The sequence below is a fragment of the Nonomuraea jabiensis genome, from assembly GCF_014204795.1.
GTDB lineage: Bacteria > Actinomycetota > Actinomycetes > Streptosporangiales > Streptosporangiaceae > Nonomuraea > Nonomuraea jabiensis.
Genome location: NZ_JACHMB010000001.1, coordinates 853,128 through 1,083,813 on the forward strand (window position 1 = coordinate 853,128; position 230,686 = coordinate 1,083,813).

A 230,686-nucleotide genomic window follows, 5' to 3' on the forward strand; every position below is an offset into this window, starting at 1 on the left:
TCTATCGCTGGCAGTTCGACCACGGAGGCGGGGTTGAAATCCAGGAGCCGGTCTTGTCGGATCGCCATGTTCAGGGCGTGCCGGAGGGTAGCGCGGATGCGATGCATGCTCGTAGGGCCGACCGGTCGCCGGTAGCGGACCGCCAGGACGCGGGCGGGGTCGCCGCTGGCGCGTTCGGCGGCGATGGTGTCGTTGAACTCCTCGATCGCATCGAACATGCCCGCAATGTCGGAGACCCGTAGCTGGTCCAGCCGGATGCTCCCGAGGTAGGGGGTGAGGTAGAGCCGGACATGCGATTCATAGGAGCGCCTGGTGGTCGGCTCGATGGCGCGCTTGCGCTTGAGGAACTCCGCCAACCACTCCTCGACCGTGACATGGCGGTTGAGGTCTTGGCGAGTGCGGACCTTGCGCCGCACCTCCTCGACATCGGGCAAGCCCTTGGTGTCCTTGAGCACCGACAGCATCAGCGCGGTGATCTGCCGCCGCACCGCCAGGTCGGGGTCGAGAGCGAGCAGGCCGCGGGCGTGCTCCAGCTCGGCCTCGGCAGCCTCCAGTGTGGCGAAGCCACGGTGGCGCAGGGGGTTTTGCCGCTTGCCGTCAGCGTGAGCGGGAAGTTCCAGCTGATATCCCCACGTGCCGTGGGCGGTGCTCCACCGTTGGCCGCCGTCGCTGTGCGTGATGCGCAGTCCGGGGCAGGACTTGCCCAGCCGCTTGCCCGTGACCGGGTCCTTGCACGCACACGATTTGAACGTGGTGCCTTTGGCGACCGCGCGGGTCTCTCTTGCGGTGGTGCCGGGGTTGTTGCTTGTCATCGTGAGTTATCCCTTCTCGCTTGCCGGACGGCCACTGCGGTCCGGATTGGTGGGGTCGAGTGGCGCCCACAGTCCGCGTATCGGCGTCGCGCATCTGCCGCCGATGCGCAGCACCCGGCGTGGGAACGCGTCCGCGTTGGCCAGCCGGTATGCCTTGGTGCAGCCCATCCCGAGCAGCCGCCTGGCCGCCAGCAGGCCCACCACCTCAGGCACGCCGACGGCATCGGCTCCCGAGTCCCTGGCAGGGGTAGTGCTGGTCATCCATCGCCTCCGAATACGTTGAGGAACAGGGCCGGTTCAGGCCGCGCGGGGTGCGTGATCCGCTCGGGCGTGGCGGGCTGTGACGGCCGCTACGCCACCGCCCCGGCCGCGTCCGCCCCTTGCTGGGTGTAGCCGTCGCGTTCACGACAGGCTGGACAAAGCCCCGGCATGCGGGGGGCCGGTACGCGGCCGGGATTGGTGGCGGCGGTATCGACGCCCACCTCTATGGCCCGCGTCAAGCGAAATCCACAGGTCAGTGCCCGCACCCCAGTTCCCGGCCCGATTCGGTGCCAAGGACGTGGGGACGGAACCGAGCTACTCCAGCGCGCGGCCGTCTGGCAGGCCGGGCCCAGGCGCGAACGGCCCCTACGCCGAGTGCAACTTCGGTCGTGTGAACAGCAGCAGGTCCGCATGCGCCCCTGCGCTCGCCGGCAGCCTGGCGAACTCCGGCAAGCGGCCGCTTCGGCGTCCGCTGCGGCCAGCCACACGATCTGCGACAGATGCCCCCGCTCAGGGGCCCACACCTCCCGCCTCACGCCGCTTCCGGCGGAGAGGTTTGCGGGTGACGGGAAGGTGATGGACGACGTTTCGGTGGCGGAGTTGAGAACGGCGGTCGAGGTAGTGGCGAGTTCGGTCATATGGGTGTGGCCCGAGCACCGGGTCACTGATCCCTGTCACTAATCCAAATACCTGTCCCAAGGCCCGAGTTAGGACAACCTATCAAGCAAAAGTTCGACAATACCCACTAATGCCAAGCGCCTTCAGGTACTTCCCGCTCCTGTCCGATCAGGTCTCCCATACGGTCGTCCACAGCAGCTATGCAGGACGCCCTGCATCTCGACCCGGGGCGCGGCGCCCGACACCACCCCTCCTGGCAACCCGAACGCGATCAACCGCCAGGCGCCCCGTGCGATGCTTCCCGGACATCGGGGCCGACAGCGGCCTTGTCGGCCCCGCACCGCGGCGAATGCTCGGCACCGTCATAGGACGTGAAGGCAGGCGGCCAGTCCGACGCAGATGCTCATCAGCCAAAGGCCACCGCGCCAGGCTTCCTGCCAGAGCCAACCCAGCCCCTGGAGGCCCACTCGGCGAACCGGCTGGAAAATAGGTCACCGTCCACCGTCCCGAGCTGACGAGCGGGTCCTTCCCTGTCACCTGACTCAACACCAGCTCGAAAAGGCCGAGTTGAGACAGCGCGGCAGTTCAGTCTTCAGCAAAATCGACATCGGAATCCACACTGGACACCCCGAGCAACCAACCGCCAAGCGAGAGTGACGAATACATGACATTCATAAACAAATCGCCACTATTGTTTTGTCGTAGAATGCCCGGATAGAACGCACTCGCAGCGACACTTCCCAACCCTGCGCAACCGCCTGCGACATACTCCGACATGCAGCGACGGACCTCGGGACTTTTAATCCGTAGGTTCCGGGTTCGAGCCCCGGGCGCCCTACCACTCCACACCCCATCTGACCTGCACTTGCTCGATCCTCGATCGTCTTCTGCGAGGCGAAGACGGCCGAGTTCATGCTCGTCACATGCTCTTCGGCACGCGTCCGGCACATCGGCGGGTCGATCACGAGAGCGAACTGTCCCGGTTTGCGCTATCGACGATCGGCCGCCTCGGGTCGCACCGTAAAGCCAGACCCAAACGACACCCAACAGAAGGACCCCAGTGGAAGGGGCGGCGGGCGGGACGCCCCCGAAATGATCGCAGACCCGTCCAAGCACTGGTCAAGCCGCCCTCGGCAGGACTCGCACGACTTCACAGCGGCTGCCGTTCTGGCCTCCTCTGCAGTGCGGAACTGCTCGTTCACTCTTCTGCGAAGCATCATCTTCGTCCTGCCCGCAGCCCCCGCGGTTGCTGCTTCGTTCTCAGGGCGGGGCCCCAGGAGAGCTTGGTGCGGAGCGTCCGGGGCTCGGCTGATAGGCCGCTCCGGTCAAGTGGTTCAGGCTGGGAGGAGGGCCTCGGCATCCGACCGACCCCCCCTCTTCCCTAGCGTCGGTAGGGGGTCAGAAGTCGAACTCGCCCTTTTTCGCACCGTCAATGAATGCGGCCCATACCTCGGGCCGAACGACGAAGGGAGCCTGGTCAGGCGCTTCGGTGTCACGAATGCCGACACGGCCGCCGGACAGCGGTGCGACTTCGATACAGTTTCCGCCGTTTCCGGTCGAGCATGTCGCCTTGCGCCAGGCCGCTGTCTCCAGCTCGGCCGTCAGGTCCATTTCTCCACCATCTTCCTGATGAATTCGACCGACGCCCTCTGGGGGAGAGCATCCGCCCTGATGGCGTCCAGCTTCATGGTAACCAGCTCAACCACCTCGGCGTAGCTCGTCACGACGGGCTCGGCAGCGGTCTCCAGATAGACCGTGTGACGGACACCGTTGGGCGCTTGCGCGATGACGATACCTCCGCTCAAGCCGGGATTGGCGCCCAGCGGACAGATCTGCACGGTGATGTGCGGGACTCGCGCCGCTTCCAGCAATCGCTCCAGCTGTTCCCGCATGACTCCGGGGCCGCCGATGGGCCGGCTGAGCACCCCTTCATCCAGCACCACCAGGTAGCGAGGAGGGTGGGTGCGGGTCAAGATCTTCTGCCTGGCCAGGCGAGTGGCGACGAGGGCATCGATGCGTTCGCTGTCGTAGCCGGACTCGCTTTCCAGCAAGGCACGAGCGTAGTCGGCCGTCTGCAGCAGCCCCGGGACCACCAGAGGCTCCCAGGTGCGCAAGGACTGGGCCTGTTCTTCCTCCTGAAGCCAGGGGGCGAACCAGGTGGGAGCCGTGTCGCGATGGTGTGACAGCGATGCCCACACTTCACGCAGTCCGGAACCGAGTGCCTTCTCGCACTCGCTGAGGAACTGTTCGGTGGGCGAGCGCTTGCCGACCTCGACCGCTCCTATCTGACTAGATGAGTATCCGGCGCGGCGGCCGAGCTCTGCTTGGGTGAGCCGCGCCTCTTCACGCATGCGCCGCAGTTCGGCGCCGAAGGCCGCCGTCCTGCTCGCGTTCGGATCAAGTTTGCGTGCCGCGGGCATGCTCCACCTCCCCATGACTGTTGCCACACCAACCGCGCATCCGACACCCCCGAATGCGACAACCTGTCGGATGAATGGCGGTGAAAACTGTCCCACAAATTACTGCCGAGACGCAAAGCTATGGAGATATCACAGGGAGTCAAGAGGCGCGGAATCCTCTATCCCACAGATGATCTCAGAGACGGCGTGGCATACAAGAGCCACAAAGTGAACAAAAGCGGCAGGGTGGCGGCTTACGTGAATTCGCATTCATGTCCGGCAGGTATGGAGTCCGGTGAATGGCCGGGCAATGGCCTGGCCCTATGTCGGGCCGGTCAGGTCGCCGCCGTTCGGACCGATACGAACCACGACGACGTCATCGGCCTGCCGCGAGGGATCGTCCACGAGCTGATCGCCCATGCTTACGACCACGCCGCCGCCGATGCTGGGGCCACGAACCGCCTCTGGTGGTATCGAGCTCGCGATAAGTCCAGAGTCCAGACGCGTTGCGGCTCGCGGCAGTCGATCTGGAACCGCCCGCACAGCTTTGGTGAGCACCACGTGTCAAGCGCCGACTCTCTGCCTGGAGCGTGGGCGGAGGCCGACGATAACGATGCTCACATTCGTTGTCTGAAGGACGCAGTTGGAGATCGAGAAGTAGCGAGGCCAATCCGGTGATCTACATACCCGTAATGACCGAATGTCAGGAACTCGGCGTTATCCAACTGGCGCGCGATGAGCAGGCGCCGTATCTGGCACGGAAGGCGGTCACTGTCTGGGCAGGCGCCGAGCATCCAGCCCGGGAGATCTTGGTCTTGGTGGCATCCGAGTTGGTTACCAACGCCGTCAAGCATGCTGCTCTCGAAATCGGCCCCGGCAGCGACCTCGGCGGGATCGAGGTCAAACTGTCCCAGGGGCGGGAATTCCTGCGGTTGGTAGTGACCGATCCTGGGTCGACCTGTTCGACACCCTCGTCCATCCCGATGCAAGCGTCGAACCTGTATGCGATGCAGGGGCGGGGGCTGGCGATCGTGGACCGCCTGTCGCGCGGGCGGTGGGGAAGCCACCAGCTTCCCGCAAGCGGGCACCGCGTCGTGTGGTGCCACCTCGACCTCAGCCCCACCCCGGCAGAGCTCGAAGAACTCTTCCGCGCCTCCGTCTAACCGGCTACTCCGCGGCCCATCACCGTCCCCTCCCGCCCTGGATGCTTGCCATCACCGAAGAACCGGAGCACTGCTGTCCAGCGTCACCACCTGGCCTTGCTTGTCCCGGTGCCTTCTCCGCAGGTTTCGTCGGCCGGGTCACCGCCGATCCCGACGCCTGACCGAGCGCAGTGATCTGGTCGTCGCGAGCCGCGACCTCGGGCCGAATGCCATGCGGCCGCTCTGCACTGACCCGCCGACATCTACGGCCGACCGCTCATCCCGCTCGCGGTTCGACCACGACCTTCCTCAAGCCCAGCAGCCGCCCCACAGTTCCTTCATCAATGGAGTCCCTTGTCATGTCTCGCCAGAAGACGATCATTGTGTTGGCTGTGTTGCTGACCGCCGGCGACATCGTCTTCGCTCTGCTGGCCCCTGCCAGCATGACCAAGCCGGTCTCTCTGGTCCTGGTCATTGCCCTGCTGATCGGCTACCTCTCTGCCGCTCTGCGGTCGATCTACCGCGCCCGGCGAGTCTCCAGCCGCAACGAGGTCCAGCCGGAACACCCCCAGCCGCCGCACCCGCCCGCCCCGTGAACAGCAGGCCATCCCTCTACCCGCCACCTGTCCATCCTTTGGAGCCAGCCATGCCCGAGCCTGTTACCCCCGCCATAGCCGCGCAAGCCGTCACTCACCTCACCAACCTGCAGGAACTCCTGCACGCCCTCGGCCTGCACGCCCGCCTGCTCACCCCGGACGAACGGCTACCGTGCCTACGGGTGATCAACCCCCAAGCCACCGCCCTGACGGAGATCATCTCCGCCGCCCCCATGGACAACCAATGGCTGTTCTGGTGGTCATGGCCCGAACCCATCATCGACGTCACCGACCCCGCCACAGCCGCCAAACGCATCTGCCACGTCCTTGCCACCACACCGGCGGGCGCCGCATAACCACGGTCAGCGTGACACAACCGACGCTCACACCGACGCCCGATGCCGACCAGTTGAGCAAATCGCCAGCTTCTCGGCGGTCAGCAACAGAAGCGCAGGTAGGCCTGGAGGTCGCCGAGGATGCCGGCGACGCTGTCGCGGTCGCCGCGATACAGCACCTCCTTGCCGTCACGGCGGGAGGTGACGATGCCGCCGCGCCGGAGCAGGCCAGGGCGTCCAAGCTACTGCTGAAGTCCTGATCGACGGTCGGTGGACACTGGTGGATGCCGCCCATGATCCACTCCTCGGCCGCCGGGCCGGCTGTAGTCAAATGGAGCAGCGTCGCTGGCACCGCCCCGGCTTACGATCCGCGCGGGCCGTCATGGCAGTCGGGGAACGAGGACCGAGCCTGTTCCCAATGCCGGCCTTGACGGGATGATCGACGACTCCACACTGGAGCGCTGCCGGCGAGCATACAGCCACGATGTGCCTGACCTCGGGCCTCGGCCGATCGGCCGAGGCCCGAGGTCAAGATTGCTCTGGGGTCACGAGTTGGCAGGGCGATCGGAGAGGGTTCTACTTCTTGCGGTCCGGGTCGTTGAAGGTTGGGATTGGCTGGTTGTTCGTGGCATCGAGCATCGTGACGCACTCTGGTCTGATGAAACCCCAGCCGTAATCCCCGTCCAGGACGACCAACGCTTTGCCGTCCAGCGTCTGGAAGCGGTAATTGACCTGGCCTGATCTTTTGCCTATTTGGTCGGAGGGGTGCGCTGGGTCCCGGAAGGCGCCGCGGGTGAAGTTCGTTCCGGAGAAGTAATTTTAGTAAAGCCTGCAGTCTTTGCCCTGGCCGGTCGCCACCTTGGTCGGTACTCCGCTATGTCCTTTGGTCCCTGCCGGCTTGCTGAACTTCGTGCCGATGTTCGTCCGTTGCCACATGGTGTTGGCTGTGGACGTGGAGCAGTTGTTCGGGCGAGTTCCGGTGCGGGCACCACGAGCGCTCAGGTGGATCCATCCGCACATATTGACCCTGCAGCCCCGGAGTCGGCCGTAGGCATGGTTCAACTGGCTGGGGCCGACTTGAATGAAAGTGGATTGAGGCATTATCCGGCACGCACGTGGACGCCCTGGCACCGGCACGTCACCATCGCCATGCTCGCGCTGGCGTTCCTGGCCGTCACACGCGCCATCCTGCCGACTGACGCTGATGAGGCCACCCTTGACCAGGGAAAAGACCGTCCGCTCCTGGAGGTGGCACCGGACTGAGACTCCTGCGACTCTCCCTTGCCGAGATCCGCCGCGTTCTGGCCCGGCTGTTCATCCCCGCAGCCACCGCCATTGACCACGTCTTGGCTTGGTCGGACTTCCGGCGGCTTCACCAGACGCGTGCCCTGATCAGCCACTATCGACGACGCGGCTATCCACTCCCACCGAATCTACGAATGTAGTCCCTGCTGGTGGCAAAGGGCGTTAGCTTCTCGCCATCAGACACTCTTTGCCGCCACGACGTACAGGCTATAATTTTCAGATTCGTCGTCGAAATCGCTAGCTTTTCACCTTCCGAATTTCTCCCGGATGTCGACACGGCCACCATTCTATCTCTCTTCGCCACCCCTTCTCCCCGTGACGTCATTTCTGATCGTACTTGCAGGCAGCCTGCCAATTTTATAGAGGATGTAGGGTGAGAATCTATAAACAGGGTTTTTCCTATTTAAATGTTCATTGTACGCCCTAAAGGTAGTTACTTCTGCGTGTACATTATTTTGGTGATCGTAGAAGTCGATGGTGCCACTACCTGTATACGAGAAGCGCTTTGGATAGGCCTCCTCAAGAACGGCGTACGTTCCTTTATGTATCATCGTCCCGGCGTATGCGCGGGCTAGATCCCACTTCCCCTCACTTACGGCTTTCTCATATGCCGCCCGTTCGGTTTTGCTTAGTTGAGATACCAGGAATTCATCGCCCTTCGCGACGGCTTCCTGTAATGCGTTTCTGATTTTAACGGCCGTATCCAAAGCTTCCATGTCATACGGGTCATGGTTACCGATTGCCACGACAATTCCCATTGTCATTATGGCCATATAGGCAAAGCCTCTACCGCAGCTTGACCCCAGGTTCTTGCAGTATTGTGCGTCGATTTTATCGAGGATGACATCGCGAACAATATAGAACTGGTCCGATAGAGCGGCATTGACCCGGTCCCTGCCGATCTGGTCAGCTACCTGCTCTACTGCCTTCATGTAGGCTGCGCGCCATTTGCGTTGTTCCTCGACATGTTTCACGCAATAGCTGGCGGAATGAGTCTTCGCGCAGGTCTTGTACTCTTGGCTGGGGCCGTTGTCGGGGCCTCTTCTGGCAGCAGCGGCGGCCTTGAGTCCCACGGACGCTTTGCCGCCAAACTGCTTGAATATTTCCCAGAAATATTGCAGTTGTCCGTCGGAAAGGCCGGCGTAAGCCAAGTTTACGAATCTACGAATTGTTTTCTTTGGGGCATCCCAGAATCCGTCCCACGGTATCGTTCCATTCGGAAGGACGTTTTGCCGCTTCATCTCTTCGACAGTCATCACACTGACGACGTCCCACTTGATCTCCCCTGCGGTAATACAGGCCAGACACATCTCGACCGCGCCGCCGCCGTAGCAACTGCCGATGCACGTGCCTCCGCCGCCGCTGCTGCCGCCCCCCATCATGATGCCGTGCTGGGCGTAGATATCGGCGGCGGTCTGGTAGTCGACGCCTGGCGTGTAGGCCGAGGGACCGGCGACGGAGCCGCCGCCGATGACGGTGGCGTGGCCAGTGGGGTCGGTGCCGGTCAGGGGTGAGGCGTTGGCGTAGGTGTAGCGGTTGGCCTGCACCGATGGGCTGGGGTTGAGGGTGGCGGTGTCGCGGCTGGTGAAGGTGCCGGTGCCGGGCTGGTACCAGCGGGCATGCATATTCACCTTGCCGGTGTCCGGGTCGGTGTACTCGCCCTGGAAACCGAGCCGGTTCTTGGTGCCGGTCTGGGCGGTGACGGTGCCGAACGGGTCGTAGGCGGTGGAGGACTGCACGGCGGTGGTGAAGGTGGCCACCAGGTCGCCGTGCAGGTCGCTCAGTGCGGCCACCGCTGCGCCGGCGCCCTCCTTCAGACCGAGCAGGCCGCCGCCGAGGTCCCGGGCGTACTTAGCCTGGACGGTGCCGCCGCTGTCGGTGATGGCAGCCAGGCCGTTACCGAGCCCGCTGTAGGCAAAGGTGTGCTTGGCGGTGCCGCGGATGCGGCTGGTCATCCGGTCGAGGGCGTCGTAGCTGTAGAGGCTGTCGCCGTCGGCGATGAGCCGGTCAAAGGCGTCGAAGGTGTATTGGGTGGTGGCGCCTGCCTTGGTGCTGGTGGCCAGGGTGCCGCGCGGGGTGTAGGTGTAGTCGGTGCCATCGCCGTTAGTCAGGCGATTGCGTTCGTCGTAGGTGAAGGTCGCGTTGCCAGCCTTGGTGCGGTTGCCAGCGGCGTCCCACTCGTAGGTGGTCACCGCGCCACCGGGGGCGGTCCAGGAGGTGAGCCGGCCAGCGTGGTCGTAGCCGTAGGTGTTGGTACCCGCCCCGGCGGTACCCGCGGTGGTCTTGGTGGTGAGATTGTCGTCCTTGTCCCAGCCGTAGGTGATCTTCGCGAGCTGGGTGCCGGAAGCGTTCTTCAACGTCTGGCTCTTGACCCGGTCCATTTCGTCGTAGTCGATGGTCTGGGTACTGGCCGTGCCACTGGTGGCCGTGATGGTCCCTAGTCGGCTGGCCGCGTCATAGCCGTAGGTGAGGGTACGGCTGGTGACCGGGTCGGTGGCGGTCTTCAGCCGGTTAGCAGTGTCATAGGTGAAGGTGGCGGTGCCAGCCGCGTCGATGCGCTGGATAGGGCTGCCCACCCCGTCATAGGCGTAGGCGGTTTCCTGGACGGTGCCGCGCGAGACCTTCAGGGGCAGGCCACGGTCGTTGTAGTCGACCGTCAGATCACCGGCGGTGGTGCCGCGGCCGGCCAGGTCGTAGCCGAACGTGTGCTCCGCCGTCGCCGCGCCGCCGCCCGCGCCGCTCTCCTTGGTGAGGCGGCCCAAGCGGTCGAAGGTCCGATCGATGCGTACCCCGCCCGGCTGGATGGTGGCCTTCGGGTTTCCGGCCTCGTCGTAGACGTGGGTCCAGGTGCGGTCGGCCGCGTTCGGGTGCGCCGTTGTGGAGGGCTCGGTCACCGTTTCCACCAGGCCGAGGCTGTTGTAGCTGGTCCAGGTGGCATTGCCGCGCCCATCGGTGATCCGGGTGCGGGCGCCGTTGGCATCGTAACCGTAACTGGTGGTGATCGACTGGCTGGCCGAGACCGGCTCGATAAGCGAGGTCAGGCGATTCAGCGCGTCGAAGGTCTGCCTGGTGACGTGGCCCTCGGGAGAGGTGGCGCTGATCTGGTTGCCCGCCAGGTCGTAGCCATATCCGTAGGTACGCAGCGGCGTCTCGTCGCCGGTATCGGTCACGTGCAGGTCCTTGACCGTGACCTTGCGGCCAGCCAGGTCATACTCGGCGACGCTGGCGTTGTCGTTCGCATCAACCGCCTTGACTGGGCGCCCGGCCAGGTCGTACTCGGTGGTCACGTTGCCTGCCGGGTCGGTGACGGTCTCGACCTCGCCAGCCGCGTTGCGGGTGAAACTGGTGGACTTGGTGCCCGTCCCGGAGCCGGGCACGGTCTGCTTGATCAGCCGGCCGACGTCGTCGTACTCCATCTTGGTGGTGTAGGCGGCGCTGGCGGGCTTGCGCTCGATCTGGGTGGCGGTGATCTGCCGGCCCAGGTCGTCGTAAGTGGCCTGGCTGCGGGCGCCGGTCGGGTCCACGGTGGCCAGCTTCTCGCCCGCCATGTCGTACTCGGTCACCCACGTGCCGGCGGTCTGCCCTTCGTCGGGCGCGGGGTCGGTGACGCGGACCTGACGGCCGAGTTGGTCGTACTCGTAGGAGGTGACGTAGCCGCGCGGATCGGTGGTGGACTTCAACTGTCCCGCCGTGTCGTAGGCGTGCCGGACGGTTGAGGTGATCGCGCTGCCGCCGGGCGGAGTGTAGGCCGGTGCGGTGGAGCTGGTCAGCCGGTTGACCTTGTCGAAGGTGGAGACCAACGTACGGCCTTCGGCATCGGTCTGATGGGTTTGGTTGCCCACGGTGTCGTAGCCGACCCGAGCTGCTGGGCGCGTGGAGGTGGTGGTGCCGTTCTTGTTCACCTGCACCTGCGGGGCCGTGGTCTCCACCAGCCGATCCAGGATGTCGTAGCGCAGAGTGGTGGTGTAGTCGGCGGCGTTCGCGCCGTCGGCATTGCCTCGTGGGTCGGTGGTGGCGACGGGCAGGCCCCGGTCGTCGTAGGTCGTGGTGGAGATGATGTCCTGGGTGCCGTTTTCGATGGTCTGCTTGGTGGGCTGGTTGAGCTTGTTGTAGGCGTAGCTGGTCATCTCGGTGCGGGTAGTGCCGGCCGCCGTCAGCGTGGTCTTGGTGGCGTTGTCGTTGGCGTCGTAGGCGAGGTCGGTGGTGCGGGCCAGCTTGTCTGGGTCGAGCACCTGGCGGGTGAGTCTGCTGGCGGCGTCGTACTTGAAGGTTGTGATGGTGGTGGCGTTGCCGGTCGTCGGATTGATACCGGTCACCTGTTCGGTGAGGTTGCCGGCCGGGTCGTACTCCTCCGCCTTGACTATGACGTCGCGGGGAGTGGCATTGGGGTCGTTCAGCCGGGCGTCGTCGGCGATTTGCTCCTTGAGCCGGTTGTCCATCCAGTACACGTTGGTGGTCTTGCGTCCCATCACATCCTTGATGGATGTCAGACGGCCACCCGCGTCGTAGCCGCGTGACTCCAGCACCACGTCCTTGGCCGCCTGCGGGTTGACCGGGCTGTCAGTCCAGCCCTTCAACGTCTGCGTGTATGGTTCGCCGCGTTCGGTGTAGCTCTGCTCGATGACCGTGCCGCGGGGGTCGGTGGTTCGGACCGGCCAGCCGCGATGGTTCCACACCTGCCGCGTGATGCCGCCTTCGGGGTTGGTGACGGAGTCTTGGCGGCCGTGCGTATCGTAGGTGTTGGTGGTGGTGCGCTCCGGTTCGCCGCCGGTCAGGTCGGCGATCGTTTCAGTGAGCACGTTGCCGTCAGGATCGTAGGTGTTGCGGGCCTGCGCGGTGTGCGTGACATTACTGATCTCGTTCTTCACCGGCGGGGCGGTGCTGGTGAGCAGGCGGCCGCAGCCGTCGTAGGCGAAGGTGGTCTTCGCGCCATTCGGGACGGCCTGAGAGATGCGGGTACTGGCGATCAAGCGGCCCAGCGGGTCGTAGTCCAGCTTGGAAACCAGACCTTCGGGTTCGGTCTGCTCGGCCAAGTCGCCAGCGGCGGTGTAGCGATAGCTCCACTGGCTGCCACGGGCGTCGCTCTTGGTCTTCACCAGCCCGGCGGGCGTGGCGCCGCCGCCGACCGCCGCCTCGCTGCCGTCGGTGTAGGCGATGCTGACGGACCGGCCCTGCGGGAAGTCCGCTGTGGCGGGGGTGGTCTGCTTGGTGTGTTCCCCGTAGCTGTTGTACTCGGTCGTGGTGGCGTAGGTGTTGTCTGTGTCATTGGCCGAGCGGCCATTCCGGTAGGTCGTCACCCGGTCGTTGCGCGGATCGAACGGGTCGTTCGCGTTGAGGTAGTAGGACCAGTATTCGATCGCGCACTCGCTCGGCGTCCGGCAGTACTGTCTGCCGAGGGTGTTACCGCGCTTGTCTTGGTAGATCTCGTTGGCGATGTCGTTACGGTCGATGATCTTCTTCAGGAAGCCCGCCTGGTCGTACTCGTACCAGGTGGCGAACTTCCGCTGGTCGGGCTCGCGACGGATGCGGTAGCCGCGCCAGGCATCGTAGAGATAGTCGAGCGTGATGTTGTCCGGGTCGGTCACCGTCACCTGCGCTTCGCCGGACTGCTGCTCAATGTCGATGTTGCCGATCTTCCAGGTGCCGCCGTCGCTGTCGGTGTGGGTGGCGATGCGGTCAGTCTTGTCGTCGTAGGTGTTGACGGCCCACAGACGCCCGGACGGCAGCGTGACCTTGGTGAGTTTGTGCGGCGCGCCGGTGCGGGCAGCGTAGTGGCTGGCCACCTCGGCCGCGGTCAGCGGCTTCCCGTAGAGAGCGACCTCATCCAGTTGCCCTTGGAACGGGAACGCCTGGGCAGTGGCAGGCACGGCCGGGGACTTGGCCGGGTCGGTGACACCGTTGCCGATCGTGGCGTACGTGCGCCAGCCGGTCGCAGTCCCGGTCATGGTGCCGACCTGCTGGCCATCCAGGTACAGCGTCTGGTTCTGCCCGGCCACGGTCAGCGCGACGTGATGCCATTGGTCGTTGTTCACCGCGGCGGCGGAGGTGATCGGGGAGGTGGCGGCGTCCAGGGAGCCGCGCAGCTTGCCGTCGGTGCCCACATACAGCATCGCGCCCTTGGCCAGGCTACTGCTTTCTTCGGTGCCCGCCGCCATGATCACCCCAGACTGGGCGGTCTTGAACCACGCCTCTACCGACACCTGATCGCCCAGATGCGGGATCGTGTTGGAGGGCAGCTTCACCACCGAACCCGTCTTGAACGTGGCCGAAGTGTCGGTAGTGCCGGCCAGCGCGCCCGGCTGTGCCAACGTGATGCCCTGATAGGTGGTCAGGTCTCCTGCGCCGCTGCCCAGATCCTCCCCGCTGCTGGCGCCCAATGCTTCGCCGAGCCGCCAGTAGCCGAACGGGTCGGAGTTGAGCACACTGCTGCGATACAGCGACCCGCCGCCGTACTCATATGTTGTGCAGTTCGGCGCCGCCACCGGCGCGCACACCTGCGTCAACCGGCCCGCATCGTAACTGTAGTTCCAGGTCAGGGCCTGACCGTCGACCGGGTCACTGGAGATCGTCGCGACCTGGATGCCCTGCCAGGTGAACGTCACCGACCGGCCCCCCACACCGGTGACCTTGGCCAGCTTCCCGCCTGCGTCATAGGTCAGGGTCTGGCCACGCCCGCGCTGGTCGGTGATTGAGGTCAACCGGCCTGCGGTGTCGAAGCGGTAGCTGGTGGAGGTCTTGTCCATCAACCGCCACCCGCCGCTCTGCTCGGCCAGCGTCGCGTACATGGCGGGCGGCGGTTGGAAGGTCCCGTCCCCGTTGGCGCGGAACCGCACCTGCCGCCCATCCGGGTAGGTCACCAGCGCCGACGTCGAAGCGCCGCGCACCTCCTTGACCACCTTCATGTCCCAGCGGGTCGACCAGCCGGCGCCGAACATCCCGTCCGTGCGCGGGTCCAGGCTGTTGTAGGTGCGCACCACCGACAGCGGCGGTCCTACCGTCGCGACCGTCAGATCCGTCAATGTGGTGGTGTAGTTCCCCGTCTGCTGGTTGAACTCCTGCCCCACCACGCCAGAACTGGCCAGCTGCGAGGTCACCACCGGCGGCCGTACCCCGGTCGTGAACGTCAGCACCGACGAGGTCGTCGTCGACGAATCGAAGGAATCCTTGATCGTGACCGTCCACCAGTACTGCTTGCCCCAGGCCAGCTTCGCGGCCGGGACGGTCCAACTGTTGCCGTTACCCGCCACATAGCCGGACGTTGTGCACCCGGCGCCGGACATCGACTCAATGTCACACAGCTTGAACGAATACGACACCGTGGAATTGCTGCCGTTGTTGCTCTTCCCCCACGCACGCAACGACGGCGTCAATGAGTCAACCAGATACCCTGGCTTGGGATACACATCTACTAGGTTCGGCACGGCCAGCACTGACCGATCCGCCGCCTCCGCCCTGGCCACCCCGGGCGGCAAACCGTCTGTCTCCGGCGCAGCGGGCGCCGAATCGGTGGTTCGATCCTCAGCCGGTACCGCCCCCATGGGCGCGGTGACCTCCGACCGCCACCCATCCGACGGCGCTAACGCCGCCGGAACCCGCATGGCCGACAACAAGGACGGCAACCCCGTAGCGGATCCCACCATCTGCTGCGGCACCGCGACGGACGACGCACTGCTGCCCTCAAGCGCCGCGACTGTGGAGAACGCCACGGCAGGCTGCGCGGGTATCACCAGCAGACCAGGCGCCAGACCAGCCAGCGCAACTATCGTTCCAACCGAACGGGGCCAAGACAAGAACCGGCGCATGCGCCACCACACTCCGAACCACAACGAAGAACACCGACAAGGGCGCCTAACGTCGCTCTCCGCCGCGCCGACAGGTACCCTCGCGAGCGGCTCGGAGCTGATCTCTAGCCGACGATCAACGTAAGAAATCCTGACCTATCCGACAAGGCGTGCAATCGTCACAAATCGGAAAACAGCCCTATCTGGTACGCAACGCTCCGTTATCAGTCAGTGTGTGATGTCGGCGACCGAGGACAAGTCCGGTCAAGTCCGTGTTGTGGCCCTCCGGCGCTGGGCTCGACATGGTCCCATTCTCGACCGCGCCGGGTGTCAGGACCGTAAGATGCTGAGGCGGAAGCTTGATCACCCGTCGCCATCGCCCCAGGGCAAGCCAAGCGGACCAAGGGGCTGGGGCGAGGGTCGTTCCTCCGGTGGGGAGTGCCACCTTCACCCCAGGCCCTTGGCCCGCTACCCTGGCGGGTGGAATGACGGCGACGGGATGCTCAGGCAGGACAGTCGCTGACAATGCCAGGCGTCTTTTGCGCGCACGTACGATCCCCTAATCTGTCGCGAGCATAGAAGCCGTGCGATCAAGACTGGAGGGTCCAGATGGGGGTCTTCTACGACTACTACCGGGCAGCGGACAGGCAGGCCGCCGCCGAGAAGCCCGACAGCCCCCGAGCTGTAGAGGAGCCCATGGCTGGCGTACCGTCTTTTGACGCGGTGGACGCCAAGGGGATTGATCCCAACGTGATCCTCGGGCAGCTCATAGCCGTCGTCAAGGAAATTCCGTACAGCTTGGATTTGATACAGACGATCACTGTCTATCCGCCGCCCGAGGCCGCTCCGGCGACAATTGAGGAGTGGGAGGCTCTTCCGGATGACTCTCCCTACAAGGAGGGGCCGGGAATCGAAGAGCTCTCAGTAGACGTGCGCGACACCCTCGCTGGCATCCCGGACAGCAGGTTGGGCGAGCTCACTGAGCGCTGGGAACAGATCGAAGAGTTCGCCGACTTTCCGCCCGCCCGAGGGTTCCTTCTGCAGGTCCTCACGGAGCTGCGCGATATAGCTCAGCGGGCACAAAAGGAAGATCAGATGATCTACTGCTGGATCGGTGTCTAGGGTCTTTCCAAAGGTCCAGTTCGAGCCCTTGCACTTCCCCTCTTAGCGTGGAGACCGAACCGGGAGAGGTTTGGTCGTGGCAGCAGTCACGAGGCGACGCTTTGATCCGGAGTTCCGGGCCGGGGCGCTGCGTATCGTCAAGGAGACCGGCAAGCCCGTGGCCCAGGTGGCGCGGGATCTGGGGATCAGCCCGTACACGCTGCACAATTGGGTGCAGATGGATCGGCTCGCCAAGCAGTACCACGGCGACAGCGACGGGAGCGGAACGCTGGAGGAGTCCGAGCAGGAAGAATTGGCCCGGCTGCGGCGGGAGAAGGCCGCGCTGGTCAAGCAGCACGCCGAAAAGAAAGCGGCGTGGGACAAGGAACGCGCCGAGCTGGAAGACGAGCGTGACGACGCCCCTATGCTTGTCAAGCCGCAGCGGACGAGGTATCCGCAGGTGAGAGTGCTTCGATGATGATCGGGAAGACTTCGCGAGCGACGTAGCGCTTGAGGCAGCGGATGATCTCTTTCTTGGATTTGCCCTCCGTGGTGCGGCGTTCGGCGTAGACGCGGGTGCGCGCGTCGCGGCCAAGGCGGGTCACGACGATCGTGTAGAGGGCGCTGTTGCTGCGCCGGTCGCCACCGCGGTTGAGCCGGTGCCGGACGGTCTTGCCGGAGGACGCCTCGATCGGGTTGACGCCACACAGGGCGGCGAAGGCCGCTTCGCTCCCGAGCCGGTCGGGGTTGTCGCCAGCGGTGATGAGCAGCGCGGCGGCGGTGTCCGGCCCGATCCCGTGCCGCTGCAACAGTCGCGGCGCGCGTTCGGTGATGATCGCGACCAGTGCGCGTTCGTGAGCGCGAGCTTCTTCGGTCAGGGTCAGGATCCGGCGGGCGAGCATGCGCAGCACGGTGCGGGCCGCGTCGTCGATGGTGCGATGCTCATCCTCGGGCAGGTCTGCGCAGGTGCGGATGAGCGTGGTCGGCCCAAGACCAGCGAGCGCATCGCGCAGCGTCGGGTCGGCGCGCATGAGGATGGCCCGCAGCTGGTTGATGGCTTGCGTGCGAGCCTTGACCGCCGAACCCTTGGCGACTTTGAGCATGCGGATCATCTCGACGGCGCCGTCACCGGTCTTGGCGATGGCAGTAGCCTCCTGCGACAGCACGGCTCGTGCGGCGTTCTCGGCGTCGATGGCGTCGCTCTTACCGCGCCGCCGCCGACGGGCTCGATCGGGTCGGTTGATCTCCAGGATCTGCATGTCGTGGCGGCGCAGGAAGCGGTTGAGCGCGGTGCCGTGCGAGCTGGTGCCTTCAACTCCAGCTCGTCGCAGCTGGCCGTGTCCGCGCGCCCAGTCCAGTAGCGCGGCATATCCGTCGGCGGTGGCCGGGAACGCCTGGGTGCCGATGAGCACGCCCATGACGGTGATCACTGCTGCGACGTGCACGTCGTTGTGGGTGTCCACGCCGAGGACGATCTCCTCATCAACGTCGGCGTCGGCAGGGACGGTGTGGTCGTCGGCGGGGCGGATCACGGATCTCCTCACAGGCTCGGAAGGTGATGGTCACCGGCCGGGCGAGGAGGTCAGGACTGTGATGATGCACATGGCGAGGCCCCTATGGGGACACATCCACGCCTGGTCCGGCGGCACCGCCCGGGCCAGGGCGACAGGTCATCACCAAGGCACGGTGGCCAGTCTCAAGCTGGGTCAGACCCTGGCTTGTCGGGCGGTGCCTCTTCAGTCTCACAGTGCTCAAGCGCTCCGTGGTCTTGTGGGTCAAAGAGGCGATGGGCCGATAAGCGTGGCGGCCTTCATCAGCTCCCAGAAGACCGAGCACGGCATCGACCACGTCACCTCCTGCCGGGCATTAGGTGTGTCGCAGTCCTGGTACTACAAGTGGAAGAACCGCATCGGCCAGGACATGCCGACCGCTCGGGAACGCCGGCGGGCCGACCTGGACACGGAGATCGCCCGCCTGTTCGAGGCGTCGGGTGGAACCTACGGCTCACCTCGGATCACGCGTGACCTGCACGAGGCGGGCTGGCGGGTATCAGAGAACACCGTCGCGGCGCGAATGGCTGAGCTCGGCCTGGTCGCCCGGCGACGGCGCAAGCCGCGCTCGCTCACCCGGCAAGGCAAGCGGTCGGCCGCCCCGGATCTGGTCCACCGCAAGTTCGCCGCGCCCGCGCCGGACGTGCTGTGGTGCGGCGATGTGACGCAGATTGATACCGACGAGGGCAAGCTGTATCTGGCCACCGTCGAGGACCTGTTCTCTCGCCGGCTGCTCGGCTACGCCATGTCCGAACACCATGATGCGGCGCTGACCTGCGCCTCACTGCAGATGGCGGTGGCCACCCGCGGCGGCGACGTGGACGGGGTGATCTTCCATTCGGACCGCGGCTCGGAGTACAGCGCAGCCCGCTACCAGGAGCTATGCCGGCGTCTGGGCGTGGTTCAGTCGATGGGCCGCGTGGGCTGCGCGCTCGACAACGCGGCCGCCGAGGCGTTCAACAGCACGCTCAAGGTCGAGTACGTGCACCGCCAACGGTTCCGTACCCGGGCAGAGGCCAGGCTGAAGATCGCCACCTGGATCGCCGACTTCTACAACACCACTCGGCGGCACAGCGCCAACGACGGCTTGCCGGAGGTTGTCACTTCAGGTGTGTAAAGATCGTTTCTGATGGCCTGAGGTCGGTCTTTACCTGATGCGGCCTGGATAGGCGATGTCGAGTTCGATCAGCGCTTCGCGCCAGCCGATGGTGCGTTGTCCTTCGATCAGGCGGGCGGTGCTGGGCGAGTTCTTGATCTTTCCGGTCTCCTCCTTGGTGATGGCGCGTTCGCGGGCGCGTTTGTCCTCGATATTGATGATGGCCAGCCACAGCAGTTTGACCACGGCGTCGTCGCCGGGGAAGTGGCCGCGGGCCTTGGTGACCTTGCGCAGCTGGTAGTTCAGCGACTCGATGCTGTTGGTGGTGTAGAGCAGCTTGCGGACCGCCGGGGAGAAGGCGAAGAACGGGGTGAAGCGGTCCCAGGCGGTCTCGAACACACGGGCCGCCTGCGGATACCTCTGGCCCCAGGTGGAGGCGGTGAAGTCGGCCAGGGCGTCGAAGGCGGCTTCCGCACTGGGCGCCGTATAGATCTTCTTGAGCTCGGCGGCCAGCGTGGCGCGGTCACGACGGGCGACCGGCCGCAGCGCGTTGCGGATCAGGTGCACGACGCAGGCCTGCACGATGGTGTGCGGGAAGGCATGGTGGATGGCGTCTTCGAAGCCGTTCAGTCCGTCGGTGCAGGCGATGAGGATGTCGCGCACTCCCCGGTTGCGCAGGTCGGTCATCACAGAGGTCCAAAAACGGGCCGACTCGCCGGCGGTGGCGGCATCGAGCGGGGTCTTGGCCAGCCAGATCCCCAGCACGTGCTTGTCGCCGTCGGCGTCGATACCGATCGCGAGGTAGGCGGGTTTGGCCTGGACGCTGTGGTTGTCGCGGACCTTGACCACGATGGCGTCCAGGAACACCACCGGGTAGACGGCATCCAACGGCCGTGCCTGCCAGGCGCGGACCTCTTCGAGTACGGCGTCGGTGATGTTGGAGATGGCCTCGTGCGACAGTTCGGTGTCGTAGATCTGACGCAGGTGGTGCTGGATGTCGCGCACGCTCATGCCGTGCGCGTACAGGCTGATGATCATGTCGTCCAGGCCGCCGGAGACGCGGCCGGCCCGTTTGGGCACCAGCATCGGCTCGAAGGTGCCGGCCCGGTCGCGGGGCACGGACAGCCGCACCGGCCCCACCCCCGTCTGCACGGTCTTGCCGATCCTGCCGTTGCGGGAGTTGCCGCTGCCATGGCCGGCCACCTCGTGCTTGCCGTAGCCCAGATGCGCCGACAGCTCGCCCTCCAGCGCGCGTTCCAGCACCGCCTTGACCAACTCGCCGAGCATCGAGCCCTGCCCGGTCAGCCGCAGCCCGCCCGCGCTGTCGCGTGAGCGTTCCAGCAGCAGGTCCAGCACGTGATCGCCGAGCAGGTCCCGCAACGGCGTCTCGCCGTCACGCTGGGGGGATTTTTCCCCGCCATGATGAGCAGCCGCCCCCAGCAGCGCCGATGTGTCATCGTGCTGGTCTTGCCCCACCGCGGCCAGCGCGGTTCTTCCCCGTGTCGTGGACATGATCGTGTTCTCCCCCGAGATGGTCAATGATCTTTGCAGATTTCCGTCTACGTTTGGTGATCATTTCCACACCTGGAGTGATACCCCCGCTTGCCGCCCGTCACATTCGAGCGTCACGTGATCGAGAAGAGGAAAGCCTCATCGGCCCTGCTGAGGACCGCTGTGGCATAGGACCGTCTCCACGTTTTCAGGGGATTGACACCCTCAAGGCTGCCGTGCAGTGAGTGCTTTTCATCCGGCTTCGCGCAGCTGTAGCACGAGGATGGCTTTCACAAGTTGACCTGCCAGAAGAGGGCAGCAGCGGAGTTTGCGCAGGATGCGCCAGGTCTTCAGCTGAGCGTGGGCGCGTTCGCCCGGTGCGCGGAGCTTGGCGTGGGCGGCATTGGCGGCCTTTTGAGAGACGGGCTTGTTGCGGCCCTTGACCCTGCTGGCTAACTCGGGTTCAGACCGCGAGGGTCTGGTCGAGGCGGGCGAGGTGGCTAGTACGAGTGCGGTCGAGTGGGTGGCCGTTCCACCAGGCATCGAGTCGGGTGAGATTGAGGGCAGTAGCTGAGATGACGTGTTCGAGGTGGACCTTGCGGAGTCCGCGATAGCGGGCTCGGCGGATGCCAGTGACGGCGACGGCTTGCCGGATAGTGCCTTCTACTCCGGCGCGGATCTTGTACTTGTGCTGCCAGTCTTGGCTGCTCTGCTGGGTGCGGGCGGCGTCGAGGGCTTGTTGCTGGGCTTGGGTGTGGCGCAGGGTGATCTGGCGTCGGCCGCTGGTGCTGCGGGTGCATGCGGTCCTGGCAGGGCAGGGCATGCAGGTCTTCGCGGAGAATCTGACCACGATGGTGTCCAGGCCGCGCTGGATGGTCGGAGTCCAGGAGATGCTGGTCTGTCCTTGGGGACAGGTGGCCTGTTTGGCGGTCCAATCGATGGTGAACGCGGCCCGGCCGTATCCGGTGGCGGCGCGGGCCTGGGGCGAGGAGTCGAACCGCACCGGTGCGACCAAGGCCAGCCCGTAAAGATCACGGGCTGAGACGATCAGCTCGGCCGTAGCGTATCCGGAATCGACATAGTGCTCGGCCGGAAGCAAATCCCGCCGCTGGAGTCCTTGATGGATCGAGGCCGTCATGGCCATGTCCGCGACGGTCGCGTCGGTCGTCGCCACGTTCGTGATCAGGTTCGGCGGCGAGCTCGCGTCGCCGTCCTCGCCGCTCCTGCTGGTGGCGCAGGTTTCGCTGATGTGGACCTTGTAGCCGTTCCAGAACACGTCGGCTTTGGCCGACCAGCGGGTGTCTGGATCGTAGGGCGAGGCCAGCCGGTGTCTGCCGGGCGGCAGTCCCGCTCCACCCTCGCGCAGGGACCGCCGCCGTTCGACCACCTCCCGCCCGCGAGCATCGACGGTCCGGACGAAGTTCTGGATCAACATCACGCGCAACGCCTGCACCGCGGGCAGTTCTCGTAGCCAGGCGGGGGAGAACGGCGCGTAGAGGGCCGCGCAGAACGCGTACCCGTCAGCGCCGTAGGCCCGCGCGAGCTGCTCCTGCTTGGCCTTGGAGGCCGGCAGCCGCCAGGAGTCGACTCGCGCCCGATACCGATCCGCCCAGTCCGGCACCTCCAGCACCTGTTCCACCCAGCCGGGCGCGGCTGCGGCGAGGGCTTCCAAGGCGGCCCGCACGCATTCGCCGGCCAGCTCGACCCGGTTCAGGTCCCGCACCGCCGAGATCACATGTGTGGCATCGGTGCGCTGTTTCCCGCCCGCTTTCACCAATCCTCTGGCCTGCAGCGTCTCCAACAGCAGGTCCAGGACCCGCTCCTCCAGCCCATGGGCGATCACCCTCGACCGGAACTCACTCAGCACACTCGCGTCGAACCCCGGATCGTCCAGCTCCAGTCCCAGCGCGTACTTCCACGACAGATCCGTCCGGACCGCTTCAGCGGCCCGTCGATCGGTCAGGTTCTCCACCCGCTGCAGCACCGTGATCAACGCCAGGCGGCCCGGAGACCATCCCGGCCGCCCCTCCGTCCCGAACGCGGCCACGAACTGCTCATCGGCGAACAACTCACCCAGCTCATCCCGCACCCGAACCGGTAACGGCATCTCCCGCCGCCCCCGATACATCACCCGGATCGCCTCCGCCACCAACGGCGACGGCTCCGGCCACGGACACGGCTGCACAGACACCGAAACACCCCAAACACAGCCGGGATAAGGGAACGACGGCCGCCCTTCATGATCCACCTGACCCAGCAGATCACGAACCACACCACGCACGCCGCGAGTTAGCCAGCAGGGTCGCCCTTGTACGGCACGCGCACGTGCTCGCCCGCGCCGACGTAGCCCTTGTCGGCCAGGACAATCAGGTCGCTGGCGTTCAGGCGGCGCAGGATGCCCCAGATCCGGGCGGCTTTGAGGTCGTGTACCGAGCCGGGAAGTGAGCCGGAGGTCCACAGCGGTGTGCCATCAGGAGCAGCCAGGACCTGGATGTTCATGCCGTGTTTCTTGTGCTTGCCTGAGTAGTAGGGGCGGTCGGCTGCCACCCGGTCGATGGGGATGAGCGTGCCGTCCAGCACCAGGTAGGGATAGCCGGCACGGCGGGCCGCGCGTAAGACCGTGTCCAAGCGGGGCGCGCGAGCGGCGAGCAGGGCGATGGCCTCGCGGATGTAGCGCCAGGCGGTGGCCACTCCGACGCCGAAGCCAGCCGCAACTTCGGTGAGCGTTTCGTCCTTGCGCAGGTGCACGAGCACGAGGAGGGCCTGCTGGCCTGCGTTGAGGCGCCGCCATGGCGAGCGGATCTTCTTGCGGTGTCGGCGGATCAGGTCGGACAGATAGGACAGCGTCCGAGATGACAATGACAGCGCAGCACGGTAGAACAGCAACTCGGAGCCTCTGGTGGACAGGTTGATCTTGGTCGACAACCCTTTTACCAGGGGCTTCTTTACTTGTCGATCAACCTGTCGCCTCCAGCAAGTCCTCGACCGTCTACCAGCGGAGACGCGGTGAGAGGTTTTTCTCATTGATCGCCCGTGAAACCCCGTGTTCCCCCTGAGTGCCCCCAGTTCAGAGGCACGTATGAGGCACGCGATCAAGAGAGAACGCCCCGTCAGGACCTTCACGTCTTCCCTCGACCGATCTTCCCGGTGGGCGTTGGGGTTGGCCAGGCGGGTGACGGACAGGAAGGTACCCGCGGCCGCGGCGAGGTCGCCTCCGTCGCTGCGGAGCGGGGCGACCTTCCGGGAGGTGGTGCTCATCCCGCGCTCGGTCCAGTGACGGCTGCGGCTATGTATCAGAAATGAACGTCGTCCTCGACGGCGCTCGGTTTGTAGGGTGCGAGGTCCACGAGGGCGAGATCTTGCGCAGTGAAACTTAAGGGAGCAGCCGCGGCGCTGCGGTTCGATCTGTGCTGGAGGGGCCGCCTGTGAGCTGGGGTTATACGACCATCCGAGACTCGTCGAGCCGGCGACCAGTCGACAACGCTACACAATTCCGGGCAGCTTTCAAACGTCCGTCCGTCGCACTATAGCCATTAGCATTCTATCCGGATTTCCAGCTTTCGCCATGGCGTCACGTGCCGCCTTTTCTACATCCAGGTCGAGGAAATCCTTCCCTTTGTCGATAAGTTCGACAGTAAGTAGCGTGTCAGCCCAACGGTCGGTCTGCCACTGAGTGGCATATCCAGGGCGCGCGACAACACTCCAACCCTTTTCGCGCAAAGAATCTGAGACAGAGTTAAGCGCGCCAGGTCCACTGGAGTCCCCGACATTAAGAAATACATAGTCAGTGACCACAATAGAATCGGATTCAGTGAATCCCGTACTCACCTCGCCAACCACTTGGCCGAGTCCTCGTATTTCGCGAATAACGCCTGGATCAACTTCTAGAGCTACGCCGCCCCAACTCCTCAACACAAGGAGGATCGAAATGGACCCGACGGCCACCACCCCGCAGGCTATCACGAGTCCGATCATGAGGCGTTTACTACCTCTACGAATCTCCATTCTTAATCTTCCTTGTTGCGTGCGGCCTAGGCCCATCCACTACTCGGGCGAGCATGGTTCGAAACGACGGCCCCCAGCATCTGCTACACATTCCCAGAATTCTGTCGCCGCCTTTCCTACCCTGCCCCCCATTATAAGATTCCAGCGCTTTTGTGCCTCAGCCGATGGAGCCTTACCGCCAGCCCTCCAGTTGACAAAATCGGTAGGGTTTACGGCATAGGCAACTGCGGCCTCCATGTCGGTCATCCTGCGTGTTCCATATTCCCCTCCACCCTTGTAGTAGCGCATTGGTGTAGTCTCGATCAAGTGCCGCATGTAAGCAGCCGATAGCCGAATGGCCATATTAGTGTCATGATTGAGCATACGCCCAATTCCTTCATTTGTGACCTTCTCCCCACCCATCTGCTCGTACTTGTCGGGATAATACTTTTTAAGCATTTGCCTGGCGGTCGCTATTTGCATCTGGCCTATACCAAGAGATGTCCAATCCGTCCACCCCTTGGCCGAACCGATACGATCACCAGCCCAGCCCCCCTTCGGCTCGAACGTGATCGTCTCGTAGATGAGCATGGCCGCAAATGCCCTTTTATCCAAATGATGTTCTTGCGCCGCAGCTGCAATGGCCTTTTGGTGCTTCACCAAAATTTTATATTGGCTGTAGTATTTATAGAGAGAGTCCGGGCTTCCATCTTTCGCATCCTTGAGCAGAGCGTAAGAACCCGATCCTAGCTTGCCGCGGACCTGCTGCATCTTTCTCCACTCGCCCAGCCTTGCATCATTTGGATTTTTCTCGGCTGCCCTCTCCATTTTGGCGAAGCTTTCCAGCCCGCCAGCCGACACCCAGCTGAACGCCAGCTGCGCATCGGTCATTGTCGGCGACCAGTTTTCCATGTATTCGTTCTGTACCTTTTCGCTGGCGAACCAGAAGTTGGGCTGGTCGACGGGCCGGCCGTTGGGCATGACCTTCATGCCCAGCCTCTTGATCTCGTCGTCGCCGAGCCAGAATTTCTTTTCTTTCTCCAGCTCGATCATCCGGGCCCACTCCGGGTCCACGATTACGCTGCCGCAGCCCCAGGTCATGCAGGCGATGGCTCCGCCACCCTCTTCTCGGCCGCAGCTGCCGATGCACTGTCCGCCCCCTGACGATCCGGAGCTGTTGTAGCTGCCGGCGGGGATGGTGGTGTAGCCGCTCGATCCGGAGTCGCCGTATCCGGTCCCACCGAGCGATCCGTTGTCGATGGTGTAGTGGCCGGTGGGGTCGGTGCCGGTGAGGGGTGAGGCGTTGGCGTAGGTGTAGCGGTTGGCCTGCACCGATGGGCTGGGGTTGAGGGTGGCGGTGTCGCGGCTGGTGAAGGTGCCGGTGCCGGGCTGGTACCAGCGGGCGTGCATATTCACCTTGCCGGTGTCCGGGTCGGTGTACTCGCCCTGGAAACCGAGCCGGTTCTTGGTGCCGGTCTGGGCGGTGACGGTGCCGAAGGGGTCGTAGGCGGTGGAGGTCTGCAGGGTGGTGGTGTAGGTGGCTACCAGGTCGCCGTGCAGGTCGCTCAGTGCGGCCACCGCTGCGCCGGCGCCCTCCTTCAGACCGAGCAGGCCGCCGCCGAGGTCCCGGGCGTACTTAGCCTGGACGGTGCCGCCGCTGTCGGTGATGGCAGCCAGGCCGTTACCGAGCCCGCTGTAGGCAAAGGTGTGCTTGGCGGTGCCGCGGATGCGGCTGGTCATCCGGTCGAGGGCGTCGTAGCTGTAGAGGCTGTCGCCGTCGGCGATGAGCCGGTCAAAGGCGTCGAAGGTGTATTGGGTGGTGGCGCCTGCCTTGGTGCTGGTGGCCAGGGTGCCGCGCGGGGTGTAGGTGTAGTCGGTGCCATCGCCGTTAGTCAGGCGATTGCGTTCGTCGTAGGTGAAGGTCGCGTTGCCAGCCTTGGTGCGGTTGCCAGCGGCGTCCCACTCGTAGGTGGTCACCGCGCCGCCCGGGGCGGTCCAGGAGGTAAGCCGGCCAGCATGGTCGTAAGTGTAGGTGTTGGCGCCTGCTCCTGCGGTGCCCATGGTGGTCTTGGTGGTGAGATTGTCGTCCTTGTCCCACCCGTAGGCGATCTTGGCGAGTTGGGTGCCGGAGCCATTTGTCAGCGTCTGACTCTCCACTCGGTCCAGGTCGTCATAGCCGATTCTCTGGGTGCTGACCGTGCCGCTGGTGGCGGTGATGGTCTGCAGGCGGCTGGCCGCGTCGTAGCCGTAGGTGAGAGTGCGGCTGGTGACCGGGTCGGTGGCCGTCTTGAGCCGGTTGGCGCTGTCGTAGGTGAAGGTGGCGGTACCGGCTGCGTCGATGCGCTGCGTGGGGGTGGAGAGCCCACCGTAGGTGTAGACGGTCTCCTGAACGGTACCGCGCGAGACCTTCAGCGGCAGGCCGCGGTCGTTGTAGTCCACCGTCAGGTCACCGGCGGCAGTCATGCGGCTGGCCAGGTCGTAGCCGTAGGTGCGCTCGGCGGTGGTGGCGCCGCCTCCCGCGCCGCTCTCCTTGGTGAGCCGGCCCAGATCGTCGTAGGTGCGGTCGATGCGTACCCCGCCCGGCTGAACGGTGGCCTTCGGATTTCCTGCCGCGTCGTAGACGTGGGTCCAGGTGCGGTCGGCCGCGTCCGGATGCGCCGTGGTGGACGGCTCGGTCACCGTCTCGGCCAGGCCGAGACTGTTGTAGCTGGTCCAGGTGGCGTTGCCGCGGCCATCGGTGAGGCGGGTACGGGCGCCGGTGGCGTCGTAGCCGAAGCTGGTGGTGATCGACTCGCCGGCCGAGACTGGCTCGATGAGCGAGCTGAGCCGGTTCAGCGCGTCGAAGGTCTGCCGGGTGACATGGCCCTCGGGGGAGGTGGCGCTGGTCTGGTTGCCCGCGGCGTCGTAGCCCATGCTCTGCGTGCGCTGCACCGTGACGACATTCTGTTTGGTCTCGTCCCGGCCCAGGTTCGTGACCTTGGTCTTCCGGCCTGCCAGGTCATATTCGGCTTCGCTGGCGTTGCCGTTCGCATCGGTGGTCTTGACCAGGCGCCCGGCCAGGTCGTACTCCATGGTGGTCGTGCCGCCCGGGTCGGCCATTTCGGTGATTTCACCGGCTGCATTGACCTTGAAAGTGGTGGTCTTGGTGCTCGTGCCCTGGCCGGGAACGACCTGCTTGATCAGCCGGCCGGCGTCGTCGTACTCCATTGTGGTGGTGTAGGTGGCGCTGGCGGGCTTGCGCTCGATCTGGGTAACGGTGATCTGCCGGCCCAGGTCGTCGTAGCCGGCGGTGGTACGCGCGCCGGTCGGATCGGCCGTGGCGAGTTTCGCGCCGGCCATGTCGTACTCGGTCACCCATGTGCCGGGGGTCTGGCCGTCGGCGGGGGCGGGGTCGGTGACGCGGACCTGCCGGCCGAGCTGGTCGTAGTCGTAGGTGGTGACGTTGCCGAGCGGGTCGGTGCTGCTAATCAGCTGTCCGGCCTTGTCATAGGCGTGCTCGACGGTCGAGGTGATCGCGCTGCCGCCGGGCGGTGTGTAGGCGGGGGCGGTGGTGCTGGTCAGCCGGTCGGCCTTGTCGAAGGCCGCGGTGACCGTGCGGCCTTCGGCATCGCGCCGGTGGGTCTGGTTGCCCACGGTGTCGTAGCCAATCAGCGCCGTGGGGCGGGCCGGGGCGGCGCTCCCGTTCTTGTCCACCTGCACCTGCGGCGCCTTGCTCTCCACCAGCCGGTCCAGGATGTCGTAGCGGATCGTGGTGGTGAAGTCGGCGGCGTTGGCACCGTCTGCGTTGCCGCGCGGGTCGGTGGTGGCGACGGGCAGGCCGCGATCGTCGTACTCGGTGGTGGAGACGATGTCCTGGGCACCGTTTTCGATGGTCTGCCGGGTCTGCTGGTTCAGCTTGTTGTAGGCGTAGCTGGTCGTCTCGACGCGGTCGCTCTCGGCGGCCCTGCGGGTGGCCTTGGTGACGTTGCCGTTGGCGTCATAGCCGAACTCAGTCACGCGCTCGAGCCCCTTCGGGTTCTGGGCCGAGCGGGGGTCCAGCACCTGCGTCACCAATCGGCTGGCTTGGTCGTATACGAAGGTCGTGACGATGTCCTGGCCGTTCGCCTGCTTACCGCCCACCTGGGTGATCAGGTTGCCGGCCGCGTCGTACTCCTCTGCCTTAACCTGCACATCCCGCGGCGTGGCGGCGGGGTCGTTCAGCCTGGCCTTGACGGCGATCTGTTCCTTGAGCCGGTTATCCATCCAATAGGTGTTCTTGGACGTGCGACCCATCACATCCTTGATGGTGTCCAGCCGCCCGCCCGCGTCGTAAGCGCGGGTCTCCAGCAGTACGTCCGTGGCCGGCTGCGGGTTGACCGGGCTACCGGTCCAGCTCTTCAGCGTGCTGGTGTACAGCTCACCCCGCACGGTGTAGGCTTGCTCAATGACCGTGCCGCGCGCGTCGGTGGTGCGGACGACCTGGCCGCGGTGGTTCCACTCCTGCCGGGCGATCCCACCCTCCGGGCCGGTGACCGAGTCCTGACGACCGTGCGAATCATAGGTGTAGGTCGTCACGCGGTCCGGCTCGCCGCCGGTCAGGTCGGCGATCGTCTGAGTCAGCGGGTTACCGTCAGGATCGTAAGTGGTGCGGGTCTGCCCCGTGTGGGTGACGTTAGAGATCTCGTTCTTCACGCCCGGAGCGGTGCTGGTGGTCAGGCGGTTCCAGCCGTCGTAGGCGAAGGTGGTCTTCGCCCCGCTCGGCACCGCCTGCGAAATTCGCGTGCTGGCGATCATCCGGCCCAGCACATCGTAGTCCAGCTTCGTGACCAGGCCTTCGGGGCCGGTCTGCTCGGCCAGGTCACCGGCCGCGGTGTAGCGGTACTGCCAGGTGTTGCCGCGGGCGTCGGTCTTGCTCTTCGTCAGACCGGCCGGGGTGGTGCCCCCGCCCTCCGCCGGTTCGCTGCCGTCGGTGTAGGCGATGCTCTCCGAGCGGCCCTGCGGGAAATCGTCCGTCGCCGGAGTGGTCACCTTGGTCTGCTCACCGAAGCTGTTGTACTCCGTCGTGGTCGCGTGGGTGGGGTCAGTGTCGCTGGCCGACCGGCCGTCCCGGTAGGCGATCACCTGGTCGTTGCGCGGGTCGAACGGGTCGTTCTGGTTGAGGTAGTAGGTCCAGTATTCGATCGCGCACTCGTTTGGTGCCCGGCAGTACTTCCGGCCCAGGGTGTTGCCCCGCTTGTCCTGGTAGATGTCATTGGCGATGTCGTTGCGGTCGATCACCTTGGTCAGGAAGCCCGCCTGGTCGTATTCGTACCAGGTGGTGAAGTTACGCTGGTCGGTCTCGCCGCGGATGCGGTACCCGCGCCAGGCGTCATACAGATAGACCAGCGGTTTGTTGTCCGGGTCGGTCACCGTCACCTGCGCTTCGCCGGACTGCTGCTCGATCCCGACCGTGCCGATCTTCCAGGTGCCGCCGTCAGCGTCGGTGTGGGTGGCGATGCGGTCGGTCTTGTCGTCGTAGGTGTTGACCGCGTGCACCCGGCCGGACGGCAGCGTCACCTTGGTCAGCTTGTGCGAGGCGCCGGTACGGGCGGCGTAGTGCCGCTGCACCTCGAGCGCGGTCAGTGGACGGTCGTAGACGGCCACCTCGTCCACCAGGCCGGCCAGGCCGCCGATCGTGGTGACGTACCGGTTCTCGGTGCCGGTGATGGTCTGGGTGAGTGTGCCGACGACCGTGCCGTCCACGTAGAGGGTTTGCAGGTTGTCGGCGACGGTGAGCACTGCGTGGTGCCAGTTGCCGTCGTTGACCGGTGCCGCGGACGTGATCGGGCTGGCGGTCGGCTGGTAGGAACTGCGCAGCTTGCCGTCGGCTCCGACCCCGAACACCTCTTCCTTGGTGGCGCCAGGGGCGGTGCGCAGCGACATGACAGTGCCGGCGGAGCTGGAGCTGGTCTTGAACCAGGCTTCCATGGTCGCATATTTGCCGATCTTGGGCACGATCCCGTCCTTGGGCCGCACCCCGGTGCTGGTGGTCAGCTCGACCGCGCCGTCCGTCGTGCCGCCAAGCGCGCCCGGCTGGGCGCGCTTGGCGGTGCTGTCGTAGGTGGCATCTCCCGCGCCCCAGCCCAGGTCGATCGCGTTGCCGGTGGCCTCGCCGAGCCGCCAGTAGCCGAACGGATCCGAATCCAGCACACTGCTGCGATACAGCGACCCGCCCCCGTACTCGTACGTGGTGCAGTTCGGTGCCGCCACCGGCGCGCACACCTGCGTCAACCGGCCCTGATCGTAGCCGTAGGTCCAGGTCAGCGCCTTGCCATCGACCGGGTCGCTGGACACCGTCGCGACCTGGTTGCCCTGCCAGGTGAACGTCACCGACCGGCCCCCGACCCCGGTCACCTTCGACAGCTTCCCGCCCGTGTCGTAGGTCAGCTCACTGCTGCGTCCCCGCTGGTCGGTCATCTTCGTCAGCCGCCCGGCGGCATCAAACAGGAAGATGGCGTTGGTCTTGTCCCTCAGCCGCCAAGCGCCGCCGCTCTCCTGGACCAGCGTCGCGTACATGCCGGGCGGTGGCTGGAACGTCCCGTCCCCGTTCGACGCGAACCGCACCTGCCGCCCATCCGGATAGGTGACCAGCGCCGAGGTGGAGGCGCCGCGCACCTCCTTGACGACCTTCATGTCCCAGCGCGTGGACCAGCCCGCCCCGAACATGCCGTCCGTGCGCGGGTCCATGCTGTTGTAGGTGCGCACCATGGACAGCGGCGGGCCTACCGTCGCCACCTGCAGATCCGTTGAGGTGGTGGTGTAGTTACCGGTCTGCTGGTTGAACTCCCGCCCCTCCACCCCGGAGGAGGACAACTGCGAGGTCACCGTCGGCTGGCGTACCCCGGTGAGGAACGTCAGCTTCGGCGAGGTGGTGGTGGAGTTGTCGTAGGAGTCCCTGATCGTGACCGTCCACCAGTACTGCTTGCCCCAGGCCAGCTTCCCGGCCGCCGGAACGCTCCAACTGTTGGCGTTACCCGCCACATACGTGCCAGAGCCCGTGCAGCCGGTCGTCATGGCCTCGTTGTCGCACAGCTTGAACAAATACGACAGCTTCGAGGTGCTGGAGTTGTTACTCAGCCCCCACGCGCGCAAGGCGGGCGTGAGCGAATCAACCAGGTGCCCCTGCGCCGGATACCAATTCGTCAGGGTCGGCACGGCCATGATCGCCTGATCGGCTGCCTCGGCCCGCAACGTCCCTGCCGGCAACCCGGAATCCTCAGATGAGGTGTCCGCCGCATCCACCGTCCGGTCTTCCAGCGGCACCGCTCCCTTGGGCCGCGTCACTTCCGAGCGCCACCCATTCGACGGGTTTGCCGCGGCCGGAACCTCGGTCGCGGGCACCAACGGCGGCAGTGTCGTTGCCGACCCCATCATCTGCTGCGGCACCGCGGGCAAGGCACCAAAGTCAGCCACCGCGCCCACCGTGGGGACAGCCGCGGCCGGCGACGCCTGCAGCACAAGCAGACCCGGTGTTAACCCGGCAAGCGTAAGGATCATCCCTGCCGAACGACGCCATGACGAAACCCGGCGCATGCGCTATCACACTCCGAACCACAACGAAGGACACCAAAAAGGCACCAACCGTCGCTCTCCGCCACGGCCCTTCGGGTCGCGCGGCTCGGAGCTGATCGCGTTCCGACGATCAACGTAAGAAAATCAGACCAATCCGACAAGACGTGCGATCATCACAAAACGGATAACAGCCCTAACTGGTGCGTGACACTCCGTAAGGTGCGTCCTTGCACTATCCGGGAGTGCCGCCAAGCTCCGCGACATCCTTGGACGCCTGGCTACGACCCAGCAACACCAGCCAGCCGAACACTCGAATCAAGGTCAGATACAGCAGACGAACCAGCACAGGCAGGGATCTTGCTCACACGACGTCTGGAGGTCAAAGCCGCAGATCAGGCAGCACGCGATGAGTTATGAAGCGGTACAGGGTATCGACCCCGTCAAACCACAGGTCAGAGCCGTCGTGGTTGCATTTTTGACGCGGTACAAGGTCCTGGAAAAGGTGGGCGCGCTGGCCCGGCTGTGGCAACCCCTCCTGCTGGAAGCCGACACCACCTTCGCGCCGGTGCTGGCCGACCGCCAATCCCACCGCGTCGCCTTCAAAGTTCCCGCGGCCAGCAGGTTGAGCACGCGTGCTGCTGGTGAATGACCTGTTCCGTGTCCGGCACTCACGTGCAAAGCGCCGCATCTGCACTATTCGAGAACGGAGCGGCGACAGTGGTGGCACTCGTGATCGCCCGGCTCATCACCCCGCAGCCACCGATCCCTACAGCGCCAGCATCTGGAAGGTGAACCGCTCCGGGATCGGTGGAGACTCTATGGGTTGACTCCAGCCGCCGGTTGGGGCTGGTGTTGAGCGTAGTAGACGGCTTCGTGTTCGGCGGGTGGGACGTTGCCGATCGCGGTGTGGAGTCGCTGGTGGTTGAACCAGTCGACCCATTCGGCGGTGGCCAGTTCGACGTCGGCCAGGCCTTTCCAAGACCGTCGGGGTTTGATCAGTTCGGTCTTGAACAGGCCGATCTGCGATTCCATCAAGGCGTTATCCAGGGCGTCGCCGACGCTGCCGACCGAGGCGTCGATCCCGGCCTGGAGCAGATGGGCGGTGAAGGCGAAACAGGTGTATTGACTGCCCGCATCCGAGTGATGAATCAGGCCGGGCCCGGGCGGGGTGCAGGTCCGCTCGCGTTGCCATAGCGCCATGTCGAGGGCATCCAGGACGAGTTTGGCCCGTTTGGTGGTGGCCGCCGACCAGCCGACAATCGCGCGGGAGTACACATCCACCACGAACGCGACGTAGACCACGCCGGCCCAGGTCATCACGTAGGTGAAGTCAGCCACCCACCGCTGGTTGGGGCGGGATGCCGTGAAGTCGCGGTTCAGCAGGTCACCGGCGCGTTCGTGGCCATCATCGCGCATGGTGGTTCGCACCTTCTTGCCGCGCCTGGCACCTTCCAGCCCCAGCTCGCCCATCAGCCGGGCGACCGTACACCGCGCCACGACGACTCCTTCGCGCCCCAGTTGCCGCCAGACCTTGCGCACTCCATAGACGCCGTAGTTGTCCGTGTGCACCCTGCTGATGTGCCGCTTGAGCTCGGCGTCCCGTACGGCGCGCCGGCTGGGCGCACGGTGCTTGGCCGCGTAGTATGTGCTCGTTGCGATCTTCAACCCGTGTGCGCTCAGCACACGGCAGATCGGCTCGACCCCGAGCACTTGCCGATGCGCGTCGATGAACGCTACAAGCGCTTGTGCGGCCGGTCGAGCTCGGCCGCGAAGAAAACCGACGCTGCCTTGAGGATCTCATTGGCCCGCCGCAGCTCGGCGTTCTCGGCCCGTAGCCGCTTGATCTCCTCCGCCTCGGCCGTCGTGGTCCCGGGTCGCTGCCCTGCGTCGATCTCCGCCCTGCGCACCCAGCTGCGCACCGTCTCCGCCGTTCCTATGCCCAGCTTCGCTGCGACCGCCTTCATCGCGGCCCACTCGGTCGGGTAGTTCGGCCGGATCTCCGCGACCATACGGACCGCACGCTCACGAAGCTCGGGAGGGTAAGGGGACGGACGTGCCATGACTCGATCCTCTCAAGGAATCGAGCCTCCATCAGACCCGGAGCGGTTCAAGGTGCTCATCGCAGCACCATGGAGGGCAGGGGGTGCGCCGGGTACCGAGGATGGTGTTGATCGCCTCGCGTAACGCCTGGACCAACGAAGTCAACCATGCTCCGTTTCCTGAGCTCAGAGACCTCGGCAGCGCCGAAAAGACCGGCAGGCCCAGTACCACCGACATGCCTGATTGGGTGCAGTCCCACTCGGCACGCTCCAGAACATCGACCAGCAACGCAGCGGCTTTGAGTGTGAGACGCGTGGGTTCACGACCTGAATGGACGCTGATGTAGATGGTCGGTTCGAGGCAGAGATCGCGTCCTGCACGTTCATGCTGAACGACAGCGATTTGGATGGAAGAGACACCGGCGATGAGGTTGGCGATGAGTCTGGTATGAGAGACGCCTCCCGCAGGAGACTCGGCATGGCTCAGGCACCACGGTGGGCATGAACTATCGCCTAACTGGACATCACGGCATTCCGTTTCGTTCCGATATCTGGCTTGCGCGGTTGCCGGCACTACAGCGATCGTCATCGCCGCCCTCCTCCTCGATTACGTTGAGTGAATTTAATAGCACAGTGAGTTGATCCATAGGGGGGATTCGCCACACACGCCGCAAGCAATCTCGAGCATGGATCTTTGACTTGAAGATGGCACGGTGGCGGCTATGAGAGCGGTTCTGATCCATTCGCTGCAACGCCGGCCATCTAGCATCACCAGTACTAGGGTGATTTCGGCGCAGGTAGCGACAAGAGTCGCGATTCATCGCGCTCGACCAGGCCTCGATGTACCCCGAAAGGCTCGAATCCCTGACCATCGTCCTGTACGACTTCGAGGTCACGCATGCCGATGTGGTGGACTCCATCTTAGAGAGCGACCCTGCAGGAGCGGCCATGGCTGCCTAATCAGCTGACCTCGACGCTGCCCCGTCTCATGGCGGCGAGCGGCTATGGGCGTCGACGACCCCGGTAGCGGCTGACTCTTAAGCGCATATTCGGGCATCGCCTGCTCGGCCCGTACTCCCGATCACGTGTTCGCGCGTCCTACGGTATAGCGGCGACGCAAGATACCGAAAGGAGATCGCAATAATGGAGAACCCGAAGGACACGAATGATGCTCTCGTTACTGAAGCAGTCCAACGTGCCGGGCAAATGTTCGACAAGCTGAACAGCGAAGAACGGCGATCACTCTTCCTCAATCTGTACGAGGCGATTGCTCGATATTCCAGCACAGGCGACATTGACCACCTGAGGAAACTCGCTGAGAGTGTTGAGGTGACGGTTCACCTCCGCTCCCAGCCCGAGATCCAGCAGGCGCTACGGAACGCGCCAACCGCGCCGGTCAAGCACGGGGAGGAGGTGGACGTCGACGACGTGCTCAAGATGCTGCGGGAGTAACAATGGCGAGGTTGTCGCTCACGCCCCAAAGTGCACAAAGGGTCGCGGAATGGAAGGCCAAGGCTAAACCGGAGGATATCGAACTGGTCGCACGAGTCCTCGAATGGGCCAGCGAGGGGCTAAATGGCATCAAGTTCTACTGCACCAAGGACGATGTGGATAAGTCCATCACATTCGTCCAGCCGCGAGACCATCTCTACGTCCTCATCCGCATGTGGCCCCTTGATCTGCCCGACTATCCGAACCAGTTCGAGGTCCTCAACATCTTCGAGGACCCCAGCAAGCCAGATTATGCCCCGGACTGACTCGCTCAATGGAATACATCGAAGGGCGATGGATTTGGGTGTCGCTACCGCAGGCGACGTTCGCAGTTGTGACCCGCGACGGCCTGGTTGTAGATGCGGCACCTATCGCTCAATGGCTGGTCGGTAAGCGAGAGCGCGAGGTTGCCGCCTATCTGCGCAACAAGGGCGCTGTGTTCAAGCCACTGGACCCGCCGACGGCTTAGCTTGTAACGATGCGCCTGTCTTCTCCACGTGTGACGCTTGTTAGCGGCGCTGAGCAAGCTGGCGAGGCGAAGGCCCGGAACGCTCCAGCCATGCCCTTGCGCGTTCCGCACCGGCTTACCATCATCGGTATGGGCGCCGAGGAGGAAGCGCTTCGCGAGCGGGCCCGCTCCCTCGGCATCCAGGACCGGGTGGCGTTTGTGCCGTTCCTGCCCCGTCAGGAACTGTGGCAGCGCCTACCCAAGCTCGATGCCCTTGTTTTCACGACCTCGGGCTCGGAGGCGTTGGGCCTGGTGGCCGTCGAGGCGCAGGCCCACGGCCTCCCCCTCGTCTACTCCAACGTTGCGGGGATGGCGGAGACCCTGGGCCAAGCCGGTATCCCGTTCACGGCAGGTGACCCAGCGAGCCTGGCATCCGCGCTCGATCAGCTGACCCGCGACGTACACCGACGCAAGTACCTGATCCGCGCTGGGCTGGTCAACTCCCTCTTGTACGACATGACCCACACCGCCAGGCAGGTGGCCAACCTGACCACCAAGATCGTCTCCGCTGCCCCCGCCTAATCCACCTATGGCATCGAAAGACTCATCCACCAGATCAAGACCAGCGGCCGCCGCACCGACGTGGACGCCTGCTTCGGATATCAACGAGGCTGGCCTCGCGATGGCGGCCTTCCTCGCATCCGCTCAATTCGGCCGATGCCCCATCGGCAATTTCAAATGCAACAAGAGCCGCGATTTCATCGCGCTCGACGCAGCCTCCATGTACCTCGAACTGCCCGAATCCCGACCATTGTCTTGTGTGACTTCGAGGTCAAGCATGCCGACGAACACCGGGCATCGAGATACACCGTTAACCGGACACAGCCTACGGTCGTGATGGCTCAATCCAATCGCGGCCTGAAGTCCGAGGAGTTCGCCCGCCAGATGGCGGTGATCAAACCGTTGATGAACTGGGATCCAGCCAGGCGTCCTAGCATGCTCGGCTGCGCGTCTCTCAGGCGAGCTCGTCAGCAACCTCATAAAAAACCCTGCCGGACGCCGCACGCGTGTATGGCACCGCCGCCACAGTACAGGTCGTGCCGACGGAAGCGGCGGAGCAAGGCCAGCGCCCCAGCCAGGTCCTGCGGTCACCTCGTCGTTAATCGATGGGGCATTTGGCCTCTGATCATGCCGCTGCGCGCGACCGCTAGATGGCGTTTCGATCAGGGCGGGTCCCCGGAAGGGTCCAGCAGCCAGTCCACACAACAAATGATCACCCTAAGTCAATTTATTGTCACTCTAGGCGTCTACTCTTCCCGGGTATGAGCCTGACGCAGGGGTTGGCCTCACCCCGCACGCCGCTACGCCGGTTCCTTGACCGAGAGCTGTCGGCGGGCGTTCGCCGGCTTCGCGCGAGCTATCTGGCGCAGCTGCCGACCATGCCCTTGATCTTGCCGGGCCCGGGCGTCGGCTATGAGGCGGGCACCGTGGGGACCGCGATCGATCAGCGTCTGCGCTTCGCGTTCACGCAAGTCGCGGGCATCGATGCCGCCACCGTCATGGGTGTGGACAACCTGCGTGCCACCACACTGGCCGTCAGCGAGCATGCGGCGTGGGAGATGATGGAGAGGGTTGGCCATCAACTGCTGGAGCGGTTGCATGCGACGATCTTCGAACTGCAGCTCGACGACCGCGGACGTCCGCTGGCACGGACGGACGAGGAGGAGGAACACCTGGCCCGTCTGCTGCTCGGCGCCGCCTGGTACACCCTCAACTTCCGTAACCCCGCGGCCTTTCCGCTGACCCCCTTGTGTAAGGCGGCCTTTGCCGACCCCGGCGCCTTCACCTTGACCACGCTTCTGGCCCTCCCTCACCACGACCTCGTGAGCGACACCGTCGCGCAGGTTCGGGCCGCAGGAAGAGGGCCGCTCGGTCAGCTTCGCCACGGGACCGTACCGGAGATGTGCCTGCCGGGGCCCACCTTCGATGGCAGCGCCTACGTCGCCGCCGACGCCGACCTCATCGTGGACGGCCTACTGATCGACTTCAAGAGCACCCGTCGCACCGAACGCTTCCCCCTCCCGATGATTCTTCAGCTCCTCGGTTACACCTTGATGGACTTCACCGACCGGTATCGCATCGACCGGGTCGGTGTGTGCCTGACGCGGGCGGGAGCCCTCATCCACTGGCCGATCGAGGACTACCTCGCCCTGCTCGGCGCCCGCCGACGCGACCTCACCGAGCTGCGAGCCGCCTTTCATCAGCTGCTGACCTACACCGGTTGCCGGGCCGATGACGATCCGCTGCCTGAGGAACCGCCAGGCGTTGAGCAGTTGCTGGCCGACCTCTCTCCCCCCATCGGCCCTAGACGAGTAAGTCCTAAGTAGCTGCGGTACGGAGTGCGTACATAACGAAGGGTGTTGACGATCGGTTTGTGACAACAGACCTCAACACCCTTCTCACCGCACTGTACGTCAGCATCGACGACTGGCTCGGACATCAGCCACGACTGGGACGCAAGCCGAAACTCACCGACGCCGAACTGCTCACCCTGGCCGTCGCCCAGGTCCTGCTCGGCATCCACTCCGAGGCGCGCTGGCTGCGCTACGTCCCCAAGCACCTGCCCGGCGCCTTCCCCTACCTGCCCGGCCAGTCCGGCTACAACAAACGCCTGCACAAGGCCCTGCCGCTGCTCAAACGGGCCATCCGGGCGCTGGCATCCGACACCGACCTGTGGAGCGATGCGGTGTGGGTGGCCGACTCCACTCCGATCGAATGCGGCCGCTCCCGCCCCACCACCCAACGCTCGAACCTGGCCGGCTGGGCCGGCTACGGCTACTGCCGCTCCCACTCCCGCTACTTCTGGGGCCTGCGCCTGCACCTCATCTGCACCCCCGCCGGACTACCCATCACCTGGGCCCTGGCCACCCCCAACATCGACGAACGCCAGGTGTTGATGGCCATCTGCGAGCACGACCCGCACCTGCTCGCCGACCGGCCCGGCCTGCTCATCGTCGCTGACAAGGGCTACATCTCCGCCGAACTGGACACCTTCCTGGCCGAGCGCGGCGTGCGGCTGCTGCGCCCGTCCTACCGCAACCGCACCCCTCGCCCCGGCGAAGAGCTGCTCAAGCCGATCCGCCAGCTGATTGAGTCCGTCAACGACACGCTCAAGGGCCAGCTCGACCTGGAACTGCACGGCGGACGCACCGTCACCGGGGTCGGCGCCCGCATCGCCCAGCGCATCCTGGCCCTGACCGCCGCCATCTGGCACAACCGAGCCACCGGCCAGCCCATCACCCGATCCCTGATCGCCTACGACCACTGACCCGACTTAGGACTTACTCGTCTAGGTGTTGCCGGGTGTGTGCGCAACCGATGGCCCAGCCCATGCTCGGGCTGGGCCGGGCCCGCCTGTACTGCTCGGCCTTCTGCCGGGGACGCGCCCCGAGCCTGCGCTACCACGGCTGGCTCCCGTAACAAGTCACGTGGTGCCGGCGGCGTGAATGCCGGAGAGCGCTGCGTCGGGTGATCGAAGAAGATCAGCGGGCCCACGGTGAGGGCCACCCTTCCCTTGAGGGCAGCAACTACTGTGTTCGAATGACTTCGCCTCGCCCCGGCCTGGTGCCGGTGCATGTCGGCCATCACCGCCCCGGCGATGGACAAGACATCAGCCGGTCGTCCCGTCCTCGTTCTGCGTTGACCGAACCCGATGTCGATTGGGATAAGCACGGCCTGAGCCCCTGCTGGAACGGGATGGAGACCAACGCCTGTGCTGCCGCGTTGGAGCCCAGCCTCGTTCACGGCTCGAAGGAGGAGTTGGACCGCTTTCTCCGAGGCGCCCGTAACCGTAGTGAGATCGCTCTCGCCATCGTGACCTTGGGTAATGCCGACAAGGATGACCCCCGCTCGGTGATGCGGCCGAACACCACGTTCTTCCTGCCGGGCCTGGACAACATGATCGTTGCCCGCCCTCTGCCGAGCGGCAGCCGTCCGACTCTTGCCCCTGGCCTGGCTTCAACCGAAAAGGACCTTGGACTGCGGTTGTGCAATCGTCCTGATGACGCGCCGTGGTGGGCACTGAGCCTAGCCAAACCCGAGCCTGGCGTCGGTGGCCCCCGGCTCCAACGCGAGCCACAAGGCGAGCTCGTCCCGATCTTGCTGGATGGGCTCGGCGCCCCTGTCGCCGCTGTGTGGATTCCGGCCACGGGAGATCAGCGCTGGTACGTCATTCCCGACGCCACGGACTGGAATCAGGTGCTCGGGTGGCTGATGCACAGCGCCCTGCCGACGTACGTACCCGACGCGCTGCGCCGGGCCCGTTCTTCGCACTTTGCCGACCCCGCACTGCAGACGGCCGCCGAGAGCACGGCTCTCGCGGCCCTGTCTGCAGAGGTCCGGCGGCACGAAGACGAAATGGCTCGTCTGCAAGACACTCTGGATCAAGCCACAGAGGAGGCGAACGCCGTCCGCGAAGGACTACTGTACGGGACCGGCGAGGTGCTGGCGAAGGACGTCGATGCGGTGCTGAGGGCTGCCAGCTTCAAGACGATGGACCTCGATGCCGAGCTGGGCACCGTGTCGGCCGACCTGCTGGCGACGTTCGGGGAACACCGTGTACTCGTGGAGATCAAGTCCACTAGCGGCAGCGCCGGCGAGAACCTCGCCATGGCCCTCCAGCGGCACCTGAGCACCTGGCCCCAGCTCCGGCCGGACGAGCCAGTGTCGGACGGCGTGTTGATCGTCAACCACCAGCATCGCCTACACCCGTCTCTACGACCACCGCACGTCTACAGCCGACCGGAGTTCGTCGAATCCCTGAGCACACCGGTGATCAGTACCAGCGTTCTGTTCGACTGGTGGCGGGCATCCGACTGGGCCGCCATCCGGGACGCCATATTGGGCAGCGCGCCGCCTGTTGCCTTCCTCGATCCGGCCCAGCCGCCTCTGACCTCCTCACGGCCCAAGCGCCGACGTTGGCGCTTGTGGTCTCGCGATCGTGCCCCCAGTCCCGGCAAAACTACCGGCCAGTAGTCGAGGGCACGGTCGACCAGCGCGGCGATCTCCTCGTTTGAGGCGACTGGCAGGATCTGCCTTTCAAAAACGCGGAAAGCCGATGTCACAGTCCCTTGATGACGGCCCTTGAGTCGCGTGTTGCGGCATGAAGAAGCGGTCTCGTTCGGTAGCTGTGAGGTTCATGATGAACTTGCGTCCTGCCAACCAGCGGATCGTAGGGCCTGAGGGCGAGCAGCGGCGAAAAGCTCGATACTGGCTGCGCTGCTCCGGGGTGATGGACCCGACACCGGAGCTGGTGACGGCTGTGATCGAGCACGCTGGCAGTTGTCCCGGCGGCTCGTTCAAGTCCTTGGCCGTCGAATGCCTGGCGCGCAGAGGGATCACACCCACCTCAGAGACCATCGGCGAGAAGCTGGCCGCTTGGAAGGTGTGCCTGACTGAATACGCGCGACGCGCGGGAGAAGCTCGCCCTGAGAAGTGGGCCGCCGATGTCATGCAGGTCGAACCGAGCCACGGCAGCCGCATGATCAAGCTGCCGCGACCAGCCGTAGCCATGGCCTGGCTGGACATTCTGGGACAGCCAGTGACCCTGCTCCAGATCGACCGGCTGGCACCATTGGTTCTGCGAATCGACCATGTCACCCGGAGGGAAGTGCTGGCCTGGCAGGCAGTGGTCAGCCGTGGCGAGTTGCCCACTCCAGAGGCCATCCAGCAGGAGGTCAGGGCTCAGGACGCCAAGATCCCCAATGATCTCGCAGAGCGGGAGAGTGACGTGGTCGCGTTCGTCGGAACGTTCGTCACCCGGCGTAAGACCGGCCCCACCTGGGCAGAAGTCGGCGCAACCTTCGGGTGGACCAGATTCGAGACCAACGCGGCCATTCACCATCTGGCCGAGCGTGGCTTGTTGCGATTCACCACGAAGGCGAGATCATTGCGCCCCGGGCCATGCGACCTCGTGACAGCCTCCTAGCCATCGACGGCATTCGTTGCTGAGGCCGTCATGCTCGCCATGTGGTTCCTCGCCGCTGGACCTCCGCCGCGTAGCCTGCCCAGGCGGTGCCGGTTCGAGAGCTACAGCGTTCGGCGGTCTTCGCGCTGAGGCCGAGCATCCGCTGCAGGACGCACGCGGGGATCTGGGTGGTGAAGTCAAGCAGGGCAGCCTGTCGGCCGGGGACCAAGTAGATGCCCAAGTCGCGTAGGAGCTTGCCGAGTTGTTGGGACTGATCGGCCGGGAGCTATGGGCGCCCGGGAAGAGCCAGGGCGAGGTGTCGTGCCGCCCGACCACCACGTGACTCCCGACCACCACGTGACTGCGGCGTGCGCTTAGATGCCAGCGGACGAGGTCGGCGAGCGGGCCGGGCAACAGGAGCGGAGCCTTCCCGAAGCGGAGGTAGATCTCGTGCTCGTGGATGATGAGATGGTCGGTGGTCAGGCGCGTGATCGCGGTCAGCGGCTGGGCATAGAGCAGGACGAACAGCCCAGCGATGCGCTCCCGGACCGGGTTGGTCTCGGGTCACGTCCACGGGCGTGACCCCGAGCAGCCGTGCTCGACATGCCAGTAGACCAGCACACCGCGACCGGAAGCGCGGGTTTACGGATTCCCGGACCGAAGGTCGGCAGACCTTGCTCGTTACCGGAGCGTAACGGCAACACGGCTTGCGGCATCTCGCCGCGCTGCCAGTCTGAGTTAGTTTCCCGCCACCCGGCCGAAGATCCAATCCGCATTCAAAGGGGGTTTGGGATCGATAGTCCGGAAATTGTCACACCCTCCGGGTAGAAAATGAAGGGTGACTTCCAGTAGCGGCAACCCCACCGAGGACGAAACCTGCAAGCGGTTCGTCCTGCCCGCTCTCGTCCAGACCGGTTGGAATGTAGAAGAGCAGGTCAAGAGCCAGTACCGGATCAACCGCGGCCGGATCCAGCCGACCGCCCGTCGCCACCATCAGCAACGCCCACTGGTCGCCGATTACGTGCTGGAGTACTCCGACGGCCTACCGCTCGCCGTCGTCGAGGCCAAACGCTCCCGCATTGATCCCGCTGAGGGTTTCGAGCAGGCCAAACGCTACGCCGAGCTACTGGACGCCCCATTCGCCTACTCGACGAACGGCACCCGCACCATCGAGATCGACTACCGGACTGGCCTGATCTCGGAGATCTCAGAGTTCCCCACACCGGAGCAGCTCTGGGCCCGGTACCGCGATGACCGATCCCTCGCCGACGACGCTCATGCCGACTTGGCGTCCGCGCCGTTCATACTGACCCGCAACTGGGACGGCACTCCGAAGGACCCCCGCTACTACCAGCGCAACGCGATCAACCGAGCCGTCCAGGCCATCGCCAAGGGGCAACGACGGTTGCTCCTCGTGCTGGCCACCGGCACGGGCAAGACCCTGGTCTCGGCGCAGATCGTCGCGAAACTGTGGAACGCAAACTGGCCAGAGAAGGGGCGGCGGCCCCGTGTCCTGTATCTCGCCGACCGGAACATCCTTATCGACCAGCCCAAGGACGACTACTTCACCGAGATGTTCGGCGAGGCCGTCCACCGGCTCGGCCAGGGCAGAGTGCAGAAGAGCCGCAACATTTACTTCGCGCTGTACCAGTCGCTGTCTCAGCCCGGCGGGGCGCAGGACTTCTACACGAGGTTCGACCGGCACTTCTTCGACCTCATCATCGTCGACGAGTGCCATCGGGGCAGCGCCGCGGAGGGTTCGCAGTGGCGCGAGATCCTGGAGTACTTCGAGCCCGCCGTCCAGCTGGGACTGACGGCCACGCCGATCAGCCGTAAGGACGTCGACACCTACCACTACTTCGGCGACGCGATCTACGAGTACTCCCTCGCCCAGGGCATTCGCGACGGATTCCTCGCTCCTTACCGGGTTCGCAACGTCCGGATCGACATCGACTTGTACGGCTGGCGGCCGGACGCAGGTCAGCTCGACATGTACGGCAGGGAGATCCCCGACGAGCTGTACGGGCCGAAGGACTTCGAGCGGGTCGTGGCGATCCTCGACCGCACCGACGAGGTAGCCCGCTACCTGACGGAGTATTTGCACAAGACCGGCCGCATGCACAAGACCATCGTGTTCTGCCAGACGAACGACCACGCGATGCGCATGGTCGAGGCGCTGACCCGTGCCAACGCCGACCTGTCGCAGCGGTACGGCCACAAGTGGGTCTGCCGGATCACCGGAGACGACCACGAGGCCGGCCGAGAGCGTCTGGACGAATTCCGCGACGACGCCTCCGAGGTCCCGGTCATTGCGGTGACGTCGCGGATGCTGTCGACAGGCGTCGACATCCCGACCGTCCGCAACATCGTGTTGTTCCGAGTGATCCGCTCGATGCCGGAGTTCAAGCAGACGATCGGCCGCGGCACCCGCCTGTCGCCCGAGACCGGCAAGTTCGCGTTCGACATCATCGACTTTGTGGACGCGACCCGCTTGTTCTACGACCCCAAGTTTGATGGCCCGCCGCTCCGGCGGCTCCGCGACGAGGCAGACCCGGACGGCAGCTTCATCACCTTCCCCGAGGACCTCGACGTCGAGCCCGACCCGGACCCCGACGAGGCGGCCGAACCCGAGGCTGGGTATGAAAGTCACGACGGCGGTGACCTTCCGCCGATGATCACCGACGGTGAGGAGATCGACGACATCCGCGCCGAGGGCCGCACCCTCTACATAGACGACGTAGAGGTGAACATCCTCGGTTCGGCCGTCTACATCACCGAGACCGACGGGACGGGCCTGCGGCTGCGCCTTGTGCGGCTGGAGCAGTTCATCAAGGACAAACTGCACGAGCTCGACCTATCCCCGAACCAGCTGCTCGCCCAGTGGGCGCATAGCTGGAGCCGCAAGGAGCTGCGGGAACGCCTGGAGGCCATCGGGATCAGCACCGCCGACCTCGGTGAGCTGACGGGCCGTCCCGACGCCGATGCCATCGACCTGCTGATCTATCTCGGCTGGGGCCTCCCCGTGCTGTCGCGCTCCGAACGCGCTCTCCGCTTCAAGCTCCAGCACCGTGACTTCCTGGAGTCGTTCGCCCCCGAGGCCCGCGCGATCCTCGACCGCGTGCTGGCGCAGTACTCCGCGCACGACGAGAGCGAACTGGAGGTCCAGGCCATGGACTCCCCCGCCTACCAGGAGTTCGGCACGGTCGTCGAGATCGCGGAGCTCTTCGGTGACCGTTCCGGCGCCGGGCTGCGCACCGCCGTTGACCACCTGCGCGCCCAGCTGTACGAGGCCTCCTGAGTTCTTTGGGAGCAAACAGGACGAGAGCCCCTATCGTGCACAAAACTAAAAGTGACTATAAGTTTGACCTGAGCTAACCTGGTGACCGTGAGACAGCGGGACGAGGAGCCCCGGGCACGGCTCTGGCGCCGGGCCGCCCGTCAGCGCGGCTTCTTCACTGCGGCCCAGGCGCTGCTCGACGGCTACTCCTACCAGTCGCAGTACTTCCACGTCCGCCGGGGCAACTGGACTCGCATCGACCGGGGCCTGTACCGCTTCCGCGAGTACGCCGACCTCCCGTCGAGCGACCTGGACCATCTGGTCCGCTGGTCCCTGTGGAGCCTGGACCGCGCGGTCTTCTCCCACGAGACAGCCCTAAGCGTCCACGGCCTCGCGCCGGTCGACCCGGCCGTCGTGCACATGACAGTTCCGCCCGGATTCCGCCAGCGGGACCCCGCCGTGCTCACCCACCGCGCCGACCTGTCCCCCGCCGACGTCGAACACCGCGACGGCTTTCGCGTGACAACCCTCGCCCGCACCCTCATCGATCTGAACATCCAGCCAACGAACAAGGATCTCTGACGACCATGGCCCCACCCGCAAAGAAGCAGGACACGACCTCTCGCGCCCGTCTGTCGGCCGTCATCAAGTCGGCCCGCGACATCATGCGCAAGGACGCGGGCCTCAACGGCGACCTGGACCGCCTACCCCTACTGTCCTGGCTGCTGTTCCTGCGCTCCTTCGACGCGCTGGAGGCCGAACGCGAGGTGTTCGGCGAAGACCCGATCATCAAACCGGAGTACCAGTGGCGGGCCTGGGCCGACGACGAGACGTTCACCGGCGCGGAACTGCTGGCGTTCGTCAATGGCAAGCTTCTGCCCGAACTCGCGAGCATGCGCAGCGACGTGCCTGGCGACCCGCGCAACGTCCTCGGCCAGGTATTCGCCGGCGTCCAGAACCGAATGCTGTCGGGCTACCTGTTCCGCGACCTGGTCAACCAGATCCGCAGCATCGACTTCAACAGCAGCGACGACATCCACACGATGGCGTTCCTGTACGAGGACCTGCTGAAGCAGATGCGCGACGCTGCGGGCGACTCCGGCGAGTTTTACACCCCGCGCCCCGTCATCCGCTTCATGGTCGAGCAGACCTTCCTCAAACTCGGCGAGTCGATCATGGACCCGGCGTGCGGAACCGGCGGCTTCCTCGTCGAGGCATACACCGAACTGTTCCCGCAAGCCACCAGCAAGGTCCTCCAACAGCAGCTGTTCAACAACATCCGCGGCATCGAGAAGAAGCCCCTGCCGTTCCTGCTCTGCATGATGAACCTGACCCTGCACGGCATCCCCTCCCCGAAGGTCCTCCACGCCAACTCCCTCCGCGTGATGATCGACGAGAAGGGTCCCGGCTCCCAGGTTGACGTCATCCTCACCAACCCGCCCTTCGGCGGCGAAGAGGAGGACTCGATCGCCAAAAGCTTCCCCTCCGGCTACCAGACCCGCGAAACGGCCTGGCTCTTCCTCCACGCCGTCATCAAGAAACTGAAGCAGGGCGGCCGCTGCGCCATCGTCCTTCCCAACGGCGCCCTCTTTGGCGAGGGCATCGGCGCCAAGATCCGCAAACAGCTCCTCGAGGATTGCGACCTCCACACCGTCGTCCGCCTCCCCCAAGGCGTCTTCGCGCCTTACACCCAGATCCCCGCCAACCTCCTCTTCTTCGACAAGACCGTCCCCACCAAGGAAACCTGGTTCTACGAGATCACCCCACCCGAGGGCAGCCGCGGCTACGCCAAGACCAGGCCCATGCGCTACGAGGAATTCGAGTCCTGCGCCGCATGGTGGGGCGGCCCGGACCGCGCCGACCGCATCGAGAACGACCGCGCCTGGCGCGTTCCGATCGCCGATCTCCTCGCCTCCGGCTTCAACCTCGACCTCACCAACCCGAACACCACCGACGACCTGTCGCACCGGTCGCCAACCGACCTCCTTGCCGAGCTGATCGAAACCGAGCAGGAGGTCCTCAGCCTTCTCACCTCTCTCCAGAAAGACGTGGAGGACCGCTGATGGCGCTTCCGGAACGCCCCCTCGGTGAGGCCATCACGCTCGCGCGTTGCTCGGTCTCTGTGAATGCCGACCACGAATACCGCATCGCGGGCATCTACAGTTTCGGCAGAGGCCTGATCAAACGCCCGACCATCACTGGCAACGAAACCGCCTACAAGGCGCTCAGCCGTCTCAACACCGGTCAACTCGTGATGAGCAAACTCAATGCCTGGGAAGGCGCACTGACCGTCGTCCCAGAAGAGTTCTCCGGAGCGCATGTCTCCCCGGAATACCCGGTCTTCGACATCATCGAGGCGGAAGCCGACGTCCGCTACATCTCCCACCTCGTCAGCTGGCCCACGCTATGGGACCGTCTCACCCCGCGCGGCTCCATGGTGCGCCGCAAACGCACCACCCCCACCACCCTCATGTCCACCCCAGTCCCCCTGCCAGACCTGGACGAGCAGCGCCGCATCGCCGCCCGCCTCGACGCCGCCACAGCGAATCTCTCGCGGGTTGAGCAGCTCCAGGAGCAGCGCTCCAAGCTGCAGGCGGCATTCAAAGAATCACTGATCGCGGACTCACTCGCCAATGACCCGGACGAGTGGGCTGTGGGTGAGGTCATCAGGCTGACGCGCCGTCAGGTTGATGTGGCTGAGAATGACACGTACCGGGAGATCGGTATCAGGTCGTTCGGGCGAGGGGTCTTCCACAAAGAACCCGTGACCGGTGCCGAGCTGGGCGGAAAACGCGTCTTCGCGATCGAGCCCGGGGATCTCTTGTTCAGCAACGTCTTCGCGTGGGAAGGCGCCGTCGCCCTCGCAGGTGATGCCGAGCGAGGCTACATCGGGAGCCATCGGTTCATGACCTACCTTGTCGACACCGAGCGGGCCGACGCCTCGTATCTACGCCACTACTTCACTTCGTCGGCTGGCCTGGAAGTGATCCGCCGGTCGTCACCTGGTTCGGCAGGCCGTAATAAGACGCTTGGAATCAAGAATTTCGAGGCTCAACACATCCTGCTGCCATCGCTACCCGAGCAGCAGCGCATCGGTCGGCACCTCGATGCGCTGGCGGTCGGCTTGAGCATGAGCAAGGGTCCCGAGTTCGTGAAGGCTCTGCGACCGTCGCTTTTGAATGCGGCGTTCAGCGGGCAGTTGTGATCGTGGGCGGGCCAGCCCGGCTCCGCCCGGCGTTCGTCAGGGTCGGTAGGGGTCACTCGCCGGGGTTCTTGGAGTCACGGATCAGGATGTGGTGCCAGAGGGAGGCGAGTTCGACGCATTCGCCGCCGGGATCGGTGCTGTAGCTACTCTTCCGCCACTCCAGGTCGGTGACCTCGCGAGTCACTCGTACTTCTTCCGTTTGGGCTTTATCAAAGTGACGGACTTGAGCTGCGGGAGGAGCTCGCCGAACGGGAGTGCGAGGGAGTCCGTCGACGGAGCTTCGTCGATGGGCTCCCGGCGTGTGGGCTTGGTGCGGGCGTGCGACGGGCACCTGGTGGGTCTGTCTGCCGGGGCCGCCCGACCGGCTCGTCGAGGCCAGCGACCGGATTGGCTCGTGCGAGCCGCCCTCACCGGTTGGACCGGGACCAGTGCGATGGTCATGGGATCCTGGCCCACGAAGTCTCGGTGACGATGACGTGGTCGAGCAGACGGAGCCCGACTGTGGTCGCGGCGTCGCGGAGGCGGGCAGTTACCCGGACGTCTGCCTCGCTCGGTTCCGTCCGGCCGCTCGGATGGTTGTGGGCCACCGCGAAACGGGCGCCGCCCAGCGCGAGGACCAGGCTCAGGACGTCACGAACCGGGATCGGGGTGCGATCCGCCGCGCCATCGGTGAGCGTGGCCGTCTTCAGGATCCGGCCGCCGGCGTCGCAGACGACCACGACCGCCCTCTCGTGCCGGAGACCACGCAGCAGCGGTGCGGCGGCGACCGCTATGTCCTCGGTGGCCGTGATCCGGTCCGGGCGCGGCGGCGTGGCCGCGCGTCGCGCGAGCTCGAACACCGCCGTCAGCCGGGCCGCCCTGGCCGGGCCTATCCCCGCCGACCGCTGGAGCGCGCCCGGATCGGCCGCCGCCACCGCGGCCAGCCCGCCATGGTCGGCGAGCAGCTGGGACGCCAGCTCGATGACGTCCATGCCGGGACGGCCCTCACCCAGCACCAGCGCCAGCAGCTCCCGGTCGGCAAGCACACGCGGGCCGTGCTCGAGCAGCCGTTCCCTGGGCCGGTCGGCCTCGGGCAGATCAGTGACGCGCATCGGACTCACCTCCCGCCACCAGGAGACCATCCGGCACCGACAGAACGTGGCCGTCCCGAACACCGCCGCCCGGACCTCAGTCGTCGGTGTCCTCGTCCACGACCTCGACCTCGTTCGCGAGCCGCAGGCTCTCCTCGTCGAGCTCCGCGGGCGCGGCCTCCGTCGCCAGGCCGCGTTGGATGAGGTCCCTCGCCCAATCCAGCAGGGTCTCTGACCGGGCGGCGAGGAACGCCTTGTAGTCGCCGCGCATGGCCGCGTCGAAAGCGGGCGCGGAGACGAGGCAGGTGTCGAGCCGCTCGCGGATCGTCCGTTCGTCACTGAAGTCGATCTCGGCCTTCAGGTAGGCGGACGGCGGCAGGTCGGAGAACTTCTGGTTGCTGATCGCGGTCAGCATGATGATGTTCGCGAGGACGTTGGCCTGCTCGAACCTGAGGCCGTCGCGTAGGAGGGCCGCTTTGGGAAAGAAGTGGTGGAACTGCATGTAGTTGTCCCCGGCCAGGGTCTTTCCCACGTCGATTGCCGCCCCGGTGATCAGGTCGACGGGGCCCCGTGCCGCGAGCATGAGCGCAAATGCCTTCTGCGGCGCGGTGCCCCGATCGTACCTACCCGCCCACAGCCGCGTGCTGGGCGGCGGGACGTCCACCTCGATGCCTTTGGTCTCGCCCTTCGCGAACGCCGTCACCGCTGCGAGGTCCGCCGCCATCTTTCGTGGATTCCAGCCCTCGTAGTAGCCGCCGAGGACAGTCCGCCAGAACCAGCTGCGGAGCTGGGCGAACTGCTTGCCGTTCGGCCTCGGGATCTGCCGGAAGATCTCGATGACGACGGCGAGCTGGTTGGCGTGGGGAAGCGCGGCGGCCGTCGGAGTGCCTATCTCGGTGGTGAGGAAGTCCACGGCCTTCTTTGCGGCCTCCTCGGTCTCCTCGATGGCCGCCAGGAGACGCTCATGGCCAATGGACGGCAGCTGCTCCATGTCGGACTTGGCGAACCCGAGCCCCGCCGCCGCCGAGATCGCGCGGAGTAGCAGCATCTGGTCGATCAAGCCGTAGTTCTTGGCTGCGAGCACGTCGCGGACGCCGTCGATGGCGTCGAGGAGATCGAAGTCGCTGCGCCAGGTCACCGCGCGGATGACCTGGACCGCCGTCAGCGGTGTGCCGCGAGTGTTGACCCGTTCGAAAATCCGGCCGACCTCAGTGATCGAGGCCGTCTTCAGCGTCACGACCGAGGTCTCGTAGTTCGCGAAGTTGTCGAACAGCTGTCCCGCCGCCTCCTCGAACTCATCAGGAAGCCGTTTCGAAGCCCACTTGGCGTACTGGTAGGGCTGGGCGAGCAGCCTCAGCGGAATCTGGTGCGCGGGCGGCTCGTCGAAGTCCTTCCGGTGAGCGAAACGCTCCTCCTCGAAGTCGTAGACCAGGTTCCAGAGACTCTTCGGATCGCCCTTCGGCTCCCAGTACAGTGCCCCGCAGATGGTCGACAGACGCTGGCAGCCGTCGAGCAGGTAGGCAGTACGTTCACGGTTCGGCGCCTGGTCGATCTCGATGCCCGCGATGTCGTGGTCGCTCGCCAGCCGCAACTCGCTGTCCCACAGCAACAGGCTGCCGATCGGGTAGTTCCGTGAGATCGAGTCGAGGAGATCGAGGACCTGGTGGCCCTTCCACACGAACTGCCGCTGAAACTTCGGAAGTCTGATCTCCCCCGTTCTGACCCGCGACGCGAGCTCGGTGATCTTCTCTAACTGGGGGCGGTAAGCGCGCTCATGGGGGATCGGCGACATACCCCAAGATTTTCACGAACGCCCCGCCGTTGTCAGCCGAAGCACCGGCGGGGTGACCTGTCCGGCTTTGTCGGAACCGTCGGGCTAATCACGATCATCTGGCGTGAGGACTACTGGCGCGACGGCAGCCCGCCGACCGCTCTCGACCGCTTGCGGCGCTGACAAGGGTCATAGCCCCTCACGACGTCGTCATCCGAAGGGCACAAGCTATTTTAGGATGTATCTGCTCGGCCCCGTGAGGGGCGGCAGCAGGTCACGGGCGCGTGAGTTCAGGGGATTGAGCCTGCCCGTCGCGGGGTTGAGGCCGTACACAAATGCTTTGGCCTTGTCCGCGAACTCCGCTGCTGGTCCGCTGATTCTTCCATTGGTGATCACAATCAGCCTTTTCGGCAGGCCTTCGCCAGCCGCTGCGGCCAGGCCGTTCAGCCGCTGGATCTCGGACGTCGACAGGTCCTTGGTCCGGCCGCTCCAATCGACGTGATAAGTGTCGGAGTGAATCAGGCCATCCGGTCCGCCTTCGCGGATGTCTCCGAAGCCGAAGGTCGTGAGCTGCTCCAGAACGGCGTCCAGGTGTTCCCTTGCGCCTGCCGGCCGTAGGGCCGGCTCGCTGAGGAACAGCGATTCCTCTACGTCGGACCATGTCCCGATGGATACTCGCGACGGCTTGGACGTCTCCCAGAAAACGCCGCTCTCGACCCACGCCTTCGGCCCGTCGCAGATTAGGTCGGCGATCCGACTCACAGGGACGTGGGCGCGCGGCATGCCCGGCGTCGGGAGTTTCCCGCGCCCTAAGGAACCGCCGAGATCGACACGCGTCCAGGCTTCACGCTCCGGGCCGTATATGTCGACCAGCCAGCCGACGCTGGCCTTGATGGAGACCCGGACGAAGATGTCGGAGAGCCTGGCCTCGACGTAGGCTCCTTCGTGCCCGTTTGCGATGTGGAGCTTGGGCTCGTAGCGCGGTCCATAGGCGAAGTATCGGTTCCCGGCCGCCACCCGTTGGACGTTTACTCCTCGTTCGGACAGGAGGTCGGCGAGCTCGGTCATGTCCGACGGTTCGCTCTCGTGCCAGCGCCAAGGCGACGCTACCGGCACTCCGGCGAGGCGGGCAGTAGCGTGGGCGTGAATGGCGTCGACGAGTACCTCGCTGGATGTGTCCAGCGGCCAGATGGAGGGCTCACTCCCCAACACCGGATCGACGATCAGCCATACCAATGCGTGGCCGAGCCTTGACTGGCTCAGCACGACTCCTCGGTCTCCTGGCAGTTTGACCATCAGGTACAGCTGGGATCCGGTGGAGTTGAGGTGGACTCGGTCGCCCAGCTCGAGGTGGCGTTCATGCAGCAACCGCTCCAGTCTCTGGAAGTGCAGGTGCGTGCCGACGGCGGCGACCATGTCACCGGAAGGGAAAGACAAGGAAAGAACGCTCCTCCGAAGTGGCCATGCGATCCGCGATGCAATCATCTGCGAAAAGTGTAGAGCGGGCTGACTTTTGTGATCAACGCCCTTTGAATCCGTAGGTTCCGGGTTCGAGCCCCGGGCGCCCTACCACTCCAACCTGCAGGTTCACCCACCAACTTGATCAAGGAGTCAAGAGGTGGGTCATAACTGGGTCACTTCTGGGACAAACGGACACCACCAGGCCTTCCGGCAAAGCAGTCAGCGTAGCGGCCGGCTCATGGGACGACGCCGAAGCTGGATCGTTGGCTTTTGCAGCCTATGAACTGTTTTTCGCACTGTAGTGAGGATCAGGCGTGCCGTGGCCCCAGCCGTCTCGCGATGGAGTTCGGGCAGGACCGAGGTGTAGGTGTCAGAGGTCAGCACGATGCTGCCTGCTGCACCTGCTGCCAATCGATACAGCTCCGCCCGTCGTGTACAGGAATCACCGGTCGCAGCAGAGCGGCCGACCGCATATCGCGCAAAGTGACCGCGCGGTAACACCATCGGAGTTATTGTCAGGCATGGAGGTTGGAGAAGAGTGGGCTTATCGCGAGCGGCCGAAGGCGCTGGGCGATCCCGTGCACCGCGTCACGATCGTGAAGATTCGGGATAGCGACGATTCGATCAGGATCCGTCGGCTGGACGGCGACGACGCTGGGCTACAGGAGTGGGTCTCCTACACCTGTCTGCTCGACCGCTGGACCGATATCGAACCGCGGCTCAACGACGAGCGGCGCCTTTTGGCCGTCAGAGAGGTCTCGTCTGCTGCTGGCGACACGGTGGAGTACGAAGCCGCGTTACTCATAGTGAAGGACTGCGGGCTTGGCCGACGAATGGTTCTCGGACGAAGCAGGGCCGAGACGGGGGTCCTGCGGATCGACAAGCCCGCGGGGGTAGCTGATCGCCTCGGACTCACCGTCGAAGAACTAGCCGACGACCCTCTCGCCTTCCGTGATCGCCATGGGACGCTGATTAGCCCTTGGCGAGCAGCAAGGCGACTGATGCCAACGATCGCTACCACCTTCTCCGAAGGAATCATAGAAGCGATCCACCGGGAAGAAGCAGAACTGCGTTCGGAGAACCTCTACAACTATCCTTACCAGCAATCCTGGGAGGGCGCCCGCGAGGAACGCAAAGTACGGCTGCGCGAGCGCGAACCTGTGCACGCCTTGGTGCGGCAGTGGTGCGGGCAGGAAGCTGTTGAGCGGTTCGATGAGCTGATCGCCTTGCGCAACGAAGTTGTGCGGCTTGGCAAGCTCCTGGACCGGGCGGTCGAGGCACTACGCAAGCGCGGGGCTACGGCTACCGCCGCCACCATTGAAAGCGACCTGGGCGTCCCCACCGCCATGCTGATGGATAGAGATCGTCATATCTGACGCCGGCGAGTTCTTCCGGTCGTGATTCTCGTTCACCTCGGCTTTCCTCCCGTAGGTAGCGGTGCAGGGCCTCCGGCGTCGGTTCGATGTCGAAGTTCGCCTCGGTCAGCACGCTCGGCGTGTGCAGGGGATCCATGTGATCTGCTTGTGCTCGCGCCCATGTCACCCACTGCGTAATCGTTGCCTCCTGCGCAGGCAGCGTCGCCGCAAGTGCTTCCAGCCCCAGACAGAACTCGCGGATCGCCGCGGCACAGGCCCATCCCTCCAGCGCCTGGCTGAAGACTCGCCGCCTGTGCTCCTCCCTTGCCTGGTTGGCGGCCCGCGCACGTTCCTTTTCGCGTTCTGCTTGCCGCTCCGCCTCCCGCCGCCGCTGTTCCTCCTCCTGACGTCGCCACTTCTCAGCACGTTCCCGCTCAGCTTTCTCTCGCTGCAGGCGCGCTTGCTCGTCAGCCTCAGCGCGCCGCTCAATCTCCTTGACGGCCGCTCGTATCTTGTCCTCCAGACGTGAACGCTTGTCATCCGCCCAGCACTGCAGACCACGCCCTTCCCCCAGCTCGAGCCTGAGCCGGCCCGAAGGGACCTCGTCGTACTCGGGCGTGACCCGTTGCCAGGTGTAGAGTTTTCGGCTCCGGAGTTCCTCTTCGGTGTATACGTGCGGGACGTGGTCGAGTTCCTCCTTGACGTTCAGCGCGTACTGGTGCCCACGCGCGTGCGCGTGGAGGCCGCGTGGTTTTGCCCCGCCTGGAGATGCCGATGCAATGGCCCCGTTTCAACAGGTCCGCTGCTAAGGCGCGTACCACTTCCAGGGCGCGGCCGATCGTCGCGTCGGTGACGTCGATGGAACGACGATCTTCCCGGAGCCAGTCCGCAAGCTCGTGAGGGTCAGTGATCAGGTCACGGGCGCTCAATCGGATGCGGTTCCAGTCCGTCTCGTCGGGATGCGCGGCATCCTCCAGCCGAAGGATGAGATCCCCGCGGTCGCGACCGGTATGCAGGAGGCGGAAGCCTTCAGGGATCATTCCTTGGCGCTTGGCCGCGTCCAAGGCCCGTCGATGAAGCGCCCTGGTGGCCTCGTCCGGGTCACGGACATGCAGCGTCCCACCTTCGTCCTGCAAGCGCTTAATCAGTTCAGCCGCCAAAACGTGAGGTGATGGCGGCCTCGGGTCGGCAGGTCGTCTTCCCCCCTTGGAAGTCACGGTGGGAGATGTCAGAGCCGCAGCGCCCTGGTAGTAGCCATGCTCGAGATAGAAGCGTCCTGCTTCGGTTACCTCGGCGATCCAGACCCCGTCTCTCCGCGGGGTCGAAACCAATCCCCTGTCCCGGAGCGCATACACGGTACGAGCCAGATCACTGTCCTTGGCGGTGACCGATTCACCCTCCACGATGCGGCGCAGGGTCGCCATCTGGCGCTCGTTCAGCTTCGCCCACCCACGCATATCACTACCTGACACCAGATTGCCACCGTACGCAACCAGATTGCATACAAGGGACTCAAGTCAAGAGCGCCACGATCAACCACACTGTTGCTGGGGCCTGCGATGTGCGCCGCAGAGGATCTGAGACCGGACGGTGCCCCGGTGGACGATGGCCCACAGAGTTGAGGTTTCTGCCGTGTGAGCGTTGCCGATAGAGCTAGCGCTATCGCCCCTCGAACGGTGGCCGCGCTGGTTGACCTCATCTCCGATGCACGACTACGAGCCGACAACAGTGCCGAACTGACCGACCGGGAAACCGCTGATGCAGCGGATAACAACACCGTCCTGGTCACCAATGCCCGACTCGGTGGCGTCCTCAGAGGCAAGAGCGCCGTGTAGTTACTGGCTATAGCAGACACAAACGATGGCGCATTCGAGCAAAACCGAGCTCGCAGTTCAAGCCATGTTCCAAGCGGGACAGGGACCGCGCCACTGATATCGCCTTCTCAAGCGATACCCACAAAATCGGGAAAAGACTCGCGCTTCAGATAACACGCAGTGCGACTAGTTGGGAATGAGAAAGGCTGGCTCGTAACCGTCAACTGCGAGATCTTCGTAAGTTTGGGTGCTGGGAACACGATCCCAGATGCCACCTAGAAGTACTGCAAATCCTGAAGGTGTGGCGAGGAAGAGGTGGAGCACTGGGGGTTTGATGGTGCGCGCGATCTCCCGGGCAAGATCACGAATGGCGAGTGCGACTCCAAAGGCGTGCTCCAGGCCCGTGATACTCGAATTGGATGTCCCTGTGGATGGCCGGACTGTCAGGAGTGGAATATCGCTGCCAGTTGAGGAAAGATATTGGCGGACGTCTACGGTCAAGTCTGCGGCGATTGCAACAGCGAGAGCGACATCTTGCCCGACCGGCAGGTCGCTGAGCGGACAAGAAAGAGAGATCGGTGCGGGCTCTACGTGGCCGGTCGGCCGGGCCCAAAGTTCCCCGTCTTTGATTTTCGCGACGGTGAACCCTGCGGTCTCCTGGAAGATCACCCCTGCAGTGAACCAGGTGGGAAGTCGCATGGTGCCCGTGACGAGTATGCGACGAGCACGGAGGCTTCGCAATTGCCGCTGCGCTTCGATGAGTTGTAGCCGAAGGATGCTGTCCCACTCTTGCGGATTCTTCAAGCCTCGGCGGTTGCGGGCTTCGCTACCGCGAAACCGGTCCATCCAGGTTAGAGTGATCGCAGCGTCAGAGTTCGCTGCATACTCGTCGAGACAGTTTATTGCAAGAATGATGAACGGTTCAGTAGCGTGGAGGCCAAGTCGGTCGACTGCGTCACGAACATCGCTGGCTCTTCTTTCGACGCGGTTGGTCTTAACCCATTCCCGGACTTCGGCGATACCGAGCCGGTAGGCAGTTTCGTCGGCGCGGACTCCGGCGGCGTAGCTGATTTCGGCGATATGGTCTTTCCAGACAGCTTCGGAGGCGTCGGTGCGCAGTCGGAGGTTGGCGAGGAAAGCGAAGAGTTCGTCGTCGGAGCAGCCCAAATGCTCCATGAGGCGGCCGCGGCCCGCCAAGGCGTTGGCTGTCGTTGTGTATCTGAGTCGCTCGCCGAGTCGATCATGACGATCTCGCAGGGTCAGAACCGGATCATCGGGATCGATGGAGCGAGTGGTGACCAGGGTCAACTGGGGGTGCCTCTCGTTCCGAGAGAGGTCGCTCCAGGCATGGTGAAATCGTTGCAGGATGCTCGCTCCTCCAGACCGGGTCGGCTCGCACAGCCAGTCGAGGGTCGCGGCTCGTTCTGCGGATACCGTCGCTTTGACCTGGAGGTAGTCGTTGGGGCCAGGCTCTTTGGCGACTACGACGTCATCGACATTGCCGACTTGAGCAGCCTCCACAGTGACGGCTTGGACTCCGGTGTGCGGAACCAGTGTACGTAGGGCGGCGTGCCATGCTACGGCGTGTTGCACGTCGTCGCCGGTCAAGCGAGCGCCGCTCGAACTCGGGCGGTTCACGCTGGGCAGGGGCTTCATGGCTGTGCCGTGAACGGAGGCGTCGGAGGGCAAATGCGAATCTGCTCGGCGATGAGTTCAGCGGTGATGGGATCGCTGGGGTATGCGGCCAGGCAAGTCGCCGAGAGGACTCGGTCGACCAGGTCAGAGTAAGTGTGGCCGTATCCGCCGTCTCCTGGACCTGTCAGTTCGACCAACTGCCTCAAGTCCGACGAGCTAAGAGGGACTCCCTCGAAGAGGTCCGTAATGATGGCAGCACGCTGAGTGTCGTTGGGTCGACTGAAATCGAATTCGGCCGCGGCCCTGCGACGGATCGCAGGGTCGAGGGCACCAATCCGGTTGGTGCACATGATCACCAGCACTCCGGATACCTCGGTTGCGACCTGGCTGATGCCGCGGATCAGCGCGTTCACTCCAGCCCGGTCTTCATGGTGCATCTGGCTGGCTTCGCGAGATTGGGCTAGGGCATCGGCCTCGTCGATGATCAGGATAGTGGGTCTTGTTGAGCCGGCGGTGCGGGCCTCGTCGAGCACGATGTCGAACGCTGTCCCGATCAGCCGGGTCATCTCACCGACGGCGCCGGTCCCACGGGCGCGCAGACTCAGCCGTTTGACGCGCACATCAATGCGGTGTCGGCGGGCGACAGCATCGGCGAAGGTCTCTGCCAGCGTGGTCTTTCCGGTGCCCACGTCGCCGGCGAAGATGATCAATGGAGGGCGGTGGGCTAGACGGTCGACTGCGGGCAGCACCGTCTTGTGGGTGCGGAGGCTCCACTCCTGCAGCAGGTGTGGCTGAAGAATCAGTTCGGCTTCTTTCGCCAAACGGGCCTTGATGGGGTCGAGCCCGATCAAGCGGGCGTAGCGCTGCTGGGCTGAGGGGTCGGGGAGATCGAGGTCGTCCTCGAAGAGTTCGCGACTGGTGGTCATAGCGGTCTGTACGTGCTCCTGTTGAATCCCGTCCCGTGGGCCGAGTAGGTGCGGTCGGAGGTGTGGTAGCCCCCGGTGTAACCCGGAGCGGGGGCACTGGTGCGAGCGAAGGGCAGAAGCTCGACGAAATCGTCTCGATCGGCGCCGACTAGTTGTGACCATTTCCAGCTGTAGTACAGGTAGCTGGTGAAAATGGCCCCGTCGGTGTTGGCGTGGCGGTAGATACCGCCAGCACGATCGTCGGCGACGAGGGTCCCGTCAGCACTGGTGTACTCCAAGGAAAGTATCCAATTCCCGCTGCGCTGGAACCCATATATGATCTTGTCCACGTAGCGGCCGTACGAGAGCAGCGCTGCTTCCAAGGCATAATCCTCGATGTCGTCATCGGAGGGCGAACCATAGTAGCGCTGCACCTGTCGCAGATCGGTGGCGATCTTTGAGGCGACGTACTTGGCCGAAGCCAGGCTGTAACTCTGCGACTCCGCGCGGGTGTAGGACGTGGTCATTCCTTACCCCGGAACTTGCTGCCGAGCACGGCCTGCCAGCACTTCACGGCCTGATCGTTCGTCGTGGCGAAGCTGGCCTCAGTGATCGCGTCCAAGGCGACCTCGGCCGCGTCCACGATTCGGACGCGATCGCTATCCTCGTAGAGGCGAGCGGTGTTGTTCGTCGGGTTGACTGGATCGAAGATCTCAATTTCCCCGACCCTCTCTTTCGGCAGTTCCGATGCGGAGTAGTACGTGTCGAACGCGATCCGCTCCCGCAGTTCGGTCCTCACGATGTAGTCGAAGAACCCCTCCAGCGCGCCGACGTAGTCGGTGAAGTCGACGCGTCCAGTGTCCAGCAGGTGTGCGCAGACCAGCTCGATCATGAAGGACTTGAACCGGAACTTGTCTCCCTGGCTACTCATGTTCTGCTCGCGCACCCACCACTTCACCAGACGCACCACTTGCGCCCAGTCCTCAGGACAGGCGTTCTTGCGGGCTTGGACAAAGGCCAGGTGCAGGCGGACGCTGGTGAGCAACCAATCCGTCCGGTCGACCGCCTCCTTGGCGATCAAGTAGCCGCGGTCATCGGGGTCGCCTTCGTAGAGCACCGGCACGACATCGACGTTGGTGCCGCTGGACTTGAAGTAGACGTTGACGCAGTGCGTGCCTGGCGTGATCTGTGAGGGGTCGAGCAACCCCTTGTAGGCCTCACGGAGACGTTCGGCGATCCACTCCACGATCTCGGCCTCCTCGACGGGGGCATCGTCACGCTGTACGTAGATCGCCACGTCGAAGTCGTTGAAGGTTCGAAGCGCAGTCCCCTTGGCAACCGACCCCCCATGGAGCATCTTCACCAGCGAAAACCCAGGATTAGCCGCGATGTGCGACTTCAGTCGATCGCGCAACGTGTTCACTTGCTTACGCTTGTCAATTGCCATGTCGCGCGGCAGATTAACCACGCGCGCCGCGAAAGCCTTCACGTAGGCATGTGTCACCTTCAGCGCCACATCCGCACCCCCTGTAGCCCTCGTCGGTACGCCCGCCCTTCGGGCTTCGACCCCGTCCCCGCCGCGACGTACCTCAGTTTTGAACATCATCTTCTCGAACATCGGTAGCGTACACGACTCCGTACCTCCCCAAGTAAAGAAGGATCCTTCCACTCAGGCTGTATCGACCACCTAACTTGACTGACTAGTAACGAAGGCGAGCCTAAGATGTGAGCGGATCAAACAAGTAGACCGTCCGCCTGCCAGCGGACCGGACCTTGGTTCGGAGACGAGACGTGAGCGACCCTCAGCTTGACCCCCGCGACATCGCGGCCCTTTTCGACCGCACAAGGCTGCGATTGGCGCGCGAGCTTCGGGGGTTTACCCAAGTGCAGCTTGCCCGGGAGGTCGGTTCTGTCACCGCAGCCTCGATCAGCCAATTCGAGAACGGACATGCCAGGCCCGCTTCATCAACCCTGCACAGGCTTTCGGTGGTCCTACGTGTGCCGCTGCCCTTCTTCGCAGCTCCAGCTCGCCCACCCGTCCAAGAGGAAGTCGGCGGGTTCTTCCGAAGCCTCCGATCCACCTCTCCCCGCGATCGTCAACAAGCGCTGGCCTTTGTCCACCTCGCACGTGAACTCGCTCTCGAACTTGAGAAGTACGTTGCACTTCCGAGCCTCAATCTGCCGCGCATTCCCGTCGACGAAGACGTTTCGATTCAATCTAGTGACGTCGAACAGGCTGCAGCTCAGGTGCGACACCAGTGGAACGTGCCTGCTGGTCCCATTTACGATGTGGTGAGGCTCCTAGAGAGGAATGGAATCGTTGTAGTCCGATTTCGCGTCAGCATCGAGAAAGTCGATGCATTCTGTGTAGACTTTTCGGACAGGCCTGTTGTCGCATTGGGAGCAGACAAAGGATTGCGCGACCGCTCGCGCTTCGACGCTGCGCATGAGCTAGGCCATCTTGTTCTACACGGTGTCAACGGCAAGATCGGCGACAAGCTGACCGAGAATCAAGCTAACGAGTTTGCCGCCGCGTTCCTCATGCCAGCTGAAGAAATTAGAAATGAGCTCCCAGATCGACTCGACTGGCCCGCATTCCTCCACCTGAAGGCGAAATGGCATGTCTCTCTGGCCGCTCTCCTGGTCAGAGCAAAGACGCTCGGTGTCATGAGTGAGCACACCTACGCGCAGGCATGGAAGGCTTTGTCTGTACGAGGATGGCGAAAAGTGGAGCCTGGCGCTCTAGGAAATCCAGAAGTTCCAGTTCTCCTACACCGTGCGCTGGCTCTGATGGAAACGACAGGAATCTCGTTTCGTGAATTTATCAACCGGTCGGGACTTCCCGAACTGGATATCCATACTTTGCTAGACAGCGACATTATCGAGCGGCCTCGTGTAGAGCTTTGATTCGCCTTAGGGCGCAGCCCGAGCTTGCCCAAAGCGGCGTGGAGCTGGTCCTTACGGCTAATGCGTTGCTGCACGAGCTTGGGATGCAAGCGTTGATACTGAGCTCGCAGTTGGGAACCTCCGACGCGAGGGCGGTGACGCAGGCCCGGCGGCAGTTGGGCGCCGAACCGGTCAAAGAAGTGTTCGAACGTGTGGTCCGCCCAGCCTGTGGGCGCAGAAACTTGGCCACTCTATGCGACCTGCGCATACTGGTGATCAGTTCGAGACAATCGTGGCGGTGAACTTCGCATCCCGGTCCCGGCTGAGGAACCGGAGGCCTCCGTCCCGGCCTCCTAGCTCGATTATGGGGTTCCGAACTCGCTGAACGGCCCAGTCCCTGGTGTGACGCTCGGTGAAGGTCGGCCCCGTGCGTCGGCGGCGCCGGGTCGATGCAGGCCTTCTTCAGGATGAGCCATATGGTGGAGGCAGCGACCCGGTACCCCAGGCCGGTGAGTTCCCCGGCGATCCGGCGATATCCCCACAGCGGGTTCTCCTCGAGCCATCCGAAGGACCAATGATCGCAGCTAGGGATGGGTGGCAGGTCGCCCTCTCTGTGGCGCTTGAACGTCCAACACCGCCGCCCCGGATCAGCGTCCCAGCACAGCCAGCGGACGCTCATGCACCAAACCGCAGGTCATCTTGCTGGCCGAGTTTCCGGCACCCACAGGTTCATGACCAGTCAAGGCCGCGCCTATGGACGTCTGGACGGCTCTGGTGAATCGTGGACGATACGCGGATCTGCTGGAGGTGGGCTTGGTGGACAGCATCCTCGACAGTCTCCCGTTCGACTACTCCGCTCCCGAGGCCCGCGCACTGCGAGACCTGCTGGCTGAGATCTACCACCGCGACAACGACATCAGGGCAATCGCCGCGGCTGCGAAGTTTCCGGCCGGGGAGATTCCCTACGGGGACAATGCACGCATGACCTGGCATGCGCTCCTGGCCGCTGCCCGCAACCGCGACCTGCTTACGGAGCTCATCCACCGCATCCTGGACGACCCGCCTGCGTCCGCCTACCGGACGAGAATCACCGAGCTCATCTCCGCAGTGCCGGCCGTACCTCCTCCGGAGGAGCTTCTGCTGGGCGGGCAGGCTCTGTTGGACGCCATTCCCCGCGTCGATCTGGAATACGCCGAGCGGCAGACTGGCAGCAGTCCCACGTTGAAGGACATGTCTTTCCTGCACAGCGCTCTTCGCGTTGCTCCAGGGGTGGTGCGGCTGCGGACCGGCTTCAGCAACGGCAATTTTACCGCCAGCGGTTTTCTCATCTCCCGTGACGTCGTGCTGACCAACTTCCATGTGCTGTTCGACAAAGAGCACCACGACGAGCGTGCGGACGTAACCGAAGTGTGGTTCGACTACGAGACCGGCCCCGATGGCAGAAGCAAGAAGGAGGTAATTTTCCACGCTGACCCCGCTACCGCCGTCGGGGACAAGCACCTCGACTGGGCGGCGATCAAGCTGCCCTGTCCCGCGCCCGCACACAACCTCCCCCTTCTTCTGGCTCCTCGCCGCGTGATGGTGGGTGAGGAGGTGTGCATCATCCAACATCCCAACGGGAAACCGAAGCAGATCGCGATGGAGCACAACACCGTCGTCTACGTAGGCAATGACCACTTGCAGTACCTCACCGACACCGAAGGCGGTTCTTCCGGAAGCCCCGTATTCGACGACAAGTGGCGCGTGATCGGTCTGCACAGTTCCTCCGACGAGGTCATCCTCAAGGGCGAACGGCGTGTGGTGAACGTCGGAACCACGATCCGGGCGGTGGCCGAGGGACTGCGCGAGGCCGGGATCATGTTCGACAGTGAGTAAGGCGATCCCGATGCTGGACACGCCACCACTGCCCTGGTCCTACCAGCCGATCCGCGACCTGTGCCGCCATCTGGCCGGCGCCTATCAGGATGGAAATCAGGCGCGTGTGCTCGCTGCCTCCGTGGAAGGTTTCCCGGTGCTTGAGAGCGGGATCGACTGGCGTCACAGCTCCGGCGAACCGCTGTGGGAGCAAATTATGAGTGTGGCCGCCCGCGCTGGAAAGCTTCGTACCCTGGTCGACGCCGTCCTGGCAGACACTTCCGTGGCGGGCTACCACGACCGTATTCGCTCCGCGCTCCACACGATCGAGGTCGACACGTCGGCTGACGTTTCCACCACCAGTGATAGTCCGGCGGCCACGGTGAGCTACCTACCCATAAATGATCCCCAGTGGGCTCTGAACGAGGTGATAGCCGTCGCCCGCCGCACCCGCGGCGAACTGCCCGCAGGAGATCCAGTCACCCTTCACCGCTTGCTGCGCTCCCTCAGCACCAGTCTGAAGGACATTTCGGCGATTGCACCCCTGCTATCCGCTCCGCGCGTCAACACCATGACCCGGGCGAAGGAACAGACGTCGGAGCTGCTCACCGCCCTCCGTACCGCCAATGCGATCGACGCTCCGAAAGCTGAACGCGCGAGAGCACGACGTACCGTTCCATCATTGATCGAGAACCTACGCGGCACCCTGCAAAAGCTTGTCGCCGAGTCCGACGCCACGACGCCGCATGAACGATAGCCGCGTGAACCATGGGGGAGGCGCGAGCGGGCAGGGAGCGCCACCTTCATACGGCCGAGACCGGCAACGGAGATCAGCATGAGCTATGCCGTTACCTACGCACGATCTTGCCCCAGTGGCAGGAGGTGCTTGAACTCGACACTCTGACTCCCGAGCATGCCAGATTGTGGCTACAAGAAGAAGGCGAACCTGTTCCCGAGGACGGAACCAGGGATCTTCGTCAGAAGATTATAAAAATGGCTGGATCTTCCTCTGATCCAGACTGGACGAACGCTCGCGCCGCTGCCACTGCTGCCCACCAGGCGTTGCTGGATTTTGCCGAGTTCGCCCGTCATGAGCCGCACGGTCTTACAGACTTGGAGAATTTCATTCGCGCTCGTCGCCGCTTTCAAAATGACGTTTTGAATGCGGTGCGCCAGCTCATGAACACCCTGGGCAAGGTGGTGGACTGCCCGCCATAACCCTGCGCCTGCCGATAATGACATCGGCATAGGTAGTCCGGCTTGTGATCAGCTTGCATGGTCACCGGCGATGTTTGGCCAATTGCGTGCCGAGCCAGCAGTAGTCGCGTGGCCTTCGAGGCGTGGGGCGGCGACTGACCGTCACGCATTCGCTGCCGGAGGCGATCACGAGTGGCGGAGGCGCCCTGGCTCTCCGGGCTGCGGCAGCCTGACTGTCCGCCATAAATCACCTGTAAATGGGAACGGTCAAGGAATGCCATCCGCCCCATGGTTGCTCGTTGGATGCTCATCGGCATTTGATACGGCATAACCCTGGCTAGCATTCTTGGACATTTTGACAGCGGACAATGTGTGGCACCACGACACTTTGCGGCACGATCCGATAGTGGACGGTGTTTAGAACTGCGACTTTTAATCCGTAGGTTCCGGGTTCGAGAACAGGGCGCCCTACCACTCCACACCCCATCTGACCTGCACTTGCTCGATTCTCGGCCGTCTTGCGTGAGGCGGAGATGGCCGAGTTCATGCTCGTCAGATGCTCTTCGGCACGCGTCCGGCACATTGGCGGGCCGACAGCGTGATCGAAATGAGCCGGCTCGCACTGCCGGGTGTCGGTTGCCTGGGGCCAAATCGTCAAGGTAGCTGCGAGCGACACCCAGCCGAAGGGCATGGTGGAAGGGTTGTCGGGCGGGACACGCCCGACTTGGGCGCAGACTCGTCCAAGAGGTGATCAAGCCGCCTTCGGTCGAGTTCACGCGCGGTCGACGCGGTCGCCGTCCGTTCTGCATGGTTTGAAGCCACAACCTATGCGCCGACTGGCAGCCATCGGCTTTGGAGAACTGCCCGGTAACACCCTTAGCGGGGCAGGCGGCAGCGAACCTAGTCGAGCAATGTCGAGGATGATTGGGCGGGGCAGTAGGAGTCAGAGGGCCGGAGTCAGGATGACGGTGAAGCCGAGCAGCTTTACGTGAGAACACCGCGCAACCCCGGTCGCAGTGGGGCAAGAGTTGCCCGGCAGGCCGTGATGATGCAGCCTGGAACGACCTACAGCAGCTTGATACACAGAATGACCGTTATGTTCTTTTCGTTGGAAGTGCTCGATTCCGGGCTCCTGCGCTGACAACGCCGCAGCTCAGCGAGAGTGCTCCCCACGCACGCGGGGATGGTCCGGCAGGGGCGTCCTCGTGGTCGATGCCGCGGACGTGCTCCCCACGCACGCGGGGATGGTCCCCGAGGCCAAGCGCGCCGCCCGTAACTGGCCGGGTGCTCCCCGCGCACGCAGGGATGGTCCCGACAACATCCTCACCGGCAACCCGGTCCTGTCGTGCTCCCGGCGCACGCGGGGATGGTCCCATGCGCGAGATCTCCTCGTGGCGTCCGTCCTGGTGCTCCCCGCGCACGCGGGATGAACCCGGCTCGGGGTCGAAGTCCTCCAGCCGTACAGCTTGATCAACTCTTTGTCGGAACGAAAGCCCTTCCCGGCCCGACATGCCCGCTACGCCTTCCGGTTTGGCGTTACTTGATCGTCTGACGGGTCTGACCTGACGAATGGGTTCACGGAACACCCCGCCACACGCCGGAACCGTGCCGAAGAGCATCCAGCGAGCAACCACGGGGGCACATCGGCGCGGCCGGAGTCGCTTAGAAAGCGAGAAACCCCAGCTCAGGATCCTGAACTGGGGTTTCCGTGCGGTGCGCCGCCAGGGACTCGAACCCCGGACCCGCTGATTAAGAGTCAGCTGCTCTGACCAACTGAGCTAGCGGCGCTTGCAGAGAGGAATATACCGGCGATCCGCATCCTGGTCGAATCGGTAGCAGGCGGGCCTGTCGGACGGCCAAGGCTAGAATAAAGTTCGGCCCCCGGCTCCGGCAGACAGGATCACCGATGTTCGACTCTCCCGCCGAGGTGGCGGAGCGGCTCGCCGCCGTGGACTACCTCTCCGACGACGCCATCTCCACCTCGGTGTTCCTGGCCGCGGCGCTGGGCAAGCCGCTGCTGGTCGAAGGCCCCGCGGGCGTGGGGAAGACGCAGCTGGCCAAGGCGGTGGCACTGGCGACCGGGGCCGAGCTGATCAGGCTGCAGTGCTACGAGGGGCTCGACGAGGCCAGGGCGCTGTACGAGTGGAACTACAAGAAGCAGCTGCTCAGGATCCAGGCCACCAGCGCGGACGACGACATCTTCTCCGAGGAGTTCCTGCTGGAGCGGCCGCTGCTGAAGGCGATCAGGGCCGCCGGCCCGACCGTGCTGCTCATCGACGAGACCGACAAGGCCGACGTCGAGGTCGAAGGGCTGCTGCTGGAGCTGCTGTCCGACTTCCAGATCACGATCCCTGAGCTGGGCACGATCGCCGCCACCCGCAGGCCGTACGTGGTGCTGACCTCCAACGCCACCCGCGAGCTGTCGGAGGCGCTCAAGCGGCGCTGCCTCTACCTGCACCTCGAATACCCCACGCCCGAGCGGGAGCGGGACATCGTGCTCAGCCAGGTGCCGGGCATCCGGGCCGATCTGGCCGAGCGGCTGGCCAGGACGGTGGCCACGCTGCGGGCGCTGGAGCTGAAGAAGGCGCCGTCGGTGGCCGAGACCGTCGACTGGGCCAACACGCTGCTGGCGCTCGGGCGGGACGACCTCGACGAGGCCACCGTGGCCGGGACGCTGGGCGTGGTGCTCAAGCACGCCTCCGACCAGGCGCGGGCGGTCAAGGAGCTGGGGCTGCCGGATGTCGCTGATCGATAGGCATGTCGGGTTCGTACGCGCGCTGCGCGAGGCCGGGATCCCGGTGTCGGTGGCCGAGGGGCTGGACGCCGCGCACGCGCTGCGGGTGATCGAGCTGAGCGAGCGGGAGTCGCTGCGGGCCGCCTACGCGGCCACGCTGGTCAAGAAGCCCGCGTATCGGCCGGGGTTCGACGTGCTGTTCGACCTGTGGTTCCCGGCCTCGACGTCCGGCATGTACGCCGAGCGCGCCGAGCGGCCGATCGACCTGGAGACGGCCCCCGTCGACGAGCTGCGCGACCACCTCGCCCGGCTCCTGACCGGCGGCAGCGACCAGGAGCTGCGCGAGTTCGCCCAGGCCGTGGTCGGGCGCTTCGGCCACCAGCCGGCCGCGACCCCCGGGCGGCAGAACTGGTTCTCCTACAGCGTCATGCGCGCCCTGTCCCCCGAGACGCTGATGGCCCGCATCCTCCAGAACGTCCTGCAGGGCCAGGAGCGCGGCGGCCTGGCCGAGAAGAACGTCCGCAGGACGGTCTACGACAACACCCGGCGCTTCGAGGAGGCCGTGGCCACCGACGTGCGCCGCCGCATCGCCGAGGACTCGGGGATCGAGCGCATCGCCCGCTCAGCCGTCCGCCCTCCGCTCGACCAGATCGACTTCCTCCGCGTCACCAAGGCCGACCTGGCCAGGCTGCGCCGCGAGGTCCATCCGCTGGCCAGACGCCTGGCCACGCGCCTGACGATCAGGCAGCGGAAGGGCAGGCGCGGCCGCCTCGACTTCCGCAGGACCGTGCGGGCCTCGCTGCAGAGCGGCGGCGTGCCGCTGACCACGCACTTCAGGCCGCCGCGGCCGCACAAGCCCGAGCTGGTCATCCTCTGCGACACCAGCGACTCGGTCTCGTCGTTCGCCCACTTCACGCTGCTGCTCACGTACGCGCTGAGGGAGCAGTTCACCAAGGTGCGGGCGTTCGGGTTCGTGGACACGGTGGACGAGATCACCCGGTTCTTCGTCCCCGGCGCCGACGTGGTCGAGGCCATGACCAGGCTGACGAACGAGGCCGACATGGTGCGCTTCGGGCGTACCAACTACGGGCACTCGCTGGAGCGCTTCGCCGAGCGGTACGGCGACGCCATCGGCCCCAGGACGTCGCTGCTGATCCTGGGCGATGCCCGCTCCAACTACCAGCCGCCCGCCCTGGACGTGCTCAGGTCGCTCGTGGGCCGGTCGCGGCACGCGTACTGGCTCAACCCCGAGCCCGTGGCGCAGTGGGACACGGGAGACTCGGTCGCGAGCGAGTACGGCGCGGTCGTCCCCATGCACGAGTGCCGCAACGTCGCCCAGCTCACGGCCTTCATCGAGACGCTGGCCTGACGCCTGAGACGCTGGCCTGAACGCCTGAGACGCTGGCCTGACGCCTGAGACGCTGGATCGAAGCCTCAGGCGCGGTGCAGCTCCCTGGCCGCGGTGCGGGTCAGCAGCTCGATCTGCTCGGCGTTGAGCGCGACGTGGTCGGCCGACTTGATCACCTTGGCCGCCAGCCGGGGCTTGAGCAGCGTCAGGCCCTCGGCGACCACGATGCCGCCCTTGGGCAGCAGCCCGCAGTGGACGGCGAGCAGGGGCGTGATCGTCACCGGGATGCGCGTCTCGCGGCTCAGCAGCTCGGCGAACGCCTCGGACGTCTCCACCAGGGACTTGGCTGTCTTGGTGCCGTACTTCTCGCCGAAGAACAGCCGGCCGGCGTAGCAGGCGATCTCGGTGTCGGGGCTCCACGACTCGTTGTCGATGATCCACAAGCCGCCCGGGCCGATCACCAGGTGGTCGATCGACGCCTGGCCGCGGATGGCGCGGCCGTCGAGCACCGTGTAGCCAAGGCGGCCGAGGGACCGGCGCAGCAGCTTCGCGGTGATCACCTCGCCCTTCCGCGCGCCGCGCCACACCGCCGTCGCGCGGAAGGAACGCCAGTCGAGGAGCCAGTCGCCCGCCGCCACGAGCCCGGCCAGGAGCACGCCGAACAGCGGAGCGACCCCGGACATGCCGAACCTCAGCGCGAGCGCGACCCCGATCACGAAGCCCACGGCGGCCTTCACATACCGGGACTTGCGCCGGTTGGGCGCGTCCTCGCGCCAGAACTTCTCGTACCACCACTGCGGAGAAGACCCCGTGTACTTCTCGTCTGGTTGCACATAGATAGAGCCACCGGGCACGGCAAACCCCCAATGTAGATGTGATGCAGGATCTGCCACGCCGAAGATCCCTCGCCAGTCAAGGGATACCCGCCCCTCAACCAAGGCGAGCCTAAGGTGACGTAATTAGTACCCGCAAGACCAGCAAATGACCTCGACCGACCAGTCGGTATGCTAAAGCAGGTGACAAAGGGGGACATGTGAAAGAGGAACCGGTCAGACAGCGACTGCTCGCCGAGGCGACCCGTCTGTTCGCCGAGCGCGGCTTCGAGAGCACCTCCGTCCAGGAGATCGTCGTGGCTGCCGGCGTCACCAAGGGCGCCATGTATCACTACTTCGACTCCAAGGACGACCTGCTCCACGAGATCTACGGCCGGGTCCTGCGCATGCAGATGGAGCGGCTGACGCGGATCGCCGACGGTCCCGGCGACGTGCGGCAGCGCCTGTACCGGGCCGCGGCCGACGTCGTGGAGACCACGGTCGCGAACCTCGACGACTCCAAGATCTTCTTCAGGTCGATGCACCTGCTCGCGCCCGAGACGCAGAAGAGCGTGCGCGCCGAGCGCCGCCGCTACCACGAGCGCTTCCGCGGCCTCGTGGCCGAGGGCCAGCGCGAGGGCGTCTTCAGCGACCGGGTCCCGGCGGAGCTGGTCGTCGACTACTTCTTCGGCTCGGTGCACCACCTGGGCTCGTGGTTCCACGTGGCCGGGCCGCTGACCGGCGCCCAGGTGGGCAGGCACTTCGCCGACCTGCTGCTCACCTCACTCGGGGCCGGGCACGTCGACGAGTGAGGCCAGCGCCGCGCGGTGGTCGCCGGGCGTGCCCAGCGCGATCTCCGCGGCCTTCGCGCGCTTGAGGTAGAGATGCACGGGGTGCTCCCACGTCATCCCGATCCCTCCGTGGAGCTGCAGGGCCTCTTCGGCGGCGTGTACGGCCACGCCCGCGTTCCACGACTGGGCCACGGCCACGGAGAGCGCCGAGCCGTCCGTCGCGGCGCTCCGGGCGGCGGCCCTGGCCCGTACGACGTCCAGCCACAGATCCGCCAGCCGGTGCTTGATCGCCTGGAAGGAGCCGATCGGCCGGGCGAACTGGTGGCGTTCCCTGACGTGGGCGAGCGTCGTGTCGAGGCACCATTCGGCCACCCCGAGCTGCTCGGACGCCAGCAACCCGGCCCCGAACCTGAGCACCTCCGCCAGGTCGCACGCCCCCACGTCCCTGGCCTCGGTCCCGTCGAAGGTGACGGTCGCGACAGGCCTGGTCTGGTCGAGCGACGGCACGACCCGGACGAGCGCGCCCTCCTCCACGGCATGCAGCCTGCCGCCGACGGGCACCAGCAGCACGTCGGCCACGTCGGCCCCGGCCACCCCGGCGACGGTCCCGGTCAGCCGCCCGCCCGCGAGCCGCACGGCCGTCCCCGGCCGGTACGGGGAGGCCGCGAACGGCACCGCGAGGGCGGCGGTCTTCCTGCCCTCGGCCAGCTCCTCCAACAACGCGTCGCGGGTCGGCAGCAGCGCGCGGGTGGCCAGCACCGAGCTGGTGAGGAACGGCACCGGCGCCACTCCCCTGCCCAGCTCCTCCAGCACGACGGCCGCCTCGCTGGCCGACGCCCCGGCGCCGCCGTACTGCTCGGGGATGAGCAGCCCGGCCACGCCGATCTCGCCCGCCAGCGTCTTCCACAGGTCGAGGTCGTAGGGCTCGGACTCGATCCGCTTGAGCACGGCGGCGGGCGGGCAGCGGTCGGCGAGCAGCCCGCGCACCGCGGCCCGCAGCTCCTCCTCGACCTCGGAGTACAGCAGGGTGGTCGTCATCGCGGGAGGTCCTTCCAGGGCACGTCCTTGTCGACGCGGGGCTCTGAGGGCAGGCCGAGCACCCGCTCGGCGATGATGTTGCGCAGGATCTCGGACGTGCCGCCCTCGATCGAGTTGCCCTTGGCCCGCAGGTAGCGGTAGCCGGGGCCGCGGCCGTAGAAGTCGACGTCCTCGGAGCGGCGGAACGTCCAGTCGTCGTAGCCCAGGTCGCGCCCGAACTCCACCTCGAAGCCGGACAGCGCCTGGTTGAGCCTGGCGAACGACAGCTTCATGCCGGACCCCTCGGGCCCCGGCTGGCCGGCGGCGAGCTGCTCGCGCAGGCGCACCCCGGACAGGCGGGTGACCTCCGACTCCACCCAGAGCGACAGCAGCCGCTGGTGCAGGTCGTGGGTGCGCAGCTCGGGGTGGGCGCGCCAGGAGTCGACCACGACGCCGACCATGCCGCCGCCGCGCCGCACGGGGGCACCGCCGATGGCGACGCGCTCGTTCATCAGCGTGGTCTGCGCGACCCGCCAGCCGTCGCCGACCTCGCCGAGCCGCAGGTCGTCGGGGAGCCGCACGCCGGTCAGGAACACCTCGTTGAACTCGGCCTCACCGGTGATCTGCCGCAGCGGCCGCACCTCGACGCCCGGCGCGTGCATGTCGCAGATGAAGTACGTCATGCCGCGGTGTTTCGGCACGTCCGGGTCGGTACGGGTGACGAGGATCGCCCACCTGGAGTGATGGGCGCCGGACGTCCACACCTTCTGGCCATCGACGACCCATTCGTCCCCGTCCTTGACGGCGCGGGTCGCGAGCGTGGCCAGATCGGATCCCGCGCCGGGCTCGCTGAAGAGCTGGCACCAGATCTCCTCGCCGGTCCACAGCGGCCGGAGGAAGCGGCGTTTCTGCTCCTCCGTCCCGAACGCCAGGATCGTCGGGGCCGCCATCCCGAGCCCGATGCCCTGGACGCCGGCGTTGAGCTGCGGCGTGCCGGCCAGTTCCCGCTCCACGACCAGCTGCAGCTCCCTCGAGACGCCCAGCCCGCCGAGCCCTTCGGGGAACCACACCCACGCCAGCCCCGCGTCGAACCTCGCCCGCAGGAACTCCAGCCGGTCCCCGGCCGGGTCGTGCTCCGCGAGGAACGCCGCGACCCGCTCCTTGATCTCCGCCTCGTTCACATGTACCTCTTCAGCTCGCGATAGGCCAGGGACCGCTTGTGCACCTCGTCGGGGCCGTCCGCCAGGCGCAGCGAGCGGGCGCCCGCCCAGAGCGCCGCCAGCGGGAAGTCCTGCGAGACGCCGCCCGCGCCGTGCACCTGCACGGCCTTGTCCAGGATCCACTCCACGGCGATCGGAGTGGAGATCTTGATGGCCTGGATCTCGGTGTGCGCGCCCTGGTTGCCCACCGTGTCCATGAGCCAGGCGGTCTTGAGCACGAGCAGGCGCAGCTGCTCGATCCTGATCCGGGACTCGGCGATCCAGTCCTGGATCACGCCCTGCTGGGCGACGGGCTTGCCGAACGTCGTCCTGGCCAGGGCCCGCCGGCACATCAGCTCCACGGCCCGCTCGGCCATGCCGATCAGGCGCATGCAGTGGTGGATGCGGCCGGGGCCGAGCCGGGCCTGGGCGATGGCGAAGCCGCCGCCCTCCTCGCCGATCAGGTTCTCCACGGGTACGCGGACGTCCTCGAACACGATCTCCGCGTGGCCGCCGTGGTCGGCGTCGGTGTAGCCGAAGACGTGCATGCCGCGCTTGATGTGCAGCCCGGGTGTGTCGCGGGGCACCAGGATCATGCTCTGCTGGCGGTGCGTGGGGGCGTCCGGGTTCGTCTTGCCCATGACGATGAAGATCTTGCAGTTGGGGTTCATGGCGCCGGAGATGAACCACTTGCGGCCGTTGATGACGTACTCGCCGCCGTCCCGGACGATGGAGGTGGCGATGTTCGTGGCGTCCGAGGAGGCCACGTCGGGCTCCGTCATGGCGAACGCGGAGCGGATCTCCCCGTCGAGCAGCGGCCGCAGCCACTCCTTGCGCTGCCACTCGCTGCCGAACATGGACAGGACCTCCATGTTCCCGGTGTCGGGCGCGGCGCAGTTGGTGGCCGTCGGGGCGATGACGGGACTCCGGCCCATGATCTCCGCCAGCGGCGCGTACTGGAGGTTCGTCAGGCCGGCGCCGTGCTCGCCCGGGAGGAACAGGTTCCACAGGCCGCGCTTCCTGGCCTCGTCCTTGAGGTCCTCCAGGAGGGGCGGCGGGCTCCAGCCGCCGGCCGCCGCCTGCTCCTCGAAGGGGGCCTCGGCGGGGTAGACGCATTCCTCCATGAATCGCAGCAGTCGTTCGCGCAGGTCCTCGGTGACGCTGTCAAAGGCGAAGTCCATGCCTGCGAGCGTACCGACCGGCCGGTATGAGTGTCGACAGGTGGTTCCCCATAAAAAGGTGCAGGTGGCCATAATCAGGACTTCCCGGGCGCCCCTAGAGTTGCCTGCCATGACCGCGAAGCTGCCTGCCCCTGTGGTGCTCGAGAACGGCGTCGTCCGCCTGGAGCCGCTCACCCTCGACCACGTTCCCGACCTGTTCGCCGCCTCCGGCGCCGACGAGGAGGTCTGGCGCTGGCTGCCCGCGCCCGCGCCGCGTTCCGAGGAGGAGCTGGGCAAGCTCGCCCTCGGGCTGATGACCGACGACAAGCACGTCCCCTTCGCGGTGGTGCTCAAGGAGGGCGGGCGGGCCGTGGGCTGGACCACGTACGGCGACGTGCCGGGCTTCGACGCCAGCATCGAGATCGGCTGGACGTGGTACGGCCGGCAGGTGTGGCGTACGGCCGTCAACACCAGCTGCAAGATCCTGCTCATCGACCACGCCTTCGCATTCGGCTACAACCGCGTCCTGCTCAAGACCGACCACCTCAACCTCCGCTCGCAGAACGCCATCAAGCGCATCGGCGGGGTGCACGAGGGGACGCTGCGGCGGCATCGCAAGCGGCCCGACGGCACCTGGCGCGACACGGTCTGTTTCGGCATCCTCGAAGAGGAATGGCCGCAGCACCGGGCCCGCTTGGATCGTTAAGGGGTGTATGACTGATCGGCTGGGAGGCTACTGGCTCGGCGCCCGGCTCGACGGCGGCGGGCACGTCATCGTCCGCGAGGCCTACGACGAGTCGGGCACGCGGCATGCGCTGGGAGTTCCCTGCCTGCCGGACGCCGAGGCCCGCGCCAGGCTCGCCACCGCCGCCTCGGCGGCCGGGCGCGTGCGGTCGCTGTCGGTCGCCAGGCTGACGGAGACCTGCCTGGACGGCGAGCCGCCCTACCTGGTCAGCGAGTACATCCCCGGCCCCACCCTGCGGCAGGTCGTCGACCGGTACGGCCCGTACACGGGCGACGCCCTCTACCGCCTGGCCACCGCCGTGGCCACCGCGCTGGCCGCGGCCCACGAGGCGGGCGCGGTGCACGGGTCCCTCACCCCCGGCAAGGTCGTCCTGGGCACCGAGGGACCGCGCCTGGTCGGCCTGGGCTGGTGTCTCCCCGGGGAGCCGGACGCCGATGGACGGCCGGAGGCGGAGCCCTGGGGACCGGCCACGGACGTGCGCGACTGGGGACGGCTGCTGCTCTTCGCCGCCTACGGCTCGGACGAGCGATCGGGCCACGGCGAGCGGCTGGACCGCCCCTTACGCGGGCTGGTGGCCGCCGCCCTGCACCGCGATCCCGAACGCCGCCCGAGCGCCCACCAGCTCCTGCTCTCCCTCCTCGACGCCCCGCAATCCCAGCAGGGCCGCCTGCTACCCCCCGAGCCCGTCTCCGACCCGCCGCTGGGCGTCCGCGCCGAGACCGTGTACGCGCAACTCAGCCCGGCCGAGCAGGACCTGGTGCCCGACGTCTTCCTCCGCCTGGTGGACCTGGACTCCGACGGCTCCGACACCGTCGTCGCCGCCTCCCGAGCCGACCTGGTCGCCGGCCGCGCCACCGACGAGGTCGCCTCCATCGACGGGGTGCTGGAGGCGTACGGCAAGGCGGGTCTCCTCAGCTACGACCCCGGGACGGACGGCCCTCTGGCGATCACGTACGCGGCGCTCCTGCGTGCCTGGCCGCGCCTGCACGAGTGGCTGGACGGCGAGCGCGACGGGCTGGCCGTGCACAGGGAGCTGGCGCGGGCGGCCCGGCGGTGGGAAGCGGGCGGGCGGCGGGAGGCGGCGCTGTTCCGGGGGGAGCCGCTGGACAGGGCCCTGGCGTGGGCGGCCAGCGGCCGCCGGCGGGTGACGCTGAGCGCCGGCGAGCAGACGTTCCTCGACGCGGGGCTCGCCAGGGTGCGCAGGAGGTCGCGCCGGCGGTGGACGGTCATGGCGGGGCTGCTGTCGGTGGTGGTGCTGCTCGCCCTGTGGCAGCGGGGTGCCGCCGACGGACGCCTGGACCAGGCGATGGCGAAGGTGGCGGCGTCCCGGGCGGAGGCGCTGCGGCTGGCGGACCCGGTGACGGCACGCAAGCTCAGCCTCGCCGCCTGGCGCCTGGCCCCGATCCCCGAGGCGCGCCGGGCGTTGACGTCGGCGGATCCGGCGGTGGACGTGTTCGCCGACCCGTACGCGGGCCCCCGCTCCCTGCACGCCATCAGCGACGACGGCTCTCGCCTGGCCGCACTCGACGAGGGAACCCTGCGGGTGTACGACATCCCCTCCCGCCGCCAGGTCGCCGGCACGGCGGGCCCGGCCCAGACCGTACGCGCCATGGCCTGGTCCCCCGACGGCCACACGCTGGCCCTCGTCGGCGTCGACCGCTCCTACCTCTGGGACACCACCTCCGGCGGCGGCGTCGGCCCGCCCTTCGGCCGCGGCCTCGGCGCGCCCGGGGAGCAGTCCGCGTGGTTCAGCCCGGGCGGTGGCCTGCTGTTCGCGGCGGCCCGGCTGTCGGGCGAGCGCTGGGCGTGGGACCTGAGGGCGCGGCGGGCCGCGTACGTGGGCGAGTACGCGGTGGTGGGCCCCGGGGACCGGGTGGCGCTGGTCTTCGCGGGCAGACGTTCGGAGCTCCGCGGCCTGTCCGGGCCGTCTCGCGCCCCCTGGTTGGACCGGATGCCGTGGGAGTACACGACGTTCGCCCCGGACGGCGGGCGCGTGGCGATCGCCGAGGAGAGCGGGATCCAGATCTACGACCTCGACGGAGTGCCCACCCGGTCCACCCGGCTGCGGCCCTCGCCGGGCCACCTGCGGTTCAGCCCGGACGGGCGGCTGCTCATCAGCACGGACAGCGATCGGGTGCGGGTCTGGCGGCTCGATGACGCCACCGGCACGCCGGTAGCCGACAGGGCGGTGCCCACGGCCGGGGTCGACCGGGCGGCCCAGGCCACGATCACCGGGGACGGGCGGCGGCTGCGGGTCCTGGCCGGGCACGGGATCGTCCTGACCATCGAGCTGGCACCCGGGACCGCGCCCCGGGATCACGCCGCGTACATCTGCTCCCGGTACGGGGCCCTCTCCCCGCAGGAGTGGTCCCGGCACCTACCCGAACTACCGCACCGCGACACCTGCTGACCAGTGGCGAAGGGTCAGTTGGCCTGGGAGGTCGCGGACACCGGCTCGGGGGCCGGTTGAGACTGCGCCCGGGTGGGGCGGGAATGATCGGGGGCGAGGCGGCCCAGGATGATCGTGCCGCCGATGGTGAGCGCGCTGGCCAGGACGGCGGGGATGGCGGTGGAGGGGTTGGTCGGCAGGGGCTCGCCGAGGAGGATCACGCCGGCGAGGACCGAGGTGATGGGGTCGATGACCTGTACGCCGGCGTACGCGATACCGAAGTAGCCGACCGCGTACGAGCGCTGCAACAGCACCACCGCGCAGACCAGCAGCACGGGCACGGCGAGCGTGAACCAGTGCACCAGCCGGCCCCAGTCCCCCTCCATGCCGCCCCCGACGACCCGGACGAACGTGGACACGCTCGCCGTCACCACGCCCGCGCCCACGGACAGCAGTAACGCCCTGTTCGGCCCGTGCACCCGGGCCGCGAGCAGCTGCGTCACCAGGACGATCACGCCGATCACGGCCAGGAACACGAGCGCGGCGCCGTCACCCAGCTTCGGCGTCACGTTGTGGTGCGGCACCAGGAGCATGAGCCAGAGCAGGCCCACGGCCACCGCGATCGAGCCGAAGATCTCCGCACGGTACGGCTTGCGCCCGTACATGAACGCGGCCAGCGGCACGGCGAACACCAGCGTGGCGACGCTGATCGGCTGGACCGCCACCAGCGGGGCGAAACTCAGCGCCACGGCGTGCAGGCAGGCGCCGGTCAGGCCGATGGCGCCGCCGATCAACCAGCGGGGGCGCCTGGCCAGCTTGAGCGAGGCGCCCGCGGCCACGGCCTCGTACTGCTGCAGGGCCGCGCCGAGTGCGTATCCAAGCGCTCCCACCAGGGCGATGATCACGCCGACCCAGGTCATCGGCGCCCGCGCAGGGGCATGGATCCTTCCAAGAGCATTGCTCTAGCTTACGAGGGAAGCCGAGCTGGCGAATCATACTTTTGGTGGATCGTTCGGGCGGAGACGGTCCCGACCAGGACACATGTGTGACCTGGGGTCGCGCGATTGTGACCCAGGACAGGGTGCCCGATGAGGGTCAGGAGCGCTCGGGGCAGACGCAGAACAGGTGCCCGGCGGGGTCCTGGAGGACGATCCAGCCGACGCCGTCCTCCGTGACCCCCGGCTGGAACTCCGGCTTCGTGGCCCCCAGCGCGACGTACTCCTCCGCCGCCTTCTCCACGTCCGGCACCCGGAAGTCCAGGTGGAACTGCTTGTCCGGGCTCGGCCAGGTCACCGGCTTGCGGTCGGGGATCCGGCCGAAGTAGATGCTGGTGGTCCCGTTTCCCACGGCGGCGTACTCGTCCTCCGCGTACTGGATCTCCCACCCCGTGATCTCGTGGTAGAACTCGGCCAGCTTCTTGGGCTCCGCGCAGTCGAGGGTGACGGCCAGGAGCTTCGCTTTCGTTGTCATGAGTCCAGGGTTCCAGCCGTACCTGTCATCTTCTGTCAGGTACGGCTAGCCGCGCCGGGTGGCGGCCGTCACACGCTTGAGGATGCGGTCCCACTCCGTGCCGAACGGGTTGTCCTGCACCAGGTACGTCCACGTCGCCGTCGGCCGCTTCAGATCGGGCTCGGGCGCCTCGAAGGACTCCAGCGAGCGCCGCTCCACCTCGGCCAGCAGCGACTTGTACTCGGCCACCGCCTCCCGGTGGAACTCGTCGACCGGGCTCATCCGGCCCAGCGCGCGCAGGTGGATGCCCTCGCGCAGGTCCGTCAGGAACGCCAGGTGCTCGGTCCAGCAGCGGTCGATGGCGTGCAGGACGATCTGGCGGGCGGTCTCGTCCCTGGTGTCCTCCGGCAGGGACGCCCAGCGTTCGGGATCGGCCGCGGACAGGGCCTTGGAGGCGGCGTCGCCGTGCAGGACCTTGTCGCGCCACTCCAGGATGAGCTCGCGCTGGTGCTCCAGGAGGCGGGTGTAACGCCACGTGTTGCGGTGGATCTCCAGGTTGACGCCCTCGGCGACGCGCTGGGCGTGGCCGACGAGGTAGGCGCCGCGCCGGTGGCGGACGATGCCGTCGGGGTCGGCGGCGGGCGGGCGCTCGTCGGGGACGAACTGGGTGATCAGGTCGTCCTGCGTGCTGACGAAGAAGACCGAGCCGCCCGGGTCGCCCTGGCGGCCGGCGCGCCCGCGGAGCTGGTCGTCGAGGCGGCTGCTGGCGTGGCGGCCTGAGCCGATCACGTACAGGCCGCCCAGCTCGGCGACGCCGTCCCCGAGGCGGATGTCGGTGCCGCGCCCGGCCATCTGGGTGGAGACGGTGATGGCGTCGCGCTCCCCCGCCTTGGCGATGATCGCGGCCTCTTCGGCGTCGTTCTTGGCGTTGAGGACGACCGGCTCCATGCCGCGGCGCTGGAGGAGCTTGGCGAGGTTCTCCGACTCGGCGACGTCCAGCGTGCCGATGAGGATCGGCCGGCCGGTGGCGTGGACCTCCTGGATCTCCTCGACCAGGGCGGCGTCCTTGTCGGGGACGGTCGGGTAGATGCGGTCAGGTTCGTCCTCGCGCACGCAGGGCCGGTTGGATGGGATGACCGCGACCTTGAGGCCGTAGAACTCGCCGAGCTGCTCGCTGACCGCCACCGCCGTGCCCGTCATGCCGCAGATCTCCGGGTAGCGGCGGATCAGGCCCTGAACGGTGATCGAGTCGAGGATCTCGCCCTTCTCGCTCGGCGGCAGCGCCTCCTTGGCCTCCACGGCCGCCTGCAGGCCGTCGGGCCAGCGCTGCAGCAGCGCCACCCGGCCGCGCGAGGGGTTGATCAGCTGGACCTTGCCGTCGCGGACGATGTAGTCGACGTCGCGGGCGAGCAGCGCGTGGGCGTGCAGGGCCAGGTTGAGCTCGATGAGCGTGCCGGGCTCGTGCTCGTCGTAGAGCTCGACGCCGAGGAGGTTCTCGACGCTGTCGGCGCCCTTGGGGGTGAGGTAGACGTTGCGGGACTGCTCGTCGATCTCGTAGTGGTAGCCGCGTACGAGCTGCCTGACCAGCGCCGCCATCTCCGGCACCGCGCTGCCGGGGTCGGTGGACCCGGCCATCACGAGCGGCACGCGGGCCTCGTCGACCAGCACGGAGTCGGCCTCGTCGATCAGGGCGACCTCGGGCGCGGGCACGATGATCTCGTCTGCCTTCGTGCGGAGCCGGTCGCGCAGCACGTCGAACCCGATCTCGCTGACGGGCCCGTACGTGACGTCCTTCGCGTACGCCTCGCGCCGCTCCTCCGGCGTGGAGTTCTGGCCGATCCAGCCCACGCTGACGCCGAGCGCCTCGTAGAACGGCCCCATCCACTCGGCGTCACGCCTGGCCAGATAGTCGTTCACCGAGATCACGTGGACATGCTTGCCCTGCAACGCGTAGCCCGCCGCGGCCATGGCGCCGGAGAGCGTCTTGCCCTCGCCGGTGGCCATCTCGGCGACCTTCCCGTCGAGGAGGGCCAACGTGCCGAGCAACTGCACGTCGTACGGCCGCAGGCCCAGCGTCCTGTCGGCGGCCTCGCGTGCGATGGCGCAGAACTCGGCCAGATCGTCCATCTTCGGCTCGGGCAGCTCGTCGAGCTTGCGCAACCCGTCGGCGCGGCCTTCCGCCGCCTTGACGATCTTCTGGTAAGGGGTCAGAGGCACCCCACCTGGACGATCCAGGAGGTTCCTGATAATTCCCTTTATTGAGGCCACAGTTCCTCCAACGCACGCTTCGCCGACACCGTTCCCTCTTACAAGGGAGGGGAGCGGAGCGACGTTACTGCAAGCGCCGCCGTACCGGACATTAGCTCATCCGGAACGCTGCGCCGCCACATCGCTCATGTCCGAGTCACCCGGATTCAGCCCGTACGGCGAGAACTGTCACGGCGGCCAGCAGCAGCACGCACCCCGACCAGGCAAGAGGGGTGAGCCGCTCCCCGAACAGCCCCACGCCGAGCACCGCCGCCCCCACGGCCTCGCCGAGCGAGATGATCGACACCGTGGTGGCGCGCAGGGCGGTCAGCGCGCGGAAGAACAGGCCGTACGCGAGCGCCGTCGGCACCGCGCCCAGGTAGAGCAGCAGCGCCACGGACGGCAGGCTCACAGTTGGCACGACCCCTTCCACCAGCGCGAACGGCGCCAGGCACGCCGCCCCGACCACGAGCCCGCCGATCGCCACGCCCTGCGGGTCGCCGTCCCCGTGCCGCCGGGACAGGATCGTGACCCCGGCGTACCCGGCGGCGGAGAGCAGGGCGAGGCCGATGCCCGCGATGGAGGACGGGCGTGACTGCAGGGCGGTCTCCCCGGTGAGCAGGACGAGCCCGATCAGGGCGGTGGCGAGGGCGGTGAGCGCGACGCGGCCGAGCGGCTCGCGGAGGAGGAACCGGCTGCCCAGGGCGGTGAGGACGGGGGTGGCGCCCATCGTCACCACGGTCGCGATCGCCACGCCGGAGTGGGCGATCGCGGCGAAGTACGCGGTCTGGTAGACGGCCATTCCGGCGCCGATCAGCAGGATCCGGCCGTTGACCACGACGGGGCGGCGGGTGAGGAGGAGAAGGAAGGCGGCGCCGAGGAGGTAGCGCCAGAGGGAGACGCCGACGGCGCCGAGGCCGCCGGACTCGAAGAGCAGCGAACCGGCGGCGCCGCCCGTGCCCCAGGCGGTCGCGGCCACGGACACGTAAAGGGCGCCCCGCCGGGCGGAGACATGGGTCATGACAGGAGTGCTCCGGATGGAGTGGTTGGAATGGGCCCGGTGTGCGGGCAGCAACCACCCCCGGATCGGTCAGACCCGGAATCTCAGGGAATGCCGCCCGCTAGCGGGCGGGCGGCGGGGAGCAGATCAGACGTCGGTGCACCCGCTCACCTTAGCGCGGCGGCCGGGGCGGCTAGGGTTTGCGGGCGACGCCGCCCAGGAGGAGGTGCTCCCAGGTGGCCAGCGGGCCGGGCAGGCGCTCGTCCGGATGCCACTCGGGAAAGTGCACCACTCCGGGCTCCACCAGCACCATCCCGTCGAAGTACGCGGCGATGGAGTCGCGGTCGCGGAAGTAGCCGGTGCCCATGGTGACGTGGAGCATGGCCTCCAGCGCCTGGGCCTTGGGGTTGTCCGAGGCCAGCATGTTGGAGGCGGCGAGGTAGCTGCCCTTCGGCAGCGCGGACATGTACCGCCGGACCAGCCCGTGCGGGTCCTCGTGGTCCGGCAGCAGGTGCAGCACGCCGATGATCAGGATCGCCGTGGGCTGGGCCAGGTCGATCAGGCGGCGCAGCGAGGGGTGGCCGAGCACGGCGTCCACGTCGCGGACGTCGGCGGTGATGGCGTCGGCGTACGGGTTGCCGTTCAGGATGGCGCGGGCGTGCGGCTCGACCATGGGGTCGCTGTCGACGTACACCACCCTGGCCCTGGGATCGGCGAACTGGGCCACCTCATGCGTGTTCTCCACCGTGGGCAGCCCGGCGCCCAGGTCGATGATCTGCCTGATCCCGGCCTCGCGGATGAGGAAGTCCACGACTCTGCCGATGAAGGCGCGGTTGCACCAGACGAGGTCCACCACCTCGGGCACCGTGTCCTTCAGCTTGCGGGCCACCGAGCGGTCGGCGGCGAAGTTCTCCATGCCGCCGAGCAGGGCGTCGTGCACGCGGGCCACGCTGGGCCGCGTCGGGTCGACCCCGGGAGGAGCCCACTCGTACTCTCCGCTGAGACTCAACCCCGCCCCCTTTGCGTGCTTTGACCGGGATCGTAGTCGCACTCGGCGGCTTGACGGGGAGAACGCTCCAGATTGCCGGGCGACGCGTACCGGTGCTTTGCGAGACGTTTACGCGGCCGTGACCGGGTAGCAGAAGGCGTGCCCGAGAAAGACGGAAGAAAGAGAGGGAGAGAGCCCACATGGAGCTCTGGAACTATCGAGCTGACGTCTACGACCGCGGCCAGTCCCTGGACCTCGCTGGTTACCACGTCCAGGCGACCGATGGAAAGATCGGGTCCGTCGACGAGGCGACGTACGAGGTCGGCGAGAGTTACCTCATCGTCGACACCGGTCCTTGGATCTTCGGTAAGAAGGTCATGCTCCCGGCACAGGTCATCACGAGCATCGACCCTCAGGAGCGCAACGTCTACGTGGCGCGCACCAAGGCCGAGATCAAGGACGCGCCCGAGTTCGACGAGGGCACGTTCAAGGAACCCGAGTACCGGACGCGGCTAGGCGACTACTACGGCCGGTTCGTGTAACTTCCGTGCCGCAACAGAAGGGCCGCACCCCTGCGGGGGTGCGGCCCTTCGCGGCGTATGAGGGCCGCTTCGGGCCAGGGGGCCGGCCCTTCGCGGTTTATCAGGGCCACTTCGGGTCGCCCTTCGGCTCGATCGGGCCCTTCAGCACGTCCAGCCGCTCCAGGAGCGTGATGAACGTCATCGCGTACGGCGAGTCCTGGAGCACGGCGGCCACCCGCGGCCAGTCGACCTGCTCGCGCAGCGCGCGCACCTGGGCCAGCAGCGCCCCGTAGTCGCAGGCGTGCTCCGAGAGCGGCAGCAGCCACGAGATGACCAGGTCGGTGGCCTCCAGCACGGGCACGATCACGGCGGACGCCTTCAGCGGCTCGGCCCGGTCCAGCAGCTCGTCGGTGATCGGCTGGTCGGACACCCGGAAGATCAGGTCCACCAGCCGCCCCTCGTCGTACGCCTTGACCAGCCAGTCCTCCGGCGGTTTGGCCGTCTGGAAGCCGATCCCGCGCAGCGCCTCCAGCGCGGTCGGCACGTCGTGCTCGGTCAGCATGAAGTCGACGTCGTGCAGTGAGGGTGCGGCGCCTCTCGCGTACGCCGCGCATCCGCCGGCCAGCGCGAATTTCACCCCGGCGTCCTTAAGCCCTGTGCTGGCACGCTTGAGGGTGTCGAGAATGGCATCGGTGACAGCGTGGCCGTGGCTCGTCATGTTTTCGGGCTACCCAAACGATCGTCAACTAGGCGTTGGACGCCGGGGTCTCTTGCTCATTGATTAAGGAAAAAACATGTTACGCGAACCCCCCTTAGGGCAGAGGCAGAGCCATGGCTACTTTGCTCTGGATCATCGCGGTAATACTCGTCATCTCCGGGATCTACGTGATCCTGGCCAGGCGCGACCTCCTCTGGGGGATCGTGCTCATCGTCCTCGGATTCCTGGTCGGACCTGGTGGAGTCAGTATCTTCAACGTGTAGGTTCCGCGCTCCCGGGGGCATGGGGAGCGTGTGAACAGATATCCGCCGTTCACCCGCTTCGAAACCGGCGCGGCGTCGGCGCGAGTACGTGAACAACTGGCGCGGCTGCGGCACCACAGGCGCTCCGAAGCCATACTCGACGAGGCCACGGCCCGGCTGGCGACCGAGCTCAACATCCGCCCGGGGGAGGCCGCCGAGCAGCTCGCCAGAATGGCGCATCACAGCGGGCTCGACGTGATCGAGGTCGCCAAGGGAATCGAGCGCCCGCCGGAGGAACCGGCGCAGGCGCTCGAAGTACCCGCCTGGGTACGCGGGATGCTGGAGGCCGTCCACGCCTCGGCCCTCTACCTCACCCCCATCAAAGACTCACTGGGCCGCGTGGTCGACTTCCGCATCCTGGCGGCCAACCGCCACGCCAGGACCGTGTCCGGGCGTCCCGCCGGCGAGCTGGCCGGGTGCCGGCTCCTGGCGGTCACCCCGGGCGTGGCCAGCTCGGGGCTGCTCGACGACTACATCGCCGTGTACGAGACCGGCGTGTCGGTCCACCGCGAACCCCTCGAATACGTCGAGGTGCTGGACTACCTGCTCTGGCCGGCCACGCTGAGCGTGCGCGCCTCGCGCGTGAACCACGGGCTGCTGGTGAGCTGGCGCACGCTCGACGACGAGGAGCTGCTGGTCTCCGGCTGGGACCGCGCCCAGCGCCTGGCCGAGCTGGGCTGGGGCGAGTGGAACCTGGCCACCGAGCGAACGCTCTGGACCCCCGCGATGTACGAGATGTTCGGCCGCGACCGCGACGACGGTCCGATGCCCCTCGACGAGCTGCCCGGCATCGTCGTGCCCGAGGACCTGCCGATCGTCGAGGACATGATGCACTCCCTGCTGGAGTTCAGGGAGGCGGTGGAGACCGAGTTCAGGATCCAGCACCGGCACGGGGTGCGGCATCTCAGCGTGTTCAGCGAGCCGATCCTCGACACCGACGGCCTGCCGGTCAAGGTGCGCTGCCTGGCCCAGGACGTGACCAAGAACCGTCGCAGGGAGCGGGCCCTGGCGGTGGCGCACGAGCAGGCGCACTGGCAGCGCCAGCGGGCCGAGGAGGAACACCGGATCACCGTCCAGCTCCAGAACACGATCATGCCGATGCGCCGCGGCCTCGTCCACCTGCCCGGGCTGACCGTCGGCGTACGCTACCTGCCCGGCGAGGAACTCGCCCGGCTCGGCGGCGACTGGTTCAAGGCCCGCCTCATCCCCGACGGCCGGGTGCTGCTCGCGATCGGCGACGCCATGGGCCACGGGCTGACCGCCGCCAGCATCATGCTGCAGATGCGCTCGGGCCTGGCCGGCCTGGCCTACACGGGAGCGGACGCGGGCCGGCTCACCACCTGGCTGAACGACCTCATCGTGCACTCCAACGAGGCCGTCACGGTGACGGGCACGACGATCGTCGGCCACTTCGACCCGAAGGAGCGCACCTACGCCTGGACGAACGCCGGGCACCCCGCCCCCGTGCTGATCAGGGGCGGCAGCGCCGCGCTGGTCGAGGGGGCGTCGGGGATGATGCTGGGGGCGTTCGACGCGACCGAGTACGGCCTGACCACCACGCGGCTGGAGCCCGGCGACGTCCTGCTGCTCTACACCGACGGGATCGTCGAGCGGCGCGGGCAGGACCTGGAAACCGGCATGGAGGCGCTGGTCCAGGCCGCGCACATGTGCGCGGGGGACGACCCGGAGGAGCTGATCGGCTGCCTGCTCAAGCGGCTGGGCGGGGAGAACGCCGAGGACGACATCTGCCTCCTGGCCGCGAAGGTCCTCTAGAACCCGGTCTCGCAGTCGAGGCAGTAGACGGCGTAGGCCCGGCCCAGCACCGGCAGCGCCACGTTACGGACCCTGATGCCGCCCGGCGTCATGCCCTTCTCGCTGCCCTTGTGCGCGTGGCCGTGCAGGATCAGGTCGGCGCCCGCCGTGTCGACCGCCTCCGCCAGCAGGTAGCTGCCGAGGAACGGGTAGATCTCGTGCGGCTCCCCCTCCAGCGTCTCCTTGATCGGGGAGTAGTGAGACAGCACCACGCGCTTCTCGGCCACGATCTCCTTCAGCGCGACCTTCCAGGACTCGGCGATGTAGCGGGTGTGGGCGACGAAGTTCTTGATCTCCCGCTCGCCGAACTCGCTGGCGCACTTGCCCGCGAACCCGCCGCCGAACCCCTTGCCGCCGACCACGCCCAGCTTCCTGTCGCCGCACTGGACGACGGCGCCGTCGTCGTCGAGCACCACGACGCCGGCGTCGCGCAGCTCGCCGGCGATCTCGTACTGCAGGTCGGAGTGGTAGTCGTGGTTGCCGAGCACCGCGACGACGGGGATCGGCAGGCCGCGCAGCTCGTCGGCCACGACCCGCCCCTCCTCCAGGGTGCCGTGCCTGGTCAGGTCACCGGCCAGCATCAGCACGTCCGCGCGTTCCTCGATGCCCACCAGTCTTTTGCGGTACTGGCCTCTGTCGTCCTCCCCCAGGTGGATGTCTCCGACGGCTGCGATACGCAGGTCAGTCAAGACGCTCATCCTCCCCCGGCTCACTGGCCTCCACGACCTTGATCTCGTTGTGCAGGTGGAGCTCGGGTGCGGCCTCGTGCGCCACCTGGCCGAGCCGCTCGCGCTGCCCTGTCCCGCTGACCTCACCGCGCAGGAACAGCTGGTCGCCTCGTATGTCGACGCGGATTCCGAGCTCGTGCGTGCGTCCGTCCTCGGCCATCGCCTGCTGGACGCGGGCCGCGACGTACTGCGGAGCTTCCATCGCTCGCCTCCTTCTTTGTCGCCGCATGCCCCCGGATTAACACCTCAAACGGCACGAATAAGGTCAATAACCGCCTGCTCGACCGGGCCCGCCGTGGCCAGCTGCCCGAAGTCGGCCTCCGCCCCCAGCTCGGTCAGCGCGGCCGCGATGGTCCTGTCCTGGTCGTACGCCTCGACCACCCGGGGATCCACGTACGACGCCCTGGCCACCGTGGGCGTGTTGCCCAGATATTCGGAGACCTCCCTCATGACCCGGGCCACCGCGCGTTTCTTCTGGCCGGCCGGCTTGGAGACCGCCAGGCCCACGGCGGCCAGGACGGTGGCGTGCCAGGTGCGGAAGTCCTTGGCGGTGACCTCGTAGCCGATGGTCTCGCGCAGGTAGTCGTTGATGTCATCGCTCCTGATGTAGCCCCAGCCGCCCTCGCGCCGCCGGTAGCGCAGCAGCTCGCCCTCCACGCCGAGCGCCTTGAGCGACCTGAGCACCTTGCAGGCCCCGGGATCGGCCACCTCCACCTCGCGGGAGATGTCGCCCTTGGCCTGGTAGGAGCAGGTGATCAGGCCGTTGGAGCAGGTGAGGTGGTCCATCCTGAGCGTGGCCAGCCCGTACGTGTCGTAGCTCTCGCCGCCGATGCGGAAGAAGCCGATGTCGAGCAGGCGGGCCGCGGCGGCCAGCACCCGCTTCCTGGTCAGGCCGCGGCCCGCGAGCTGGCCGTCCACGGCCTTCCTGAACTCGGGCAGCCGCTCGGCCACCTCCAGCACGCGGTCGAACTTGGCCTGGTCCTGCTGCTGGCGCCACAGATCGTGGTAGCGGTACTGCCGTCGCCCGGCCGCGTCCGTGCCCACGGCCTGCAGGTGGCCGTGAGGGGACGCGCAGATCCACACGTCGGTCCAGGCCGGGGGGATGGCCAGCGCCTTGATGCGGGCCAGCGTGGCCTGGTCGCGTATCGCACGCCCGTCAGGCCCCTCGTAGCCGAACCCGCGCCCGCGGCGCCTCCGTACGATCCCCGGCTCACTCTGATCACTGGGACGCAGCTTGGGCACGAGCAGCGGCTACCCCGGAAGTTAGGGGGCAAACAGAACGGGCAGGTGGGCGGCATGTCTGATAACAGGGGCATGCCGGATAACGGAAAGTGGCACGAGGAACGGGACACCAAGGGCCATCCCATGGTGCCCGCCACGCCACGCGACGTGGCGCACATCAGGATCGGGTCGTTCCTGCTGGTGTTCCTGTTCGCGTTCGCGGTGCTCGGGATCATCGTCGGGGCGCCCGTCATGACGGGGATCGCACTCGTCGTGGGCCTGATCACGGTGGTCGACATCGCACTGGCCGTGCGACGCCAGAAGCTGCGACAGGACGGAGAGGCGGGCTGATTGCGACATGGCACCACTTGAAGGACGCGTGGTGGTGGTGACGGGTGCCAGCGGCGGGGTCGGGCGGGCGGTCGTCCGGCAGCTCGGGCACCAGGGGGCGAAGGTGGCGCTCATCGCCCGGGGCACGGCCGGGCTGGGCGCCGCCGCCGTGGACGTGGGCGTGGAAGGAGGCATCGGCAAGGTCTTCGAGGCCGACATCGCCGACTACGACCAGGTACGGGCGGCGGCCGAGCGCATAGAGGCGGAGATGGGGCCCATTTCCGTCTGGATCAACACCGCCTTCTCCTCCGTCTTCGCCAGATTCACCGATATCTCCCCCGACGAGTTCTCCCGCACCACCGCGGTGACGTACCTGGGCTACGTCTGGGGCACGAAGGTGGCCCTGGACCTCATGCGCCCGCGCAACGCGGGTGCGATCGTCCAGACCGGCTCGGCGCTGTCGCAGCGCGGCATCCCGCTGCAGTCGGCGTACTGCGGCGCCAAGCACGCGATCAAGGGGTTCACGGAGTCGGTCCGCACGGAGTTGCTGGCCGACCGCAGCGGCATCGACATCACGCTGGTGCAACTGCCCGCGGTCAACACCCCCCAGTTCGACTGGGTGCTGTCCAAGCTGCGGCGCCACCCGCAGCCGGTCCCCCCGATCTACCAGCCGGAGGTGGCCGCCAGGGCCATCGTGTACGCGGCCGAGCACCCGGAACGCAAGGAGTACTGGGTCGGGGCCAGCACGGCCGCCACCCTCCTGGCCCAGCGCGTGGCACCGGCACTGGTGGACCGCTACCTGGCCAGGACCGGCGCGCGCTCCCAGCAGACGGACGAGAAGCCGCCGGAAGGCGTCGCCAACCTGTGGGAGCCGGCGGACGGGGACGTGGACTACGGCGCCCACGGCTCGTTCGACGCGCGCTCCCATGCCCACAGCCCCCAGCTCTGGCTCTCCCAGCACCGCGGACCGGTCCTCCTCGCGCTGGCCGGAGGCGCGGCCGCCGCGTGGGCCGCCCGGCGCCTGCGCGGGCGATGAGCCGAGCCCCGTCCCTCCCCCACCGGCCCGAGTTAAGCGGGCCTGGAGGGGTAGGCGGCGGGAAACCGCTTCCGAGGAGGCCATGATGCCTGAGCGCGATCTTCAGTACCTGACCGAGCTCGCCGCGCAACTGCGGGTCGATTCCGTGCGGGCGGCCGCGGAGGCCGGGTCCGGCCATCCGACCTCGTCGATGTCGGCGGCCGATCTGATGGCCGTGCTCTTCGCGTGTCACCTGCACTACGACTTCGAGAACCCGGACAACCCCGCCAACGACCACTTGATCTTCTCGAAGGGGCACGCGTCCCCGCTGCTCTATGCGCTCTTCAAGGCGGCCGGGGCCATCGACGACAAGGAGCTCCTGACGTTCCGCCGGCGGGGCAGCCGGCTGGAGGGGCATCCGACGCCGCGGCTGCCGTGGGTGGACGTGGCCACCGGGTCCCTCGGGCAGGGCTTGCCGGTCGGGGTCGGGCTGGCCATGGCCGGGCGGCTGGAGCGGATGCCGTACCGGGTGTGGGTGCTCTGCGGGGACAGCGAGCTCGCCGAGGGATCCATCTGGGAGGCGGCCGAGCACGCGGGCTGCGAGGGACTGGCCAACCTGACCGCGATCGTGGACGTGAACCGCCTCGGCCAGCGCGGGCCCACCCGCCACGGTTGGGACACCGGAGCCTACGCGCGCAGGTTCGGGGCGTTCGGGTGGCACACGATCGAGATCGACGGGCACGACCCCGGGCAGATCGACTACGCGCTCAGCGACGCCTGCAACACGCGCAGGCGGCCGACGGTGATCCTGGCCAAGACGCGCAAGGGCGAGGGGGCGCTGGAGGTCGAGAACCGCGAAGGGGCCCACGGCAAACCGCTCAAGGAGCCGGACAAGGCCGTCGGGGAGCTGGGCGGCCGGCGGGACCTGCGGGTCGAGGTGCACAAGCCCGAGGCCCCGGCGGCGCCGTACCGGTTCGAGAGCAGGCCGACGAGCCTGCCCGCGTACGAGGTGGGCGACAAGGCGGCCACGCGGACGGCGTTCGGGGAGGCGCTGGCGGCGCTCGGCGCGGCGCGCGGGGACATCGTGGCGCTGGACGGCGAGGTGGCCGACTCGACCAAGGCGGAGGCGTTCGGGAAGGAGTTCCCCGAGCGCTTCTTCGAGATGTACATCGCCGAGCAGCAGCTCGTGGCCGCCGCCGTCGGCCTGCAGGTGCGCGGGTGGAAGCCGTACGCGGCCACGTTCGCGGCGTTCCTGACCCGGGCGTACGACTTCATCAGGATGGCCGGTGTGAGCAGGGCGTCGATCCGGCTCGTGGGGTCGCACGCGGGGGTGGCGATCGGCGAGGACGGGCCCTCCCAGATGGGCCTGGAGGACCTGGCGATGCTGCGAGCGGTCCACGGCAGCACCGTGCTCTACCCGTGCGACGCCAACCAGGCGGCGGCGCTGACCGCCGAGCTGGCGGACATAGAAGGCGTCTCCTACCTGCGCACCACGCGGGGAGAGACGCCGGTCATCTACCCGCCGGACGAGCGGTTCCCCGTGGGCGGCTCGCGGGTGCTGCGGCACTCGCCCAACGACCGGGCCACCATCGTGGCCGCGGGCGTGACCGTGCACGAGGCGCTGGCGGCGGCCGACGAGCTGCGGGAGGCCGGGATCCCGGTGGGGGTGATCGACCTGTACTCGATCAAGCCGGTCGACACGGCCGCGCTGGTCGAGGCGGCCACCACCACGGGCAACCTGATCACGGTGGAGGACCACCGGCTGGAGGGCGGGCTCGGCGACGCGGTGATGGACGCGGTCAGCGAGCTGGGGCCGCGGGTGGTGAAGCTGGCCGTGACGGGCCTGCCCGGGTCCGCGACGCCCGAGGAGCAGCTGGCCGACGCCGGCATCGACCGCCACGCGATCGCGGAGGCGGTCAAGCGGCTCCTGTGACAGATATGCCGGACATGAGTGAGGGCCGATGGGCGACATGCCCCCGGCCCTCCCTTTTGGCGCGGACCCCTGAGCAGGACGGCTCCCGTCAGCGGGTCCGGGCCTTCGCGGTCAGTTTCCTGTTCGCCTTCTTGATGGCGTTCACCAGCTCCTGCTTGGTCATCCTGGACCGGCCGCGCACGTCCAGCCTGGCGGCCAGCTCCTGCAGGTGCTCCTTGGTCGCGTTGGCGTTGACGCCCTCGGCCGTCTTGGCGGCCGTCTTGCCGGCCGTCTTGGCGGTCCGCGACATCGCGGCCTTGGCGGTCCGGGTCACCGCGGCCTTCCCGGCCCGGGCCATCTCGGTGGCCTTCCCGGGCCGGGTCATCGCCGCTCTCTCGTCCGAAGGGCCCTTCTTCTCCTTCGGCTCCCAGTGGTCGCCCACCTTCTCGAAAGAGTGCTTCAGCGCGGCGAACGCGGTCATGTGGGCGCGCCGACCCTCGCCGTACTCCTTCACGGCGTTGTCGTGCGCCTTGATCCACGTGTTCTGTGCCTTCTTCGGCGAACGTTTGATGGTCGACGGCAGCTCTTCAACAGCTGGCATGTCGATTCACCTCCTACAGCGGTGGTTCGTCGTAGCGACGGCGCTCCTCGTACACGGTGGTCCGGCGGGTGGCTTCGGGCTCCTCGTAGACTTCGTGACGGTGAACCGGCTCGTCGACGGGTGCGACCGCCCTACGGGTGACGCTGATCCTGTAGATGCCGAACAGCAGGCCGACGAGGCCGCCGAGCATGAGGATCACCCCCACTACGTTGATGTCGAGACCGGCGAGGTCGAACTCGACGGCCCAGGTGAGGATTGCGCCGAGCATGATGAGGATGATGCTTCCGGCGATGGTCATCAGATTTACCTCCTTGACACGAAGGAACCTCTATCCCCATGTCGAAAAACAAACCAGTCGTACTGGTCGGGCTTATGGGCTCGGGCAAGTCGAGTGCCGGCCGGTTGATCGCGCAGGCGCTCGGGCTGCCGTTCAGCGACAGCGATCCGTTCCTCCAGGAGCGGTACGGCGGCACCGCCGCGCAGATCGCCGAGCGCGAGGGCGCGGACGCCCTGCACCGTTACGAGGCCGACCACGTGCTGCACCAGTTGGCCGGCGAGCCGGAGGTCATCGCGGCGGCGGCCAGCACGGTCGAGTTCCCCGAGGTGCGCGCGGCGCTGGCCAAGGCGTTCGTGGTCTGGGTGGACGCCTCCGACGAGGTGCTGGCTCAGCGGATGAAGTCGAGCAGCCACCGCCCCGGCTTCGGCCCCGCCGCCATGCGGGCCCGCCGCGAGCCGTTCTTCCGGGAGGTCGCGGACCTGAGGTGCGACGTCGGCGAGCTGACCCCCGAACAGGTGCGGGACGCGACGCTGCGGGAAATGGGTTTGCCCGAGGGCGATCGGCACTGATAGCCAAAGGGGATGTTCGCCGAGAAGCCCACCCTGACGGGTGACCGCGTGACCCTGTGCCCGGTCGGCCCCGAGCATGTCGACGGCCTCTTCGAGCTGGTCTCCGACCCCGAGGTGGGCCGGCTGACGGGCTCGCACGGCGAGATCGACCGCGAGGCCGCCCGCCAGTGGTACGCCACCAGGAAGGACCACGCCGACCGGCTCGACCTGGCCATCATGGCCGCCGGCGAATACGTCGGCGAGATCGTGCTCAACGAGCTCGACCAGCACAACCTCGCCTGCAACCTCCGCATAGCGCTCATCGGCGAGCGCGCCTTCGGCAAGGGCTACGGCACCGAGGCCATCGAGCTGGTCCTCGACCACGCCTTCGCCACGACGCCGCTGCACCGCATCAGGCTGGGCGTCTACGCCTTCAACGAGCGGGCGCGGCACGTCTACAAGAAGGTCGGCTTCGTCGAGGAGGGCGTCGAGCGCGACGCCCTGCTGTGGGACGGCGAGTGGCACGACGCGGTGCTCATGTCGGTGCTCCGGCACGAATGGCCGGCAAGATCCGGAAGCCTGGCATAATGATCATGACGCATGGGTCCCCCGAGGCGCGCGGGGGACCTGTGGCGTCTTTGGGACAACCATTGGGCAGTGGCGTGCATCTAAGCATCAGTGACGATGCGCTTGGTGCCCGGTGACCCCGAGAGGCTCGGCGGCTTTTGGCTGGCGGCCAGACTCGGCGCGGGCGGGCGCGGCGTGGTTTACGACGCCTACGACGACGAGGGGCGCCGCTTCGCGGTGACGGTGCCGCGTGGCCAGGTCGGTCGCCGGTTCGAGCGGGTCACCTGCCCCCATCTGGCGGAGGTGGTCGCCGTCGGCGACGACGAGGGCGTGCCGTACGTGGTGAGCGCATACGTGGACGGACCCGACCTGCGGCGCGCGGTCGAGCTGCACGGGCCCTACGCGGGCGACGAGCTGGTCGCGCTGGCCGGGGCGCTGGCGTCGGCGCTCCGCGCGCTGCACGAGGCGGGCCTGACGCACCGGGGGCTCAATCCGGAGAGCGTGCTGCTGGCCGCCGACGGGCCCAAGGTGATCGAGCTGGGCGTGCCGGCCGGCGGCACGTACACGTACACGGCCCCCGAGGTCCTGACCGGGCGCGACTCGGGGGCGGCGGCCGACGTGTTCGCGTGGGGCGCGGTGGTGCTGTTCGCGGCCACCGGGGACGATCCGTTCAGCGGGACGAGCCTGGGCGGGGTCCTGCACCGGCTGCTGACCGTCGACCCCGACCTCGGCGCGCTGCCGGAGCCGCTGCGCGAGCTGGTCGGGCGCGCCCTGGCCAAGGATCCCGCCGACCGGCCCACCGCGCTGGAGCTGCGGATCGACAGCCCGGCCGACGTGCGGCCGCCCGAGGGGCACGCGGGGCAGCGCTCGCTGGGCGAGGTGGCCGAGGAGGTCTACCTCGCGCTCACGCCGCGGCAGCAGGCGGAGGTGCCGGGGCTGCTGCTGCGCCTGCTCGACGGCGACAGCCCGCACGACGAGGGCGACGTGCTCGGCCCCCTCATGGAGGCGGGTCTCCTGGTACGGCGCAGCGTGCGCGTGGCGCCGACCGAGACGCCCGTCGGCAAGCTCGTCGCGGTCAGCGACCAGCGGGTGGCCCCGGCCAGCGCGGCCCTCTACCATGCCTGGCCCCGGCTGCGCGCCTGGGTCGAGGACGAGCGCGAGAGCATGCACGTGCACCGGGAGATCCGCGACGCCGCCAGGAACTGGTCGGAGCACCGGCGCGGCAGGAGCCACCTCTTCCGTGGCCAGGCGCTCGACACGGCGCTCGCCTGGGCCGCGACCAAGCGCCGCCATCTGCGCCTCAACCAGCTCGAACGCGACTTCGTCAACGACAGCGTGGCCCTGTCCAAGCAGCGCAGGAGGCTGGTCACGCCCGCGCTGGCGGCGCTGGCCGCCGTGCTGGCCATCGCCGTGACGCTGTCCGTGGTGTCCGTGCACGGGCAGAACCAGCTGCGCGGCCGGCTCGTCGAGGCCAACGCGCGGGCCGTGGCCGCCAGGGCGGAGGCGCTGCGGTCGTCCGATCCGCGCACGGCGATGCGGCTGAGCGTGGCGGCCTGGAAGCTGTCGCCGGTGTTCGAGGCGCGGGCGGCGCTGCAGGCCTCGCTCGTGCAGCCGGAGCTGGGGGTGTTCACCGACCCGGCCGCCGACCTGCGGGCGCGTTACCTGCTGCGCGGCGACCAGCTGGTCAAATGGGGCACGGGTACGGTCGCCGTCTGGGACCTGGCGGGCGGGCAGCGGGTCGCCTCGTACGGGCTGCCGGCGGGGAGCGTGCTGAGCGACGACGGGAGGTTCGCGGAGGCGGCCGACGGCCGGCCGTTCGAGGTGGCCACGGGACGCGCGCCCTTAGAGCCGGTCACCTACGCGGTCGGCCAGGGCAACAGGACCAGGGTCTACCGGGGCGGGCGGCTGCTGTTCGACGTCGCCGACCGCCAGGTGGCGCTCTCGGCGGACGGGACCAAGGCCGCCTTCTCCAGCCTGACCGGGCGGGTCGAGCTGTGGGAGCTGGCGGGCCGGACCAGGACCGGCACCATCTCGGTCAAGCCGCCCATCGGCGCGGACGCGGCGGCGCCCGCCCTGGCGTTCAGCCCCGACGGGACCACGCTGGCGGTGGCCGGGCGCGACGGGATCACGCTCGTGGCGGCCAGGCCCCCGAGCCCCGTCGCCCCCAAGCGGGCGACCACGCCGAACCCCGCGGCGTCCGGAACGCCCGAGATGTTCCGGGCGGACGGGCGCGCCGCCCGGGAGTCGGTGCGCGCCGTCGAGGTGGTGGGAGGCGACTCCCTGGGGCACACCTCGGCCGGCCCGCCCGCCTTCAGCCCCGACGGCCGCCTGCTCGCCCTGCCGGGCGACGGCGAGGTCCGGGTCTGGAACGTCGCCGAACGCCGCCTCGCCGGCGCCTACCCCCTCCGGAACCCTGAGCGCGGCCTGGCCTTCTCCGCCGACGGCCGCTCGCTGCGCTACCTGAGCGGCACCGGCTCCGTCGTCTCGCTCGACGTCTCGGGGCTGCCCGTGCCGTCCGAGGACGCGCCCTCCGCCGCCTTCTCCGGCAACGGCCGGGTCGCCGCCAAGGAGGTCGGCGACTCCATCGAGCTCACCGACACCGTGGAGCGCAAGCCGCTCGGCCGCATCGCCGCCGCCGGCGACCTGGCCTTCGACGCCGACGGCCGGCTGCTCGCCGTGGCGGGCGACCCCGTGACCGTGTGGGAGGTGACCAGCAGCCGCCGGGTCGCCGCCATCGACGCGGGCGGCGACGTGCTCGCCGTGGCCCTCTCCCCCGCCGGCGACACGCTGGCCACCGCGCGGGGCAGGACCCTGGAGACCTGGGACGTGCGCAAGGGGCGGCGCATCAAGGCGTACGAGGGCGCGGGCGACCTGGCGATGGCCTTCAGCCCCGACGGCTCGACGCTGGCCGCCGGCGCCAAGCTCCTCGACCTGCGCACCGGTGCGATCACCCCGCTGGACCTCGACCGGTCCGCCGAGGCCGGCGAGGACCCGCCCGCGCCGACCGCGCTCGCCTTCTCCCCCGACGGGCGCACGCTGGCGTTCGGGCTGGAGGGCGGGCACGTGCTCCTCTGGGACCTGCGCAAGGGGAAGGCGCGGGGCACCATCCAGACGGGGACGGCCCCGGTGGACGAGCTCCGCTTCTCCCCCGGCGGCGACCTGCTGGCCATCGACGCCGCCCGTACCTCGCTCTGGGACGCCGGCACGATGCGGGAGGTCGGCCAGGCGGGCTCGTGGGCCGCCGGACCGGCCTTCACCCAGGACGGCAAGCGGCTGCGCGGCGTCGGGCTGGACGGCACCGTACGCGAGAGCCCGGTCGATCCCGCGCTGGCGGCCCAGGAGGTGTGCGCCAGGGCGGGCGGGTCGCTGAGCAAGGCGGAGTGGACCCGGCTGATCCCGGAGAGCGGATACCAGAAGATCTGCTAGTCGCTCGCGTAGACCTTGACCACCTTGCCCTGGAGGTTGGCGACCAGGTAGCCAGAGCGGTAGTCGTCGGACGCGTAGACGAGCAGCACCTGCCGCGGGTTGGCGAACGCGTAGTCGGGGTCCACGATCAGGTACCGCGAGGTCGGCTTGGGGACGCCGAGGTCCTTGTTCGCCTTCCGGAACAGGGCGGGGAGGGCGTTCCAGTTGTACTTCTCCAGGTCCACGACAGGGGTGCGCACCCTGCCGCCGGCGCTCGATCGGGTGATCTCGCCGTCGCGGTAGAAGTAGGTGTCATAGAGCTCTTTGTCGCGCTTGAGCGGCGCCTCGATCGACGCGTACGTGGGGAACACCGTCATCCTGACGACCCTGGTGTCGCCGAGCTGGGCCTTGATCTTGGCGATCAGGGCCCGCATTCCCGCGGGGGTGTGCAGGTTGCCGGGCGTGGCGGGCGTGCCGGCGTCCGGGGACTCGCGATCGGTGACCTCCTCCGAGGTGGACCGCGCCGACGGGTCCTTCTTCGTGATGCCCCTCGATGCGGAGGGGAGCAGCTGCCACACCAGCACGCCCGCCACCGTGACCGCGACGGCCGACGTCACGATGCCCACGGTGCGGCCGGCGCCGCGGCGGCGGGAGTGCACGGTGGTCGCCTTCGGGATCGGCGCCGCGCCCCACGGGGGCTGCTGCGGCGCGTGCCCGTACCCGGGCGGCATGGTCTGCCCGGCCCTGGGCGGCCCCGGGTGACCTCCCATGGGCGGCACCGTGTGGGCGGAGTGCGGCCCGGGGCCTGTCGCGTGACCCATCCCGGGGCCCATCCCGGGGCCTGTCGCGGACGGGGCGGGGGCGGGGGGCATCGGGGGCGGCGGCGCGCCGGGGTCGGCCGCCGCGGCCAGCATGCGGTCGAGGGTCTCGGCGTCGGGGCGGGCCGCCGGGTCGCGTCGGAGCAGCGCGTTCAGCACGGGGGTGAGCGCCCCGGCGCGCTCCGGCTGCGGCACCTCCTGGTTGAGCACGGCGGCCAGGGTCGCCAGCGTGGTGCTCCTGCGCAGCGGGTGCCGCCCCTCCACCGCCACGTACAGCATCATGCCGAGCGACCAGAAGTCGGAGGCCGGGTCGCCCTCGACGCCGTTGATGCGCTCGGGCGCCATGTACTCGGGCGAGCCGATGAACGACCCGGTGGCCGTCAGGCTCGTGGACTCGCGTACCGCCGCGATGCCGAAGTCGGTGAGCACCGACCGGCCGTCCTCGCGTAACAGGACGTTGGCGGGCTTGACGTCGCGGTGCTGGATGCCGACGGCGTGCGCGGCCCGCAGCGCGGACAGCACCTCCCGGCCCAGGCGCGCCACCTCCTGGGGCGACATGGGCCCGCGCTGGATGCGGTCCTGGAGGGAGCCCCCCGTGACCAGCTCCATGACGATCCACGGGTAGCCCTGCTCGCCGGGGTCGACGATGTGGTGGATGGTGGCGACGTGCGGGTGGTTCAGCCGGGCCAGGGCGCGGGCCTCGCGCAGCACCCTGGCCCGCAGCTCGCGGGCGCCCGCCGGGTCGTGCTCGTCCATGGAGGGGTCGGGTGGGCGTACTTCCTTCAGCGCGACCTCGCGGTGCAGGGCCACGTCCCAGGCCCGCCACACCAGGCCCATGCCCCCGCCACCGAGCCGCTCCGTGAGCTCGAAGCGGCCGTCGATCACCCGTTTGCGCATGCAGAGCAGCGTAGGGCCGACCCGCTGCCCGCGCCATCGGCCCCCGGTAGGACGGGCATCACGCGCTTGTCGCCAGCGACTCCGCTTCGACGCCGTACCGGAAGGGCAGGCCCTGGGCGTACCTGGACAGCTCGTCGAGCGCCTGGTGGGCCAGCCGGGACAGTTCGCCGCCCAGCGACCCGGCGATGTGCGGGGTGAGCAGGACGTTCGGGAGGTCGAAGAGGGGCGAGTCGGCGGGCAGCGGGTCGGGCTCGGTCACGTCGATGACCGCGTACAGCCGCCCGCCGGCCAGTTCGGCGACGAGCGCGTCCTGGTCGACGAGCGCGCCCCTGGCCGTGTTGATCAGCGTGGCGCCGTCGCGCATGCGGGCGAGCCGGGCGGCGTCGATGAGGTGCCTGGTCTCCGGGAGCGAGGGCGCGTGCAGGCTGACCACGTCGCACCGCTCGACCAGCTCGTCCAGCTCGACGTGCGGCACGCCCAGGTCCTCCGTCAGGTACGGGTCCGCCACGAGCACGTCGAGCTCGAACGGCCGCAGCAGCTCGATCACCCGGCGGCCGATCCTGGAGGCCCCGACGATGCCGACCGTGCGCCGGTAGTTGCCGAACCCGGGGAAGAGGCCGTCCGCGTCGATCCGCGCCCGCCGCTCGCGGTAGAGCGCGGCGATGTCGAGCACGCGCTTGTTGGCGAACAGGATCGAGGCCAGCGTGAACTCGGCGACCGGCTCGGCGTTGGCCGCCGCGGCGGACGACACGACGATGCCGCGCTCCCAGCACGCCTCGGTGACGTGGTGCTTCACGGTGCCGGCGGCGTGCACGATCGCGCGCAGCCTGGGCGCCCTGGCCAGCACGTCCCCGGTGACGGGCGGGCACCACCAGCTCGTGTAGAGCACCTCGGCGCCGGCCAGCGCCTCGGCCACGGCCGGATCGGCGAAGTCCTCGGCCACCAGGCCGGGGTCCACGTCGGCGATGCCGACCAGGCGGTCGCGCACCTCGCCGGTGAGGAGCCGGGCCGCCACCGGTCGCCCCATGGCCAGCAGCGTCTTCGGCCGTGATTCGCTCATATCGCTCTCCCCGCAATCAATACGATCGAACCGATCATAACGAAGGGGCTGCGGACGACTCCCGGGGCCTCAGCTCGGGCAGCAGCGCCACGTGGCGGCCGACCGGGGCGGCGCCCGCGGTGAGGCGGGCGATCAGCAGGTCCACCGCGCAGCGCCCGACCTCCTCCTTGGGCGGCGCCACGGCGGTGAGCGAGGGCGAGCAGAACGCGGCCACCTCGTCGTCGTAGGCGACCAGCGACACCTCGCCCGGGATGTCCACGCCGGCCGCGACCAGGTGCCTGACCAGCGTGAGCGCGTCCTCGTCGTTGTGCACGAGCAGGCCCGTCACACCCCGGGCGCGCACCAGGCCGAGCACGCCCGCCACGACCTCGTCGATGCGGTCACGGTCGATGACGATCTCCGCGGGGGCGTCCAGGCCCAGCGCCGAGGCGCCCGCCAGCAGGCCCGCCCTGATCCCGGGCGTGGTCGGGCTGGGGTAGGCGACGAGCGCGAGCCCGCGGTGACCCAGCTCGGCCAGGTGGCGCGCGGCGAGGTAGGCGCCGTGGGCGTGGTCGGAGGCGACCGCGTCGAGCGTGGCGGCCGGACCGGCCGGCTCGGCCCGGCGCTCCACGAGCACGGCTGGGACGCTCAGCCCGGCCAGCCACTCCACGTGGGAGCCGTCGGGCTGCCTGCTCGGGGTGAGCAGCAGGCCGTCGGCGCCGTCCTTGACGAGCTGGCGCACCTGGGCGCGGTCCTCGGCGTCCTCGTACCGGGAGATGCCGAGCACGAGCCGCGCCCCCGCCCTGGCCGCCTGCTCCTGAGCGCCCTTGATCACGGCCGGGTAGTAGTAGTGCGCGGTCGGGACCAGCATGCCGACGGTCAGCGCGCCGGCCCGCGGGGTCGGGGCCTCGGCGGGCAGCGTGACGCCGCCGTGGACCCTGGTGAGCAGGCCCTGGGCGGCCAGGTGCTCGACGTCCCTGCGCAGGGTGACGGCGGAGACGCCCAGCGCCTCGGCCAGGTCGGCCACCCGGGCCGAGCCGCGGTCGCGGACCTGGCGGAGGATGAGCCGGTGGCGCTGCTCGACGGACATGCGTCGATCCTATGCCTTTCGAATTGATCGTTTTGATTTCATGCGAACAATCGCGATTGAGGACTGGAATCGACCTCATCAGCCCCTACCTTTGACCCATGGATCCCCTCATCAGCCGCAGGGCGCTCAACCGGGCCACGCTCGACCGCCAGCACCTGCTGCGCCGTACCGACAACTCCGTGATCGAGGTCGTGGAGCGCCTCGGCGGGCTCCAGGCGCAGACCCCGCACACCTGGTACACCGGCCTGTGGAACCGCGTGGAGGGCTTCAAACCCGCCGAGGCCGCCGACCTGCTGCTCTCGCGCGAGCTCGTACGCATCGCGCTGCAGCGCGGCACGATCCACCTCGTCTCCGCCCGCGACTGCCTGGCCATCCGGCCGCTGCTGCAGCCGGCCATCGGGCGCATGACCAGGTCGACGTTCGGCAAGAAGCTGGAGGGGGTCGACCTGGACGAGCTGGCGGCGGTCGGGCGGGCGCTGCTGGAGGAGCGGCCCATGACGTTCGCCGAGCTGGGCCGGAGGCTGGCCGAGCGGTGGCCGTCGAACGATCCGCACGCGCTCGGCCAGGGCGTGCGGTGGCTGGTGCCGCTCGTGCAGGTGCCGCCCCGGGGCGTATGGGGCAAGAGCGGGCCTATCGCCCACACGAGCGCCGAGTCCTGGCTGGGCTTCGAGGTGCCGCCGATGACGCCGGCCGAGCTGGTGCGGCGCTACCTCGCGGCGTTCGGGCCGGCGTCGGTGATGGACGTGCAGACGTGGTCGGGGCTGACGCGGCTGGGCGAGGTGGTGGACTCGCTCGACCTGGTCCGCTTCAGGGACGAGGCGGGCCGGACCCTGTACGACCTGCCGGACGCCGTGCGGCCCGGCGAGGACACCCCGGCGCCGGTGCGGCTGATGTACGACTTCGACAACCTCTTCCTGTCGTACGCCGACCGCTCCCGGGCCATCACCGACACGGGAGCGACCGCCCTCCAGGGCTTCATGGGCACGAACGTGGTGCCGCGCGTCATCCTGGTGGACGGCTTCACCGCCGGCGACTGGACGGTCACCCGCGCCAAGGGCACCTCCACGCTCACCATCCACCGGTGGACGCCGATCCCGGTCATGGACGAGGTCGAGGCGGAGGCGCGGAGGCTGCTGGAGTTCCTGGCCCCGGGCGACAAACACGAAATCACGGTCACCGACGGCCCCTCCAAGCCCTGACCCGGGGGAAACGCACGGTCTTCACCGGACAGCGCTTCGCGCACAGGAGCTCAGGCTGTGACATTGGGGGACGCGGCCCCAATGCCGCTTCGCCGATTCGTCAGGCGATCAAGCCTGGGCGAGTCGTCAGCCCACACGCCAGGAGTGCGCCCTTAGAGGCGGATCGTCCCGACGCGTGGCCACCGCCCGCCCAGAAAGCCGCGGTCTAGGGAGCGTAGGGGTCGACCAGGGGTGACGGGGTCCGGGCCACCTCCAGCACCTCCTCGGGGAAGGCCGGCCCGGTGGTGTAGAAGCGAGTACGGGTCTTACCGACTGGGGTGAGCAGTTGGGCGGTGACCAGGTCGCGTAGGTCGCGTTGGGCTTGTTGAACGCTGAGGCCTTCGGCGCTCTCGTAGCGAGTGCGGCGGACGCGTCCGGATATCGCAGCATCGTGCAGAGCGGTTACCACGCGTTCGTCGAGCCGCCGTTGCCGGGCGAACTCATCCAGCAGCACCCATACCCGATTAGAGCGCTCAAGACGGGCTTTTACCGTTTGTCCCTGCTGGTGGTAGGCAGTGAGGTTGAAACGGATCCAGTCGGAAACATCCTGGTCCGGATGATAGGTCGCGCCGCGCCGGGCGAGCACGGCATAGTACTCCCAGGTGTTGCCCGGCCTGCCCAGCCATGCCTCGATGGAGGAGAACTCCGGCGCGAGCACCCCGTCCCTGGCGATGATCAGGGTCTGCAGTGAGCGTGACATCCGTCCGTTGCCGTCGGCCCAGGGATGGATCGAGACCAGGTGCAGGTGTGCCATGGCTGCTCTGATGAGCGGGTGATCGCCATTGTCGGTGTTGAGCCAGTCGCAGAGTTCGCGCATCAGGCTGGGTACGTCCAGCGCCTCAGGAGCCGTGTAGGCGGCGATGCTCGGATCACGGGCGTCGGTGACGTAGACGGGACCCTTGCGCCACTGCCCGGCGGGTTTGCGCATGGTGTGGCGGTGGCCCTGGAGCATCCAGTGGAGCGCGTTGAGGAAGCCCGCGCTGTAGCGGAAGTCCTCGACGTCGTGGAGAGTCTGGATGTAGGTCATCATCCGCTGGTAGGCGAGGGTCTCTTCGCGGTTCTCTTCCGAGACATCCACATCCCTCTCGCCCTCCATCAGGTCTTCCACGTCGATCGTGGGGACCTTGAAGCCTTCGATGGAGTTGGAGGCGGCGACCGCGTCGGCGGTCAGAAACTTCCGCAGCCCTGCCGTCCACTTGGCGGGTGTGGCGCGAACCTGATGATGCAACGCACGTCGGGCCGCCTCGATCTCCTCGAGAACCCGGCCGTCTTCCGCGGCGAGGGATGGCGTGGCATACAACATGTCGCCATAATAGATTGACGCAATCATTGCGTCAATCTATTATGGCGGCATCTCGAGCTCGGGCCGCGTGGAAACCAGCACGCCCGGCAGGCCCGTCGCCGGGGCGGCGTCAGGGCCATTCCGAGGGCCTGACCTTTACCTTTGGGCTCGTAAGAGAGACCCTCGAAGGTAGGGAGGTGTTCCTCCATGGAGTACAAACAGTGGAACATACAGATCTGGATCAGTGAGGACGACGAGGACGCCGTGACCACGGCCACGGCGGTGCTCTTCACCGCGGACGGTAAACGTCACGAGAGCGTGGCGCACGCCCGACGCAATCCCACCGACCGGCCGGTGCCCGGGATCGGGGACGAGCTGGCCGCTGGGCGGGCCCTGTCCAATCTGGCCTCGAAGCTGATCGAGGACGGCGCGGACGACGTGGCCCAGCTGGCCGGCACGGCATAGTTCAGAGCAGCCCGGCGGCAGCCAGGAGCTTGCCGATCCGGCCGACCTCGTCGTCATTGAGTGGAATCTGCGGGAGCGCGGTGATCGGGCAGTCGATGACACCGCGTAGGTGAAGCGCGGCTTTGAAGGCCCCGAGGCCCGAGGAGCTGCCGCCCATGCGTGAGCCGCCTACACGGACTATCTCGAACAGCCTGACCAGGCGCTCCTGCTCCGCTCTTGCCGCCTGCCAGTCGCCCCGCGAGGCGCACCGGTAGAGCTCGACGTATCCCTGCGGGTCCACGTTGCCCAACCCCGGCACCACGCCGTCCGCGCCCATCCACAGCGCCGAGTCCACGGTCACCTCGGACCCCGTGAGCACGCTGAAGGGCGCCTCGCGGCCCAGGATGACCTGGCGCAGCCCGCCGTCGTCGCCGCTGGAGTCCTTCACCCCGGCCAGCGCCCCCTCGGCGGCCAGCCCGAGCAGGAGCTCGGCGCTCAGCTTGGTGTGTACGGAAACCGGCAGGTCGTACGCGTAGACCGGCAGCCCGCCCCGCGCGGCGATGGTCCGGAAGTGGGTGCGGATCTCGTCCGGATGGGTCCGCGTGTAGAACGGCGCGGTCGCCACCAGCCCCGACACCCCCGCCTCGGCCGCGACCCGTACGTGTTCGAGCACGCGTGGCGTCGTCATGTCGATCACCCCGGCCAGCACCGGCACCTGCCCGCCCACGTGGCCGACCACGGTGTCCAGCACCACCCGGCGCTGCGCGTCCGTCAGGTACGCCACCTCCGACGACGACCCCAGCACGAACAGCGCGTCCACGCCCCCCGCCAGCAGGTGGTCGACCAGCCGGACCAGCGAGGCGGCGTCCACCTCGTAGTCAGGGGTCAACGGGGTGCAAACCGGGGGAATGACACCGGTCAAAGTCATGCGCGCTCCTGGATCAGCTCAACATCAGTGGCTCCCGCCGCCACCGGGTGGTGGCAGTGGAAGAGGTGGTCGCCCTCGGTCTGCGCCGCGGGCCAGTCCTCGGCACAGAGGTGGTCTGCCCGCCAGCAGCGGGTCCGGAACGGGCAGCCGCTCGGCGGTCTGGTGGCGGAGGGCACCACGCCCACGAGCGGGATCGGGTTGATGGGCGAGATCAGGCCCGGGGTGGCGGAGAACAGGGCCCGCGTGTACGGGTGGCGGGCGCCCAAAGGCACGGCCCGCGCGGGCGCCTGCTCGACGATCCGGCCGAGGTACATGGTGACCACGCGGTCGCTCATCCTGCGTACCGTCTGGATGTCGTGCGAGACGAACACCAGCGCGAGCCCGAGCCGTTCCTTCAGGTCGAGCAGCAGGTTGAGGATCTGGGCGCGGACCGACACGTCGAGCGCGCTGGTGGGCTCGTCGGCCACGACCAGGTCGGGTTCGAGCGCGAGCGCCCTGGCCACGGCCACGCGCTGGCGCTGCCCGCCGGAGAGCTGGCTGGGCAGCGCGTCGGCGGCGCCGGCGGGCAGGCCCACCAGGTCGAGCAGTTCGCGGACGCGGGCGTCGCGCTGGGCGGGGGTGCCGCGGCGGTGCACGTTGAGCGGGTCGCGCAGCACCTGCCTGACCGGCAGGCGCCGGTTGAGCGCCGTGGACGGGTCCTGGAAGATCATCCCGACGCTGGAGCCGATCAGCGCGCGCCGCTCGCCCTCCTTCAGCGCCCACAGGTCCTTGCCGCGGAAGGTCACGCTGCCCTGGGTGGGCCGTTGCAGGCCGACCAGCACCCTGGCCAGCGTCGACTTGCCGCAGCCCGACTCCCCCACGACCCCGACCGTCTCGCCGGGGCTCACCGTGAGGTCCGCCGCGGTCAGCGCGTGGACGCGGTCCCGCGAGAACAGGCCGCCCGAGCGGGCCTTGTGCACGACGTGCACGTCCTTCAGCTCAAGCATGCTGCTCACTTCCTACGAGCGCCGGATGATGGCAGGCCACCGCGTGCGTGGTGTCCCCCGTCAGCACCGGAGCCTCGGTACGGCACACGTCCGTGGCCATGGGGCACCGGTCGGCGAAGCGGCAGCCGGCGGGGAAGTCCGCCGGGGCGGGCACCACGCCGGGGATCTGCGTGAGCCGCTCGGCGCCAGACTCCAGCGACAGCACCGAGCCCAGCAGGCCGCGGGCGTAGTGGTGGGCGGGCGCGCCGACCAGGGTCGCCGTGGCGCCGGTCTCGACGATCTGGCCGCCGTACATGACGACCACGCGGTCGGTGACGTCGGCGACCAGCGCGAGGTCGTGCGAGACGAGGATCAGCGCGAACCCCAGCTCCTCGCGCAGCTTCAGCAGCAGCTCGATGACCTGCGCCTGGACGGTCACGTCGAGCGCGGTGGTGGGCTCGTCGGCGACGATCAGCTTCGGCTCGCGCGACAGCGCCATCGCGATCAGCACCCGCTGCCGCTGCCCGCCCGACAGCTCGTGCGGGTAGGCGGACAGGGTGCGGCGGGCGTCGAGTCCGACGAGTTCGAGCAGTTCGGCGGGGGTGCGCCGGCCGCCGCGGCGGGTGAGCTGCTTGAGCTGGGCCTTGATGGTCATGGCGGGGTTCAGGGACGAGAGGGCGTCCTGGTAGATCATCGCCATCTCGTGGCCGAGCAGGCGGCGGCGGGCGCGGCGCGACTCGGAGAGCAGCTCGCGCTGGTCGAAGCGGACGTGGCCGCTGACGCGGGCGGTGCGCGGCTGCAGGCCCATGATGGTCAGCGCGGTCAGCGACTTGCCGCAGCCCGACTCGCCGACCAGGCCGAGCACCTCGCCCGGGTGCACCTCGAAGCCGATGCCGTCCACGATGTCCACACCGTCCGCGAACCCGATCCGCAGCCGTTCCACCGAGAGGATCGGCGGCCCCTGCGGGAGCGGGCGGGCGCGTTCGGCCAGCCTGCGGGCGGCCTCGGCCAGCCCGGGCAGCTCGACGACCTCGCCGGAGCCGGGCCTGGCCCGCTCGAACGCGTCGTCCTTCTTCACGAGCTGATCTATTGGGGCCCTGCGGGCGGCGGGCGCGGCCCAGGCGTCGGAGATGCCCTCCGAGAGGATGTTGAGCGCGAGCACGGTCAGCAGGATCAGCAGGCCGGGGAAGACCGTGGCCCACCAGCCGCCGAGCAGCACCATGTTCTTGCCGTCGGCGATGACGCTGCCCCAGGAGGGGTTCGGCGGGCGCACGCCGGCGCCGATGAACGACAGCGACGCCTCGAACACGATCGCGTCGGCCACCATCACCGTGCAGAACACCAGCACGGGCGCGGCGCAGTTGATCGCGACGTGCTTGACGACGATGTACGGCGTGCGCGCCCCGATGATCCGCTCGGCCGCCACGTAGTCCTCGCCGTACTGGGCGATCACGTTGGCCCGCACGACCCGGGCCACGGACGGCATGTAGAGGAAGGCCATGGCCATGACGAGCACCGGGATGCTGCCGCCGAACACCGCCACCAGCACGGCCGCCAGCGCGATGCCGGGGAAGGCCATGACGACGTCGAGCAGGCGCATGATGGTCTCGTCCACGGCCCGGCGCGAGGTGGCCGCGATCGCGCCGATGACCGCCCCGGCCACCAGGGCGAGCCCGGTCGCGCCGAGGCCGATGATCAGCGACCAGCGGGCCCCGTACAGGAGCCTGGACAGGATGTCGCGGTTGGCGCTGTCGAGGCCCATCCAGTGCGCGGCCGACGGGCCGCCGCCGGTGGCCTCCTGGAAGTACGGCGAGTGCGGCGCGATCCACGGCGCCAGCAGCGCGCCCAGCACCACCACGGCCACGATGCCGACCGCCACCCACGACAGGGGCTTGAGACGGCGCAGGGCCACGCCCGGCCGGGAAAGCCGTTCCGTCAGACCACGTCTCATGCGGCGCTCCTGAGGCGGGGGTTGACCAGCAGGTAGAGGACGTCCACGGCCAGGTTGACGACCATGAAGCCGACCGCGATGGTCAGCACCACGCCCTGGACCACGGCCGGGTCGCCGTCGCGCACGGCGTTGATCATGAGCTGGCCCATGCCGGGCAGGCCGTAGATGGTCTCGATGACGACGGTGCCGCCGATCAGGTAGCCAATGCGCAGCCCGAGCACGGTGAGCGGGGTGATCAGGGCGTTGCGCAGCACGTTCCTGCCGACGACCACGATCGGCGGCAGGCCGCTGCCGATCGCGGTGCGCACGTAGTCGCGGTCCAGCTCCTCCACCATCGACGTGCGGATGATGCGGATGAGCTGGGCGGCGATCGGCAGCGACAGCGACAGGGCGGGCAACGTCATCGACTGCAGCCAGCCCGCCGTGGAGTCGGCCGGGTTGATGTAGCCGCCGGTCGGGAAGAGGCCCTGGCCGACGGCCAGGTACTGGATCATCAGCAGCGCCAGCCAGAACGACGGCGCCGCCACGCCGACCAGCGACACCACGCGGATCACCTGGTCCGGCCAGCGGTCGCGGTACAGCGCCGCGGTGACGCCGAACACCAGCGACAGCACCACCGCGACGGCCAGGCCCAGGAACGTGAGCTGCAGGGTCAGCGGCAGCGCGGTCGTGATGGACTCCAGCACCGGCTTCTTGGTGAGCACGCTGGTGCCCATGTCGCCCCGGGCCAGGTCCGCGACGAAGCGGACGTAGCGCAAGGGCAGCGGGTCCAGCAGGCCGTTCTCGAGCTGGAACTGGTGGATCTGCTCGGGGGTCGGGTTCGCGCCCTGGAAGTACGCGTACTCCGGCTTGCTGTTGGAGAAGCGCATCACGATGAAGACGAACGCGACCACGCCGAGCAGCAGCGGGATCAGCATGAGGAGCCGCCGCAGCAGCATCCTGGCGACGAGCGTCATGTCCTCTTGGCCTGCAGCAGGTTGATGCCGGGGTAGGGCTGGGCGCGGATGCCGGAGAGCTTCTTCGGGTCCCAGGCGGTCATCAGCTCGTTGTGGACGACGGGGTAGAGGATCGCCTGCTCAGCCACAAAGTCCAGATATTTGTGGATAAGGTCGGTCCGCTTGGCCTTGTCCGTCTCCTTGCTGGCCTCGTCCATCATCGCGAACAGCTTCTTGGCGTCCGCGGTGCCGTCCCAGTGGCTGTACTTCATCCACAGGCCGCCGGGCACGTAGTTGTAGTGCAGGATGAGGTCGGCGTCCATGCCGAACTGGTTGGGGTTCGAGGCGGCGGCGACCACCTGGTAGTCCTGGAACTGGTCCATCTTGGCGAACAGCGCGGCCGTGTCCTGCGGCTCCAGCGTGGTCTTGATGCCGATGGCCTCCCAGGAGGCGGCGATGGTGGGCAGGCAGTCGGCGATCCAGCTCACGTTCACGGCCATGAGGTTGATCGTGAGGTTCTTGACCCCGGCCTCGGCCAGCAGCGCCTTGGCCTTGTCGGGGTCGTAGTCGTAGACGACCGAGGCCCGCTTGTAGGTGGGGTTGTCCTCGTTGAGGAAGGAGCTGGAGGCCGTGCCGTGGCCCTTGAGCGCCACGTCGATCATCTTCTGCTTGTCGATCGCGTAGTGCAGGGCCTGGCGCACCCGTACGTCGTCGAAGGGCTTGGCGCCCGTGTTGAACATCAGGAACATATGGTTCATGCCCTTGCCGCCCTCGACCGTCAGGCCCTGCTGCTTGAGCTGGTCGACGTTGGCGTACGGGATGTTGTCGGCGATCTGCGCCTCGGCCGAGCCGCCGGAGATCTTGGCCACGCGGGCGGCGGCGTCCACGATCGTCAGCCAGTTCATCTTCTTGACCGTGGCCGGGCGCGGGCCGTTGTAGCCGTCGAACGCCTCGAAAGTGGTGTTGGACTTGGGGTTGTGCGCGGTCTGCTTGTACGGCCCCGAGCCCATCGTCATGCCGCTCTTGGCCTTGTCCCACGCGCCCGCCTGGCTGAAGACGTGCTTGGGCATGATCTTGGCGATGGTCAGCCTGGGCGCGGCGTCGGGGAAGGGGAACTTGAAGACCAGCTCGACGTTCTTGTCATCGACCTTCTTCACCTCCTGCAGCCAGGACTTGAAGAAGTTGCCGGCCAGGACGTTGTCGGGGCCCAGGATCCGCTCGAAGGTGAAGACCACGTCGTCGGCGGTGACCGGCCGGCCGTCGTGCCACTTGGCGCCGTCCCTGAGCGTGAACTTCCAGGAGGTCGCGTTCAGGTCGGTGGGCAGGGCGGTGGCCAGGGCCGGGTACGGCTCGCGGGTGATCGGGTCGGTGTCGAGCAGCCCCTCGTAGATGTGGTTGATCCCCGCCATCGCGAACGCCGACGCGGTCTGCGTCGGATCCCAGCTCTGGTCGTTGCCGTAGCCGATGACGGCGGTGATCAGGTCCTTGTTGGATCCGGCGCCGACCGACCCGGTCGAGGCCGGACCGCCGGAACACGCGGACAGCGTCGTCGCGATGAACGCCGCCGCACCCGTCGCCCCGCTGTAACGCAGGAAGTCGCGGCGGCTGAACTCAGAGCTCACGGATGCCTCCTTGAGGGGTAGTGCAAGATCCGCTACTGCATCGGGCGCCTAGGACGGCGCCTGATGTAGAACGTGGGACATCCCATGTCCTATCTTTACCGTAACGTGGACGCTAGATGCTGCCCCGGCTTGAGGTCAACCGAAGATTTCCGGAATGTTACATACGGCGAAAGGAATTTTCATGACCACAGTTCCGCGCGCGGCGCGGCAGAGCCGTGCCGTGGAGGCCCAGGAGGGCGTCAAGGACCTGATCGTCCGGCGTGGGCTGGTGGCCGGCGACCCGCTGCCGACCGAGTCGGAGCTCATGGAGGAGCTGCGGGTCAGCCGCAACTCGATCAGGGAGGCGCTCAAGGCCCTGCAGGCGGTCGGCATCGTGGACATCCGCCACGGCTTCGGCATGTTCGTGGGCCGGATGTCGCTGGCGGGGCTGGTGGACGAGCTGACCTTCCACAGCCGCATCACACTGCAGAACGGCAAGAACCACCTGGCCAACCTGATCGAGATCCGCGAGATCCTGGAGAGCGGCCTCGTCGAGCGCCTCATCGAGCTGGGCCCCGAGGCCGACCTGACGCCGGTCGCCGACGTCATCGCCAGGATGGAGGCCGAGGCGCCCACCGGGCCGGTCTCCCCCGAGACCGACCGCCTCTTCCACGACCTCCTCTACCGCCCGCTCGGCAACCCGCTGGTGAGCCAGCTCCTGGGGGCGTTCTGGGACGTCTACTACCAGCTGCGCGACGAGCTGGGCGCGCCCGACGAGCCGCCGGGCGACGTGGTCAGGCGCCATCGCGACATCTACACGGCCGTGCTGGCCGGCGACCGGGGAGCGGCCGTGGCCGCCGTACACGCCCATTTCGAGGGCGTGCGCAACCGCGTCGCCCGGATCGGGGGCTAGATCTGGGGCTAGTACGCGCTGAGCCGCTCCACGCGGGGATGCCAGCGCGTGCGCCACTCCGCGAACCACCTGGCGAACCAGGGGTGGGCGCCGGCCAGCGGCATGATGTAGGCCACGGTCTCCAGGTAGTAGCGCCGCTGGAACCGCCACGGCATCCGCTGCAGCTCCTGCACGTTGCTCACCCGGTCGGCCAGCTTCACGAACACCGCGTGCAGCGGCGCCCGCACGAGGGAGCTCAGGTAGTCGACCTTCGCGACGCCGCGCGGCCTGGTCACCCACCGCACGAGCCCGGCCACGTCGGCGCCGAACCCGCGCGCGATGTCCGCCTCGGTGCACGGCGTGTCCTCCAGCACGTCGTGCAGCACGATCGCCACGAGCACGTCCCGGTCGGTCAGCTCGGCGCCGACCACGGCCACCTCCAGCGCCTCCAGCAGATGCTCCACGTACGGGCGCCCGGTCGGCCGCTGCTGCACCCCGTGCCGCGCGCGGGCGAACGCCACCGCCTCGCGCAGGGACTCCGTGGTCCCCGGCGGGAGCGCCTCGCCCAGCGGGCCTTCCGCCTGCGCCCAGGACGACCAGCTCGTGAAGATCTCCATCCCGCTCCTCTCGCCCCGCGTGTCCTAGGCTGAGAATATGGCCGAGATCGCCGTCGCCGACGGCTCGTGGACCTTCAACGGCGAGTTCCTGCGCATTGTCCCCGGAAGCGACAAGGGCGTGCACGAGCTGCGCAGGACGCTGGGCGAAGTCGTGGTGCCGCTGGAGGCGATCGCGAGCATGGCGTTCGAGCCGTCGCGCAAGGGCGGCCACGTGCGGATGCGGCTGCGCAAGGGGGCCGACCCGCTCTCCGACGCGGTGGCGGGGCTGCTCGGCCCGCCTGCCGACCCGTACCGGCTGAGCGTCCCCAAGAGCCGCGCGGGCGCGGCCGAATACTTCGCCGACGAGGTCCGCGACACCCTGCTCGTCTACCAGACGCCCACCGCCGCCTGCGACGACTACCTCCTGGCCGGCCCCTCCGTGCCGATCTCGGCCACGGCGGGCGACGGCACCGCGCTCTTCGACGGGGAGCGGGTGCGGCTGGAGTGGACGGGGTTCGCGAGCACGGAGAAGGAGAAGGCCGGGCCGCAGGAGTTCCCGCTGTCGGACGTGGCCGGCGTGGAGTGGAAGCCGCAGTCCGGCATGGGCTACGGCACGCTGCGGTTCCGCGTCAAGGGCGAGGGGCCCGCGCAGCCGCCGCAGAAGGACCTCCACTGCGTGTCGTGGGGCATCCAGCGCTTCGGCGGGACCACCGCCCTGGTCGCCGCGGCCGTGCTGGCCCGGCTCCCGAGGGAGGCCGAGCTGCCGCCGCCGCCCCCGCCCGTCTCCGACGACGTGCACGACGCGGTCCTGCGCCGCCTGGGTGAGCTCGGGGAGCTGCACCGGTCCGGGGTGCTGACCGACGAGGAGTTCGCGGCGGCCAAGCAGGCCATGATCCGCCGCCTCCAGGAGACGTGACCCCACCCGTCCCGGGCGTCCGCGGCCGGTGGAGAATGTGGCCAGATGCCCAGGATCGAGAGGACCGAGCGTGACCCGCGACGAAGAGAGACTCCTGCGCCGCGCCATCGAGCTGGCCGCGGAGGCCCGTGCCGGCGGCAACCCGCCGTTCGGCTCGCTGCTGGCCGGCCCGGACGGCTCCATCCTGGTCGAGGAGCGCAACAGCTCGCTCACCGACCGCGACATCACCGCGCACCCGGAGCTGAAGCTGGCCCGCTGGGCCGCCCGCGAGCTCGACCCCGCGGCCGCGGCCACGACCACGATGTACACCAGCTGCCAGCCGTGCGGCATGTGCGCGGGGGCCATCGCCCGTTCGGGCCTGGGCCGCGTCGTCTACGCGCTGTCCGGCGAGCAGCTCAACGGCCTCAAGCCGCCGGGCAGCGCCTTCGTGGACCCGCCCGCCGAAGGCCCGGCCCTGTACGACGAGGCTCGCGTACCCGTTGAGGGCTACTACGTCTGACCCCTCGCGGCTCGCGCGGCCGCTCCGCCTCCGGGCCGGAGGCGGAGAGGCGGGCGCCCCGGCCGGGGTGCGCGTCAGAGGCCGCGCAGGCGGGCCACGCCGTCGCGGCGGGCCTGGTCGGCCACCGCCGCGGCGACCGCCGGCACCACCCGGGGGTCGAACGGCTCCGGGATGATCCGCTCCGCCGACAGCTCTTCCTCGATCACGCTGGACAGCGCGTGCGCCGCGGCCATCTTCATGTTCTCGGTGATCTCCACGGCCCGCGCCGACAGGGCGCCCCTGAACACGCCGGGGAAGGCGAGCACGTTGTTGATCTGGTTGGGGAAGTCGCTGCGCCCGGTGGCCACCACGGCGGCGTGCTCCATCGCGATCCCCGGGTGGATCTCCGGCTCGGGATTCGACAGGGCGAACACGATGGAGCCCGGCGCCATCGACGCGATGGCCCGCTCGCTGACCGTCGAGCCCGACAGGCCGATGAAGACGTCCGCCCCGGCCATGGCCTCCTCGGTCGTGCCGGTGTGGCCCGAGTGGTTCGTGCAGGTCGCGATCAGCGCCTTGTACGTGTTGAGGTCGTCACGGCCCTGGTGGACCACGCCCTTGCTGTCGGACACGATGACCTCGGCGATGCCGGCCTTGAGCAGCATGCTGGTGACCGCCAGCCCGGAGGCGCCCGCGCCGGCCACGACGGCCCGCAGGTCCCACAGCCGCCGCCCGGTCAGCCGCGCCGCGTTGCGCAGCGCGGCCAGCACCACGATCGCCGTGCCGTGCTGGTCGTCGTGGAAGACCGGGATGTCCAGCCGCTCCTTGAGCCGGCGCTCCACCTCGAAGCAGCGCGGGGCGCTGATGTCCTCGAGATTGATGCCGCCGAAGGACGGGGCCATGCGAGCGATCGTCTCCACCAGCTCGTCCACGTCCGTGCAGTCCAGGCAGATGGGCACCGAGTCCACGCCCCCGAACTGCTTGAACAGCAGCGACTTGCCCTCCATGACCGGCATGGCCGCGGTGGGGCCGATGTCGCCCAGGCCGAGCACGGCGGTGCCGTCGGTGACCACGGCGACCACGTTGGACCGCCAGGTGTAGTCGTCGGCCAGCTCGGGCCGCTCGGCGATGGCCGTGCACACGCGGGCCACCCCCGGCGTGTACGCGAGAGACAGGTCATTGGCATCGCGCACCGGCACCGCCGGGCGCGTCTCCAATTTGCCGCCCTCGTGCAGGCGGAAGGCCGGGTCCTGGGCGAGAAGCGTGGCGAGGCTGATGGCCGGCGCGGTGATTTCGGTCGTCATCCGGAGCTCCTAGAACCGCAGCAGCCGACCGGACGGGGTGCGCATGTCAGGCACCTCATTTCGCACCGTGGTACGCGCGGGGCGTGCCTTTTTGAGCTGTGCACGTTTCATGACGTCCATCCCTTTCCGCGACGGCCGCTGTGATTAACAACACATCCCGAGTGTCACACGCGCGGCCATTCCCGGTTACCCCACGTCCCCCCTATATCGGCGCCCTCCCCTGGTAAGAGGTACGAGGCAGTAGGGGTTGTCCGGGATAGGGGTCGGTCGGGAAATTCGAAGCACAGATACCTGCGAAAGGACAACGATGACGGTCCTGACCGCTTTTCCCACGGAAGCACCACCCGATCCGCGGACGCCATCGGCACGCCTCTCGCGGCTCCTGGATCCCGGCTCCATCGTGCCGATGCCCGGCGACGACGAGAGCGGCGTGCAGGCCGTACACGGTCTGATCGACGGCTCGCCGGTCATCGCCTACTGCACGGACGCGACACGCATGGGCGGCGCGCTGGGCTGGGCAGGCGCGAATCGCATCGTCGAGGCCATCCAGCTGGCCGTCCGCCGGCGCTGCCCGGTGATCGGCCTGTGGCATTCCGGCGGCGCCCGGCTGGCGGACGGCGTGGAGTCGATGGACGGCGTCGGCCGCATGTTCGCCGCCATGACCGCGGCCTCGGGCCTGATCCCGCAGATCTCGGTCGTCCTCGGACCGGCCGCGGGCGCGGCCGCCTACGGGCCCGCGCTGACCGACGTGATCATCATGTCGGACGTCGCGCGGGTCTTCATCACCGGGCCCGACGTCGTCCGCAGCGTCACCGGAGAGGAGATCGACATGGCGGGCCTGGGCGGCCCGGAGGCGCACGGCCCCAAATCGGGGGTCGCGCACATCACGGTCGACTCCGAGCAGGCGGCCTACGACCGGGCCCGCCTGCTGACGGGGTTCTTCACCCATCCCGGCCGGTTCGACTTCGCCGCGCTGAGCGAGCCGCGCGACCTGCGGGCCCTCCTCCCCGAGCAGCCGCGCCGCGCCTACGACGTGCGGCCGGTCCTGCGCGAGCTCCTGGACCCGGAGTTCCTGGAGTTCCAGCCCCGCTGGGCCCCCAACATGGTGGTCGGGCTCGGCCGGCTGGGCGGCCGGGCGGTGGGCGTGATCGCCAACAACCCGCTGCGCAAGGGCGGCTGCCTCGACTCGCTCTCGGCGGAGAAGGCCTCGCGTTTCGTGCGGATGTGCGACTCGCTCGGCGTCCCGCTCGTGGTCGTGGTCGACGTGCCCGGCTACCTGCCGGGCGTCCAGCAGGAGTGGGGCGGCGTGGTCAGGCGGGGCGCCAAGCTCCTGCACGCCTTCGCCGAGTCGGTCGTCCCGCGCGTCACGCTCATCACCCGCAAGTCGTACGGCGGCGCCTACATCGCCATGAACTCCAGGTCGCTGGGCGCGACCGCGGTGTACGCCTGGCCCGACGCGGAGGTGGCGGTCATGGGGGCCGAGGCGGCGGTCGGCATCCTGCACCGCAAGCGGCTGGCCGCGGTCCCCGAGTCCGAGCAGGCGGACCTGCACGCGCGGCTGGTGGAAGAGCATCGGCGGACGGCCGGCGGGGTCGAGCGGGCGATGTCGCTCGGCGTGGTCGACGCGGTCGTCTCGCCTCTCGAGACCCGGCTCCGGCTGGCGGAAGCACTGGCATCGGCACCGCAGGACCGCGGCTGCCACTCCAATATCCCGCTCTGAATCGAGGAGACCATGTCGAACATCAAGGTAATGCTCGTCGGCGGACCGAACCACCTGCCGGCCGATCAGCGGATCGTGACCCTCGCGAAGTTCTGCGAGAAGATCAAACTGCCTTTCGGCAGCGGGTACGAGCATTTTCTGCACAAAGGCGAGCGCACGCACGTGGACGGGCAGGAGATGCCCGCCTACCACTGGATCATGCGGACGGCCATTGCCGAGTGAGCGGTGACCTGCTAAGGGTTCGCTAGGGGTGGGAAAACAGCCGGGCCGGCGATTCAATATGAGTAGTCGGGTTTGACGGATGTTTATCCCGCCGGAGAGGTGAGGCATTGAACTAGACGGCATCCCCCTTTTTGCGAAGCCCCAGCAGAACGAGAGCCACCACCCGGAAAAATGGGCGGTGGCTCTCGTCGTTTCCTTTTCAGAAAAGGCTCCGGAAAACGCCGCGGCGGCCGCCTTTCGGCGGCCGCCGGCGTGTCGTCCGGCATCAGCTGGCGTTCGCGAGCGTGACCCCCGTCCGCCCGCTCCGCCTGGCGGCCGAGCCGACCGCGGCCAGGGTCGCGTCGACCACGTTGGTGTCGACGCCCACGCCCCAGACCGTCGTGCCGTCCACCTTGCATTCGGCGTAGACCGTCGTCTTCATGCTCGTGACGCGCTCGGTGCCGTCGGCCCGGTGCACCGCCCGTACGTCGACGCCCCAGGGCGCCATCGTGACGCCGATGGCCCGCACGGTCTGCTCCTGCTGGCCGTCCATGTGGAGCGTCGCGGTGATCCGGTCGCCCTGCCGCAGCGTGTCGGTCCGGGCCTGGCCGGCGAGATACTCCTGCTCGAACAGCGCCCAGATCTCCTCGGGCGACAGCTCGCTGCCCCGCGCCTCCGTCCGGGCCTGGACCAGCCCGGCGAACTCCCGCTGCAGTTCGCGGGGCAGCCGCATCCCGTGCCAGGCGCTCATGACGTACGCGATGCCGCCCTTGCCGGACTGGCTGTTGATCCGCACGATCGCCTCGTACGTGCGCCCGACGTCCTTGGGGTCCACCGGCAGGTAGGGCATGTTCCACGGCATCTCGTCGACGTCGGCGCCGCTCTCGCCGGCGGCCCGCTCCAGGTCGTCGAAGCCCTTCTTGATCGCGTCCTGGTGCGAGCCGGAGAAGGCGGTGTACACGAGCTCGCCGCCGTAAGGGTGCCGGGGGTGCACGGGAATCTCGTTGCAGAGCTCGACGGTGTCGCGGATCCGGTCGATGTCGGAGAAGTCGATCCCCGGGTCCACCCCGTGGGTGAACATGTTCATGCCGAGCGTCACCAGGCAGACGTTGCCTGCCCGCTCGCCGTTGCCGAACAGGCACCCCTCGATGCGCTCGGCCCCGGCCAGCAGCGCCAGCTCGGACGCGGCCACCCCCGTGCCGCGGTCGTTGTGCGGGTGGATGGACAGGCAGACGTGCTCCCTGCGGGAGAGGTTGCGGTCCAGCCACTCGATCTGGTCGGCGAACACCGAGGGCAGGGAGCGCTCCACGGTGGTGGGGAAGTTCAGGATGATCGGGCGGCCGGGGCCGGTCTCCCACACGTCCATGACCGCCTCGCAGACCTCCAGGGCGAAGTCCGCCTCGGTCTCGTTGAACAGCTCGGGCGAGTACTGGTAGCGCAGGTCGCAGTCCGCCAGGTCCCGCTCGGCGTACTTCATCATCAGCCGGGTGCCCTGCACGGCCAGGTCCTTGCACTGGGCGCGGTCCATGTTGAACACCACCCGCCGGAACAGCGGCGCGGTCGCGTTGTAGAGGTGGAACGTGGCGCGCGGGGCGCCGGCCAGCGCGCTGGCCGAGCGCTCGATCAGCTCGTCCCTCGCGGGTACGAGCACCGAGATCCACACGTCGTCCGGGATGCGGTCCTGCTCGATGAGCATCCGGACGAAGTCGTAGTCGTCCTGGCTGGCCACCGGGAATCCGACTTCGATCTCCTTGTAGCCGAGGTCGACGAGCAGCTCGAACATGCGCAGCTTGCGCGCCGGCGACATCGGGTTGGCCAGCGACTGGTTTCCGTCGCGGAGGTCCGTCGACAGCCAGCGGGGCGCCGCCACGATCCTCTTGTCCGGCCAGGTCCGGTCGGCCAGGGCCAGCGGGGTGAAGTTCGAATAGCGCTCGACAGGACGGGTCGGGGCCATCGTGAATCTCCTTCGCAGGTCTCATGGGGTGGCTCTAGGAGATCTCCGGCTTCAACGTACAAGCGGCGACGGGCCCGCGAACAGGTCGAGGATCATGAGAATGCCGGTCCTGACCAAGGGATTGCGCAGGAGTATCGAGAGTGCGCGCCCCCGGTATCTTTCGACGCACCCCCCTTCTCGGGCCCCTGCCCGCCGTTCACACTCCGATCATGGCGACTATCGAACCGGCGCTCCGGCGAGGCGGCCTGTGCTTCGCGGAGGCGAGGCCCACAGTGCAGTTCATCTTCCTGCTGCGCTTCCTCACCGGCACGGCGCTGTGCGCCTCGGTCGCCGGTGACGACGGCCACCTGGGCAGGACGGTCTGGGGCGCCGCGGCATGGGTGATGATGATCTTCGCCGTCTACCTCTTCAACGGCGTCATGGACGTGCCGGAGGACCGGCTCAACGGCTCGCGCCGGCCCATCGTCCGCGGCGACCTGCCGCCGGGCTTCGCCAGCGCGGTCGCGATCGGCGCGGCCCTGCTGTCGCTCGCGGCCGGCTTCGCGCTCGCCCCGCTGATGGGCGGCATGCTCGCCGTCGTGCTGACGCTCGGCTACCTCTACTCGGGCCCGCCGTTCCCGCTCAAGCGCAGCTCCGGCGGCACGGTCCTGACGGGGGGCGTGGCCACCCTGCTCACCTACTACGGGGGCGCCTTCTCCTACGCGAGCGAGATCAGGAGCTCGCTGATGCTGATCGTCTTCGTGCTCGCCGCGTCGCTGTGGACCGCTCTCGTGGGCTCGACGACCAAGGACCTGCCCGACATCGAGGGCGACGCCCGCGCCGGGCGGATGACGTTCGCGGTCATGCACGGCGAGCGCGTGCTGCGGCTGACGATCTGCTGCACGGCTATCGGGCTGGCGCTGGCCTTCACCGCGGCCGTCCTGCTGCTGGGACTCCCGCTGTGGCCGTCCGCGCTCGCCATGATCGGCGGGGCGCTGGTCATCACGGTCCTGTGCTTCAAGGGCCGCCGCCGCGAGCCGTACGGCGCCTTCATGGCCACCCAGTACGCCCTGCACGGCCTGGCGATCCTGCCGCTCTTCCTCATCTGACGGCGGACCGGCCGATCAGGTCGAGCAGTCCGCGCCGGTCGAGCCGGGTGGGAAGGACTCCTCCAGCCGACGGCACACCGGCTCGGTCAGCATGAGCCTGACCGAGCCCACGTTCATCTCCAGGTGGACCGGGTCGCGGGTGCTGGGCACCGGGACCACGTCGGGCCCCCGCGACAGCAGCCAGGCCAGGGCCAGGCGGCCGGTGCTGACGTCCATGTTCGCCGCCTCGGTCTGCACCCGCCGCAGCATCGCGCTGTTGCGCGGGAGGTTGTGCGGCGAGAACCGGGGATCCTCCCGGCGCGGGTCTCCCGGGCCGAGCCGCGAGGGCGCCAGGCTGCGCCCGGTCAGGAAGCCGCGGCCCAGCGGCCGGCCGGCCATCACGCCGATCCCGAGCTCGCGCGCCACAGGGAGCTGGTCGAGCTCGACCGTACGGTGCCAGAGGGAGTACTCCGTCGCCAGGGCGGCCATCGGATGGACCGCGTGGGCCCGGCGGAGCTCGTCGCCCGTCACCCCCAACAGGCCGACGTGGCGGGCCTTGCCCGCGGTCACCAGGTCCGCCAGCTGGCGGGCGGTCTCCTCGACCGGCACGGACGGCTCCTCGTGGCCGGCTATGTAGAGGTCGACGTAGTCGACGCCCAGGCGCTTCAGTGAGGCGTCGCACGCCTGCGCCAGCTCGTCGCAGCCGGTGCCGCGCTGGACGGTCCGCGTCGCCAGCAGCACGTCGTCGCGCCAGGGCCGGACGGCCTCGCCGACCAGCCGCTCCACCTCGCCGTCGGCGTGGTCGTCGGACATGTCGAGCAGCGTCACGCCCACGTCGAGCACGTAGTGGATCAACGCCAGGGACTCCGAGCGATCCACGTGGCCGTACACGCCTGAGAGGGCCAGACACCCGAAGCCCAGACACGAGGTGATCAGCCCCGCATGGCCCAGCCTCCTGCTGTCCACGACACTCTCCTTCATTTGGCCGTCACGTTATACATACGATCTGCGGGCCGTGATTCTGCCACAACCCCTATCCCCCCTATGGGCAGATGAATAAGGGGAGAATCTTTCCCGTTTATCCCGTCTGACACAGAACGCAACGATCAGTTATACACCCGGTTAATGAAGCTGCCCACCACGCGGACTCCGCGTGGTGGGCAGGATCTGGGAGGGTTAGCGGACGGCCGGGCTCAGCTCCAGATCGGTGGGGAGATCCGATCGCTGGGTGATTCCGAGCTTGCGATAGATGCGCGTCAGGTGCTGTTCCACCGTGCTCACCGTGATGAACAGCTTGGCCGCTATCTCGCGGTTGGTGTAGCCGACGGAGGCCAGGCCGGCGACCCGGCGCTCGGCGTCGCTGAGGATCGCCACGACCTTGCTGATCTCCGCGTTCTGCCCGTCGCCGGCGGAGGCGCCGTCACCGGCCAGCGCCTGGCTCAGCGGCTGGGCGCCGCACTCCTGCGCGAGGATGCGCGTACGGCTGGCGATGATGCCCGCCCTGCGGAACTCCCCGACGCTGTGGAACGCCTCGGTGAGGTCGAACAGCGACCGGGCCAGCTCGTAGCGGTCGCCGCAGGCCTGCAGGCGGTCCGTGGACTGCCGCAGCAGCATGGGCCGGTGCCTGAGCTCGCTCGTGGCGGCCAGCAGGCGCAGCGCGATGCCCTGCGTACGGGAGGCCATGGGGCCGCAGCGCGACAGCTGCTCCTCGACCAGGGCGCGGGCCTCGTCGTGCTCGCCCATCCGGATGAGCGCCTCGGCCGCGTCGGCACGCCAGGCGATGAAGCCCGGCGTGTCCATCTCCCACTCGCCCATGAGCTCGCCGCAGAAGCGGAAGTCGCGCAGCGCCGCCGCCGGATGGTCCACGGCCAGGTGGTAGCGCCCGCGGGCGTGCAGGTAGTGCAGCCCGAAGCGGGTGCTCAGCATGGCCTCCGGTACCGCGGTGTTGACCTGGGCGAGCGCCTGGTCGTACTGCCCCATGGCGGTGCCGGCCAGCATCAGGTTGGCCAGCGGCGAGCCCACGGTCACGCCCCAGCTGGCCGGCGGGATGAGCTCCAGCGCCAGGCGGGCCGACGAGGCCGCGGTCTCCAGATCGCCGCGCCGCATGGCGATCTCGGCGCGGATCGCGGTGAGCCGGGCCCGGCGGGCCGGCGCGCTGCGGGACTGCGCCTCCTCGATGAAGGCGTCGCACCACGGTGCCGCCTTGTCCGGCCAGCCGCCGTAGGTGAGCGCGAGCAGCGAGCTCTCCACCGTGTCCATGGACATCTCGTCCAGGCGGGAGCTGTGCAGGATCCGCTCCACCGTGGCCAGGGTGCGCTCGCGTGGACCGCGGGTGAGCACCGAGGTCAGGGCGTTGATCGCCTCCAGCCGCCGGCTCACCCGCACCGGTAACACGGCCTCCTTGTTGTGCTCGGTGGTCGCCCGGTTGACGTGGGCCAGCAACGGCGGCGCCGAGGCGCGCAGCCACAACCGGGTGCCGACGAGCTCGGCCACGGTCTGCGGCTCGGTGTCGCCGCTCTCCTTCAGGTGTTCGAGCACCTGGCAGGCGTCGTCCACCTTGCCGTGCCAGAGCAGCGCCCTGGCCAGGACGACCGCGTCGCTGCCGCGCAGCGTGCCGTTGTGCAGGGCGTCGGTCAGCTCGGCGATGTGCTCGGCCGGGGTGCTGGGGTTGATGCGCCACTCCGCGCGCATCAGGAGCGTGGCGATGGTGGTACGCCGCCGCTCGTCGGTGCAGCAGCGCCAGGCGAGCTTGAGACAGTCGACGGCCTCGTCCACGAACCCGTCGTCCAGCCGGTGCAGCGCCGCGGCCTCCAGCACGGGGACGGCCCACGGCAGGTCGGTGGCGTCGGCGCCGACCAGGTGCTCGGCTATCGTGACGTCGTCCGCGCCCTCCAGGTGCAGCAGCTCGGCGGCCCTGCGGTGCACGCTGCGCCGCATCTCGTCGCCCAGCTCGGCCAGCACCGTCTGCCTGGCGATCTCGGCCCTGTAGTGGCCGGACTCCAGCAGGCCGGCGGTCTCCAGCCAGCGGGTGGCCTGGGCCACCGTCGTGCCGTCCGCGTCGACCAGGCGTTGCAGGAGCGCCGGGTCGTCCAGCACCGCGAGCCAGCCGGCGACCTGCAGGAGCGCGGGGTCGGCCCGGTGCAGGCAGGACAGCACGGCCTCGCCGTAACGCTCGGCGGGGGCGCCGCCGCTCGTCCCGAAGTCCTCGATCAGGCCCCTGAGCAGGAGCGGGTTGCCGCCGCTCAGCGCGTACCAGTCCGGTGCCACGGCCTCGGCCGCCGCTTCCCCCAGGTGCTCGGCCGCCATGCTCACCACCGCGTCGTACGACAGCGGCGCCAGCCTCACGGCCGTGCAGTGCGGCTGGCGCAGCATCTCGGTGGCGAAGAAGCCGTGGGTGTGCGGCCGGTGGTCGGTCTGGCCGAACACCGCCATGAGCGGGGAGTATCTGGCCCTGCGGACCAGGTAGGACAGGCAGAGCAGCGAGGCCCTGTCGGCGAGGTGGACGTCGTCGACGATGATCACCAGCGGGTGGCGCTCGGCGAGCGAGAGCAGCACCGCGCACAACGAGTGGACGATCTGGGCGTCCACCTGTTCGAAGCTCTCCCCCTTGGCGGGGGAGACCAGCTGCGCGCCCTCTCGCAGCAGGTCCGCCGCGAGCGCGCGGACGTCCTCCTGCAGCGGCGCGTTCTGGAAGAGCTGGCCGAGCACGCCCAGCGGCAGGTCGCTCTCCGCGCGGGTGGCGGAGGCCACCAGCGGCAGCGCGCCGTGCTCCAGAGCCTGCTCGGCGAAGGCGTGCAGGAGCTCGCTCTTGCCCGTCGCAACGACTCCCGTCACCATTGCGACCCGGCCCTTGCCGCCCACGGCCTCGGTGAGGAGACCTTGCATGGAGGCCATGGCGGTGTCTCTTTCGTACAGCCCCATGATGGACACCCCTTTTAGAAAGGCAATTTCCGGCCGGAAGGGGTTCTGAGGTCCAAGGAGCCATTCAGCTCTTTTTTCGGCTTCGATTTCACGATCCGTCGGACTTGCCGCATGACCCTCAACCTCTTCCGTACCCGGTTATGGGTTGACGGTCCTCACGTTAGGTGTCAGTTCGGGGTGCCCACAATATGACTTATCCTTAATAACGCCCGCCGCTCCACACGGACCAACCGGTCTCCAACTTTCGGACCAAGGCGCGGTCCGAGTCATCTCAGCCGCCGCGCCGCATGGGTCCCGCCGGGCGGTCACCTCGGGCGGCACCAGGCCCCGGGCCACCGTCCGCGGCCCCGCGACCCAGGGCGGGCGAGGGGCCCGGCCGGCCCGGCGAACCGATTGAATCATTTATTACCGGTGGGTCACATTAGCGCGAGCAGCGCTAATGCGAGCCATGCTCATGTCGATCTCGGCCTTACCGACCGTGGCAGCTTCACATCTCACAAACAACCCCTATTAGACGGTGAGCACAAGATCGGCCCCGTCTCCCGGCCCCTGGAGCCCCCGCAGAGCCATCTCAACATAGGGCACCCTAAGTCACGAAATATTGACATTCCTACGTCGCAGGCGTTCCCACTGGTCACAGGGCTCGCGGGCCCGGACCGCAGGCCGCGACACATCGGGGCCTATGTTCATACAGTTGCCTACTCATCAGTGTTGACCCAAGATGTAAGCATTCGTGCATTTCCAAGGGGACATGGTGGGAGAAATTGCGCAAAGGGGCGAGCAAGATGCCACGGGGACGGCGAATCTTATCGAGGAGTGTCGAGCAGACATACTGAGCCGGTACGAGCAGGGACTGGCCTCGATCGGCAGCGTGCTGATCAGGGATCAGCACACGAAAGCCCAGGTCATGGCGAACGCGGGCGAGATCCTGACGGAGATGGCCGGCACGCTGCGGGCAGGCCGCCTGCTCGACGACGAGACGTCCCGTTTCCTGTCCTGGGACATCGGCGTGGCCAGAGCGTCCGCCGGTATCCACCCGAGAGAGTCCCTCCTGGCCGCGTCGGTCTTCTTCCGCGCCGCATTCACTACTCTTAGTCACCGACTTCAGGACGACACCCAGGCCGCCCGTCTGCTCAGGCTTGTGGTGACGGCTCTGGAACAGAGCATCTCCCTGCGCATCAGAGAGGCTTCGAGCAGCTACACCGGGTTCCTGCTGAACCAGGTGACCGAGGCCCAGATGGCCGAGCGCCGCCGGATCGCCAGGGAGTTACACGACCGCATCGGCCACAGCCTCAGCGTCGCCCAGCGCCAGCTGGAGCTGTCGAACCTCTACCGGCCGGCCGAGCCGGCCAAGGCGCTGGCCAAGCTGGAAATGGCGCAGCAGGCCATCCAGGAGACGATGTGCAGCCTGCGCCAGGTGACCTCCGACCTCCACCCCCCCGAGGGGAGGACCCTGGAGAAGGGACTGCTCGGCTACCTGGACGTGATCGGGACCGACGACGTACAGGTCGAGCTCGTCGTCAACGGCGACGAGAGCTGGGCGCCCCCGATCGTCAGCGAGGAGTGCCTGCTCATCCTGCGCGAAGCGGCCCGCAACGCGCTCACCCACGGAGACCCTTCGACCATCTTCATCAGGATCGACGTCGCGCCGCACGAGCTGATCGCCTCCGTGATCGACGACGGCTGCGGCTTCGACCCGAGCCGGCAGGCGCCCAAGGGCAGCCTCGGACTGTCCTCCATCCGGGAACGCACCCACCTGCTCGGCGGCACGGTCACCATCGCGAGCGAACCAGGCAAGGGGGCGAGGGTCGACCTCGCCGTGCCCATCCAGAGGCGACCCTATGATCAGGAGTGAGCAACCGACCACCGTGGCCATCGTGGACGACCACGCGCTCTTCCGCGAGGGCCTCAGAGAGATCCTCGAATCCCAGGAGGGGCTGGTCGTGGTGGGCGAGGCTGGCACCTCCAGCGGCGCGCTCAGCATGGTGGCCGACAAGAAGCCGGACATCCTCCTGCTCGACGTGGAGATCCCCGGCGACTCCGCCACCGACACCGTGACCCGCCTGCGCAGCCAGTCACCGAACACGCAGATCATCATCCTGAGCATGTACGACGGACCGCAGCTGCTGCACCGGCTCCTGGCCGCCGGCATCCGCGGATACCTGCTGAAGAGCGTCCACTGGCACGAGCTGGTGTCGGCCATCCGGAGCGTGCACGACGAGCCGGAACGGGTCGTGCTCGCCGTCTCCCGCGAGAGCCTCGCCCAGATGGAGAGCTCACCGTCCGAGGTGCTGACGAGCAAGGAGCGGGAGGTCCTCGAGCTGGCCGCGCAGGCGCTCAGCAACCGGCAGATCGCCGCCCGCATCAACACCACGGAAGCCACGGTGAAGCGCCACCTGCGCAACATCTTCGTCAAGCTCGGGGCCGCCTCGCGCATCGACGCCGTCAACCGGGCGATCGACGCCTCACTGATCACACCATCACGGACACGATCCGACAATTAGCCATATACATGAATAAATCGGACCCCCTTCCCGGGGTAGGTTCACCCCGCAACCGTCTCCGGAGAGCCCGAGAACAAGCGCCCGAACATTTTCTTCCGCGAAGGCCCTGCCTAGCGTGGAATTGTGAACACCAATGCATTCATCGGGAGCATCCTCCCGCCGTGGGTGGTGGCGGTCGACACGTTCGACGACCACGACGCGGTGCTCTTCCCTGGGGAAGAAGAGGTGATCAGCCGATCGGTGGAGAGCCGGCGCAAGGAGTTCGCCACGGCACGCATGTGCGCCAGGACCGCGATGGGGCTGCTCGGCCTGCCCGAGCAGCCCCTCCTGCCGGGCGTGCGCGGTGAGCCTCAGTGGCCGAAGGGCTTCGTGGGCAGCATCACCCACTGCGCCGGTTACCGCGGCGCCGTCGTCAGCCCCGGCGCCGACACCATCACCATCGGCATCGACGCCGAGCCCAACCAGCCGCTGTCGTACGGCGTCCTGGAGGCGGTCTCCCTGGCGGAGGAGCGCAAGTCGCTGAGCGCACTGGCCGCCGACTACCCGGACGTCGCATGGGACCGCCTGCTGTTCTCGGCGAAGGAGTCGGTCTACAAGGCCTGGTTCCCGCTGGCGAAGCGGTGGCTCGACTTCGAGGACGCGATCCTCACCTTCAACCCGGTGCAGGGCACGTTCTCCGCCCGGCTCCTGGTGACCGGGCCGCACGTGGAGGGCCGGCAGCTGACGGGCTTCTCCGGCACGTGGAAGGCCCAGGACGGGCTCATCGTCACCGCCATCGTCAAGGCCACCGGCTCCGCCACCCGCCGCCGCCCGGCACTCAGGCGCCCCGCCGCCCAGCCCGCCAAGGTCTGACCCGGCCGGACGGCGCGGCCCCCACCGGCCGCGTCCGACTCCGCGTCTCCGGCCGCGTCTCCGTCCGGGCACGGCGACGGCGCGCCACACGCGCCCCCTCCCGGCGCGCCGCGCCACACGCACCCGCTCCTCCTTGCGCCCGCCGGCATGCGGCCGCCCCTCCCCGCGAACCGCAAGGCGGTGAACGGCTCCCGCTCCCAGTGACGACGCGCGAGGGCCCGCCGACGCGAAAGCCCGGCACAGCGGCCGGGCATGCGACTGACGGTGGCGTTCGGACGACCCGCCACCGTCACGAGGTTCGAAGTCAGCTGTCCCTGGCCGTCCAGCGGAACGTCTTCAGGCACAGCAGCAGCGCGCCGACGCACCAGGCGGCGAGCACGATGGCGGTCAGCGGGTGCTGCCACGAGCCGGAGGGCTCCAGGGCCGCCGCGTGTTCGGGCAGGAAGACCGAGCGCATGCCCTGGGTGATCCACTTGAGCGGGAACAGCGACGCGAAGAACTGGAGAATGCCCGGCACGTCGGAGAAGGGCATGAAGACGCCGGAGCAGAACTGCACGATGAGGAAGGGCAGCGTGATCACCGCGTTGGCCCCGCGCGTCGACTTCGGCAGGCTGCCGGCCGCGATGCCCAGGAGCGCGCAGGCCGTACCGCCGAGAAGGAGCACCCAGGTGAATGTCAGCCACCGGTCGAGAGAGGTGGGTACCTGGATGCCGAACAGCAGTGCTCCCACCGTGACCAATATGGCGACCTCGGCGATCATGCACACCAGGACCTGGATGACCTTCCCGCCGAAATACGCCATCCGCGGCAGCGGCATGCCGTAGAGCCTCTTCAGCGTTCCGTCATGGCGTTCCAGCGCGATGTTGATGCCCAGGTTCTGGAAGGACGTGCCCATCACGCCGGCGCCGATCATGCCCGCCGTGAGGATCTGGGCGCCTGTGATCCCGGCGATGGCCGGCTTGTTGATCTGCATCGCGCCCAGCAGCATCAGCATGATCGCCGGGAGCGAGAAGATGACGATGAACTGGCTCTTGGTGCGGAAGAAGCTCCTGAGCTCCAGCCCGCCGCGCTTGAGCGCCAGGCTCCAGGCGCTGGGCAGGCTCACCGAGCTCGCGGCGGGGATGCGGGTCGTCGGTCTCGACATCGTGGTGGTCACGGCTGGTCTCCGATCAGGCCGAGGTAGATGTCTTCGAGGGTCGGCCGGGTCACGGCCAGCTCCGGGATCTCCCCCTCGAACTGGCGGCCCAGCTCGGCGACCACCTGCGTGGGCGTCGCCGTCTTCACGCTGCGCTCCCCGTCCGGGCCGGTCCAGCTGACGGTGGCCATCGCCTGCGCGCGGCCGGCCAGCGTGGACGGCTCCCCCAGCGCGACGACCTTGCCCCCCACGATCACTCCCACCCGGTCGGCCAGCGCCTCGGCCTCGTCCAGGTAGTGGGTGGTCAGCAGGATGGTGGTGCCCTCGTCGGCCAGCTGCGAGATCAGGTCCCAGAACTGGCGGCGGGCCACGGGGTCGAACCCCGTGGTGGGCTCGTCCAGGAAGACCAGCTCGGGATTGCCCACGACGCCGAGCGCCACGTCGACCCTGCGCCGCTGGCCGCCGGACAGGTGGCGGGTGCGGACGTCGGCCTTGCCGGTGAGCCCTACAAGCTCGATCACGTGGTCGGGGTCGCGCGGGCTCGGGTAGTAGGTCGCGTAGTGGTGCACCATCTCCCGGACGGTCATCTCCGCGGCGTCGGTGGCCGACTGCAGCACGATGCCGAGTCTGGCGCGCCAGGACCTGCCCGCCTGGCCGGGGTCCTCGCCGAGCACGTCGACGTCGCCGGCGTCGCGGCGGCGGTGCCCTTCGAGGATCTCCACAGTGGTCGTCTTGCCTGCGCCGTTGGGGCCGAGGAGCGCGAACACCTCACCCCTGGCGATGTCCAGGTCGACGCCGTCTATGGCGACCACGTCGCCATATCGCTTGCGCAGCTCACGTACGCGCACCGCTGTATCGCTCATACCCATCAGGGTTGGGGATCGGCTCCGCCGCCGACACCCCTATTTAGGGTTTCACCTGGTCATACGTCTAAGCCGCAGGTCGGACCCCAAATCAAGGAGCTGACCCCCTATCAACCGTTCGGAGGATGTCGGAAGTCTCGGCCACCGATGATTCTGTAAACATGACAGTCATCGAAATCGAGGGTATGAGTAAGAGCTACCGAGGCAAGCAGGTTCTCGAGAGCGTATCCCTGAAGGTGGAAAAGGGCGAGATCTTCGGGATCGCCGGCCCCAACGGAGCGGGCAAGACCACGACCGTGGAGTGCATGGCGGGCCTGCGGCAGCGCGACGGCGGTGTGCTGCGCGTGCTGGGCCTCGACCCGCAGACCGACCGGCGCCGGCTCCTTCCGCGCATCGGCGTTCAGCTGCAGGAGGCGGCCCTGCCGGACGCGCTCAAGGTGGGCGAGGCGCTGAAGATGTATGCCTCTTTCTACGACAAGCCCGCCGACTGGAGGGCCCTCATGGACGAGTGGGGGCTGACCGAGCGGCAGCGCTCCAGCTTCCGGAGCCTGTCGGGCGGCTGGAAGCAGCGCCTGTTCATCGCGCTGGCCCTGGTCGGCAACCCGGAGGTCGTCTTCCTCGACGAGCTCACCACCGGCCTGGACCCCTCCGCGCGCCGCATGACGTGGGGCCTGGTCCGCGAGATCCGCGACCGCGGGGTGACCGTCGTGCTGGTCACCCACTTCATGGACGAGGCCCAGGCGCTGTGCGACCGCATGGCCATCATCGACCAGGGCCGCGTCATCACCCACGGCACCCCGGGCGAGCTGAAGGCCCAGGGCCGTACCGAATCGCTCGAGGACGCGTACTTCGCTCTGACGGGAGGGCAGGCGGCATGAGAGGCATCACTCAGGTCATCGCGGTCGAGCTCAAGCTGATCGCACGGGACCCGATGTCGGCGTTCTTCGCGCTGGCCTTCCCCGCGATCATGCTCTGGGTCAAGCTGCGCAACGGCGGCTCCCTGCCCAGCGGGCTGTCGCTGGCGGACGCCAACGTGCCGATGCTGACCACCTTCGTCATCGGCATGGCCGCGCTGGTCATCCTGCCGGCCACGGTCGCCCAGTACCGGGAGCGCCTGGTGCTGAAGCGGCTGCGGGCCACGCCGGCCTCGCCCGGCATGCTGTTCGGCGCCCAGTGGGTCGCTCACATGCTGCTGGCCGTGTTCGGCACGGCGCTGCTGGTGGCCATCGGCTTCTTCGTCTACGGCGCCTCGGCCCCCGCCAACGTGGGCGGCGTGGTCGTGGCGTGGCTCCTCGCCGCGCTCAGCCTCAGCGCCATCGGCTTCCTGCTCGGCGCCGTGGTGCCCTCCGGCCGCGGCGCGACCGTGATCGGGCTGAGCCTGTTCTTCCCGATGGTCTTCATCTCCGGCGCCATCATCCCCCGCGAGAGCATGGGCGGCTCGATGCGGGCGATCGGTGACCTGACCCCGATGGCACCCGCCGTCCAGGCCATCCGCGCCGGCTGGGAGGGCAGCGCGATGTCCCCGATCTCGCTGGCCGTCATGCTCGCGATCTGCCTCGTCGCCGGCGGTGTCGCCATCAAGGCCTTCCGGTGGTGAGCAGAGTCGACCGTGAAGGGCCGGGGCCGGTGGTCACCTCCACCGGCCCCGGCCCTTCACGATGGGACCGGGTCTGGCCCTACCTGCCTTACCTGTTCATCCTGCTCCCGGCCGGTTTCTCCCTGCTGCAGAGCTGGCGGGCGGACACGCTGGTCCTGGCGCTGTTCGCGATGGCCTGGCACTGGTTCATGGTCGGCGCGCACCCGGAGTGGATCAGGCATCACCTCGTCGCGCTCGTCTACTTCGCCGTCCTGCTCGCCGCCATCGGGGCGCTGGTCAGCATCGACTCGGTGTTCACGGTGGCCGGTCCGGCGGTGTTCATCCAGTCCTTCGCGCTGCTGCCCCGCTGGTGGGCCTACGCCGGGGTGGCCGCGACCGCGGGGGTGCTGGTCTCGATGCGGCCGGAGGCCGGGCGGAGCCCGGGCCAGATGCTCTTCTCGTTCCTGGTGGCCGCGCTGGTCGCCTCCGCGGTCGGCCTGGTCGTCCAGACCATCTCCGACCAGAACGAGAGCCGCAGGGTGATGATCGCACAGCTCCAGGAGACCGGCGCGAGGCTGGCCGCCCTCGCCGCGGAGAACGCGAACCTGCAGTCCCAGCTGCTGACCAGGGCCCGCGAGGCCGGGGTGCTCGGGGAGCGGCAGCGGCTGGCCAGGGAGATCCACGACACGATCGCGCAGGGCCTGACCGCCATCGTCACCCAGGTGGAGGCCGCCGAGGAGGCGCTCGACGACGTCAAGGCGGCTCGTGCCCGCCTTGACACGGTTCGCACGCTGGCCAGGGACAGCCTGAAGGAGGCCCGCAGGTCGGTGCAGGCCCTGCGTCCCGCGCCGCTGGCCGAGTCGCAGCTGCCGGCCGCGCTCCAGGACGTCTCCGGCAAGTGGTCGCAGGCCAGCGGGGTGCTCTCGTCCCTGGAGGTCACGGGCGACGCCCGGCCGCTGCACGCGGAGGTGGAGATCACCCTGCTGCGGGTGGCGCAGGAGGCGCTGGCGAATGTCGCCAAGCACGCTTCCGCCGGACGAGTTGCCCTCACTCTGTCGTACATGGAAGATGTCGTGGTGCTGGACGTACGCGACGACGGAGCCGGTTTCGTCCCCGAGCCACCGGGCCTGCCGGCCGCGCCCGCCTCCGAGACGGGCGGTTTCGGCCTCCTGTCCATGCGCCAGCGCGTGACCAGGCTGGCGGGCGACTTCCAGATCGAGTCGGCCCCCGGCGAGGGCACCGGCATCTCCGCCACCGTCCCCGCCATCCCCGCCGAGCCGGGCCTCGAGCCATCCGACCGATCCAGAAACGCCGGGTGAGACATGCCGATTCGGCTGATCATCGTGGACGATCACCCGGTCGTCCGCGACGGGCTGCGCGGGATCTTCACCGACGACGAGTTCGAGGTGGTCGGTGAGGCGGGGGACGGGTTCGAGGCGCTGGCCGTGGTGGAGCGCACCAATCCCGACGTCGTCCTCACCGACCTGCGCATGCCGCGGATGAAGGGCGCGGAGCTCATCCGCCGGCTGCGCGAGCAGGCGCCCGACGTCCGCGTGCTCGTGCTGACCACGTTCGACGACGACGTGGACGTGCTGCCGGCCATCGAGGAGGGGGCGACCGGCTACCTGCTCAAGGACACCCCGCGCGCCGAGCTGCGCCGCGCCGTGCAGGCGGCGGCGCGCGGCGAGACCGTGCTGTCCCCCTCCGTGGCCGGCGTGCTGACGCAGAAGCTGCGCGCGCCGCGCCAGCAGCCTCTCAGCCGCCGCGAGCTGGAGGTCCTGTCGCTCATCTCCCGGGGCGCCACCAACCGCGACGTGGCCAAGCGGCTGTTCATCACCGAGGCCACCGTGAAGACGCACCTGCTGCACATCTTCGCCAAGCTCGAGGTCAACGACCGTGCGGCCGCCGTCGCCGCCGCCTACGAGACGGGCCTGCTCAGGCCGGGCGCCGACAGCTGATTAAGGGCGCCTAGGGGTGTGCCGCCCCCGCGGGGGCTTCGTACCGTGGAACAGGCGGCCGTTCCATCTCTACCGAGGGCACCTTTCCCGCCCCGAGCGCGACGAGTCAAGCGGTGTGTCAAATATGGCCACCGCATTTCCTTTTTCCCCTGCTGAATTCTTTCCGCGTGCCGCCGAATCGGTTCCTGGAGATCGTCCGGAAGGATTTGGAGATGAGCTCATGAACACGCTTGCCCTGGCCGACCCGAGGGCCGAGCTGGAGATCGTCGGCGGCAAGGGGGAATCCCTGGCGCGCCTGGCCAGGGCCCGGCTGCCGGTGCCGGCGGGTTTCCACGTCACCACCGGCGCCTACCGCGACTTCGTTTCCCGCCACGGTCTGAGCGAGGCGATCCTGTCCGGGGACGCCGGGGAGATCCAGGCGCTGTTCGCCGGGCGCGAGATCCCGCCGGAGATCGCCGAGGACATCCTGGCCGCGTACGCCACGCTGGGCGAGGACGCCGCGGTGGCCGTCCGGTCGTCGGCGACCGCGGAGGACCTGCCGGGGATGTCGTTCGCCGGGCAGCAGGACAGCTATCTCAACATCCGCGGCGCCGCACAGGTCCTGGACGCGGTCAAGCGCTGCTGGGCCTCGCTCTGGACCGACCGGGCGATCGCCTACCGCGACCGCCACGACATCCCGCGGGACCAGGTGGCCATCGCTGTCGTCGTCCAGGAGCTGGTGCCCGCCGACGCGGCGGGCGTGCTGTTCACCGAGGACCGGGTCTCCCCCCACGACCGGCTGACCATCAACGCCGCCTGGGGTCTGGGCGAGGCGGTCGTCGGCGGCCTCGTCACGCCCGACACGATCACCATCGACCGCGCCGGCCTCACGGTCGTCGAGGAGCGCATCGCGTCCAAGGCCGTCATGACCGTACGCACCCAGGACGGCACCCGGGAGGAGCCCGTCCCGCCCGCCAGGCGCGACGAGCCGGTCCTGACCTCGGCGCAGGCGACGCGGCTGGCCGAGCTGGGCCTGGCCATCGAGGAGCTGTACGGCCGCGCGATGGACATCGAGTGGGCCCTGCACGACGGGCGCCCGCACATCCTGCAGGCCAGGCCGATCACCGGCCAGCGCGAGGTGTGGAACGACTCGCTCAAGGGCGACTACCTGTGGACCAACGGCAACCTGGGCGAGGCCATCCCCAGCGTCATGACGCCGTGCACCTGGTCGCTCGTGCAGGCGTTCATCTCCGAGATCATGATCGTCGGCGACCTCGGCGGCCACCCCATCTGCGGGAACATCGGCGGCCGCGTCTACATGAACATGAGCCTGACCGCCTCCCTCGGCAGGGCGCTCGGCATGACCAAGAAGATCAAGGACGCGCAGGAGCCGGTCTACGGCAGGCTGCCCGAGGGCGTGCAGACGCCGCTGCTGCCGATGTCGCGCTGGCAGACCCTCAGGGCGGCCCGGCCGATGCTGGGCGGCCGCCGCGAGATCCAGAAGCTCGTGGAGCGGATCCCCGAGTACATAGCGGACGCCCCCCGCCGCACGGAGGAGCTCCGCGCCATGATCGCCGAGAGCGACGACCTGGTGGCGCTCTGGCAGAGCGAGATCGAGCCCAGGTTCGACGAGTGCAACCGCATGCTGGCCGCCGCCGCCCGCCAGGACGCCGGCTCGCTGGTCTACCTCGGCGCCCGGCTGACGAAGCTGGTCGGAGAGGCGGACGCCACCGTGCTGATGTCCGGCATCCAGGCCCGGGACGGCCGGCTGGAGAGCCTCGGCCCGCTGCTCGGGCTGGCCCGGCTCAAGCGCGGCGAGATCTCCCGCGAGGAGTACGTCCGCAGGTACGGGCACCGCTGCCCCGACGAGTTCGAGGTCTCGGCCGCCCGGCCGGTGGAGGACCCGGCGTGGATCGACGAGCAGCTCGCCGGCCTCACGGTCGACCCCACCGCGCTGCTCGAACGCCAGGAGGCGGCGAGCGCGGCGGCCTGGCGGCGCTTCCGCGAGCGTCACCCGAGGCAGGCCGAGAAGTTCCGCCGCCAGATCGACCGCTGGGAGGCGATCGTCCGCTCCCGCGAGGAGACGCGGTCGGAGATGATGCGCGGGTTCTGGATGGTGCGCGACTTCGTCCTGCGTGCCGGCGAGGTGAGCGGTCAGGGCGACGATCTGTTCTTCCTGACGATCGAGGAGATCCTGGGCGTGCTGCGCGGCTGGAACCGGCCGCTGTCGTACGTCGCCAGGAGGCGGGCCACGTACGAGCTGTACCAGGCGCTGCCGCCGTACCCGGGCGTCATCCGCGGCCGGTTCGACCCCGAGCGGTGGGCCGCGGACCCGCACCGGCGCGGCGACGTGTTCGACGCCGAGGCCACGGCGGCGCCCCCGTCGCAGACCATCAGCGGCTTCCCCGGCGCGGCCGGCGTGGTCGAGGGGACCGCCCGGGTGCTGGCGTCGGTGGCGGAGGGCGACCGGCTGGGCGAGGGCGAGATCCTCGTGACGACGGTGACGAACGTGGGCTGGACGCTGCTCTTCCCGCGTGCGGCGGCCGTCGTCACCGACGTCGGCGCTCCCCTGTCGCACGCCGCGATCGTCGCCCGCGAGCTGGGGATCCCCGCCGTGGTCGGGACCAGGAACGCCACGATGCTGGTGCGGGACGGTGACCGGATCCGCGTCGACGGCAGCAAGGGCAGCGTCGAGGTGATCGGCGAGTCGGCGCGGGCGCTCGTGCTGAGCTGAGGTCATGTAAAAGGCGCCGGGCTCTCCACGAGCCCGGCGCCTTCCGTTCTTCAGCGGGTGGCGGTGAGCAGCCGCATCCCGAGCGGCAGGTCGAGCAGCCTGCCCGGGGTCAGGTCGGCCTCCGTCAGGAGCGCGCGGTACTCCGCCTCGGTGCGCTCCCGTCCCCCGGTCATCACCATCATGTGCAGGTCGAACGCCAGCGGCAGGTACGAGTCCTGCCCGACGACGCGTTCGACGATCAGCAGCTCGGCCCCCGGCTCCATCGCCTTGGCGCAGTTGGCCAGCAGGACGGCGCAGCGCTCGTCGTCCCAGTCGTGCAGGACGCGCGAGAGCACGTAGACGTCGCCGCCCTCCGGCACGGAGTCGAACAGGTCGCCGCCGACCAGCTCGCACCTGTCCAGCACCCCCATCCGCGACAGGTGCGCGGGCGCGGCCTCGACCACCTCCGGCACGTCGAACAGCACGCCGCGCGCCGCGGGGCTGCTCCGCAGAACCGTGGCCAGGAGGGCGCCGGTGCCGCCGGCCAGGTCGACCACCCGGCGGGCGCCGGAGAAGTCGTAGGCGTCGGGGACACCGCGGAAGAACGAGGCGCCCGCCGCCATCCCGGCGTTGAAGACGGCCGCCTTGCCCGGGTCGCCGGCCAGGTGCGCGAAGACGGGCTCGCCGTGGACGTGCTCGAACGCCGGCTCCCCGGTGCGGACCGCGTGTGCCAGGCCGTCCCAGGCGGAGGCGAAATAGTCCTCGCCGTAGAGGGTGGCCAGCGGGCCCAGCGCGTCGCCGCGCAGCTGCGCCCCCATCGGGGTCAGCCCGTACCTGTCGTCGCCGTCGGCGTCGGCCAGGCCCACGCCCGCGAGCAGCCGTAACAGGCGGTGCAGCGCGCCGGGGTGCGCGCCGACCTCCTCGGCGATCTCCTCGGGGGCCAGGCGCCGCCCGTCCAGCACGTCCGGGACGCCCAGGCGCACCGCGGCGAAGGTCGCCTGCGCCACCCATCCTCCGGTGAGGATGCGCATCAGATCCTGCTCCATCGAATCCTTCCTCAGGGTGTGGACGGCCACGCGGTGGCGACGGCGCGGGACACCTCGGCGATCACGTCGCCCTGCCGCGGCACCAGGTAGAAGTGGTCGCCCTCCATCACGCGGAGGGCGAATCGGTCGTTCGTGAGCTCGCCCCATCGCGCCGCCTGCCCGGCGGTCACCTCGGGGTCGTCGCTCCCGAGCAGCGCGGTGACGGGGCAGGCGAGCACGCCGCCCGGCCGGTGCCGGTAGGTCTCGTCGAGCCGGTAGTCGTTGCGTACGGCGGGCAGGGCCAGCTCGCGGATGTCCGGATCGTCCATGAGCTCCCGTTCCACGCCGCCGAGCCGGACCAGCTCGTCCACAAGCTCGTCGTCGGAGCGGGCGTGCGTGTCGCCGGGGCGGTGCTCGTGGGGGGCGTGCCGGCCGGAGGCGAACAGGTGCGTCACGCCCCTGCCCCTGGCCTCCAGCGCGCGGGCCACCTCGTACGCGATCAGCGCCCCCATGCTGTGCCCGAACAGCGCGACCGGCCGGTCGAGCAGCGGCGCCATGGCGTCGGTGACGAGCTTGGCGAGGTGGACGGCGTCGTCCACGAGCGGGGCGGCGCGGTGATCGCCGTGTCCGGGATACTGCACGGCGCGTACCTCGATGGAGTGCGGCGCGTCCCCGTGCCAGCTCCGGTAGAAGCTCGCGGAGCCGCCCGCGTGCGGGAAGCAGAACAGCCGCAGCCCGGCGTACGGCTTGGGCCGGTAACAGTGGAACCAGTTCATGTGAGCTCCGCGGCGGACAGGGGGCGTGGTGCCGTCTGGACCAGCAGCTCGGGCCGGCCGATCGCGGCGGTGGCGTCGAGCCAGAGGCGGCTGAGCGTCAGGTGGTACTGGCCCTGGCGCAGCGGGTCCCGCCCTTCCTCGGCGTCCTGGCGCAGCTCCGACAGCGCCCGCCGGACGCCGTCGGGCCACACGGACGTGACGATGTCGTGGAAGGTGGGCGCGTGCGCCGGGCCGATGGTGCTGGCGCTGGGCAGGCGCAGGTGGTCCGCGCCGGTGTCGAAGCGGTCGTCGGCGTCGCGGCCGACGTACATGCGGGGGCTCCACACGAGCGGGCCGTGCGTGTTGACGAGGGTGAGGCTGCCGCCCTCCGTCCCCACCGTGACGCGGTGGAGCAGGTGCAGGTGGGCGTCGGGGTCGTTGGGCGCGATCTGGTTCTGCACCCGGAGGGTCAGCGGCACGCCGCCGACGGTTCCGGTGAGGCAGGTGAAGGGCGTGCCGGGGGCCGGGGCGGTGAACGTCCACGGGCGTAACGCGCCCAGGGCGCGGCCGAGGATGTCGAACAGGGCGTAGGCGACGTGGACGCTGCACGCGGCGTCCACGTAGAGGGGCCGCTGGAGCTCGAACAGGCGGCGGGCGGTCTCGATGAACCGGCGTACCGGGTCGAGGTGGACGTACAGGGTGTTCACGTGGTGCACGGCGGAGGCGGCCCGGGCGGTGCGCAGGCAGCGGGCCAGCTCGTCGGCGTGCAGCGGATGCTCCTGCAGCACGTGCACGCCGCGGGCCAGCAGGGCGCCGGCCAGCTCGCTGCCCTCTCCCCCGACGACTCCCGACCGTACGACCACGCAGGCCAGGTCGGCGAGCTCGGGCACCTGGTCGGGGTCCGTGAGCAGCGGGACCCCGTACTCCTGGGCGTACGCGGCCGATCGGGCACTGCCGCGGGCGAGGACGCCGGTCAGCTCGAAGGGGCCGTCCCGCAGCGCGGAGAGGTAGACCTGGCCGAACTTCGTCCCGCACACCACCACCCGCTTCACAGCGCGCCCTCCTCGAACACCGGCGCGACCAGGTCGATCGGCGCCACCGCCTCGGTGATCTCGATCTTCGCCACGGGCTCCAGGTCGGCCAGCACCCGGGCCGGGTCGAGCACGGCGTCGGCGTGATGGAGCCCCGCTGGGACCTCGCCGCGCAGCACCGCCCTGGCCGCGTGGGCGGCGACCGCGGCGGTGAGCGCGTAGGAGTCGCGGGTGCGCAGCGCCAGGGTGCGGGTGCCGTGCGGGCCGCTGAGCTGGAAGAGCAGGACGTAGTACGGGGTGCGCCCGGCCAGTTCGAGCTCGGCGGCGCGGGTCAGGTCGGCGGCCTGGCCGGCGGTGCTCGCGGCGGCGAGGACACCGTCGCCGGTGATGACGTTGTACCAGCGGGCCTCGGCCAGGCCGAGCTCCCTGGCCACCCGCTCGGCCTCGGCGCTCAGGTAGGGGTAGGCGGTGACCGGTCCGGGGAAGTAGGGGAGCTGGACGTCGTGGACGGGGGTCAGGGCACGGGCGACCCTGGCGCCGTCCCGCCACGCGGCCAGCGCGGCGCCCTGCTCCTCCTGGCCGGCCAGCAGGAAGTCACCGGCGGCGGCGGGGGTGAGCCGGTCCAGCCCGCCGGTGTAGACGTCCAGCCGGAGCCCGACGTTCGGGGAGGCGAGGGCGGCGGCCAGGTGGCGGGGCACGAGGCCGGTGAGGCCGGGGAGCATTCCCGCCGACAGCACCGCCGTACGTCCCTGCATGCCCGTGCCTGTGCCCGTGCCCGTGGCGGTCGGTCCGTCGAAGGCGGTGGCGTCACCGGCGGCGTCCACGTAGTCGGCCCCGGCGGCGAACGCGGCCCGCGCCACCCGGTCCCGCAGGAGGTAGGAGGGGCCCGCGCAGTTCACGACGAGCCGGCAGCCCGCGCAGAACCGGGCGAGCTCGGCCGCGTCGAGCGCGTCCACCTGCCACGCCTCACCGTGCCCGTCCAGCTCCGCGTCGACGAAGCGCCGGGCCGCCGCCCCGTCCCGCCCGCCCACGCGCAGCCCCGGGTGGCCGGCGAGCAGGCGGGCCGCGGTGCCGCCGACCGCGCCGTACCCGCCGAGTACGCCGATCACGCGGTCACCCCGGTCACCTCGGTCACCAGTTTCGCCACGCCGGCCGCGTACGGTCCGCTGAGGCAGCTGAAGTGGTCGCCCTCGATGTCGAGCGCGGTGAGCCGGCCCAGGCAGAGGTTCTGCCAGAAGTCCGTCATGTCGTCCTGCAGGGTCGGCACGAGGTTGGTGACGCCGCGCTGGCGGAGGAACGTGATGTCGCCCGCGTACGGCTCCGGGTCGTAGTGGGTGACGGCCGTGAAGCTCTGCCGGAAGACCCGGTAGGCCAGGTCCACCCGCTCCTGCGGATGGCCGAGGGCGCGGGCGACGGCGGCCAGCCGGTCCGGGGGCGAGGTGGCGGCCAGTTCGGCGAAGTGGCGGCCGATCCGCGCGAGGCCGGGATCCGCGCTGCCGGCGAGCGCGGCCAGGCTGCCCTCGCGCACGTGTCCGGGCGACGACTCCAGCACGACGCGCAGGGCCCGGGCGAGGTCTCCGCCGGGGTAGCCGAGCCGCGCCGGGTCCAGGCCGCAGGCCTGGGCGAAGCCGTACTCCAGCATGAGCTCGTCGCTGATCCGGTAGGGGAAGCGGGAGCTGCTGATGACGGTGAGCCCGTCGACGACCGCGCCGCCCTCGGTGAGGCGGCGGGCGACCTCGGTGGCGATGAGGCCGCCCATGCAGTAGCCCACGATGTGGTAGCCGGGCGCGCCCTCCTCCAGCAGGAGCCGCGCGTACGATCCGGCCAGCGATTCGACCGCTTGCGCGGGGTCCAGCTCCAGGTAGCGCTCCGCGTCGTTGATCACCAGGCCGAGCAGCGGCGCCCCGGAGAGCTCGGGGACGAGCGCCCGGTACGGGGTCAGGGTGCCGGTGCCGTCGTGAAGCAGCACCCGCACCGGACCGTCGCCCCCATCACCTGACAGGCGTACCAGCGGGCTGGCGGGCGTTCTCGGCAGCCCCTGCTCGCGGTCGTCGCGGGCCTGGCGGAGGTGGGCGGCCAGCGCGGCGACGGTCGGCTGGTTGACGAGCTGGCGTACCAGGCTGTCCCAGTAGAAGCCGCTCGCCTCCGCCAGCTCCTCGCGCACCCGCCCGGCCAGGCGGGTGACCAGCAGGGAGTCGCCGCCCAGGGCGAAGAAGTCCTGGTCCCGGTAGACGCGCGGGAGCCCGAGCAGCTCGGCCCAGAGGGCGGCCAGCCGCCGTTCGAGGTCGTCGCGCGGCTCCTCGCCGCCGGTCGCGCTCTCTCCGGCCGTGCTCGGCAGGAGGGCACGCAGCCGCGCCCGGTCGATCTTGCCGTTGTCCGTCAGCGGCAGCTCGTCGACCACCTGGACGTGGGCCGGGAGCATGTAGTCGGGCAGCCGCTCGGCGAGGAACGCCCGCAGCTCCGCCAGGTCGATCCGCTCCCGGTCGTCGGGGAAGCGGGCCGCGAACACGCACTGCCCGAGGGACGCCAGCGGGTCGCCCGGCCCGGGCAGGCAGGCGAGCGTACGGGCGCCTGCCCCGCGCAGCAGGTCGAGCCACTCGTCGCGGGTGACGAACGTCCGGTCGCGGCCCTGCCGCACGTCGGCGTAGTCGTGCGGGTTCATCAGGAACTCCATCGAACTCATGATCTGGACGTGCTCGCGGGTGGTCTCGATGAACACCAGCCACCCGCCGGGCACCAGCAGCTCGCGGAACCTGGCCAGCACGGCGGCGGCGTCGTGGGAGTTGTGCAGGACGTTGGCGCAGAGGATGACCTCGAAGGAGTTCGGCTCGTAGCCCTGGGCGCGGTAGTCGGCGTTGATGTCGAACAGGCCGTAGCGCACCCACGGGTGGTCGGCGAACCGTTCGGCGGCCTGGGTGAGGAAGAACCGCGACAGGTCGGTGAAGACGTACTCGACCTGGTGTCCGGCCAGCTCCGGGATCAGCTCGGCGCTGGTGCCGCCCACGCCCGCGCCCGCTTCCAGGACGCGCAGCGGCCCGCCGGTGTGGTGCTCGGCCACGCGGCCGACCACCGCGCGCACGATGCGGTTGACGTACCTGCTGAGCACGTTGTCCTTGTACGCGCCCTCGGCCGTCCCCATGTCGCCCTCGGGGAACAGCAGCTCGCGGGCGTCGAGCTCGCCGCGCATCAGCTCGGGCAGGTGCGTGGTGCTGACCCGCAGGAACCCGATCAGCTCGGCCCCGTAGTCGAGCCCCTCGGTCAGGCTTTCGACCTGGCGCCACAGCGGCTCCACGCCGGTGTCGCCGCGCAGGTTCCGGTACCGCCCGTCGGGGTCGCGGTCGAGCCGTCCGCGCTCGTGCAGCGCGGCGAGCCAGCGGCGGACGAGCCGGTGGTGGTCCGGCGCGACCCGCGCGGCGGTCAGGATCTCCTCGAGGCCGTGGCCGTCCTCGGTGGTGAACAGGCCGCCCGTACGGAGCGCCGCCGCCATGGAAGCGAGCGCGATCTCGTCGAGCGTCTCGGCCACCGCCACGACGCGCGCCAGATCGACACCCTCCAGCGCCGCGCCCGCCGCCATTTCGGCCGCACCCGCGACATCCGGCGTGTCGCCTGCTCCGGTCTGCTCGGCCGGCGCGCCGTCGTCCTCGCGTGCGGCGGGCTGGGCGAAGGCGATGTCGTCCTCGCGTGCGGCGGGCTGGGCGAAGGCGATCAGGCGGCGTTCCAGCGCGCGGTCGCCGTCCACGATCACGGTCCCGGCCGCGACCGCGGGGTGTGCCTGCAGCGCGGTCTCCACCTCGGCCAGCTCGATCCGATGGCCACGGATCTTGACCTGGGAGTCCTCCCTGCCGAGGAACTCGATGTTGCCGTCGGGCCGGTAGCGGCCGAGGTCGCCGGTCCGGTAGAGGCGCTCGCCGCCGTGCCGTACGAAGCGCTCGGCGGTCCTGCCCTCATCGCCGAGGTAGCCGATCGCCACGCCGGCGCCGCCGATGTACAGCTCACCCGGCACCCAGTCGGGGCAGGGTCGCATGGCGGCGTCGAGCACGTGGAAGGTCTGGTTGGCCAGCGGCTTGCCGTACGGGACGCTCGCCCAGCCGGGCAGCGGGTCACCGACGGAGTGGTAGATGGACCAGATCGCGGCCTCCGTGGCCCCGCCCAGGCTGATCACGTCCAGTCCCGGCACGCGGCGGCGGATCTGGCCGGGCAGTGCCACCGGGATCCAGTCGCCCGACAGCATCGCCAGCCTCAGCGTGGGCAGCTCCGCCGCGGGCTCCGCGTCCAGGTAGTGCTGGAGCATCTGGAGCTGCGCGGGCACCGAGTTCCACACGGTGACCCGGTGCCCGGCGACGAGCTCCGCCCAGTGGGCCGGGTCGCCCCGGCGGGACGGGTCCGGCAGCACGAGGGCCGCTCCGACGGCGAGCGGCCCGAAGATGTCGTAAACCGACAGGTCGAACCCCAGGTTGGCCAGCCCGAGCACCCGGTCGTCCGGGCCGACGCCGAAGCGGGCGCTGATGTCGTCGATGGTGTTGCGGGCGGCCCGATGGCTGATCATCACGCCCTTGGGCACGCCGGTCGAGCCCGAGGTGTAGATGACGTAGGCCAGGTCGTCAGGACGCCGCCGGCCACCACCGTCCTCGACGCGGGTTGGCGGGAGGGCGTCCTCGGCGTGGGCCGGTGGGAGGGTGTCGACGGGGATCCAGTCGTGCTCGGCGTGCCAGGACTGCGTGAGCACCAGCCGGGCCGAGCCGTCGGCGAGGATGCGGTCGCGCCGCGCCGGCGGCTGCCCCGTGTCGACCGGCAGGTACGCGCCGCCGGCCAGCAGCGTGCCGAGCACCGCCACGACCTGCTCGACCCCCTTGTCCATGACCACGGCGACGATCTCGCCGGGCTGGTGCCCCGCCTCGCGCAGCGCCCGCGCCACCCCGGCGGCCCGGTCCAGCAGCTCGCCGTACGTGATCGAGCCGGCGCCCGTGACGACGGCGGTTCGTTCCGGCGTGCGGCGTGCCTGGGCCACGACCTCCTCGTGCAGCAGCCCGTCCGGGAGCGGCGCGGCGGTGGCGTTGACGAGGGCGCGGCGGCGCGCCTGCGCTCCGGGCAGCTCGACGGGGGACGCGGACGACCAGGTCCCGTCCGAGGACAGGCCGTGCAGGAGCGCGGTGAAGGCGGCGAACATGTCGTCCACGAGCCCTTCGGGGAACACCCCCGCGCGCACGTCCCAGTTGACCAGCAGCGCGCCCTGGTGCTCCTTGACCTGGCAGTCGATCCACACCTGGGGCGTCTGGCTGATGCCGTACTCCGGCGTGCCGTGCTCGGCGTCGTCACGGCCGAGCCCGATGGCGCTGGTGAACACCACCGGCATCAGCGCGGCGTCCCGGCCGCGCCGGCGGGCCAGCTCGCGCATGACCTCGATGCCGCCGCAACGGCGGTGCTCCATGTCGGCGAAGAGCTGCCGGCCGATGGCGTGGGCGCGCTCGGCGAAGGACCGTCCGGGCGTGGTGTCGACGGCGAGCAGGTTGAGCGTGGTGAAGTCGCCGACGACCCGGTCGATGTACGGATGCAGCGGCGGGCGGTCGAGCAGCGTCAGGTTGAGCGTGAACCTGGGCCGGCGGCTCCACCTCCCGATGACCTCGGCGTAGGCGGCCAGCACGGCCTGCGACGGCGTGATCCCGGCCGCGGCGGCCCTGGTGCGTAACCGCGCCCATTCCGCCGGCTCCACCCTGCTCTCCCAGCGCCGGAACCGGGCGTCCGCGGCGGCCTGGTCGAGTGCGGGCAGTTCGGGCGCCGGCGGCAGGTCGTCCATCCGTCCCCACCAGTAGGCGCGGTCCCGGTCGTATCGGGCGCTCTCGCGCTGCGCGCGCAGGGCCAGCAGGCAGTCGCGGAAGCTGACCGGGACGGGCCGCAGGTCGGCGTCCGGGTTCTCGTGCAGCAGGTGCAGCTCGCCGAGCAGCAGCTGGATGCTGACGTAGTCGGCGATGAGCAGGTCGATCGAGGCGTGCAGCAGGGCTCCGCGATCGGTGAGCGAGATCCGCAGCTCGAACAGGGGCCAGCTGCCCGCCGGATAGACCGTGTTCGCCATCTCCTCGCGGATGGCGGCGAGCCGCTCCTCCGGGTCTGTGCCGCGCAGGTCCGTCACGCGGACCTCGTACGCGGGGACCTCGGCCAGCACCTGCTGGTGTCCGTCGGGGTGGATCACGGCGCGGAGCATGTCGTGGCGGGCGATCAGGGCACGCCACGCGGCCTGCACCCGTTCGGGGTCGAGCCGGGGGAAGGAGACCTCGACGTAGCCGTGGCAGGCGACTCCGCCATAGCCGAACGCGTCGTTACGGCCGATCAGGTACGCCTGCTGCACGTCGGTCAGCGGGAAGGGGTCGAGGCGGCGTTCGGGCTCGGGCCGGACCGTCTCGGCTTCGGACTCGCGGCGCAGGTGCGCGATGATCTCGGGCTTCGCGCCGACCAGCGCCGCGCGCCGCTCCTCGGTCAGCGCTCCCTTGGGCGCCCGGAAGCGGAGGCTGCCGTCGTCCTCCCACAGCCGGATCCCCGCGGCCTCCATGTCGGCGATGAGTTCGTGTACGGCCGGTGCCTGGGTCACAGCACGCCCTCTTCCGTCTCTTGGGTGTCGTCCGCCGTCAGGCCGATCGCCTCGGCGCAGTCGGCGATGGTGGGAGTGGCGAAGAAGCGGCGCAGGGACAGCTCCACGCCGAGCCGCCGCCGTACGAGGTCGGCGAAGCGGGTGGCGAGCAGGGAGTCGCCACCGAGGGCGAAGAAGCTCTGGCCCCGGCCCGGCTGCGGGATCTCCAGCAGCTCGGCCCACAGCTCGGCGAGCAGCGTCTCCGTGCCCGGGCGTGGTGGGTCGTCATCCGGGAGGGGTTCCAGCTGGGTGGCCAGAGCGCTCCTGTCGATCTTGCCGTTGGCGGTCAGCGGCAGCCGGTCCAGTACGGTGATCGTCGGCGGGATGGCATAGCCGGGCAGCCGATCGGACAGGAACGAACGCAGCTTGTCGAGATCGACATCCTCCGGGGTGACGAAAGCAGCCAACCGGCGCTGCCGACGGTCCCCGACCGCGACCGCCACCGCACGGGCCACCTGCGGAGACGCCTCCAGCGCCGCCTCGATCTCCCCCAGCTCGATCCGATGCCCCCGGATCTTCACCTGGTGATCGGCCCGCCCCAGGAACTCCAACGTCCCATCCGGCCAGTACCGGCCCAGATCCCCCGTGCGATACCAACGCTCGCCCTCGCATTGGATGAACTTGGCCGAGGTCGTCTCCGGATCACCCCGGTAGCCGATGGCGACACCAGCCCCGCCGATCCACAGCTCTCCCGCCACCCAGTCCGGGCAGTCCCGGCCGCGCCGGTCCACTACCCGGTAACGCTGATTACGTAGCGGCAGCCCGTAAGGGATCGATGTCCAATGCGCCGGGACCCGGTCCACCTCCCACGCGTTGGACCAGATCGCCGCCTCCGTAGCCCCACCCAGCGCCACCAGCCGGCACGCACTCTGCGCGGTCAGCCGCGCCTGCAAGTCGAGCCCGACCCAGTCACCCGACACCAACGCCAACCGCAGACTCGAAGGAACTGCGGTGTGCAGGAGCATGTCGAGCAGGGTCGGGACGGTGTTCCAGATGGTCACCCCGTGCGCGGCGCACAATCGGGCCCATGCCTGCGCATCCCGGCGCTCATCCTCCTGCGGCAGGACAAGCGCACCGCCCGCCGACAGCAGGCCGAAGATGTCGAAGACGGACAGGTCGAAGTCCAACGCCGACACCGCCAGGACCCGATCATCCGGCCCCACGCCGAAACGCTGGTTGATGTCCTCGATCGTGTTGAGCGCCGCCCGATGAGAGACCTCCACCCCCTTCGGCTCTCCGGTCGACCCCGACGTGAAGATTACGTATGCCGACATATCCGGCGCGACCATCACCGGCTCGGCCAGCCGCCGCGCCTCCCCGGGCAGACCGGTCAGGACGTGACGCGCACCCGCCCGCGACAGGATCCGCTCCCGCCGCGCCACCGGCTGATCCACCCCCACCGGGACGTAAACCCCACCAGCGGCAAGCACACCCAAAACAGCGGCGACCTGATCCGGCCCCTTGGGCAGCACCACCCCCACCGCATCGCCCGTCACGACCCCGGCCGCCCGCAGGTGCCCCGCGACCTGCAACGCCCGATCCGCCAACGCGCCATACGACACCACCCGGCCGTCAGCGACCAACGCCACCCGATCCGGCTCACGGCGCGCCCACTCAAAGAACCCCTCGTGCAGAACACCCTCAGGCAACGGCCCCGAAGTGGCGTTCACCCGCTCCCGCACCACCGCCTGACCAGCAGGCAACCCCACCGGAGCGGCAACCGACCAGTCCCCCTCCGCCAACCACTCCAACAACCCCCCATAAGCAGCGAACATCGCATCCAACACCCCCGGCGCGAACAACTCCTCCACCGCGTCCCAACGGACCAGCAGATCGCCCTCGACCTCCCCCACCTGGCTGTCCAGCCAGACCTGCGGGGTCTGCGACACCCCCCAGACCTGCTCGGCGAAGGAAGGCCCGAACGCACCGGCGACCCCGAGCGTGCTGGTGAACACCACCGGCATGGTCATCTCGATCGAGTCGCTCCGCCTGGCCAGCTCCCGCATCACCCAGACCGCCGACACCTCGCCGTGTTCGAGCCCGCGCCACACCTCTTCCTGCAGCCCGCGCGCCCCGTCCAGCCAGCCGGCTCCCGGCCGGTAGCCGGCGAGCAGGAGGGAGGTGAAGTCGCCGAGCACGCGGTGGATGTCAGGATGGACCTCCCGCCTGTCGAACAGCGTGAGGTTGAGCGTCAACGCCTCCTGGCCGCTCCACCTGCCCAGCACCTCGCCGAAGGCGGCGGCCAGCACGGTGGCGGGGGTCAGCTCGTGCCGCCTGGCCAGATCCGTGATCGTACGCCACCGCTCGGCCGGCATCCGGAACTCGCGGCGGGCGAACCGGGGCCGGTCGATCATCGCCGGGTCCACGCGCAGCGGCAGCCTGGGGGCGGGCGGCAGTTCGGGCAGCCGGGCGGCCCAGTACTCCTTGGCCGTCTCGAAGACCGCCGGATCGGGCGTCTGCGCGAGCACGTAGTCGCGGAACGACACCTCGATCGGCGGCAGGACGGCCTCGGGGTCGTGGTAGAGCTGGTCGAGTTCGGCGAAGAAGACCATCATGCTGAGCGCGTCGACGATGATGTTGTCGAAGCTGACGCCGAGCCGCACCCCGCCGTCGTGGCGGGCGGCCCGCGCGTCGAACAGCGGCCAGCTGGACACGTCGAGCACCTGGTGCGACATCTGCTCGCGCAGCTGCTCGACGCTGTCGGCGGCGGCGATGGCGAAGGGCGGCACCTCGGGCAGGATGCGCTGGAGCCCGTCCTGCTCGAAGACCGCGCGCAGCATCTCGTGCCGCTCGATCAGCAGGTTCCAGGCCGTTTCCAGCCGGTCGAGGTCGATGTCGCCGTCGAACTCGGTGTAGAAGTGGCAGCCGACGCCGCCGAGCGTGAAGTGCTCGGCCCGGCCCAGCCAGTAGGCCCGCTGGACCTCGGTGGGCGGGAACGGGTCGTGCCGGTGCTCGACGTCCGGGACCAGCACGGGAGCGGGCGCGGCCGCCTGCCCCATGGTGAAGGTGGCCGCGAAGTCCGCCAGCACGGGCCTCTCGAACAGCAGGCTCAGCCGGGCGTCGGCGACGCCTTCCGCACGCAGGCGCGCGATCATGCGGGTGGCGAGCAGGGAGTCGCCGCCGAGGGCGAAGAAGCTGTCCGTACGCTGCACGGCCGGGACTTCCAGCAGATCGGCCCAGATCCTGGCGAGCACGGTCTCGGCCGGCCCTACGGGCGGCTCCTGGACCGCGCTGTCCGCTGTCTCGACGACCAGGGCGGCGAGTGCACTTCTGTCGATCTTGCCGTTGGCGGTCAGCGGCAGCCGGTCCAGTACGGTGATCGTCGGCGGGATGGCATAGCCGGGCAGCCGGTCAGACAGGAACGAGCGCAGCTTGTCGAGATCGACATCCTCCGGGGTGACGAAAGCAGCCAACCGGCGCTGCCGCCGATCCCCGACCGCGACCGCCACCGCACGGGCCACCTGCGGAGACGCCTCCAGCGCCGCCTCGATCTCCCCCAGCTCGATCCGATGCCCCCGGATCTTCACCTGATGATCGGCCCGCCCCAGGAACTCCAACGTCCCATCCGGCCAGTACCGGCCCAGATCCCCCGTCCGATACCACCGCTCGCCCTCGTGCTCGACGAACTTGGCCGACGTCGTCTCCGGATCACCCCGATATCCGACCGCCACCCCGGCGCCGCCGATCCACAACTCCCCCGCCACCCAGTCCGGGCAGTCCCGACCACGCCGGTCCACCACCCGGTAGCGCTGATTACGCAGCGGCAATCCGTATGGGATCGACGTCCAATGCGCCGGGACCCCGTCCACTTCCCACGCGTTGGACCAGATCGCCGCCTCCGTCGCCCCGCCCAGCGCCACCAGCCGGCACGCACTGTGAGCGGCCAGCCGCGCCTGCAGGTCCAACCCGACCCAGTCACCCGACACCAACGCCAACCGCAGACTCGAAGGAACTGCGGTGTGCAGGAGCATGTCGAGCAAGGTCGGGACGGTGTTCCAGATCGTCACCCCGTGCGCGGCGCACAGCTCCGCCCAGCGTTGGGCGTCGCGCCGTTCGCCCTCTTCGGGCAGTACCAGCGCGCCACCCACGGACAGCAGGCCGAAGATGTCATACACCGACAGGTCGAAGTCCAACGCCGACACCGCCAGGACCCGATCATCCGGCCCCACACCAAAGCGCTGGTTGATGTCCTCGATCGTGTTCAACGCCGCCCGATGAGAGACCTCCACCCCCTTCGGCTCACCCGTCGACCCCGACGTGAAAATCACATACGCCGACATATCCGGCGCGACGGCCACCAGCTCGGCCGGTTGCTCTTCACTGGGCAGACCGGTCAGGACGTGACGCGCACCCGCCCGCGACAGGATCCGCTCCCGCCGCGCCACCGGCTGATCCACTCCCACCGGCACATACACCCCACCAGCAGCCAGGACGCCCAGGACCGCCGCGACCTGATCCGGCCCCTTCGGCAGCACCACCCCCACCGCATCCCCAGGCACGACCCCGGCCGCCCGCAGATGCCCCGCCACCCGCAACGCCCGATCCGCCAACGCGCCATACGACACCACCCGGCCGTCAGCGATCAACGCCACCCGATCGGGCTCACGGCGCGCCCACTCGAAGAACCGCCCGTGCAGAACACCTTCCGGCAACGGCCCCGACGTGCTGTTCACCCGCTCCCGCACCACCGCCTGACCAGCAGGCAACCCCACCGGAGCAGCAACCGACCAGTCCCCCTCAGCCAGCCACTCCAACAACCCCCCATAAGCAGCGAACATCGCATCCAACACCCCCGGCGCGAACAACTCCTCCACCGCGTCCCACGCCAGATGCAGCCCCTGGTCGTACTCGTTGATCTGGTGATCGAGCCACACCTGCGGCGTCTGCGTGATCATCCAGCCAGGAGCGCCGAACGCCTCGCGTACCTCCGGCACGATCAGCTCGGTGCCCAGATTGCAGGCGAACACCACCGGAGCCCCGGTGTGCTCACCGTTGCGGGCCAGGTCGCGGAGCACTTCGACGCCGGAGTACCCGGTGTGCCGCGCGTCGGCGCGGAAGCGGGCCTGCAGGGTTCTGGCGCGCTCGGCGAACGGCTGCGTCTCGGACAGGTCGGCGGCCAGCAGGATCAGGTTGGTGAAGTCCGCGACCAGGTCGGCCACGTCCGGATGCACGGTCTCGTCCCGGTCGAACAGCGGCAGGTTGAGGAGGAAGCGCGGTTCGCCGCTCCACGCGGCGAGCACCTCGGCGTAGGCGGCGGCCAGCACCATGGCGGGGGTCAGCCCGTACGCGCGGGCCTGCTCCTGGATCCGCCGCCAAGAGTCGAGGGGCAGCCACCTCTCGCGGCGGACGAAGCGGGGCCGGGCGATCCGGCCGGGCTCCACGGCGAGGGGCAGTTGGGGCGCGCCGGGAAGCTCGTCCAGCCGGCCGCGCCAGTACTCCTGGTCCCGTACGCGCCGCGCCGCGCGCTCGGCGTCGCGGGCGGCGAGATATCGGGGGAACGAGCAGGCCGGCGCGGGGAGCGGCCGGTCCGGGTCCAGGTAGAGCCTGGCCAGGTCCCGCAGCAGGATCTGCAGGCCGAGCACGTCGGCGACCAGGAAGTCCACCTCGAAGTGCACCCTGGAGCGGCCGCCCGGCAGCAGCGACAGCCGTACGTCGAACACCTCGCCCCTGGAGGCGTCGAAGCGGCGGTGCGACAGCCGCTCCCTGACGGCCGCCGCGGCCTCCTCGCCGAGACCGTGCCCCGTCAGATCGTGCACGGTCAGATCGTGCACGGTCAGGCCGGGCCAGGGGCTGGTGTCCGTGATCTGCTGGGTGCCGTCGTCGTGGAAGATCGCGCGCAGCATGCCGTGCCGGTCGATCAGGGCGCGTACGGCCCGCTCCAGCCGCGCCGGGTCGATGCCGGAACCGTCGAACTCCAGGTACGCGTGGCAGCCGACCCCGCCGATGACCTGCCCGTCGCCGCGCCCGATCCAGTACGCCAGCTGGACCGGGGTGAGCGGGAACGGCGCCGCCTCGTCCACGACCGGCTCCGGCGCGGGGACCTGCGCGGGCGGGGACAGCCGCGAGCCGACCAGCGACCACCAGGCCGCGAGCGTGAACTCCGTCGCCAGCTCGCTGAACGCGATGCCGGCCCCGGCGCGCCGCCATCGTCCGGCCAGCCTCATCGCGCGGAGCGAGTCGAGCCCCAGGCTGATCAGGTCGGCGTGGTCGGTGACCGCCGAGGGGTCGAGGTCGAGCTGGCCCGCGATGTCCGCGCGCATCGATTCGAGGGTCGGCGGAGAGGTGGAAGGGGCATGGGGGACGACGGCTTTGTCCGACACGAGAGAACCCGCCTATCGAGTAGTGCCTGCATCACGCCCGCGGCCGGGGTGGGGACCCGGCCGCGGGTCCGTCAGAGGTTCGCGTTGGCCGCCTGCAGCCTCCGGGCGAGGCCGGCCGGCGTCGGCTCCTCGAAGATGTCCTTCAGCTTGAGCCTGATCTGGGTCGCCCGCTTGATCTCCTGCAGCAGCTTGACCGCCAGCAGCGAGTGCCCGCCGAGCGCGAAGAAGTGGCTGCTGGGGCCGAGATCGGTGCGGTTGAGCATGACCTTCCAGAGCGCCACCAGGGAGTCGACCAGCTGGTCCCCGCTCTCGGACGGGAGTTCCTCCTCCTCCACGCTGGCCTCGGCGTCGCGCAGCTCCATGGCCAGGCGGCGGAGGGCGGGGTAGTCGACCTTGTCGTTGCCCGTCATCGGGAACGCGTCCACGGTCACGTACTCCTGGGGGGTCGCGGCGTACGGGAGGGAGGCGCTGGCGTGCTCCCACAGCTCCGAGGTGACCTCGGGGCGGTCCGGCGCCACCACGAAGGCCCACAGGACGGCGTCGGCGCTTGGGTCGCCGACGACCACGACCGCGGCGGCCCTGACGTCCGGGTGGGTCAGCAGCACGCCCTCGACCTCGGCCAGCTCGATCCGGTTGCCGCGCAGCTTGATCTGGCGGTCGAGCCTGCCGAGGATCTCCAGCCGGCCGTCGGACGTCCACTGGGCCAGGTCGCCCGTGCGGTAGAACCGGCCGTACACGGGGTGCTCGCCGAACCGCTCGGCGGTCAGCTCCGGGCGGTTGTGGTAGCCGATGGCCACCCCGTCGCCGGCGATGCAGAGCTCGCCCCGCGTGCCGATCGGCAGCGGGCGGCCGTCGGGGGCGGAGACGTACACCTTGGTGTTCGCGATGGGGACGCCCACGTCGACGCGGTCGGCGGCCGGGTCGATGCGGCCGGAGGTGGACCAGATCGTGGTCTCGGTGGGGCCGTACACGTTGTAGAGCTCGCACCCGGTCGCGGACAGCCGCTTGGCCAGGACGGCGGGCATCGGCTCGCCGCCGCAGAGCACGCGGCGGCCGGCCAGCTGCCCGGCCACCTGGTCGATGACCAGGCGCCAGGTGGTCGGCGTGGCCTGGGCGATGGTGACCTCGTAGCGCCGCAGCGCCTCGGCGAGGGGTTCGCCCTGGGTGCGGGCGTCGTCCGGCGCGACGGCCAGGCGCGCGCCCGTCGTCAGGGGCAGGAACAGCTCCAGGGCGGAGATGTCGAAGCTGAACGTGGTCAGCCAGAGCACGGTGTCCGCCGGGCTCACGGCCAGCTGGTGCGCGAAGTGCGCGATCAGGTTGGCGAGGCTGTAGTGGTCGATCAGCGTGCCCTTGGGGAGCCCGGTGGAGCCGCTGGTGTAGATGAGGTACGCGCAGTCCTCCGGCCTGACGCTGTTGAACGCCGTCACCGTGCCGGAGACGGGCGTCACCGAGTCGACGGGGACGAGCGGCAGGACCGTACGGTCGCCGGAGACGGCGATCCCCTCACCGGCGAGGACCACGGCGGCGCCCGCGTCGTCGAGCTGGTAGTCGAGCCGCTGCTGGGGGTGGTCGGGTTCGAGCGGCAGGTACGCCGCCCCGGCGAGCCACGCGCCGACGGCGGCCGCGGCCAGCTCGGGACCTCGCCGCGCGAGCAGCGCGACGACGTCGCCCCTGCCCACGCCGGCGGCCCGCAGCGCGTCGCGGGTGGCCTCGGCGGCGGCCCACAGGCGGCGTAACCCGACGCGGCGCTCGCCGTCGAGCACCGCGTCGGTGTCCTCCGGCGGCGCGGCGGAGACCTGGCGGGCGATCTTGTCCAGTATGGTCGCCGGCGTCACGGCGCGTTCGGTGGCGTTGGCGAGCTCGATGGCCGCCCGGTCCTGGTAGCACCAGACGGGAAGGTCCGCGAGCGGCGTGTCGGGCTGCTCCGCGAGCGTGACGAGCAGCTCGTCGAAGCGGGCCAGCAGCAGCTCCACGTCGGCCCGGTCCAGGACGTCCACGCAGAACGCGGTCCTGATCCTGATCGCCTCGGGGGTGGAGGTGACGAAGAACTCCAGGTCGAACTTGCTGAAGCCGTTCTCGATCACCACCTGGGCGGCCCGCAGCCCGCCCAGCATGAACTCGGCGGACAGGTCGGCGGGCACGTAGTTGAAGGTGTGCCGGAAGAGGTTGTTGCGCCAGCCGTCGCGGGGAACGATCTCCAGCAGGTCGTCCACCGGGTGGTCGGCGTGCGACATGGCCTCCATGAACGTGCGGCGGGTGAGCCGCGTGTGCGTGCGGAAGGTGTTCGCCGACTGCACGCGGGTGCGCAGGGTGAGCACGTTGATGTGGTAGCCGATCCGGGTGGCGGCCTCGGGCGTCCGCACGCTGACGGGCGAGCCGATGGTGAGGTCGGGGCCGGCGCCGTGGGCGGCGAGCAGCACGCCGTACGCGGCCATGAGGACGACCGACTCCGGCGACCGCAGCTCGCGCTGCATCTGCCGGGCCGCGTCCCGCGCGGCGGGGGACAGCTCCCAGTTGACCACGTCACCGAGGAGGGTGACCTGCGAGGCTTCCGGCTGCTCGCACCACAGGTCCAGCTCGTCGGCGCGGAACCCGTCCAGCTTGTCGTGCCAGAACTCCCGGCTGCGCGGTTGGGCGGCCGGCTCCTCCCAGGCCGGCACGGTGTCGCGCGGCGGCGACTCGCCCGCCGCGAGGGCGTTGTAGGTCGCGGCGAGCTCGTTCATCAGCAGCGCGGACGACAGCCCGTCGAAGATCGAGTGGTGGATCGCCAGGCAGTAGACCTCGCCCGCGTCCTCCTCCAGGACGGCGGCGCGCACCAGGAGCTCGCCGTCCGGCTGGAACGGCCGGGCCACGAACTCCGTCAGCCACTCGCGCGTGGCGTCCCGGCCGGCCTCCTCGAAGCGCAGCTCGGCGTACCCGGGCGGCAGGACCTCCCGCGTCATGCCCTCGGCCTCGATCCCGAAGACCGTGCGCAGGATCTCGTGCCGGCGCAGGACGTGGTTGATCGCGTCCAGCATGAGGGTGCGGCTCGGCAGCCTCGCCACGCTGAACGCCACGCCCAGGTTGTTCACCCCGGTACCGGGGACCAGCTCTTCCAGCATCCACAGCGCCTGCTCCTTGCGCGAGGCGCGCTGACCCAGCATCTGCTCCATGATCATCTCTCCAGCAGCTTGGTGACGGCCCTGGCGACCTCGTCCGAGGTGAGCAGCACGTCGTGGCCCTCCTCGAACCTGAGCTCCTCCGCCACGACGGTGCGGCCGGAGTCACGCAGCCGGTTCAGGCCGTTCCTCGGGTTGGACGAGCTCACCGCGGTGGCGCGCAGCCACCCCTCCCAGGGGTCCAGGTGGTCGGCGTAGGTGAGGAAGGCCAGGAAGGCGCTGAACGTCTCCCACATCTCCTCGGAGTACTCCGGGTCGAACCCGGCCCTTTCGAACGCGCGGTGCCCGACCTCGCGGAAGGTGGCATACAGGTGTGCGGCGTAACCCTCGACCGTGATCCCCTCGACCTGGAGCATCGTGTCCATGGTCTCCCGGAGCTGGGCGACGTCCTCCTCGTTCAGGATCGAGGAGAGGATGCCGAAGACCTTGCCGAACTGGAAGTAGACGTTCTCCAGGCTCGTGGGCTCCGGGTCGAAGAGGATCAGCTCGGGCGCCGAGCCCTGCAGCTCGGCCAGCCGGTCAACGAGCTCGGCCGCGTAGACGGCGCCCACGCAGTAGCCCATGACCGCGTGGACCTTCCTGCCGCTCTCCTTGATGGGCTCCACCCAGGAACGGACATAGGCGGCACCGTCGATCCCGCAACCGGGCGCCACGGCGGGCGGGCGCACGTGCCAGAAGGTCGCGTCGTAGTCAATGTTCGCCACCAGCTCGGGGAAGCCCGCCTCCGCGCGGCCGGTCTCCGTGAAGTCGACGCAGAGGACGAGTTCCGCCGAGTTGGATGCTTTGAGCGTCGTCCAAGTGGTTACCAGGGTCATGATCATTCCTTTGATCGGAGTTCTGCCTAGGAACTCCCGCCTTCAAGGGCGAGCTGAATCAGGAGGTCGGCGTCCATGCTGTCGATCTCCTCGGTCCTGCCGTTCGGCTCTCCGTCCTCCTCCGGGCCGGCTAGGCGGAACAGGCTGTCCAGCAGCCCGGCCTCACGTAGCCGTGAGATCGGGATGGTCGTCAGGAGCTGCCGTACCTCGGCGTCGCTCCGGGCCGCGGCGGGCCCGGCCGTCCTGGCCGCGGCGGCCGGGAAGAGCTGCTCCAGTACGAATCGCGTCAGGTCGTGGGGAGTCGGGTAGTCGAAGATGAGCGTGGCCGGGAGCTGGAGTCCGGTGGCCGTGTTGAGCTGGTTGCGGAGTTCGACCGCGGTCAGGGAGTCGAAGCCGAGATCCTGGAACTGGCGGCCCGGCTCGATCACCGACCCGTCGGCGAACCCGAGCACCGCGGCGACCTGGCCTCTGACGAGCTCCGACAGCGTGTCCTGCAGCTGGTCCGGCTCCATCGTGGCCAGCCGTTCCGCCAGTCCCTGGGCCGGGCGGACACGGCGTGGCCGGGTACGGGTCCCCGCCTTGGTGAACTTCGCGGGGACCAGCGCGGCGCGGCCGGAGCGGACGCCGACGTCGAAGAGTTCCAGTCCCTCCTCGGTGGTCAGGGGCTGCACGCCTGCGCGTTCCATGCGGCGCAGGTCGGCCTCCGTCAGCTCGCCCGCCATGCCGCTGGTCGTCCAGAGGCCCCAGGCGAGGGAGGTCGCCGGGAGACCCTCGGCTGTGCGGTGGTGCGCCAGGGCGTCCAGGTACGCGTTGGCGGCGGCGTAGTTGCCCTGGCCTGCACTGCCCAGCACGCCGGCCAGCGAGGAGAACAGGACGAACGCGGTCAGGTTCAGATCTTGGGTGAGCTCGTGCAGGTGCCAGACGGCGTCGGCCTTGGGTCGCAGGACCGTGTCGAGCCGTTCGGACGTCAGAGAGGTGATCACGCCGTCGTCCAGCACGCCGGCCGTGTGCACGACTCCGGTCAGCGAGTCCGCCACCGAGGCGACCGCCGCCGCCAGCGCCTCGCGGTCGGCCACGTCGCAGGCGGTCACGTTCACCTGGGCGCCGAGTCCTTCCAGCTCGGCGACCAGCTCGGCCGCGCCCGGCGCCTCCGGGCCGCGACGACTGACCAGCAGCAGGCGTCTGACCTCGTGCTCGGTGACGAGGTGCCGGGCCACCAGCGCCCCCAGCCCACCTGTCCCGCCGGTGACCAGCACCGTGCCCTCCGGGCCGAACACCGGGCCGCGATCCTCCAGCTCCGTGGCACGGCCCAGGCGCGGCACCCACAGCTCGCCCGCCCGCACCGCGAGTTGCGGCTCGCCCGACGCCAGCGCCCGGCCTATCACGTCCTCGGACGTGTCGCCGTCCAGGTCCAGCAGCACGAACCTGCCGGGCTGCTCGGCCTGCGCGGCCCGTACCAGACCCCACACCGCCGCCTGCGCCGCATCAGGTACGTCGTCCACGGTCGCGGCCACCGCGCCGCGGGTGACGACGACCAGCCGGGACAAGGCCAAGCGGTCGTCGGCAAGCCACTCCTGGACCAGCTCCAGCGTCGCGTGGGTGGTGGCGTGCACGTCCTGGCCAGCGGCTGGGCACGCGACCAGGACCGCCTCCACCGGCTCAATCGCGGCCAGATCGGGGTATGTCTGGGCGCCGGTGCCCAAGTCGTCGGAACCCAGCACTGCCCACTGGGGTGCTTGCGAGCCGGACGCGGGCGGGATCGCGATCCAGTCGAGCTGGTGCAGCAAGCCCTGGGGCTCGGTGGTGGACAGGGCACGCAGGGTCAGGGTGTCGATCTCGGCCACCGGCGCGCCGCTCGCGTCGGCGATGCTCAACGCGATGCTCGCCGTGCCGGCCGCGCTCACCTTGACGCGCAGGCTGCTCGCACCGGCCGCGTGCAACGACACCCCGCTCCAGGCGAACGGCAGATACGGCCGCCCTGCCTCCGCGCGCGGCACCACCTCGCCCAGCGCGGCGGCGTGCAGGGAGGCATCCAGCAGGGCTGGGTGCAAACCGAACCGGCCCGCCTCGGCGTGCGCCTGCTCCGGCAGCGTGATCTCGGCGAACACCGCGCTTCCCTGCCGCCAGGCGGCGGTCAGCCCCTGGAACAGCGGGCCGTATTCCAACCCATCCGCGGCCAGGTCGTCGTAAAGCTGCTCGACGTCGACCGGAGTAGCCCCGGCCGGGGGCCACTGAGCCAGGTCGAACACCGGCTCCTCGGCCTGGTCGGCGAGCAGTCCTTGGGCGTGCTGCACCCACTCCGCGGCCTGGTTGCTGCGGGAATGGAGGCTTATGGGACGGGTGCCTGACTCGTCGTATGGTCCGGCGACCAGCTGGATGTGCACGCCGCCCTCGGCAGGAACCAGCAACGGCGCCTGGATGGTCAGCTCCCGCAGCTGCGGGCAGTCCAGCTCGTGCCCGGCCCGCACCGCCAGCTCCACCAGCGCCGCACCCGGCACCACCACCCGGCCGTTGACCTGGTGATCGGCCAGCCAGGGCTGTGACGTGAGGGACAGGCGGCCGGTGAAGATGACCGATGCGCCGCCGGCCACCTCGGTCATCGCACTCCACATCGGATGCTCGATGGCGCCCAGCCCGGCGGCGTCCACATCACCGGACTCCAGACTGGCCGGCACCCAGTACCGCTGGTGCTGGAAGGCGTAGGTGGGCAGGTCGACGTGCCTGGCCGGTGCCAGCACGGTCGTCCAGTCCACGGTGATCCCGTGGGTGTGCAGCCGGCCCAGCGCCTCCATCAGGGCGCGGACTTCATCCCGGTCCTTGCGGGTGGCGGGAACGAACACACCATCGGCGATGCTCTGCTGGGCCAGCCCGGTCAGCACCCCATCCGGGCCGATCTCCAGGAAGCAGTCAGCCTCCGCAGCCATCACCCCGTCGGCGAACCGCACGGCCTGCCGCACATGCTCAACCCAGTAACCCGGGTTGGTCAGCTGGCCCGGCTCAGCCAACCGGCCCGTCAGGTTGGAAACGATCGCAACCGTCGGCTCGTGGTAGGTCAGACCGGCAATGGCCTCCTCAAAGGAAGCCAGCATCGGCTCCATCAGCGGCGAATGGAAAGCATGCGAGACCCGCAACCTGCGCGTCCTGAAGCTGACCCGCTCCTCGATCTCTGCGATCTTCTGAGCGTGGCCGGAGATCACCACCGCTGCGGGGCCGTTGACCGCCGCGATCCCCACCTGGCCCTCCAGCAGAGGCAGGACCTCCGCCTCGGACGCCGCGACCGCCAACATCGCACCGCCGGTCGGGAGGGCCTGCATCAACCGGGCCCGAGCCGCCACCAGCGCGCACGCATCCGCCAGCGAGAACACCCCGGCCACGTGCGCCGCGGCGATTTCCCCGATCGAGTGCCCGACCAGCACATCCGCCCGCACCCCGAAGGACTCCAACAGCCGGTACAAAGCCACCTCGAAGGCGAACAACGCCGGCTGAGTCATCCCCGTCTCGTTCAACACCCCATCGGGATCGTCGAACATCACCTCACGGATCGGCAGCAGCTGGTCGATCTCCTCCAGCGTCTCGGCGAACACCGGGAACGCCTCAGCGAGCCGCCGCCCCATCCCGACCCGCTGACTGCCCTGACCAGCGAACAACAACGCCAACCGGCCACCAGAGCCACTCTCGGAAACCCCATCCGAGGCCAGCGCCCGCAACCCAGCCAGCAACTCGTCACGATCAGCACCCACCACGACCGCACGCTGCTCCAGCACCGCCCGCCCGGTCGCCAACGACCAAGCGGCATCAGCCGGCTTCAGCTCTGGCCGCTCCTCCAGCCACGACGCCAGTCGAGACGCCTGAGCCTGAAGCGCTTCGCGAGTCCTCCCGGAGACCAGCCATGGCACCACCCGTGGCTCCGCGCCATTGGCCTCGGTTATCGAAGCGGGAGGCTCCTCCAGCACGACATGCGCGTTCGTGCCGCTGATCCCGAACGAGGAGACCGCCGCACGGCGGGCGTGCCCGTTCTGCTGCCACGGCTGCGCCTCGGTCAGCAGCTCAACGGCGCCGGTCGTCCAGTCCACGTGCGGCGACGGCTCGTCCACGTGCAGGGTCTGGGGCATCAGGCCGTTCCGCATCGCCATGACCATCTTGATCACGCCGCCCACACCGGCAGCGGCCTGCGTGTGACCGATGTTCGACTTCAGCGAGCCAAGCCACAGCGGCTGGTCCCGCTCCTGCCCGTAGGTGGCGAGGAGCGCCTGGGCCTCGATCGGGTCGCCGAGTTTGGTGCCCGTGCCATGTGCTTCGACCACATCCACATCGGCGGCCGACAGACCGGCGTTGGCCAGGGCCTGCCGGATCACCCGCTGCTGCGAAGGACCGTTCGGGGCCGTGATCCCATTGCTCGCACCGTCCTGGTTGATCGCCGACCCCTTGAGGACCGCCAGGATCTGGTGACCGTTGCGCTGAGCATCCGACAAGCGCTCCACCAGCAGCACGCCGACACCCTCACCCCAGCCTGTGCCATCCGCCGAAGCCGAGAACGCCTTGCACCGGCCGTCTGGGGACAGGCCCCGCTGCCGCGAAAACTCGATGAACATCCCCGGCGTCGACATCACCGTCACACCACCGGCCAGCGCCAGATCACACTCCCCCGACCGCAACGCCTGAGCCGCCCAATGCAACGCCACCAACGACGACGAACACGCCGTATCCACCGTCACCGCCGGGCCCTCCAGCCCCAACGTGTAAGAGACCCGACCCGACACCAGACTCCCGCCACTGGAGTTCGCCGGAGTCCCCAACCCGTAGTCGTGATACATCACCCCCGCGAACACACCCGTCCGACTCCCCCGCAACCCCGTCGGATCGATCCCCGCCCGCTCAACCGCCTCCCACGAGGTTTCGAGGAGCAGTCGCTGCTGCGGATCCATCGCCAACGCCTCACGCGGCGAAATCCCGAAGAACACAGGGTCGAACTCGGCGGCGTCGTACAGGAACCCGCCCAGGCGCGTGTAAGTCTTGCCCGGCGTGCCGGGCTCCGGCCCGTACACCCCTTCCACATCCCAGCCGCGATCGGTCGGGAAGTCTCCGATCGCGTCCCGCGCCTGCGCCACCAACTCCCAGAGGTCCTCCGGCGAGGTCACGCCACCCGGGTACCGGCACGCCATGCCGACGATCGCGATCGGCTCGTCCGTCGCCGTCGTGGTGGCTGCCACGGCCTGCGAGGTCTGCCCGCCGACCAGCTCACCCGCCAGGAACTCCGCCACCGCCTCAGCGGTCGGGTAGTCGAAGATGAGGGTGGCCGGGAGCCGCAGTCCGGTGGCAGCGTTGAGCTGGTTGCGGAACTCGACCGCGGTCAGCGAGTCGAAGCCGAGGTCCTGGAACTGGCGTTGCCGGTCGATGGCCGACCCGTCGGCGAACCCGAGTACCGTGGCCGCGCTGCCGCGGACCAGGTCTGTCAGCATCGCTCGGCGTTCGGCCGGGTCCAGCGCGGCCAGACGCTGGGCGAGGCCGTTGGCGCCGCCGGCACGACGCACCGGGGTGCGCCCGTTGGTCCGGGTTTGTACGAACCGTGCGGGAATCAGCAGCGCCTGCCCGGACGACACGGCGGTGTCGAAGAGAGCGAGCCCGTCATCGATGGACAGCGGCCTCACGCCTGCGCGTTCCATGCGGCGCAGGTCGGCTTCCTTGAGCTCGCCCGCCATACCGTCGGTGTCCCAGACGCCCCAGGCCAGCGAGGTGGCCGGGAGACCCTGCGCTCTGCGGTTGTGTGCCAGCGCGTCCAGGTACGCGTTGGCCGCGCCGTAGTTGCCCTGGCCCGCGCTGCCCAGCACCCCGGCCACCGAGGAGAACAGCACGAACGCGGTCAGATCGAGATCCCGCGTGAGCTCGTGCAGGTGCCACGCCGCCTCAGCCTTGGGCCGCAGAACGGCGTCGATGCGCTCCGGCGTGAGGGAGGCGATGACACCGTCATCCAGAACACCAGCCGTGTGGACGACACCCGTCAGCGGATGTTCGGCGGGGATCGAGGTGATCAGGCGGGCGAGGGCGTCTCGGTCGCCGACGTCGCAGGCGGCCACCGACACGTTCGCGCCGTGCTCGGCCAGCTCCACCGCGAGTGCGGCGGCACCGGGCGCCTCCAGGCCCCGGCGGCTGACCAGCAGCAGGTGCCTGACCTCGTGCGCGACCACCAGGTGCCGGGCCACCAACGCGCCCAGCCCACCTGTCCCGCCGGTGACCAGCACCGTGCCCTCCGGGCCGAACACCGGGCCGCGATCCTCCAGCTCCGTGGCACGGCCCAGGCGCGGCACCCACAGCTCGCCCGCCCGTACCGCGAGTTGCGGCTCGCCCGACGCCAGCGCGCGGCCGATCACGTCCTCGGATGTGTCGCCGTCCAGGTCCAGCAGCACGAACCTGCCGGGCTGCTCGGCCTGCGCGGCCCGCACCAGACCCCACACCGCCGCCTGCGCCGCATCAAGTACGTCGTCCGCGGCCGCGGCCACCGCGCCGCGGGTGACGACGACCAGCCGGGATGAGGCCAGGCGGTCGTCGGCAAGCCACTCCTGCGCCAGCTCCAGCGTCGCGTGGGTCGTCGCGTGCACGTCCTGGCCGGCCGGGCACGCGACCAGGACCGCCTCCACCGGCTCAATCGCGGCCAGGTCCGGGTACGTCTGGGCGCCGGTGCCCAAGTCGTCGGAACCCAGCACTGCCCACTGGGGTGCTTGCGAGCTGGACGCGGGAGGGATCGCGATCCAGTCGAGCTGGTGCAGCAAGCCCTGGATTCCGGACGCGCTGAGTTCGGTGGCGGACAGGGCGCGCAAGGTGAGCGCATTGACCTCGGCCACCGGCGCGCCGGTCTCGTCGGCGATGCTCAACGCGATGCTCGCCGCGCCGGCCGCGCTCACCTTGACGCGCAGGCTGCTCGCACCGGCCGCGTGCAGCGACACCCCGCTCCAGGCGAACGGCAGATACGGCCGCCCAGCCTCCGCTCTCGGCACCACCTCACCCAGCGCGGCAGCGTGCAAGGAGGCGTCCAACAAGGCCGGGTGCAAACCGAACCTGCCCGCCTCGGCGTGCGCCTGCTCCGGCAGCGTGATCTCGGCGAACACCGTGCTTCCCTGCTGCCAGGCGGCGATCAAGCCTTGGAAGAGCGGCCCGTACTCCAATCCACTCGCAGCCAGGTCGTCATACAGCTGCTCGACGTCGACCGGAGTAGCCCCGGCCGGAGGCCACTGAGCCAGTTCGAACACCGGCTCCTCGGCCTGCTCGGCGAGCAGACCTTGGGCGTGCTGCACCCACTCCCCGGCCTGGCTGCTGCGGGAATGGAGGCTCACCGGACGGGCGCCTGTCTCATCGGCTGGTCCGGCGACCAGCTGGATGTGCACGCCGCCCTCGGCAGGCACCAGCAGCGGCGCTTGGATGGTCAGCTCCCGCAACTGCGGGCAGTCCAGCTCGTGCCCAGCCCGCACCGCCAGCTCCACCAGCGCCGCACCCGGCACCACCACCCGGCCGTTGACCTGGTGATCGGCCAGCCATGGCTGCGTTGCCAGCGACAACCGACCCGTGAAGGTGTGAGTGTCGGAGTCCGGCGCCGAGATGGCGGCACGGAGTACGGGGTGATCAATGGCGCCCAGCCCGGCGGCGTCCACATCGCCGGTGTCCTGTGCGGCGGGCACCCAGTACCGCTCTCGCTGGAAGGCGTAGGTGGGCAGATCGACGTGCTGGGCCGGAGTCAGCACTGCGGTCCAGTCCACGGTGATGCCGTGGGTGTGCAACCGGCTCAGGGCTTCGAGCAGCGCGCGGACCTCGTCGCGGTCCTTGCGGGTAGCGGGGATGAACACACCATCGGCGATGCTCTGCTGTCCCAACCCGGTCAGCACGCCGTCGGGGCCGACCTCCAGGAAGCAGTCAGCCTCCGCTGCCACTACTCCGTCGGCGAACCGCACAGCCTGCCGCACATGCTCAACCCAGTAACCCGGGTTGGTCAGCTGCCCCGGCTCAGCCAACTGGCCCGTCAGGTTGGAAACGATCGCCAGAGTGGGCTCGTGGTAGGTCAGACCAGCGATGGCCTCCTCGAAGGAAGCCAGCATCGGCTCCATAAGCGGCGAGTGGAAGGCGTGCGAGACCCGCAACCTGCGCGTGCGAGCGCTGACCCGCTCCTCAATCTGCGCAATTGCCTCTGCGTCGCCGGAGATCACCACTGCTGCGGGGCCGTTGACCGCCGCGATCCCGACCTGGCCTTCCAGGAGTGGCAGGACCTCCGCCTCGGGTGCGGCGATTGCGAGCATCGCCCCACCCGTGGGGAGGGCCTGCATCAACCGGGCCCGAGCCGCCACCAGGGCGCACGCATCGGCCAGTGAGAAGACCCCGGCGATGTGAGCGGCGGCGATCTCCCCGATCGAGTGCCCGACCAGCACATCCGCCCGCACCCCGAAGGACTCCAGCAGCCGGTAGAGCGCGACCTCGAAGGCGAACAGCGCCGGCTGGGTCATACCCGTCTCGTTCAACACCCCATCGGGGTCGTTGAACATGACCTCGCGGATCGGCAGCAGTTGGTCGATCTCCTCCAGCGTCTCGGCGAACACCGGGAACGCCTCGGCGAGCTGGCGTCCCATGCCGACCCGCTGGCTGCCCTGACCGGCGAACAACAACGCCAACCGGCCACCAGAGCCACTCTCGGAAACCCCATCCGAGGCCAGGGCCCGCAGCCCCGCCAGCAGCTCGTCACGGTCAACGCCCACCACGACCGCACGCTGCTCCAGCACCGCCCGCCCCGTGGCCAACGACCAAGCGGCATCAGCCGGCTTCAGTTCCGGCCGCTCCTCCAGCCACGACGCCAGTCGAGACGCCTGAGCCTGAAGCGCCTGCGTGTCCTTGGCCGACACCAGCCACGGCACCACCGGCAACTTCACGCCACCGGTCTCGGTCGCCGAAGCGGGAGGCTCCTCCAGCACGACATGAGCGTTCGTGCCGCTGATCCCGAACGAGGAGACCGCCGCACGGCGGGCATGCCCGTTCTCCTGCCACGGCCGCGCCTCGGTCAGCAACTCAACGGCACCCGCCGACCAGTCCACATGCGGCGACGGCTCATCCACGTGCAACGTCTGCGGCAGAACCCCGTTCCGCATCGCCATGACCATCTTGATCACACCTGCGACGCCCGCCGCGGCCTGCGCGTGGCCGATGTTTGACTTGATCGACCCCAGCCAGAGCGGCTGGTCCCGGTCCTGGCCATAGGTCGCGAGGAGCGCCTGCGCCTCGATCGGGTCGCCCAGAGCGGTCCCGGTGCCGTGCGCCTCGACGACGTCCACGTCCCCGGTCGACAGCCCGGCGTTGGCCAGGGCCTGCCGGATCACCCGCTGCTGGGAGGGACCGTTCGGCGCGGTCAGGCCGTTGCTGGCACCGTCCTGGTTGATCGCCGACCCCTTGACGACCGCCAGCACCCGGTGACCGTTGCGCTGGGCGTCCGACAGCCGCTCCACCAGCAGCATGCCGACACCCTCACCCCACCCGGTGCCATCGGCCGCCGCCGAGAACGCCTTGCAGCGCCCGTCCGGTGACAGGCCCCGTTGCCGGGAGAACTCGATGAAGGTGCTCGGTGTGGCCATCACGGTGACGCCGCCGGCCAGCGCCAGGTCGCATTCGCCCGACCGCAGCGCCTGAACCGCCAGGTGGAGCGCCACCAGGGAGGACGAGCATGCCGTGTCCACGGTCACGGCCGGGCCTTCCAGTCCCAGCGTGTAGCTCACCCGGCCGGAGGCGATGCTGCCGGAGCTGCCGGTGCCGATGAGCCCTTCCAGCTCGCCAGGCACGGCCGAGAGCTGGGGCGCGTAGTCGTGGTACATGACCCCGGCGAACACACCCGTCCGGCTGCCACGCAACCCCGTCGGATCGATCCCCGCCCGCTCAACCGCCTCCCACGACGCCTCCAGCAACAACCGCTGCTGCGGATCCATCGCCAACGCCTCACGCGGCGAAATCCCGAAAAATCCCGAATCAAACTCCGCCGCGTCATACAAGAACCCGCCATGCCGCGCATACGACGTCCCACGGCTCTCCGGATCCGGGTCATACAACCTCTCCAGATCCCAACCCCGATCAACCGGGAACTCCCCAACCGCATCCCGACCCGAGAACACCAGCTCCCACAGGCCCTCCGGCGAGACCACACCCCCTGGATACCGGCACGCCATCCCCACGATTGCGACCGGCTCATCCGTCGCCGTCGTGGTTGTGGTTGCCACGGCCTGCAAGCTCTGCCCACCGGCCAGCTCACTCGCCAGGAACTCCGCCACCGCCTCAGCCGTCGGAAAATCGAACACCAGCGTCGCCGGCAACCGCAGCCCCGTCGCAGCGTTGAGCTGGTTGCGGAACTCCACCGCGGTCAGCGAGTCGAAGCCCAGCTCCTGGAACCGTTTGGTCGGCTCCACCGCGTCGGCGCTCTGGAACCCGAGCGCCGTGGCCACCTGGCCACGCACCAGTTGCAGGAGATCGGCCAGGTTCACGCTGGTGGTGGTCGTGCTGGTACGGCGGGTGGGCACGCGGACCAGCCCGTGAAGCAGCGCGGGCAGCGTGCCCGCCTGCGCCTGGGCCTGCAGCGCCGGCATGCTCAGCGCGGCCGGCACCAGGTCGGCGCGGTCGCCGTTGACCGCGACGTCGAACAAGGCCAGCCCGTCGGCGATCGGCAGGGGGGTGATGCCGCCGCGTTCGAGGCGGCGCAGGTCGGACTCGTCCAGCTCGCCCGCCATGCCGCCGGTGGCCCACAGGCCCCACGCCAGCGAGGTCGCCGGAAGGCCCTGCGCTCTGCGCCGCTGGGCCAGGGCGTCCAGGTACGTGTTGGCAGCGGCGTAGTTGCCCTGGCCCGCGCTGCCCAGCACCCCGGACAGGGACGAGAACAGCACGAACGCCGACAGATCGAGATCCCGCGTGAGCTCGTGCAGGTGCCACGCCGCCTCAGCCTTGGGCCGCAGAACGGCATCGACGCGCTCCGGCGTGAGAGAGCCGATGACCCCGTCATCCAGAACACCAGCCGTGTGGACGACACCCGTCAGCGGATGCTCGGCGGGAATCAAGGCGATCACGCGGGCGAGAGCGTCGCGGTCCGCCACGTCGCAGGCGGCCACGTCCACCTCGGCGCCCAGGTCAGCAAGCTCGGCGACCAGCTCGGCCGCGCCCGGCGCCTCCGGGCCGCGACGGCTGACCAGCAGCAGGCGCCTGACCTCGTGCTCGGTGACAAGGTGGCGGGCAACCAGCGCGCCGAGCCCACCGGTGCCACCGGTGACCAGCACCGTGCCGTCCGCTCCGAACGCCGCGCCCTGCTCCTCCGACCGTGCGGCCCGGTTCAGGCGCGGCACCAGCAGCCGGCCGGCCCGTACCGCCACCTGGGGCTCACCGGTGGCCAGCGCCTGGGAGACCGGCTCCGTCGAGTCGTCGTCCACGTCCAGGAGCAGGAACCGGTCTGGCTGTTCGGCTTGCGCGGCGCGTACCAGGCCCCACACCGCCGCCTGCGCCGGGTCCGGTACGTCGTCCGGGGTCGCCGCGACCGCGCCGTGCGTGACGACCACCAGGCGCGCGGGTGGCCGGTCGGCGGCGAGCGTCTCCTGCACCGCCGCCAGCGCGGCATGGGTGGCGTACCTGACCGCCTGCGGGGTTGCCGTCTCGGTCACGGGTACGTCGAAGATCTCGTACTGGAGGTCGTTCTGCGCGGTACGTCCGCCTGCCGGCACCCAGTCGATCTGGAACAGGGTGTTGGGACCGCTCGTCCGCTGGTCGGCGGCGCTCGGGCGCAGCATGAGCGAGCCGACCTCCATGACGGGCGCACCTGCGGCGTCCGCCATGGTCAGGGCGACCACACCGGCGCCAGCGGTGGGCGCGATCCTGACCCGTAGCACCGTCGCGCCGTCGGCGTGCAGCGCCACCTGGCTCCAGGCGAAGGGGATGTACGGCCGTCCAGGTTCGGCCTGCGGCAGCAGTCCGGACATCGGGATGGCGTGCAGGGAGGCGTCGAGCAGCGCCGGGTGCAGGCCGAACCGCCGGGTCTCGGGATGGAGGTGCTCCGGCAGGGCGATCTCGGCGTAGACGGCGTCGTCGCCCTTCCAGACGGCCTTGAGGCATTGGAAGGCGCCGCCGTACTCCATGCCGGTCGCGGCGAGGTCTTCGTAGACGCCGCCCACGTCGAGGGACCGCGCGCCGGGCGGCGGCCACCGCGTGAGATCGAAGCCGGGTACGGCGGCGGCCGGGGCGAGCATGCCCTGGGCGTTCTGGCTCCAGTCGGTGGCGTCCTCGGCCCTCGAGTAGATCGTCACCTGCCGGCGGCCCGACTCGTCGGCGGCTCCGACCACCACCTGGAGCTGGAGGGTGCCGCGCTCGGGCAGGACCATCGGGGTCTGGTGGGTGAGCTCGTCGAGCACGGGGCAGCCGGCCTCGTCCCCGGCCCGTACCGCCAGCTCCACCTGTGCCGAGCCCGGCACGACCACCCGGCCGCCCACCACGTGGTCGGCCAGCCACGGCTGAGTGGCCGGCGACAGGCGGCCGATGAGGGTGAGGGTGTCGGTCCCCGGGGAGGGGACGGTCGCGGTCAGGAGCGGGTGCTCCACGACCGCCAGCCCGCCGCCCGAGGCGACGTCGCCGGTGGAGTATCCGGCGTCGAGCCAGTACCGCTGGCGCTGGAAGGCGTAGGTGGGCAGGTCGATGTGCCGGGTGGGGACGGAGGCGAAGTAGGCGTCCCAGTCCACGATGATGCCGTGGGTGTGCAACCGGCCGAGCGCCTCGACCAAGGCGCGGGCCTCGTCCCGGTCCTTGCGGGTGGCCGGAATGAACACACCGTCGGCGATGCTCTGCTGGGCCAGCCCGGTCAGCACTCCATCGGGGCCGATCTCCAGGAAGCAGTCAGCCTCCGCAGCCACTACTCCATCGGCGAAGCGCACAGCCTGCCGCACATGCTCAACCCAGTAACCAGGGTTGGTCAGCTGGCCCGGCTCAGCCAACCGGCCCGTCAGGTTGGAAACGACCGCAAGAGTGGGCTCGTGGTAGGTCAGACCGGAGATGGCCTCCTCGAAGGAAGCCAGCATCGGCTCCATCAACGGCGAGTGGAAAGCATGCGAGACCCGCAACCTGCGCGTCCTGAAGCTGACCCGCTCCTCGATCTCCGCGATCTTCTGAGCGTCGCCTGAGATCACCACCGCTGCCGGGCCGTTGACCGCCGCGATCCCCACCCGGTCTCCCAGCAGGGGCACAACCTCCGCCTCGGGTGCGGCGATCGCGAGCATCGCCCCGCCGGTCGGAAGGGCCTGCATCAACCGAGCCCGGGCCGCCACCAGAGCGCACGCATCCGCCAGCGAGAAGACCCCTGCCACGTGCGCGGCGGCGATCTCCCCGACCGAATGACCGACCAGCACATCCGCCCGCACCCCGAGCGAGGCCAGCAACCGATACAGCGCGACCTCGAAGGCGAACAACGCGGGCTGGGTCATCCCGGTCTCGTTCAACACCCCGTCCGGGTCGTTGAACATCACCTCACGGATCGGCAGCAGCTGATCGATCTCCTCCAACGTCTCGGCGAACACCGGGAACGCCTCAGCAAGCTGCCGGCCCATCCCGACCCGCTGACTCCCTTGGCCGGCGAACAACAACGCCAACCGGCCACCAGAACCACCCTCGGAAACCCCGTCCGAGGCCAGCGCCCGCAACCCAGCCAACAACTCGTCACGATCCGCACCCACCACGACCGCACGCCGCTCCAACACCGCCCTCGCGGAGACAAGCGCCTTCCCGACCCCGGCAACCGGCAGCACGTCCTCCCCAGACGCCCAGGCCGCGAGCCTGCCCGCCTGCTCCCGAAGCCCCGCCGGGTCGTTGGCCGAGATGAGCCAGGGCACGGCGGGCATCGACGGTTCGTCCCCGTCGACGGGCTCGACGGCGGCCGGACCCTGTTCGACGATCACGTGGGCGTTGGTGCCGCTGACGCCGAAGGACGAGACTCCGGCCCGGCGCGGGCGCTCCTGAAGGTCCCAGGGACGGGCGGAGGTCAGCAGTTCGACCGCCCCCGCCGACCAGTCCACGTGCGGCGACGGCTCGTCCACGTGCAGGGTCCGGGGCATGAGGCCATGACGCATCGCCATGACCATCTTGATCACGCCGCCCACTCCGGCGGCGGCCTGCGTGTGGCCGATGTTCGACTTCAGCGACCCGAGCCAGAGCGGCTGGTCCCGCTCCTGGCCGTAGGTCGCGAGGATGGCCTGCGCCTCGATCGGGTCGCCCAGCGTCGTACCGGTGCCGTGCGCCTCGACCACGTCCACGTCCGCGGTCGTCAGACCGGCGTTGGCCAGGGCCTGGCGGATCACGCGCTCCTGGGAGGGGCCGTTCGGGGCGGTCAGGCCGTTGCTGGCGCCGTCCTGGTTGATCGCGGTGCCCCGGATGAGGGCGAGGACCTGGTGGCCGTTGCGCTGGGCGTCCGACAGCCGCTCCACCAGCAGCATGCCCGCGCCCTCGGCCCAGCCGGTGCCGTCGGCGGAGGCCGAGAACGCCTTGCACCGGCCGTCGGCGGCGAGCCCGCGCTGCCGGGAGAACTCGATGAAGACGCTGGGCGTGGCCATCACCGTCACCCCGCCGGCCAGGGCGAGATCGCACTCGCCGGACCGCAGGGACTGCGCCGCCAGGTGCAGCGCCACCAGCGACGACGAGCAGGCCGTGTCCACCGTCACGGCCGGGCCTTCCAGCCCGAACGTGTAGGCGACCCGGCCCGAGGCGATGCTGCCCGCGCTGCCGTTGAGCACGAACCCCTCGAACCCTTCGGGCGCCTGCGGCAGGCGCGTGCCGTAGTCGTGGTACATCACGCCCGCGAACACGCCGGTACGGCTGCCGCGCATCGCCTTGGGACTGATCCCGGCCCGCTCGATCGCCTCCCACGAGGTTTCGAGGAGCAGCCGCTGCTGCGGGTCCATCGCGGTGGCCTCGCGCGGCGAGATCCCGAAGAGCGCGGGGTCGAAGAGGTCGGCGTCGTGCAGGAACCCGCCCTCTCGGGCGTAGCTGGTGCCCGCGTGGGCGGGGTCGGGGTCGTACAGCCGGTCCAGGTCCCAGCCCCGGTTGCCGGGGAAGGTGGTGATCGCGTCGGCGCCCTGGGTGAGGAGCTGCCAGAGGTCCTCGGGGGAGACCACGCCGCCGGGGTAGCGGCAGGCCATGCCGACGATCGCGATGGGCTCGTCGGCGGTGCCGGTCTGGGCTGCCACCTGGTCGGCCCGCGAGGATCCGGTGAGCTCGGCGCGCAGGTGCTCGGCGAGTTCGTCGGGGGTGGGGAAGTTGAACAGGAGCGTGGCGGGCAGCCGCAGGCCGGTTGCGGCGTTGAGCCGGTTCCGCAGCTCGATGGAGCTCAGCGAGTCGAACCCGAGGTCCTTGAACGCGGTCCCGATGTCCACGGAGTCGGCGTCGGCGTGGCCGAGCACCTGGGCGACGCTCGTACGGATGAGCGACAGCAGCGCGCCCTTGTCGGCCCGCGCCCTGGCCTGCCTGGGGGCCGCCGGCTTGCGCGCCGGGGCCTTGACCAGGGAACGGAAGACGGCGGGGATCTCGTCCTGGCGGCGCAGGGCGGCCGTGTCGAGGCGGGCGAGTATCTGCACTCCCCTGTCGAGCGCGAGCCCCGCGTCGAACAGGGACATGCCCTCGGCCACGGGCAGCGGCGCGAGCCCGACCCTGTTGAGGCGGGCGACGTCGACCTGGCTCAGCGCGCCGGCCATGCCGCTGTCCGACTCCCACAGCCCCCACTGGAAGGAGGCGGCGGGCAGGCCCTGTGCTCGCCGGTGCAGGGCCAGGGCGTCCAGGTACGTGTTCGCGGCGGCGTAGTTCGCCTGGCCGGCGCTGCCGATCGTGGCCGCGACGGACGAGTACATCACGAAGAACGACAGGTCGAGGTCCTCGGTGAGCTCGTGCAGATGCCGGGCCGCGTCCGCCTTCGGGCCGAAGACGCGGTCGATCCGCTCGTGCGTCAGCGAGGTCACGGCGCCGTCGTCCACGATGCCGGCCAGGTGCACGACGCCCCGCAGCGGCCGGTCCGCAGGGATGCCGGCCAGCAGGGCGGCCAGTTCGGCGCGGTCGGCGACGTCACAGGCCGCCACGGTGACCTGCGCGCCCAGGGCGGTCAGCTCGTCCAGCAGCGCCTGCGCGCCGGGCGCCGCGGCACCGCGACGGCCGGCCAGCAGCAGGTGCCGTACGCCGTGCACGGTGACGAGCCGCCGCGCGGCCAGGGCCCCCAGCTCGCCCGTGCCACCGGTCAGCAGCACGGTCCCGTCCACCGCCCCGGGGGCGGTCGCGGGGGCGGGCTGGGTGACGGGCACGATGCGCGGCACGCGGAGCTCGCCCTGCCGCAGGGCGACCTGCGGCTCGCCGGACGCGCAGGCGCGCAGCAGCGCGGCCGCGGAGTCGGGATGGTCGTCGGTGTCGACGATGACGAACCGGCCGGCGTGCTCGGACTGGGCGGACCGCATCAGGCCCCAGACGGGCGCGGTGGACAGATCCGGCACCTCGCCCTCGACGGCGCTGACCGCCCCACCGGTCACCAGCGCCAGCCGGGCCTGCGCGAACCGCTCGTCCGCGAGCCACTGCTGGACGAGCGCCAGCACCTCGTACGTCCTGGCACGTCCCTCACCGGCGGGGACCCGGGCAAGCACCAGGTCCGGGACCGCCTCCACCTCACCCAGCGAGGACAGGCCGTCGAGCTCCACCACGCGCTCGGGCTCCGCCCCGGCGGTGGCGGGCACGGTCACCCAGTCCAGCGCGTACGGCGTGCTCCCGGCCGACAGCTCGGCCGTCACGGGCCTGACCACCAGGGAGTCCACGGTGAGGATAGGCGCGCCGGTGCCGTCCGCGACGCTCAGCGACAGCTCACCCTGGCCCTTCGCCGTCGTACGGACCCGGGCCACGGTCCCGCCCACCGCGTGCGGCGAGATGCCGGACCAGGCGAAGGGCAGGAACGGCTGCCCCGGCTCGGTACGCGGCAGGAGGTCGCCGAGCGTGATGGAGTGCAGCACCGCGTCGAGGAGGGCGGGGTGGAACCCGAACCGCTCCGCGCCCGCCAGCGCCTGGTCGGGCAGCACGATCTCGGCGTAGACCGCGCCGTCGCGCTGCCAGGCGCTCAGCAGGCCCTGGAAGGCTTCGCCGTACTCCAGGCCCGAGACGGCCAGGTCGTCGTACAGGTTGTCGATGTCGATGGGCTGCGCCCCGGACGGCGGCCATTGCGCGAGGTCGAAGCCGGGTTCGGCGGCGGCGGGGCCGAGCGTGCCCTGGGCGTGCCGCTGCCAGGAGTCGCCGCCTTCGGCGCGGGAGTACACGGCGATGCCACGCCGGCCGCCGTCGTCCGGCCCGTCGATGACCACCTGGAGCTGTACGGGATGCTCGTGCGTGATCACGAGAGGAGCTTGGATGGCCAGCTCGGAGACCGCCTCGCAGTCCTCGGTCTCCGCCGCGGCCCGCAGCGCGATCTCGAGGAAGCCCGTGCCAGGAAGGATCACGGTGCCGTTGACCGCGTGGTCGGCGAGCCAGGGCAGCGTGGCCAGGGACAGCCGCCCGGTGAGCGTGAGGGTGTCGGAGTCGGGGGCGGGCACGGCCGCGCTGAGTATCGGATGCTCCACGGCGCTCAGCCCGGCGGCGGTCACGTCGCTGACGGCCCTGCCCGACTCCAGCCAGTACCGCTGGTGCTGGAAGGCGTAGGTGGGCAGATCGACGTGCCTGGCCGGTGGCAGCACGGTCGTCCAGTCCACGGTGATCCCGTGAGTGTGCAACCGGCCCAGCGCCTCGATCAGCGCGCGGACCTCATCGCGGTCCTTGCGGGTGGCGGGAACGAACACACCATCGGCGATGCTCTGCTGAGCCAGCCCCGTCAGCACCCCATCGGGGCCGACCTCCAGGAAGCAGTCAGCCTCCGCAGCCATCACCCCGTCGGCGAACCGCACGGCCTGCCGCACATGCTCAACCCAGTAACCCGGGTTGGTCAGCTGGCCCGGCTCGGCCAACCGGCCCGTCAGGTTGGAAACGATCGCAAGAGTGGGCTCGTGGTAGGTCAGACCAGCGATGGCCTCCTCGAAGGAAGCCAGCATCGGCTCCATCAAAGGCGAGTGGAAAGCGTGCGAGACCCGCAGCCTGCGCGTCCTGAAGCTGACCCGCTCCTCGATCTCTGCGATCTTCTGAGCGTCGCCAGAGATCACCACCGCAGCCGGGCCGTTGACCGCCGCGATCCCCACCCGGTCTCCCAGCAGCGGCACAACCTCCGCCTCGGGTGCGGCGATCGCCAGCATCGCACCGCCGGTCGGGAGGGCCTGCATCAACCGGGCCCGAGCCGCCACCAGAGCGCATGCATCCGCCAGCGAGAACACCCCGGCCACGTGCGCCGCGGCGATTTCCCCGATCGAGTGCCCGACCAGCACATCCGCCCGCACCCCGAAGGACTCCAGCAGCCGATACAAGGCCACCTCGAAGGCGAACAACGCCGGCTGAGTCATCCCGGTCTCGTTCAACACCCCGTCCGGGTCGTTGAACATCACCTCACGAACCGGCAGCAGCCGGTCGATCTCCTCCAGCGTCTCGGCGAACACCGGGAACGCCTCGGCCAGCCGCAGCCCCATGCCGACCCGCTGGCTCCCCTGACCGGCGAACAACAACGCCAACCGGCCACCAGAGCCAGTCACCTCATCCGAAGTCAGCGCCCGCAGCCCGGCCAGCAGTTCGTCACGATCAGCGCCCACCACGACCGCACGCTGCTCCAGCGCAGAACGCCCCGTCGCCAACGACCAAGCCGCATCCGACACCGACAGCGACGGCCGCGCCGACACCCACGACGCCAGCCGCCCGGCCTGCTCCACCAACGCCTCACGCGTCTTCGCCGAGAGCACCCAGGGCACCGCCGGCGAGCCCACGACCTCCTCGGAAGCCGGTTCGGCCAGGTCCCCCTGCTCAAGGATGACGTGCGCGTTGGTGCCGCTCACCCCGAACGACGAGACGGCAGCCCGACGCGGACGATCCCGAACGTCCCACGACCGAGCCTCGGTCAGCAGCTCAACGGCCCCGGCCGACCAGTCCACGTGCGGCGACGGCTCGTCCACGTGCAACGTCCGGGGCATGAGCCCATGCCGCATGGCCATCACCATCTTGATGACCCCGGCGACACCGGCAGCCGCCTGCGTGTGCCCGATGTTCGACTTCAACGACCCCAGCCACAGCGGCTGAGTCCTCTCCTGGCCATAGGTGGCGATCAAAGCTTGCGCCTCGATCGGGTCACCCAAGGTGGTCCCGGTCCCGTGCGCCTCGACCACGTCCACTTCAGCGCCCGACAGCCCGGCGTTGGCCAGCGCCTGCCGGATCACCCGCTGCTGCGACGGCCCGTTCGGCGCCGCCAGGCCGTTGCTGGCCCCGTCCTGGTTGATCGCCGAGCCCTTGATGACCGCCAGCACCTGGTGCCCGTTACGGCGGGCATCCGACAGCCGCTCCACCAGCAGCACACCGACGCCCTCGCTCCACCCCGTGCCATCAGCAGAGGCCGAGAACGCCTTGCACCGCCCGTCCGCCGACAACCCCCGCTGCCGGGAGAACTCCACGAACGTGCCGGGCGACGCCATCACCATCGCCCCGCCCGCCAGGGCCAGGTCACACTCGCCCGTCCGGAGGGCCTGCGCGGCCAGGTGCAGCGCCACCAGCGACGACGAGCACGCTGTGTCCACCGTCACCGCCGGGCCCTCGAACCCGAACGTGTACGACACCCGCCCGGAAGCGACGCTGGCCAGCTGGCCGGTGAGGAGGTACCCCTCGACCGCGTCGGAGCCCTCGGCGCGCCGTGGCCCGTACTCCATCGGCGCGATGCCGGTGAAGACCCCGGTCTGGCTGCCGTGCAGGGTGGCCGGGTCGATGTTGGCGTGTTCGAAGACCTCCCACGAGGCCTCCAGGAGCAGCCGCTGCTGCGGGTCCATGGCCAGGGCCTCGCGCGGCGAGATGCCGAAGAAGGCCGCGTCGAAGCCGGCGGCGTCATACAGGAAGCCGCCCCGCCGGGTGTAGGAGGTGCCCCGGTTGCCGGGGTCGGGGTCGAACAACCGGTCCAGGTCCCAGCCGCGGTCGGTGGGGAACTCGCCCACCGCGTCCCGGCCCTGCGCGACCAGCTCCCACAGGTCGTCCGGTGACAGCACGCCGCCGGGGAGGCGGCAGGCCATGCCCACGATCGCGATCGGCTCGTCGTGGCCGGCCGGCCGCGCCGCGGTGGCGGGCGTGGCGGAGCCGCCGAGCAGTTCGGTACGCAGGTGCTCGGTCAGCGCCTTGGGCGACGGGTAGTCGAACAGCAGCGAGCTGGGCAGTCGCAGCCCGGTGGCGGCGTTGAGCCGGTTCCTGAGCTCGACGGCGGTGAGCGAGTCGAACCCGGCGTCCTTGAACGCTCCGGTGGCGCTGATGACGTTCGGCGTCACGTGCCCGAGCACGAGGGCGGCCTGGCCGCGTACCAGGTCGAGCAGGGTGCGTTCCTGCTCGTCCGGGCTCAGCCCGCGCAGCGACTGCGCCAGCGGCACCTCGAGGGAGCTGTCGGCCGCGCGGCGCTCGACGGGCTTGCGCAGCATTCCACGCAGCATCGCCGGTACGGGGTCCGCGACCTTGGCCAGGCTGAGCCGGGCGGGCAGCGCCGTCACGGCGTCACCCGCGAGCGCGGCGTCGAAGAGCTCCAGCGCCTCGTCCCGCGGCAGCGGGGCGACGCCGAGCCGGGCCCAGCGCGCCAGGTCGGCCGTGGCGAGCGTGCCCGCCATGCCGCCGAATTCGGTGGAGTTGTCCCACAGGCCCCAGTCCAGGGCCGTGGCGGGCAGGCCGAGCGAGTGACGGTGGCGGGCGAGGGCGTCGAGGAAGGCGTTGGCGGCGGCGTAGTTGGCCTGGCCGGCGCTGCCGAGCGTGGCCGCGCACGACGAGAACAGCACGAACGCCGACAGTTCGCGCTCGCGGGTCAGCTCGTGCAGGAGCCAGGCGGTCTCGGCCTTGGTCCGCCACACGGTGTCGAGCCGCGCGGGGGTCAGCGCCGGGACCACGCCGTCGTCGAGCACGCCGGCGATGTGCACGACGCCGGTCAGGTCGTGGCAGGAGTCGATGAGCCCGGCCAGCGCCTCGCGGTCGGTGACGTCGCAGGCGACCAGTTCGGCGTGCGCGCCGAGCTCGGCCAGCTCGGCCGCGAGCGCGACGGCCCCGGCCGCGTGCGGGTCGCGGGTGACGAGGACGAGGTTGCGCACGCCGTGCCGGGCGGCGAGGTGCCGGGTGACCGTGCGTCCCAGCGCGCCCGTGCCGCCGGTGACCAGCACGGTCCCGCCGGGGTTCCAGGGCCGGTCCGCCGCCGCCCGGCCGCGCCGCGCCAGCCTCGGGACGTGGATCCTGCCGGACCTGATCGCGAGCTGGGGCTCGTCGTAGGCGAGGGCCGCGGCGACGGCGTCCTCGGCACTGCCGTCGTCGTCGAGCAGCACGAACCGGTCGGGGTACTCCGTCTGCGCCGACCGGACCAGGCCCCACACGGCGGCGCCGGCCAGGTCGGGCACCTCGTCGGTCGCTCCCCTGGTGACGATCACCAGCCGGGCCGACGCGGGCCGGTCGCCGTCGAGCCAGTCCTGGACGGCGGAGAGCACGCGGAGCACGGCCGCGCGCGCCCGGTCCGTCCCGTCCCCTTCGTCGTCGTGCCAGGGCAGGAGCACGTCGCCGGGCGCCATGGTGGCGCCGCCCGTGGCGGGTACGGGCATCCAGTCCACCTCGAACAGCCCGGCGTGCTCGGCGGGCACGTCCACGGGACCGCGTGCCTCCAGCCAGAACCGCCGGCGCTGGAAGGCGTAGGTGGGCAGGTCGACGTGGAGTGCGGGGGCGGGCCCGAAGTAGGCGTCCCAGTCGACGGTGACGCCGCAGGCGTGGAGCTGTCCGAGGGCCTGGACGAAGGTGTCTATCTCGTCGCGGTCCTTGCGCACGGCGGGGACGAAGACGCCGTCCGAGAGCATCTGCTGGGCCAGCCCGGTGAGGACGCCGTCGGGCCCGACCTCCAGGAAGAGCGCGGCGTCCGCGGCGGCGATGCCGTCCGCGAAACGGACGGGCCGCCGTACGTGGTCGACCCAGTAGCGGGGGCTGGTGAGCAGGCCGGGTTCGGCGAGCCTGCCGGTGACGTTGGAGATCACCGGGATGGCGGGCTCGTGGTAGGCCAGCCCCGCGATGGCCTCCTCGAAGGGTGCCAGCATCGGCTCCATCAGTGGCGAGTGAGCGGCCTGGGAGATCCGCAGCCGGCGCTTGCGTGCCGTGACGTTCCGCGCGATCTCCTCGATGGCGGCCTCGGCTCCGGAGATGACCACCGAGGTCGGGGTGTTGACGGCCGCGATGGCGACCCGGTCCTCGTACCCGTCGAGGAGCGGCAGGACGTCGGCCTCGGACGCGGCGATGGCGAGCATCGCGCCGCCCGGGGGCAGCGTGTGCATGAGGCGGGCCCGCACGGCGATCAGGGTGCAGGCGTCGGCGAGGGAGAACACCCCGGCCACGTGGGCGGCGGCGATCTCGCCGACGGAGTGCCCGACCACCACGTCCGCCCGCACGCCGAGGGATTCGAGCAGCCGGTACAGGGCGACCTCGAAGGCGAACAGCGCGGGCTGGGTCAGGCCGGTCTCGTTGAGCAGCCCGCCGGGGTCGGTGAACATGACCTCGCGCAGCGGGTACGGCAGGTGGGGGTCCAGCAGCGCGCAGATCTGCTCCAGCGCCTCGTCGAAGACGGGGAAGGCGGCGGCCAGCTCGCGCCCCATGCCGAGCCGCTGGCTGCCCTGCCCGGTGAACAGCAGGGCCAGCCGGCCCGCCGGGCCGCTGCCGGTCAGCACGCCGGGCGCGGCGGGGCCGCCCGCCAGTGCCCGCAGGCCGGCCAGCAGGTCATCGCGCTCGCGGCCGACGATCACCGCGCGGTGTTCGAGCACGGACCGCTCGGCGGCCAGCGCGGCGCCGGCGGCGGCGACGGGGATGTCGGGCGTCGCCCAGGACGCGAGCCGCTCGGCCTGCCCGGCCAGCGCCTCGGGGGTCCTCGCCGAGATGAGCCAGGGGACGGCGGGGAGGTTCGCGTCGTCGCGGGGGGCGGGGGCGGCCGGGTCGCCCTGCTCGATGATGACGTGGGCGTTGGTGCCGCTGATGCCGAAGGAGGAGACGGCGGCGCGGCGCGGGCGGTCCCGGAGCTCCCACGGCTGGGCCTCGGTGAGCAGTTCGACGGCGCCGGCAGACCAGTCCACGTGCGGGGAGGGCTCGTCCACGTGGAGGGTTCGCGGCAGCGTCTCGTGCCGCATGGCCATGACCATCTTGATCACGCCACCCACGCCGGCGGCGGCCTGGGAGTGGCCGATGTTCGACTTCAGCGAGCCGAGCCACAGTGGCTGGTCCCGCTCCTGGCCGTAGGTGGCGATCAACGCCTGGGCCTCGATCGGGTCGCCCAGCGTCGTACCGGTGCCGTGGGCCTCGACCACGTCCACGTCCCCGGCCGCGAGCCCGGCGTTGGCCAGGGCCTGGCGGATCACGCGCTGCTGGGAGGGGCCGTTCGGGGCGGTCAGGCCGTTGCTGGCGCCGTCCTGGTTGATCGCCGACCCCTTGACGACCGCCAGCACCCGGTGGCCGTTGCGGCGGGCGTCCGACAGCCGCTCCACCAGGAGCATGCCGACGCCCTCGGCCCAGCCCGTGCCGTCGGCCGAGGCCGAGAACGCCTTGCACCGACCGTCCGGCGACAGGCCGCGCTGCCGCGAGAACTCCACGAACATGCCCGGGGACGCCATCACGGTCGCGCCACCGGCCAGCGCCAGATCGCACTCCCCCGACCGCAGCGACTGCGCGGCCAGGTGCAGCGCCACCAGCGACGACGAGCACGCGGTGTCCACGGTCACCGCCGGGCCCTCGAACCCGAACGAGAACGCGACCCGGCCGGAGATCACGCTGGCGGAGGTGCCGGTCAGCACGTAGCCTTCCGCGGCCCCGGTGGCCTCGTGCAGGCGCGGGCCGTAGTCCTGGGCCATCGCGCCCGCGAAGACGCCGGTACGGCTGCCGCGCAGCCCGGCCGGATCGATCCCCGCCCGCTCGATCGCCTCCCACGACGCCTCCAGCAGCAACCGCTGCTGCGGATCCATCGCCAACGCCTCACGCGGCGAGATCCCGAAGAAGCCGGGGTCGAACTCCGCCGCGTCATACAGGAACCCGCCGTGCCGCGAGTAGGACGTCCCACGGCTGTCGGGGTCCGGGTCGTACAGGGCGGCCAGATCCCAGCCGCGATCGACGGGGAACTCCCCGATGGCGTCCCTGCCGGAGATCACCAGGTCCCACAGGTCGTCCGGGGAGCGCACCCCGCCGGGGAAGCGGCAGGCCATGCCCACGATCGCGATCGGCTCGTCCGCCACCGAGGCGGCGGCCACCACGGCCTGCGCGGCCTGCCCGCCCGTCAGCTCCGCGCGCAGGAACGCGGCCAGCGCCTGCGGCGAGGGGTAGTCGAACAGCAGCGAGCTGGGCAGCTGGAGGCCGGTGGCGGCGTTGAGCCGGTTCCTGAGCTCGACGGCGCTGAAGGAGTCGAAGCCGAGCGCCTTGAAGGCGGTGGCGGTGTCCACGGTCGCGGCGTTGGCGTGGCCGAGGACGAGCGCGATGCAGGTCCGTACGAGCTCCAGGAGCAGCTGCTCCTGCTCCGGCCCGGGCAGGCCGTGCAGCCGGTCGGCGAGTGGCTGCGTCCCGTCGCCGGTGGCCGCCGGCTCCGGGGGCGCGGGCGGGGGCGGCGCCGCGCCGTCCGGCTCGGGAAGCCAGTGGTACGTGCGCTGGAAGGCGTAGGTGGGCAGCGGGACGCGCCGGGCGCCGGGGTACAGGGCGTCCCAGGCCGGCGCGGTGCCGCGTACCTGCAGCTCGGCCAGCGCCAGGGCGGCGCTGTGGCATTCGGCCCGGTTGTCCCGCAGCGTGGCGACGAACCGGATGCCGGGGTCGGCGGGCAGGCAGTGCTGCCCCATGGCGGCCAGCACCGAGCTGGGGCCGACCTCGACGAACGTGGTCACGCCCGTGTCGGCCAGCGCGCGGATGCCGTCGCTGAAGCGGACGGCCTCCCGGACGTGCCATACCCAGTGGCCGGGCGAGCACAGGTCCTCGCCGGACGCGACGGCCCCGGTGAGGTTCGAGACGATCGGGATGGCCGGCGCGCGGTAGGTGAGCGACTCGGCCACCTGCCGGAACTCCGCCAGCATCGGGTCCATCAGCGGCGAGTGGAAGGCGTGGCTCACGCGCAGCCTGCTGGTCTTGCGGCCGCGGGCGCGGAACTCCTCGGCGATCTGCGTGACCCGGTCCTGCGCGCCGGAGACCACGACGGAGTCGGGGCCGTTGATCGCGGCGATGCTGACCGAGTCGTCCAGGTGGGGGCGGAGCTCCGCCTCGGTGGCCTGGACGGCGATCATCGCGCCGCCGGCGGGCAGGGCCTGCATCAGCCTGCCGCGCGCCGCGACGAGCGTGCAGGCGTCGGCCAGCGACAGCACCCCGGCGACGTGCGCGGCCGCGATCTCGCCGATGGAGTGGCCGATGAGGCGGTCGGGGCGGATGCCCCAGTGCTCGTACAGGCGGGTGAGCGCGACCTCGAAGGCGAAGAGCGCGGGCTGGGTCATCCCGGTCTCGTTCAACGTCCCGTCGGGGTCGTCGAACATCACCTCCAGCAGCGGCCGGTCGAGCTCGCCGGCGAAGCAGGCGGCGATCTCGTCGAGGGCCCGCGCGAAGGCGGGGTACGCGTCGTAGAGCTCGCGGCCCATGCCCGGGCGCTGGCTGCCCTGGCCCGAGTAGAGGAAGGCGACGGCGCCGTCGCTCGGCCGCCCGGTCACGATCTCGGCGGCGGCCTCTCCCCTGGCGAGCCGGTCGAGCGCGCCGGCCAGCCGGGACGGCTCGTCCACGACGATCGCGGCGCGGCGGTCGAAGGCCGTGCGTGTCGTCGCCAGCGAGTAAGCCATGTCCACGGCGTCGGCCACGGCCTCGGTGACGGGCTCGGTGGCGGGCTCGGCGTTGGGCTCGGCGTCGGCGGCGGCGGACACGGCGGCGGTTGCTCGTTCGGCGAGCAGGTGGTCGCGGAGCCGGCCGGCCTGGGCGCGGAGCGCGGCCTCGCTCTGCCCGGCCAGCGGCAGGATCACCGGCCCGGCGGGGCCGGGCGCCGGTCGCGGCGTCTCCCGCGGGTGCTCGGCGAGCACCACGTGGCAGTTGGCGCCCCCCATGCCGAACGAGCTGACCCCGGCGACCAGCGGTTCGCCGGCGCGCGGCCAGGCGGACAGCGCGGTGTTGACGCGCAGGTTCAGCTCGTCGAACGGGATCAGCGGGCTGGGCGTCTCGAAGTTGAGTGACGCCGGCAGCTCGCGGTGCCTGATGGCCAGCACGGTCTTGAGCAGGCCGACGATTCCCGCGGCGCCTTCCAGGTGGCCGACGTTGGTCTTGGCCGAGCCGACGAGCAGCGGCGTGCTGGAGTCCTTGGCGGTGCCGATGGCGGCGCCCAGGGCGCGTGCCTCGATGGGGTCGCCGACCCGGGTCCCGGTGCCGTGCAGCTCGACGTACTGGACGTCGGCCGCCGGCACGCCGGCCCGCTCGCAGGCCAGCCGGATGACCTCTTCCTGGGCGTCCTGGTCGGGGACGGTGAGCCCGTCGCCGCCGCCGTCGTTGTTGACGGCGCTGCCGGCGATCACGCAGTGGACGCGGTCGCCGTCGGCGAGCGCGCGGGCCAGCGGTTTCAGCACGACGATGCCGCCGCCCTCGCCGCGGACGTAGCCGTTGGCGCGGGCGTCGAAGGTGAAGCACCTGCCGTCCGGCGACAGGGCGCCGAACCTGAGCGCGGCGAGCGTGCTGTCGGGCGTCAGGTTGAGGTTCACGCCGCCGACGATGGCCAGGCCCGACTCGCCGCTGCGCAGGCTCTCGCAGGCCAGGTGCACGGCGGTGAGGGAGGCCGACTGGGCGGAGTCCACGGTCATGCTGGGGCCGTTCAGCCCGAGCGTGTACGAGATCCGGTTGGCGAGCAGGGCCCGGCTGATGCCCGTGAGGCTGTGGCGGGTCAGCGCCGCGCGGCCGGTGCCCTGCAGCAGCTGGGCGTAGTCGCCGGCCATGGCGCCGATGTAGACGCTCGTGCCGGTGCCCCGCAGGCTGTCCGGGACGATGCCGGCGTCTTCGAGCGCCTCCCAGCTCAGCTCCATGAGCAGCCGCTGCTGGGGGTCCATCATCGCGGCCTCGTTCGGGGAGATCCCGAAGAACTCGGCGTCGAACTCGGCTATGCCGGTGATGAAGCCGCCGCGCAGCGACTCCGTCTCCGGGGAGTTCCACCGGCCGGGGGGAACGCCGGTGACGGCGTCGCTCCCGTCGCGCAGCAGCCGCCAGAAGGAGTCCGGGTCCGGGGCCTGAGGGAGGCGGCAGGATATGCCGACGATCGCCACCGCGTCGTCGGAAAAACTACGAGAGGAGCGTTCGTAGGACATTGAACCAATCCAGATTCCGACGGAGCGAGCAGAGGGCAGGGAAACGCTCTTGGGCCATCAGCTGATGACGTCGTACTTGCCGAATCCGGTGCCGACGGTGACCGGCTCGCGGAAGAGGTCGAGCGGGTCCTCGGGCCTGAACTTCCCGGAGTGCAGGTACGCCTCGAGCGTCCCGTCGGGGCGCAGGCCCAGCAGGTCGGGCCGGCCGTCCAGGTCGATGTCGGTGAGCGTCATCAGGCGCATGTCCTGCCAGCCGTGGGCGACGGTGTACCAGGTGCCCTCGGAGGTCGCGGCGGCCGGGGTGCCGGGCGGGGCCGCGAACTCGTACAGGTCGAGGTCGCCGTTCGCGCGGCGGACCAGCAGGTCCAGGTTGCCGTTGCCGGTGAAGTCGGCCATGGCGATGGGCAGGTCGTCGACGCCGACCTCGGTGAGCCGCACCGGGTCCTTGTCGTAGGTGTCGTTCCGCACGACTCCCTGGTCGCGGTGGGGGAAGACGTCCACGTTGCCGGCGTCCTTGCCTTTGCCGAACGTGTCGTCGGTGCCGGTGCCGGTCACGTCGGCGAACCCGATGGTCTCCCATTCCCGGCCGTCGTCGCGCTTGCCGGACACCCGGATCGGCTCGGCGAACGGGCCGATCTCGCCGGGGCCGCCCAGGTTGCGCAGCAGGAAGAAGCCGTGCTCGCCGTTCTCGCCGGGGTTGATGCCGTACTCGCTCGCGCTGAACGCGCAGATGTCGGCGCGGCCGTCGCCGGTCGCGTCGACGGCGCGGATGAAGAAGAACCGCCACCAGCCGAAGCCGTCACCGATCTTCACCGGATCGCCGTAGGTCCCGGTCCCGTTGAACTCGCCGCTGTGCGGATGGACGAACAATTCACCGGTTTCCGTATTGCGCACCAACAGGTCCGGCCGCCCGTCGCCGCGGAAGGAACGGCACTGGCCGTTCGCGAAACTCGACGCCATTGTTGAACGCTCCTCCCCGCCAGGATTTCCCGGTCAAGCGTCCTCAGTATTCGCGAGCCGGGATAAGGCGGGTAACCCCTAGCGCCCATTAAAGAGGCCGCTCACGCCCCACTTCGGGGGCGGACGGCACGCCGAATTCCCGGCGCGCGTGACGGCGCGCGCCGGGTGCGGAGGGGACGTCTCAGGTGTCGCGCGAGCGGAACATCGCGAACGCGGCGAGGAGCAGGGCCGCGGTGAAGGCGGCCATCACGCCGAACCCGGCCCATGGCAGCATCCGGTCGGGCAGCTGCACGGTCGTGGTGATCTGGAGGCCGGCCGAGATCGGCCAGTACGTCTGCACCCAGTCGCCGACCGCGTCGGGCAGCAGCCTGGGCGTGATGACGGGGATGATGAAGTTGATCGCCACCACCACGGTCGTGGCGCTCATCGTGGCCCGCAGCAGGCTGCCGACCGCCACGCCGACCAAGCCGACCAGCGCCCAGATCAGGCCCATGCCGACGACGGCGCGCAGCACGCCCGGCTGGCCGAGCGAGGCGGTGGGCGCGCCGGCCGCCCCGATCACCCGCTGCCCGAGCAAGTACGCGCCGAAGCCCGCCACCAGGCCCATCAGCAGGGCGATCAGCCCGAACGTGGCCACCTTGGCGGCCAGCAGCCGGCCGCGCCGCGGGACCACGGTCACGCTGGTGCGGATCAGGCCGGTGGCGTACTCGTGGGTCACCACCAGCACGCCCAGCGCGCCCACGGTGATCTGGGCGAACAGGAACCCGCCGTACATGCTGATGTAGGTGGGGTCGAACACCGCCCTGCCGGTCTCGGAGGCCGCCAGGTAGCCCTCGGCCGCGCCGTTGGCGGTGGCCGCGCCCAGGCCGACCATGAGCGCCACGGCGGTGAGGATCGTGGGGATGTTGGACGGTATCGTGCGGAACTTGGTCCACTCGGAGCGGATCGTGTCCGCGATGGCCACGCTCATGCCACACTCGCCTGGAACTCGATGCTGTCACGGGTCAGATCCATGTAGGCCTGCTCCAGGGAGCGCTGCGGCGTCAGCTCCGTCAGCACCACCCCGGCGGCCAGCGCCGCCCTGCCGATCTCCCTGGGCTCCAGCCCGGTGACGATGAGGGCGCCGTCGGCGCCCGGGTGGACGGTGGCGCCGGCCTCGGTCAGGAGCGGGACGAGCAGCTCGTGCTCCTCGGCCCGCACCAGCACGTTGGAGCCCTGCCGGACGAACTCGGTGATCCCGATGTCGGCGATCAGCTTCCCCCTGCCGATGACGACGAGATGGTCGGCGGTCTGCGCCATCTCGCTCATCAGGTGGCTGGAGACCAGCACGGTGCGGCCTTCCGCGGCCAGCCCCCGCATCAGCTCGCGGATCCACTTGATGCCCTCGGGGTCGAGGCCGTTGACGGGCTCGTCGAACAGCAGCACCTTCGGGTCGCCGAGCAGCGCCACCGCGATGCCGAGCCGCTGCCCCATGCCCAGCGAGAAGCCGCCGGCGCGCTTGCCGGCCACCGACTCCAGCCCGACCAGGCGCAGCACCTCGTCCACCCGCCGGGCGGGGATGGCGTTGGTCTGGGCGATGCAGAGCAGGTGGTTGCGGGCGGTGCGCCTGGGGTGCACGGCGCGGGCGTCCAGCAGGGCGCCCACCTCGCGCATCGGCCGGGGCAGGCCCGCGTAGGCCCGCCCGTTGACCGTCACGCTGCCCGCGTCGAGGCGGTCGAGGCCGAGAATGGCCCTCATCGTGGTGGATTTGCCCGCTCCGTTGGGGCCGAGAAATCCGGTGACCCGCCCGGGGTGGACGCTGAACGTCAATCCGTCGACCGCGGTTTTATTGCCGTAGCGTTTTGTCAAGCCGGTTATTTCGATCATTTCCAGCCCCTCCAGAGACCGGTCGTTTCCAAGATCTTCTCATCGGGACTGCCTATATGGTGCCCTTTCCGACAATGGAATCGCCAGCGCATTAAGCATGGGCCGGAACTTGAGCCGGGTCTCCTCCAGCTCGGCCTCCGGGTCGGAGCCCGCCACGATGCCGCATCCGGCGTACAGGGTCGCGGTCTCGTCCTGCACGTGCGCCGAGCGGATCGCCACCGCGAACTCGCCCTCCTGCTCGTCGTTCATCCACCCGACGGGGCCCGCGTACCAGCCGCGGTCGAAGGGCTCGGCGTCGCGCACCCACTCGAGCGCGGCCTGGCGCGGATGGCCGCCGACGGCGGGTGACGGGTGCAGCCGCTCCACCAGGTCGAGGACGCTGGCGGTCTCCGGGTCGGCGAGCTCGCCGACGATGCGGGTGTGCAGGTGCCGCAGGTTCGGCAGGTCGAGCACGTGCGGCTCGTCCGGCACCGTGACCGTCCGGCACACCTGGTCGAACGCGTGCCGCAGCGTCGCGGTGACGATCCGCTGCTCGCGCCGGCTCTTGTCGTCCTGCAGCAGCGCGGCGCGCAGGCACGCGTCCTCGGCGGGCGTCGCGCCGCGCGGCATGGACGCCGCCAGGCTCATCGACTCGGCCCGGCCGCCGCGCAGGCCGACCAGCCGCTCCGGGGTGGCGCCGACGAAGGCGTGCCCGTACGCGGCCACGGCGAAGACGGTGCTCCCCGGCTGCGTGTCGCGCAGGGAGCCCAGCACGGAGGCCAGGTCGTACCCCCACGGGGAGGTGATCCGCAGCTGGCGGGCCAGCACGGCCTTGTCGAACCTGCCGCGGGCGATCTGCTCGGTGGTGTGCGCGACCAGCGCCTTCCACTCCGACGCGGAGGGCACCTCGACGGTGGTCGTGCCCTGGAGCAGGGGGCTGGGGCAGGGACGGATCCCGGCGGACGAGATCAGGGCGAAGGCGTCCGCGACCGTGCGCGCGGGCCCGTCCGTCGTGGTGGGCCGGGGGTCGACGCTGACGCTGAGCGCGAGCGAGGTCGTGCCGTCCGGATCCTGCGAGATCAGCACCCTGGGCACCCACATCAGCGCCTCGGGCAGCGGCCCGGGGCGCGGCGCGAAGGCGAACCCGCCGACCAGCGACGGCATGGCGCGCGGGCCCGGCCCGCCGGAGACCGCGGTCCCGGCCGCCCGCTCCCAGCCTCGCCGGATGCCGGCGAAGCGGTCGTGGCCGGTGTGCGTGAAGTCGGTCGCGCTGCCCATCGCCATGACGGTGGAGTGCGGCGACATCCAGACGAAGGTCCGCGTGGACCGCTCGAACAGCGGTCTCAGCAGCCCGGCCGGGTCCACGGGCGGGATCTCCTGGCGCCAGGTCGCCAGCGCCGGGCAGGCGTTGTTGCGCGCCTCGATGGTGGCCTTGGCGTGCACTTCCAGGAAGCCGGGCAAGTCGATGTCTGCGACGTGCATCGGGTACGTCCTCTGCGAGCGTGGGTTAGCTGAACATCCCGGCGAGCGCCTTCTTGCTGACCTTGCCGAGCGGGGTGACCGGGAGCTCCTGGACGATCTCCAGGCGGTCGGGGAACTTGAAGGCCGCTACCCCGCGTTCTCGCAGGAACGCGGTCAGGTCGCCGAGAGCCGGCGGCGTGCCGCGGGGCACGACGCACGCGCACGCCCGCTCGCCGAGCACCTCGTCGGGCAGGCCCACCAGGGCGACCTCCCGGACGGCCGGGTGCGCGAGCAGGTGGTTCTCCACCTCCTCGGCCGCGATCTTCTCGGCGCCCCGGTTGATCTGGTCCTTGACCCTGCCCTCGAAGACGACGTGCCCGGTCGGCAGCAGCCGTACGAGGTCGCCGGTCCGGTAGTAGCCGTCTGCGGTGAACGTCCTGGCGTTGTGCTCGGGCGCCCGGTAGTAGCCGCGCACCGTGTACGGGCCGCGCGCCAGGAGCTGCCCCACCTCGCCCGGCGTCACGTCGCGGTCGTCCTCGTCGACGACCCGCACCTCGTCGTCCGGGGAGACGGGCAGCCCCTGGCTGACCAGGACCACGTCCTCCGGGTCGTCCCATCGGTGGAACCCGCACAAACCCTCGGCCATCCCGAACGCCTGCTGGAGCCGGCAGCCGAGCGCGGGTTGGACCCGGCGGGCCAGCTCGTTCTGGAGCTTCGACCCGCCGATCGTGACGCGGCGCAGGCTGGACAGGTCGTACTCGTCCCACTCGGCGGCCTCCATCCACAGCAGGGCCGCGCCGGGGATCAGGCCGGTCTCGGTCACCCCCTCCCGCTCGATGAGCGGGAAGGTCTCGTCCGGGCTGGGGCCGGGCGCCAGCACGAGCGTGCCGGCGGCGTGGAAGGTGGCCAGCAGCCCGTGGGTCAGCGGCCAGTTGTGGCACAGCGGCAGGCTCACCAGGTGGACGGTCTCCTCGCCGTAGTCGCACGCCTCGGCGACCGCGCGCCCGCTGTAGGACCATTCCTGGTGCGCGCGGGGCACGAGCTTGGGCACGCCGGTCGTACCGCCCGACAGCAGGAAGAGCGCCACGCCGCCGGGGTCGGGCCGGGGCAGGCCGGCCGCCCCGGCGTCCGCGTAGTCCAACCGGGTGAAGCCGCCCGGGTCGCCCGCCACGAGCACGTGCTTGAGCGTGGGCACCCGCGCGGCCACGTCGGCGGCCAGGTCGCGGTAGTCGAAGCCGGCGTGCACGTCCGGGATGACGTACGCGGCCGCCTCCGTGAACTCGCAGAAGTACGCGATCTCGCTGCCGCGATGGGCCGGCAGCGCCATGACCGGCAGCGCACCGATCCTGAACAGGGCGAACAGCAGCGCGACGAGCTCCGGGACGTTGGGGAGCTGCACGACGACCCGGTCGCCCGAGCCGATGCCGATCTCGCGCAGCCGCGCCGCCATGCGGTCGGCCCGGCTGTCCAGCTCGGCGTAGCTCCACCGGTGGGCGCCCGCCACGAGAGCGAGCTTGTCCGGGTGGGAGCGCGCCCGCGCGGCTAGGAGCTCGCCCAACGTCTCGTCGCGCCAGTGACCGGCCGAGCGGTAGCGCTCGGCGAACTCCTCCGGCCAGGGGGTGCATCCATCCAGCACGGGTGCGTCCTTTCCTCAGGTGGGCCGTCACGGGGAATGGCCGCGAGCTCAGCTCACGGCCTCCGCGAGCAGGTGCTCGGCCAGCTCGGCGGGGGTCGGGTAGTCGTAGATCGCGTCGGCCGCCACCTCGATGCCGGTCAGCTCGACGAGCCGGTTGCGCAGCTCCACCGCGGCCATCGAGGAGAAGCCCAGCTCGAAGAACTCCGCGTCCCGCTCCACCGCGTCGGGCAGCGGCAGCTGCAGGATCGCGGCGGCCTGGCCGCGTACCACGTCGAGCAGGATGCCGTGGTGCTCGTCGGCCGGGCTGTCGGACAGCAGGCGGCGGAAGGCGGCGATGCCGTCCACGACGCCGTCCGGCCCGTCCTGCCGGGCCGCCGCCTGCGGGATCTCCTCCAGCAGCCGGGCGGGCCCGGCCGCGGCGAGCGCGGCCCAGTCCGGGTCGGCGACGACGAGCGCCCTGTCCCCCTGGCGCAGGGCCTGGCGGACGGCGGAGACCGCGTCCGCGGGCTCCTCGAGGCCCGCCGCGACGGCCAGCACGGGCTGCCCGGACGCGAGCCGCTCGTCGGCGAGCGCGGTGAAGTACTCGTACGTGCCGGCGCCGTCCCCGCCCCAGGCGGCGTGCGCCGGGGCCAGCATGACGAAGACGGGCACGTCCGCGGCGCGGGCGGGCTTGTCGAGCGCGTACGCCGCCTCGGCGGTCGTGCAGACGACGGCGGTCACCCGGCCGGCCGGCAGCCGCCCGCCGACGGCCCGGACGACCACGCCCGGCTCGCGTTCCAGCTCGGCGTGCGGCTGGGTCAGGACGACCTCGTCCGCGCCGTTGCGCGCCGCCCATCTGGCCAGCTCGGCGGCGGTCTCGTCGAGCGGGCCCGCCACCAGGACCGTGCCGCCGGGACGCCATTCGCGGCCGGAGGGGGCGCCGCGCGGCGGTGCCGGGCGCAGCCTGCGGGCGAAGGCCCCGCCGGAGCGCACCGCCACCTCGTGCTCGCCGGTCAGCCCGGACAGCACCCCGCACAGCCGGCGCATGACCTGCACGTCCAGCCGGTCCGGCAGGTCGATCAGCCCGCCGCGCCCCTGACCGGCCTGCTCGCCCAGCCGGGTCCGCACGTCGATCGGCGCGCCGTGCCCCCGACTGGCCGCGGCCCGCAGGTCGCCCCAGGCGCGGGCGGCCTGCGGCCCGGCCAGCGGGTCGGACGGCGTCACCTGGATCGCCCCTTGCGTGAGGAACCAGACCGGCGCCGATCCCGCCGGGAGCGCCGGTGCGGTGGCGCCTTCCGGCAGCAGGCACACGACGCCCGCCACGCCGCCGTCGGAGTCCGGCATCGCGGACAGCCGCACGGTGTCCGCGCCGTGCGCCGCGAGCCCGGCCGCCAGCGCCTGACCCGGCGTCTGGCCCGGCGCGGTACCGGCCGTTAGCGTCTGGCCCGGTGCGGTAGCGGCCGTCAGCGCCTGGCCCGGTGCGACTCCGGCCGGCGTCTCATCCGGGGCGCCATCAGGCGTGACCACCAGCCAGGTGCCGCGGAGCGCGGGTGCCGGCAGGTCCGTCAGGGGGTGCCAGCCGAGCTGGTAACGCACGTCCGCGTGGTCGGCGCCGTCCTGGCCGCGCAGCCTGGCCAGCGCGGGCAGCAGCTCGTCGAGCGTCGCCCCACCCGGCAGGCCGAGCAGCGCGAGCAGGCCGTCGCCGTCACCTCGGGCGACGGCGTCCCACAACTCCTGGTCGGGCCCTGCCGCCTCCTCGTGCCGGGGCGGCTCCGGCCAGTAGCGCTGCCGCTGGAAGGGATAGGTCGGCAGCGGTACGGGCGAGCCCGTGCCGATCACCGCACCCCAGTCGACGCCGACGCCGTTCGCGTGCGCCCGGGCCAGGGCCTCGACCAGCGTGGTGGCCTCGTCCCGGTCGCGGCGCAGCACCGGCGCGGCGACGCCGCTCCAGCCGTCCAGGCAGTCCTCGACCATGGCCGACAGCACGGCGTCCGGGCCGAGCTCCAGGAACGTGGACACGCCCTGGTCCCGCAGGGTCCGCACGCCGTCGCAGAAGCGCACGGCCTGCCGCAGGTGGCGGGCCCAGTACTCGGGCGAGGTCAGCTCGTCGGCGGTGGCGAGCTCGCCGGTGACGTTGGAGACGACGGGGATGGTGGGCGGCTGGAAGGCCAGCTCCCGCGCCACGCTGGCGAACTCCTCCAGCGCGGGCTCCATCAGCGGCGAGTGGAACGCGTGGCTGACGGCCAGCCGCTTGGTCTTGCAGCCGCGCCGGGCCAGCCGTTCGGCCAGCTCCAGCACGCTCGTCTCGTCGCCGGACAGGACCAGGGACGCCGGTCCGTTGAGCGAGGCGATGCCGACGCGCTCCTCGTACCCGGCGAGCAGCGGCAGCACCTCCTCCTCGGTGGCGCCGCGCACCGAGACCATCGCGCCGCCGGGCGGCAGCGCCTGCATGAGCCTGCCCCTGGCGGCGACGAGCGTGACCGCGTCGTCCAGCGACAGCACGCCGGCGACGTGCGCGGCGGCGATCTCGCCGATGGAGTGGCCGGCCAGGTAGTCGGGCCGCACGCCCCACGCCTCCAGGACCCGGAACAGGGCGACCTCGACGGCGAACAGCGCCGCCTGCGTGTACCGCGTCTGCTTGAGCAGGTCGGGGTCGCCGGCGATGACCTCGCGCAGCGGCCTATCGAGGTGCCGGTCGAACCTGGTGCAGACCGCGTCGAAGGCTTCGGCGTACTCGGGGTAGGCCGCGTACAGCTCCTCCCCCATGGCCGGGCGCTGGCTGCCCTGGCCGGTGAAGAGGTACGCCGTCCGGCCGCGGGCCGCCGATCCGGTGATCACGTTGTCCGCCGCGGTCCCCTCGATCGCGGACTCCAGCCCGGCGGCGAGCTCGCCAGGAGTGGTGCCCAGGACGACCATCCGCCGCTTGAACGAGGAGCGCGTGGTGGCGAGCGACCAGGCCAGGTCCGCGGCCGGCCGGCCGGGCCGGGCCGCCAGGTGCTCGCGCAGCCGGCGGGCCTGGGCCTTGAGCGCGTCCGGCGTCTTGGCCGACAGCACCCAGGGGATCACCGGCCGCCCGGCCTCCGCCGGCGGCGCGGCGGGCTCCTCCGGGACCTGCTCCACGATGACGTGCGCGTTGGTGCCGCTGATGCCGAAGGACGAGACGCCCGCGCGGCGCGGCCTGCCGGTCTCCGGCCACGGGGTGGCCTCGGTGAGCAGCCTGACGGCGCCGGCGTCCCACGCGACGTGCGTCGTCGGCTCGTCCACGTGCAGGGTCTTCGGCAGCACGCCGTGCCGCATGGCCATCACCATCTTGATGACGCCCGCCACTCCGGCCGCGGCCTGGGTGTGGCCGAGGTTCGACTTCACCGAGCCCATGTAGAGCGGCCGGTCCTGTGGCCGGTCCTGGCCGTAGGTGGCGACGATGGCCTGCGCCTCGATCGGGTCGCCGAGGGTGGTGCCGGTGCCGTGGCCCTCGACGGCGTCGACGTCGGCGGCGCGCAGCCCCGCGTCGGCCAGCGTCTGCTCGATGAGCCGCTGCTGGGAGGGGCCGTTGGGTGCGGTGAGCCCGTAGCTGGCGCCGTCCTGGTTGATCGCGCTGCCGCGCACGACGGCCAGGATGGGGTGGCCGTTGCGGCGGGCGTCGGAGAGCCGCTCGACGAGCAGCATGCCCACGCCTTCCGCCCAGCCGGTGCCGTCGGCGGCCGCGGCGAACGACTTGCAGCGGCCGTTGGCGGCCAGCCCGCGCTGGCGGCTGAAGTCGACGAACACGGAGGGGGTGGACAGTACGGTGACGCCGCCGGCCAGGGCGAGCGAGCACTCGCCGCGCCGCAGCGCCTGGATCGCCATGTGCAGCGCCACCAGCGAGGACGAGCAGGCCGTGTCGAGCGTGACCGACGGGCCCTCGAACCCGAAGGTGTACGACACCCGCCCGGAGGCGACGCCGGCCGAGATGCCGGTGCCGACCAGGCCCTCCAGGTCGCTCGCGGGTTGCTGCAGGTGCATCCCGTAGTCGTGGTACATGAGGCCGACGTACACGCCGGTCTTGCTGCCGCGCAGCCCGGCCGGGTCGATGCCGGCGTGCTCCAGCGCCTCCCACGAGCTTTCCAGCAGCAGGCGCTGCTGGGGGTCCATGGCCACGGCCTCCCTGGGCGAGATGCTGAAGAACGCCGGGTCGAACGCGGTGGCGTCGTAGACGAAGCCGCCCTCGCGGGCGTACGTGGTGCCGGGGTGCTCGGGGTCCGGGTGGTAGAGCTCGTCCAGGTTCCAGTTGCGGTCGGAGGGGAACATCGACATCGCGTCGCCGCCCTCGGCCACCAGGTTCCACAGCTCGTCGGGGTTGGTGACGCCGCCGGGGAGCCGGCAGCTCATGCCGACGATGACGATCGGCTCCTCCTCACCGGCCCTGGCCGTGGCGGAGGCTGCCGTCTGGGGCCCGTCGAGCAGGCGCTCCCGCAGATACCGGACCAGCTGGACGGGCGTCGGGTAGTCGAAGATCAGCGTGGCGGGCAGCCGCAGCCCGGTGGCCGCGTTCATCCGGTTGCGGAACTCGACGGCGGTCAGCGAGTCGAAGCCGGCCTCGTTGAACGGGCGGTCCTGCTCCACGGCGCCGGCGTCGCGGTAGCCGAGCACGGTCGCCACCTGGCCGAGCACCAGGTCGAGCAGCACCCTGGCGTGCTCGGCGGCGGGCATGCGGGCCAGGCGCTCGCGCAGCTCCGACGCGGCGGCCGGGTCGTCGCCCACCACCCGCCGCCTGGAGGTGGGGACGAGCTCCTGCAGGATCGTGGGCAGCGCCCCGAACTGGGCCGCCATCCGCAGCGCGGCGAACTCCAGCCGGATCGGCACCAGCGCCGCGCGGTCGGCGGCGCAGGCCGCGTCCAGCAGCGCGAGCCCGTCGGCGGTGGACAGCGGCGCGACCCCGGTGCGGGCCAGCCGCGCCCGGTCCGCCTCGCTGAGGGTGCCGGTCAGCCCGCTGTCCTGCTCCCACAGGCCCCAGGCCAGGGACAGGGCGGGCAGGCCGAGCCGCCCGCGCCACTGCGCGAGAGCGTCCACGAACGCGTTGGCGGCCGCGTAATTGCCCTGGCCGGGGCCGCCGAAGACGCCGGCGGCCGACGAGAAGAGCACGAACGCGGTCAGCGGCAGGTCCTTGGTCAGCTCGTGCAGGTTCAGCACGGCGTCGGCCTTGGCCCGCAGCACGTGGTCGATCCGCTCGGGCGTCAGCGCGGCCAGGACGCCGTCGTCCAGCGCGCCGGCCGTGTGGACGACGCCGGTGAGCGGGTGCTCGTCCGGGATGGCGGCCAGCACGTCCGCCAGCGCCTGCCGGTCGGCGGCGTCGCAGGCGGTGACGGTCACGTCCGCGCCCAGCCCGGTCAGCTCGGCCATCAGGTCGGCGGCACCGTCGGCGTCGGGGCCGCGCCGGCTGATCAGCACCAGCCGCCGGACCCCGTGCTCGCTCACCAGGTGGCGGGCGACGATCCCGCCCAGGGTCCCGGTGCCGCCGGTGATCAGCACGGTCCCGTCGGGGGCCCACGTGCCGTGGCCGGCGGGCTCCGCGGCGCGGTGCCGGGCCAGCCGCGGGACCAGGATCTCGCCTTCGACCAGCGCGAGCTGGGGTTCGCCCGAGGCGAGGGCGGCGGGAACCGCCTGCCAGGACGCGTCCGTGCCGTCGACGTCGAGGAGGACGAACCGGCCGGGGTTCTCCGACTGGGCCGAGCGGATCAGCCCCCATACGGCGGCGCCCGGCAGGTCGTCGCCGGTGGCTCCCCGGGTGAGGACGACCAGGGGCACGTCGGCGTACCGCTCCTGGTCGAGCCAGGACTGGGCGGCGGCCAGCACCTCACCGGTCGCGGCGCGGGCGCCGGCGGCCGGGTCGTCGCCCGCGTACGGGGTGCAGGCCAGGATCGCCAGGTCCGGCACGGGGCCGTCCGGGTCGAGGGCGTCCACCGGCAGGCCGAGCCGGGTGGCGTCGCCGCCGGCGAGCGCGTATCGGAGGCCGTCCCGCGCGGGGGCGGGCGGCGCGGGCACCCAGTCGAGGGCGAACAGCGCGTCCCGCAGCGGGTCCGCGGCGGCCTTGAGGTCGGCGGCGGCCATCGCGCGCACGACCAGCGAGTCCACGGAGGCGACGGGCGCGCCGGTGGCGTCGGCCACCTCGATGCGGACCGCGTTCGCTCCCGCGGGCGCCAGCCGGACCCGTAAGGTGGCCGCGCCGGTGGCGGCCAGCCGCACGCCGGTCCAGGCGAAGGGCAGGACGGGCCCGGCGCCGTCCTGGGCGGGGAAGAAGTCGCCCACCGCGAGCGGCTGGATGGCCGCGTCGAGCAGCGCCGGGTGCAGCCCGAATCCGGCCAGGTCCGCGGCGGCCTCCTCGGGCAGCGCGACCTCGGCGAACAGCTCCCGATCCCGCCGCCAGACGGCCCGCAGGCCGCGGAAGGCCGCGCCGTAGCCGACGCCGATGCCCGCGAGCAGTTCGTAGACGTCGTCGGCGCTGACGGCGGTCGCGCCCGCAGGCGGCCACGAGGGCTCGCCGAACGCCGCGGCGCCGGTGTCCTTGGCGAGGAAGCCGGTGGCGTGCCTGGTCCAGGGCTCGTCGTCGAGCCGGGCGTGAATGGCCAGCGCCCGCCGGCCGTCCTCGTCGGGCGCCCCCACGGCCACCTGCACCTGGACGCCGCCGCGCTCGGGCAGGACCAGCGGGGCCTGCAGGGTCAGCTCTTCGAGCAGGTCGCAGCCCGCCTCGTCGCCTGCCCTGACGGCCAGCTCCACGAACGCGGTGCCGGGCAGCAGCACCTGGCCGTTGACCTGGTGGTCGGCCAGCCACGGGTGGGTCTTCAGCGAGAGCCTGCCGGTCAGCAGCACGCCCTCACCGTCCGCGAGCGACACCGCCGCCGCCAGCAGCGGGTGCCCGGCGGGGCCCATGCCGACCTGGGTGAGGTCGCCGTTGGACTGGACGGTCTTCGGCCAGTACGGCTCGCGCTCGAAGGCGTAGGTGGGTAGTTCGACCCGGTTCGGGCGGGCGGGCTCGTACACACCGGCCCAGTCGATCTCCGCGCCCCGCACCCACAGCTCGGCGGCGCTGGTCCACAACCTGCGCAGGCCGCCGTCGTCGCGGCGCAGCGTGCCACACGCCACCACGTCCTCGACGGTCTCCTGCACCGCCATCGTCAACACCGGATGAGCACTGACCTCAACGAACACGCCGTGACCCTGCTCGGCCAGCGCCCGCACCGACGGCTCCAACCACACCGTGTGCCGCAGGTTCTCGTACCAGTACGCGGCATCCACCTCGGCCCCGCTCAGCCAGCACTGCCGCACGGTTGAGTACCACGGCACCTCGCCTGCCTGCGGGGTCACCGGGGCGAGCAGTCTCGCCAGCTCGTCCTCGATCGCCTCCACATGAGCCGAATGCGAGGCATAGTCCACCTCGATCCGCCGCGCCCGTTCATACCGAGCCAGGAACTCCTCAATGGCATCCGCATCGCCTGACACCACCGTCGAGGAAGGCCCGTTCACCGCCGCGATGGAGATCCGATCATCCACTTGCACGTCTGAAGCCGGTACCGGGATCGACGCCATGCCGCCCTGACCGGCCAGCGCCACGATCGCCTGGCTCCGCAACGCCACCACCCGGGCGCCATCCCGAAGAGACAGAGCGCCCGCCACCACCGCAGCGGCGATCTCACCCTGGGAATGACCGACCACCGCAGCCGGTGCCACTCCGAGCGAGCGCCACACCTCGGCCAGCGACACCATCACCGCCCACAGCACCGGCTGCACCACATCAACCCGGTCCAGACCCGCTTGATCGCGCAGCACGCCTGTAAGCGACCAGTCCACGAACTCCGACAGCGCCGCCTCACACTCCGCCATCCGCGCCGCGAACACCGGCGACTCATCCAGCAGCTCCACCCCCATCCCGAGCCACTGCGACCCCTGACCCGGGAAGACGAACACCGTCTTGCCAAGCGGCCCCGCCACGCCCCGCACCGCGCCCTCGTGCAGACCGGCCAGCAGTTCCTCCCGGTCCGCGCCGATCACCACCGCCCGGTGGTCGAATGCCGAGCGGCCGAGCAACGACCAGCCGACGTCCACCGCGCTCTGCTCGGGATGCGACCGGGTCCACGAGGCCAGCCGCTCGGCCTGCCGCCGCAGCGCCTCGCCCGTCCGGGCCGAGAGCGTCCACGGCACGGCGGGCAGCTCCCCGCCGGGCTCCGCCGGAAGCTCGGGGGGTGCCTCCTCCAGCACCACGTGCGCGTTCGTGCCGCTCATGCCGAACGACGACACGCCGGCCCGGCGCGGCTCGCCGCCCGCGGGCCAGGGGCGGGCCTCGGTGAGCAGCTCCACCGCGCCCGCCGACCAGTCGATGTGCGGCGAGCGCTCCTCGGCGTGCAGCGTCGCGGGCAGGACGCCGTTGCGCATGGCCATGACCATCTTGATCACGCCCGCCGCGCCGGCGGCGGCCTGCGTGTGGCCGATGTTCGACTTGATCGACCCCAGCCACACCGGCCGGTCCCGCTCCTGGCCGTAGGTCGCGATCAACGCCTGGGCCTCGATCGGGTCACCCAGCGGGGTTCCGGTGCCGTGCGCCTCGACCGCGTCGACCTGGACGGGCGAGAGTCTGGCGTCGGCGAGCGCCTGGCGGATCACCCGCTGCTGGGAGGGGCCGTTCGGTGCGGTCAGGCCGTTGCTGGCGCCGTCCTGGTTGACCGCCGAGCCACGGATGACCGCCAGCACCGGGTGGCCGTTGCGGCGGGCGTCCGACAGCCGCTCGACCAGGAGGATGCCGACGCCCTCGGAGAGCCCCATGCCGTCCGCCTCGGCGGAGAACGCCTTGGAGCGGCCGTCCCTGGCCAGCCCGCGTACCCGGCTGAAGCCGATGAAGGTGCCTGGCGTGGACAGGACGGTCACGGCCCCGGCCAGCGCCAGCGAGCAGTCCCCGTTGCGCAGCGCCCGCACCGCGAGGTGCAGCGCCACCAGGGACGAGGAGCAGGCCGTGTCGATCGTGACGGCCGGCCCCTCCAGGCCCAGGGTGTAGGAGACGCGGCCCGACACCACGCTCGTGGCGACGCCGGTCATCAGGTAGCCCTGCAGCTCCGGCGGCGCCTGCATCATCATCGTGAGGAATTCGGGGCTGTTGGCGCCCACGAACACGCCGGTCCGGCTGCCGCGCAGCGCGGCCGGGTCGATGCCGGCCCGCTCGATCGCCTCCCACGAGGTTTCGAGCAGCAGCCGCTGCTGCGGGTCCATGGCCACGGCCTCGCGCGGCGAGACGCCGAAGAACGCGGCGTCGAAGGCGGTGGCGTCCCGCATGAAGCCGCCGTCCCGGACGTAAGAGGTGCCGACCGCGTCGGGATCCGGGTTGTACATCGACTCCAGGTCCCAGCCGCGGTCGTCCGGCATCCCGGAGATGGCGTCGGTACGGCCGGACACGACCCGCCACAGGTCCTCGGGACCGGCGATGTCGCCGGGGTAGCGGCAGCCGATGCCGATGATGGCGATGGGCTCGTGGTCCTTGTCCTCGGCCGCCTGGAGTCGTTTCTTGCTGTCGTGGAGCTCGGTCGTCACGCGCTTGAGGTATTCGACGAGCTGCTCTTCTGTCGCCATGTGTGCTGCCTTCCTAGCCTTCGGTGACGCCTGCTCAGGAGAGTCCGAACTCGCTGTCGATGAAACTGATGATCTCGTCGGCCGTGGCCGAGCTGAGCTGGCCGGCCACGTCGTCGACGGTGGCGCTCGCCTGGTGCCGTTCCTTCCAGGCGAAGACCAGCTGTTCGAGCCGGGCGGTGATGTCCCCGGCGGTGGCGCATTCGGCCGCCATGACGGCCAGCCTGGCCTCGATCCGGTCGAGCTCGGCCAGGACCTGCTGTTCGGCGCTGTGCGCGGGTGGCGCCAGCTCCTCCAGCAGGTGCGCGGCCAGCGCGGCGGCGTTGGGGTAGTCGAAGATCAGGGAGACCGGCAGCCGCAGTCCCGAGACCGCCTTGAGCCGGTTGCGCAGCTCCACGGCGGTCAGCGAGTCGAAGCCGAGGTCCTTGAACGCCCGTCCCGGTTCGACGGACTCCGGTCCGGCGAAGCCGAGCACGGCGGCGACGTGGCCGCGTACCAGGTCGAGGAGCATCGGAGCCCGCTCCGCCTCCGGCAGGGCGGCCAGCCGGTCGGTGAGCGACTCGCCCAGGGGCGTCTCCGCCGCCAGCACGCGGCGCGTGGAGATGCGTACCAGGCCGCGGAAGAGCGGGTGGCCGAACCCCTTGGCCGCGCCCGCGCGCAGCGTGGCGAGATCCAGGTGGATCGGCACGAGCGCCGCCTCGTCCACGCTCAGCGCCCGGTCGAACAGGTCGAGCCCCTCGTCGAGGCCGAGCGCGCCCATGCCGGACCGGCTCAGCCTGCTCAGGTCGGCCTCGTCCAGGTGGCCGGTCATGCCGCTGCCGCTCTGCGGCGACCACAGGCCCCAGGCCAGGGAGGTCGCCGCCAGCCCGCGGGCCCGGCGGTGCTGGGCGAGCGCGTCCAGGAACGTGTTCGCCGCGGCGTAGTTGCCCTGGCCGGGGCTGCCGAGGATGCCCGCGGCGCCCGAGTACAGGATGAACTGCGCCAGGTCGAGATCGGCGGTCAGCTCGTGCAGGTTGGCCGCCGCGGTCACCTTCGGACGCATGACGGCCTCGACGCGCTCCGGCGTGAGCGAGGAGATCATCCCGTCGTCGAGCACGCCCGCCGTGCTGACGATCCCGGTCAGCGGGTGCTCGGCGGGGATGCTCGCGAGCAGCGCGGCGAGGGCGTCGCGGTCGGCGGCGTCGCAGGCGGCGACCGTCACGCTGGCGCCGAGCCCGGTCAGCTCCGCCTCCAGCGCCGCCGCGCCGTCGGCGGCGGGGCCGCGCCGGCCGGCCAGGACCAGGTGCCGCACGCCGTGCTCGGTGACCAGGCGCCTGGCGGCGAGGGCGCCGAGCGCGCCGGTGCCGCCGGTGACGAGCACGGTGCCCTCGGGGTCGAGGGCGGGCGGCGCGGTCAGCACGACCTTTCCGATGTGGCGGGCCTGGGCGACGTACCGGAACGCGTCCGGGGCGCGGCGGACGTCCCACGTGCTGATCGGCGGGAGCCGCAGCGCGCCCCGCGCGAACAGGGCGGCGATCTCGGCCAGGATCTCGCCGGTGCGTGCCGGGCCGAGCAGGGTCAGGTCGAAGTTCTGGTAGCGGACCGAGGGCAGCTCGGCCGGGTCCCGTACGTCCGTCTTGCCCATCTCGATGAAGCGCCCGCCCGGCCGCAGCAGGCCCAGCGAGGCGTCCACGAACTCGCCCGCGAGGGAGTTGAGCACGACGTCCACACCCGGTGCGAAGGTCTGCGCGAACTCCAGCGTCCGGGACGAGGCGATGCGCTCGGCGGGGACGCCCAGCTCGCGTACCGCGTCCCATTTGCTCTCGCTGGCGGTGCCGTAGACCTCGGCGCCCAGGTGGTGGGCGAGCTGCACGGCGGCCATGCCCACGCCGCCCGCGGCGGCGTGCACGAGCAGCCTCTCGCCTGCCTGGAGCCCGGCCAGGTCGACCAGGGCGTGGTAGGCGGTGACGAACGCGATCGGCACGGACGCCGCCTGGGCGAACGTCCAGCCGTCCGGGATGCGGGCGAGCAGCCGGTGGTCGGTGACCGCCTCCCGGGCGAAGCCGTCGACGATGCCCATCACCCGGTCGCCGGGCGCGAGCGTGGTGACGTCGTCGGCCACCTCGATGACGACGCCGGCGCCCTCGCCGCCCATCGGCGCGTCGCCCGGATACATGTCCAGGGCGATCAGCACATCGCGGAAGTTCAGGCCCATGGCCTTGGTGCCGATGCGGACCTGGCCGGGGGCGAGCGCCGCCGACGGGGTGGGGAGCAGCGCGAGGTCGTCGAGCGTGCCGCGGGTGGTGACGTCCAGCCGCCAGTTCGCGGCCCCGGCCGGCGGGGTCAGCGCGCCGCCGGCTCCGGGCCGGGCCAGGCGGGGCGCGTACGCCGTCCCCTTCCTGATCGCGAGCTGCGCCTCGCCGGTCGCGAGCGCGGCGGGCAGCGCCCGGCAGGAGTCGGCGTCACGGTCGAGGTCGAGGACGACGATCCGTTCGGGGCTCTCCGACTGCGCGGACCTGACCAGGCCCCAGACCCCGGCGTTGGCCAGGTCCGGCACCTCCTCCTCCGCCGTGGTCGCGACCGCGCCGCGGGTGAGCAGGACGAGCCGGGAGGCGGGGAAGCCCTCCTCGGCCAGCCAGGTCTGCAGCAGCTCCAGCACCTGGCAGGTCCGGTCGGCGACCGCCACGGCCAGCTCGGGCCCCGGTTCGCCGTCCAGCGGGACGACCACCCATTCGGGCACCGATCCGGTGGCCACGAGTTCGGCCAGGCCGGCGTGGCCGGCCGCGTCGATCCCGGCGGCCGCCAGCTCGGACGGGTCGCCGATGACCGCCCATCGCTGCTCGCCCGCTGGCTCGCCGGCGGGCACCGGCGCCCATTCGAGCGTGTAGAGCGAGTCCTCTCCGGGGGCGCGCTGCTCGGCGCCGAGGTCGGCGGGCAGCGGGCGCAGGATCAGCGAGTCCACGTGCGCGACGGGCACGCCGGTGGTGTCGGTGACGGCGAGCGTCACGTCGTCGGTGCCTCGGGGGGTGAGCCGGACGCGGATCGAGGTCGCCCCGGTCGCGTGCAGCCGCACGCCGGTCCAGGCGAACGGCATCCGCGGCCCGTCCTCGGCGGTGGCCGCGTTCAGCGCGACGCTGTGCAGCGCGGCGTCGAGCAGCGCCGGGTGCAGCCCGAACCCGCCGGTCTCGGTCCCTTCCGGCAGCGCCACCTCGGCGAACAGCTCCTCGTCGCGCCGCCAGGCCGCCTTCAGGCCCTGGAACGTGGGTCCGTAGCCCAGGCCGACCGCGCCGAGCCAGTCGTACAGGCCGGCCGTCGGGAGCGGCTGCGCGCCCTCGGGCGGCCAGGTGGCCGCCTCCTGGGCGGGCGGCGCGGCGGCCTCCGGCGCGAGCACGCCGATGGCGTGGCAGGTCCACGGGTCGCCGGCGGCCCCGCCGTCGGGCCGGGTGTGGACGGTGAGCTGCCGCCGCCCGTCCTCGTAGGGGGCGCCGACGGCCAGCTGGAGCTGGACCGCGCCGCGCTCGGGCACGATGAGCGGGGCCTGCAGGGTCAGCTCTTCGAGCAGGTCGCAGCCGACCTCGTCGCCGGCCCTGACGGCCAGCTCCACGAACGCGGTGCCCGGCAGCAGCACCTGGCCGTTGACCTGGTGGTCGGCCAGCCACGGGTGGGTCTTCAGCGAGAGCCTGCCGGTCAGCAGCACGCCGTCGGCGTCGGCCAGCGAGACCGACGCGGCGAGGAGGGGGTGCCCGGCCGCGCCGAGCCCGGCGGCTCCGACGTCACCGGCGCCCGTGGTGCGCTCCTCGAGCCAGAAGTGCTGGTGTTGGAAGGCGTAGGTGGGCAGGTCGACCATCCGGGGAGCGGCGGGCTCCAGGGCCTGGGCCCAATCGACGTTCACGCCGCGTACCCACAGCTCGGCGGCGCTGGTCCACAACCTGCGCAGGCCGCCGTCGTCGCGGCGCAGCGTGCCACACGCCACCACGTCCTCAACGGTCTCCTGCACCGCCATCGTCAACACCGGATGAGCACTGACCTCAACGAACACGCCGTGACCCTGCTCGGCCAGCGCCCGCACCGACGGCTCCAACCACACCGTGTGCCGCAGGTTCTCATACCAGTACGCGGCATCCACCTCGGCCCCGCTCAGCCAGCACTGCCGGACCGTCGAGTACCACGGCACCTCGCCTGCCTGCGGGGTCACCGGGGCCAGCAGTCTCGCCAGCTCCTCCTCGATCGCCTCCACATGAGCCGAATGCGAGGCGTAATCCACCTCGATCCGCCGCGCCCGTTCATACCGAGCCAGGAACTCCTCAATGGCATCCGCATCACCTGACACCACCGTCGAGGAAGGCCCGTTCACCGCCGCGATCGAAATCCGGTCGTCTACCGCCACCTCCGAGGCGGGCAGCGGGATCGACGCCATGCCGCCCTGACCGGCCAGCGCCACGATCGCCTGACTCCGCAACGCCACCACCCGGGCACCATCCCGAAGCGACAACGCGCCCGCCACCACCGCAGCGGCGATCTCACCCTGGGAATGGCCCACCACCGCAGCCGGGACCACCCCGAGCGAGCGCCACACCTCGGCCAGCGACACCATCACCGCCCACAGCACCGGCTGCACCACATCAACCCGGTCCAGACCCGCTTGATCGCGCAGCACGCCTGTAAGCGACCAGTCCACGAACTCCGACAGCGCCGCCTCACACTCCGCCATCCGCGCCGCGAACACCGGCGACTCATCCAGCAGTTCCACCCCCATCCCGAGCCACTGCGACCCCTGACCCGGGAAGACGAACACCGTCTTGCCGCATGGCTCGGCCACACCCCGCACCGCGCCCTCATCCAGGCCGGCCAGCAGTTCCTCCCGATCCCCGCCGATCACCACCGCACGGTGATCGAACGCCGACCGCGAAGCCACCAGCGAGTGCGCCACATCCACCGGCCGTGCCCCGGCCACCGCATCGGCCAACCGGCCCGCCTGAGCCCGCAGCGCCTCCGCGCTACGCGCCGACAGCACCCACGGCACCACCGGCGGCTCGTCAACGGGCTCGGGCTCCTCGTCCGTGCCCGGCACCTGCTCGATGATCACGTGGGCGTTGGTGCCGCTGATGCCGAAGGAGGAGACGGCGGCGCGGCGCGGATGATCCTGGACGTCCCACGGCCGGGCCTCGGTCAGCAGCTCGACGGCCCCGGCCGACCAGTCCACGTGCGGTGACGGCTCGTCCACGTGCAGGGTTCGCGGCAGCACGCCGTGCCGCATGGCCATCACCATCTTGATGACCCCGGCGACGCCGGCGGCGGCCTGGGTGTGGCCGATGTTCGACTTGACGGAGCCGAGCCAGAGCGGCCGCTCCCGGTCCTGGCCATAGGTGGCGATCAGCGCCTGGGCCTCGATCGGGTCGCCCAGCGTCGTGCCGGTCCCGTGCGCCTCGACCACGTCCACCTCGGCGCCCGACAGCCCGGCGGTGGCCAGCGCCTGGCGGATCACCCGCTGCTGGGAAGGGCCGTTCGGCGCGGTCAGCCCGTTGCTGGCGCCGTCCTGGTTGATCGCCGAGCCCTTGACGACCGCCAGTACCGGGTGGCCGTTGCGGCGGGCGTCCGACAGCCGCTCAACCAGCAGCATGCCGACGCCCTCCGACAGGGCGAACCCGTCCGCCGCGCCGGCGAAGGGCTTGCACCTGCCGTCGCGGGCGAGCGCGCCCTGCAGGCTGAAGCCGATGAACCCGAGCGGGGTGCACATCACCGTGACGCCGCCGGCCAGCGCCAGGTCACAGTCGCCGTTCCGCAGCGCCTGCGCCGCCAGGTGCAGCGCCACCAGCGACGACGAGCACGCCGTGTCCACCGTCACCGCGGGCCCTTCGAGCCCCAGCGCGTACGCGACCCGGCCGGACGCGATGCTGCTCAGCGTGCCGGTGACCAGGTGGCCCACGGATTCCAGCGGGACCTGGTCGGAGTGGCGGCCGTACTCCTCATAGGCCGCGCCGACGAAGACGCCGGTACGGGTGCCGCGCAGCGAGCCGGGGTCGATCCGCCCGTGCTCGATCGCCTCCCACGAGGCTTCCAGCAGGACCCGCTGCTGCGGGTCCATGGCCAGGGCCTCGCGCGGGCTGATGCCGAAGAACTCCGGGTCGAACTCGGCCGCGTCGCGCAGGAAACCGCCGTCCCGTACGTACGAGGCGAGCTGGGCCTCGGGGTCCGGGTCGTAGATCCCTTCGACGTCCCAGCCGCGGTCGTCCGGGAGGGGCGAGATCGCGTCCCCGCCCTCGGCGACCAGCCGCCAGAGGTCGTCGGCGTTCGTCACGCCGCCGGGCATCCGGCAGCTCATCCCGACGATCACGATCGGGTCGTCGGAGACCGGCCCGCGGCTCTCGCCGGTGGGACCGGCCTCCGCCCGGGTGCCCAGGACCTCGTCGCGGACCAGGCTCGCGAGCGCCTTGACGTTCGGGTAGTCGAAGACCACGGTCGCCGGGAGCCGCACGCCCAGCGCGGCGTTGAGCCTGCCGCGCAGCTCGACCGCGGTGACCGAGTCGAAGCCGAGGTCCCGGAAGGCCCGGTCCACGTCCACCTCGCCGGGGGCGTACCCGAGCACGGCGGCCACCTGCTCGCGCACCCGCGCGACCAGCAGCCGGTCCTGCTCGTCCGCGCTCAGCGGGAGCAGCTTCGCGCGCAGCTCCGAGGACTCGGAGTCGGCTTCCGTCTCCTTCTGGAGCGCCGCCACGGCCTCGGGGACGCCGTCGAGGAGGGGACGCCGCCGGGCGGTGGTGAAGACGGGGAAGAACCGTTCCCAGTCGACGTCGGCGACGACCAGGTTGGTCTCGCCGTCGTCCAGGGCCTGCCGCAGGGCGTCGATGGCCAGGCCGGCGTCCATGTAGCGGACGCCGGTCCTGCGGGCGTCCTCCTCGTCGAGGAGCGTGGTCATGCCGCCGCCCGCGGCGTCCCAGAAGCCCCAGGCGACGGCCGTGGCGGCGAGGCCGCGGGCGCGGCGGTGCGCGGCCAGCGCGTCGAGGTAGGCGTTGCCGGCGGCGTACGCGCCGTTCAGGGCGCCGCCCCAGACGCCGGCGCCGGAGGAGAGCAGCACGAACGCGTCGAGCGGTCCGTCGAAGGCCGCGTCCAGGTTGGCGGCTCCGACGATCTTGGCTTGGGTGGCCTCGGCCAGTTCGTCGCGTCCGAGCCGGGTGAGGGGCTGCATGTGGGGCACGCCCGCGGTGTGGAAGACCGACCGGACGGGGGCGTCGGCCTCGATCTCGCGGACCAGGGCCGCGAGCGCGTCGCGGTCGGCCACGTCGCACTTGGACACCGTCACCCGCGCGCCGAGCTCCTGGAGTTCGGCCACGAGCGCGGCGGCGCCGGGGGCGTCGGCGCCGCGCCGGCTGGTGAGCACGAGGTGCTCGGCGCCGTCGCGGGCCAGCCACCGCGCGACGTTCGCGCCCAGGCCGCCGGTGCCGCCGGTGACCAGTACGGTCCCGCGCGCCCGCCAGCGCCCGGCCGAGTCGGTCCGCGCCCTGGGCGCCCTGGACAGGCGGCGGGCGAAGATGCCCGAGGCGCGGACGGCGAGCTGGTCCTCTTCGCCGATCCCGGCGAGCACGGTGACCAGGCGGCTCAGGACGCGCTGGTCGAGCGTCTCCGGCAGGTCGACGAGGCCGCCCCAGCGGGCGGGGTGCTCCAGGCCGAGGACCCGGCCGAGTCCGGAGACCGCGGCCTGCTCCGGGTCGCGGACCGGGTCGGCGCGGCTGACGCTCTCGGCGCCGTCGGTGGCGATCCAGAGCGGCGCCGCCACGCCGGCGTCGTCCATGGCCTGGATGAGCGTGACCGTCCGGGCCAGGTCGCAGTGGAGGGCGAGCACGCCGGCCGGCGCCTCGTCCCCGCCCAGCAGCGCGGCGAGGTCGTCTCTCCCGGCGTCGCCGGTGACCTCCAGGAGCTCGCACCGGGCTCCGTGCCGTTCGAGCACCCCGGCGACGGAGGCCGCCGCGTCGCCGCCGGCCCGCTCCGCCGGGACGGCGACGCGCCAGGTGCCCGACAGCGCGGGCGGCTTCCCGCCGGGCGCGCCGACGGGCGTCCAGGTGACGCGGTACCGCCAGGAGTCGAGCACGTCCTGGTCGCGCCGCCTTCGCCGCCAGGACGACAGCGCCGGCAGGATGGCGGCCAGCGGGGAGCCGTCCTCGATGCCGAGGGTGGCGGCCAGCGCGGCGACGTCCTCGCGTTCGACCGCGGCCCAGAACTCGGGGTCGACGGAGCCGTCGGGCGCCTGCTCGGCCGGCGCGGCGCCGGGCATGAACCAGAAGCGCTTGCGCTGGAAGGCGTACGTGGGCAGGTCGACCCGCTGGGGGACGGCGTCGGCGAAGTACGCGTCCCAGTCGACGGCGACGCCCCGGCAGTGCAGGTGGCCGACGGCCTCCACGAAGGCGCGGGCCTCGTCGCGGTCCTTGCGGGTGGCGCTGACGAGGAACGCGGCGTCGTCGCCGTCGAGCGTCTGCCTGGCCAGGCTGGTCAGGACGGCGTCCGGGCCGATCTCCACGAACACGGTGGCGCCGCCGGCCCTGGCGGTGGTGACGGCGTCGGCGAAGCGCACCGCCCGGCGGACGTGGTCCACCCAGTAGCCGGGGTCGGCGAGCCGGCCGGGCTCCGCCTTCTGCCCGGTCACGTCGGAGATGATCGGGATGGCGGGCTCGCCGTACGTCAGGGACTCCGCGACCTGCCGGAACTCCTCCAGCATGGGCTCGACGAGCGGCGAGTGGAACGCGTGGGAGACGCGCAGCCGGCGGGTGCGTACCTGCCGCGCCTCGAGTGCCTGCGCGATCTCGTCGATGTCGCCGGCGGCGCCGGAGACGACGACCGCGTCCGGCGCGTTGACCGCGGCGATCCCGGCCCGGTCCGCGCGGCCCGCCAGCAGCGGGAGGACCTGCTCCTCCGGGGCGGCGACGGCGAGCATGGCGCCGCCGGCCGGCAGCGCCTGCATCAGCCGGGCCCGCGCGGCGACCAGCGTGCAGGCGTCGCCGAGCGAGAGCACCCCCGCGACGTGGGCGGCGGCGAGCTCGCCGACCGAGTGCCCGGCGAGCACGTCGGCCTCGATGCCCAGCGAGGTCAGCAGCCGGTACAGGGCGACCTCGAAGGCGAACAGGGCGGGCTGGGTCATGCCCGTCTCGTCCAGCACCCCGTCGGGGTCGGTGAACATGACGTCCCTGATGGGGTGCGGCAGCAGCGGGTCCAGGACCTTGCAGACGTCTTCGAGGGCGGCGGCGAAGACCGGGAACGCCTGGGCGAGCGCGGCGCCCATGCCCACCCGCTGGCTGCCCTGGCCGGCGAACAGGAAGGCGATCCTGCCTCCCGCCCCGGAGCCCGTGACGGCGGCGGCGCCGTCGGCGAGCGACCGGAGACCGGCCAGGAGCTCGTCCCGGGTCTCCCCCACGATCACGGCGCGCTGGTCCAGCGCCGCCCGGCCGGTCGCGAGCGACCAGCCGACGTCCTCGGCGCGCAGGTCCGGCCGCGCGGCCGCCCACGTGCCGAGCCGGTCGGCCTGCGCGGCCAGCGCCTGCGCGTCCCTGGCGGAGACCGCCCAGGGCACCAGCGGCAGGTTCAGCCCGGCCTGCTCGGCGGTGTCGTCCTGCTCGGCGGGCGCCTCTTCGAGGATCAGGTGGGCGTTGGTGCCGCTGAAGCCGAAGGCCGAGACGGCGGCGCGGCGGGGCGCCTCGCCGGGCTCCCACGGCCGGGGCTCGGTGAGCAGCTCGACGGCGCCGGCCGACCAGTCCACGTGCGTGGACGGCTCGTCCACGTGCAGGGTGCGCGGCAGCAGGCCGTTGCGCAGCGCCATCACCATCTTGATCACGCCGCCGGCGCCGGCGGCGGCCTGGGCGTGGCCGATGTTCGACTTCAGCGAGCCCAGCAAGAGCGGCTGGTCCCGGTCCTGCCCGTACGCGGTGATGAGCGCCTGGGCCTCGATCGGGTCGCCCAGGGTGGTGCCGGTGCCGTGTCCCTCCACCGCGTCCACCTGCGAGGGCGACAGGCCCGCGTCGGCCAGCGCCTCCCTGATCACCCGGATCTGGGAGGGGCCGTTCGGCGCGGACAGCCCGTTGCTGGCGCCGTCCTGGTTGACCGCGCTGCCGCGGATGACCGCGAGGACGTGGTGCCCGTTCTCCCGGGCGTCCGACAGGCGTTCGAGGAGCAGCACCCCCACGCCCTCGCTCCAGCCGGTGCCGTTCGCCGCGTCGGCGAAGGACTTGCAGCGGCCGTCGGACGACAGGCCACGTTGCTGGGAGAACTCGATGAAGGTGTTCGGGGTCGCCATCACCGTCACGCCGCCGGCCAGCGCCAGCGAGCACTCGCCGCGCCGCAGCGCCTGCGCCGCCAGGTGCAGCGCCACCAGCGACGACGAGCAGGCCGTGTCGACCGAGATCGCCGGGCCCTCCAGGCCGAGCGCGTACGCCACGCGGCCGGAGACCACGCTGCCGAGCGCCTCGGCGCGGAAGTAGTCGTGGTACATGACGCCGGCGTAGACGCCGGTACGGCTGCCGCGCACGGAGTTCGCGTCGATGCCGGCCCGCTCGAACGCCTCCCAGCACGACTCCAGGAACATCCGCTGCTGCGGGTCGGTCCCGAACGCCTCACGTGGCGAGATCGCGAAGAAGCCGGCGTCGAAGTCGGCCGCGTCGTAGACGAAGCCGCCCGTACGGGCCGTGGTCGTACCCGGATTGTCCGGGTCGGGGTGGTAGAGGTTCTCGTCCCAGCCGCGGTCGGTGGGGAACTCGGAGATCGCGTCGACGCCGTCGGCGACGAGCCGCCACAGCTCCTCGGGCGAGGTGACCCCGCCCGGGTAGCGGCAGGCCATGCCGACGATCGCGATCGGCTCGTGCTCCCGGCCCTGGATCTCCCGCAGTTGCTGCCTGGTTTGGTGCAGGTCGGCCGTGACCCGCTTCAGGTAGCCCCGGAGCTTGTCTTCGTTTGCCATCGAACGTAGCCCTTCTGAGCCGCTGCAACTGTCAGGAGATCTCGAGCTCGTTGTCGATGAAGGCGAACATCTCGTCGTCGCTGGCGGACTCGAGCTGGTCCGCGACGTCCGACTCGCCCGTGCCGTTCAGGCCCGACAGGAGCTCTTTGAGGCGCGCGGTGAGCCTGGTGCGCACCGTGCTGTCCTCGGCGAGTGTGGTGAGTGAATCCTGGATCTGGTCCAGCTCCGCGAAGATCCGCAGGATGCCGGCCTCCGCGTCGTTCGCCCCGGCTTCGCCGAAGTAGCCCATGAGGTGGTCGGTCAGGGCCACCGGGGTGGGGTAGTCGAAGACGAGGGTGGCGGGCAGCCGGAGGCCGGTGGCCCGGCCGAGCTGGTTGCGGAACTCGACCGCGGTCAGGGAGTCGAACCCGAGGTCCTGGAACGGGCGCTGCGGGTCGATGGCGGATCCGTCGGAGAACCCGAGGACGGCCGCCACCTGGCCGCGTACGGTGTCCGACAGCGCCGACCGGCGCTCTGCCGGCTCCATGGCGGACAGCCGCTCGGCGAGCCCGTCGGTGGTGCCGGCCCGCCGCATGGAGGTCCGCGCACCGGCGCGGGCCTGGACGAATCGGGCCGGGATGAGCAGTGACCGGCCGGACGTGACGGCGGTGTCGAACAGTTCGAGCCCGTCGGCCGCGGACAGCGGCGCCACGCCCATGCGGGCCAGGCGGCGCAGGTCGGCCTCGGTCAGCTCGCCGGACATGCCGCCCTGCTCCCACAGCCCCCAGGCCAGGGACGTGCCCGCCAGCCCTTCGGCGGCCCGTAGCTGGGCCAGCGCGTCGAGGAAGGCGTTCGCCGCGGCGTAGTTGCCCTGGCCGGCTCCTCCCAGCACGCCCGACATCGAGGAGAACAGCACGAACGCCCGCAGGTCGAGCCCTCGTGTCAGCTCGTGCAGGTGCCAGGCGGCATCGGCCTTGGGCCGCAGGACCGTGTCCAGCCGCTCGCCCGACAGGGAGGTGATCACGCCGTCGTCCAGCACGCCGGCCGTGTGCACCACTCCTGTCAGCGAGTCCGCCACCCAGGCGACCGCCGCCGCCAGCGCCTCGCGGTCGGCCACGTCGCAGGCCGCCACCTCCACCTGGGCGCCGAGTCCTTCCAGCTCGGCGACCAGCTCGGCCGCGCCCGGCGCCCCCAGGCCGCGACGGCTCACCAGCACCAACCGCCTGACCTCGTGCTCGGTGACGAGGTGCCGGGCCACCAGCGCACCCAGCCCGCCCGTGCCACCAGTGATCAGCACCGTGCCGTCCGGCCCGAACACCGGGCCCCGATCCTCCAGCTCCGTGGCACGGCCCAGGCGCGGCACCCACAGCTCGCCCGCCCGCACCGCGAGCTGCGACTCGCCCGACGCCAGCGCCCGGCCTATCACGTCCTCGGACGCGTCGCCGCCCAGGTCCAGCAGCACGAACCTGCCGGGCTGCTCGGCCTGCGCGGCCCGGACGAGGCCGCCCACCGCCGCCTGGGCGAGGTCCGGGCTCTCGCCGTCGGCGATGGAGAGGGCGCCGCGCGTGAGGATGACGAGCCGGGACGGCGCGAGGTGCTCCTCCGCCAGCCAGCTCTGCAGCAGTTCGAGGACGTCGTGCGTCGCGGCGTGATGGTCCTGCCCGGCGGAGGGGCCGGTCAGGACCGCCTCCGGGAGATCGGCCGGGTCGTGCAGCGAGACCAGGGTGGCCAGGTCCGGATAGGTGACGCGGCCGGTGCCGAGGTCGTCGGCGCCGAGCAGCGCCCAGCGCGGCGTCTCGGACGCGGGCGCGCCGGGGAGCCGGGTCCACTCGATCTGGTGCAGGGTGCCCTGGTTCCCGCCGCCCTGCCGGCCGCCGGCCATCGGGCGCAGGGTGAGGGTCTCGACGGCGGCGACCGGCGCGCCGAGCTCGTCGGCGATGCTCAGCGCGATGGCCGCGCCGCCGACGTTGATGATCTTGACGCGCAGGCTGGTCGCTCCTGCCGCGAGCAGGGACACGCCCGACCACGCGAACGGCAGGTACGGCCGCCCCGGCTCGGGCCGCGGCAGCAGACCGCCCAGCGCGGTGGCGTGCAGCGCGGCGTCCAGCAGGGCGGGGTGCAGCACGAACCGCCCGGCGTCCGCGTGCGCCTCCTCTGGGAGGACGATCTCGGCGAACACCTCGCCGTCCCGCTCCCAGGCGCTTGCCAGCCCCTGGAACGTCGGCCCGTAGTCCAGTCCGATCGCGAGCATGTCGTCGTAGAGGTCCTGGACGGGGACCGGCTGCGCGCCCGCGGGCGGCCACTGCCGCAGGTCGATGTCCGGCTCGGGCACGGTCGCGGTGAGCGTGGCCTGGGCGTGCCGGGTCCACTCGGTCGCGTCCTGCGTACGGGAGTGGATCGCCAGCGACCTGCTGCCCGGCTCGCCGGTGGCGGTGGACACCAGCTGGAGCTGGACGCCGCCGCCCTCGGGCAGGACCAGGGGGGCCTGCAGGGTGAGCTCCTGCAGGTGGGGGCAGCCGCTCTCGTCCCCGGCCCGGACGGCCAGCTCGACGAGGGCGGTGCCCGGCACGATCACGCTGCCGCCCACGACGTGGTCGGCCAGCCAGGGGTGCGTGGCGACCGACAGCCGCCCGCTGAAGATCACCGTCTCGCCGCCGGCCACCTCGGTCGCCGCGCTGAGCAGCGGGTGCTCGACGGCGCCCAGGCCCGCGGTGGTGACGTCGCCGGTGTCCGGGCCGGGCAGGAGCCAGTAGCGCTCGTGCTGGAAGGCGTACGTGGGCAGGTCCACCCGGGACGGGCGGGCCGGCGCGAAGAACGCTTCCCAGTCGACGCTGACGCCGTTCGCGTGCATCCGGCCCAGGGCCTCGACGAACGTACGGGCCTCGTCGCGGTCCTTGCGGGCGGTCGGTACGAAGGCGCCGTCCTCCAGGCTCTGCTGCGCCAGCGCGGTCAGGGTGGTGTCCGGACCGACCTCCACCCACACCTTCGCCCCGGCGGCCTTCACTCCGTCGGCGAACCGCACGGCCTGGCGCACGTGCTCCACCCAGTAGCCCGGGTTGGTCAGCTGGCCCGGCTCGGCCAGCCGGCCGGTCACGTTGGAAACGACCGGAATCACAGGCTCGTGATAGGTCAGACCGGAGATGGCCTCCTCGAAGTCGGCCAGCATCGGCTCCATCAGCGGCGAGTGGAAAGCGTGCGAGACCCGCAGCCTGCGGGTCCTGAAGCTGACCCGCTCTTCGATCTCTGCGATCTTCTGAGCGTCGCCTGAGATCACCACGGCTGTGGGGCCGTTGACCGCCGCGATTCCGACCTGGCCCTCCAGCAGCGGCAGGACTTCCGCCTCGGGCGCGGCGATCGCGAGCATCGCGCCGCCGGTCGGGAGTGCCTGCATCAGCCGGGCCCGAGCCGCTACCAGGGCGCATGCATCCGCCAGTGAGAAGACCCCGGCGACGTGAGCGGCGGCGATCTCTCCGATCGAGTGACCGACCAGCACATCCGCGCGGATGCCGAAGGATTCCAGCAGCCGGTAGAGCGCGACTTCGAAGGCGAACAGCGCGGGCTGGGTCATGCCGGTCTCGTTCAACACCTCATCGGGGTCGTTGAACATCACGTCGCGGATCGGCAGGAGCAGGTTGATCTCCTCCAGCGTCTCGGCGAACACCGGGAACGCCTCGGCCAGTTGGCGGCCCATGCCGACCCGCTGGCTCCCCTGACCGGCGAACAGCAGTGCCAGTTTGGCCCGCGAGCGCACCAGGCCTGTCTGGGTCCTCGGCTCGTCCGGTCTGCCGTCGGCCAGCGCCGCCAGCGCTTCGAGCAGTTCGGCGCGGTCCGCGCCCGTGATCACCGTGCGGTGCTCCAGCACCGACCGGCCCGCCGCCAGCGACCAGCCGACGTCGGCCACGTCCAGCTCCGGCCGCGACTCGATCCAGGAGCGGAGCCGTCCGGCCTGCGCCGACAGCGCCTGCTCGCTGCGTCCCGACAGCACCCACGGAACCATGGGCAGCTCGCCGGCGGGCTCCGGCTCGGGCGCGACCGGGGGCTCCTCCAGTACGACGTGCGCGTTCGTGCCGCTGATGCCGAAGGAGGAGATGCCGGCGCGGCGCGCGTGCCCGTTCCGCTGCCACGGCTGCGCGTCGGTGAGCAGCCGCACCGCGCCCGCGGTCCAGTCCACGTGCGTGGACGGCTCGTCCGCGTGCAGGGTCTGCGGCAGCGTCTCGTTCCGCAGGGCCATCACCATCTTGATCACGCCCGCGACGCCCGCGGCGGCCTGCGCGTGGCCGATGTTCGACTTGATCGAGCCGAGCCAGAGCGGCTGTTCCCGGTCCTGGCCGTAGGTCGCGATCAGCGCCTGGGCCTCGATCGGGTCGCCGAGCACGGTGCCCGTGCCGTGCGCCTCGACCGCGTCCACGTCCGCGGCCGACAGCCCGGCGTTGGCCAGGGCCTGGCGGATAACCCGCTGCTGGGAGGGGCCGTTCGGGGCGGTCAGGCCGTTGCTGGCACCGTCCTGGTTGACCGCGGATCCGCGGACGACCGCCAGCACCTGGTGGCCGTTGCGCCGCGCGTCCGACAGCCGCTCCACCAGGATCATGCCCGCGCCCTCCGACAGCCCGACCCCGCCCTCGGCCTCGGCGAACGCCCTGCACCGGCCGTCCACGGACAGGTTGCGCTGCCGGGCGAACTCGATGAACGTCCACGGGGTGGCCATCACGGTCACGCCGCCGGCCAGCGCCAGATCGCAGTCCCCCGACCGCAGCGCCTGCACCGCCAGGTGCAGCGCCACCAGGGACGACGAGCAGGCCGTGTCCACGGTCATCGCGGGGCCTTCGAACCCGAAGGTGTACGAGACCCGGCCGGAGGCGACGCTGCCCGAGTTGCCGGTGCCGATGAGCCCTTCCAGCTCTTCCGGCACCGAGGACAGCTGGGACGCGTAGTCGTGGTACATCACACCCGCGAACACGCCGGTCCTGCTGCCGCGCAGCCCGTGGGGGTCGATGCCGGCGCGTTCGAGCGCCTCCCACGAGGTTTCGAGCAGCAGCCGCTGCTGCGGGTCCATGGCCAGCGCCTCGCGCGGCGAGATCCCGAAGAAGCCGGGGTCGAACTCGGCGGCGTCGTACAGGAAGCCGCCGTGCCGGGCGTACGAGGTGCCCCGGTTGCCGGGGTCCGGGTCGTAGAGCCTGTCCAGGTCCCAGCCGCGGTCCGCCGGGAACTCGCCCACGGCGTCCCCGGCCTGCGCCACCAGCCGCCACAGGTCCTCGGGCGAGGCGATCCCGCCGGGGAAGCGGCAGGCCATGCCGACGATCGCGATGGGCTCGTCGTCGGCCGCCGATGTCCGTGCCGTGACCGCGACCTCACGCGTGCCCAGCAGCTCACCGGACAGGAACCTGACGAGCGCCGCCTGGGTGGGATAGTCGAAGACCAGCGTCGCCGGCAGCCGGATGCCCGTGACCTCGCTGAGCCGGTTGCGGAACTCCACCGCCATCAGCGAGTCGAAGCCCAGCTCCTGGAACGACATGCCGTCGTCGAGGGATGACCGGTCGGCAAAGCCGAGGACCACGGCCAGCTGATCGCGTACGAGGTCTTCCAGCGCGGACTGCTGTCCGGCCGGCGGCAGGCTCGCCAGCTGCTGCTTCAGCGTGGCGGCGGCCTCCGACGCGGCCGTCACCACGCGCCTGGCGGGACCGGACACGAGACCGCGCAGCAGCGGGGGCAGCATGTCCGCGTGGGCGCCGAGGACCTTGAGGTTCAGCTGGGCGGGGACCAGCGTGGCCCGGTCGGTGCCGAGCGCGGCGTCGAGCAGGGCCAGCCCGTCCTCGGCCGCCAACGGGTCGACGCCGGAGCGCGCGAGCCGCCGCAGCGCGGCGTCGTCGAGCTCCGCGAGGCCGCCTTCCTTCCACAGGCCCCAGGCCAGGGAGATCGCGGGCAGCCCCTGTGCCCTGCGGTGCTCGGCCAGGGCGTCCAGGTACGCGTTCGCCGCCGCGTAGTTGCCCTGGCCCGCGCCGCCCATCACGCCTGCCAGCGAGGAGAACAGGACGAACGCGGACAGGTTCAGATCTTGGGTGAGCTCGTGCAGGTGCCAGGCGGCGTCGGCCTTGGGTCGCAGAACCGTGTCGAGCCGTTCGGATGTCAGGGAGGTGATCACGCCGTCGTCCAGGACGCCGGCCGCATGGACCACACCGGTCAGCGAGTCAGCCACCGAGGCCACCACCGTCGCCAGCGCCTCGCGGTCGGCCACGTCGCAGGCGGCCACCTCCACCTCGACACCGAGCTCCGAGAGCTCGGCGACCAGTTCGGCCGCGCCCGGCGCGTCCGGGCCGCGCCGGCTGACCAGCAGCAGGCGCCTGACCTCGTGCTCGGTGACCAGATGCCGGGCCACCAGCGCGCCCAGTCCGCTCGTGCCGCCGGTGACCAGCACCGTCGACTCCGGCTCGAACACCGGCCCCCGACCCTCCGGCACCGCCGCCCGCGCCAGACGCGGCACCCGTGCCTCGCCGGCCCGCACGGCCACCTGGGCTTCGTCGCCGGCCAGTACCCGGCCGATCACGTCTTCGGGCGTGTCGTCGTCCAGGTCGAGCAGGACGAACCGGCCCGGCTGCTCGGCCTGCGCGGCCCGTACCAGGCCCCAGATCGCCGCCTGCGCCGGATCCGGCACGTCCGCCGGACCCGCTGCCACCGCGCCACGCGTGACGACCGCCAGCCGCGACGACGTGAACCGCTCGTCCGCCAGCCACTCCTGCAGCAGGTCCAAAGTCTCGTGCACACCGGCCGGGGCCGCCACCGGCACGCATTCCGGAACCGTCCCGACCTCGGCGAGCCCTGCCAGGATCTCTTGCGCGTCGCCCGTGGCGCTCAGTGTCACCGGCACCCAGTCGACCTGGAACAGCTTGTTCCTGCTCCGGGCAGCCGGGGTCGTCTCCAGCTGGCCGGTGGACACCGGACGTACCGCCAGCGAGGCGACCGTGGCCACGGGCAGGCCGCCCGTGTCCGTCAACGTCACGGAAACCGCGCCCTGGGCCCGCAAGGAGATCCGTACGCGGAGCTTCGTGGCGCCGGAGGCGTGCAGCGCCACGCCGCTCCAGGCGAACGGCAGGGACGGGCGGCCGGGCTCGGCGTCCGGCGCGAACCCGCCGAGCGCGGTGGCGTGCAGTGCCACGTCGAACAGCGCCGGATGCAGCCCGAACCGGGCCGCGTCGCGCGCCATCTCCTCCGGCAAGGCCAGCTCGGCGAAGACCTCGTCGCCCTTGCGCCATGCGGCCTGGAGCCCGCGGAAGGCGGGGCCGTACCCGAGGCCCATGGCGGCGAACTGGTCGTACAGGCCGTCCAGCGCCACTGCCTCCGCTTGGTCCGGCGGCCAGACGCTCTCGGGCTCCGGCGCCGTCACGCCGGCTCGCGTCAGCGTTCCAGCGGCGTGCTGGGTCCAGGGCTCGTCCTGCGCGCCGTGGAAGCGGGAGTAGATTCCCAGCCGCCGGCGGCCGTCCTCGTCCGGGGCGCTGACGGCGACCTGGAGCTGGACCGCGCCGCGCTCGGGCACGACGAGCGGGGCCTGCAGGGTCAGCTCTTCGAGCAGGTCGCAGCCGGCCTCGTCGCCGGCCCTGATGGCCAGCTCCACGAAGCCCGTACCGGGCAGGAACACCTGTCCGTTGACGGCGTGGTCGGCCAGCCACGGGTGGGTCGCGATCGACACGCGGCCGGTGAGGACCACCGCTCCGCCGTCGGCGAGGCCCGTGACGGCGCCGAGCAGCGGGTGTCCCGTGGCCCACAGGCCAAGGCTCTCCGCGTCGCCGGCACCGGCCGACTCCTGCAGCCAGAAGCGCTGGTGCTGGAAGGCGTAGGTGGGCAGTTCGACCCGGTTCGGGCGGGCGGGTTCGTACACACCGGCCCAGTCGATCTCCGCGCCGCGTACCCACAGCTCGGCGGCGCTGGTCCACAGCCTGCGCAGACCGCCGTCGTCACGACGCAGCGTGCCCACCACGACCGCCTCGGCGCCGGCCTCCTCGACTGCCTCGCGCATCCCGATCTGCACGACCGGATGCGCGCTGACCTCCACGAAGAACCGGAAGCCCGAACCCGCCAGCTCACTCACGGCCGGGGCGAACCACACCGTCTGCCGCAGGTTCTCGTACCAGTACGAGGCGTCCACCTCGGCCCCGGTCAACCAGCACTGCCGGACCGTCGAGTACCACGGCACCTCGCCCGCCTGCGGGGTCACCGGGGCGAGCAGTCTCGCCAGCTCGTCCTCGATCGCCTCGACATGAGCCGAATGCGAGGCGTAATCCACGTCGATCCGCCGCGCCCGTTCATACCGAGCCAGGAACTCTTCAATGGCATCCGCATCACCTGACACCACCGTCGAGGAAGGCCCGTTCACCGCCGCGATGGAGATCCGATCATCCACTTGCACGTCTGAAGCCGGTAGCGGGATCGACGCCATGCCGCCCTGTCCGGCCAGCGCCACGATCGCCTGGCTCCGCAGCGCCACCACCCGGGCGCCATCCCGAAGAGACAGAGCGCCCGCCACCACCGCGGCGGCGATCTCGCCCTGGGAATGACCGACCACCGCAGCCGGAACCACTCCGAGCGAGCGCCACACCTCGGCCAGCGACACCATCACCGCCCACAGCACCGGCTGCACCACATCGACCCGGTCCAGACCCGCTTGATCGCGCAGCACGCCTGTAAGCGACCAGTCCACGAACTCCGACAGCGCCGCCTCACACTCCGCCATCCGCGCCGCGAACACCGGCGACTCATCCAGCAGCTCCACTCCCATACCGAGCCACTGCGACCCCTGACCGGGGAAGACGAACACCGTCTTTCCACCCGACCCGGCCACGCCCCGCACCGCGCCCTCGTCCAGCCTCTCCAGACGGGCCAGCAGTTCCTCCTGGTCGGCGCCGATCACCACCGCACGGTGGTCGAACGCCGAGCGGCCGAGCAACGACCAGCCGACATCTGCCGGTCGAATCCCGGTCACCGCATCGGCCAACCGGCCCGCCTGAGCCCGCAGCGCCTCCGCGCTACGCGCCGACACCACCCACGGCACCACCGGCGGCTCGTCAACGGGCTCGGGCTGCGCCAGGGCCTCGATCGGCGGCTCCTCCAGCACCACGTGCGCGTTCGTGCCGCTGACGCCGAAGGACGAGACCGCTGCCCGGCGCGGGCGGTCCTGCCGGTCCCACGGCTGCCGCTCGGTCAGCAGTTCCAGCGCGCCCGCCGACCAGTCCACGTGCGGGCTGCGCTCGTCCGCGTGCAGCGTCCTGGGAAGCACGCCGTTGCGCATCGCCATGACCATCTTGATCACGCCCGCCGCGCCGGCGGCGGCCTGCGTGTGGCCGATGTTCGACTTGATCGACCCCAGCCACACCGGCCGGTCCCGCTCCTGGCCATAAGTCGCGATCAACGCCTGGGCCTCGATCGGATCCCCCAGCGGGGTCCCGGTGCCGTGCGCCTCGACCACGTCCACGTCAGCGGCCGACAGCCCGGCGTTGGCCAGCGCCTGCCGGATCACCCGCTGCTGGGAAGGGCCGTTCGGCGCGGTCAGCCCGTTGCTGGCGCCGTCCTGGTTGACCGCCGTACCGCGGACGACCGCCAGCACCTGGTGGCCGTTGCGCTGCGCGTCCGACAGCCGCTCCACCAGCAGCACCCCGATGCCCTCGCTCCAGCCGGCACCGTCCGCCTCGGCCGAGAACGCCTTGCAGCGGCCGTCGGTGGACAGGCCGCGCTGCCGGCAGAACTCGATGAACGTGCCCGGCGTCGCCATCACAGTCACGCCGCCGGCCAGGGCCAGGTCGCACTCGCCGGCCCGCAGGGCCTGCACCGCCAGGTGCAGCGCCACCAGCGACGACGAGCAGGCCGTGTCCACGGTCACCGCGGGGCCCTCGAAGCCGAAGGTGTACGAGACCCGGCCGGAGGCGACGCTGCCCGAGTTGCCGGTGCCGATCAGCCCTTCCAGCTCTTCCGGCACCGACGTGAGCTGAGAGGCGTAGTCGTGGTACATGACGCCGGAGAACACGCCGGTCCTGCTGCCGCGCAGCCCGTGCGGGTCCATTCCGGCCCGCTCCAGGGCCTCCCACGAGGTTTCGAGGAGCAGCCGCTGCTGCGGGTCCATCGCCAGGGCCTCACGTGGCGAGATCCCGAAGAACCCGGGGTCGAACTCGCCCGCGTCGTACAAGAACCCGCCGTGGCGTACGTACGAGGTTCCCCTGCTGTCGGGGTCGGGATCGTACAGTTTGTCCAGGTCCCAGCCGCGGTCGGTGGGGAACTCCCCGATCGCGTCCGTACCGGAGAGCACGAGCTCCCACAAGCCCTCGGGAGACGCCACGCCGCCCGGATAGCGGCAGGCCATCCCCACGATCGCGATCGGCTCGTCGTCGATCACCGTCCGGGCCACGGCGACGGACGCCGCCGACGCGGCCCCCGTCAGCTCCGAGTCCACGTACTCGGCGACCGCGGCGGCGGTCGGGTAGTCGAAGACGAGGGTGGCCGGCAGGCGCAGCCCGGAGACGGCGTTCAGCCGGTTCCGCAGCTCCACCGCGGTCAGCGAGTCGAAGCCCAGCTCCTGGAAGGCGCGATCGGGCTGCACCGCGTCGCCTGAGGCGTGCCCGAGCACGGTCGCCACTTCCTGCCGTACCAGCTCCAGCAGCGCCTGCCGCCGCTCCGCCGGCTCCAGACCGGCCAGCCGCCGGCCCAGCGCCGACGCGTCCGAGCGCGCCGCCCGCCGTGCCGAGCCGCGCACCAGCCCGCGCAGCAGCGCCGGAAGGCCGTCACCCCGCGAACGCAGGGCCTGCGCGTCGACCCGCAACGGCACCAGCACCGCCGCCTCCGCGGCCACGCCCGCGTCGAACGACGCCAAGCCCTCGTCCACCGACAGCGTCGGCAGCCCCTGGCGCCGCATCCGCTCCAGGTCGGCCTCGCTCAGCCAGGCGCTCAGCCCCGTCTCGGCGTCCCAGAGGCCGTACGCCAAGGACGTCGCCGGCAGCCCCAGCGAGCGACGGTGCACCGCCAGCGCGTCCAGGAACACGTTGGCCGACGCGTACGCCGCCTGCCCCGCCGCCAGCACCAGCCCGCCGGCCGAGGAGAACAGCACGAACGCCGACAGGTCCAGATCCCGGGTCAGCTCGTGCAGGTGCCAGGCGCCGTCGGCCTTCGCCCCCAGCACCCCGTCGATCCGCTCGGCCGACAGCGAACCCACCAGCCCGTTGTCTGCCACGCCCGCCGCGTGCACCACGCCGGCCAGCGGATGCTGCCGGGGGACAGAGGCGATCGCCTCGGCCAGCGCGTCCCGATCGGCGACATCACAGGCCGCCACCGACACCTCGGCCCCGAGCTCGCCCAGTTCGGCCACCAGTTCGCCCGCGCCCGCGGCGGCCGGGCCGCTGCGGCTGACCAGAAGCAGGTGCCGCACCCCGTGAGCGACCACCAGGTGCCGGGCGACCAGCGCGCCGAGCCCGCCGGTGCCGCCGGTCACCAGCACCGTGCCGTCCGGCCCGAACACCGGTGACCCGCCTTCCGCGCTCGCGGCCCGCGCGAGCCGCGGCACCCACACCTCGCCCTCGCGGACAGCGGCCTCGGGCTCCCCGGAAGCGACCACCGCGCCCAGAGCGCGCCAGGACTCCTCGCTGCCGTCCACGTCCACCAGTACGAACCGGCCCGGGTTCTCGGCCTCGGCCGCCCGCACCAGCCCCCATACCGGGGCCACGCCGACGTCCACGGGCTCGTCGGGCCGCACCGCCACCGCGCCACGCGTGACGACGACCAGCCGCGACGACGCGTACCGCGACTCGGCCAGCCACCCCCGCACCGAGTCCAGGACGAGACGGGTGGCCTGCCGGATGGCGGTGGGGACGTCCGTCTCGGGGTCGGTGGCCGGGCACTCCAGGAACGCCCACTCGGGCACCGCGTCCCCTAGAGCGGCCAGGTCCGGGTAGTCGCCCACTTCGGCGGGCGCTGCCGGAGCCTCGGCCGGCTTCGTCCAGGTCACCTGGTAGAGGGGGTTGTGGCCCGTCTGCAGCTGTCCGGTGGACAGCGGCCGGACGGTGAGCGCGTCGATGTCGGCCACCGGCGCGCCGGTGCCGTCCGCGATGGTCAGCGAGACGGAGGTGCTGCCGGCGTCGGGGTTCTTGGTGGCCTTGACACGCAGGCCGGTCGCCCCGGTCGCGTGCAGCGACACTCCCGACCAGGCGAAGGGCAGGAACGGCTGCCCCGGCTCCGGCGCCGGCAGCAGATCACCCAGTGCGCTGGCGTGCAGCGCGGCGTCCAGCAGGGCCGGATGCATCCCGAACCGCGCCGCCTCGGCGTGCGCCTGGTCCGGCAGCGTGATCTCGGCGAACACCTCGCCCGGCCGTGCCCACGCTCTCGTCAGGCCCTGGAAGAGCGGGCCGTACTCCAGGCCGATCCCGGCCAGGTTCTCGTACAGGTCCTCGACATCGACCGGTGCCGCGCCCGCAGGCGGCCACTGCGCCACGTCGAAGCCCGGTTCCGCGACCGTGGGCGCCAGCACGCCCTCGGCGTGCCGGACCCACTCGTCCCCGTCACCGGACCGGGAATGGATGCTCACCGACCGCTGACCGGACTCCTCCGCCGCGCCGACGACCACCTGCAGCTGTACGCCGCCCTCGGCGGACACCACCAGCGGGGCCTGCAGGGTCAGCTCCTGCAGGCACGGGCAGCCCACCTCGTCACCGACCCGAACCGCCAGCTCCACCAGGCCCGCGCCGGGAAGCAGGACCATGCCGTTGACCAGGTGATCGGCCAGCCAGGGGTGCGTGGCCAGGGACAACCGGCCGCTGAAGACCACCGACTCGCCGCCGGCCACCTCGGTCACCGCGCTCAGCAGCGGATGATCGACGGCGCCCAGCCCGGCCGCGTCCACATCGCCGGTGCCCTGAGCGGCGGGCACCCAGTAGCGCTCCCGCTGGAAGGCGTAGGTGGGAAGGTCCGCCCGCTGCGCCCCCACGGGGGCGAAGAACGCCTCCCAATCGACGGTCAGACCGCAGGTGTGCAGCTGTCCCAGGGCTTCGACCAGGGTACGGACCTCGTCGCGGTCCTTGCGGGTGGCCGGAATGAACACACCGTCGGCGATGCTCTGCTGGGCCAGCCCGGTCAGCACCCCATCGGGGCCGATCTCCAGGAAGTGGCTCGCTTCCGTGGCCGTCACTCCGTCGGCGAACCGGACGGCCTGGCGCACGTGCTCCACCCAGTAACCGGCGTTGGTCAGCTGGCCCGGCTCGGCCAGCCGGCCGGTCACGTTGGAAACGACCGGGATCGCAGGCTCGTGGTAGGTCAGACCGGAGATGGCCTCCTCGAAGGAAGCCAGCATCGGCTCCATCAACGGCGAGTGGAAAGCGTGCGAGACCCGCAACCTGCGCGTCCTAAAGCTGACCCGCTCCTCGATCTCCGCGATCTTCTGAGCGTCGCCGGAGATCACCACCGCTGCGGGGCCGTTGACCGCCGCGATCCCGACCTGGCCCTCCAGCAGCGGCAGGATCTCCGCCTCGGGTGCGGCGATCGCGAGCATCGCCCCACCCGTGGGGAGTGCCTGCATCAGCCGGGCTCGGGCCGCCACCAGGGCGCATGCATCGGCCAGCGAGAAGACCCCGGCGACGTGAGCGGCGGCGATCTCTCCGATCGAGTGCCCGACCAGCGCATCCGCCCGCACCCCGAAGGACTCCAGCAGCCGGTAGAGCGCGACTTCGAAGGCGAAAAGGGCGGGCTGGGTCATCCCGGTCTCGTTCAACACCCCGTCCGGGTCGTTGAACATCACCTCACGGATCGGCAGCAGCCGATCGATCTCCTCCAGCGCTTCGGCGAACACCGGGAACGCCTCGGCCAACTGCCGCCCCATCCCGACCCGCTGACTCCCTTGGCCGGCGAACAGCAAGGCCAACCGGCCACCAGAACCGCTCTCGGAAACCGCCAGCGCTCTCAGCCCGGCCAGCAGCTCGTCACGGTCAGCGCCCACCACGACCGCACGCTGCTCCAGCATTGCCCGGTTCATCGCCAGCGCCGCGCCCGTACCGGCGATCGAGGTCTCCTCCGAGACCCACGACTCCAGACGCCGGGCCTGGGCCTGCAACGCTTCGGTGGTCCTGGCCGAGATCAGCCACGGCACCACGGGCAGAACCGCCTCATCGCTCGCGACCTCGGCGTCAACCTGCTCGATGATCACGTGAGCGTTCGTGCCGCTGATCCCGAACGAGGAGACCGCCGCCCGTCGCGGCCGGTCCTGCCGCTCCCACGGGCGGGCCTCGGTCAGCAGCTCGACGGCCCCGGCCGACCAGTCCACGTGCGGCGAGGGCTCGTCCACATGCAAGGTCCGGGGCATGACGCCATGCCGCATGGCCATCACCATCTTGATGACCCCGGCGACACCGGCCGCCGCCTGCGTGTGGCCGAAGTTCGACTTCAGGGACCCGAGCCAGAGCGGCTGGTCCCGGTCCTGGCCGTAGGTCGCGAGGAGCGCCTGGGCCTCGATCGGGTCGCCGAGTTTGGTGCCCGTGCCGTGCGCCTCGACCACATCCACATCAGCAGCTGAGAGACCGGCGTTCGCCAGGGCCTGCCGGATCACCCGCTGCTGCGAAGGACCGTTCGGAGCCGTGATCCCGTTGCTCGCACCGTCCTGGTTGATCGCCGACCCCTTCAGGACCGCCAGCACCTGGTGACCGTTGCGCTGGGCATCCGACAGCCGCTCCACCAGCAGCACGCCGACGCCCTCGCCCCAACCGGTACCGTCCGCCGCGGCGGCGAAGGACTTGCACCGGCCGTCCGTGGCCAGGCCGCGCTGGCGGGAGAACTCGATGAACGTGCCCGGCGTCGACATCACCGTCACACCACCGGCCAGCGCCAGATCGCACTCGCCGGACCGCAGCGCCTGCGCCGCCAGGTGCAGCGCCACCAGGGACGACGAGCACGCCGTGTCCACGGTCACGGCCGGGCCCTCGAACCCGAACGTGTACGACACCCGCCCGGACACCAGGCTGCCGCCGCTGGTCGACGCCGGGGTGCCCAACCCGTAGTCGTGATACATCACCCCGGCGAACACACCGGTCCGGCTGCCGCGCAGCCCGACGGGACTGACCCCGGCGCGCTCAAGCGCCTCCCACGAGGTCTCCAGCAGCAGCCGCTGCTGCGGGTCCATGGTCAACGCCTCACGCGGCGAGATCCCGAAGAAACCGGGGTCGAACTCGGCGGCCTCGTACAAGAACCCGCCGTGGCGTACGTAGGAGGTGCCCTTGCTCTCCGGGTCGGGGTCGTACACCCTGGCGAGGTCCCAGCCACGGTCGGTGGGGAACTCCCCGACGGCGTCCGTGCCGGAGGAGACGAGCTCCCACAGACCTTCCGGAGACACCACCCCGCCGGGATAGCGGCAGGCCATCCCCACGATCGCGATCGGCTCGTCGTCGATCGCCGTCCGGGCCACGGCGACGGACGCCGTGGACGCCGCTCCGGTCAGCTCCGAGTCCACGTAGTCGGCGACGGCGGCGGCGGTCGGGTAGTCGAAGATCAGCGTGGCCGGCAGGCGCAGCCCGGTGACCGTGGCGAGCCGGTTGCGGAACTCGACCGCGGTGAGAGAGTCGAAGCCGAGGTCCTGGAACGTCCGATCGGGCTGTACCGCGTCGGCCGAGGCGTGCCCCAGGACGGTCGCCACCTCCTGCCGCACCAGGTTCGACAGTGCCGACTGGCGTTCGCCCCGCTCCATCGCGGCCAGCCGGTCGGCGAGCCCGTTGACCGCGGCGGCCCGCCGCGGCTGGGTGCGAGCGCTCCTGGCCTGCGCGAACCGCGCCGCGACCAGCACCGGCCGATCGGAGCACAGCGCGGCGTCGAAGAGCGTCAGCCCCTCTGCCTCCGACAGCGGCTTCAGCCCCACGCGTTCCATGCGGCGCAGGTCGGCCTCGGTCAGCTCTTCGGTCATGCCGCCCGTGTTCCACAGGCCCCAGGCCAGGGAGATCGCGGGCAGCCCCTGTGCCCTGCGGTGCTCCGCCAGGGCGTCCAGGTACGCGTTCGCCGCCGCATAGTTGCCCTGACCAGGGCCGCCCATCACTCCCGCGATCGAGGAGAACAGGACGAACGCGGACAGGTTCAGATCTTGGGTGAGCTCGTGCAGGTGCCAGGCGGCGTCGGCCTTGGGCCGCAGGACCGTGTCGAGCCGTTCGGACGTCAGGGAGGTGATCACGCCGTCGTCCAGGACGCCGGCCGCGTGTACGACACCGGCCAGCGAGTCAGCCACCGAGGCCACCACCGCCGCCAGCGCCTCACGGTCGGCCACGTCGCAGGCGGCCACCTCCACCTCGGCACCGAGCTCCGAGAGCTCGGTGACCAGCTCGGCCGCGCCCGGCGCGTCCGGGCCGCGACGGCTGACCAGCAGCAGGCGCCTGACCTCGTGCTCGGTGACCAGATGCCGGGCCACCAGCGCGCCCAGTCCGCTCGTACCGCCGGTGACCAGCACCGTCGACTCCGGCTCGAACACCGGCCCCCGCCCCTCCGGCACCGCCGCCCGCGCCAGACGCGGCGCCCACACCTCACCGGCCCGCACCGCCACCTGGGCCTCACCACAGGCCAGCGCCCGGCCGATCACGTCTTCAGGCGTGTCGTCGTCCAGGTCGAGCAGGACGAACCGGCCCGGCTGCTCGCCTTGCGCGGCCCGTACCAGACCCCACACCGCCGCCTGCGCCGGATCCGGCACATCCGCCGGACCCGCCGCCACCGCGCCACGCGTGACGACCACCAGCCGCGACGACACGAACCGCTCGTCCGCCAGCCACTCCTGCAGCAGGCCCAGCACCTCGTGCACCGCGCCCCGCCCGGCCGGAGCCGTCGCCAGCACAAACTCCGGAACCGTCCCGGTTTCGTCGAGTCCCTCGAACGACACCCAGCCGGGCGTCTGAGCCGCGGGATCGGCCGGAACCGTGCTCCACTCGAGGTGGTGCAGCGACTCGAGGCCGTTCCTCTTGGCCGCGGCGAGCTGGTCAGCCGAGATCGGACGTACGGCGAGCGACTCCACCGACAGGACCGGAGCCCCGGTGGGATCGGCGATGGTCAGAGCGATGGCGTTGTCACGCAAGGGGGAGATCCGCACCCGGACGCTGGTCGCGCCGGCCGCGTGCAGATCCACTCCGGCCCAGGAGAACGGGAGGACCGTCTGCCCGTCCCCGGCGACCAGTTGCGCGTGCAGCGCGGCGTCCAGCAGGGCCGGGTGCACCCCGAACCGTCCCGCGTCGTCGAAGGCCTGCTCCGGCAGCGCGACCTCGGCGAATATCTCTTCGCCGCGCCGCCAGGCCGCCTGCAGCCCCTGGAAGACCGGCCCGTACTCGTAACCCCGGTCCAGCAGCATGTCATAGGCGTCTGCCACGTCGATCGCGACGGCCTCGGACGGCGGCCACTGTTCCAGCCTGGACGCCGACACCGACACCGGCGGAGCCGTGGTCAGCGCGCCCTCGGCGTGCCCCGTCCACGCGCCCGCGGCGTCGGAGTCGACACGGGAGTGGATCGAGACCGGCCTCGTCCCGGACTCGTCGCTCGCGCCCACCACGACCTGCAACTGACAACTGGCATCGGCGGGCAGCAGCAGCGGCGCCTGAAGCGTGAGCTCCTGCAGGCGCGAGCAGCCCACTTCGGTCCCGGCGTGCAGTGCCAGCTCCAAGAACGCCGTGCCGGGGAGCAGGATCGTGTCGTTGACCATGTGGTCGGCGAGCCAGGGCTGCGCGGCCACCGACAACCGGCCGCTGAAGACCACCGACTCCCCGGCGGCCACTTCGGTCATGGCGCCCAGCAGCGGATGGTCCACGTCCGCCAGCCCGACAGAAGTCATCTCACGGGCCTCGACCTGCGCGTTGACCCAGTACCGCCCCCGCTGGAAGGCGTAGGTGGGCAGATCGACGTGCCTGGCCGGGGCCAGCACCGCCGTCCAGTCCACGGTGATGCCGTGGGTGTGCAGCCGTCCCAGGGCTTCGATCAGGGTCCGGACCTCGTCGCGGTCCTTGCGGGTGGCGGGGATGAACACACCGTCGGCGATGCTCTGCTGGGCCAGCCCCGTCAGTACGCCGTCGGGGCCGACCTCCAGGAAGCAGTCAGCGTCTGCGGCCGTCACTCCGTCGGCGAACCGCACGGCCTGGCGCACATGCTCCACCCAGTAACCGGCGTTGGTCAGCTGGCCCGGCTCGGCCAACTGGCCGGTGAGGTTGGAAACGATCGCAACCGTCGGCTCGTGGTAGGTCAGACCGGCAATGGCCTCCTCGAAGGAAGCCAGCATCGGCTCCATCAGCGGCGAGTGGAAAGCGTGCGAGACCCGCAACCTGCGCGTCCTGAAGCTGACCCGCTCCTCGATCTCTGCGATCTTTCGAGCGTCGCCGGAGATCACCACCGCTGCGGGGCCGTTGACCGCCGCGATCCCCACCTGGCCCTCCAGCAGCGGCAGGACCTCCGACTCAGGCGCGGCGATCGCCAGCATCGCACCGCCGGTCGGGAGAGCTTGCATCAACCGGGCCCGAGCCGCCACCAGAGCGCACGCGTCCGCCAGCGAGAAGACCCCGGCCACGTGCGCGGCGGCGATCTCCCCGATCGAGTGCCCGACCAGCACATCCGCCCGCACCCCGAAGGACTCCAGCAGCCGGTAGAGCGCGACCTCGAAGGCGAACAGCGCCGGCTGGGTCATACCCGTCTCGTTCAACACCCCATCGGGGTCGTTGAACATGACCTCGCGGATCGGCAGCAGCCGGTCGATCTCCTCCAGCGTCTCGGCGAACACCGGGAACGCCTCGGCGAGCTGCCGGCCCATGCCGACCCGCTGACTGCCCTGACCGGCGAACAGCAAGGCCAACCGGCCACCAGAGCCACTCTCGGAAACCCCATCCGAGGCCAACGCCCGCAGCCCCGCCAGCAGCTCGTCACGGTCAGCGCCCACCACGACCGCACGCTGCTCCAGCACCGCCCGCCCCGTGGCCAACGACCAAGCGGCATCAGCCGGCTTCAGTTCCGGCCGCTCCTCCAGCCACGACGCCAGTCGAGACGCCTGAGCCTGAAGCGCCTCCGCGTCCTTGGCCGACACCAGCCACGGCACCACCCGGGGCTCGTCAACGGGCTCAGGAATCTCCGCACCTGGCCCCTGCTCGATGATCACATGCGCGTTGGTGCCACTGATCCCGAACGAGGAGACCGCCGCACGACGGGCGTGCCCGTTCTGCTCCCACGGCTGCGCGTCGGTGAGGAGCCGCACCGCCCCAGCCGACCAGTCCACGTGCGTGGACGGCTCGTCCACGTGCAAGGTCCGGGGCATGAAGCCGTTCCGCATCGCCATGACCATCTTGATCACGCCACCCACACCGGAGGCGGCCTGCGTGTGACCGATGTTCGACTTCAGCGACCCCAGCCACAGCGGCTGGTCCCGCTCCTGCCCGTAGGTGGCGATCAGGGCCTGGGCCTCGATCGGGTCGCCCAAGGTCGTCCCGGTCCCGTGCGCCTCGACCACATCCACATCAGCGGCCGACAGACCGGCGTTGGCCAGCGCCTGCCGGATCACCCGCTGCTGCGAAGGACCGTTCGGGGCCGTGATCCCATTGCTCGCACCGTCCTGGTTGATCGCCGATCCCTTGAGGACCGCCAGGATCTGGTGACCGTTGCGCTGAGCATCCGACAGCCGCTCCACCAGCAGCACACCGACACCCTCACCCCAGCCCGTGCCATCCGCCGAGGCTGAGAACGCCTTGCACCGGCCGTCTGGGGACAGGCCCCGTTGCCGCGAAAACTCGATGAACATCCCCGGCGTCGACATCACCGTCACACCACCGGCCAGTGCCAGATCACACTCCCCCGACCGCAACGCCTGAGCCGCCCAATGCAACGCCACCAACGACGACGAACACGCCGTGTCCACCGTCACCGCCGGGCCCTCCAGCCCCAACGTGTAGCTCACCCGACCCGACACCAGACTCCCGCCACTGGTGTTCGCCGGAGTCCCCAACCCGTAGTCGTGATACATGACCCCGGCGAACACACCCGTCCGGCTGCCACGCAACCCCGTCGGATCGATCCCCGCCCGCTCAACCGCCTCCCACGACGCCTCCAACAACAGCCGCTGCTGCGGATCCATCGCCAACGCCTCACGCGGCGAAATCCCGAAAAATCCCGAATCAAACTCCGCCGCGTCATACAAGAACCCGCCATGCCGCGCATACGACGTCCCACGGCTCTCCGGATCCGGGTCATACAACCTCTCCAGATCCCAACCCCGATCAACCGGGAACTCCCCAACCGCATCCCGACCCGAGAACACGAGCTCCCACAGGCCCTCCGGCGAAGTCACACCCCCCGGATAGCGGCACGCCATCCCCACGATCGCGACCGGCTCATCCACCACCGAAGCCGCCACCACGGCCTGCGAGGTCTGCCCACCGGCCAGCTCACCCGCCAGATACCCGGCCACCGCCTCAGCCGTCGGAAAATCGAACACCAGCGTCGCCGGCAACCGCAGCCCGGTGGCGGCGATCAGCTGGTTGCGGAACTCCACCGCGGTCAGCGAGTCGAAGCCCAGCTCCTGGAAGGCGCGATCCGGCTGGACCGCGTCCATCGAAGCGTGCCCGAGCACCTTGGCGACCTCCTGCCGGACCAGCTCCAGCAGCACCCGGTCCCGCTGGTCGGCCTCCAGCCCCGCCAGCCGCCGTGCCAGCCCCGTTCCCGCCGCCCGCGCCACCTGCCGCGCGGGACCGCGTACGAGCCCCCGTAGCAACGCCGGAAGCCCTTCGCCGCGGCTCCGCAGGGCCGCCGCGTCCACCCGCAACGGCACCAGGACCGCCGCGTCACCGGCCGACCCGGCGTCGAACAGCGCCAGGCCCTCCTCCACCGACAGCGCCGGCAGGCCCTGACGCCGCATGCGCTCGAAGTCGGCTTCGCCCAGCGCGCCGCCCATGCCCGCGTCGGTGTCCCACAGGCCGAACGCCAGCGATGTGGCCACCAACCCCATCGACCGCCGGTACGACGCCAGGGCGTCCAGGAACACGTTCGCCGCCGCGTAATTGGCCTGCCCCGCCGCCAGCACCAGGCCACCGGCCGACGAGAACAGCACGAACGCCGACAGGTCCAGACCCGCCGTCAGATCATGCAAATGCCACGCCGCTGCCGCCTTGGCCCCCAGCACCCGCGCGAGCCGCTCCACAGACAGCGACCCCACCAGGCCGTTGTCGCTCACACCGGCCGCGTGCACCACCCCGGTCAACGAGTCCGCCACCGAAGCGACCACCCGGGCCAGCGCCTCCCGGTCGGCCACGTCGGCGGCCTCGACCGCGACCTCGGCCCCCAGCGAGGACAGCTCCGCCACGAGGTCAGCGGCTCCGGGCGCCGCCAGGCCGCGCCGGCTCACCAGCACCAGCCTGCGCACCCCGTGCGCCGTCACCAGGTGCCGGGCCACCAGGGCACCCAGCCCGCCCGTGCCACCGGTCACCAGCACCGTGCCGTCCGGGCCGAACACCGGCTCGCCCGCCGGCACTTGCGCCTTCACCAGCCGGGGAACCCGCACCTGCCCGTCGCGAACGGCCGCCTCCGGCTCCCCGGAAGCGACCACCGAACCCAGGGCACGCCACGACTCCGCACTGCCGTCCACGTCCACCAGCACGAACCGGCCCGGGTTCTCCGCCTCGGCCGCCCGCACCAGGCCCCACACGGGGGCCGTACCGACGTCCAGGCTTTCGGCGGCCTGCACGGCCACCGCACCACGCGTCACCACCACCAGCCGTGACGACGCGAACCGCTCGTCGGCCAGCCACTCCTGGATCACGCCCAGGGCCTCGGCGGTGATCTCGTGGACGGCGTCGAGGACCTCGCCCTCCGGCGCGGACACCACGTACGTCACAACCTCGGGCACGGCGGCGCTCTCGGCGACGGCCGCCAGCTCGGGCAGGTCCTCGGCTCCGGAGGGGGCGAGCGAGAGCGGTGTCCAGTCCACGCGGAACAGCGAGTCGGCGTGGTCGCCGCGAGCGGCGGTGAGCTGGCCGGCCGAGACGGGGCGCACGGCGAGCGACTCGACCGACAGCACCGGCGCGCCGTCGGCGTCGGCGATGGTCAGGGCGATGGAGGTGTCCCGGATGCGGGAGATCCGCACCCGGACGCTGCTCGCGCCGGCCGCGTGCAGCCGCGCTCCGCCCCAGGAGAACGGCAGGACGGTCTGCCCGTCCCCGGCGATCAGCTGCGCGTGCATGGCGGCGTCCAGCAGGGCGGGGTGCAGCCCAGACCTGGCCGCGTCGGCGTGCGCCTGCTCGGGCAGCGCGACCTCGGCGAACACGTCGCGGTCTCGGGTCCAGGCCGCCCGCAGGCCCTGGAAGACGGGCCCGTACTCGTACCCCATGTCCAGGAGGAGGTCGTAGGCGTCGGACACGTCGAGCACGGCGGCGCCGGACGGCGGCCACTGCTCCAGCCCTTCCGCCGGCGCGGGCGCGGCATCGGCCAGCGTGCCGTCGGCGTGCAGCACCCAGGGGGCGTCGCCGTCGGCGCGCGAGTGGATCGAGACCGGCCTCACTCCGGCGCCGTCACCGCTGCCGACCAGCACCTGCAGCTGGCGCCCGCCGTCGGCGGGCAGCAGCAGCGGCGCCTGCAGGGTGAGCTCCTGTACGACCGGGCAGCCGGCCTCGTCCCCGGCCCGCAGCGCCAGCTCCAGGAACGCCGTGCCGGGCAGGAGAACCGTCCCGTTGACGGCGTGGTCGGCCAGCCAGGGCTGCGTGGCCACGGAGAGCCGGCCGCTGAAGATCACGGACTCGCCGCCGGCGATCTCGGTCACCGCGCTCAGCAGCGGGTGATCGACTGCCGAGAGCCCGGCCCCGGCCATGTCCCCGGTGTCGGCCCGCGCCGACATCCAGTACCGCTGGTGCTGGAAGGCGTAGGTGGGCAGGTCCGCGAGCACCGGCCGGGCCGGCGCGAAGAACGCTTCCCAGTCGACGCTGACGCCGTTCGCGTGCATCCGGCCCAGGGCCTCGACGAACGTACGGGGCTCGTCACGGTTCTTGCGCGCGACCGGTACGAAGGCGCCGTCCTCCAGGCTCTGCTGCGCCAGCGCGGTCAGAGTGGTGTCCGGACCGACCTCCACCCACACCTTCGCCCCGGCGGCCTTCACTCCGTCGGCGAACCGCACGGCCTGGC

General features: G+C 70.0%; 125 protein-coding genes, 1 tRNA gene and 3 pseudogenes (2 of these 129 only partly in view). 58 read left to right on the plus strand and 71 right to left on the minus strand.

Translation table 11 applies throughout. The features are described 5' to 3' along the window. The 4 genes from HD596_RS03765 to HD596_RS03780 form a co-directional block, all read right to left on the minus strand. Window positions 1–812, minus strand: partial view of a tyrosine-type recombinase/integrase gene (locus HD596_RS03765; protein WP_185067894.1) — the start only. The gene continues 883 nt to the left of window position 1, outside the view; the window shows 812 of its 1,695 coding nt (coding positions 1–812); its start codon is at window positions 810–812; its stop codon lies beyond the left edge, outside the window. A gap of 6 nt (window positions 813–818) precedes the next feature. Further along, window positions 819–1,073 carry a DNA-binding protein gene (locus HD596_RS03770; protein WP_185067895.1) on the minus strand — a complete coding sequence of 85 codons (255 nt, stop codon included), beginning with the start codon at window positions 1,071–1,073 and terminating at the stop codon, window positions 819–821. A gap of 2,016 nt (window positions 1,074–3,089) precedes the next feature. Then, window positions 3,090–3,302, minus strand: a complete 213-nt coding sequence (locus HD596_RS03775; protein ID WP_185067896.1) for a DUF397 domain-containing protein — start codon at window positions 3,300–3,302, stop codon at window positions 3,090–3,092. Then, window positions 3,293–4,111: a helix-turn-helix domain-containing protein gene (locus HD596_RS03780; protein ID WP_185067897.1), complete on the minus strand. Its 819-nt coding sequence runs from the start codon at window positions 4,109–4,111 to the stop codon at window positions 3,293–3,295. Before HD596_RS03780 ends, HD596_RS03775 begins: the two co-directional genes overlap by 10 nt. Window positions 4,112–4,782: 671 nt before the next feature. Here HD596_RS03780 and HD596_RS03785 point away from each other — a divergent pair. The 4 genes and pseudogenes from HD596_RS03785 to HD596_RS60180 all read left to right on the plus strand — a co-directional run. Next, a complete protein-coding gene (locus HD596_RS03785) occupies window positions 4,783–5,253 on the plus strand; it encodes an ATP-binding protein (protein WP_185067898.1) in 471 nt (156 codons plus the stop codon). 338 nt (window positions 5,254–5,591) lie between these two features. Continuing rightward, complete coding sequence (locus HD596_RS03790; RefSeq protein WP_185067899.1) at window positions 5,592–5,828, plus strand: hypothetical protein; 237 nt, start codon at window positions 5,592–5,594, stop codon at window positions 5,826–5,828. Window positions 5,829–5,878: 50 nt separating this feature from the next. After that, on the plus strand, window positions 5,879–6,184 hold the full coding sequence (locus HD596_RS03795) for a hypothetical protein (RefSeq protein ID WP_185067900.1): 306 nt from the start codon (window positions 5,879–5,881) through the stop codon (window positions 6,182–6,184). Window positions 6,185–7,246: 1,062 nt separating this feature from the next. Then, a pseudogene (locus tag HD596_RS60180) lies at window positions 7,247–7,426 on the plus strand (IS701 family transposase); the annotation flags it as partial. Window positions 7,427–7,755: 329 nt separating this feature from the next. On the opposite strand, the gene HD596_RS63545 reads toward HD596_RS60180, so the two are convergent. Continuing rightward, window positions 7,756–15,174: a LamG-like jellyroll fold domain-containing protein gene (locus HD596_RS63545; RefSeq protein WP_185067901.1), complete on the minus strand. Its 7,419-nt coding sequence runs from the start codon at window positions 15,172–15,174 to the stop codon at window positions 7,756–7,758. A gap of 684 nt (window positions 15,175–15,858) precedes the next feature. On the opposite strand from HD596_RS63545, the gene HD596_RS03805 reads away from it, so the two are divergent. Together HD596_RS03805 and HD596_RS03810 are read left to right on the plus strand one after the other, a co-directional pair. Further along, on the plus strand, window positions 15,859–16,371 hold the full coding sequence (locus HD596_RS03805) for a hypothetical protein (protein ID WP_185067902.1): 513 nt from the start codon (window positions 15,859–15,861) through the stop codon (window positions 16,369–16,371). 76 nt (window positions 16,372–16,447) lie between these two features. After that, entirely contained in the window at window positions 16,448–16,828 is a 381-nt protein-coding gene (locus HD596_RS03810; RefSeq protein WP_185067903.1) for a transposase, read from the plus strand. Here HD596_RS03810 and HD596_RS03815 read toward each other — a convergent pair. Then, window positions 16,782–17,882, minus strand: a complete 1,101-nt coding sequence (locus tag HD596_RS03815) for an IS110 family RNA-guided transposase (RefSeq protein WP_221519172.1) — start codon at window positions 17,880–17,882, stop codon at window positions 16,782–16,784. The genes HD596_RS03810 and HD596_RS03815 overlap by 47 nt on opposite strands. A gap of 268 nt (window positions 17,883–18,150) precedes the next feature. Here HD596_RS03815 and HD596_RS03820 point away from each other — a divergent pair, with 268 nt between their 5' ends. Next, window positions 18,151–19,017, plus strand: coding sequence for an IS3 family transposase (locus tag HD596_RS03820; protein WP_221519173.1), 867 nt, complete (start codon window positions 18,151–18,153; stop codon window positions 19,015–19,017). A 30-nt stretch (window positions 19,018–19,047) separates the two neighbouring features. Here HD596_RS03820 and HD596_RS03825 read toward each other — a convergent pair whose 3' ends face one another. From HD596_RS03825 to HD596_RS03850, 6 genes and pseudogenes are all read right to left on the minus strand, one after another. Then, a complete protein-coding gene (locus tag HD596_RS03825) occupies window positions 19,048–20,436 on the minus strand; it encodes an IS256 family transposase (RefSeq protein ID WP_446685872.1) in 1,389 nt (462 codons plus the stop codon). 303 nt (window positions 20,437–20,739) lie between these two features. After that, window positions 20,740–20,928: pseudogene (locus HD596_RS03830) on the minus strand (IS5/IS1182 family transposase); the annotation flags it as partial. 22 nt (window positions 20,929–20,950) lie between these two features. Continuing rightward, window positions 20,951–22,636 (minus strand): IS1182 family transposase, encoded by a 1,686-nt coding sequence (locus HD596_RS03835; RefSeq protein ID WP_221519174.1) that lies wholly within the window; start codon window positions 22,634–22,636, stop codon window positions 20,951–20,953. Window positions 22,637–22,791: 155 nt separating this feature from the next. Then, window positions 22,792–23,373, minus strand: a pseudogene (locus HD596_RS03840) (transposase family protein); the annotation flags it as partial. 618 nt (window positions 23,374–23,991) lie between these two features. Then, a complete protein-coding gene (locus HD596_RS03845) occupies window positions 23,992–24,492 on the minus strand; it encodes a hypothetical protein (protein ID WP_185067906.1) in 501 nt (166 codons plus the stop codon). A 39-nt stretch (window positions 24,493–24,531) separates the two neighbouring features. Further along, window positions 24,532–31,902 carry an RHS repeat-associated core domain-containing protein gene (locus HD596_RS03850; protein WP_185067907.1) on the minus strand — a complete coding sequence of 2,457 codons (7,371 nt, stop codon included), beginning with the start codon at window positions 31,900–31,902 and terminating at the stop codon, window positions 24,532–24,534. A gap of 505 nt (window positions 31,903–32,407) precedes the next feature. On the opposite strand from HD596_RS03850, the gene HD596_RS03855 reads away from it, so the two are divergent. Further along, window positions 32,408–32,650: a hypothetical protein gene (locus HD596_RS03855; protein WP_185067908.1), complete on the plus strand. Its 243-nt coding sequence runs from the start codon at window positions 32,408–32,410 to the stop codon at window positions 32,648–32,650. Window positions 32,651–32,817: 167 nt separating this feature from the next. On the opposite strand, the gene HD596_RS03860 is transcribed toward HD596_RS03855, so the two are convergent. Continuing rightward, a protein-coding gene (locus HD596_RS03860) for an IS3 family transposase (RefSeq protein ID WP_185067638.1) occupies window positions 32,818–34,061 on the minus strand; the annotation gives its coding sequence in 2 pieces (ribosomal slippage) (window positions 32,818–33,779 and window positions 33,779–34,061; 1,245 coding nt in all). Between the two features lie 31 nt (window positions 34,062–34,092). Then, window positions 34,093–34,629, minus strand: a complete 537-nt coding sequence (locus tag HD596_RS03865; protein WP_185067909.1) for a hypothetical protein — start codon at window positions 34,627–34,629, stop codon at window positions 34,093–34,095. A gap of 554 nt (window positions 34,630–35,183) precedes the next feature. On the opposite strand from HD596_RS03865, the gene HD596_RS03870 reads away from it, so the two are divergent. The 12 genes from HD596_RS03870 to HD596_RS03925 all read left to right on the plus strand — a co-directional run bounded on the left by HD596_RS03870 (window position 35,184) and on the right by HD596_RS03925 (window position 48,426). Continuing rightward, on the plus strand, window positions 35,184–35,492 hold the full coding sequence (locus HD596_RS03870) for a hypothetical protein (protein WP_185067910.1): 309 nt from the start codon (window positions 35,184–35,186) through the stop codon (window positions 35,490–35,492). Between the two features lie 2 nt (window positions 35,493–35,494). Then, window positions 35,495–35,797: a hypothetical protein gene (locus HD596_RS03875; protein ID WP_185067911.1), complete on the plus strand. Its 303-nt coding sequence runs from the start codon at window positions 35,495–35,497 to the stop codon at window positions 35,795–35,797. 8 nt (window positions 35,798–35,805) lie between these two features. Further along, entirely contained in the window at window positions 35,806–36,000 is a 195-nt protein-coding gene (locus tag HD596_RS03880; protein ID WP_185067912.1) for a hypothetical protein, read from the plus strand. A 9-nt stretch (window positions 36,001–36,009) separates the two neighbouring features. Next, on the plus strand, window positions 36,010–36,561 hold the full coding sequence (locus HD596_RS03885) for a glycosyltransferase (RefSeq protein WP_185067913.1): 552 nt from the start codon (window positions 36,010–36,012) through the stop codon (window positions 36,559–36,561). Window positions 36,562–37,301: 740 nt separating this feature from the next. Next, complete coding sequence (locus HD596_RS03890) at window positions 37,302–38,366, plus strand: hypothetical protein (RefSeq protein WP_185067914.1); 1,065 nt, start codon at window positions 37,302–37,304, stop codon at window positions 38,364–38,366. A gap of 47 nt (window positions 38,367–38,413) precedes the next feature. After that, window positions 38,414–39,307 (plus strand): IS982 family transposase, encoded by an 894-nt coding sequence (locus tag HD596_RS03895; RefSeq protein ID WP_185067915.1) that lies wholly within the window; start codon window positions 38,414–38,416, stop codon window positions 39,305–39,307. Window positions 39,308–39,579: 272 nt separating this feature from the next. After that, a complete protein-coding gene (locus tag HD596_RS03900) occupies window positions 39,580–41,013 on the plus strand; it encodes a hypothetical protein (protein ID WP_185067916.1) in 1,434 nt (477 codons plus the stop codon). Between the two features lie 163 nt (window positions 41,014–41,176). Continuing rightward, on the plus strand, window positions 41,177–41,965 hold the full coding sequence (locus tag HD596_RS03905; protein ID WP_185067917.1) for a hypothetical protein: 789 nt from the start codon (window positions 41,177–41,179) through the stop codon (window positions 41,963–41,965). Between the two features lie 817 nt (window positions 41,966–42,782). Then, entirely contained in the window at window positions 42,783–45,242 is a 2,460-nt protein-coding gene (hsdR, locus tag HD596_RS03910) for an EcoAI/FtnUII family type I restriction enzme subunit R (protein WP_185067918.1), read from the plus strand. A gap of 87 nt (window positions 45,243–45,329) precedes the next feature. Continuing rightward, window positions 45,330–45,803, plus strand: coding sequence for a type IV toxin-antitoxin system AbiEi family antitoxin domain-containing protein (locus HD596_RS03915; protein ID WP_185067919.1), 474 nt, complete (start codon window positions 45,330–45,332; stop codon window positions 45,801–45,803). 5 nt (window positions 45,804–45,808) lie between these two features. Then, window positions 45,809–47,284, plus strand: a complete 1,476-nt coding sequence (locus tag HD596_RS03920; protein ID WP_185067920.1) for an HsdM family class I SAM-dependent methyltransferase — start codon at window positions 45,809–45,811, stop codon at window positions 47,282–47,284. Continuing rightward, window positions 47,284–48,426, plus strand: a complete 1,143-nt coding sequence (locus HD596_RS03925; RefSeq protein WP_185067921.1) for a restriction endonuclease subunit S domain-containing protein — start codon at window positions 47,284–47,286, stop codon at window positions 48,424–48,426. Before HD596_RS03920 ends, HD596_RS03925 begins: the two co-directional genes overlap by 1 nt. A 52-nt stretch (window positions 48,427–48,478) precedes the next feature. Here HD596_RS03925 and HD596_RS03930 read toward each other — a convergent pair whose 3' ends face one another. The 4 genes from HD596_RS03930 to HD596_RS60185 all read right to left on the minus strand — a co-directional run bounded on the left by HD596_RS03930 (window position 48,479) and on the right by HD596_RS60185 (window position 52,683). Next, window positions 48,479–48,610: a DUF397 domain-containing protein gene (locus HD596_RS03930; protein WP_185067922.1), complete on the minus strand. Its 132-nt coding sequence runs from the start codon at window positions 48,608–48,610 to the stop codon at window positions 48,479–48,481. 253 nt (window positions 48,611–48,863) lie between these two features. Beyond that, the gene (locus HD596_RS03935) at window positions 48,864–49,517 is read right to left on the minus strand and encodes a JAB domain-containing protein (RefSeq protein WP_185067923.1); all 654 of its coding nucleotides are present in this window, start codon (window positions 49,515–49,517) and stop codon (window positions 48,864–48,866) included. A 76-nt stretch (window positions 49,518–49,593) separates the two neighbouring features. Beyond that, window positions 49,594–51,288 carry a DUF262 domain-containing protein gene (locus HD596_RS03940; RefSeq protein ID WP_185067924.1) on the minus strand — a complete coding sequence of 565 codons (1,695 nt, stop codon included), beginning with the start codon at window positions 51,286–51,288 and terminating at the stop codon, window positions 49,594–49,596. Window positions 51,289–51,495: 207 nt separating this feature from the next. After that, window positions 51,496–52,683 carry a hypothetical protein gene (locus tag HD596_RS60185; protein ID WP_221519175.1) on the minus strand — a complete coding sequence of 396 codons (1,188 nt, stop codon included), beginning with the start codon at window positions 52,681–52,683 and terminating at the stop codon, window positions 51,496–51,498. A 566-nt stretch (window positions 52,684–53,249) separates the two neighbouring features. Between HD596_RS60185 and HD596_RS03950 the strand changes: the two genes are divergently transcribed. The 3 genes from HD596_RS03950 (at window position 53,250) to HD596_RS03960 (ending at window position 55,918) form a co-directional block, all read left to right on the plus strand. Then, the gene (locus HD596_RS03950) at window positions 53,250–54,104 is read left to right on the plus strand and encodes a hypothetical protein (protein WP_185067925.1); all 855 of its coding nucleotides are present in this window, start codon (window positions 53,250–53,252) and stop codon (window positions 54,102–54,104) included. Between the two features lie 938 nt (window positions 54,105–55,042). After that, the gene (locus HD596_RS03955; RefSeq protein WP_185067926.1) at window positions 55,043–55,255 is read left to right on the plus strand and encodes a hypothetical protein; all 213 of its coding nucleotides are present in this window, start codon (window positions 55,043–55,045) and stop codon (window positions 55,253–55,255) included. A 504-nt stretch (window positions 55,256–55,759) separates the two neighbouring features. Further along, window positions 55,760–55,918: a hypothetical protein gene (locus tag HD596_RS03960; RefSeq protein WP_185067927.1), complete on the plus strand. Its 159-nt coding sequence runs from the start codon at window positions 55,760–55,762 to the stop codon at window positions 55,916–55,918. Between the two features lie 165 nt (window positions 55,919–56,083). Here the strand turns inward: HD596_RS03960 and HD596_RS03965 are convergent, their stop codons facing one another. From HD596_RS03965 to HD596_RS03980, 4 genes are read right to left on the minus strand one after another with little or no spacing between them, the layout of a single operon-like run. Beyond that, the gene (locus HD596_RS03965) at window positions 56,084–57,505 is read right to left on the minus strand and encodes an SAVED domain-containing protein (RefSeq protein ID WP_185067928.1); all 1,422 of its coding nucleotides are present in this window, start codon (window positions 57,503–57,505) and stop codon (window positions 56,084–56,086) included. 44 nt (window positions 57,506–57,549) lie between these two features. Next, window positions 57,550–58,458 carry an AAA family ATPase gene (locus HD596_RS03970; protein WP_185067929.1) on the minus strand — a complete coding sequence of 303 codons (909 nt, stop codon included), beginning with the start codon at window positions 58,456–58,458 and terminating at the stop codon, window positions 57,550–57,552. Further along, entirely contained in the window at window positions 58,455–58,964 is a 510-nt protein-coding gene (locus HD596_RS03975) for an HORMA-1 domain-containing protein (RefSeq protein ID WP_185067930.1), read from the minus strand. Before HD596_RS03975 ends, HD596_RS03970 begins: the two co-directional genes overlap by 4 nt. Further along, window positions 58,961–59,953 (minus strand): CBASS oligonucleotide cyclase, encoded by a 993-nt coding sequence (locus HD596_RS03980; RefSeq protein WP_221519176.1) that lies wholly within the window; start codon window positions 59,951–59,953, stop codon window positions 58,961–58,963. Before HD596_RS03980 ends, HD596_RS03975 begins: the two co-directional genes overlap by 4 nt. Window positions 59,954–60,228: 275 nt before the next feature. Here HD596_RS03980 and HD596_RS03985 point away from each other — a divergent pair, with 275 nt between their 5' ends. The 5 genes from HD596_RS03985 (at window position 60,229) to HD596_RS04005 (ending at window position 65,804) form a co-directional block, all read left to right on the plus strand. Continuing rightward, window positions 60,229–61,344 (plus strand): helix-turn-helix domain-containing protein, encoded by a 1,116-nt coding sequence (locus HD596_RS03985; protein ID WP_185067931.1) that lies wholly within the window; start codon window positions 60,229–60,231, stop codon window positions 61,342–61,344. A 732-nt stretch (window positions 61,345–62,076) separates the two neighbouring features. Continuing rightward, window positions 62,077–63,198, plus strand: a complete 1,122-nt coding sequence (locus tag HD596_RS03990; RefSeq protein ID WP_185067932.1) for a trypsin-like serine peptidase — start codon at window positions 62,077–62,079, stop codon at window positions 63,196–63,198. Then, a complete protein-coding gene (locus HD596_RS03995) occupies window positions 63,191–63,934 on the plus strand; it encodes a hypothetical protein (protein WP_185067933.1) in 744 nt (247 codons plus the stop codon). The genes HD596_RS03990 and HD596_RS03995 overlap by 8 nt, the downstream gene beginning before the upstream one ends. A gap of 125 nt (window positions 63,935–64,059) precedes the next feature. Beyond that, window positions 64,060–64,395 carry a hypothetical protein gene (locus HD596_RS04000; protein WP_185067934.1) on the plus strand — a complete coding sequence of 112 codons (336 nt, stop codon included), beginning with the start codon at window positions 64,060–64,062 and terminating at the stop codon, window positions 64,393–64,395. A gap of 1,184 nt (window positions 64,396–65,579) precedes the next feature. Next, window positions 65,580–65,804: a hypothetical protein gene (locus tag HD596_RS04005; protein ID WP_185067935.1), complete on the plus strand. Its 225-nt coding sequence runs from the start codon at window positions 65,580–65,582 to the stop codon at window positions 65,802–65,804. A 284-nt stretch (window positions 65,805–66,088) separates the two neighbouring features. On the opposite strand, the gene HD596_RS04010 is transcribed toward HD596_RS04005, so the two are convergent. After that, window positions 66,089–66,162 (minus strand) — tRNA-Lys (locus HD596_RS04010). A 118-nt stretch (window positions 66,163–66,280) separates the two neighbouring features. Between HD596_RS04010 and HD596_RS04015 the strand changes: the two genes are divergently transcribed. Both HD596_RS04015 and HD596_RS04020 read left to right on the plus strand, forming a co-directional pair. After that, window positions 66,281–67,129, plus strand: a complete 849-nt coding sequence (locus HD596_RS04015) for an AAA family ATPase (protein ID WP_185067936.1) — start codon at window positions 66,281–66,283, stop codon at window positions 67,127–67,129. Then, window positions 67,113–68,477: a vWA domain-containing protein gene (locus tag HD596_RS04020; protein ID WP_185067937.1), complete on the plus strand. Its 1,365-nt coding sequence runs from the start codon at window positions 67,113–67,115 to the stop codon at window positions 68,475–68,477. The genes HD596_RS04015 and HD596_RS04020 overlap by 17 nt, the downstream gene beginning before the upstream one ends. A 65-nt stretch (window positions 68,478–68,542) precedes the next feature. Here the strand turns inward: HD596_RS04020 and HD596_RS04025 are convergent, their stop codons facing one another. Next, window positions 68,543–69,289 (minus strand): nuclease-related domain-containing protein, encoded by a 747-nt coding sequence (locus HD596_RS04025; RefSeq protein ID WP_313042637.1) that lies wholly within the window; start codon window positions 69,287–69,289, stop codon window positions 68,543–68,545. Between the two features lie 200 nt (window positions 69,290–69,489). On the opposite strand from HD596_RS04025, the gene HD596_RS04030 reads away from it, so the two are divergent. Next, window positions 69,490–70,080: a TetR/AcrR family transcriptional regulator gene (locus HD596_RS04030; protein ID WP_185067939.1), complete on the plus strand. Its 591-nt coding sequence runs from the start codon at window positions 69,490–69,492 to the stop codon at window positions 70,078–70,080. On the opposite strand, the gene HD596_RS04035 is transcribed toward HD596_RS04030, so the two are convergent. Genes HD596_RS04035 through HD596_RS04045 form a run of 3 tightly spaced genes read right to left on the minus strand, consistent with a single transcriptional unit; the run spans window position 70,051 to window position 73,456 of the window. After that, window positions 70,051–71,097: an acyl-CoA dehydrogenase family protein gene (locus tag HD596_RS04035; protein WP_185067940.1), complete on the minus strand. Its 1,047-nt coding sequence runs from the start codon at window positions 71,095–71,097 to the stop codon at window positions 70,051–70,053. The two genes, HD596_RS04030 and HD596_RS04035, sit on opposite strands and share 30 nt — an antisense overlap. Next, window positions 71,094–72,257 carry an acyl-CoA dehydrogenase family protein gene (locus HD596_RS04040; RefSeq protein ID WP_185067941.1) on the minus strand — a complete coding sequence of 388 codons (1,164 nt, stop codon included), beginning with the start codon at window positions 72,255–72,257 and terminating at the stop codon, window positions 71,094–71,096. The genes HD596_RS04035 and HD596_RS04040 overlap by 4 nt, the downstream gene beginning before the upstream one ends. Next, window positions 72,254–73,456, minus strand: a complete 1,203-nt coding sequence (locus tag HD596_RS04045; RefSeq protein WP_185067942.1) for an acyl-CoA dehydrogenase family protein — start codon at window positions 73,454–73,456, stop codon at window positions 72,254–72,256. The genes HD596_RS04040 and HD596_RS04045 overlap by 4 nt, the downstream gene beginning before the upstream one ends. Window positions 73,457–73,565: 109 nt before the next feature. Here HD596_RS04045 and HD596_RS04050 point away from each other — a divergent pair, with 109 nt between their 5' ends. Beyond that, entirely contained in the window at window positions 73,566–74,141 is a 576-nt protein-coding gene (locus tag HD596_RS04050; RefSeq protein ID WP_185067943.1) for a GNAT family N-acetyltransferase, read from the plus strand. Between the two features lie 7 nt (window positions 74,142–74,148). Next, the gene (locus HD596_RS04055; RefSeq protein ID WP_185067944.1) at window positions 74,149–76,590 is read left to right on the plus strand and encodes an nSTAND1 domain-containing NTPase; all 2,442 of its coding nucleotides are present in this window, start codon (window positions 74,149–74,151) and stop codon (window positions 76,588–76,590) included. 14 nt (window positions 76,591–76,604) lie between these two features. Here the strand turns inward: HD596_RS04055 and HD596_RS04060 are convergent, their stop codons facing one another. The 5 genes from HD596_RS04060 to HD596_RS04080 form a co-directional block, all read right to left on the minus strand. After that, complete coding sequence (locus HD596_RS04060; protein ID WP_185067945.1) at window positions 76,605–77,489, minus strand: DMT family protein; 885 nt, start codon at window positions 77,487–77,489, stop codon at window positions 76,605–76,607. A gap of 175 nt (window positions 77,490–77,664) precedes the next feature. Continuing rightward, a complete protein-coding gene (locus HD596_RS04065) occupies window positions 77,665–78,039 on the minus strand; it encodes a VOC family protein (protein ID WP_185067946.1) in 375 nt (124 codons plus the stop codon). A gap of 45 nt (window positions 78,040–78,084) precedes the next feature. Beyond that, entirely contained in the window at window positions 78,085–80,235 is a 2,151-nt protein-coding gene (gene secA2, locus HD596_RS04070; protein ID WP_313042641.1) for an accessory Sec system translocase SecA2, read from the minus strand. 187 nt (window positions 80,236–80,422) lie between these two features. Further along, window positions 80,423–81,286, minus strand: a complete 864-nt coding sequence (locus tag HD596_RS04075; RefSeq protein ID WP_185067947.1) for a DMT family transporter — start codon at window positions 81,284–81,286, stop codon at window positions 80,423–80,425. A gap of 172 nt (window positions 81,287–81,458) precedes the next feature. Continuing rightward, a complete protein-coding gene (locus HD596_RS04080) occupies window positions 81,459–82,274 on the minus strand; it encodes an SAM-dependent methyltransferase (protein ID WP_185067948.1) in 816 nt (271 codons plus the stop codon). A 179-nt stretch (window positions 82,275–82,453) separates the two neighbouring features. Between HD596_RS04080 and HD596_RS04085 the strand changes: the two genes are divergently transcribed. Beyond that, the gene (locus HD596_RS04085) at window positions 82,454–82,795 is read left to right on the plus strand and encodes a PRC-barrel domain containing protein (RefSeq protein WP_185067949.1); all 342 of its coding nucleotides are present in this window, start codon (window positions 82,454–82,456) and stop codon (window positions 82,793–82,795) included. A 100-nt stretch (window positions 82,796–82,895) separates the two neighbouring features. Here HD596_RS04085 and HD596_RS04090 read toward each other — a convergent pair whose 3' ends face one another. After that, window positions 82,896–83,492 (minus strand): nucleotidyltransferase, encoded by a 597-nt coding sequence (locus HD596_RS04090; protein WP_185067950.1) that lies wholly within the window; start codon window positions 83,490–83,492, stop codon window positions 82,896–82,898. A gap of 113 nt (window positions 83,493–83,605) precedes the next feature. Between HD596_RS04090 and HD596_RS04095 the strand changes: the two genes are divergently transcribed. Together HD596_RS04095 and HD596_RS61325 are read left to right on the plus strand one after the other, a co-directional pair. Beyond that, window positions 83,606–83,755 carry a GPGG-motif small membrane protein gene (locus tag HD596_RS04095; protein ID WP_165959640.1) on the plus strand — a complete coding sequence of 50 codons (150 nt, stop codon included), beginning with the start codon at window positions 83,606–83,608 and terminating at the stop codon, window positions 83,753–83,755. 30 nt (window positions 83,756–83,785) lie between these two features. Then, window positions 83,786–85,567, plus strand: a complete 1,782-nt coding sequence (locus HD596_RS61325) for a PP2C family protein-serine/threonine phosphatase (RefSeq protein WP_185067951.1) — start codon at window positions 83,786–83,788, stop codon at window positions 85,565–85,567. Here HD596_RS61325 and HD596_RS04105 read toward each other — a convergent pair. Genes HD596_RS04105 through HD596_RS04115 form a run of 3 tightly spaced genes read right to left on the minus strand, consistent with a single transcriptional unit; the run spans window position 85,564 to window position 87,576 of the window. Next, the gene (locus HD596_RS04105; protein ID WP_221519178.1) at window positions 85,564–86,295 is read right to left on the minus strand and encodes a metallophosphoesterase family protein; all 732 of its coding nucleotides are present in this window, start codon (window positions 86,293–86,295) and stop codon (window positions 85,564–85,566) included. The two genes, HD596_RS61325 and HD596_RS04105, sit on opposite strands and share 4 nt — an antisense overlap. After that, window positions 86,288–86,536, minus strand: a complete 249-nt coding sequence (locus HD596_RS04110) for a BON domain-containing protein (protein WP_185067953.1) — start codon at window positions 86,534–86,536, stop codon at window positions 86,288–86,290. The genes HD596_RS04105 and HD596_RS04110 overlap by 8 nt, the downstream gene beginning before the upstream one ends. A 44-nt stretch (window positions 86,537–86,580) precedes the next feature. Then, window positions 86,581–87,576: a DNA topoisomerase IB gene (locus HD596_RS04115; RefSeq protein ID WP_313042649.1), complete on the minus strand. Its 996-nt coding sequence runs from the start codon at window positions 87,574–87,576 to the stop codon at window positions 86,581–86,583. A gap of 54 nt (window positions 87,577–87,630) precedes the next feature. On the opposite strand from HD596_RS04115, the gene HD596_RS04120 reads away from it, so the two are divergent. From HD596_RS04120 to HD596_RS04130, 3 genes are all read left to right on the plus strand, one after another. After that, the gene (locus tag HD596_RS04120) at window positions 87,631–87,906 is read left to right on the plus strand and encodes a hypothetical protein (RefSeq protein ID WP_185067954.1); all 276 of its coding nucleotides are present in this window, start codon (window positions 87,631–87,633) and stop codon (window positions 87,904–87,906) included. 7 nt (window positions 87,907–87,913) lie between these two features. Next, a complete protein-coding gene (locus HD596_RS04125; RefSeq protein ID WP_185067955.1) occupies window positions 87,914–88,921 on the plus strand; it encodes an SDR family oxidoreductase in 1,008 nt (335 codons plus the stop codon). A gap of 85 nt (window positions 88,922–89,006) precedes the next feature. After that, on the plus strand, window positions 89,007–90,833 hold the full coding sequence (locus tag HD596_RS04130) for a transketolase (RefSeq protein WP_185067956.1): 1,827 nt from the start codon (window positions 89,007–89,009) through the stop codon (window positions 90,831–90,833). 88 nt (window positions 90,834–90,921) lie between these two features. Here HD596_RS04130 and HD596_RS04135 read toward each other — a convergent pair whose 3' ends face one another. Next, window positions 90,922–91,413 (minus strand): ChaB family protein, encoded by a 492-nt coding sequence (locus tag HD596_RS04135; RefSeq protein WP_185067957.1) that lies wholly within the window; start codon window positions 91,411–91,413, stop codon window positions 90,922–90,924. A 13-nt stretch (window positions 91,414–91,426) separates the two neighbouring features. Then, entirely contained in the window at window positions 91,427–91,711 is a 285-nt protein-coding gene (locus tag HD596_RS04140; RefSeq protein ID WP_185067958.1) for a hypothetical protein, read from the minus strand. A gap of 38 nt (window positions 91,712–91,749) precedes the next feature. On the opposite strand from HD596_RS04140, the gene HD596_RS04145 reads away from it, so the two are divergent. From HD596_RS04145 to HD596_RS04155, 3 genes are all read left to right on the plus strand, one after another. Beyond that, on the plus strand, window positions 91,750–92,259 hold the full coding sequence (locus HD596_RS04145) for a shikimate kinase (protein WP_221519179.1): 510 nt from the start codon (window positions 91,750–91,752) through the stop codon (window positions 92,257–92,259). 12 nt (window positions 92,260–92,271) lie between these two features. Beyond that, the gene (locus tag HD596_RS04150) at window positions 92,272–92,826 is read left to right on the plus strand and encodes a GNAT family N-acetyltransferase (RefSeq protein WP_185067959.1); all 555 of its coding nucleotides are present in this window, start codon (window positions 92,272–92,274) and stop codon (window positions 92,824–92,826) included. Between the two features lie 96 nt (window positions 92,827–92,922). Further along, a complete protein-coding gene (locus HD596_RS04155; RefSeq protein WP_185067960.1) occupies window positions 92,923–96,231 on the plus strand; it encodes a WD40 repeat domain-containing serine/threonine-protein kinase in 3,309 nt (1,102 codons plus the stop codon). Here the strand turns inward: HD596_RS04155 and HD596_RS04160 are convergent. From HD596_RS04160 to HD596_RS04170, 3 genes are read right to left on the minus strand one after another with little or no spacing between them, the layout of a single operon-like run. Continuing rightward, on the minus strand, window positions 96,228–97,925 hold the full coding sequence (locus tag HD596_RS04160) for a serine/threonine-protein kinase (RefSeq protein ID WP_185067961.1): 1,698 nt from the start codon (window positions 97,923–97,925) through the stop codon (window positions 96,228–96,230). The two genes, HD596_RS04155 and HD596_RS04160, sit on opposite strands and share 4 nt — an antisense overlap. Before the next feature lie 58 nt (window positions 97,926–97,983). After that, window positions 97,984–98,985, minus strand: coding sequence for a hydroxyacid dehydrogenase (locus tag HD596_RS04165; protein ID WP_185067962.1), 1,002 nt, complete (start codon window positions 98,983–98,985; stop codon window positions 97,984–97,986). 34 nt (window positions 98,986–99,019) lie between these two features. Then, complete coding sequence (locus HD596_RS04170; RefSeq protein WP_185067963.1) at window positions 99,020–100,054, minus strand: LacI family DNA-binding transcriptional regulator; 1,035 nt, start codon at window positions 100,052–100,054, stop codon at window positions 99,020–99,022. A 98-nt stretch (window positions 100,055–100,152) separates the two neighbouring features. Between HD596_RS04170 and HD596_RS04175 the strand changes: the two genes are divergently transcribed. Then, on the plus strand, window positions 100,153–101,253 hold the full coding sequence (locus HD596_RS04175) for a winged helix DNA-binding domain-containing protein (RefSeq protein WP_185067964.1): 1,101 nt from the start codon (window positions 100,153–100,155) through the stop codon (window positions 101,251–101,253). 205 nt (window positions 101,254–101,458) lie between these two features. On the opposite strand, the gene HD596_RS04180 is transcribed toward HD596_RS04175, so the two are convergent. Continuing rightward, window positions 101,459–102,622, minus strand: coding sequence for a Fic family protein (locus HD596_RS04180; protein ID WP_246554124.1), 1,164 nt, complete (start codon window positions 102,620–102,622; stop codon window positions 101,459–101,461). 159 nt (window positions 102,623–102,781) lie between these two features. On the opposite strand from HD596_RS04180, the gene HD596_RS04185 reads away from it, so the two are divergent. Then, the gene (locus HD596_RS04185; RefSeq protein ID WP_185067965.1) at window positions 102,782–103,039 is read left to right on the plus strand and encodes a DUF1876 domain-containing protein; all 258 of its coding nucleotides are present in this window, start codon (window positions 102,782–102,784) and stop codon (window positions 103,037–103,039) included. Between the two features lies 1 nt (window position 103,040). Here HD596_RS04185 and HD596_RS04190 read toward each other — a convergent pair whose 3' ends face one another. The 5 genes from HD596_RS04190 to HD596_RS04210 are packed head-to-tail and all read right to left on the minus strand — an operon-like array spanning window position 103,041 to window position 109,419. Further along, the gene (locus tag HD596_RS04190; RefSeq protein WP_185067966.1) at window positions 103,041–103,946 is read right to left on the minus strand and encodes a dihydrodipicolinate synthase family protein; all 906 of its coding nucleotides are present in this window, start codon (window positions 103,944–103,946) and stop codon (window positions 103,041–103,043) included. Further along, a complete protein-coding gene (locus HD596_RS04195; RefSeq protein WP_185067967.1) occupies window positions 103,943–104,932 on the minus strand; it encodes an oligopeptide/dipeptide ABC transporter ATP-binding protein in 990 nt (329 codons plus the stop codon). Before HD596_RS04195 ends, HD596_RS04190 begins: the two co-directional genes overlap by 4 nt. Next, the gene (locus tag HD596_RS04200; RefSeq protein WP_185067968.1) at window positions 104,925–106,862 is read right to left on the minus strand and encodes a dipeptide/oligopeptide/nickel ABC transporter permease/ATP-binding protein; all 1,938 of its coding nucleotides are present in this window, start codon (window positions 106,860–106,862) and stop codon (window positions 104,925–104,927) included. The genes HD596_RS04195 and HD596_RS04200 overlap by 8 nt, the downstream gene beginning before the upstream one ends. After that, the gene (locus HD596_RS04205; RefSeq protein ID WP_185067969.1) at window positions 106,859–107,818 is read right to left on the minus strand and encodes an ABC transporter permease; all 960 of its coding nucleotides are present in this window, start codon (window positions 107,816–107,818) and stop codon (window positions 106,859–106,861) included. The genes HD596_RS04200 and HD596_RS04205 overlap by 4 nt, the downstream gene beginning before the upstream one ends. Continuing rightward, window positions 107,815–109,419, minus strand: a complete 1,605-nt coding sequence (locus tag HD596_RS04210) for an ABC transporter substrate-binding protein (RefSeq protein WP_185067970.1) — start codon at window positions 109,417–109,419, stop codon at window positions 107,815–107,817. The genes HD596_RS04205 and HD596_RS04210 overlap by 4 nt, the downstream gene beginning before the upstream one ends. A gap of 181 nt (window positions 109,420–109,600) precedes the next feature. Here HD596_RS04210 and HD596_RS04215 point away from each other — a divergent pair, with 181 nt between their 5' ends. Continuing rightward, window positions 109,601–110,311: a FadR/GntR family transcriptional regulator gene (locus HD596_RS04215; RefSeq protein ID WP_185067971.1), complete on the plus strand. Its 711-nt coding sequence runs from the start codon at window positions 109,601–109,603 to the stop codon at window positions 110,309–110,311. 8 nt (window positions 110,312–110,319) lie between these two features. On the opposite strand, the gene HD596_RS04220 is transcribed toward HD596_RS04215, so the two are convergent. Continuing rightward, window positions 110,320–110,907 (minus strand): HD domain-containing protein, encoded by a 588-nt coding sequence (locus HD596_RS04220; RefSeq protein ID WP_185067972.1) that lies wholly within the window; start codon window positions 110,905–110,907, stop codon window positions 110,320–110,322. 37 nt (window positions 110,908–110,944) lie between these two features. Here HD596_RS04220 and HD596_RS04225 point away from each other — a divergent pair, with 37 nt between their 5' ends. After that, complete coding sequence (locus HD596_RS04225; protein ID WP_185067973.1) at window positions 110,945–111,802, plus strand: DUF4429 domain-containing protein; 858 nt, start codon at window positions 110,945–110,947, stop codon at window positions 111,800–111,802. Between the two features lie 70 nt (window positions 111,803–111,872). Continuing rightward, complete coding sequence (locus HD596_RS04230; protein WP_185067974.1) at window positions 111,873–112,301, plus strand: nucleoside deaminase; 429 nt, start codon at window positions 111,873–111,875, stop codon at window positions 112,299–112,301. A 74-nt stretch (window positions 112,302–112,375) separates the two neighbouring features. Here HD596_RS04230 and HD596_RS04235 read toward each other — a convergent pair whose 3' ends face one another. Beyond that, window positions 112,376–113,584 (minus strand): NAD(P)-dependent malic enzyme, encoded by a 1,209-nt coding sequence (locus tag HD596_RS04235; protein ID WP_185067975.1) that lies wholly within the window; start codon window positions 113,582–113,584, stop codon window positions 112,376–112,378. 307 nt (window positions 113,585–113,891) lie between these two features. Between HD596_RS04235 and HD596_RS04240 the strand changes: the two genes are divergently transcribed. Together HD596_RS04240 and HD596_RS04245 are read left to right on the plus strand one after the other, a co-directional pair. Continuing rightward, the gene (locus HD596_RS04240; protein WP_185067976.1) at window positions 113,892–115,304 is read left to right on the plus strand and encodes an acyl-CoA carboxylase subunit beta; all 1,413 of its coding nucleotides are present in this window, start codon (window positions 113,892–113,894) and stop codon (window positions 115,302–115,304) included. Between the two features lie 12 nt (window positions 115,305–115,316). Next, entirely contained in the window at window positions 115,317–115,526 is a 210-nt protein-coding gene (locus tag HD596_RS04245) for a DUF5988 family protein (protein WP_185067977.1), read from the plus strand. Window positions 115,527–115,791: 265 nt separating this feature from the next. Here the strand turns inward: HD596_RS04245 and HD596_RS04250 are convergent, their stop codons facing one another. Then, window positions 115,792–117,459: a 2-isopropylmalate synthase gene (locus HD596_RS04250; protein WP_185067978.1), complete on the minus strand. Its 1,668-nt coding sequence runs from the start codon at window positions 117,457–117,459 to the stop codon at window positions 115,792–115,794. A gap of 209 nt (window positions 117,460–117,668) precedes the next feature. On the opposite strand from HD596_RS04250, the gene HD596_RS04255 reads away from it, so the two are divergent. After that, window positions 117,669–118,547, plus strand: coding sequence for a UbiA family prenyltransferase (locus HD596_RS04255; protein ID WP_185067979.1), 879 nt, complete (start codon window positions 117,669–117,671; stop codon window positions 118,545–118,547). Window positions 118,548–118,562: 15 nt separating this feature from the next. On the opposite strand, the gene HD596_RS04260 is transcribed toward HD596_RS04255, so the two are convergent. After that, entirely contained in the window at window positions 118,563–119,492 is a 930-nt protein-coding gene (locus tag HD596_RS04260; protein WP_185067980.1) for an aldo/keto reductase, read from the minus strand. 210 nt (window positions 119,493–119,702) lie between these two features. Beyond that, entirely contained in the window at window positions 119,703–122,447 is a 2,745-nt protein-coding gene (locus HD596_RS04265) for a helix-turn-helix transcriptional regulator (RefSeq protein ID WP_185067981.1), read from the minus strand. A gap of 871 nt (window positions 122,448–123,318) precedes the next feature. Here HD596_RS04265 and HD596_RS04270 point away from each other — a divergent pair. From HD596_RS04270 to HD596_RS04280, 3 genes are all read left to right on the plus strand, one after another. Next, window positions 123,319–124,302, plus strand: a complete 984-nt coding sequence (locus HD596_RS04270; RefSeq protein WP_185067982.1) for a sensor histidine kinase — start codon at window positions 123,319–123,321, stop codon at window positions 124,300–124,302. Next, complete coding sequence (locus HD596_RS04275; RefSeq protein WP_185067983.1) at window positions 124,289–124,951, plus strand: response regulator transcription factor; 663 nt, start codon at window positions 124,289–124,291, stop codon at window positions 124,949–124,951. Before HD596_RS04270 ends, HD596_RS04275 begins: the two co-directional genes overlap by 14 nt. Window positions 124,952–125,074: 123 nt before the next feature. Continuing rightward, on the plus strand, window positions 125,075–125,803 hold the full coding sequence (locus HD596_RS04280) for a 4'-phosphopantetheinyl transferase family protein (protein WP_313042686.1): 729 nt from the start codon (window positions 125,075–125,077) through the stop codon (window positions 125,801–125,803). 304 nt (window positions 125,804–126,107) lie between these two features. On the opposite strand, the gene HD596_RS04285 is transcribed toward HD596_RS04280, so the two are convergent. Next, window positions 126,108–126,959, minus strand: a complete 852-nt coding sequence (locus HD596_RS04285) for an ABC transporter permease (RefSeq protein WP_313042689.1) — start codon at window positions 126,957–126,959, stop codon at window positions 126,108–126,110. Continuing rightward, complete coding sequence (locus tag HD596_RS04290) at window positions 126,956–127,801, minus strand: ABC transporter ATP-binding protein (protein ID WP_221519180.1); 846 nt, start codon at window positions 127,799–127,801, stop codon at window positions 126,956–126,958. Before HD596_RS04290 ends, HD596_RS04285 begins: the two co-directional genes overlap by 4 nt. A 161-nt stretch (window positions 127,802–127,962) precedes the next feature. Between HD596_RS04290 and HD596_RS04295 the strand changes: the two genes are divergently transcribed. The 5 genes from HD596_RS04295 to HD596_RS04315 all read left to right on the plus strand — a co-directional run bounded on the left by HD596_RS04295 (window position 127,963) and on the right by HD596_RS04315 (window position 134,048). Continuing rightward, complete coding sequence (locus tag HD596_RS04295) at window positions 127,963–128,679, plus strand: ABC transporter ATP-binding protein (protein WP_185067985.1); 717 nt, start codon at window positions 127,963–127,965, stop codon at window positions 128,677–128,679. Next, complete coding sequence (locus tag HD596_RS04300; protein ID WP_185067986.1) at window positions 128,676–129,398, plus strand: ABC transporter permease; 723 nt, start codon at window positions 128,676–128,678, stop codon at window positions 129,396–129,398. Before HD596_RS04295 ends, HD596_RS04300 begins: the two co-directional genes overlap by 4 nt. Next, complete coding sequence (locus HD596_RS64635) at window positions 129,395–130,696, plus strand: sensor histidine kinase (protein WP_221519181.1); 1,302 nt, start codon at window positions 129,395–129,397, stop codon at window positions 130,694–130,696. Before HD596_RS04300 ends, HD596_RS64635 begins: the two co-directional genes overlap by 4 nt. A gap of 3 nt (window positions 130,697–130,699) precedes the next feature. Further along, complete coding sequence (locus HD596_RS04310; RefSeq protein WP_185067987.1) at window positions 130,700–131,335, plus strand: response regulator; 636 nt, start codon at window positions 130,700–130,702, stop codon at window positions 131,333–131,335. Window positions 131,336–131,555: 220 nt separating this feature from the next. Continuing rightward, entirely contained in the window at window positions 131,556–134,048 is a 2,493-nt protein-coding gene (locus tag HD596_RS04315; protein ID WP_185067988.1) for a PEP/pyruvate-binding domain-containing protein, read from the plus strand. 50 nt (window positions 134,049–134,098) lie between these two features. On the opposite strand, the gene HD596_RS04320 is transcribed toward HD596_RS04315, so the two are convergent. From HD596_RS04320 to HD596_RS04400, 17 genes are all read right to left on the minus strand, one after another. Further along, the gene (locus HD596_RS04320; RefSeq protein WP_185067989.1) at window positions 134,099–135,073 is read right to left on the minus strand and encodes a methyltransferase; all 975 of its coding nucleotides are present in this window, start codon (window positions 135,071–135,073) and stop codon (window positions 134,099–134,101) included. A gap of 11 nt (window positions 135,074–135,084) precedes the next feature. Further along, window positions 135,085–135,828 (minus strand): thioesterase II family protein, encoded by a 744-nt coding sequence (locus HD596_RS04325; protein WP_185067990.1) that lies wholly within the window; start codon window positions 135,826–135,828, stop codon window positions 135,085–135,087. Beyond that, window positions 135,825–136,859: a Gfo/Idh/MocA family oxidoreductase gene (locus HD596_RS04330; RefSeq protein WP_185067991.1), complete on the minus strand. Its 1,035-nt coding sequence runs from the start codon at window positions 136,857–136,859 to the stop codon at window positions 135,825–135,827. The genes HD596_RS04325 and HD596_RS04330 overlap by 4 nt, the downstream gene beginning before the upstream one ends. After that, entirely contained in the window at window positions 136,856–137,947 is a 1,092-nt protein-coding gene (locus HD596_RS04335) for a saccharopine dehydrogenase NADP-binding domain-containing protein (RefSeq protein WP_185067992.1), read from the minus strand. Before HD596_RS04335 ends, HD596_RS04330 begins: the two co-directional genes overlap by 4 nt. Then, the gene (locus tag HD596_RS04340; RefSeq protein WP_313042706.1) at window positions 137,944–143,421 is read right to left on the minus strand and encodes a non-ribosomal peptide synthetase; all 5,478 of its coding nucleotides are present in this window, start codon (window positions 143,419–143,421) and stop codon (window positions 137,944–137,946) included. The genes HD596_RS04335 and HD596_RS04340 overlap by 4 nt, the downstream gene beginning before the upstream one ends. After that, complete coding sequence (locus tag HD596_RS04345; RefSeq protein ID WP_185067993.1) at window positions 143,418–149,720, minus strand: non-ribosomal peptide synthetase; 6,303 nt, start codon at window positions 149,718–149,720, stop codon at window positions 143,418–143,420. Before HD596_RS04345 ends, HD596_RS04340 begins: the two co-directional genes overlap by 4 nt. A gap of 131 nt (window positions 149,721–149,851) precedes the next feature. Then, window positions 149,852–152,932: a non-ribosomal peptide synthetase gene (locus HD596_RS04350; protein ID WP_185067994.1), complete on the minus strand. Its 3,081-nt coding sequence runs from the start codon at window positions 152,930–152,932 to the stop codon at window positions 149,852–149,854. A gap of 2 nt (window positions 152,933–152,934) precedes the next feature. Continuing rightward, window positions 152,935–153,753 (minus strand): hypothetical protein, encoded by an 819-nt coding sequence (locus HD596_RS04355; RefSeq protein WP_185067995.1) that lies wholly within the window; start codon window positions 153,751–153,753, stop codon window positions 152,935–152,937. A 26-nt stretch (window positions 153,754–153,779) separates the two neighbouring features. Further along, the gene (locus HD596_RS04360; RefSeq protein ID WP_185067996.1) at window positions 153,780–181,205 is read right to left on the minus strand and encodes a type I polyketide synthase; all 27,426 of its coding nucleotides are present in this window, start codon (window positions 181,203–181,205) and stop codon (window positions 153,780–153,782) included. Window positions 181,206–181,262: 57 nt separating this feature from the next. Beyond that, the gene (locus HD596_RS04365; RefSeq protein ID WP_185067997.1) at window positions 181,263–182,165 is read right to left on the minus strand and encodes an FG-GAP repeat domain-containing protein; all 903 of its coding nucleotides are present in this window, start codon (window positions 182,163–182,165) and stop codon (window positions 181,263–181,265) included. Window positions 182,166–182,346: 181 nt separating this feature from the next. Beyond that, complete coding sequence (locus HD596_RS04370; protein ID WP_185067998.1) at window positions 182,347–183,135, minus strand: ABC transporter permease; 789 nt, start codon at window positions 183,133–183,135, stop codon at window positions 182,347–182,349. Continuing rightward, complete coding sequence (locus tag HD596_RS04375; protein WP_185067999.1) at window positions 183,132–184,031, minus strand: ABC transporter ATP-binding protein; 900 nt, start codon at window positions 184,029–184,031, stop codon at window positions 183,132–183,134. Before HD596_RS04375 ends, HD596_RS04370 begins: the two co-directional genes overlap by 4 nt. 39 nt (window positions 184,032–184,070) lie before the next feature. Next, window positions 184,071–185,492 (minus strand): isochorismate synthase, encoded by a 1,422-nt coding sequence (locus tag HD596_RS04380; RefSeq protein WP_185068000.1) that lies wholly within the window; start codon window positions 185,490–185,492, stop codon window positions 184,071–184,073. Window positions 185,493–185,517: 25 nt separating this feature from the next. After that, window positions 185,518–187,107: a (2,3-dihydroxybenzoyl)adenylate synthase gene (locus HD596_RS04385; protein WP_185068001.1), complete on the minus strand. Its 1,590-nt coding sequence runs from the start codon at window positions 187,105–187,107 to the stop codon at window positions 185,518–185,520. 48 nt (window positions 187,108–187,155) lie between these two features. Continuing rightward, entirely contained in the window at window positions 187,156–196,677 is a 9,522-nt protein-coding gene (locus HD596_RS04390) for a type I polyketide synthase (RefSeq protein ID WP_185068002.1), read from the minus strand. A 34-nt stretch (window positions 196,678–196,711) separates the two neighbouring features. After that, entirely contained in the window at window positions 196,712–207,592 is a 10,881-nt protein-coding gene (locus HD596_RS61335) for a type I polyketide synthase (protein ID WP_185068003.1), read from the minus strand. Between the two features lie 31 nt (window positions 207,593–207,623). Then, window positions 207,624–230,686, minus strand: partial view of a type I polyketide synthase gene (locus HD596_RS04400; protein WP_185068004.1) — the 3' portion only. The gene runs 2,392 nt beyond the window's last position; only the last 23,063 of its 25,455 coding nucleotides appear in the window; its start codon lies beyond the right edge, outside the window — the gene reads right to left on this strand; the stop codon is at window positions 207,624–207,626.

Bases quoted from the DNA above. Each gene is read 5' to 3' on its own strand.
- HD596_RS04130 (WP_185067956.1), top strand. From the start codon at position 89,007: ATGCCTGAGCGCGATCTTCAGTACCTGACCGAGCTCGCCGCGCAACTG.
- HD596_RS04165 (WP_185067962.1), bottom strand. From the start codon at position 98,985: ATGAGCGAATCACGGCCGAAGACGCTGCTGGCCATGGGGCGACCGGTG.
- HD596_RS03955 (WP_185067926.1), top strand. From the start codon at position 55,043: ATGCGCGGCATCCTCCAGCCGAAGGATGAGATCCCCGCGGTCGCGACC.
- HD596_RS04250 (WP_185067978.1), bottom strand. From the start codon at position 117,459: ATGGCCCCGACCCGTCCTGTCGAGCGCTATTCGAACTTCACCCCGCTG.
- HD596_RS03990 (WP_185067932.1), top strand. From the start codon at position 62,077: ATGGACGTCTGGACGGCTCTGGTGAATCGTGGACGATACGCGGATCTG.
- HD596_RS04185 (WP_185067965.1), top strand. From the start codon at position 102,782: ATGGAGTACAAACAGTGGAACATACAGATCTGGATCAGTGAGGACGAC.
- HD596_RS04275 (WP_185067983.1), top strand. From the start codon at position 124,289: ATGATCAGGAGTGAGCAACCGACCACCGTGGCCATCGTGGACGACCAC.
- HD596_RS04315 (WP_185067988.1), top strand. From the start codon at position 131,556: ATGAACACGCTTGCCCTGGCCGACCCGAGGGCCGAGCTGGAGATCGTC.
- HD596_RS03805 (WP_185067902.1), top strand. From the start codon at position 15,859: ATGGGGGTCTTCTACGACTACTACCGGGCAGCGGACAGGCAGGCCGCC.
- HD596_RS04155 (WP_185067960.1), top strand. From the start codon at position 92,923: ATGCGCTTGGTGCCCGGTGACCCCGAGAGGCTCGGCGGCTTTTGGCTG.
- HD596_RS04125 (WP_185067955.1), top strand. From the start codon at position 87,914: ATGGCACCACTTGAAGGACGCGTGGTGGTGGTGACGGGTGCCAGCGGC.
- HD596_RS04255 (WP_185067979.1), top strand. From the start codon at position 117,669: ATGGCGACTATCGAACCGGCGCTCCGGCGAGGCGGCCTGTGCTTCGCG.
- HD596_RS04375 (WP_185067999.1), bottom strand. From the start codon at position 184,031: ATGATCGAAATAACCGGCTTGACAAAACGCTACGGCAATAAAACCGCG.
- HD596_RS04065 (WP_185067946.1), bottom strand. From the start codon at position 78,039: ATGACAACGAAAGCGAAGCTCCTGGCCGTCACCCTCGACTGCGCGGAG.
- HD596_RS03795 (WP_185067900.1), top strand. From the start codon at position 5,879: ATGCCCGAGCCTGTTACCCCCGCCATAGCCGCGCAAGCCGTCACTCAC.
- HD596_RS04195 (WP_185067967.1), bottom strand. From the start codon at position 104,932: ATGCTTGAGCTGAAGGACGTGCACGTCGTGCACAAGGCCCGCTCGGGC.
- HD596_RS61335 (WP_185068003.1), bottom strand. From the start codon at position 207,592: ATGGCAAACGAAGACAAGCTCCGGGGCTACCTGAAGCGGGTCACGGCC.
- HD596_RS04035 (WP_185067940.1), bottom strand. From the start codon at position 71,097: ATGACGACCACCCTGCTGTACTCCGAGGTCGAGGAGGAGCTGCGGGCC.
- HD596_RS04120 (WP_185067954.1), top strand. From the start codon at position 87,631: ATGTCTGATAACAGGGGCATGCCGGATAACGGAAAGTGGCACGAGGAA.
- HD596_RS04135 (WP_185067957.1), bottom strand. From the start codon at position 91,413: ATGCCAGCTGTTGAAGAGCTGCCGTCGACCATCAAACGTTCGCCGAAG.
- HD596_RS04345 (WP_185067993.1), bottom strand. From the start codon at position 149,720: ATGCGCGCGGACATCGCGGGCCAGCTCGACCTCGACCCCTCGGCGGTC.
- HD596_RS04215 (WP_185067971.1), top strand. From the start codon at position 109,601: ATGACCACAGTTCCGCGCGCGGCGCGGCAGAGCCGTGCCGTGGAGGCC.
- HD596_RS04180 (WP_246554124.1), bottom strand. From the start codon at position 102,622: ATGATTGCGTCAATCTATTATGGCGACATGTTGTATGCCACGCCATCC.
- HD596_RS04380 (WP_185068000.1), bottom strand. From the start codon at position 185,492: ATGCACGTCGCAGACATCGACTTGCCCGGCTTCCTGGAAGTGCACGCC.
- HD596_RS03785 (WP_185067898.1), top strand. From the start codon at position 4,783: ATGACCGAATGTCAGGAACTCGGCGTTATCCAACTGGCGCGCGATGAG.
- HD596_RS04110 (WP_185067953.1), bottom strand. From the start codon at position 86,536: ATGGAAGCTCCGCAGTACGTCGCGGCCCGCGTCCAGCAGGCGATGGCC.
- HD596_RS04240 (WP_185067976.1), top strand. From the start codon at position 113,892: ATGACGGTCCTGACCGCTTTTCCCACGGAAGCACCACCCGATCCGCGG.
- HD596_RS04050 (WP_185067943.1), top strand. From the start codon at position 73,566: ATGACCGCGAAGCTGCCTGCCCCTGTGGTGCTCGAGAACGGCGTCGTC.
- HD596_RS04170 (WP_185067963.1), bottom strand. From the start codon at position 100,054: ATGTCCGTCGAGCAGCGCCACCGGCTCATCCTCCGCCAGGTCCGCGAC.
- HD596_RS03775 (WP_185067896.1), bottom strand. From the start codon at position 3,302: ATGGACCTGACGGCCGAGCTGGAGACAGCGGCCTGGCGCAAGGCGACA.
- HD596_RS04075 (WP_185067947.1), bottom strand. From the start codon at position 81,286: ATGACCCATGTCTCCGCCCGGCGGGGCGCCCTTTACGTGTCCGTGGCC.
- HD596_RS04150 (WP_185067959.1), top strand. From the start codon at position 92,272: ATGTTCGCCGAGAAGCCCACCCTGACGGGTGACCGCGTGACCCTGTGC.
- HD596_RS04145 (WP_221519179.1), top strand. From the start codon at position 91,750: ATGTCGAAAAACAAACCAGTCGTACTGGTCGGGCTTATGGGCTCGGGC.
- HD596_RS04225 (WP_185067973.1), top strand. From the start codon at position 110,945: ATGGCCGAGATCGCCGTCGCCGACGGCTCGTGGACCTTCAACGGCGAG.
- HD596_RS04365 (WP_185067997.1), bottom strand. From the start codon at position 182,165: ATGGCGTCGAGTTTCGCGAACGGCCAGTGCCGTTCCTTCCGCGGCGAC.
- HD596_RS03900 (WP_185067916.1), top strand. From the start codon at position 39,580: ATGACTTCGCCTCGCCCCGGCCTGGTGCCGGTGCATGTCGGCCATCAC.
- HD596_RS04190 (WP_185067966.1), bottom strand. From the start codon at position 103,946: ATGACTTTGACCGGTGTCATTCCCCCGGTTTGCACCCCGTTGACCCCT.
- HD596_RS03920 (WP_185067920.1), top strand. From the start codon at position 45,809: ATGGCCCCACCCGCAAAGAAGCAGGACACGACCTCTCGCGCCCGTCTG.
- HD596_RS04090 (WP_185067950.1), bottom strand. From the start codon at position 83,492: ATGACGAGCCACGGCCACGCTGTCACCGATGCCATTCTCGACACCCTC.
- HD596_RS04160 (WP_185067961.1), bottom strand. From the start codon at position 97,925: ATGCGCAAACGGGTGATCGACGGCCGCTTCGAGCTCACGGAGCGGCTC.
- HD596_RS03770 (WP_185067895.1), bottom strand. From the start codon at position 1,073: ATGACCAGCACTACCCCTGCCAGGGACTCGGGAGCCGATGCCGTCGGC.
- HD596_RS03925 (WP_185067921.1), top strand. From the start codon at position 47,284: ATGGCGCTTCCGGAACGCCCCCTCGGTGAGGCCATCACGCTCGCGCGT.
- HD596_RS04310 (WP_185067987.1), top strand. From the start codon at position 130,700: ATGCCGATTCGGCTGATCATCGTGGACGATCACCCGGTCGTCCGCGAC.
- HD596_RS04350 (WP_185067994.1), bottom strand. From the start codon at position 152,932: ATGGAGCAGATGCTGGGTCAGCGCGCCTCGCGCAAGGAGCAGGCGCTG.
- HD596_RS03950 (WP_185067925.1), top strand. From the start codon at position 53,250: ATGGAGGTTGGAGAAGAGTGGGCTTATCGCGAGCGGCCGAAGGCGCTG.
- HD596_RS04290 (WP_221519180.1), bottom strand. From the start codon at position 127,801: ATGAGCGATACAGCGGTGCGCGTACGTGAGCTGCGCAAGCGATATGGC.
- HD596_RS04220 (WP_185067972.1), bottom strand. From the start codon at position 110,907: ATGGAGATCTTCACGAGCTGGTCGTCCTGGGCGCAGGCGGAAGGCCCG.
- HD596_RS04235 (WP_185067975.1), bottom strand. From the start codon at position 113,584: ATGACGACCGAAATCACCGCGCCGGCCATCAGCCTCGCCACGCTTCTC.
- HD596_RS60185 (WP_221519175.1), bottom strand. From the start codon at position 52,683: ATGGTCGCCGCCGTCGGCACGCACCTGCACTTCCAGAGACTGGAGCGG.
- HD596_RS04245 (WP_185067977.1), top strand. From the start codon at position 115,317: ATGTCGAACATCAAGGTAATGCTCGTCGGCGGACCGAACCACCTGCCG.
- HD596_RS03975 (WP_185067930.1), bottom strand. From the start codon at position 58,964: ATGACCACGTCCTACACCCGCGCGGAGTCGCAGAGTTACAGCCTGGCT.
- HD596_RS03890 (WP_185067914.1), top strand. From the start codon at position 37,302: ATGAGCCTGACGCAGGGGTTGGCCTCACCCCGCACGCCGCTACGCCGG.
- HD596_RS03845 (WP_185067906.1), bottom strand. From the start codon at position 24,492: ATGGAGATTCGTAGAGGTAGTAAACGCCTCATGATCGGACTCGTGATA.
- HD596_RS04390 (WP_185068002.1), bottom strand. From the start codon at position 196,677: ATGGCGACAGAAGAGCAGCTCGTCGAATACCTCAAGCGCGTGACGACC.
- HD596_RS03780 (WP_185067897.1), bottom strand. From the start codon at position 4,111: ATGCCCGCGGCACGCAAACTTGATCCGAACGCGAGCAGGACGGCGGCC.
- HD596_RS04325 (WP_185067990.1), bottom strand. From the start codon at position 135,828: ATGAACTGGTTCCACTGTTACCGGCCCAAGCCGTACGCCGGGCTGCGG.
- HD596_RS04360 (WP_185067996.1), bottom strand. From the start codon at position 181,205: ATGTCCTACGAACGCTCCTCTCGTAGTTTTTCCGACGACGCGGTGGCG.
- HD596_RS04320 (WP_185067989.1), bottom strand. From the start codon at position 135,073: ATGGAGCAGGATCTGATGCGCATCCTCACCGGAGGATGGGTGGCGCAG.
- HD596_RS04370 (WP_185067998.1), bottom strand. From the start codon at position 183,135: ATGAGCGTGGCCATCGCGGACACGATCCGCTCCGAGTGGACCAAGTTC.
- HD596_RS04140 (WP_185067958.1), bottom strand. From the start codon at position 91,711: ATGACCATCGCCGGAAGCATCATCCTCATCATGCTCGGCGCAATCCTC.
- HD596_RS03790 (WP_185067899.1), top strand. From the start codon at position 5,592: ATGTCTCGCCAGAAGACGATCATTGTGTTGGCTGTGTTGCTGACCGCC.
- HD596_RS04200 (WP_185067968.1), bottom strand. From the start codon at position 106,862: ATGAGACGTGGTCTGACGGAACGGCTTTCCCGGCCGGGCGTGGCCCTG.
- HD596_RS03855 (WP_185067908.1), top strand. From the start codon at position 32,408: ATGAGTTATGAAGCGGTACAGGGTATCGACCCCGTCAAACCACAGGTC.
- HD596_RS04085 (WP_185067949.1), top strand. From the start codon at position 82,454: ATGGAGCTCTGGAACTATCGAGCTGACGTCTACGACCGCGGCCAGTCC.
- HD596_RS03905 (WP_185067917.1), top strand. From the start codon at position 41,177: ATGATGAACTTGCGTCCTGCCAACCAGCGGATCGTAGGGCCTGAGGGC.
- HD596_RS04045 (WP_185067942.1), bottom strand. From the start codon at position 73,456: ATGGACTTCGCCTTTGACAGCGTCACCGAGGACCTGCGCGAACGACTG.
- HD596_RS04300 (WP_185067986.1), top strand. From the start codon at position 128,676: ATGAGAGGCATCACTCAGGTCATCGCGGTCGAGCTCAAGCTGATCGCA.
- HD596_RS03875 (WP_185067911.1), top strand. From the start codon at position 35,495: ATGGCGAGGTTGTCGCTCACGCCCCAAAGTGCACAAAGGGTCGCGGAA.
- HD596_RS03870 (WP_185067910.1), top strand. From the start codon at position 35,184: ATGGAGAACCCGAAGGACACGAATGATGCTCTCGTTACTGAAGCAGTC.
- HD596_RS03865 (WP_185067909.1), bottom strand. From the start codon at position 34,629: ATGACGATCGCTGTAGTGCCGGCAACCGCGCAAGCCAGATATCGGAAC.
- HD596_RS04355 (WP_185067995.1), bottom strand. From the start codon at position 153,753: ATGACCCTGGTAACCACTTGGACGACGCTCAAAGCATCCAACTCGGCG.
- HD596_RS04295 (WP_185067985.1), top strand. From the start codon at position 127,963: ATGACAGTCATCGAAATCGAGGGTATGAGTAAGAGCTACCGAGGCAAG.
- HD596_RS04055 (WP_185067944.1), top strand. From the start codon at position 74,149: ATGACTGATCGGCTGGGAGGCTACTGGCTCGGCGCCCGGCTCGACGGC.
- HD596_RS04175 (WP_185067964.1), top strand. From the start codon at position 100,153: ATGGATCCCCTCATCAGCCGCAGGGCGCTCAACCGGGCCACGCTCGAC.
- HD596_RS04060 (WP_185067945.1), bottom strand. From the start codon at position 77,489: ATGACCTGGGTCGGCGTGATCATCGCCCTGGTGGGAGCGCTTGGATAC.
- HD596_RS04205 (WP_185067969.1), bottom strand. From the start codon at position 107,818: ATGACGCTCGTCGCCAGGATGCTGCTGCGGCGGCTCCTCATGCTGATC.
- HD596_RS04265 (WP_185067981.1), bottom strand. From the start codon at position 122,447: ATGGGGCTGTACGAAAGAGACACCGCCATGGCCTCCATGCAAGGTCTC.
- HD596_RS04095 (WP_165959640.1), top strand. From the start codon at position 83,606: ATGGCTACTTTGCTCTGGATCATCGCGGTAATACTCGTCATCTCCGGG.
- HD596_RS03885 (WP_185067913.1), top strand. From the start codon at position 36,010: ATGCGCCTGTCTTCTCCACGTGTGACGCTTGTTAGCGGCGCTGAGCAA.
- HD596_RS03970 (WP_185067929.1), bottom strand. From the start codon at position 58,458: ATGACCACCAGTCGCGAACTCTTCGAGGACGACCTCGATCTCCCCGAC.
- HD596_RS03880 (WP_185067912.1), top strand. From the start codon at position 35,806: ATGGAATACATCGAAGGGCGATGGATTTGGGTGTCGCTACCGCAGGCG.
- HD596_RS04020 (WP_185067937.1), top strand. From the start codon at position 67,113: ATGTCGCTGATCGATAGGCATGTCGGGTTCGTACGCGCGCTGCGCGAG.
- HD596_RS03935 (WP_185067923.1), bottom strand. From the start codon at position 49,517: ATGCGCGTCACTGATCTGCCCGAGGCCGACCGGCCCAGGGAACGGCTG.
- HD596_RS04015 (WP_185067936.1), top strand. From the start codon at position 66,281: ATGTTCGACTCTCCCGCCGAGGTGGCGGAGCGGCTCGCCGCCGTGGAC.
- HD596_RS03940 (WP_185067924.1), bottom strand. From the start codon at position 51,288: ATGTCGCCGATCCCCCATGAGCGCGCTTACCGCCCCCAGTTAGAGAAG.